Genomic DNA, 230686 nt, shown 5'->3' with positions numbered 1-230686 from the left:
AGCATGAACAATCCGGTCAGCACGATGCCGGGAATGACGCCGGCGATGAACAGCCGGGCGATGGAGACGTCGGCGGCCACGCCGTAGACGATCATGATGATCGAGGGCGGGATCAGCAACCCCAGCGTGCCGGCGCCGGCCAGCGATCCGATGGTCATCATCGGGTCGTAGCCGCGCCGGTTCAGCTCCGGGATGGTCATGCGGCCGATGGTGGCGGCGGTGGCGGCCGACGAGCCGGACACCGCGGCGAAGATCGAGCAGCCGATGATGTTCACATGCATCAGCCGGCCGGGCAGCCAGCCGGTCCAGGGCGCCAGCCCCTTGAACATGTCGGACGAGATGCGGGTGCGGAACAGGATCTCGCCCATCCAGATGAACAGCGGCAATGCCGTCAGCGTCCAGGAGGTGCTGGCACCCCAGATGTTGGTCGCCATCACCATGCCTACCGGCCGTGCGGTGAACAGCGCCATGGCGACGAAGCCGACGCCGGCCAGCGCCAGAGCCACCCACACGCCGGCGCCCAGCATCAGGAACATGGTCACGACGACGACGATGGATGCGGTTGTCTGGTCCATCGCTCAGCCCTCGCTCTGCATGCCGGCATGCTGGTAGGAGGCCTCGCGGCCCAGCAGCACCGCCACGAGGTCGTCGACCAGGGCGATCACCAGCACGACCAGCCCGACCGCCATCAGGGACTGCGGCATCCACAGCGGGATCGGCAGGACGCCCTGGCTGAGGTCGCCGAAATCATAGGAATCATAGGTCATGCGCGCCCAGTACCAGGCGAAATAGCCGCTGAGCGCGGTGGCGAAGCCCAGGCAGAGCAGCTCCATGGCGCGCCGCGGGGCGCCGCGCAACCGCTCCACCAGCACGCCGACGCGGATATGCGCGCCGCGGCGCAGCGCCGGCCCCAGCATCATGAAGAAGGACGCGGCCATGCAGTAGCCGGCCAACTCGTCGGCACCCGGCACCATGCGGTCGAACAGGCGGCTTGCCACCTGGGTCACGATCAGAACGGCGATGGCGGCGAGCAGGACCGCGCCCAGGATCTCGGCGGTGCGGTAAAGAATGGACAGTGCGGTGCGCATGGCGCAACCACCTCCTGCGGTCGGTCGGGGCGAAGAGGGCGTGACGGGCAGGCGCCCGGCACCCGGACCGTCCCCATGAGAGACGACGGCGAGTGCCGGTTGCTGCCGGTGGCCTGGGGGCTACTTGCGGTAAGCCGCGACGATGGCCTCGCCGTCGGCGCCGGCGGCCTTGGTCCATTCCTCGGTCATGGTCTTGCCGATGGCCGACAGGCCTTCCTTCAGCTTGTCCGACGGCGGCAGCACCTTCATGCCGTTGCCGGCCATGGTCTTGTTCAGGTCGGAGGTCTTCTTCTCCCAGTCGGCCCAGCCGGCGGCCTCGGCCTTGGCTGCGGCGTCCTGCACCGCCTTCTGGGTGGCGGCGTCCAGCCCCTTCCACACGTCGGCGTTGATGAAGACCATGTTGCGCGGCAGCCAGGCCTGGACATCGTAATAGACCTTCACGAAGTCCCACGCCTTGGTGTCGACGCCGGTGGCGGCCGAGGTCATCATGGCGGTGACGATGCCGGTGCCGAAGGCCTGCGCGACCTCGGCCGCCTCGATCTTCACCGGGATGGCGCCGCTCAGCTCGGCGATCCGGGTGGTGGCGGGGTTGTAGGCGCGGAACTTCTGCCCCTTCAGCCCCTCGACCGTCTGGATCTCGTCCTTCACGTACAGGCCCTGCGGCGGCCACGGGATCGAGTAGAGCAGCTTCAGGCGCTGGCGCTCCAGCTTCTTCTCCAGATAGGGCTTGGAGACGTCATAGAGCCTGCGCGACGCCTGGAAGTCGGTGGCGAGGAAGGGAACGGAATCGAGGCCGTAGAGCGGATCCTCGTTGGCCCAGGAACTGATCAGCACCTCGCCCACCTGGGCCTGTCCGGACTGGACGGCCCGCTTGATCTCGGGATGGCGAACCAGCGAGCCGTTGGAATGGACGGTGATCTGGATCTTGCCGCCGGTCGCCGCCTTCACGTCGTCGGCGAACTGCTTCACCACGATGGTGTGCAGGTTCGTGTCCGGGTAGGGGGTCGGCATGTCCCAGGTCTCGGCGGCGGCGGCCAGCGGGCCGGCCGCGACGCCAAGGCCCAGCAGGCTGGCGACGACCGGGCCTGCCATCCGGGCGACGAGACGGCAGCGCAGCGTTTCAGCGGTCATGATGTTCGGAAGCTCCCTGTTGTTGGCCGATCACGGCGCCCGTCGGCCTTCGGCCGGTCGGGTGAAGGGCGGAGAGCATGGCTCCCGCCCGTTCGATGCCCAAAGGTTCACCGTATCCGTGCGATCCGTCAAACCTCCTGTGTGGAATGCGGAAAAATTCAGGCTTGTCCGGCCGTTACCAGCGGTAGCCGTCTGGCATTCCGGTTCCGGAATGTGGCCTGCGCCACAGTGGCGGGCGGGCGGCGGTGCCATGATGGCGTCCTGATCCGCCCCATGGCCCGACCGAAGGAGACGCCCGATGCGCCGACTCGTCCTCTGCACACTGTGCATCGTCCCCCTTGCGGTGCTGCCGGCAGCCGCCCGGCCCGCCGGGGCGTTCGAGGTGCAGTCGGGCGGCATCCCCCTGTCCGCCGCGACGATGTCGATGCTGGCCAACCGCGTCGGCGGTCCGCCGCCGGCCACCGGTGGGGGAGGCAGTCCCTTTCCCCCCTGGATGGGCGGCGGACGCACCGGCGGCGATGTCACGGGCGGTTTCGCCGGAATGAGGGGCAGCCTCCAGCCGCCGGTCCGGCCGGCCGGCGTGGCCACGGGGGACCGTGCGGTCATGAACGAACAACTGTTCGGGATCAGGCGCTGACGAAGCCGACATTCCGGCATGCGTGATACCGGCGCCCTCGGCCATTCGGCCGGGCTCCGGGAGTGTCGGCGGCCGGGTTTTCGGTGCGTATTCCCTGACGCCTCCGCCCGGTCACGCGAACATTGCGCGATTCGGCCGGGGCGCAATGGCCGGGACGAAGCCGCTGCCGTTCGATGCGATGTCCCGGTTGAAGCCTTCCGCCACACGATCGTCGCCGTTCGACATCAGGCATAGTGTCACGTTGATGGCGGCCAGGATGGCGCGGTCGAATTGTTCGGGGTCGGTGCCGTAGCGCTTGATGGCGTGAAGGGCACGGGTGACGGAGGGGGCCATGGATCGCACCGGGCCGGATGGTTGGGGATGGTTGCGATCATCGCAGCTTCCGGGTCCGCGGACTGTCGCCCGCCTCACACCCTGCCGCCGGTTTCCAGTCCTGCCGCAAGACGGAGTGCCTGAAAGGGAGGTCAAAACGCCCGCGATCACGCCCTATTCGGAATGGAGGGCATTGGAAAGGGACCGACTTCCAACGTGATGGGATTACCCAGGAATTCGGGGGGACCGCGCTTCACGGTCGAAGCCTAAGATGGAGGTCATCGGACGAAGGGCAATGAAGAAAACCAGGGGGGTATCATGCTGCGGACTGCCGTGATCGCGGTCGGCGCCCTGTTGCTTCTGCCGTTGTTTCTGGCTGGGCAGGGAATGGCCGACCGGGCGAAGGCGCCGGAGGGCGCGCGTGCCTACATCCTGTGGCCGGCCAACGGCACGGTCATCGATGGCGGGAAATTCTGGGTGCGCATGGGGCTTCAGAACATGGGGGTGGCGCCTGCCGGCATCAGCCATGCCGAGACCGGACACCATCACCTGCTGATCGACGCCGACCTGCCGAACCCGGACGAGCCGATCCCCAGCGACAAGCAGCATCTCCATTTCGGCGGTGGCCAGACCGAGGCGCGGCTGGAGCTTTCGCCCGGCACCCACACGCTGCAGATGGTGCTGGGGGATGCCGACCACATCCCGCACGACCCGCCGGTGATGTCGGAGAAGATCACCATCACGGTCCGCTGACCGGCCGGCTTGCGGGACATGTCTGCCAGCTCACAGCCAGCCCGGCCGGTGCCCGGCTAGACTGCGGCTGGCCAACGGGATCCGCGGCACGCGCGGATCCGCCAGGGAGGGCACCATGAAGACAGGATTCCTCGGGCCGCTGGGCATCCCGGCTTGCGCCGCGCTCGCGCTCGCGCTCGCCGCAACCGGCGCGATGGCGGCCGATGCCGTCACCCATTCCCATGCCGCTGCCGCCGGATCGGCGAGCGGATCGGAGGCCGGGTCGGCACCGTCCGCCGCGCAGTCGCAGCGCACGCCCGGACGCAAGGATGCGTGGCTCTACATCGGCTGGCCCAACAACGGACAGGTGGTCGGCTCGCGGTTCAAGGTGTGGTTCGGGTTGCGCAATTTCGGCGTCGCCCCCGCCGGCGTGCGCAAGGACGGCACCGGACACCACCATCTGCTGATCGACACCGATCTGAAGGAGTTCGACGGGCCGATCCCGAGCGACAAGCAGCACCTGCATTTCGGCAAGGGCCAGACCGAGACGGTCCTGGAGCTTCCCCCCGGCCGCCACACCCTGCAGCTGGTGCTGGCCGACGCCGATCATGTGCCGCACGACCCGCCGATCCTGTCGAAGAAGATCATCATCACCGTCCGGGCCGACCGCAATCCGCAACTGTCGGCGCGGTGACGGGCCCGGACGGAACAACCCAGGGAGACAGCGTCATGAGCATGGTCCGGATCCTCGCTTCCGTCGGCCTGACGCTGGCGCTCGGCGGTTGCTTCACCTCCGGTGAGATGGCCCGTGTGGTGCAGCAGCCGAAGACCCCGGCGGTGCGCACCATCAGCAGCTTCAGCGAGGCGCTGCGCTGCATGGACACGCTGCTGTGGACCCACGGTAAGCGCGACATCTACGTCACCGCCAACGGCCTGCCCGACGCCACCGGCCGGGTGGCCGGCGGAACCAAGGAGATGCTGATCACCGCCGTCTCCCGCATGTCGGAGACCTCTAACGCCTTCCGGTTCGTCGATTTCGAACCGGCGCTGGACGACGTCAACGCGCTCTATTGGATGATCGGCGTGCAGCCGAACTTCCGGGCGCCGTCCTATTACATCCGTGGCGCCATCACCCAACTGGACGACAATGTGGTCAGCGAGGCGGCGGGGGCGGGGCTGTCGCTGCCCAAGCTCGACCTCGGCGTGTCGGCCGATCAGGTGGTGTCGATGGTCTCGGTCGACCTCAATGTCGGGGAACTGGTGACCCGCCAGATCATCCCCGGCATGTCGGCGTCCAACACGCTGGCCGTGGTGTCGTCAGGGCGCGGCACCGATGCCGGCGGGGTGATCGGCAAGGCCGGCCTGTCCTTCAACGTCTCCCTCAACCGGTCGGAGGGACTGCATCAGGGCGTGCGCACGCTGGTCGAGCTCAGCACCATCGAGGTTTTGGGCAAGCTGACCCGCGTGCCCTATTGGCAATGCCTGGGCATCGACCAGACCAACCCGGCCTTCATGGCGGAGGCGCGCGGCTGGTTCGACGGCATGGCGCCGGCCGAACGGGTCAGCTTCACCCAGCGTGCCCTGTCGGCGCAGGGCTATTATGACGGGCCGGTCAACGGGCAGCTGGACGAACGCACCGCCGAGGCCGCCGGCCGCTTCCAGGCCGACCATGACCTGATCGCCACCGGTCGCATCGATTTCGACCTCTACCAGCGCCTGCTGGCCAAGCCGCCCGGCCAGGGCGGGGCGTCGCCGGCCCGGTTGCAGAGCGTCAGCAACGCCGGGGGCGAGGGGCTGCCGCGCGCCCAGCCGTCGCCGGCCCGGCTCGACCTGCTGCTGTCGTCCGACCGCGGTCCGGCGCCACGCTACCGCGCCGGGGAGGCGCTGGTGGTGCGGGTGCAGCCGACGGCGGACGGCTTCATCTATTGCTATTACCGCGACGCCGCCGGCACGGTGGCCCGCATCTTCCCCAACCGCTTCCAGCCCGACGCCTATGTCGAGGCCAACCGTCAGGTGGAAATCCCGCCCGGGGTGCAGAAGCCCTTCAACCTGCGCATGGACCGGCCGGGTGCGGAGGAGACGGTGGCCTGCATCCTGTCGCATGACGAGATCGGCGTGCGGATCCCGGAGCAGTTCAAGAGCGAGGATCTCCAATCCATCCCCGGCACGGCGCTGGACGACGTGATCAACGCCTTCGCCGCGGCGAAGGGCAGCGATTCCCGCGCCAAGCAGCTGACGGTGAAAGTGCTGCCGGGGACGCTGGCGCAAGGCGAGTGAGGCGCCGCGGCTGCCCTTGCGGAAAACGCCGTCCGACTGTTGGCCGGCTCACAGCGCGGCGGGAGGGGGACGCGATAGAACCGGGGCAACGCCGCCCTTCTCCTGCCGATGGAGCTTCAGATGACCAAATCCGCCCTGTTGTCCCACGCCCTGCTCTGCGCCGCCGCCCTGCCGATGCTGGCCGCTGTCTGTGCCGGCCCGGCGCCGGCCCAGACCGTCGAGGGTTCCGGCCCGTCCAGGGTGATGATGTTCGACCGGCCGCCCAGCGTGGACGAACTGCGCGAGGTCGTGGCGCCCGAGCCGAAGATCCGCACCCGCAGCATCGAGATCATCGGCGGTGCGGCCGGTGCAGCGGCCAAGCGCCCCCGGCCGGTGGACGAGATCAACTACGGCGTGCCGGCCGCCGCTCCCCCCGCCGCCCAGCCGGATATCCAGCCGGATGTCCAGCCTGGGGCACAACCGACGCCGAACCGTCCGGCTCCCAGGCGGCACCGGCAGGAGGCAAAGCAGGAGGTCAGGCAGGAGGCCCGGGCGGACCAGCCGGCCGCCGAACCCGCTGCCGCCCCGATCGCCGTCCCGGAGGCCTTTGGCTTCCGCATCAATTTCGCCCTCAACTCGGCTGAGATTCCCGCGGAGTCCGCCTCCTACATCGACTCGGTCGGCTCGCTGATGAAGGAGGATCCGAGCCTCGCCCTGACGGTGGAGGGCCACACCGACGCCAGCGGCAGCCTTGCCTACAACATGCTGCTGTCGCAGCGCCGCGCGGTTTCGGTTGGCGAGTATCTGGTCCGTGTCCACCGGATCGACCCGAAGCGTATCACCGTGGACGGCAAGGGGCCGGCCACGCCGATCGCCGCCGATCCCTATGACGGCCGCAACCGGCGCGTCGAATTCAAGCCCATCCATTGAGCGGCCACCCGAACAGGGAGGGGATGTCATGAAACGCGCCTTGCTCATCGCCGCCGCGCTTGGCCTGCTGGTCAGCGGAGCGGCCGACGCCACGCTGGTCCGCAAGAAGAACGGCCAGTCATCGGGCGCCGCCGGCGGTGCGGCGGCCGGAGATACGATGGCAGGCGGCGTCGACATCGCCCCCTCCGGCAGCCGGGTCCGGGTCCAGTGCTGGCAGGACGGACACAAGATCATCGACGAATCCGACCTCGCCGTCGTCTCGCTCAGCATCGCCAGCCAGATCAACGGCTTGCGCTTCCGCCGCAGCGGCGGGGCGGACGGGACGGTGTCGGTGACGACCCAGTCCCGCACCACCTGCCTGCTCGCCCCGCTCGAAACCAAGGGTCACGACCGGCGCAGCCCCGACTGACCCTTCGACACCATGAAAGGTGATGATCATGTCGACCTTGCCCTTCTCCCGCCTTCTGGCCGCCGCCGCCGTGACGCTGGGATGCGGCCACACCACCACGGTGCGGGCGGAGGCCGTGGTCGTGGCCTCCAGCGCGCCCGGCTATGCCCAGGGCCAGCTGGTTCCCGACGGGCAGGCAGTCCGGCTTCCCGACGGGGCGAACGCGACCCTGCTGTTCGCCAATGGCCGTCTCCTGCGTCTGCGCGGCCCCTATGACGGAGTGCCCGGCGAGGGGCCGGACAGTGCGTCCACAGGCCGTGCCACCGCGGCCCGCGCCGGTCCCGGCGACGACCGCTTCATGCAGAGCGACCTCGGCGCGGCACGGGCGCTGGGCAATCCGCTGGATGCGGCGCTGGACCGTGCCCTGGCGCTCGACCCGGCGATATCCGGCACCCAGTGCGTCAAGGCCGGCAGCACGCCGCTGCTGCGCCGCCCGGCCGAACCCGGGCTGGACCGGCTCATGCTTCAGGATGCTGGCGGCAATACCGGTGCGCCGGTGGGTTGGAGCGGCGGCGCGACCGTTCCCTGGCCGCAGGCACTGCCGCTGGCCGACGGTGCCGACATCCGCGCCCTGCGGCCGGACGGCTCGACGCTCGGCACGCTGCATGTGCGCTTGGTGGAGGAGGAGGGTGGCGCCGCGCTGGCGGTGGGCATGGCGTCGGCCGGCTGCACCGGGCAGATCGGCGCGGCGATGGCCGCGCTGCGCGACGCGACGCTGCCGCTTGACCTTTCCGTATCGGCCGACCGCGGGGCGGCCGCCGCATACCGGCCGGGCGAGGACATCCGCCTGCGGATCAGGACCGACCGCGACGCCCATCTCTATTGCTATCTGCGCAATGCGCGCGCCCAGCTGATCCCGATCTTCCCGGCCGGCGCCGCGCGGAGCACCCGGATCGCGGCCAATGCGCCGCTCGACCTGCCCGGCGACCGCATGCCACTGCCCCTTCGTGCCGGGGATGGTCCCGGCGAGCTGGAGGTGCGCTGCATCGCCGCCAGCCGCAACCTGGACGACGAGATGCCGGGCCGGGCCGACGCCTTCCGTCCGCTGGCCGAGGATGCCGCCGTCCAGCTCGACCGCGCGGTTGCCCGCCTGCGCGACACCGAGGTGGCGTCCGCCCAACTCTTCCTGAAGATCCGCTGAGGGGGCCGCATGGACGGCGCACCCGCAAGGCAGGGAGCGGAACCGCCGGCCTCCCCCGTCCCGGAGCCGGCGGATCGGGACCGGAACAGGGCAGCAAGGCGCGGGCTGGGCATCCGGCTGGTTATGACGATCGTGCTGGGCAGCGCCGTGCTGGCGCTGGCCGCCGCAAGGCTGGTGCCGCCGCTGCGCGCCGCCGACGAGACGCTGGCCGACCGGCTGATCGCCGGGGCCGCCCCGGCCTGGCCGCAGCATCCCGGCATCGCGCTGGTGCTGTTCGGGGAGGACAGCTTCGCCGGGCTGGCCTGCCGGTCTCCGGTGGACCGTGGCATGCTGGCCGAGGTGATCGTCGCGCTGGAGGCCGCGGGGGTCCGTGCCATCGGCATCGACGTGCTGTTCGACCAGCCGACCCTGCCGGCGCTGGACGAGCGGCTGCGCCGTGCCATGCTCGGCGCGTCGGTCCCCGTGGTGGCGATCACCGCGCTCGACCAGACCCCGCTGACCGAGCGGCAGCGCCGCTTCCTGGACAGTTTCACCGAGGGCCTGCCGCGCGGACATGCCAATCTGGCGAAGGACCGGCTGGATGCGGCGGTGCGCTGGCATGTCCCCTTCGGCGGTGACGGTACGCCCAGCCTTCCCGCGCAGCTTGCCCGTGCCGGCGGCAATGGCGGGAACCTGCCGGTGGAGCCCTTCCGCATCGACTGGCATGGCCGGCCGGATGCCGCGACCACGCCCTTCCCGGTCTATCCGGCCGAGGCGGTGGCGCTGCTGCCGAAGGATTGGCTGGCCGGGCGGATGGTGCTGGTGGGCACCGCGCTGGCCGGCATCGACCAGCACCGCACGCCGCTGTCCCCGGCGGGTTCCTCCACCCCAGGCGTCGAGATCGAGGCGCATGTGCTGGCCCAACTGCTCGACGGGCGGAACAGCCCGCGCCTGCCGCTGGCGGGGGAGGCGGCGCTGGCGGTCCTGATGGCAGCCGCCGGGGTGGCGGTGGCGATGGCCGGGCTGCCGCTCTGGCTGCTGGCGACGGCGGGGTTGATGCTGCTGGTCGGGGCCTGGGCCGGTGCGGCGGCGCTGTTCGGCGCGGGCGGGCCGCTGGTGCCGCTGGTGGCGCCGTCGCTGGCCTGGGCTGGCGGCATCGCCGCGATGACCGCGCAGATGTCGCTGCGCGAGCGCGCCGACCGCCGGACGCTGATGCGGTTGTTCGCCAACCATGTTTCTCAACCCGTGGCCGACGAGATCTGGCGGGAGCGCGCGACCTTCATGGCCGGCAACCGCCCGCGTCCGCAGCAGCTCACCGCGACCGTCCTGTTTTCCGACATCGAAGGCTTCACCACCATCTGCGAGGCGCTGGAGCCGGAACCGCTGATCCGCTGGCTGGAAGGCTATCTGGATGCGATGGTGCGCATCGTCGGCACCTATGACGGGGTGGTGCTGCGCTTCGTCGGCGACGCGATCCTGGCGGTCTTCGGCGCCCCGGTCGCCCGTACCAGCCAGGAACAAATCGATGCCGACGCGGCGCGGGCCGTCGCCTGCGCCCTGCAGATGGGGCGGGAGCTGGAAGCGCTGAACCGGCAATGGCAGGCGGAGGGGCTGCCGCCGGTCGGCATCCGCGTCGGGCTGCATACCGGACCGCTGGTCGCCGGCAGCCTGGGCGGGCTGCGGCACAGCGAATATTCCCTGCTGGGCGACACCGCGAACACCGCCGCGCGGCTGGAGGCCTATGGCAAGACGGTCGACGCCCGCTCGTCCCGTCATTGCCGGATCATCGTCGGCGATCCCACCTGGCAGGCGGTGCGGCAGGCGGCGGGCGACCGCCGGACCGCCCTGCCGGTCGGGGAGGTGGCGCTGAAGGGCAAGACCAGGACTGTGCGCGTCTGGCTGCTGGTCGATGACGATGGCACGCACGTCGGCGGCTGTCCCCCCGGGGGCGATGAGCCATGTCGATAGTCAGGGCATCAGGGAAGATAAAAAATAGTCGGTGAGTATTCGTGGCAGACGGAAAGGCGTAATCCGTTGGAGTGATCCGCCCCTCTCTTGCCGGATGTAGACGGATGGGGCGGCTTGGCATATGCCATATTTGCGGGTATCCTTATTTCTTCCATGGCGTATTGCTGGAAATTTTCGATAAAGTCTTTGGATGCGATCCGCTGCGCGCCGCGGAGCCGGGCCGACCAATCCCGTCGTCGGAAGCGATGCGACAGGATGCGGCGCTCTTATCCCCGGGTATGGAGGCGGGTACGGAGGCGGGGATGGTCGGACCGGTCGGATGTCGCCGGATCGTTTGCGCGGTGGTCATCTTCCTGCTGGCAGTGGCGGGGCCATGGGGATTTGCGGATGCTGCCGGGCCACCATCGGTCGGACCTTCGCCGGGAGCGGCGACGTCCGAGAGCCGCATCGCCCTGGTGATCGGCGTCAGCAACTACCGCAATGCGCCCGAGCTTGTGAACCCGCGCAACGACGCCCGCGCCATCGGCGAGGCGCTGAGGGCGTTGAACTTCACGGTCGACGAGCAATACGACCTCGATGCCCGCGGCTTCGCCACGACGCTGCGCCAGTTCGGCCTGAAGGCCTCGCAGGCCGATGTCGCGGTGATCTTCTATGCCGGGCACGGCATCCAGGTCGGCGGTATCAATTACCTGCTGCCCGCGGATGCCCAACTGGAGCGGGAGCGCGATCTGGTCTATGAGGCGATCCCGCTGAACCTGCCGATGGGCGAGCTGGCAGGTGCGCGCAAGCTCGGCATCCTCATCCTCGATGCCTGCCGCAACAACCCCTTCGTCGACCGGCTGACCCGCAGCGGGTCGAACCGCAACCAGGCGCATCCCGGCTTCGGCAGCGTGGACGACACGCCCAGCGACACGCTGGTGGCGATGGCGACCCGCGCCGACCAGCTGGCGGAGGACGGCACCGGCGACCACAGCCCGTTCAGCGCGGCGCTGCTCCAGCACCTCCAGAGCCCCGGTCTGGAGCTGAGCCTGTTCTTCCGCAACGTGCGGGACACGGTGAAGCAGGCGACCAACGGCCGGCAGGAGCCGTTCGTCTACGGCTCGCTGGGTGCCACTCCCTTCTACTTCAACCCGCGCCCGCCGAACCGGCCGCCGGTGCTGGGCGAATTGCGGGCGCTGACCCTGATCGACCGCGCGGGCGCCGAGCCGCTGAACCCCGGCAAGCCGACCGATCCCGACGACGACCAGATGTATGTCCGCGTCACCGGCCTGCCGCGCGGCGGCGCCGTACGGGTCGGGGAACGCAGCGTGCTGATCGGCGATTACCTGACCGTCGACCAGCTCGCAGCCGTCAGCTTCAAGCCGGACGGCAGCTTCCGCGGCGAGGCCGGATCCTTCGAGTTCCTGGTGGCCGACGGACGCGGCGGCACCGTCACCGGTGCCATCCCGGTCACGGTGAAGCCGAGCAACCAGCCGCCGGCCGTGGTGGCGGAGCGCAGGCTGAGCGCTGTTGGCAACCCGATGGGGATCGACGCCCCAACCGATCCCGACGGCGATCCGCTGACGATCACCGTCACCGCCGTGCCGGAGCGCGGCAGCGTGCGCAACGGCACAGCCGCCGTGAAGTCCGGCGACCGGCTGACCGTGCAGGCGCTGACCGCGCTGACCTTTGATCCGGAAGCGGCCCGGCCCGGCCCGGCCGGTGCCCTGCGCTACAGCGTCGAGGACGGGCGCGGCGGCTCCGCCGCGGCAGGCGTGACGGTTGAGATCGCCGAGCCCGGCACCGCGCCGCTGGCCGATCTGGAGGAGGGCGTCTGGAAACGCATCCAGGCCAGCAAGGAGCCCGCGGACCATCAGGCCTTCCTGCAACTGTTCGGCGGCAGCGGCTACGCCCCGATGGCGCGCAGCCAGTTGGAGGCGCTGAAGCCGCCGGGGAAGGGCGCGGATGCCGTCCCCGATGCCAAGCCGGAGCCGGCTCCGATCCTGGGTCCGGGTCTGGAGCCGGCCGCCCCCGGTCGCTACACCGCCAGTGCCGACGGCATCCTGCGGGCGACGCCGGCCGGCAACGGCGCCCGCGTCGGCCGGGTGGCGCGCGGCACCACGGTGCAGGTGCTCGGCCGCGTGCCGGAGGGAGGATGGCTCCGCATCGCGCTCGACGACGGCACCCAGGGCTTCGTCGCCGCCACCCTGCTGAAGCACGAGCCGCCGCCCCCTCCACAGCCACCCGCTCCCCAGGCGGCCGAACCGCAGGTGGCCGCAACAGCGCCTTCTGCACCGCTCAACGGCACGGCGCGCAATCATGGCGCCGGCAACAGCTTCCAGGATTGTCCGACCTGCCCGGTGATGCTGCGGCTACCGGCCGGCAGCTTCATGATGGGCAGTGACAAGGGCGACCCGTCGGAACGGCCGGTCCACCGCGTCGCCATCGCCAAGCCCTTCGCGCTCGGCGTCTACGAGGTCACCGTCAGCGAATGGCGTGCCTGCATGCAGGAAGGCGGCTGCACCGACCTGCCGCGCATGACCAATCCCACCGACGCCACGCCGGTCCACAACCTCCATTGGCAGGACGCTCAATCCTATGTCGGCTGGCTCAGCCGCAAGACCGGACAGCGCTACCGCCTGCCCAGCGAAGCGGAATGGGAGTATGCCGCGCGCGCCGGGACCGGCACGCCCTATTGGTGGGGAACGGAGGCCGGTATCCACGCCGATTGCGACGATTGCGGCGGCCCGCATGAGCATCTGACCCCGGCGGCGGCCGGCAGCTACAAGCCGAACCCCTTCGGCCTGCATGACATGAACGGCGGCGTGGCGGAATGGGTTGCCGACTGCTGGAACAAGAACTACCAGGGTGCGCCCGCCGACGGCAGCGCCTGGACCCAGGGCGCCTGCCGCAAGCGGGTTCTGCGCGGCGGCTCCTGGCGCGACGGCCTGGACGTGATCAACGGCACGGTGCGGAATTCCTACGACATCGACGTGCGCTATCTTGCCAACGGCTTCCGCGTCGCGCGGGATCTGAACTGAAGGTCTTCGGTTCAGCCCCTCATTTCTGGACCGTCACCACCTTCTGGGTAGCGCGGTTCTGCGTGCCGACCGCGCTGTTGATGGAGGTGTTCACATTGTTGAACCGCACCCCGCCATTGGCCAGCGCGGCGGGAAAATGCGGCAGCGGCCCCGCAGCGCTCATCAGCTGATCGAGCGTGGAGGGCCCGGCGGATTTCGGAGCCGGCTTGGGCGCGGCGGCCTGCACCGGTTCCGGCGTGGGTGCCGGTGCCGGCGCGGCCGACTCCTCCACTGGAACGCCGGTGCCGTCGCTCAGCTGCTGCTGGCTGATGTTGCCGTCGCCGAAGGCGAAATTCAGCGCGCTGTTGAAGTTGTTCACGATGAAGGGCGCATCGATGAAGGTGAAGCTTGGGTCGACCGGCTGGACCGGCGGCTGCCGGCTGGCGGCCAACGGCTGGCCCTTGTTGAAGCCGGCGAGGAAGCCGGCGTCGCCGCGGATGCGGGTGATCGACTGCTGATGAACGGAAGACCGGCTGATCGAGTGGTTGGTGACCATGGCGCCGGGAGGGGCGCCGCGGCGGTTCGGGTCGACCGAGACCGGCAGGCGCGGCGACTGGGCGAAGGCCTGTGCCATCGCCGCGCCGGGGATCGGGCCGGACGGGAAGGCGATGCCGCCGCTGACCTGGGCCACGGCCGTCCCGGCGGTCAGCAGCAGGATGGTGGCGGCGGGCAAAAGGACGGTGCGGGGCTGGAACATCGCTGGCTCCCTCGGTTCCGGACTGTAGGGAGCAGGGTAGGGCATCCGGGCGGTCCGCGGCTGTGGCCCGGACCACAGGCAGCGGGTAAAACTCAGGCACAGGACTCGGTGATCTCGTCCAATGCGCGGGCGTCGAGGATGACGATGTGGCCGGACTCCATCCGGATCACCCCGGCACGCTGCCATTCGTTCAGCAGCTTGTTGATGCTCTCGCGCGAAACGCCGACGAGGCAGCCCAACTGCTGCTGCGACAGCTTGATGTCCAGCCGCAAGCCCTCCGGCCCGGCGCGGCCGAAGGCATCGCCCAGCCGTTTCAGGGCGCGGGCGAAGCGGGACGACGCTTCGAGGAACAGCGTGTCCTCCAGATGCTCGCTGGTCTGGCGCAGCCGCTTGCACAGCACGCCGATGATCCGGAAGGCGATGTCCGGCCGCGCGGTGAGCAGCGGCATCAGTTGCGAGCGGTCGAGGACCAGCAGGTCGCTTTCCTCCAGGGCGACGGCGTCGGCGGTGCGCGGCTCGCCGTCCAGCAGGGCGATCTCGCCGAACAGGCCGCCCTTGTTGATGATGCTCAGCACCAGCTCCTTGCCGTCGAGGGAGTGGGAGCAGATCTTCACTCGGCCGCGGATGACCGCCATCATGCTGTCGCCGGGGTCGCCCTTCTGGAAGATCACCGCGCCGCGCGCATGGTGCGACAGCCGCGCCGCGGCCGCCAGGCGTTGACGTTCCTCGCGTTCCAGATGCTTCAGCAGGAAATGCCCGGCGAGAACGAGGTCCTTGTCGAAATTGATCCGTATCGCGGTCATGGCTGCCCCCTGATCCTGATCTGCGTCGCTGGATCGCGGTCGTGGTCGCCGGTTGCGGTCTTTCCGGGGCATGGTACCCCGGCAATCGACGTGCCCCTCCCCGTCAAAGGCGGTACTTCGCCCTTGGCGCTCCTGCACCCTTCGTGTGCCGCCGACGGAAAGGGCGGCCGGCGCTTGTCGGTCGCCCTCCGCTTTTCCTGCTCGCGCCCATGGATCGGCTGCGGGCGCCATCAGTCCAGGTCCGGGTCCGGCTCGTCGTCGTCCGGGCGCGGCGGATGGGTCCAGCGGTTTGGAATGGCTCCCGGGCGCTCCAGGAAGCCACGCAGGTCGGGCGCGATGGGCCGCGGCAGCGGATAGGCCTCCGCATCGGGAACCATCGCGGCCTGTGTGTCCGCCGATGTTGCCGAACAGCGGGTCTCGCCGTTGACCGTCACGCAGTTCAGCGTCCCCGAACCGCGCAGGCAGACGGTCTTGCCGTTGACCGTCTGGCAGGCCAGGGAGTCGGCGTGCGCCGGGGCGGCCAGGAACGGCAGGGTGGGCGCGGCGAGGAAAAGCGCCAGGACAAGCATGGTCTTCGGCATGGAGCACTCCCGGGGTTTGGGCGATCCCGACCGGTCGATCCGGATCGGGATCGCCCCGATGGGCGTGGAAAGCTGCAGTCAGCGCCGCAGGCCGGTCAGCGATTGGGCCGCACTGTTGCCGAGGCCGGCGGTGACGTTGGTGCCGATCCCGACATTGGTGCTGACCAGCGGCCCGCGACCGCTGAAGTTCAGCCCGACCTGGACGCCGCTGCCCTGGACGCCGACCAGCCTCTGGCCGGCCGTGTTGCCGATGCCCGCCGCGACGTTGGTGGCGGTGCCGACATTGGTGCTGACCAGCGGGCCGCCGCCGCGGACGGGGACGCCTCCACCTTGGCCTCCGCCCTGGACGAAGGTGCCCTGCTGCTGCGCGGTGTTGCCGATGCCGGCCCCGACATTGGTGGCGTTGCCGACATTGGTGCTGACCAGCCCGGGCACGGCCATCATGGATGGAAGGCCCATTCCGGTGCCTGTGCCGGCTTTGGGCTGGGCCAGGGCGGGCGAGGCGAGCAGTGCGACGGCGGCCAAGCCGGCGAGAAGGGTCTTGAGGGTCATCCGTGGTCTCCTTGACAATGGGTTCATCCGATCGGGCTTCCAAGCCCCGGCCTGTTCCGATGAGGAAGCCTAGCCGTGCTGTCTGCTCGCCGCTGTGAGCCGCCCCACAAGTGCCGGCGGTTTTCAGGGCTTCCTCCTTGCCGGGCAAAGGAACCCGGACAAAAGAAGGCTCCGGCCGGGATGCCGGCCGGAGCGAGGTCAGGGGAGGAAGCCGAGGAGGACTGGGGGGATCAGCGCTGTTTGACGAAGGCGCTCTGCCCGGCGAAGTTGCCGGTGCCGGCGGAGAGGTTCTGCATGGTGCTGCGGTTGAAGGGACCGAGCATGCCGCCGGAACGCTGCATCACGGTGCCGCTCTGCAGGGCGGTGTTGCCGATGCCGGCCGCGGTGTTGCCGATGGTGGCGGCCGAGCCGCCGCTCAGCATGCCGCCGCTCCGCTGCATCACCGTGGCCCGCTGCCCGGCCTCGTTGCCGATGCCGGCCGCGGTGTTGCCGATGGTGGCCATCGAGCCGCCGTTGAACAGGCCGCCGCTCCTCTGCTTGACGAAGGCGCCCTGGCTGGCGGTGTTGCCGATGCCGGCGGCGAGGTTGGAGACGGTGGCGACGTTCGGTCCGGCGAACCCGCCCTTGGACTTCTGCAGGACGGTGGCGCTCTGGCTTGCGGTGTTGCCGACGCCGGCCGCGGTGTTGGAGATGTCGGAGATGTTCTGGGCCATCGCCGGGGCGGCGAACAGGGCGAGCGAGGCGAAGCCGGTCAGCAGGGCGGTGCGGATCATGGTGTGGTCTCCGGTCTGGGGCGCCGCGGTGTGTGGCGCGTTGTCGATGGACAGACCCTACCCAAGACCGCCAATCCCCGATGTGAGCCGGCCCACACTCACCGTTGCTTTGCCGGCCTCACGGTGACGGCGGTTCCTTTCGTCGTTGCTCCTGCCGCTCCAGGGCCCACCGCAGCAGGGCGGCGGCGCGGAACGGTGCGTGGAGGAACTTGCCGCAGGGCAGCGTCGCGAAGAAGCCCAGCACGACGCCCAGATGGATCAGCAGCAAGGGCCCCATCGCGGCCGTTTCCCGCAGCGCCAGCAGGGCGAACCCGCTGGTCGCGATCAGGAACAACTGGGCCAGCAGCGCAAGATCGGCGCCCAGCAGCTCCGCCGCCACCGGTCCCGGATCGGCATGGCGCTTCAGCCAAGCCAGCCCGGCCGTCCCGGCCATCATGCCGGCTCCCCCCAGGCTGCCGAGCAGGACGGGCAGGCTGAAGACCGGATAGGGCGCCTGCCAGCCAAGCACATGGTCGTAGACCGTGGCGACGGCGGTGGCGGCGAAGCAGAGCGCGAAGCCATAGGACAGCGCATGGTGGAAGCGGCGCCGGGCTTGCGAGAAGCGGTCGTCCCGGTCGTTGCAGCCGACCCCGCCGCCACCGAGGTTGCGCAAGCTCGCGATGTCCCACAGGGCGTCGCGCAGGGCCGGCCCCGTCGCCGCCCCGGGCGGCACCGGACCCATGCTGCGCCAGAAGGCCGCGACGCTGAACCCGACGGACAGCAGCGACCAGAGGAGCGTCAGCCCGGCAAGTCCGGCGATCAGGCTCCAGGGCAGCACCCGGTAGAAGGCCCCCGCACCCGAATGCCGCCCCAGCACTTGCTCCGGTGGCAGCCACAGCAGCGCCGGAACCGACAGGACGGCCACCATCGACAGGGTGACGGCCATCGCGAAGCGGCCGGTGTGGCGGACCCGGCCGCCCGGCAGCGCCGGCCAGGCATGGTCGCGGTAGGTTCGTTGCCTGACGAGGCTGAGGCTTTTCGGTATGTTGACGTCGAACGGATGGGGCGGCGCGTACTGGCAGGCATGGTAGCAGGCCCGGCAGTTGTGGCAGAGGTTGGACAGGAAACTCAGATCGGCCGCCGACAGCTCCCGCCGCGACCTCAGTGCCCGGAATACGGCGCAATAACCGTCGCAATACCGGCAGGCATTGCAGATCTCCAGCGCCTGCCGTGCGTCCTGCGCAATCCGCGCCGCGTTGCCGTCATCGCCGGGCATGGGCCGCGGCCTCCCGTCCGGCGATCCGCCCGAACACCGACCCGATGGTCATGGCGCTTCCCGCCAGATAGCCATGGCCGAGGATGTTGGGCGCCATGATGACGCCCGCCGCAAAGATGCCGCCGAGCGGTTGCCCGTCGCTCCGCAGCACCCGCGCCTTGCAGTCGACCCGCACCCCCAGGCAGGTCGAGGTGACTCCGGCCCGCATCGGATAGGCACCGAAGGGCGGAACCGCAACCGGCGCAGCGAGCCGTGTCTTCGCCGGCAGGATGCCTTCGGTATGGCCGCCGGCGCGGACCGCGGCGTTGAAGGCGGCCACGGTGGATTCCAGAACGGCCGGCAGCATCCCCAGTTCGGCCGCCAGCCCGCCGATGCTCGCCGCCCGGACCGCCGGGAAGATGGAGGGGCGGAAACCTCGTTCGATCGCCGTGTCGAAGATCGAGAAGGCGACGGCGCCGGGACAGCGGGCGACGCGATCGCCCCACACGGAAAAGCGCGTCGGTCCCACATGCTCCCCCTCGTCGGCGAAGCGCCGGCCGTTTCGGTCGACGACGATGCCATATGCCACGCCGTCGAGCCGGGTGACGATGCCGCCGTCGAATCCCGGCGAGCGGCCATCCACCGCGACCATGTGGCAAAGGCCGGACGCCCCGACGGGATCGGCGCCGCTCTCCAGCAACGCCTTCAGCGGCCGGCCGGTCGCATGGGGGGTGCCGCGGATGACAAAGCCATCGGCCGCCTCGCCCCATCGGTCGCGCAACCAGTCTCCATCGGCCTGGAATCCGCCGGTCGCGACGACGACCGCACCCGCCCGGATGGTCTCCTTGCGCCCATCACGGAGCACGGTGACGGCGGTCAAACCGTCAGCGGGATGAAATGCGCGCACCTCGCTGTCATGGCGGACAACGACCCCCAGCCCTTCGGCGGTGGCGTAGAGCGCGTTGACCAGCGCCTTTCCCCCGCCGAGGAAGAAGGCGGTTTTCCGGGAATAGGGCAGGGCATCGTCGTCGGCGCTCTGGAACCGGACGCCGTTGCCGATCATCCAGCCGAGGATACCGGCGGACTCGCCGATCAGCAGGTGCGCCAGCGTCTCGTCGACCGCACTCCCGGCGACGCCTTGCAGGTCGGACCAGTAATCGCCGGCGGGGTAGCGGCCTTGAATCCAGGGGGACGGTTCGTCATGCGCGATCCGGAAGTTGCGGGAGTGCCGGGCATTGCCGCCGCGCAGCGCCCTCGGCGCGCTGTCCAGCATCATGACGGCGGCACCTGACCGGCGGGCCGAGATGGCGGCGCACAGCGCCGCATTGCCGCCGCCCGCCACCAGCACGTCGCACTCATGCAGGACATTGGTCATTGGCAGGCGGTCATGGGAAGGATGGCGTGCTCGGGTCGGCAGGGGAGCCTCTTCCGGAAGCTTCTTGCAGGGGAAGGCTTTAGTCCCGATGGGCGGAGCTTGGGAAGGGCGGTCGCCTGCGACACAGGGCAGCGGCCGGCACCGGGATGGGTCGATCCATGGCCCGGCCGCATGGCGTGCGCCGCAAGCGATGCATATGCATCCATGAAAATGCTTTTACAGAATTATGCATATCCTGTAACTCTGTAGACATCCAGTTGCGGCTGAGCTTTCGAAGAGGCGTCGGGGGATGGTGCAGCCCATACAGACGGGATCGCTGCTGATCCGGATGCAGAACTGCCAGCAGCAGCTTCCGGCTGCGCTGGCCAAGGTCGGGGCCTGGGCGCTGGCCTATCCCTTCCGCACCGCGACGCTGAAGATCGGCGAACTGGCCGCGGCGGCTGAGGTGTCGGTGGCGTCGGTCAACCGCTACGCCCGCTTCCTCGGTTACGAAGGCTTTCCGGAATTCCGCGAGGATCTGCTGCGCGCCTTCGAGTCCACCTTCGCGCCGGTGGAGAAATTGCGCGTTGCCGTGCAGCGCGACACCTCGAACGCCGAGATCATGCGGGAATCGCTGACCAGTGACGCCGGCAACATCACCCGCACCATGGAACTGCTGCAGCCCGAACAGTGCGAGTCGGCGATTCGGCTGATCCGCGAGGCCAAGCGCGTCGTGGCGCTCGGCCTGGGCGACAGCGCCTATCTCGCCCTGTTCCTCGCCGACATGCTGGAGCCCTATGTCGACAACGTCCGCGAGGCCGTCGAATTTGCGGGCACCGAGCGTACCATCCGCCGGCTGATGACGGTCAAGCCGGGCGATCTGGTGGTCGCCATCACCTCGCCGCGCTATTCGCGTCGGACCATCGAGCATCTCCAGCTGTGCCGAGAGCGCGGGGCGAAGGCCATCGCGCTGACCGACGCGCCGGACAGCCCCATCGTGCCGCTGGCCGACGTCACCCTGCTCGCCGGGGCCGACCATGGCGTGCGCCACAGCTCGCCGACTGGGCTGATGGCGTTGATCGTGGCGCTCGGCACCGCGCTGTCGCGCTCCGGCCCCGACAGCGTTGGACAGGCAGCCGACGTCGCCGAACGCATCCTGCCCTATCTCCACGTCGTACCGAAATCGAACCGGCCGCCAGAGTGACCTGCTGTCCAAGTGACCGGACCCTTCCCATCCACGCGCCAACGAAGCTGAATCCGATGACGATCTCCTATTGGAACGGGCATTACCTGCCGCTGGACGAGGTCCAGGTGTCGCCGCTGGACCGCGGTTTCCTGTTCGCCGACGGCCTCTATGAAGTGACCGCCGCCTACAACGGCCACCTGTTCGAGCCGGAGGCCCATGTCGCCCGCCTGCAACGCGGCATGGCGGCCCTACGCATCGACTGCGCGCTGTCGGCCGCCGACTGGATGGGCATCATGGAGCGGCTGGCCGCCGACTCCGGCATCGACGGCGATCTGACCGTCTACCTGCAAGTCACCCGCGGTGCCGCCGCCAGCCGCGGCCACGCCTTCCCGGCCGGCGTCACACCGTCGGTGTTCGGCATGGTCAGCCCGTTGAAGCGCCCGCCCGCGGCGTGGCGCGACCAGGGCGTTTCCGCCATCACCATCCCCGACATCCGCTGGGGCCGCTGCGATCTGAAGACCATCGCGCTGCTGGGCAGCGTGCTGGCCCAGCAGGCGGCGACCGATGCCGGCGTCGTCGATGCGCTCCAGCTGCGCGACGGGCTGGTGACCGAAGGCGCCGCCACCAACATCTTCGTGGTCAAGGACGGCGTCATCGCCACCCCGCTCAACGATCCCCGCATCCTCGAGGGCATCACCCGCACCGTCATCCTGCGGCTGGTGGCCGAGAATGGCCTGCGGCTTGAGGAGCGCGACATCCCGGCGGCCGAACTCGATGCGGCCGACGAGATCTGGATCGCCAGCACCACCAAGGAGATCACCCCTGTCACCAACCTGAACGGCAAGCCGGTCGGCACCGGTGCGCCGGGCATGGTGTGGCGCCGCATGTTCGCGCTGTTCGCCGAAAGGCTGGGCCGATGAGCGCTGTCGCTGCCGCGAAGGCTGCCGATACCGCGCCGGCCTTGCTTTCCGTCGAGGGGCTGAGCGTCGCCTTCGACGGCGAACATGGTCCCGTGCGCGTGGTTGAGGATGTCAGCTTCAGCGTCGCGCCGGGCGAGACGGTGGCGATCGTCGGCGAGTCCGGCAGCGGCAAGTCGGTGACCTCGCTGTCGCTGATGCGGCTGGTCGATTATGCCGGCGGCCGCATCGTCGGCGGGCGCATCCGCTTCAAGGGCCGCGACGGGCGCGAGCGCGATCTCGCTTCCCCGCCGGCGGAGGCGCTGACCGACATGCGCGGCAACGACATCGCCATGGTCTTCCAGGAGCCGATGACGTCGTTGAACCCGGTCTTCACCATCGGCGACCAGATCGCCGAGGCGGTGATGCTGCACCAGGGTCTCGACCGCAAGGCGGCGCGGGCCGAGGCGCTGCGCATGCTGGAGAAGGTGCGGATTCCCGAACCGGCCCGGCTGCTCGACCGTCACCCGCACCAGCTTTCGGGCGGCATGCGCCAGCGCGTGATGATCGCCATGGCGCTGTCCTGCCGTCCGTCGCTGCTGATCGCCGACGAACCGACCACCGCGCTGGACGTCACCATCCAGGCGCAGATCCTGCGGCTGATCCGCCTGTTGCAGGACGAGATGGGGATGGGCGTCATCTTCATCACCCACGACATGGGCGTGGTGGCCGAGGTGGCCGACCGCGTCGTCGTGATGTGGCGCGGCCGCAAGGTGGAGGAGGGCCCGGTCGAGCGCATCTTCCAGGCACCTCAGCACCCCTACACCAAGGCGCTGCTGTCGGCGGTGCCGAAGCTGGGCGCGCTCCGCGGGCAGGATCTGCCGGTGCGCTTCCCCCTGTTGGTGGTGGACGACGCCAAGGCGGACGCGGCGCTGCCGGCCCCGCCGCCGGTGCAGGACACCGTCCGCGCCGCCGACGCGCCGCTTCTGGAGGTGCGCGATCTCACCACCCGCTTCGACGTGCGCAAGGGCATCTTCGGTTCGCTCAAAGCCCGCGTGCATGCGGTGGAGAAGGTCAGCTTCGCCGTCCGCCCCGGCGAGACGCTGGCGCTGGTCGGTGAATCCGGCTGCGGCAAGTCGACCACCGGCCGCACCATCATGGGGCTGCAGTCCGCCACCTCCGGAACCATCCGTTTCGACGGCCTCGACACCGCGACGCTGGATTCCAACGGGCAGGCGAAGCTGAAGGAGAAGATCCAGTACATCTTCCAGGATCCTTTCGCCTCGCTGAACCCGCGGATGACCGTCGGCTTCAGCATCGCCGAGCCGATGCTGGTCCACGACTACGTGCCGACTTCCAAGCCGGGCGTGTCGCGCCGCCGTGCCATCGAGGAGCGGGTGGCCGAACTGCTGACCCAGGTCGGGCTGAAGCCGGAGCATGCGCGCCGCTACCCGCATGAATTCTCCGGCGGCCAGCGCCAGCGCGTCTGCATCGCCCGTGCGCTCGCCTGCGATCCCAAGCTGATCATCGCCGACGAGGCGGTCGCGGCGTTGGACGTGTCGATCCAGGCGCAGATCGTCAACCTGCTGATGGAGCTCCAGGCGCGGCGCGGGCTGTCCTACCTGTTCATCAGCCACGACATGGCGGTGGTGGAGCGGGTCAGCCACCGCGTCGCCGTCATGTATCTGGGCCAGATCGTCGAGCTGGGCCCGCGCCGCGCCGTGTTCGAGAGTCCGCAGCACCCCTACACCCGCCGCCTGATGGCGGCGGTGCCGATCGCCGATCCCAGCCGCCGCACCCGCGACCTGAGGCTGCTGACCGGCGAGATTCCCAGTCCGATCCGCAACGTCGGCGACGAGCCGGCGGTGCAACCGCTGGTGCCGGTCGGCGACGATCATTTCGTCGCCCGCCATGCCGTCGGCGGTGATTTCTGAATCAAGAAAAGGGAGACATCACGTGACGCGTTTCGCCCTTCCCCTGCTGGCCGGCCTGCTGGCCGGCACCGCTCTCGCCGGTCCGGCCTTCGCCGCAAAGGATCTGGTGGTCGGCCTGCCCGACAACATCACCACGCTGGACCCGGCCGACATCAACGACACCCTGTCGCAGTCGGCCAGCCGCACGATGATGCAAGGCCTGTTCGGCTTCGACAAGGACATGAAGCTGGTGCCGCTGCTGGCCGAGAGCTTCACGGTCAACGACACCGCCACCGAATACACCTACCGCCTGCGCAAGGGCGTCACCTTCCATGACGGCTCGCCCTTCAACGCCCAGGCGGTGAAGACCAACTTCGACCGCCTCGCCAACCCGGCCAACCGGCTGAAGCGCCAGAGCCTGCTGGCGATGCTGGCCGAGACGGTGGTGGTCGACGACTACACCGTCACGCTGAAGCTGTCGCAGCCCTTCGGCGCGCTGAACAACAACCTCGCCCATCCCGGCGCCATGATCCACAGCCCGAAGGCGCTGGAGACCTATGGCAAGGAGATCGGCCGCCACCCGGTCGGCACCGGCCCCTACAAGTTCGTCAGCTGGGCAGCCGACACGCTGAAGGTCGAGAAGAACGCCAACTACTGGAAGCCGGGCCTGCCGAAGGTCGATACGGTGACGCTGAAGAGCGTGCCGGAGAATGGCAGCCGCATCGCCATGCTGCAGACCAACGAGGCGCAGTTCATCTATCCGCTGCCGCCGGAGATGGTGAAGATGGTGGAGGCCAACAGCGCGCTGGAACTGATCGACGCGCCGTCGATCATCGCCCGCTACGTGGCGATGAACACCATGAAGAAGCCTTTCAACGACCCGCGAGTCCGTCAAGCGCTGAACTACGCCGTCGACAAGAACGCCTACGCCAAGGTGGTCTATCGCGGCTACGCCGGTCCGCTGGATTCGGCGATCCCGTCCAAGCTGGGCTTCCACGTCACCCAGCCCAACCAGTACACCTATGACCTCGCCAAGGCGAAGGCGCTGCTGGTCGAAGCCGGATATCCGAACGGCTTCGAGGCCGAGATGTTCGGCCGCAACAGCACGAACTTCATCCGCGGCATGCAGTTCGTGCAGCAGCAGCTGTCGCAGATCGGCGTCAAGCTGACCGTCACCCCGCTGGAGGCCGGCGTCGAGACCGCCCGCGTCTGGGGCGTCGAGAAGCCGGAGGATGCGACGGTGCAGATGCAGTATGGCGGCTGGTCGGCCTCGACCGGCGACGCCGACTGGGGCCTGCGTCCGCTGCTGTGGGGCAAGGGCTTCCCGCCGAAGTTCTTCAACGTCGCCTACTACAAGAACGACACGGTCGATTCCGCGATCGAGACCGGCATCGGCACCGCCGACACCGCCAAGCGCGCCGAGGCCTACCGCGTCGCCCAGGAGCAGATCTGGAAGGACGCGCCCTGGATCTTCCTTGGCGTCGAGAATCTGCTGGCCGGCAAGTCGAAGAAGCTGACCGGCTTCTACTATGTCGCCGACGGCGGGCTGCAGATGGAAGAAGCCGACCTGCAGTGATGTGAGGGTGGGGGCTCCCTATTGCCCCCACCCTGACCCTCCCCCGCTGGGCGGGGGAGGGGGCAAGTGCTTAAGGCGGGAGAGTGGCGGCAGTCCCTCCCCCGCCCAGCGGGGGAGGTTAGGTGGGGGTCTAACGTCCCCGAGAATCCCCCCGCACCTCCAGGCCCTCTTCCAGGACCTCCGTCCCATGTTGAAATATCTCGTCGGCCGTCTTGCCGGCATCCTTCCGGTTCTGCTGGTGATTTCCGTCTTCGTCTTCGGCTTCGTCCATCTGCTGCCGGGCGATCCGGCGCGGCTGGTCGCCGGCCCGGATGCGACCCAGCGCGACGTCGAGCTGGTGCGCCAGGATCTCGGCCTCGACCAACCGCTGTGGGTGCAGTATGGCCGCTTCCTCGGCAATGCGGTGCAGGGCGAGTTCGGCCGGTCGATGAAGTCCAAGCGGCCGGTGTCGCAGGAGATCGGCGAACGCTTCCTGCCCACGCTCTACCTCACCATCGTCGCCATGGTCTGGGCGACACTGGCGGGATTGCTGATCGGCGTGGCGTCGGCGACGAAGCGCGGACGCTGGCAGGACCATGTCGGCATGATCGTCGCGGTGTCTGGCATCGCCTTTCCCTCATTCTGGCTCGGGCTGCTGATGATCGACCTGTTCTCGGTCAAGCTCGGCTGGCTGCCGACCAGCGGTTACGGGACGTGGCAGCATTACGTGATGCCGTCGCTGACGCTGGGGCTCGGCGTCGCCGCGGTGATGGCGCGCTTCACCCGCTCCGCCTTCATCGAGATCGCGCGCGAGGATTACGTCCGCACCGCAAGGGCCAAGGGCGTGCCGGCCCGGCTGGTGGTGTGGAAGCACACGCTGCGCAACGCGATGATCCCGATCATCACCATGGTCGGGTTGCAGTTCGGCTTTCTGCTGGGCGGGTCGATCGTGGTCGAGACGGTGTTCTCCTGGCCGGGGCTGGGCCGGCTGCTGGTGGATAGCGTCAACTACCGCGACTACACCGTCATCCAGGCGGAGATCCTGCTGTTCTCGCTGGAATTCATCATCATCAACCTGCTGGTCGATGTGCTGTACGCCTTCGCCAACCCCGAGATCCGCTACTCATGACCACGACAGACGCAACCAGCGTGGCCGTGAGCCACGACGCCATCCGGTCGCCGCTGCGCGAATTCTGGCGCAAGTTCCGGCGCAACCGCACCGCCATGGCGGCCGGCATCTGTCTGCTGGCGCTGACCCTGGCCGCCGCCGCCGCACCCTGGATCGCGCCGTTCGACCCGGCGGCCTTCGACTATGACCGCATCCTGGAAGGGCCGTCGGCGGACCATTGGGCCGGCACCGACGCCTATGGCCGCGACATCCTGAGCCGCATCCTGTGGGGTGCGCGCATCTCGCTGTCGGTCGGGCTGCTGTCGGTCCTGCTGGGCGGGGTGGCCGGCGTGGCGCTCGGGTTGGTCGCCGGCTTCCGCGGCGGCTGGATCGATTCGCTGATCATGCGCGTCTGCGACGTGCTGCTGGCCTTTCCCGGTATCCTGCTGGCGATCGGCATCGTCGCCGTCCTCGGGCCGGGCATCGACAACGTCATCTATGCGGTGGCGATCTTCAGCGTGCCGGTCTTCGCCCGCCTCGTGCGCGGCAGCACGCTGGGGCTGAAGCGCGCGGTCTATGTCGACGCCGCCCGCGCCATCGGCGTGCGCGACCGGCTGCTGATGGTCCGCCACATCCTGCCCGGCACACTGCCCAGCGTGATCGTCTATGTCTCCATGCGCATCGGCACCTCGATCCTGACGGCGGCAAGCCTCAGCTTCATCGGCCTCGGTGCCCAGCCGCCCAGCCCGGAATGGGGCGCCATGCTGGCCGACGGGCGCAGCTACATCGGCGTCGCCAGCCACGTCACCTTCTATCCCGGCCTCGCGATCTTCCTGACGGTGCTGGCCTTCAACCTGCTCGGCGACGGACTGCGCGATGCCCTCGACCCGAAACTCCGCTGACGGCAGGGGCAGGGCGTGGGCCTTCGGGCTCGCCTGCGGCCGGCTGACGCCGGGGCCGCGCAACGCCATCACCGACGTGCCGGGCGTGCGCGTCGGCCATGTCACGCTGGATGAGGGCGCCGTCCAGACCGGCGTCACCGCCATCCTGCCCCATGCCGGCAACCTCTACCGTGACAAGCCGGTGGCGGCGGCCGAGGTGCTGAACGGCTTCGGCAAGAGCGTCGGTCTGATGCAGGTGGAGGAGTTGGGGGCGCTGGAAACCCCGATCCTGCTGACCAATACCCTGTCGGTCGGCACCGCCGCCACCGCGCTGGTCCGCCACGCCATCGCCGCCAACCCGGACATCGGCCGGACCACCGCCACCGTCAACCCGGTGGTGATGGAGTGCAACGACGGTCCGCTGAACGACATCCAGGCGCTGGCGGTGACGGAGGCCCATGCCGCCGCGGCACTGGCCGCAGCGATGGGCGAGCCGGACGGAGCCGAAGTGGCAGTGGGTTCGGTCGGTGCCGGGCGCGGCATGTCCTGCTTCGGCTTCAAGGGCGGCATCGGTACGTCCTCGCGCCGCCTGAAGCTGGACGGCAGGCGCCATCACCTGGGCGTGCTGGTCCTGGCCAATTTCGGCCGGCCGGGGGAACTGCGCCTGCCCGACGGCCGCCGCGTGGCCCCGCCGGTGCCGGATGACGCGCCGGAGAAGGGCTCGGTCATCGTCATCGCTGCCACCGATGCGCCGCTCGATCACCGCCAACTGCGACGGGTCATCCGCCGGGCCGGGGTGGGGCTGGCGCGGGTCGGTTCCTTCTGGGGCCACGGCAGCGGCGACATCGCGCTCGGCTTCACCACCGCCAACCGCATCGACCATGACGAGCGCGCCGACATCGTGCCGCTGCGCATGCTGAACGAGCGCCGCATCGACGGCCTGTTCGAGGCGATGGCCGATGCGACGCAGGAAGCGGTGCTCGACGCGCTGGCCGCAGCGACGCCGGTGATCGGCCGGGACGGCGCGACCCGGCCCTGCCTGTCCGCTATCCTGACCTCCGGGAGCACAGAGTGAAGATCTACATCTCCGCCGACATCGAGGGGGTGGCCGGCGTGGTCTCCCAACAGCAGGTGACGCCGGGCAATACCGAGTACGAGCGTGCCCGCCGCCTGATGACCGCCGAGGTCAATGCCGCCATCGAAGGCGCGGTTGCTGGCGGTGCCAGCGAGATCCTGGTCAACGACAGTCACGGCCCGATGCTGAACCTGCTGCCGGACGAGCTGCATCCTGCAGCCGAACTGATCCTTGGCCGGCCCAAGCCGATCGGCATGTTCGCCGGGCTGGAACCGGGGACGGCCGGGGTGATGTGCGTCGGCTTCCACAGCTCGGCCCGCCAGTACGGCATCCTCGCCCACACCACCAACAGTTTCGCCTTCGGCCGCGTCGTCGTGAACGGCTTGGAACTGGGTGAGGCCGGCAATTACGGCGCCTATGCCGGCGAGATCGGCGTGCCGGTGATCCTGCTGAGCGGCGACGACCGCTTCGCCGCGGAGATGGCGCCGCTGTTCCCGGACGCCGAACAGGTGGTGGTCAAGCACGCGCTCGGCCAGCGCGCCGCCCGCGCCGTGGCGCCGTCGGTCGCCCGCGACCGCATCCGCGAGGCGGCGGCCCGTGCCGTCCGCCGCGCCTCGAGCATCCCGCCCTTCCGCGTTCCGCCGCGCGGCGACGGAGCGCCCTACCGCTTGGAGATCGAGATGAACAGCCCGGCGCTGGCCGACCTGGCATCGTTGATCCCGGTGTCCGAGCGCCTCGACCCCGTCACCATCCGCCTGCCGGCCGCCAGCATGGCCGCCGCCCTCGGCTGGATCAACACCCTGTCGGCCATGTCGGCCTCCCTGCGCTGAGACCCTGCCCATGACCTTCTCCGTACCGCAGCCCTTCGCGCTGGCCATCCATGGCGGCGCCGGCACCATCAAGCGCAGCGCCCTGACGCCCGCGTTGACCGAGGGCTATCATGCCGGGCTGCGCCGGGCGCTGGCCGCGGGGCATGACGTGCTGGCCGACGGCGGCAGCGCGCTCGACGCCGTCACCGCCGCGGTGATGGCGCTGGAGGACGAGCCGCTGTTCAACGCCGGCCGCGGCGCCGTCTTCACCGCGGAGGGCGTGCAGGAGATGGACGCCGCCGTCATGGACGGCCGCGACCGCGCCGCCGGTGCGGTGGCCGGCCTGTTCGGCCCGCGCAATCCGATCCTCGCCGCCCGCGCGGTGATGGAGCACAGCGAGCATGTCCTGTTGATCGGCGAGGGCGCGCTCGACCTCTGCCGCCGCCAGGGACTGCCGATGGAGGAGGCCCCCTATTTCTTCACCCAGCCGCGCTGGGACGCCCTGCAGGCCGAACTGGAGCGCCGCCGGTCCGGCGCCCCGGAAGACAACTCCGATGGCGACGCCGATCAGCGCCGCCATGGCACCGTCGGTGCCGTCGCCCGCGACCGTGACGGCAACCTCGCCGCGGCGACCTCAACCGGCGGCATGACCGCCAAGGCCAAGGGCCGGGTCGGCGACAGCCCGGTGATCGGCGCCGGCACCTTCGCCGACAACATGACCTGCGCGGTTTCCGCCACCGGCCATGGCGAACATTTCATCCGCCGCTGCGCCGCCCACGAGATCGACGCCCGCATGCGCTGGGGCGGCCAGACGCTTGACCGCGCCGCGACCGGCGTGGTGGACGAGCTGGGGGTGATCGGCGGCTCGGGCGGCCTGGTCGCCATCGACCGTGACGGTCGGGTGGCTCTGCCCTTCAACTGCTCCGGCATGTATCGCGGAGTCATCGGGCCGGAGGGGCTGCCGATGACGGCGATCCATCGCGAGGAGTTCCGCATCGGCTGATGACGGTGTCCGTCTGCATCGTCTTCCGACGCCCCGGCCTTCCGCAGGCCGGGGCGTTTTGCTTTGCACTTTTGCCGCAGACCGTCCGTCGGTCCAACATCCCCGTTGACCAAACCTGTCTTATCCATCATACAGGTTCCTGTCTTATCAAGAGACAGGTTCGGGGCGCGGTGAAGCGGAGGACGGCACGCTGTGAAGTCGGCGGTTGAACCCTTGAAGGCACGCAGGATCTATCTGCTGCTGCGCGACCGCATCGTCGCCGGCGAGTTGCCGCCGGGCAGCCGGCTGCCGGGAGAGCCGGCGCTGGCGGCCGAGCATGCGGTGTCGCGGGTCACGGTGCGGCGCGCGCTCGACCTGCTCGACAAGGAAGGGCTGGTGCAGCGCAAGGCGGGGTCCGGTACCTTCGTCCATGATACGCGCACCGTCCGCCCCATCGTCGCCGACCTGTCCAACGTGCTGTCGCACCTGATCGACATGGGCCGCAGCACCGACGTCAAGCTGTTGTCCTTCAGCTACGGCCTGCCCAGCGAGGCGGTCGCCGCAAGCCTGGGGCTGGCGGCGGGGGAGCGGGTCCAGCGCTCCGTCCGGATACGGATGATCGACGGCGTGCCCTTCTCCTACCTGACCACCCATGTGCCGGAATGGATCGGCCTGACCTGGTCGGAAGCGGAGCTGGCGGCGCGTCCGCTGCTGGAACTGATCGAACGGTCGGGCGTGCAGGCCGAACGGGCGACCCAGGCGATCAGTGCGACGTTGGCCGGTCCCGAAGCGGCGGCGGCGCTGGATCTGGAGATCGGCTCGCCGCTGCTGTCGCTGACCCGTGTCGTCTACGAGCCGTCGGGCCGCGGCGTCGAGCATCTTCACGCGCTGTACCGGCCCGACCGCTACAGCTTCCACATGGATCTGGTGCGCACCGGCAGCGACGGCGAACGGCGCTGGAGCCCGGCGCTCGGCTGGCCGCGCGCATCGGATAAGACCAAGGCCGAAAAGGCCGCCAAAGGCGAAAAGCCACCCCGTGCCAAGCGGGCAACCAGACAGAGGAGTTGAGCGTAATGAGACGTTCGGATCGGGACTCCGCGCTTCCCGGCATCACCCGCCGCTCGGTCCTGAAGGCCGGTGCCGCGGCCGCCGCCTTCACCGCCGTGCCGCTGGCCGCGCCGTCGATCCTGCGGGCGCAGAGCGCCGCGGTGAAGGTCGGCGTGCTCCAGCCGGTGACCGGCGCGCTCGCCAACGACGGCGACCTCGGCCGTCTGGGCGCCGAGCTGGCGATCAACGAGATCAACGCGGCCGGCGGCATCAGGTCGCTGGGCGGCGCCAAGCTGGAGATGCTGTTCGGCGACGCCCGCTCCACCCCGGAAGCCGGCACGCAGGAGGTCGAGCGCATGCAGGCGGAGGGCGCCTGCGCCATCGTCGGCGGCTTCGCCAGCCCGATCTGCCTCGCGGCGTCGCAGGCGGCGGCGCGCTACGACCTGCCGTACCTCGTCGATGTCGGCGTGTCGGACCAGATCATGGCGCGCGGGTTGAAGAACACCTTCCGTTTCGGCCCCGGCTTCGGCAAGGTCACCAGCGTCGCGCTCGACAATTTGACCCGCATGAACGAACTGGCGGGCAAGCCGGCCAGGACCGTGGTGCTGGTGCATGAGGACGGGCTGTTCGGCTCCGGCCTCGCCAAGCTGCTGCAGGCCGAACTGCCCAAGCGCGGCTTCGAGGTGCTGGAGACCATCGCCCATCCGACCCCGGCGCGCGACATGTCCAACGTGGCGCTGCGCATCCGCTCGCTGAACCCGGATCTGGTGATTCCGTCCAATTATTACGGCGAGTTCGTGCTGCTCGCCCGCACCATGCAGCAGCAGCGCATCAAGCCGAAGGGCATCTACGCGGTGCTGGGCGGGGCGGCGTCGAACGGCCGCTTTCTCAAGGAGTTCCCGCAGGCGGCCCAGAACGTCATCGACTGCAACCACTGGCACGATCCGCGCAACCCGCAGGCGCTGGCCCTGCGCAAGGCGGTGCAGGACCGGGGCAAGTCCTTCGCCTACAACGTCTCGCTGAACTATTCGAACGTGAAGCTGCTGGCCGACGCCATCGAGCGCGCCGGCTCGACCGACCGCGCCAGGATCATCGAGGCGCTGAACGCCTCCAGCTTCGCCGGCCATATCATGCCCTATGGCCCGACGAGGTTCGTGAACGGCCAGAACGAGGGCGCCACCCCGATCAACACCCAGATCCAGGGCGACGACATCAAGGTGATCTTCCCGGAAGCCTATGCCGAGGTGAAGGCGAACTTCCCGGCGGTCTGAAGTCCCTTCTGTCTGCCCCCATCCCTCTCCCGACGTCCGGGGGAAGGATGGGGGCAATCGGAGCGATTGCGACACGGCTTTTCACCCTTCGTGCAGGATGCCATGTATTCACCTCAGATCATCCTGGAAGCGGCGCTGAACGGGCTGATGACCGGTGCGGTCTATGCGCTGATCGCGCTGGGCCTGACGCTGATTTACGGCGTGCTGCACATCATCAATTTCGCCCACGGCGCGCTGCTGACCTGCGCCATGTTCGCGGTCTGGGTCGCCTGGGCCGGGCTGGGCATGGACCCCTACATCGTCATCCTGCCGCTGGTGCCGCTGATGTTCGCGCTCGGCTACGGCCTGCAGCGCTTCATCATCGGGCCGGCCAGCCATGGCGACGACGGCAACATCCTGCTGGTGACGCTGGGCCTCTCCATCGTGCTGGAGAATGTGCTGCTCGCCACCTTCCAGTCCGACACCCGCACGCTCGACACCGACTATTCCTTCCAGGTGGTGGCGCTTGGGCCGCTGCTGCTGTCCTTCCCGCGGCTGGTCGGGCTTGGCGTGGCGGTGGTCGTCACCGGCCTCCTGTGGCTGCTGCTGAACCGCACCGACACCGGCAAGGCGATCCGCGCGGTTGCCAAGGAGAAGCTGGGCGCCAATCTGGTCGGCATCGACGTGCCGCACATCTACGCCGTCACCTTCGGGCTCGGCTGCGCCTGTCTGGCGGTGGCGGCCTGCCTGCTGATGCCGACCTTCTACGTCAATCCCCGCATCGGCGGCGCCTTCGTGCTGGTCGCCTTTACCGTGGTGGTGCTGGGCGGCATGGGCTCCATTCCCGGCGCCCTGCTCGGCGGCCTGTTCATCGGGGTGGTGGAAAGCCTGTGCGGCCTGCTGCTGGGCGACAGCCTGGGCCAGATCGGCATCTTCCTGATCTTCATCGCCGTGCTGCTGGTGCGGCCGACCGGCCTGTTCGGAGCCAGGGCATGACCGCGCGCGATCTTCTCCCCATCCTCGTCCTGCTGGCGCTGGCGGCGTTGCTGCCGCTGGTGGTGACCTCCAGCCCGGTGCTGAATTTCCTGGTCTTCATGCTGATCGTGGCGCTGGGGGCGCAGGGCTGGAACATCCTGGGCGGCTTCGGCGGCCAGTTCAGCTTCGGCCACGCCGCCTTCTTCGGCACCGGCGCCTACGTCACCGCGATCCTGCAACTGCGCTGGGGCGTCAATGCCTGGGCCGGGCTGGCGCTGGCGACCGCCGCCGGGGCCGCGGTCGGCTGGGGCATCGGCTTCCTCAGCTTCCGCTCGGGCCTGCGCGGCTCCTATTTCGCGCTGGTGACGCTGGCCTTTGCCGAGGTGTTCCGCATCCTCGCCAACGCCGCCTCCTTCACCGGCGGGGCCGCCGGGCTGCTGATCAAGCTGGAGGTCCATCCCGCCAACCTGCAATTCGCCGACCGCGCCGTCTTCTATTGGCTGGTGCTGGCCCTGGTCGGGGCGGTGCTGGTGCTGACCCGCTGGATCCAGCGCTCCCGCTTCGGGGCGCAGCTGGTGGCGGTGCGCGAGAACGAGGATGCGGCCAAGGCGCTGGGCGTCGACAGCCTGCGGGTGAAGCTGCGCGCCATCGCGCTGTCCGGCGGCGTCACCGCGCTGGCCGGCTGCCTCTATGCCCAGTATTTCCTCTACATCGACGCGACCATCGCCTATGGCAGCTGGATTTCGGTCGAGCTGCTGCTGGCCCCGATCATCGGCGGCGTCGGCACCGTCTTCGGCCCGGTGGTCGGCGCCCTGACCCTGCATGGGCTGGGCGAGGTCGCCAAGCAGTTCGCCGGCCGCATTCCCGGCATCGACCTGATCGTCTTCGGTGCCGTGCTGGTGCTGGCGGTCGCCTTCGCCCGCGGCGGCATCCTCGGCCTGTTGGAGCGGCTGCGCGACCGCGGCGCCGGGCTGCTGCGGCCTTCCTCACGATCCGATGCCGCCAAGGAGCCTTCCAATGCTGGCCGTTGAGACCGTCTCCAAGCGCTTCGGCGGGCTGATGGCGGTGGACCGCGCGTCGCTGACGGTGGCGCCCGGCGGCATCATCGGGCTGATCGGCCCGAACGGTGCCGGCAAGACCACGCTGTTCTCGATGATCTCCGGCTTCATCGAGCCGACCGACGGTCGCATCCGGTTCGAGGGCGCGGACATCACCGGCGAGGAGCCGCACCGCCGGGCCGGGCGCGGCATCGGCCGCACCTTCCAGATCGTGCAGCCCTTCGCCGGGCTGACGGTGTGCGAGAACATCGCGGTCGGCGCCTATCTGCGCCATGCCAAACGCGCCGACGCCATCGCCAAGGCGCGCGACGTGGCCCAGCGGGTCGGGCTGGCCGCCGAGCTCGACCGCCCGGCCGGCGGGCTGACGGTGGCCGGGCGCAAGCGGCTGGAGCTGGCCCGCGCGCTCGCCACCGAACCGAAGCTGCTGCTGCTGGACGAGGTGCTGGCCGGGCTGAACCCGTCGGAGATCCGCGACATCATCCCGGTGATCCGCGACATCCGCGACAAGGGGGTGACGATCCTGATGATCGAGCATGTCATGCAGGCGGTGATGAACCTGTGCGAGCGCGTCTATGTGCTGGCACAGGGCCGCATGATCGCCGAGGGACCGCCCGCCGCGGTCTGCGCCGACGCCCGGGTGATCGAGGCCTATCTCGGCCACGGCGCCGCCGCCCGGCTGAAGGCGGAGGGTGCGGTCCATGGTTGAGGCGCTGCTGGACATCCGCGGCCTGAGGGCCGGCTACGGCGCAACCGAGGTGCTGCGCGGCATCGACATGGCGGTCGAGACGGTGGAGATCGTCACCGTGCTCGGCTCCAACGGCGTCGGCAAGACCACGCTGAACAAGGTGCTGTCGGGCGTGCTGCCGGCCTGGGCCGGCGAGATCCGCTTTGCCGGCGAGCGCATCGACGGCCGGTCGGCCGCCCGCATCGTGGAGGAGGGACTGATCCAGGTGCCGGAGGGCCGCAAGATCTTCCCCAATCTGTCGATCCGCGAAAACCTGGAGCTGGGCAGCTACCGCCGCGGCAAGCCGCACCGCGCCCGGAACCTGGAACACATCTTCGCCACCTTCCCCCGCCTGAAGGAGCGCGAGCGGCAACTGGCCGGCACGCTGTCGGGCGGCGAGCAGCAGATGCTCGCCATCGGCCGCGGCATGATGGCCGAGCCGCTGCTGCTGATCCTCGACGAGCCGTCGCTCGGCCTGTCGCCGCTGGTGGTTGAGGAGATGTTCGGCCTGATCCGCAAGCTGAACACCGACGGGCTGGCGATCCTGCTGGTCGAGCAGAACGTCGTCCAGTCGCTGGAGGTCGCCCGTCGCGCCTACATCCTGGAGAACGGCGTCTTCGCGATGTCCGGCGAGGCCGAGGCCATCGCCCGCGATCCCGAACTGAAACGCACCTATCTCGGGCTGTGAGCGATGCGTGCTCCGGCCCGGTCCCAAGATCCTTACTACCGCCCGACTTCTTCCAACCCTGACCCGGCGGAGCGCGACGCCATCGCGAACCGGCACCGGGGGGAGCGCCTGACATGATCGTCCCCACTACGAGTTTCCGGGACCGGCTGGCCCAGGACCGCGTCGTCCTGGCGCCCGGCGTCTATGACGCCTTCACCGCCTCGCTCGCCACTGCCGCCGGGTTCGAGGCGCTGTACCTGTCGGGTGCCGCCATCGCCTACACCCGGCTCGGCCGGCCCGACATCGGGCTGGTGTCGGTCAGCGAGGTGGCGGACACCATCGCCCTGGTGCGCGACCGCGTGGCCACGCCGCTGGTGGTGGACGGCGACACCGGCTACGGCAACGCGCTGAACGTGCAGCGCACCGTGCGCATGTTCGAGCGGGCCGGCGCCACCGCGATCCAGTTGGAGGACCAGAGCTTTCCCAAGCGCTGCGGCCACCTGACCGACAAGGCGGTGATCCCGGCGGCGGAGATGGCCGGCAAGATCAAGGCGGCGGTGGATGCCCGCGCCAGCGACGCCACGCTGATCGTCGCCCGCACCGACGCGGTTGCGGTGGAAGGGGTGTCGGCGGCGCTCGACCGCGCCCGGCTCTATGTCGAGGCCGGTGCCGACGTGCTGTTCGTCGAGGCGCCGAAGACCCGCGACCAGCTGGCCGCCATCGCCACCGACCTGGGCGGCATCCGCCCGCTGCTCGCCAACATGGTCGAGGGCGGCCAGACGCCGATCAGCTCGGCCGCGGAGCTGGGCGCGCTGGGCTACCGGCTGGTGATCTTCCCCGGCGGCATCGTGCGGGCGCTGGCCCGGCAGGCGCAGGACTATTACGGCTCGCTGGCGCAGCACGGCACCACCCAGCCGTTCCGAGACCGCATGTTCGACTTCAACGCGCTGAACGAGCTGATCGGCACGCCCGGGATGCTGGCGCTCGGCGAGACCTACAAGGACTTTGCACCCGCCAAGCGGGAGGACGCAGCATGACCACCAAGCAGACTCCGATCGATCCCGTCACGCTCGCCGTCCTGAAGGGCCGGCTGGAGCAGATCGCCGACGAGATGGACGCGACGCTCTACCGCTCCGCCTTCAACCCGATCATCGCCGAGGCGCGCGACGCCTGCCACGGGCTGTATCATGCCGAGACCGGCGCGACTCTGGTGCAGGGGACCAACGGCCTGCCGATCTTCGTCGGCGCCATGGCCTTCGCGGTCAAGGCGGTGATCGACAAGGTCGCGCGCGAGGGCGACCTGCACGCCGACGACATCTTCCTGTTCAACGACCCCTATGACGGTGGCACCCACCTGAACGACTTCCGGCTGGTGCGGCCGATCTTCCGGCAGGGGACGCTGTTCTGCTGGATGGCGTCGGTCGGCCACTGGCTCGACATCGGCGGCAACGTGCCGGGCAACTTCAACGCGCGGGCCACCGACAGCTTCCAGGAGGGGGTGCGCATCCCGCCGGTGAAGCTGGTTAGGGCCGGCGTGATGAACACCGACCTGCTGGCGATCCTCGCCGCCAACTCCCGCGTGCCGGTGTCGAACTACGGCGACCTGAACGGCCAGCTGAACGCGCTGGATCTCGGCGTGCGCCGGCTGACCGAGCTGCTGGACGAGCATGGCGAGGCGACCGTCTCGGCCGCCTTCGACGCCTTCACCGCGCGGGCCGACGCGCTGATGCGGGCCGCGGTGGCCAAGCTGCCGGACGGCACCTACAGCTTCGAGGATTATCTCGACAACGACGGCATCACCGCCGACCGGCTGCTCATCGCGCTCGACCTCACCATCGAGGGCGAGCGGATGATCCTGGACTTCTCGCGCTCATCGGCTCCCTGCGCCGGGCCGCTCAACATCGCCTATTCCACCGCAGTCGCCTGCTGCTATGTCGCGCTGAAGCATGTCTTCACCGACGTGCCGGCCAATGCCGGCTGCCTCAACCCGATCACCTTCGTCATCCCCGAAACCACGCTGCTGGCGGTGAAGCCGCCCAAGCCGGTCGGCGGCTATACCGAGACCATCCTGCGCGTCATCGGCGTGGTGTTCGGCGCGCTGGCGCTGGCCGATCCGGCGCGCGCCACCGCCGCCCCCTTCGGCACCATCAACGCGCTGTCGCTGGCCGGCCACCGTGCCGACGGCTCGCGCTGGGTGATGTTCTCCTTCTTCGGCGGGGGCCTGGGCGGCAACCCGGAGACGGACGGGCTGAACCACGCCAACAACCCGATTTCCACCGCCACCATTCCGCCGGTGGAGATCCTGGAGGCGGCCTATCCGGTGATGTTCACCCAATGGGCGCTGCGCCCGGATTCCGCCGGGGCCGGCCTGCACCGCGGCGGCGTCGGTGCCGTCTATGAGATCGAGGCGCTGACCGACGCCGACGTATTCCTGCTGGGCGAGCGCGGCGTCTTCGCCCCCTTCGGGGTGGCCGGCGGCACGCCCGCCGCGCTGAACCGCTTCACCTGGCAGAGCGACGAGGGCGAGAAGTCGCCGCCGCTCGCCTCCAAGATCACCGACGTCAGGATCCGCGACGGCCAGCGTGTCCGGCTGGAGACGCCGGGCGGCGGCGGTTGGGGCGACCCGAGGCGGCGCGAGGCGGAGGCGGTGGCCCGCGACGTGCGGCTCGGCTATCTCGGCATCGGCGCGGCGCGCAGCGCCTATGGCGTGGCGCTGACCGACGACGGCGCGCTCGACCTCGCCGCCACCGCGCTTCTCCGCGAATCCCCCGCCGCCTGACGAACCCGGAACCAAGATCATGAGCATGGCCACACCCAAGGGCTCCGCCGGCGGCACCATCGTCGGCGTCGATGTCGGCGGCACCTTCACCGACCTGTTCCATTACGACGAGGCGCGAGGCAGCTTCCGCACCGCCAAGGTTCCCTCCAACCGCGGCGACGAGGCGGTCGGGTTCCTGGCCGGCCTGCAGAGCTTCGGCCCGGTTGCCGACCTCGGCTCCATCGTCCACGGCACCACCGTCGGCACCAACGCGCTGCTGGAGCGCAAGGGCGCCCGGGTCGGGTTGATCACCACGGCGGGATTCCGCGACGTGCTGGAGATGCGCCGCCGCGACCGCCGCCACACCTGGGGCCTGTGGGGCGATTTCGTCCCCGTGGTCGACCGCGACATGCGGCTGGAGGTGGCGGAGCGCACGCTGGCCGACGGCACGGTGCGCACCGCCGTCGACCTGGAGGCGGTGCGCGCCTGCGCCCGCCGGCTGGTCGCGATGGGGGCGGAGGCGCTCGCCATCGTCTTCATCAACGCCTATGCCAACCCGGCCAACGAGCTGGCGGCGCTGGAGGCGGCGCGCGAGGTCTGGCCGAACGCCAATCTCGAATGCTCGTCCCGCATCCTGCCGGAAATCCGCGAGTTCGAGCGCACCTCGACCACCGCGCTGAACGCCTATCTCCAGCCGGTGGTCGGCAGCTATCTCGCCAAGCTCGACGACGCGCTGGCGGGGGAGGGGTTCGGCGGCCGCTTCCACATCGTGCAGTCGAACGGCGGCGTCATGTCGACCGACACCGCAAGGCGGCTGCCGGTGCGCACCGCCCTGTCTGGGCCGGCGGCCGGCGTCATCGCCGCGGCGGCGATCTCCAAGGCGGCGGGCTTCCCCAACGTCATCACCGGCGACCTCGGCGGCACCAGCTTCGACGTGTCGCTGGTGGTGGAGGGGCAGACCATGCTGGCCGCCCAGACCACCATCGATTTCGGCCTGGTCGTCCGCACGCCGATGATCGAGATCACCACCATCGGCGCCGGCGGCGGCTCCATCGCCGGGGTCGATCCCGGCGGCATGCTCCAGGTCGGGCCGGAAAGTGCCGGGTCGCGCCCCGGTCCGGTCTGCTACGCCCAGGGCAACAGCCGCCCGACGCTGACCGACGCCAACGTCCTGCTCGGCCGCATCAACGCCGAGCGCCCGATCGGCGGCAAGCTGGCCCGGCTCGACGTCGATGCCGCCCGCGCGGCAATCGCCACCCATGTCGCCGGGCCGCTCGGCCTCGACGTCATGACGGCGGCGGAAGCCGTGGTGCGCATCGCCAACAGCAAGATGGCCGGCGCCATCCGCCTCGTCTCCATCGAGCGCGGCCACGATCCGGCCAAGTTCGCCGCCGTGCCGTTCGGCGGCGGCGGCGCCCTGCATGTCGGCGCGCTGATCAAGGATGTCGGGCTGAAGGCGGCGCTGGTGCCGCGCTTCCCCGGCGTCACCTCGGCGCTCGGCTGCGTCATCGCCGACATCCGCCACGATCAGGTGCAGACGGTCAACCTGCCGCTGGCCGGCATCGACGCCGCCGCGCTCGACCGCCGCATGGTGGAGGAGGCGACAGCCGCCCGCGCGGTGGTTGAGTCCGCCGGCCTCAGCGTCGAGCGCATCGACCTCGTCTTCGAGCTCGACATGCATTACATCGGCCAGACCCACACGGTTGCCGTGGCGCTGCCGGTCTCGGTCGAGAACGGCACCACCGGTCCAACGACCGGAATCGACGAGGCGACCATCCGCGCCGCCTTCGAGCGTGCCTATCAGGCATCCTTCAGCCGGCTGCTGCCGGGTGTCGGCGCCAAGATCGTCAATCTGCGCACCGCAGCCATCGGCCGCCGCCCGCATTTCGACCTCGCGACGCTGGCGCCGCGGGACGGGACGAGCGTGGAGGGCGCCTATGCCGGCTCGCGCCCGGTGTGGTTCGACGGCGCGTGGCACGAGACGGCGGTCTACAACCGCCTCGACCTGCCGGTCGGCGTGGTGATCCAGGGGCCGGCGATCCTCGAACAGCCCGACGCCACCACCGTCATCGATCCCGACCTCAGCGCCCGGGTCGACGGCTTCGGCAATGTCGTCGTCGAAAGGACCGGCCGATGAACGCCGCCACCATCCCGGCCGAGCGAACCGCGCTGCTGGTCTGCGACCTTCAGAACGACTTCCTGCATCCCGACGGCGCCTATGGCCGCGCCGGGCAGACGGCACCGGAGATCCTGGAACTGCCGGACCGGGTGAAGCCGCTGGCCGACCTGCTGCGGTCGCGCGGCGGCTGGGTGATCTCGACCAACTTCACGCTGGTGCCGGGCCGCAGCGGCGAGCCGATGATCTCGCCCCACCTGAAGACCCTGCGTCCCTTCCTGGCCAAGGGCGATTTCCTGCCCGGCGCCTGGGGCCACCGCACGGTGGACACCCTCCAGCCGGTGGATGTCGAGGTGGAGAAGATCGCCTATTCCGCCTTCTACATGTCGCGGCTGGAATGGGTGCTGGCGAAATGCGGGGTGGAGCGGCTGCTGGTCTGCGGCATCGTCACCAATGGCGGCGTGGCCTCGACCGTGCGCGACGCCCATGTCCGCGACTTCGACACCATCCTGCTTGAGGATGGCTGCGCCGCCTTCACCCCGCAGGTGCATGAGGTCTCGGTCGCGGCCCTGCGCCCGGTCTGCCGCGTCACCACCATCGCCACCATGCTGGCGGAGGTCGGTGAGTCATGAGCCGCATCCTGCCCGCCGACGGCGTCGAGTTCGAGTTCACCGTGCCCGTTGTCGTCATCGGCGGCGGGGCAGCCGGGATGATCGCCGCGCTTGCCGCCCACGAGCAGGGCGCCGGGGTGCTGGTGCTGGAGCGCGATGCGCTGCCCCAGGGCTCGACCGCCCTGTCGGCTGGGCTGATCCCGGCGCCGGGCACCCGCTGGCAGCGCGCGGCCGGCATCGAGGACAGCCCGGAGCTGTTCGCCGCCGACATCCTGGGCAAGGCCAAGGGCGAGCCGGATCCGGCCGACGCAGCCCGCGTCGCCCGCGCGGTCGGGCCGGCGCTGGAGTGGCTGGCCGACCGCTACGGGCTGCCCGTCTCGCTGGTGGACAATTTCACCTATCCCGGCCACGGCGCCCGGCGCATGCACGGGCTGCCCAGCCGGTCGGGCTCCGAACTGATCGACCGTCTGCGCGGCGCCGTCGAGGCCGCCGGCATCGACGTGCTGTGCGAGGCGCATGTCACGGCGCTCTACGCCGACGCCGCGTCCCGCGTGCATGGCGTGGAGTTCGCCCGTCCCGACGGCAGCAGCGAGCGCGTCGGCTGTTCGGCGCTGGTCCTGGCCTGCAACGGCTATGGCGGCAACAGGGAATTGGTCGGGCGCCATGTGCCGGAACTGGCCGACGCGCTCTATTTCGGCCATCCCGGCAACCAGGGCGACGCGCTGTTGTGGGGCGAGGCGCTGGGCGCCGCCAGCCGCCACCTGTCGGGGCACCAGGGCCATGGCTCGGTCGCCCATCCGGCCGGCATCCTCGTCACCTGGGCGACGATCACCGAGGGCGGCGTGCAGGTGAACACCGAGGGCCGGCGCTTTTCCAACGAGGAGCAGGGCTATTCGGAACAGGCGGCCATCGTGCTGCGCCAGCCGGACGGCATCGCCTGGACGGTCTTTGACGACCGCATCGCCGCCATTGCCCGCCAGTTCGAGGATTTCCGCCAGGCCGAGGCGATGGGCGCGGTGCTGACCGCCGACGATCCCGCCGGCCTCGCCCGTCTTATGAAGATCGACCCGGACGCGCTGGCCGCGACGCTGACGGAGGTCGAGCGGTTGAAGCGGGAGGGCGCTGCCGATGGCTTCGGCCGCGACTTCGCCGGAGCGCCGCCGCTGGCCGCGCCCTACCGTGCGGTGCGCGTCACCGGCGCGCTGTTCCACACCCAGGGCGGATTGGTGGTGGACGACGATGCCCGCGTGCTCGACCGGCAGGGCAGGCCGCTGCCCAACCTCCATGCCGCCGGGGGTGCGGCCTGCGGCGTGTCGGGATCGAAGGCGTCCGGCTATCTGTCCGGCAACGGGCTGCTGACCGCGGTGGCGCTCGGCCGCATCGCCGGGCAAGCGGCGGCAAGCGCCGTCAGGGAGGAGAACGACCGATGACCAGCCAGCCACGCAGCCTGTTCGAGAAGGTGTGGGACGCCCATCTGGTGGCGACCCGGCCCGACGGCCAGTCCCTGCTCGCCATCGACCGCCATTTCCTGCATGAAGGCTCCTTCCACGCCTTCGGCATGATCGACCATGCCGGCCGCAAGGTGCGCCGGCCGGAGCTGACCTTCGCCGTCGCCGACCATTATGTGCCCTCGCACAGCCGGTCCAGGCCGATTGCCGATCCGGAGATCGCCAACATGGTGACGATGCTGGAGGCGAATGCCGGACGCCACGGCCTGCGCCATTTCGGCCTGCACGACCCGGCGCAGGGCATCGTCCATGTGCTGGCGCCCGAACAGGGGCTGACCCTGCCGGGCCTGACCATCGTCTGCGGCGACAGCCACACCTCGACCCACGGTGCCTTCGGCGCGCTGGCCTTCGGCATCGGCGCCACCGAGGTCTCGCATGTGCTGGCGACCCAAACCCTATGGCAGCGCCGGCCGAAGACCATGCGCATCACAGTGGACGGCATGCTGGGGCCGCATGTGACGGCCAAGGATCTGATCCTGGCGGTGATCGCCGCCATCGGTGCCGACGGGGCCGCCGGCCACGTCATCGAATATGCCGGCAGCGCCGTCCGCGCCCTGTCGATGGAAGGCCGGCTGACCATCTGCAACATGTCGATCGAGGCCGGTGCCCGCGCCGGCATGATCGCCCCCGACGACACCACCATCTCGTGGATCGAGGGGCGTCCCTTCGCCCCGAAGGGCGCGCTGTTCGACCGCGCGGTCGATCACTGGCGCAGCCTGCCGAGCGACCCGGACGCCGTCTTCGACCGCGAGGTGACGCTGGACGCCGCCGACATCGCCCCTGCCGTCACCTGGGGCACCAGCCCGGAGACCGCGGTTCCGGTCAGCGCCGCGGTTCCCGATCCCGGCGCCGAGCCCGACCCGGTGCGTGCCGGCCAGATGCGCAAGATGCTGGACTATATGGGCCTCGTCCCCGGCATGAGGCTGGAGGAGGTCGCAATCGACCGCGTCTTCATCGGCTCCTGCACCAACGCCCGGCTGGAGGATCTGCGCGCCGCCGCCGCGGTGCTCCGTGGCCGGCGCGCGGTGGTGCCGGGGTTGGTGGTTCCCGGCTCGGTCCCTGTCCGCCGGCAGGCCGAGGCCGAGGGGCTCGACCGAATCTTCATCGACGCCGGGCTGGAATGGGGCGAGCCCGGCTGCTCGATGTGCGTCGGCATCAACGGCGATCTGGTTCCGGCGGGGGAGCGCTGCGCCTCCACCACCAACCGCAACTTCCCCGGCCGCCAGGGGCCCGACGCCCGCACCCACCTGATGAGCCCGGCCATGGCCGCCGCCGCCGCCGCGACCGGCCGGATCACCGATGTCCGCAAGCTCGCCGATGTCCGCAAGCTGGGAGTCGCCTGAGATGGAGCCCTTCGTCACCCTGACCGCTCCGGCGCTGCCGCTGGACATCGCCAACATCGACACCGACCAGCTGCTGCCGGCCCGTTTCCTGAAGAAGCCGCGCAGCGCCGGCTATGGCAATTTCCTGTTCCGGGACGAGCGCAAGCCGGGCTTCCCGCTGGACGATCCGGCCTATGCCGGCGCCCGGGTGATGGTCAGCGATCGCAATTTCGGCTGCGGCTCCTCGCGTGAGGGGGCGGTCTATGCCCTGGTGGATGGCGGCTTCCGTTGCGTCGTCGCCCCCAGCTTCGGCGACATCTTCGCCGCCAACGCCGCCAAGAACGGCCTGCTGACCATCGCCCTGCCGGAGGAGACGGTCGCCGCGCTCCGCCGCCGGCTGCAACGGACGCCGGGCGCCGCCGTCACCGTCGATCTGCCGGCGCAGACCCTGACCGACCCCGACGGCCTCGCCCTGACCTTCGCCATCGACCCGTTCAAGAAGGAATGCCTGATCGCCGGCCTGGACGACGTGGCGCTGACCCTGCGCCAGCAGGACGCCATCGACGCCTACGACCGGGCGGATGCCGAAGCGCGGCCCTGGGTGGTGCCGGGCGGCTGACGGAGCCGGTTGGAAGGAGGCGGCCGAAAGGCGCTTGCATCCGCCGCCGCCTTCGGTGCCTCTCTCCCCGGACGCGCCCGTCCCATCGCCGGGGCGGGGCATCGGTCCTGTCGGGGTGAGAGGCAATCGTGGATTACATCTGGCTCATCGGGCTTCATGTTGCGGCGGTGACGGTCTGGATCGGCGGGATGCTCGTTGCCGCCGTCCTGATCAGCGCCCTGGATGCCGAGACCGCAGCCGACGGGCCGGCCCGCATCCTGCGCGCGGTGAGCCGCTGGGACCGCCGCGTCACCTCGCCCGCCATGGGGCTCGCCTGGATTCTCGGCCTGACGCTGGTGTTCCAGGGCGGCTGGGGGGCGGAGCCGTGGCTGGCGACCAAGATCGCCGTCGTCGTCGCCCTGTCCGCCCTTTACGGCAGGCTCGCCCGCGCCTTGCGGCAGCTCCCCGAACCGGGCCGCCCGCCGGTTTCCGGCCTGCTGCGCTTTTCCCCCCTTGCCGTCATCGCCGGAATGATCGCCATCGTTACGCTGGTGGTGGTAAAACCCTATTGAGCGGCACGCGGGCATAGGCCGGCCGACAGGCCGCAGGGGCCGGCCTCGGGCTGGATTGGGTTTCAGCGCGAAAGGACACGCCATGGCCGTCGCCAAGACCACGATCTGCCTCTGGTTCGACAAGGACGCCGAAGCCGCCGCCCACTTCTACGCCGGGATCTTCCCCGACAGCGCGGTGACCGCCGTCCACCATGCCCCCAGCGACTACCCGTCCGGCAAGGCGGGCGACGTGCTGACGGTCGAGTTCACCGTCACGGGCATCCCCTGCCTCGGCCTGAACGGCGGCCCGGCCTTCACCCACAACGAGGCCTTCTCGTTCCAGATCGCCACCGACGACCAGGAGGAGACCGACCGCTATTGGACCGCCATCACCGGCAACGGCGGCCAGGAGAGCGCCTGCGGCTGGTGCAAGGACCGGTGGGGCATTTCCTGGCAGATCACGCCGCGCGTACTGACGGATGCACTGGCGGCGGGCGGAGACGAGGCCAAGCGGGCCTTCGAGGCGATGATGGGGATGACGAAGATCGACGTGGCGGCGATTGAAGCGGCTCGGCGGGGGTGAGGGAGGAGGTGTGTCGGCTTGTGCCACATAACTGACTCTTGGATACATCCAACGATGTAGGCTAGTCTGCTGGTAGATATGCCAGATAACATGCGCAGCAGAATTGGGAAAATTGGACGGTTAGGTTAGTGGGGTTTCTACCTTAAGGTAACAAGAGTTTTGGGGAGTGAAGAGAATGGCTGAAGGCACTGGCCGTTTATATAAATACTTACCAGAAGAATTGGTTGGTGTGTTATTTACTGAAGACAACCAAGTAACTCTTAAATTCTCAAAACCTAAAGATTTCAACGATCCGTACGAGCTTTTTCTGGCTACAGATTTCGGGGGAGACCCTGAGATGCTTGCATGTTATGCGGAAGCGATTGGTGAGCTTCCTCAGTATCCTACAACATGCTTTTCTCGATCTCCCATCGTAATACCGATGTGGGCGGATTACGCCTATAATCACAACGGCTTCGTGATTGAGTTTTCAGAAGAAGCTATCCTGAAAGAGTTTCCTGAAGCCAGATTTGATAACATTGCTTATCAAGATGGGGCTTCTTACAATTTCTCAGAATTAGTTGCAAGAGTTTTGCATATAGGAAAGCCCAGGTATACATATTTTCTGCAAGCAGCTGTTGTTAATTCTGCTTATTTTACGAAGTCTACATGTTGGGCTTACGAGCAAGAGCGCAGGATGGTCGTAGGGGATAAAGATGTAAGAGCATCAGGTGATTTGATGCTCATGAATATTCCGAGTTCATGTGTTTCTAGCATCATCTGCGGCGCGAGAGCTACGCACGAAACCAAGGCTAGACTCAAAGAGATCGCTCTGAGATATTCTGCTGAGTTCTATGAGCTCAGAATTGGAAGAACTTCTGCTGTCCCTTATATGGTTGACTGGAAGGGGGAAGTTTATTCATTCGTTGATGATAAAATTATGCCAAGTAAGAATTATTGTTTTTCTTGCTCTGAGCCGATTGGGGACGATGAAGAAAATTGCATTTGGTGTCAAATAACTGATGATACCAAGCGAGCGGTAGCAATGAGAAATCCCTATCGGATTCTAGATATTTATGGGGGTTTGGAGAATTATATTGCGGGAATGGACGCTATAGGTCGCGCAGCTAGAAAGAAAAAATGAGATGGAGGCCTGCATAGGCTGGAAATTTACCCGATTTAAGCGCCATTGTGTCCGAAATGGTTCGACAAACTACGACGATGGCCTACCCTTGGCGGGGTTGCTTCGGGGCGGAGCTCAAAGTCCGTTGGTGGCGCAACCGTCCCCTCACCCCACCACCACATCATCCCGGATGCACGCCACCGAATGCCCCGGCGCCACCTCGCGCAGCGCCCGCGCTTCCGGTTCAGCACAGGCCGGCAGGGCGAAGGGGCAGCGGGTGCGGAAGACGCAGCCGGACGGCGGGTTCATCGGGCTCGGTACGTCGCCGTCCAGCAGCATGCGGGACTTCGGCGCGTCGGGGTCCGGGTCGGGAGCCGCCGACAGCAGCGCCATGGTGTAGGGATGGCGCGGGCGCTCGTAGAGGCTGTCGCTCGGCGCGATCTCCATCAGCCGGCCGAGATACATCACCGCCACCCGGTCGCTGATGTAGCGCACCACCGCCAGATCATGGGCGATGAACAGCACCGCCAGCCCCAATTCCCGTTGCAGATCGCCCAGCAGGTTGACCACCTGGGCCTGCACCGAGACGTCGAGCGCCGACACCGGCTCGTCGGCGACGATGAAGTCGGGTTCGACCGCGAGTGCGCGGGCGATGCCGATGCGCTGGCGCTGGCCGCCGGAGAATTCGTGCGGGAAACGGTCCATCGCGTCGGCGCTCAACCCGACCTTCTCCAGCAAGGCCGCCACGCGGTCGCGGCGGTCGGCGCGGCTGCCGATGCCATGGATCACCAGCGCCTCGCCGATGACCTCGCGCACGCGCTGGCGCGGATCGAGGCTGGCATAGGGATCCTGGAAGACGATCTGCATGCGGCGGCGCTGCGCCCGCATCTCCGCCGTCGCCAGCCCGGTGATCTCCTGGCCGTCGAAGCGGATGGAACCGCCGGTCGGCTCGATCAGCCGCAGGATGCTGCGCCCCGCCGTGGTCTTGCCCGATCCGGACTCGCCGACCAGCCCCAGCACCTCGCCGCGGTTCAGGTCGAAGGACAGGTCGTCCACCGCCTTGACCCAGCCGACCGGCCGTTGCAGCAGCCCGCCGCGCACTGGAAAGCGCTTTTCCAGGTTGCGGACGCTCAGCAGGGGCTGTTCGGTCGAAACATCGGCGGTCACGGTCTCGGCGGTCATTGCACGTCTCTCCAGCGGCGGCAGCGGGCGGAATGGTCGGGGCCGACCGGCTCAAGCACGGGTTCGGTTGCGGTGCAGGCCGGCTCGGCCAGCGGGCAGCGCGGGGCGAAGGTGCAGCCGGCCGGGCGGTTCACCGGGCTCGGCACGCTGCCGGGGATGGCGTGCAGCCGGCCACCGTCGCCGCGGCGCTGGCCCAGATGCGGCATGCAGGCCAAAAGCCCGCGGGTGTAGGGGTGCTTGGGCGATTTCAGCAGGGAGCGCACGTCGCCCTCCTCGACGATGCGGCCGGCATACATCACCACCACCCGGTGCGCCACCTCGGCCACCACGCCCAGATTGTGGGTGATGAACAGGATCGAGGTGCCGGTCTCCTCCTGGAGGCGCCGCATCAGATCGAGGATCTGCGCCTGGATGGTCACGTCCAGCGCCGTCGTCGGCTCGTCGGCGATCAGCAGGGTTGGGCGGCAGGCCAGCGCCATGGCGATCATCACGCGCTGGCGCATGCCGCCCGACATTTGGTGCGGATATTCGTCAAGCCGCCGGTCCGCCGCCGGGATGCCGACCTTCTTCAGCATGGCGAGCGCCTCGGCCCGCGCCTCCTTGCGGTCGAGGCCCTGGTGGTAGCGCAGCGCCTCGCCGATCTGGTCGCCGACGGTGTAGACCGGGTTCAGCGAGGTCATCGGCTCCTGGAAGATCATGCCGATCTCGTTGCCGCGGACGCTGCGCATCGCGCGCTCGCTGAGGCGGGCGAGGTCGCGCACCTGGCCGTCGCGGCCACGGAACAGGATCTCGCCGCCGGCGATGATGCCAGGCGGCGACGGGATCAGCCGCATCGCCGACAGGCTGGTCACCGACTTGCCGCTGCCGGATTCGCCGACGACGGCCAGCGTCTCGTTGCGGCGGACGGCGAAGGAAACGCCGTCCACCGCCTTCGACACGCCGGGATCGGCGGTGAAGTGGGTTTGCAGGTTGCGGATGTCGAGCGTGATGTCAGCGTCCATGGCGGAAATCCGGAACTTTGATCGGCGGGTTCGGGTCAGCGCGTGCAGCCGCGGGCCGGCACCGGCCAGTCGCCGACGACCTCGCCGTTGCGGCTGACCGCCATGCGGTCGTGCAGGTTGGTCACCACGCAGACATGGTTGGGCAGGATGCGCACGCGGTCGCCGATGGCGGGCCTTGCCTCGCACTTGCTCAAATCGACCACCGCATGCTCCTCGTTGACGCGGACGATCACCGCGTCGGGGTAGTCGAGGATCAGGCCGTACCCGTCGCCGACCGACGGGGCGACGCGGTCGCTCGACAGCGTCTTGCTGCCGCAGTCCAGCACGGCGCGGTCGGATGTCGGGCGGCTGACCACGGTGGCGAGGACATGCACGGCGCACTCGTCCAGCGTCGCCACGCCGGCGCCCACGGTGGCGCGGTCATGGTAGATGTAGGTGCCGACGCGCAGCTCGGTCACGCCGGGAAGCTCGTGGGTGTCCCAGCAGCCGGGGGTGCCGCCGACCGACACCGTCTCCACCGCGATGCCGGCACCGTCCAGCAGGGCGCGCGTCTCGGCGACGAAGGGCACGGTGCGGGGGCCGCGCGGATAGGTCATCAGGCCGCGGAAGCGGGTCAGCCCGTTGCCGGCGGCGCGGCGGGCCAGCGCCAGAACCTCGCCCGGGGTCTGCACGCCGCAACGGCCGTCGCCGCTGTCGAACTCGACCAGGATGCCGATCTCGATGCCGGCTTGCGCCGCGGCTGCCGCCACGGTGTCGAGCGCCACCGCATTGTCCAGCGCGACGCTGAGCCTGGTCTTGCCGGCCAGCTCGGCCAGCGGCTTGACCTTGGCGGCGCCGACGATGGGGTAGGTCAGCAGGATGTCGGTGCAGCCGGCCTCGGCCATCACCAGCGCCTCGCCGATCTTCTGGCAGGTGATGCCGACGGTGCCCAGCTCGATCTGGCGGAGCGCGAATTGGGGAAGCTTGTGGGTCTTGATGTGCGGGCGCAGCGCCAACCCGTGCCGGTCGCAATATGCCTGCATCTTGGCAAGGTTATGCTCGACCCGGTCGAGGTCGATGACGGGAACGGGGGTGTCGAGGTCGTCGACGCGCATTGGACTGCTCCGGAACGCGGAATGAAGGGAATGGGCCGATCCCGGCCGTCAACGGGACGGGATCGGCCGGAGGCAGGCGATCTTACCCGGCGGACGGCAGGACGGCGATGCAGTCGATCTCCACCTGGATGTTGTTCAGCTCGCAGCCGATGGTGGTGCGGGCCGGCGGCTCGGTCGGGAAGAACTCCGAATAGAGGGCGTTGTATTCCTGGAAACGGCCGAGGTCGCTGAGATAGCTGTTCACCTTCACCACATGGGCGAGGTCGGTGCCGGCGGCCTTCAGGATGATCTCCAGGTTGCGCAGGGTCTGGCGGACCTCGCCTGCGAAATCCTCGGGCAGCGCGCCGGTTTCCGGATGGTGCGGCCCCTGGCCCGACACATAGACGAAGCCGTTCGCGACGATGGCATGGCTGTACTGGCCGGCGGGCTTCGCACCCTTTTCGGCGAAGATCGGCTTGCGGTTGGTCATCGGGTCCTCATTGGTATGGAAAGTGAGTATGGAAATGGTTTGACCTGTCAGGCGCGGGCCAGCGCCTTGCCCGGCCGTGCGCCGGTGTGCCCGCCGTCGCGGAGCACGAATTGTCCGGCGACCAGCACGTCGGTGATGCCGTGCGGCGGCTGCGTCGGGTCCTGGAAGGTCGCGCGGTCCACCACGTCGGCGGTGAACAGGGCGAGGTCGGCCGCCATGCCCGGCCGGACCAGCCCGCGGTCGGCCAGCCCGAAGCGTTGCGCCGGGACGGCGGTCATGTGGCGCACAGCATCCTCAAGCCCCAGCTGCCCCTCGCCTTTGATGGCGCGGACGAGATAGCGCGGGAAGCTGCCGAAGGCGCGCGGATGCGGCTTGCCGGTCTCGCGTGGCAGCCCGTCGGAACCCAGCATGTGCAGCGGGTGCGACAGCGCGGTTTCCAGATCGGCCTCGGCCAGCTGGAACATGACTATGTTGGTCCGGCCGCGGTCGGCGCGGATCAGCCGGACCAGCGTGTCGAAGGGCGGCTCCTTCGCCACCTCGGCGATCTCGGCCAGCGACAGCCCTTCCAGCGTGCGCAGATCCGGCTCGCCGACGCCGCCGATGCGGACATTCTCCCAGCCGATCAGGCGGATCTTGGATTCCCAGCCGGCATCAAGCGGCGCCTCGCCCTCCTCGACCGCGCGGCGCAGCGCCGCCAGTCCGTCCACATCGGCCATGCGGGCCAGCAGCGCGTCGACCCCGCCGTCCAGCGCAGAGGGCGGCAGCAGCTGCAGGATGGTGCTGGAGCCGGCCGGGTAGGGGTACATGTCGAAACTGACGTCGGTGCCCCCCCTACGCGCGATCGCCAGCCGCTCGACTGCCCGCGGCAGGCTGCCCCAATAGGGCCGTCCGGCGGCTTGCAGGTGGGAGAGCAGGCCGCTCGCCCCGCCGGCCTTCAGCAGCTCCAGGAACTCGTCGACCGAGGCGATCAGTCCGCCCTCGTAGGAGCGGACATGAGCGGTCAGCAGCGCGCCATGCGCCGCCACCACTTCCGCCAGCCGCACCAACTCGGCGCGGTCGGCCCAGGCGCTGGGCGGATAGACGAGGCCGAGCGACAGGCCGTGCGCGCCCTGGCACAGCTGGTCCGCCAGCAGGGCCGCCATCGCCTCGCGCTCTTCCGCCGTGGCGGCGCGGTTCTGCCAGCCCATGACGGCGAGGCGCAGCGCGGCGTGGCCGACCAGCGAGACGAGGTTGATGGCGGTGCCGCGCCCGTCGAGCGCCGCGCGGTAGGCGGCGAAATCGGCGAAGGTCTCTTCGGAGGCGACGGTGCCCAGCAGGTTGCCGAAATGCTCGCGGAGCGGGCCGGCGCTGGCCGGGCTCTGCGGGTAGAGCCCGAAGGAGCAGTTGCCGACCACCACGGTGGTGACGCCCTGCGCCACCTTCTCCGGCCGGCCGGGCTGGCGTAGCTGGATCAGGTCGTCGTGGCAATGGGCGTCGATGAAGCCGGGGGCAAGGAAGCGGCCCTGCGCCTCCAGCAGGTCGGCGCCGGGCGCCTCCAGCGTCGGGCCGACGGCGGCGACGCGGCCATGCTCGACCAGGACGTCGGCGGGGAACCAGGGGGCGCCGGTGCCGTCGATGACGCGGGCGCCCCGGATGAGGATGGCAGAGGCACTCATCTCACTTCGCCTTCTGGAGCCGGGGGTCTAGGGCGTCGCGCAGCCCGTCGCCGACGATCTGCAACGACAGCACGGTCAGGACGATGGCGCAGCCGGGGAACAGGATCAGCCAGTCGGCCTGCTGGAAATACTGCTGGGCGCCGGCGATCATGTTGCCCCAGGTCGGGGTGGTCGGCGGCACGCCGACGCCGAGGAAGGACAGCGCCGCCTCCGTCAGGATGGCGTAGGCGAAGATGAAGGTCGCCTGCACCAGGATCGGCGACATCAGGTTGGGCAGGATGTGCAGGAAGACGATGCGCGGGGTCGACGCGCCGAGCGCCGTCGCCGCCTCGATGAAGGGCATCTCGCGCACCACCAGGCAGGCGGCGCGCACCACGCGGGCGACCCGCGGGGTGTAGACGATGCCCAGCGCCAGCACGACGTTGTAGAGCGACGGACCCAGCGCCGCCATGAAGGCGATGGCCAGCAGGATGTCGGGAAAGGCCATCAGCGCGTCGGTCAGCCGCATCAGCACGCCGTCCAGCGGCCGGATATAGCCGGCGGCCAGCCCAAGCAGCGTGCCGAGCAGCGTCGCCACCACCACCACCAGCAGCCCGACCAGCAGCGACAGCCGGGCGCCCAGCATCACGCGGGACAGCACGTCGCGCCCATATTCGTCGGTGCCGAACCAATGGGCGGCCGACGGCGGCTTCAGCCGGCCGAGGATGTCCATCTTCATCGGATTGAAGGGGGTGATCCAGGGCGCCAGCAGCGCCACCGCCAGGATCGCCACCATGACCAGGAAGGACAGCACCACCAGCCGCCGGCGGAACAGCTGGCGCAGCAGCAGGGCGAAGGGCGACCGGCTGCGCTGGGGCCTGGCGGAGGAGGGAAGGGGAACGGCGCCGGGATCGGCGGGAACGCTTGCCATGGAAACCCTCCCTCGTCAGTAACGGACCCGCGGATCGACCACGGCATAGAGCAGGTCGACCGTCAGGTTGATCAGCACATAGATGGCGGACACCACCAGCAGGGCGCCCTGGATGACCGGATAGTCGCGGCGCAGCACGGCCGAGACGATCAGGTTGCCGACGCCGGGCAGGCCGAACACGGTCTCCGTCACGATGGCGCCGGCGATCATCACCGCGGTGGTCAGGCCGATCACCGTCAGGATGGGGATCATCGCGTTGCGCAGCGCATGCTTCAACACCACGACCAGCGGCGGCAGCCCCTTGGCCCGCGCGGTGCGGACATAGTCGTGGCTCAGCACGTCCAGCATGCTGGTGCGGGTGAAGCGCAGGATCAGCGCGGAATTCGGAATGCCGAGCGCGATTGCCGGCAGCACCAGATGGCGCATCCGCTCCATCAGGTCGGCTTCGGGCGGGCCATATCCTGCGACCGGGAACCAGGCATGGTCGACCGCCAGATACTTGATCAGCGTCAGCCCGATCCAGAAGCTGGGCACGCTGGCCGCCAGCATGGCGAGGCCGACGGCCGTCTGGTCGATCAGGCCGCCGCGCTTGGCCGCCGACAGGATACCGACCGGCACGCCGATCAGCATGGCGATGCCGACCGACATCATCGTCAGCAGCGCCGTCAGTTCCGACCGTTCGGCCAGCGCCTGGGCCACCGGCCGGTTGAGGAAGATGGATTCCCCGAGGTCGAAGCGGACGATCTGCCCGAGATAGAGCAGGAACTGCGTCAGCAGCGGTTCGTCGAGCCCGAGCCGGCCGCGCAGGGCCGCGACATCCTCCGGCGTGGCGGAGGAGCCCAGCATGACGGCGGCGGGGTCGCCCGGCACCACGCGGGCGATCACGAAGACCACCATGGCGACGAGCAGCATGACGATCATCATGCCGGCGAACCGGCGGACGATGTAAACGAGCATGATTGCGGTCCCGGACCGAGGAAAAAATCGCGAACGAGCGATCCCCTCTCCCCCCCGGGGAGAGGGTTAGGGTGAGGGGGATGCGCGGCGGCCCTTTGCCGGGGGAATCCACCAAGTGCCTCCCCCTCACCCCGACCCTCTCCCCGCTTTCGGCGGACCAAAGGTCCGCCTGTCGCGTCAGCGCAAACGTCGTTTGCGCGTGAGCGGGGGGAGAGGGGGTATTCAGGAGAGGGAGTTTTCAGTCGCCCTCAGCTCTTCAGGTCGGTGTTCCAGAAGAAGGGCCAGGGGGTCGGCGTGTAGCCGGTCAGCTTGTCGCTGCTGGCGGCAAGGTTGTAGAATTCGCCGACCTTGACGCTGGGCACCTCGCTGTAGAACAGGGTCTGCAGCGTCACCCATTTCGTCTTGCGCGCCGCCGGGTCCATCTCGCGGTTGAAGGCGGCCAGCGCCTCGCGCTTGGCCGGGCTGTCCCACCAGCCGGGATAGCTGGGGTTCAGCACCGTGATCAGTGACGGCTCGGGCACGAAGGTATGGTACGTGAAGAAGGCGTCCCAACCCTTGTCGTCGCCGCGGCGCTGCAGCAGCGTCGCCCAGTCCAGCACCTGGAGATCGACCTTGAAGCCGGCGAGTTCGAGCTGGGCCTGCGCGACCATGCTCATCTTGTAGAGGAACTCGTACTGCACCGAGGTCATGATGCGGATCGGCTCGCCCTTGTAGCCCGCGGCCTTCAGCAGCTCCGCCGCCTTGCCGGCCGCATGGTCGGCATAGGGCTTGGCGCTGGCCGCGTCGTAATAGGGCGTGCCCTGGGCGTAGATCGACCCCTCCGCCTGGACGAAGGCGGGATCGCCGAGGCCGGCCAGCAGCATGTCGTTCGGCTCCAGCGCCGCCAGGACCGCCTGACGCACCTTCTGGTTCGCCATCACGCCGGTCTTGGTGTTCATGATCATCAGCGGGAAGCCGAAGGGCTTGACGATCACGGGCTTGACGCCGGCGGCGTCCTTGATGCGCGGCAGGGTCTCCGCCGGCAGGCTGTCGGCGAACTGGTACTGGCCGGCCAGGACGCCCGAAACGCGGGTGGCGGCGTTCGGCACCGGGACGAAGCGCACCTCGCCGATGACGGCCTTGCGGCTGCCGGCATAGCCGCTGGGCGTGCCGGCGGGCGAGGCGTAGCCGTCGTGGCGGACCAGCCGGATATACTGGTCGGGCTTGTGCTCCAGCAGCTTGTAGGGGCCGGTGCCGACCAGCGACTTCAGGGCGCCCGGCCCGTCGATCACCGATTTCGGCACGATGGCCGCGGCGCCGTTGTTCATCGCCAGGAGCGCGGTCAGCGGCGCGAAGGGTTCCTTCAGCGCGATGACGACGGCGTCGGCGCCCTTGGCCGTGATGCTCTCCACCAGCGGGGCGACGGTCTTGCCGCGCGGCGAGGCCTTGGTCCAATGGTCGAGCGAGGCGACGACGTCGTCGGCCGTGACGGTGCTGCCGTCATGGAAGGTGACGCCGCTGCGCAGCGGGATGGTGTAGGTCTTGCCGTCCGCCGACACCTGCGGCAGGGCCGATGCGACCAGCGGGGCCAGCTTCCAGTCGCCGTCGAAGGTGAACAGCGTCTCGAACATGTGCTGGGTGATGATGCTGACCAGATCGGACGTGGTGCCGACCGGGTCCAGCGTCGGCGGCTCGCCGATGGTGGCGACGGTGACGACCGACGCGCCGCCCTGCTGGGCCTGCGCGGGGGTGGTCCAGGTCCCCAGGACACCGGAGGAAAGTCCGCCGACGGCAAGCGTCGTGCCGAGGGCGGTGTTGAACAGACGTCGCGTAATCCCTGTCATTTCCGTCTCCCGAACCGTTTGTCCGAAATATCGGACGTCGGTCTTGTATTCCAGACAAGCGAACGGTATATCGGACAATGAGCGCTGGCAAGCCGAAAAACCGCGTGCTAATCGGTGTTGCAGAGCAAAAGAGGGGCGCGGATCAGATGAAGGGCGGCGGAGTGGCGGAAAAGCAGGTGGCGGAAAAGCAGGTTGAGGAGAAGCCGACGGGCCGTGCCCGCGGCATCGACCGCGTCATCGCGCTGATGGAGCATCTGCACAGCCGCCGGGCGCCGACGCGGATCGCCGACATAGCGCGCGACACCGGAACCCCGCGCTCCACCATGTACGAACTGGTCAACACGCTGGTTGAGGCGCGCTGGCTGGAACTGCGCGATGGTGACGGCACGGTCTATTTCGGGCCGGCCATGCATTATTACGGCAGCGACTACCTCGACAGCGTCGACCTGATCCGCAAGGCACGGGTCGAGGTCGCCCACATCGCCGAGATGGTGGGGGAGACGGCGCAGTTCTGCACGCTGGACGGCGATAAATATCTGGTCGTGCTGAACGAGCCGGGCCGGCGCATGTTCCGCATCAGTTCGGAGATCGGGATCAAGGTGCCGATCCCCTGGACGGCATCGGGCCGGCTGCTGGTCGACAATCTGAACCGGGACGAGATCCTGCGCTTCATTCCGCCCGAGGATTTCATCCTGCCCGACGGCCGTCGCATCGCCGAGGACGAGTTCATGCAGGACATCGGCCGGGCGCGCAGCCAGGGCTATGTCCGCACCACCGCCCTGGTCGACCGCTTCACCACCTGCCTTGCCGCCCCGGTCCGCGATCCGGCCGGGCGCTGCATCGCCACCATCTGCTTCGTCGTGCCGGCAGACACCACCGAAGAGGCGCAGGAGATGATGATCGACACGCTGAAGGCCAGCGCCGAACGGCTGTCGCCGGGGCGTTGACGGGTGCTGCCTCCGCCATTGCCGTTTGACGGAGGCGCACCCATCTGTTTTATACTGTTGAAGCAGCAGCCAGTAATAGCGCTGCGAAGTCCCCAGAAATCCCCCTGTAGCGCTGCGAAATATCTATATGCCACAAGACATCGGTGCGACCTCGTCTTTCGTAGCGCTATGCTGCAATGCGAAAGAACGCAGTCTGCAATGTGATGTCTGTGCTTTTTCCGGGCCGTGATTGTGACAAACTCTTCCCAACGGAGCGAGGCGATGGCCCTCGGAACTCCCAACCACCTCAAAGGAAGACAGTCATGACCGCGCAAGAAATCGAATCCCGCGTTTTCGCCGCCAAGTTCGCCGTCGTCCGCGTCATCGCCGCCGTCGCCCTGTTTGCCGCGATCGCCGCCACCTCCAACGCGAACGCCATCCTGGCCGCCGACGAAGTCCGTGCCGCCGTCGCCGTCGAGATGGTGCGCTCCCTTCCGGTCATGGTTGCCGACGCTCACTGAGGACGGGGAACGGAGCCCGCCGGGCAGGCGGACTCCGTTGCGACATGGCACGGCGTGACGGTCCGGGTTTCAACAGTCCGACTCCTGCGGCCAACCGGCGCACACCCCGATGCAGATCTGGCCCACAGATGAATACTAGTATATCAATCTGTGAGCCCGCCACCTTCCTGGCGGGCATGGACTGCAATTGACCGGGAGGGTCGCCATGCTCACGAACAATTCCGCCGAATCCGGCACCATCGCTTCGGCCGTCGCCGCCCTGCGCGACGCCATGCTGGCCGGCGACGGCGCGGCGCTGGACGCGATGACGATGGACGAGTTGACCTACGGTCACTCCAACAGCCGCCTGGAAGACAAGGCGGCCTTCGTCAGTGGCCTGGACGGCAAGAACGCCTTCAAGGCAATCGACCTGAGCGACCATTCGTTCCAACTGGTCGGCGACGTGGCCATTGCGCGCCACACCTTCGATTGCGTCAACAACCTGCCGGACGGCAAGACCAGCACCGCGCATATCCGCGTGCTTCAGGTGTGGAAGTCGGTGGACGGCGCCTGGAAGCTGCTCGCCCGCCAGGCTTCTCCGCTGCCGGTCTGACCGCTGTTCAACCGGTTCCATCCGCCCGGCTCCATCCACTGGGCCGGCGATGGGGCCGGTTTTCAATTCTGTGCGGCCGCCCTCAGAAATCCAGCAGGGCGTTGTCGATCACTTCCTTCATCACGAAGAAGGTGCGCGTCTGCCGCACGCCGGGCAGCGCGATCAACTGTTCGCCGTGCAGGCCGTTGAAGTCGGCGATGTCGCTGACGCGAATCTTCAAGAAGAAGTCGAAATCGCCGGCGACCAGATGGCAGTCCAGAACGAAGGGCAGCTTGCGGATCGCCTTTTCGAACTCGCCGAAGCTTTCCGAGGTCGAGCGGTCCAGCACGACCCCGACGATCACCAGCGTCCCGCGATCCACCTTGGCCGGGGCGATCTCCGCCCGCACCGACCGGATGTAGCCCTCCTCGAACAGGCGTTGGGTGCGCCGGTGGCAGGTCGCCGGGCTGACATGGACCGCCTCGGCAACATCGGCATTGCTCATGCGGCCATCCCTTTGAAGATATTGAAGAATCTTGCGGTCCACCGCATCCAGCTCATAAGCCATGAAAGAACCTTCCATATCCTGTCGATAAATAGCCTATTCATCCCGTGAATCTGCATCAAGCCGTCTCATTGATGAAATTGAACGGCCAACTATGAGAGCACCTTTCAAATACGGGGTGATACGGTTGCCTCATCCTACCAGTTGGAGCCCGACACGATGCGCCTCGACCGTTTCGAACGTTACCCGCTGACCTTCGGCCCGACCCCCATCGAGCATCTGCCGCGCCTGACCGCGGCGCTGGGCGGCAAGGTCGAGATCTACGCCAAGCGCGACGACTGCAACTCCGGCCTTGCCATGGGCGGCAACAAGCTGCGCAAGCTCGAATACATCGTGCCGGACGCCATCGCGTCGGGGGCCAACACGTTGGTCTCCATCGGCGGCGTGCAGTCGAACCACACCCGCATGGTGGCGGCGACCGCGGCGAAGATCGGCATGAAGTGCGTCGTGGTCCAGGAAAGCTGGGTCCCGCACGAGGACGCCGTCTATGACCGTGTCGGCAACATCCTGCTGACCCGCCTGATGGGCGCCGACAGCCGCATCGTTCCCGACGGCTTCGACATCGGCATCCGCAAGAGCTGGGAAGAGGCGATCCAGTCGGTCGTGGACGCTGGCGGCAAGCCCTACGGCATTCCGGCCGGCGCGTCGGTCCACAAATATGGCGGCCTCGGCTACGTCAACTTCGCCGAAGAGGTGCGCAAGCAGGAAGCCGACCTCGGCTTCAAGTTCGACTACATCGTCGTCTGCGTGGTGACCGGCTCGACCCAGGCCGGCATGATCGTCGGCTTCGCCGCCGACGACCGCGCCGACCGCGTGATCGGCATCGACGCTTCCGGCACCGCGGAACAGACCCGCAACCAGGTCCGCCAGATCGTTGACAACACCGCCGAACTGGTCGAGCTTGGCCGCAAGGTGCGCGACGATGAGATCGTCATCCTGGAAGACTACGCCTATCCCGCCTACGGCGTCCCCAGCGCCGAGACCAACGAGGCCATCCGGCTGGCTGCCCGCACCGAGGCGATGATCACCGACCCGGTCTATGAGGGCAAGTCGATGCAGGGCATGATCGACCTCGTGAAGAAGGGCTGGTTCCCCGAAGGCTCGAAGGTGCTCTACGCCCATCTCGGCGGCGCTCCGGCGATCAACGGCTACAGCTACACCTACCGCAACGGCTGAGCCTGCAACGGCCGAGTGGCTTTCGTCCCATTCCTCCTCTCTCCCTTCAGGGGGAGAGGAGGGCGAAATGGTGGCCGTCACGCGAAAGCGATCGCAGTTTCCTGGAAGTCATATCGGAGCCGGAAAGTCCGGTCTCCAGTCCCGGTAGCGGCCGCGACGGCGGCCGTGAGAATGCTTGTCCGCAATGCCGGGCTTCTGCGGACGCCGGGACTTCAGGCTCCTGGAGCCGGGGTTCAGTCGACATACAGCACGGTGTCGTGATGGATCGGGCTGTGGTGGCGCAGGCGGTAGCGGCTGTTCGGACGCAAGGTCTCGATCAGGTCGGGGATCGCGGCGAAGTCGTCCACGTCGTGATAGACCGCCACCGTCAGTCTGGGGCGGTGGCGCCGGATGAGGTTCGCCGCTCCGTGCAGGGCCTGGATTTCCGCCCCCTCGATGTCGAGCTTGATCAGCGTCACCGGTCCGATATCGAGACCGTCCAGGGACTGAACGGGTACGGTCACGTCGCCACCCTCGCCCAGCCGCCCGCCCGGACCCTGACCGCTGGAGAAACGCAGCGTGTCCGGATGGCTCCACAGTCCAACCGGATGGAGGGTGACGCGGGGAATGGAGCCGATCCGATCCTGCAAAGGGCCGAGATTGGCCGGATCGGCTTCGAAGGCGTGGATATGGCGGTGGGTGCCCCGTGTCCGCGCAGCGAAGGCCGCGACCGTGTCGCCGTCGAAGGCGCCGCCATCGATCAGCACCTCGTCCTCACCGATGTCGAGCGCATCGGTGAAGAAATACATATCCCGGTAAGGAAGCCGGACCGGCTCCAGCCAGCGGGCGTCCCAGGTCAGGCGGTAGAGCATCACCGAGAGGAAGCAGCGGCGGCTGGCGTCGTCGGCAAAGCCGTTCCGCCCGGCCTCCCAATCCACCAGGGCACCGATTTGTGCGACGGACCCCATCATGTCCGTCGGGCATTGCCCGGCAAGGCGCATCGCCTCGAACAGCGAGAGCAGCGGCCGGCCGCTCGGTTGCCACAATGTCCGGAAATGGGCAACCGCTTCATCGGAATTGCAGCACATGACCCCGACGGCCAAGGGTTCGCGCCGAATCAGGTCGCGAAGTCCGCCATCATCGAGAATCATCCTGCCGTCAAGCAGCTGGCCGGGACGGGCGTTGTCCACAACCCCGATGACGGTCCAGTTTCGGATGGCATGCCGCACGAACGGCTGTGCCATCGCCGATCCGGCTCCGAGAAGAACCAGCGGGGTAAGGCTCGGTTCCAAATCACGGCGGTCCCTGGCCTGAAGCATGCGCCAATCGCCGGACGCTCGCGCCGCCTGGCTCAACCGCTCGCAAAGCGTATGGCGGAGTACCGCCGCCTCTTCACCAACATCTTGCATGCCTTGTCCTCCCCTGTCGTTGCCACCTGACCGGCTGTGCTTGGGCGGTAGGCCGATGCTGCCGACGATGACGGCCAAGCCCACGATGCCTCGAAGCCGGCTTGTGGCCGTTTCCCTGACCGGTTCCGAAAGCTCTCTCAGGCCGGAAACCCTACCATAGGCGGTGGTGCCGATTCGGTAAACAACCCGTATCCTCCTGCAGGGCCTGTCATGCCGCTTTCCGGGAGTGTATCGGACGGGAGCCAGGCGCCGACCGTGAGGGGGGCTTCCGCGGCACCGGTTGCGAGTGGCCAGGACATTTCCATGGCCAGCGTCAACGGATCGGCGACAGCCGCCTGAAGCGCTCCCGCGATGCCTGCATCGCCGGGACCCGGTCCCTGGGCGACCGCTCCGGTCGACCCGGCGGCCACCGCCCGTTCATAGCCGCCGGACCGCCCTTCGCTGCGGCCGAAGGTGACATAATGCTCGACCAGGGCCCTGCTGTCGGTGCCATGGGCGGCAAGAACGTCCGGGTTCATTGCGGCATATGCCACTGGATCGAACCCCATCGTCTGCCGGCCCTCGTTGCGCCCGAAGGCGATGTAATGGTCGAGAAGGCGCTGGGGATCGAGGCCGAACGCGGCGAAGAGATCGGGGTTCAGTGCCGCATAGGCTTCGGGATCGAACGCTCCGATCATCCGTCCTTCGGCCCGCCCGTTGGACAGGTAATGAGCGGTGAGCGCCCGCGTGTCGGTCCCGAAGGCGGCGAACAGATCGGGGTTCGATGCCGCATAGGACCAGGGGTCGAAGGCGCTCTGCGTGCGTCCCTCGTTGCGGCCGAAGGCAATGTAATGGGTGGTCAGGGCCTGGACATCGGCGCCATGGGCGGCGAAGACATCGGGGTTGGAGGCCGCATAGGACCATGGATCGAAACCCGATGCCTGACAGCCTTCAGTGCGCCCGGCCGTTGCATAATGGTCGGCGAGCGCCTGGAGGTTCGTCCCGAAGACGGCATGAAGGTCGGGGTTGAGGGCGGCATAGCTCCAGGGATCGAAGGCCTTTCCGTCGGCGACCAATGTCCTGCTGCTGTCGATCAGGGAATCATTGTCCCGGATCCAGGCGGCGAGGCTGTCGGCCTCCCGATCGATCCGCGCCGCCCAGTTGTAGGAGGAGATCACCCCGACGACGCGGTTGCCGGCGTCCAGGATCGGGCCGCCGCTGCTGCCCGGCGCGTTGTAGATCCGGCTGATGTCGAAGATGTCGTGGGTGCCGATGGCCATGAAGCCGCCATCGGACACGAGGCGGCCATTGTGCTCGACCGGGTAGCCGACCGCCTGGTAGGTGCCGGCCGGTGCATTGGCAACCCACGGAAGATAGCCGATGGAATCGCCGATCGGCTTCGAGAGGCCGATCACCGCCATGTCCCATGCCGCCTGGTCCTGCGTGATGGCCGGCGGTGCGAAATCGATGTCGTAGTAGTTGGCCCTGATCTGGCCGGAGGTGAAGGATTGCGGCGAATAGCTGCCGCGGTCGTAGCCGGTGTAGACGTCGATATCGACCACCCGCCTTCCGACGCCCTTCACGTTGTGGGCGGCGGTCAGCACGTCGTTCCGCCCGACGAGGACGCCGGAACCCTGGGTCCTCGTGTTGTCGCTCCAGGTGGTGACGATGTTGACGACCATGCTGTAGGGGGATTGCGCAACGCTGGGAAAATTCACGGGTCAGATCCTCCAACTGGTCGGGCGTCGCAGACCGCCTGAGCGATCGGTACGTGGCTGCATCGTCAATGGATCAGCAGCAGCGGGATCCGGCAGGAGCGGATCATCGTCGTGGTCGTGCTGCCGATGATCAGGCTGCGGATGCGCGAATGCCCGTAGGCTCCCATCACCAGCAGGTCGCTGCCGCTCCGTTCGGCCGCACGGGCGATGGTGTCGTCGGGCAGGCCGCCCTCGATGCCGGCCTCCACCATGAAGCCGGCGAGCCTCAGCCGCTCCGCCGCGGCGTCCAGGCGCTGGCGCACCTCGTCGGTCTCCGCGCCGACCATCAGCAGGCGGCATTCCAGCCCGCGCAGCAGCGGGCTGCCGGCGATGGCCTCGACGGCCTTGGTGGCGCTGGGTCCACCGTCGAAGGCGAGCAGCACATGCCGGATCGGCTTGAAGGCACGCGACGCCACCAGCACCGGTTTGTGGGAGGCACGCACCACGCGTTCCAGGTTGGAGCCCAGATGCAGCTTGGCGAAGTCGGCGGCCTCGCCGCGCTTGCCGATCACGATCAGGCGGGCGTCGGCCTCCAGCTCCTCCACCGTCTCGACGACATCGCCGTTGCGCAGCCTCAACGTCGCATCGCCGGCGCCGGCTTCCAGCAGGCGTGCCTTCGCCGCGTCGAGGATCAGCCGTCCGCGCCGATGGGCCAGCTTGGCCGCCTGTGCATCCAGATCGGCCAGTTCGTTGAGCAGCGTGTCGCGCGCGTCGATGTCGAGGCTGCCGGTGAAGTCCGCCGGCGTGCCCGCCCCTGGCCGCCGCCCCAGCGCATGGACGAGGTCGACCGGTGCGGACAGCCGCGTGGCTGCCCATGCCGCATGGTCGCAGACGCTCGGGGTATAGACCGAACCGTCGATCAGGGTCAGGACGCTGTTCATGGCTTTTCCTCCCTCAATGCCCCATCGGGGGCTCGATGGCGCCGGGCTTGTCGTGGATGGCGAGGTGGTCGACGATGGTCGCGCTGGCCTCGTTCAGGCCGACGATCTCGACCTCCGCACCTTCGCGGCGGAACTTCAATACCACCGTGTCGAGCGCGGCCACGCTTGAGATGTCCCAGATATGGGCCCGGCTGACATCGATGGTGACCCGGTCCAGCGCCTCCCTGAAATCGAAGGCGGCGGAGAAATCGTCGGAGGACGCGAAGAACAGCTGGCCCTCGACCACATAGGTGCGGGCGGCGCCGTCCGGGGACGCCACCGAGGTCACACGGAAGATGCGCGCGACCTTCCAGGCGAAGAAGACGCTGGACAGCAGCACGCCGACCAGCACGCCGATCGCCAGATTGTGGGTGGCGACGACGCCGACGACCGTCGCGACCATCACCATGCTGGAACTGCGGGGATGGGTCGCCAGCGTCTTGAGCGACGACCAGCTGAAGGTGCCGACCGAGACCATGATCATGATCGCGACCAGCGCCGCCATCGGGATGCGCCGGACCCAGTCGCCCAGCACCACGATCAGGAACAACAGGAAGATGCCGGCACAGAAGGTCGAGAGGCGGCCGCGCCCACCGGATTTCACGTTGATCACCGACTGGCCGATCATCGCGCAGCCGGCCATGCCGCCCATGAAGCCGGTGACGATGTTGGCGACGCCCTGGCCGACGCATTCCCGGTTCTTGTCGCTGCCGGTGTCGGTCAGCTCGTCGATGATGGACGCGGTCATCAGCGATTCCAGCAACCCGACCGCCGCGACCCCCGCCGAGTAGGGCAGGATGATGCGGAGCGTTTCCAGCGACAGCGGGATGTCGGGCAGCAGGAAGACTGGCAGCGTGGACGGCAGTTCGCCCATGTCGCCGACCGTGCGCACATCGAGGCCGAGGCCGAGCGACAGGGCGGTGAGCACGAGGATGCAGACCAGCGGCGACGGCACCGCCCTGGTCACGCGCGGGGCCAGATAGATGATGGCGAGGCCTCCGGCGACCATGACGTAGGTCAGCGGGGGAACCCCGACCAGTTCCGGCAATTGGGCCATGAAGATCAGGATGGCGAGCGCGTTGACGAAGCCGGTCATCACCGACTTCGACACGAAGCGCATCACCGCGCCGAGGCGGAGGAAGCCGGCGCTGATCTGCAGCACGCCGGCCAGCACGGTGGCCGCCAGCAGATATTGCAGCCCGTGCTCCCTGACCAGCGTGACCATCAGAACGGCCGTCGCCGCGGTGGCGGCGGAGATCATGCCGGGTCGGCCGCCGACGATGGCGACGGTCACCGCGATCGAGAAGGAGGCGTAGAGGCCGATCTTGGGATCTACGCCGGCGATGATGGAAAAGGCGATGGCTTCGGGGATCAGGGCAAGAGCGACGACAAGCCCGGCGAGCAGATCGCCGCGCGGATTGCCGAACCACTCCTGGCGGAGTCGTTGCAAATCGAGGGACATGAGACTCATCAAAGGTAAACAGACCGCTCCCCCAGCTTCAAGGAGCCGAGGCCAAGGGGGATCTTGAATTCATCGGGCAGAGGAAAAGCTGCGCACGTCCCAGCGTGGCCCGAAACGGGGCCAGGAATCAGAACGGGACGGTCAGGGCGGCGTGGCGCGATGCAGCATTCAAAATGGGTAACAGATTGCCTTTGTCTGGGCAATGGCGGATTCCGGTATGGACCGGCAGCCCACATGTCAGGGGCTCCGGGAGCACGGGGATGGGAAACCGGCGCAGGCCTCAGTCAGGAGCCGGAAACGGCACCTGTGGGAGGCTGCCGGGCAAAAGCCCTGTCCACGCAGAAACGTGGACATCGGGGATTCGGGCTGCTTGAGGACAGCGCGGTAGGTGTTCGTGCCTGTTTGAGAATGCGGAGAACTTACGGCATGTAGCAGAAGATACCCCAATTTATATATTGAATATTGTGTTTTTTCCAATTCCCAAACAATCTCTTGGTGCCCGCACACGAATTTGTTGAATCGGAAGAGTCGTTTGCGAGTCAAGGAGCATTCTTGAAGGGTGCCAGCGATGTTGAAGCCAGACACTTGCGCCCGTCATGGCTGCGTTGACCTGCGCCAAATGCTGGCGCTCAGCATGGGGTGCATGTAGCACATTTGTGGCACCGCTCCTGGTAACGCATCAATCGGAAGTTAGTGTGCTAAAGTCTGCGTGGATAGGAAACGGACATTGGCTTTTGCTATGTGGACGGTGCGGGGTTAGCCATGACGTCCATGACAATTGAATATCGAAGCATCGAAGGAACGGGAGCTTCAGTTGGCCGCGCTCGCAATCACACGGTCATTGCCGACAGGCCCGTAGGAAAAGCTTCGGGAACTGGGATCGGGTTCAACGGAGGCGAATTACTCGCGTTGTCGCTTGGCGGCTGCTTTTGCAACGATGTTCATTATACAGCACACGAACTGGGCACCGCTGTATCACGGTTGCAGGTTACTGTAACTATCGACTTTGACGGCGACCCGCTTCTAGCAACTAACGCAACAGTCTGGGTACAGTGCGAACTTGCGGACGGAGGAGCCGCTGACGAATTGTTGGCCAGGGCTAGGGAGCGCTGCACCGTCGCCAACTCCCTCCGAGCAGGTGTCGCCGTCGCATTCAAATGAGACCGCCGCCGCCAAGATCGGCGAAGCGGGAAGCTGGCACCTGGAGATCTGTGCGGGCCCGACGACGGCCGATGGGAGAGGTGGGCGCCGGTCGGTCGTTTTCCGTCCCGACACCCTTCTCCTCACAGGTCCGCCACCGTCACCGCCAGTGCCTGCGCCCGCGGGACCAGCGTGTCGAGCCGGCACCATTCGCGCTCCGTGTGGGCCGCTCCGCCGACCGGTCCCAGCCCGCACAGCGATGGCACTCCCAGCGCTCCGGTGAAGCCGGAATCGGCGCAGCCGCCGGTGAACTCCCCGTCGACCGCGAAGCCGACCGCCGCCGCTGCCGCCCGGTAGCGGGCGAACAGATCCGCAGCCATCCGCTCCTCCAGCGGCATGAACAGGTGGCCGCGCCGGTAGCTGGCGCTGGTGCCCGGCACGTCCTCCTTCGCCAGGATCGCCTCGACCCGGTCGAGAATGCCGTCCAGTTGGTCCACCGACAGGAAGCGGATGTCGAGCGCCGCCTCGGCATGGTCGGCCACGGTGTTGGAGGTGCGCCCGCCGCGGATCACGCCGACATTGGTGGTGATGCCGGCGGCATAGTCGGTCAGCGCGTGCAGCGCCGTGATCTTGGCGGCGAGCGCGCCGATGGCGCTGGCGCCGTCGGCATGGTTGACGCCGGAATGGGCGGCGCGGCCGGTCACCGCGATGTCCAGCGTCAGCCCGCCCTTGCGCGCGGTGACGACATTGCCCGACGCACGCCCCGGCTCGGCGTTGAAGGCGGCCCGCGCGCCCGTCGCCACCTGCTCGATCACCGCGCGGCCGGACGGCGATCCGATCTCCTCGTCAGCGGTGAACAGCCCGATCAGTGGAAAATCGGTGCCGCCGGCCGCCTTCAGCGCCCGCAGGACGAAGACGTCGACGACCAGACCGCCCTTCATGTCGGCCACGCCCGGCCCGAAGCCGGTGTCGCCGTCGCGGCTGAAGGGGCGGGCCGCCACCGTGCCCTTGGGATAGACGGTGTCGCGGTGCCCCATCAGCAGCACCGGCGCCCCGCCGATCCGCCCCGGAATCTCCGCCTTCAGCACGCCGCCGTAGGTCGCGTTCGGGATGCGCGTCACCGCGATGCCGTCGGCTTCCAGAAGGGCCGCCATCGCCTCGCCGACCGCATCGATGCCGGCGGCGTCGCGGCTGCCGGAATCGATGTCCACGATTTGCCTCAGGAAATCCTCCATCTCCGTCCGGCGGGTGGCGAGCCAGTCGCTCGCGCGCCGGGCAAGCGGCGTCATGGACGTGGTCATCGCGCACGCGCCTCCCTGATCGACGGTCCGGTCTCGCCCAGATCCCAGAACAGCCCGGCCATGATCCGCAGAGCCTCCTCCGCGACGCTGCCGAGCATATGCTCGTTGGGGGCGTGCTGCGAGCAGGCGGGGTAGGAGTGCGGAACCCAGATCGTCGGCAGCTCCAGCGCCTCGGAGAACACGTCGTTGGGGATCGAGCCGCCCAGGTTCGGCAGCAGCGCTGGCTTCTTGCCGGTCGTCCGCGCCAGCGAGTCCAGTGCCCATCCGACCCAGGGGTCGGTCGGGTCGAGGCGGGTCGCGGCGAAGGTTTCCATCCGGCTGGTCGACAGCTGCACCTGCTGGAAGCCGTTGGCGTCGAAATGGGCGCGGATCGCAGCCAGCGCCGCCTGCGGATCGGTGCCGACGACGAAGCGCAGCTGCAACGTCGCCATGGCCGAGGGCGGCACCGCGTTTACTGGCGCCCGCGGGTTTCCGGTCTCGAAGGCCAGCACTTCCAGCGCGTTCCAGCCGAACACGCGCTCTTCCGGGGTCAATCCCGGTTCGCCCCAGTCGCGGTCGATCTCCGGATCGTTCGGCCCGCCGCCGACCGTCAGGTCGGCGATCGCGGTCTTGACCGCCGGCGGGATCGGCGGCGGCTTCAGCGCGTCGAGCTTGATGCAGCCATGCTGGTCGATCAGCGAGGCGATGGCGTTGGCCAGGATGGTGCCGGGATTGGCCAGCAGCCCTCCCCAGTTCCCCGAATGGTGCCCGCCCTCGCGCAGGGTGATGCTCAGATCGAAGTTCAGCGCCCCGCGCGAGCCGAGGAACACCGTCGGACGCCCGGCGATCACCCGCGGCCCGTCCGATGCGATCAGCACGTCGGCGGCCAGCAGGTCGCGGTTGGCCTCCGCCATCGCGCGCAGCCCCGGCGACCCGGCCTCCTCGCCCATCTCGATCAGGATCTTGGCGTTGAAGCCCAGCCGGCCGCCGCGCTCGGCCATCACCTGGGCCAGCGCGGCGATGTTGACCGAATGCTGGCCCTTGTTGTCGGCGATGCCGCGGCCGTACCAGCGGTCGCCGTCCACCGTGACGGTCCAGGGATCCATGCCGTCGCGCCATTTCCCCTCATGGCCCAGCACCACGTCGCCGTGGCCGTAGACCAGCACGGTCGGCAAGTCCGGATCCTCCCGCCGCTCGGCGACCAGGAACGGGCCGCGGCCGGACACCGGATTCTCGACGATGGTGGAGCCGAAGCCCTGCGCCTGAAGCGTCGGCACCATCTCGTCGGTCAGATAGGCGCGCAGCTCGGCGCCGCGGTCGGCGGACTGGCTTTCCGTCCTGATGGCGACCCGGCGCGACAGCTCGGCCAGGAAGGCACCGGAGGCGTAATGGTCTGCCGCGCGGGCAATGGCGCCCGCACGCGATGGCTGGTTGGTCATGATCGGGCTCGGCAGAAGTGGGATCGGGGGCAGTGGGATTTGAAGTGGGATTTGAAGGGAGGGTCAGGCGGCGAAATGGCAGGCGGCGAAGCCGTCGGCGACCGGCACCGGCCCCGGTGGCGTGACGCGGCACCGGTCGGCGGCGCGCGGGCAGCGCGGGTGGAAGGTGCAGCCCGGGGGCGGCGCGATCGGGTTGGGAAAGGCGCCGGTGATGCCGGCATCCGGCATGCCCAGCGACGGGTCGGGGGTCAGCACGCAGTCGAGCAGCGCCCTGGAATAGGGATGCCCGGCCCGCTCGAACAGCGCCTCGCGGCTGCGTTCCTCGACGATGCGGCCGAGATACATCACCGCCACCCGGTCGGCCAGATGCTCGACCACGGCGAGGTTGTGGCTGATGAAGAAGTAGGTGAGGCGGAATTCGCGCCTCAGCTCCATCAGCAGGTTCAGGATCTGCGCCTGCACCGACACGTCGAGCGCCGAGGTCGGCTCGTCGCAGATCAGCACGTCAGGCTTCATCACCAGCGCGCGGGCGATGGCGACGCGCTGGCGCTGGCCGCCCGACATCTGGCCGGGATAGGCGTCGATCACCCGCCGCGGCAATCCCACGGCGTCCAGCATCTCGGCGACCCGCTTCTGCCGGTCCGCCGGGGTACCGATCTTGTGGGCGACCAGCGGCAGCGCGATCAGGTCGGCCACCGACTTGCGCGGGTTCAGCGACGAATAGGGATCCTGGAACACCGGCTGGATGCGCCGGGCCACCTCGCGCCGGTCGGTGTCGGCGATCGGCACGCCGTCGATCCGGATCTCGCCAGAGGTCGGCTTGGTCAGGCCCAGCAGCATCTTCGCCAGGGTCGATTTCCCCGACCCGCTTTCGCCGACCAGCGCATGCACCTCGCCGCGGGCGACGGTCAGCGACACGCCGCCGACCGCGGTCAGCGTCGCCTTGGGCCGGAACATCCCCTGCGAGATCGCATAGGTCTTGGTGACGTCCTTGAGTTCGAGCACCGGGATGGTCATTGCGGCCTCCCGCCGGCAAGGGTCGGTTCGAGGATGCAGGCCATGCGGTGTCCCGGCAGGATCGTCCGGTCGGGAACCTCCTCCGCACAGCGTCCCGCCGCATGGTCGCAGCGGTTGCGGAACATGCAGCCGGTCAGCGTGCCGACCAGGTTGGGAACCTGTCCCGGAATGGTGCCGAGGGGTTCGCCGGGCCTGGTGCGGCCGGGCACCGGGATCGAGCGCAGCAGACCCTGGGTGTAGGGATGGCTCGGCGCGCCGAACACCGCCTCCACCGGGCCGGCCTCGACAAAACGGCCGGCATACATCACGGCGACCTTGGTGGCGACGCGGGCGACCACGCCCAGGTCGTGGGTCACCAGGATCAGCGCCATGCCGAACTCCTGCTGAAGATCGCGTAGCAGCTTCAGGATCTGCGCCTGGATCGTCACGTCCAGCGCCGTCGTCGGCTCGTCGGCGACGATCAGGTCGGGCTCGCACATCAGCGCCATGGCGATCATCACGCGCTGGCGCAGCCCGCCGGACAGCTGGTGCGGATATTGCCCCAATCGCGAAGCCGCAGCGGTGATGCCGACGCGCTCCAGCAGATGCACCGCCCGTTCGCGCGCCGCCCGGCGGTCGACCCTGCGGTGCCGGCGCAGCGCCTCGGCCAGCTGGTCGCCGATGGTGTAGGCCGGGTTCAGCGAGGTCATCGGCTCCTGGAAGATCATCGCCATGCGGTCGCCGCGCAGATTCTCCTTCTCGCGCTCTCCGGCCGCCATCAGGTCGATGCCGTCGAAGCGCATGGTGTCGGCGCGGCGCACCGCGCGGGAGGGGAGCAGATCCATCAGCGCCAGCGAGGTCAGCGACTTGCCCGACCCGCTCTCGCCGACGATGGCCAGCGTCTCGCCGCGCTCCAGTGTGAAGGAGATGCCGTTGACCGCATGCAGCAGGCCGGCCTCGGTGGGGATGTCGATGGTGAGGTTCTCGACGTCGAGCAGGGGCATCGCGTCAGCTCCGGTTTTCAGGGGCGGTGACGTCGCGCAGCCCGTCGCCGAGCAGGTTGATCGCCAGCACCAGCGCCACCAGTGCCACACCGGGGATGGTGATGACCCAGGGGCTGAAGAACATGTACTGCTTGCCCTCCGCGATCATCAGGCCCCAGGAGGGCAGGGGCGGCTGCACGCCGAGCCCGAGGAAGGACAGGGCCGCCTCCAGCAGGATGGCATGCGCCATCTCCAGCGTGGCGACGACGATCAGCGGGTTGAGGATGTTCGGCAGCACCTCCGACATCACGATCAGCCGGGTGGAGCAGCCGATGGAGCGCGCCGCCGCGACGAAGTCGGCCCCTGCGATCTGCTGGGTTGCCGACCGCGCCACCACGGCGAAGCGGTCCCATAGCAGGAACCCCAGAACGATGATGACGGTGTTCAGCGAGGAACCGACCAGCGCCGCCGCGGCCAGCGCCACCAGCACCACCGGCAGGGCCAGCCGCACATTTATGATGTAGCCGATCACCAGATCGACCCGCCCGCCGAAGAAGCCGGCGGCGACGCCCAGCGCGGTGCCGATGGTGCCCGACACCAGGACGGTCGCCACGCCGATCAGCAGCGAGATGCGCCCGCCATAGAGCAGCCGGGCGAAATAGTCGCGCCCCAACTTGTCGGTGCCGAGCCAGTGTTCCCAACTGCCCTTGGCGTGCCAGATCGGCGGCAGCAGGCGCCGGGAGATGTCCTGCGCGTAAGGGTCGTGGGGGGTCAGCAGCGGCGCGGCCAGCGAGCAGACCAGGATGACGGCCAGCACGACGACGCCGGCCATGAATCCGGGGTGGCGCAGGCCCCGTCTCGTGAAGCGGGCCAGTGGCGAGCGGCGCACCGGAACGCTGTCGAGGGATGAGATGCCGGAGGCGGAAAGACTGGTCATGCGACGCGGATCCTCGGGTCGAGCCAGGCGTTGAGAAGATCGGCGAGGAGGGTCAAGGCGATGTAGATCGCGGCCAGCAGCATCACGATGGCCTGGACCACTGGGAAATCCTTGCGCCCGATGGCCTCCCAGGCGAGGTGGCCAAGCCCTTGCATCGAGAACACCGCTTCGACCACGATGGAGCCGCCGAGCATGAAGCCGAACTGAACCGCCGCCAGCGCCACCACCGGCACCACCGCGTTGCGCAGCGCATGCTTGAACAGGACGGTGGGCCAGCGCAGGCCCTTGGCACGGGCGGTGCGGATGTAATCCGACGCCAGCACGTCCAGCATGCCGTTGCGCGTCAGCCGCATCACCGCCGGCACTGCGTACCAGCCGAGCGCCACCGACGGCAGCACGAAATGTGCCCAGGTCGCGCTGCCCGACACCGGCAGCCAGCGCAGGTTGACAGCGAACAGGATGATCAGCGACAGGCCGAGCCAGAAGGTCGGGATCGCCTGACCCAGTGCGCAAAAGATCAGCGCGGTGCGGTCGATCCAGCTGCCGCGCTTCACCGCCGCCAGCACGCCCAGCGGGATGGCGATGGCGAGAGCCACGCCGAGCGCGATGGCGCCCAGCGTCAGCGTCACCGGCATGCGTTCGATCACCAGCGCGGCGACCGTTTCGCGGAAATAGAAGGAGCGGCCGAAATCGAAATGCGCGGCATCGGCCAGCCAGTGCGCATATTGGACGACCAGCGGCTTGTCCAGGCCGAACTGGAGGCGCACCTGGGCGACCTGTTCCGGCGAAGCCTCCGGTCCGGCGATGGCGAGCGCCAGGTCGCCGGACAGATGCAGGAGAAGGAAGGCCACGACCGACACGGTGAGCACGACCGACAGCGCCACGGCCAGTCGGCGAAGCAGGAAAACGAGCATGGCAGCCTCCTTGAAGGAGGTGTGGGGATGCGGCGGGCCGGGCCGGAACGGAGGAACCGGCCCGCCGCGGCGTCATTTCCAGTGCGCGGCGTAGAAGCGGGGAAGCTCGTCCGACTGGGCCGCGAAAGCGAGGTCGGACGAGAAGGCGTAGTTGGTCGAATAGGAGAACATCGGCAGCAGATAGGCCTTCTCCGCGATGCGCGACAGCGCCTCGGCGTAGGTCTTCTTCCGTGCCTCCAGGTCGATGGTGGTGTCGGCCTTGTCGAGCAGCGCCTTGACCTCGGGGTCGCGGCTCATGTCGTCCTCGTTGCCCTTGAACCACACGCCGGTGAAGGCCGACGCGTCGGCGACCGAGAAGGAGCCCCAGGTCTGGAAATAGATCGGCACCTTGCCGGCACGGCTCAGCTCGCGCAGCGCCGCATACTTCATGAATTGCAGGTTGGCGCGGATGCCGACCGCGCGCAGATAGCCGATCACCGCCTCGGCATAGTCGCGCTCGCGGTAGGCGTAGAGGTCGATGTCGAAGCCGTTGGGATAGCCGGCCTCCGCCAGCAGCACCTTGGCCTTGGCCGGATCGTAGCCGTAGCGCGGCACGCCGTCGTCGGTGCAGCCGACCTGATCGATGAAGCAGGCGGAATTCATCACGCGGGCGCCGCCGCGCACCAGATTGTCGACCATCGCCTTGCGGTCGATGGCGTAGGAGATCGCTTGCCGGACCTTCGGATTCTTCATCGGCGTGTCGGCGCTGGTGCGCCCGGCGGAATCGAACTGCAGGAAGCCGACGCGCATGGTCTCCGCCGCCAGCACGCTGACGTTCGGCACCGCCTCCAGCTGCGCGGCCTGGTCGTTGGGCACCCGCCAGATCCAGTCGACGCCGCCGGTCATCAATTCTGCCATGCGGGTCTCGCCGTCGGGGATGACGCGGAACTCCAGCTTGCCGATGGCCGGGTCGCCGATCGGGCTGCCCTTCCAGTAGCCCTTGGCCTTCTCCATCTTCACCGACTTGCCGTTCTCCACCGAGACGATCCGGTAGGGACCGGTGCCGACGGGAGCCTTGGCGAAGCCGTCGAGCCCGACCTTCTTGAAATAGGCCGCCGGATAGATCGGCGTCGGTCCCGACAGATATTCCAGCGCCGCCGGGAACGGCCCCTTCAGTTTGATGCGGACCTTGTAATCGTCGATTTTCTCGGTGCCGGCCATCCAGCCGACATTCTGCTTGGTCACCACCTTCGCTTCCGGCGTCAGCACGTAATTGAAGGTGAAGACCACGTCGTCGGCAGTGAAGGGCGACCCGTCATGGAAGGTGACGCCCTTGCGCAGTTCCAGCTCCAGCGTGGTCGGATCGACCCAGGTCCAGGAGGTGGCGAGATAGGGCTCGTAGGCACCGCTCTTGGGATTGCGGTGGATCAGCGTCTCCCAGACGTGATGGGCGACGATGACGCCTTCGCGCACATTGTTGTGATAGGGGCTGATGTTCTCCGGTTCGCTGTCGGAGGCATAGACGAGCGTGTCGTTCGCTTTTCCGGCAAAAGCCATGCCGGGCAACCCGACCGCCAGCGCCGCCGCGACCATCATCGATTTACCATACGCAAATGGCGCCATGTCCGAAGCTCCGTCCAAGGGGTTCCGTTTGCACAAAAATCGGTCAGCAGGTGATACAGACACGATATTGTGCAGCATGGCATGCCGCAATTATAATAGTTGGAAGTTTACGTTGCCATAAAGGCAATTTAAGCCGGATATGCCGGATTCCGCCTGATTGTTTGTTTTCAAGACTGCTGACTATACCCTCAAAAATGAGGGCGGTCGTGTACCGAAAGCCCTCGCGGGCGAGCCGGCGCCTGCGGGGCAAGGTCGGCGGACGTTAAAATGAACAAGGGGCGGCCGGAGCCCGGGGTTGATCCCCGGATCCCTGCCGCCCCCGTCCGCATCACTGCCAGGGCAATCGCTTGAAGGCCGCGCCGCTTACCCTGAGAAACCGAAGCACACCATTACCGACACGGACCGCAAGGTTCAGGGGGTGTCTGAAACACCCGCCGCCTTGATCCAGCCGGTCGCCTCGACCTCACCACGCCCACCGCAGCCCGGCGGAAACGGAATGGTTGGTGTCGTTGCGGCGGATCTCACCGACATATCCGACCTGCATCGACAGCCCCCGCGTCATCGTCATGCTGAGCCCGGCACCCAGCACGGCGGCGTCGCGCCCCGGCTTCCCGGCCTGTCCCACGGTGAAGCGCGCGCCGGCCAGCGACGCCGATGCCGTCGATCCCACGTCGCGCCAGTCATGCTCCCAGGCGATCAGGCCGGTCGGCTCCACCATCATGCCGTCCAGGTTCAGCCGCTTTCCGGCCCGCACACCGAACGAGCTGCGCACCGCGGTCTCCGACTCCTCCTCCTCCGTCAGGGCCAGCGCAGGCGTGCCGGTCTCGGTGAATCCATCCCGGTGCAGACGGTCCCAGCGCAGCCCGGCGCGCGGTTCGAGCCAGATGCCGCCCACCGCCATCCGAGTCCCCGCCGAGAGTTCGGCCGACAGCGAACGCCCATCCGTCTCGCCGGAGCCCGATCCGGCTGCCGTGCCGAAAGCGATCGGCCTGGATGCTTCCGTACGGCTGTAGCCGTAGCCGAGAGCGCCGTCGACGAAGAAGGAGCCCGGCATCCAGCTGCCGTACAGGGTCGCCTGATAGCTGTCCACGGTGCCGTCGCCCATCCCGTCGTCAGCCTTCACCCTGGTCCGCAGGAAGCCCAGCGCCATGCCCGCCCTGAAGGCCGGATCGAAGGCGTGATCGGTGCCGACCAGGAAGCCGCCGGTCAGGCGGGTGGCGGAACCATCGCCGCTGTTCCGTCCCGCCGCGACCATCGGACGGCCCCAGAAGCCGGTATCGCGCCCGGCAGTGCCGCCCTTGCCGCTGCCGGCTGCTTCCGGCAGGCCGGCGATGGAACGGGCCTCTCCGTCGAACACGAACTGCGCGACGCCGCCGACGCCTTCCGCCATGGCCGGACCGCCGCGCCCGGACGCCTGCCGCGCCTCGATGGCGCGGCCGAACATGCGGCGGTTGACCCGCTCGGCAGCCATCGTGTCGGCGTGGATGCGGCCCGAAAGCTGATCCAGGGCCGGGGCGATCCGGTCGCCCGCCAGGGGGTAGAGCGTGTCGAACAACGCCTGGGCCGAAGCGCCCGACGCCTGTCCGCCAGCCACCGGCCGGATGCTCTCCAGCGCGGCGCCGACGCTGCGCTGGTTGGAGGTCTGGCCCAGCCCTGCGGCGGCGAGGTTGGCGTAGCTGGCCGGGGTCGCCACCAGGGTCGCGGTGGTGACGCCATAGATCAGGTCGAGCCGCGTGCCCGCCGCCAGCCCGTCGGCCGGCTGGTCGAGCCGGTCGAAGCGGCCGGAAACGCCGCCGTCGGCCGTCACCACGGTGAAGCTCTGCCCCAGTGCCGGGGTGAAGCTATTGGTGGCGGAGCCGGCGATCCCGCGCAGGATCGGCGTCAGGCGGCCGCCGGCGGTGAAGGAAGCGCCCCGGACCACGACCTGATCGTGGTTGCCGGCTCCCGCCCCGGTGCCGGTGCCGTCGATCTCCGCCTGATAGACGGATCCGGCATTCAGGGTCACCGGAGCGGTGAAGACCAGCGTGCCAGGCGAATTGCCCGGCGCCAGGATGCCCGAGACCGAGGTGTCGCCGGAGATTCGGCCGCTGCCGCTCAGCGTCGCGCCGCCGGCAACCGTCACCTGGCCGTCGATCTCGCCGTTGACCTTGGCGGAGCCGCCATTGTCCACTGTCACCGCCCCGGCGATGGTGCCGCCATCGCCGACGACGACGGTGCCGCCGCTGACGGTGACCGGGGCTGCGATGTTGCCGCCCTGGCTGACGGTCACGCTGCCGCTGTTCTCCACCGTCACGGCGCCGGTGACGGCACCTCCGACGGTCACGCTGCCGCCGTCGACGGTGACGGGCCCCGAAACGCTGCCGCTGCTCGCGACCGTCAGGGAACCGGACCGGACGGCCAAGCCGCCGCTGTTGGAGACGCCGTTGGTGACGACCAGGGAACCGGAGCCGGTCACCGTGAGTTGCCCCGCTCCGCTCACCGGGCCGGACAGGGTCACGGTCGAGCCGTTGGGATCGACGACGCCGTTGGAGGCTTCGACCGTCACCGCCTGAGTCAGCGTCAGCGGCGCGCCCGGCTTCAGGGTGCCGCCGGCGAAGGTGACGCTGGTGGTCTGGAGCGCCCCGTCCTCGGCGGTGAAGGTCGGCTTGGAGGTGTCGATGACACCCGTGGTCGGGGTGGTGGGCGTGGTCGGGGTGGTGACGTCGGGCGTGGTCGGCGGCGTGACCACGGGCGGCGTCACCACCGGCGTGGTCACATCCGGCGGGGAGGGCGGGGAGGGCGGCGACGCGACGGACGCCACCAGGACCGTGTCGCTTGCGGTGATGGTGTAGCCGTTCATGTCCACCGATCCGACATAGGCGGAGCCGGTGGCGGCCGTCCAGGTCGCCGATCCGGTGCCGCTGACGGTGAAGGTGGTGCCAGTGAAATCGGCGGACGTTCCGCCGCCATTGCCGCGGATCAGGGCGATCTTCGTGCCGTTCGCGACGGTGCCGCCGTTGAGCGAGGGTGTGATGGTGACGGTGCCGGCGCCGGGCGCATAGTTGGCGGTGTTGGTGGTGTTGACGATGTAGCCGGAACCGGACGGGCCAATGGTGACGGTGATGGCGCCGGTGCCGGTCATGTTGCCGTTGACCGTCAGCGTGGAACCGCCGAGCGCGACCGTGCCGCTGTTGACGATCGCCCCGACCGTGCCGGTGCCGCTCAGCGTCGCGCCCGATGCGATGGAGACGGCGCCGATGGTGCCGGTCACATGCAGGGTGCCGGCGGTGATGCTGGTGCCGCCGGTGAAGCTGCTGTTGCCCGCCAGGGTCAGCATGCCGCTGCCTGCCTTGACGAAGCCGCCGGTGCCGGAAATCGTGCCCGACAGGCTGGTGTCGGTGGCGTCGCCCGCGGTCAGGGTGTTGCTGCCGAGCAGGACGTTGCCCGCGCCGGACAGCGCGCTGATGGTCTGGCTGACGTCGATCTTCAGCGCTGCGCCGGAGCTGACGGCCACGGCGCCGGTCGATGGCAGGGCGCTGGCCGCTGACAGCGTGCCGGCGGTGATGTCGGTGCCGCCGCTGTAGTCGTTGCTTCCTGCAAGCGTCAGCGTGGTGCTGGAGGTCTTCACCAGCTTGCCGCCCGTGCCGGAGATCGACCCGGTGATGGTGGTGCCGGCGAAGCCGCCGACCGTCAGGGTGTTCGCGCCGAGCAGGATGTTGCCGGCGCCGGACAGCGCGCCGATGGTCTCGCTGGCGGCGAGTTGGAAGGCGGCGCCGGTGTCGACCGTCACCGCCGCCGAATCCGGGAGCGCCGCGCCGCCGGCAGCCGTCAGCGTGCCGCCGGCGATGGTGGTGGCGCCGCTGAAGCTGTTCGTACCCGAAAGCAGCAGGGAACCGGCCCCATCCTTGTACAGCGCACCCGAGCCGGTGAGGCTCGACGCGATCGTCGCGCCGACCCCGCTGTCGGTGGTGATGGTGGAGGGCGACGCGGTCAGGCGGATGGTGCCGCCGGTGAGCAGATAGCCGTCGGTCGCGAAGGTCATCCCCGCCGCCGTCACCGACCCCGAAACGTCGACGGTTCCCGCCGTGCCCTGGAAGAACGGGGTGATGGTGGCGCCGGACAGGATGCCGTTGGTTGAGCCGTCGGCCTTCGTCCAGTTGGTGGAGGCGCTGCTCCAGGTTCCACTGCCGCCATCCACCGTGGCGTTGCCGGTATTGCCCCCGGTATCGCCGTCCCAGTAGAGCCTGCTGGTCGGCGTAAGCGTCACCAGCAACTGGTTCAGGGTTCCACTGATGGTGGTGTTGCTGGCGACGGTTCCGTCGAAGCCCGGTGCCGTCACGCTGACGCCGGTATAGTCTGTGCCGACGCTCGAGGCGCTGACGATGGTATAGGTACCGCTCGCCAGGGTTGGGCTTCCCGCCAAGGTCGTGCGTGCCGCCTCCATGACGATGGAGCCGTTGGTCAGAGTCGCCGCGCCGCTGACCGATAGCGCGCCATAGGTCGAGCTGTTGGTGACGCCGACGATGAGCGTCGCTGAACCCTGGTTGTAGGTACCGGTGATCGTCGTTGCGCGCTCGGTGTACAGGGTGCCGGTGTTGGTGACCGTGCCCGTCCCGGAATTGACGGAGATGTTGTTGTTCAGGAATGTGTTGCCGGCCAGGGTCAGGTCGCCGGTGGACGTGATGGTGCCGACGGAACCGATGCCAATGCGGCCGAGCAAGGAGCCATAGACCGTCCCCGTTCCGCCGGTGATGGTCAAGGCGCGCGTGCTGGCATTGTTGATGTTGCCGGCGAGCGTGCCGGTGTTGGCGATCGATGTCAGGGTGCCGTTGGCGCTGACATAGACCGATTGGCCGCCGCTGAATGAGCCTTGGATCAGGCCGCTGTTGATCAGCGTGCCGATCGCCCCGGTGGTGAGCCCGATGGCGGCGCCGGCCACGATTGTGCCGGTGTTGGTGAACGACGTGATCGCGGCGTCCGCGCCGCTGATGCCGACCGCGAAGGTGCTGGACGAGGAGTTGGGGGCGAAGGTGCCGCTGTTGGTGAACGACCCGATCGTTCCGCCCGACAGGGACATTAGTGCATTCGCGCCGCTGGTCACGCCTGCATTCACGACCGCGCCGATGGAACTGCCGGCACTCGTGACGAAACGGAAGGACGTGCCGCTTGGCGCCAGGATGGTTCCTGTGTTCGTGATCGTCCCGATGCTGACGACGCCGCTGACGTAGATACCATCGCTGAAAGTAGAAATCGTGCCGGAATTGCTGACCGTGCCGATGGTGCCGCTCATCACCGTGCCGCCGGAGACGAAGATCGAGCGGTTCGTGCTGTTGATGTATCCGCTGTTGTCGATCGTACCGACCGTCGCTCCGGAGACGACGGTCACGCCATAGGCTCCCGACAGGTATCCGAAGTTCACGATCGACCCGACCGTCCCGGCGGCGAGCACCGCACCTCCCGATGGTTGCGCGATGGTTCCGCTTGAGGTGATCGACAGGCTGTTGCCGGACGTGACCGTCTGGGTCGCGCTGAGGCTGGACGAGACGGTGGCGGTGCTCTGCGCCGCGGCCGGGGACGTCGCCATCGGCCCGAGGACGCCGAGCATGACGATCAGGGAGGCTCCGGTCAGAAGCGTCCGGCGGAGGGTGGCATGCCTGTGCGCGGGAACGGAGGACGTCATGGGCGTGGCTTTCGTGCTTCGGAGTCTTGACATCGGGCAACGACACGGCAGTCCGTCCCCCCGGGGAGGACGCGACGGAAGAACCCGCTCGGTGCGTGAGCGGGCGCGGACGATGAAGGAATGACGAAGGGCGCCGACTTGCCGCCGGCGCCCAGACTCAGCCGTGCCGGTCGCGGCCGCTGAGCGGACGGTTCGTGAAGCTCTTGCGAATGGCCGCCGCGATATCGCGCGTCCACCGGAATGAGGTTTCTGTCATGAACACACCGATAGGCTTGAGTCTGTGACCTCTGATTGCAGATGCGTCATTGAAAGGCGGGTGCCATTCGCTTTTATTCGATGTCTGCGTCGGATTTCCAGCAATAAATTCCGACAATCCGAATCAATTGGAGAGTTTGTCGATAAACATGTTAGTAGTGGCGCAGAAAAATTCTTTAACTTCTTATTTACAATGACGGTAATACACTGAAACAGTCTGAAAGATTTTGAAAGATTTCTCTCTTTCTCAGAGAAAGTCAAAAATCCTGTGCGAATTTCCGTGGAGTTGTGATGAACATCCTGAAGGGCGCCGGACTTGTCGGCTTGCTGGTCATCGCCGGAAGCACCGCCTTTGCGCAGGGGAAGCCGGGGGCGGAGGACGCCGCCTCTGCCCCCTTGTGGAGCAGGCAATGCGTGAAGGATGCTGACCGGGAGGTCTGCTATGTCGAGCAGTACGCCGTGGCGATGCCGGCGAACACCATCCTGCTGAACATCCGGCTCGGCTATTTCGGACCGGAGAACCGCCCCCGGATGATCGTGACGGTGCCGATCGGCGTGCTGTTGGGGCCGGGCCTGGGGATGTCGGTCGACGCCGGCAAGCCGGTCACGCTGCCGTTCGAGAGCTGCCAGCCCGGCGGCTGCCGGGCGGTGGTGGACATGGACCAGCCGACGCTGGATCAGATCCGGCGCGGCGCCCGGATGACCATGCGCTTCGTCGGTGCCGACCGGAACGCCCTGGACATCCCCGTATCGCTGAAGGGGGTGGATGCCGCCCTGAAGCAGCTGAGGAAATAGGGCGGCCATGGCACGAAAGACCAGCAAGCCGGGCAGGGCGGCGCGCGGCGGAGCAGCGGGCAGAGCGGTGGGCGGCCGCGGCGCGGCGCCACAACCACAGGTCATACCCGTGGAGACCGCCATCGACCTCGCCTATCGCCACTGGCAGGCGGGACAGGGTCAGGAGGCGGAAATCCTGTGCCGCGAGGTGCTGGCGGTCTGGCCGGGCCAATGCGATGCGCTGCATCTGCTGGGGCTGATCGCTCACGGTGCGGGCCGGATCGATCTGGCCATCGATCTGCTGACGCAAGCCGTCGCGGTGCCCGGAGCACCCGCCATGTATGCCAGCAATCTGGCCGAACTCTGCCGGCGCTGCGGTCGGCTGGCGGAGGCGGAACGGGCAGGGCGGCGCGCGGTGGCCACGGACCGGACGCTTGACGGCGCCTGGAGCAACCTGGGTATCATTCTCCAGCAGGCCGGCAAGCTTGCGGACAGCGCGCGCTGCCTGCAACGCGTGTTGGCGTTGGCACCCGATTTTGCGGAAGGTCACAATAATCTGGGCAATACCCTGCGCCTGCAGAACCGGTTTCCCGAAGCCGCCGCCCGTTATGACGCGGCGCTGGTCCTCAATCCGCATTATCCCGACGCCTGCAGCAACCTGGGCAGCCTGACCGCCGCCGCCGGGCGGCCGGACGAGGGCATGGCCCTGCTGCGGCGGGCTGTCGATCTCGCCCCCCATCTGGGCGATGCCTACATCAACGCCTCGGCGCTGGAGGGCGCACGCGGGCGCTGGAACGAGGCGCTGGACTGGCTGGAGGCCCTGCGCGACTTCGCCCCTCATCATCCCGGACTGCCGACCGGGCGGGCCAGGGCGCTGGCGCAACTGGGCCGCACCGACGAGGCGTCGGCCGAAGCGCGGCGGGCGCTGATCCTCCATCCGGCGGATGCCGATGCCCACCTCGTCCTTGGCCACCTCCCGAACGCCGCAGCAGGGCCGGACGGAGGTCGCAAGACCTTGAGGCGGGCGGCGGCGCTTGGCGGGCCGGCGGGGGATGCCGCCCGGACCGCGCTTGCCGAAACCGGGGAGCGCCGTTCGCCATGAGCGGTGCGGCAGAGCTGGAAGCGCAGGGTCATGCCCATCTGGCGGCCGGCCGGCCGGAGGAGGCCGAGCGCTGTGCCCGGCAGGCGCTGGCGGCCGGCGGCGGTGCCGTCAGCCTGTGGCATCTGCTGGCCGTAACGCTCCGTGTCCAGGGCCGTGTGACCGAATCGCTGAAGGTCTACACGCTGATGGTCGACCGTCTGCCCGGCAACCTGACGATCCGTTTCGAGCTGGCGGAACTGCTGCTGCTGCTGGGGGATTTCGAGCGTGGCTGGCGGGAATACCGCTACCGCTACAACATGGTCCACACCATGCCGCTCGAACGCAAGGTGCAGCGCCCGCGCTGGGACGGTCGGCCGATCCCGGACAGGACGCTGCTGATCCACGACGAGCAGGGCTATGGCGACACCTTCCAGTTCCTGCGCATGGTTGCCTGGGCCAAGCGGCGCAGCCAGGCGCGCATCGTTCTCCAGATCAACCACGAGCAGGTCAGCTTCGCACGCCGCCTGAAAGGCATGGATTGGGGTGGGGCCGATGCGCTCGTGCTGCGCGGCGTCCTGCCGCCGCCCTTCGACGCCCATTGCGAAATGATGAGCCTGCCGATGGCGATGGGGTTGCAGTTGTCCGACCTGCCCAACCAGGACCGGGGCTGGACCCCCTATCTGACCCCCGATCCGGCACGGGTGAAGCGGTGGGGCAGGCGGCTCAAATCCCTGCCGCGCCCGCTGGTCGGGCTGGTGTGGGCCGGTCGCCCGACCCACCTCAACGACGCGAACCGGTCGATGTCGCTGGAGCGGCTGGCACCGCTGGCACAGACCGGCGCAACCTTTCTCGCGCTGCAAAAGGGGCCTGCCGCAGACCAGGCGTCTTCTCCGCCGCCGGGAATGCGGATCGAACGCCTGTCCGACGCGATCGCCGATTTCGAGGACACCGCCGCCATTCTGACCCATGCTGACCTGCTGGTTTCGGTCGACAGCGCCCCGGTCCATCTGGCGGGCGCGCTCGGCCGGCCGGCCTGGGTGATGCTGCCCCATGTGCCGGACTGGCGCTGGCTGCTGGAGCGGGACGACACCCCCTGGTATCCGACGGTTCGTCTGTTCCGGCAGCCGGCGCGCGGCGACTGGGACAGCGTGATCCGGGACATCGCCGGGACCCTGCGCGGACTGGGAGGGGGACGGCGCGGATGATCCGATGCCGGATCGCGACAGGCGGGCGGCTGGCCCTGTGGGCCGTGCTGTGGGCCGTCCTGTGGCTGGCGCTGTCCGCTGCGGCGGTGCGGGCGGACGCCGTTCTGGTCGACGGGCGCGACCGCGTGGAATTGTCGGACTTTGCCATGCTGCGCGATCCCGGCCGCAGCCTGTCCATCGACGATTTGCGCAATCTTCAGGATGCCGACCCGTTCACCCCGTCCGCTCCATTGTCGCAGGATTACAGCCTCGGCATCACCAGCGACGCCTTGTGGCTGCGCACCGGCATCGATGTCGCCCCGCAGGGGGGCGGGCGGCACGTCCTCACGTTGGCCGTCCCCAATTTCGACCGGATGGAGGTGTGGGGATCCTGGAACGCGGCATCCGAGCCGATCGCCGTTCTGGGCGACCATGAGCCGCGGTCGCTGCCGCTGCGCCGGAACGCCGCGCTCATCGATCTGCCGGCCGGGCATCACACCCTGTGGTTCCGCAGCATCACCAGCGGGTCGATGGCCGTGCCGCTCGACCTGTGGCGGCCTGCCGCCCTGATACGGACCGAGCAGATCGAGAATCTGATCCATGCCGCCCTGGTCACCGTGGTCCTGCTGCTGGGCGGCAGCGCGGTGGTGCTGGCGGTGGCGCTTCCCAGCCTGTCGCTCGCCTTCTATGGCGTGTCGGCTTTCGCGACCGCTGGGCACATCCTGGCGATGAACGGACTCGATGCGCTGGTATGGGGGCGGCATCTGCCGATCGGTGGCCAGAATCCCTTCGTCTGGCTGGTGGTTTCGGGGGTGTTCGGCATCGCTTTCCTGTTCGCGGCTCTGCCGGTGCGGCGCGGCGCCCGCTGGGTCGTTCCGGTTCTGGGAGCGCCCGTCCTCCTCGGCCTTGCGCTGCTGATCGTCTATGACCTGTTCGTGGAGGGTGACCTGGAGGTGGACGTGATCCTGCGTCCCCGCAACCTGACCTTGCTGATCCTGGTGGCAGGGCTGGCCGCCAGCATCCAGTCCTGGCTGGCCGGATACCGCGCGGCGCGCTACATGATCGCCGGCTGGGCGGTGCTGGCCGCCGGGAACGTCCTGACGGCGCTGCGCAATGCCGGGGTCGTGCCGTGGACGGACGCCACCTATTACCTGCCGGTCTATGCGCCGATGGCGGAAATGCTGTTCTTCGGCGCCATGAAGGCGGCGCGGCTGCGCCTGCTGCGGGTGGAGAAGGACGAGGCGCAGCGCGCCCTGGTCACCGCCCTGCGCCGCAACGAGGCCGAGCTGGGAGAGCGGGTGGCCGTGCGCACGGCGGCACTCGATCGGGCCAATGCGGCGTTGCGGGACCGTGAGACCCAGCTTCGCCAGATGCTCGAGGCCGTGCCGCTCGCCATCATCCTGGCCCATGCGGTGCGCTCGACCCCGCTCTACGCCAACCGGCGAGCAAGGGACCAGTTGGGGGGCAGCGATCTCTACCATGACCCGGGCGATCGCGACTGGCTGCTGGACCTGCTGGAGCGCGAAGGACGGGTGGAAACCGCCGAAGTCGAGATGCTCGATGGCGGCGGCAACCGGTTCTGGGCGCTGGTGTCGATGGTGCCCATCGATTACGAGGGCCAGCCGGCCCGGCTTCTCGCCGTCAACGACATCACCGGCCGCAAGCAGCTGGAACAGGAGTTGACCAAGGAGAAGGAAATCGCCGACGCCTCCGTCGCGCTGGAGCGGGCGGCCCGCGAAGCGCAGCGCCAGTTCCTGGCAATGATCAGCCATGAGTTCCGCACGCCGCTGGCGGTGATCAGCACGGCCGCGCAGAACATGGGGTTGACCGCCGAGGACGAGGCGACACGACAGCGTCTGCAGCGGATCGAACGGTCGGTGCGGCACATGAACGGCATGATCGACGCCTGCCTGCTGGATGACCGGATCGAGGGGGCCGGGCTGATGCTGCGCACCAACCTGTTCGATTCCGGGGCGCTGGTCAGCCGGATCGCCGAAGCGGCGCAGGCCGCCGCGCCGCACCATCGGTTCCGCGTCGCGGCCGAAGGGGTGTGGGATCTGACCGGCGACGAGCAGCTTCTCGGCATCGCGCTGTCCAACCTGATGGAAAATGCCGTGAAATATTCTCCTCCGAACAGCGTGATCGAGGTCGTGCTTCGGCGGGACGGCGATTCCGCTGTCTTCTCCGTCGCCGACCGGGGACCGGGCATCCCCGAAGGCGAGCGCGAGCGCATCTTCGAGAAATACTTCCGCGGCATCGGAACGGGACGCATTCCCGGTGCGGGACTGGGACTGCATCTGACCCGCAACATCGTGAGCGCGCATGGCGGTACGGTCGGCGTGCGGAACCGGCCCAACGGCGGTGCGCTGTTCACCATCCGGCTGCAGCTTCGGGATCCTGCGCCATCCGATGTCGGCGAGGCGTTCGCCTGAGCGGTTTCAGGACAAGAGGGGTGGGTCTGGATGGGCAAAACGGAAGGGCCGCTGGCGATGCTGGATGTTCTGGTTGTCGAGGATCACGTCGATCTGGCGGAGGAGGTCGTCTCCTACCTCCGGGCGCGCGGCATGACCGTGCGGGCCGCCGACAGCGGGCGGACGATGGATCAGGCCATCGCCGAGCGCCGTCCCGATGTGATCCTCCTCGATCTCGGCCTGCCGGAGGAGGACGGCGTGTCCATCGCCCGGCGGCTGGCCGCCGGCGTGCGGCCCGGCGATCCCGGTTTCGGCGTGGTGGTCATCACCGCACGCGGCCGCGTGGAGGATCGCATCCTGGGCCTGAACGCGGGGGCAGATATCTATCTGGTCAAGCCGCTGGACATGCGTGAGCTGGAGGCGGCGATCGGTGCGGTCGTACGGCGGCGTGGCGGTGGTGCCCCGCTCGCCGCGCGCCCCTGGCGCCTGGAAACCTCCCGCTGGCGCCTGCTGACGCCGGGAGGCACGGCGGTTTCGCTCAGCGACGTCGAGGTGCGTCTGCTGACCCCGTTCTTCGATGCCCCGGAATCGGTGATCGAGCGCCGGGTGCTGGCCGACCGCCTCGCGGTCGACGACCGGGGGATCGACCTGCTGGTGCATCGGCTCCGCCGGAAGGTGGAAAGCGAGGCTGGCGAAATCCTGCCGTTGCGGACCCTCCGCTCCCGCGGCTACGCCTTCGCCGCGCCGGTCGCACCGTGACGGTGCCCGCCCGCTTCTGGACCCGGGCGCCCATGGTCGACCCCGAAGGGCTGCCGGGCCGCGGCGAGGCTTATGGATTGGAGAAGCCGTAGCGTTCCAGCGCGGCTTGGCCGGCGGGCGAGAGGATGTAATCGGCGAATGCCTCGCCGCGCGCGGAGGCCGGGCCGTTGAGCACGGTCAGCCCATACTCCGCCTCGACGGCCAATGGCTCCGGCAGTGCCACGAGCTTCAGCGCCGGCACCTCGCAGATTGCCAGCTGCGCGTTGGTGCGATAGGTCAGGAACAGATCGGCGTGCCGGCCTTCCATGAGCCATCCATAGGGATTGCGGTCCTTCGGCGGTATCGGGATCGCAGGCGTTCCGCCGGCCAGCCGCAGGGCCTTGCCGTCGAGGATACGGTGGCTGCCCGGCTGGAGACGCTCGGCCTTGCGGAACATCGCCCAGGCGTAATCTCCCGAAGGATCGGCCTTCGGCGTCGATGTGCCGACCCGGATCGCCGGATCGAGCATGCGCTCGAGCAGGGTGTCCGGCGTCACCTCCACGTCGGGCTGCACGAGGGCGCACAATTGGTTGCGCGCGAAGACCCGGACCGGGCCGGACCTGCCCCCGCCGTTGAGAATGGCTGGATGCTCCATGTTGGCCGAGGCGAACAGGCCGCCCGGCCCGTCGCGTTCGAGACGCTCGCGGAGCAGTCCCGACGGACCGAATGAGCATTCGACCGGCACGCCGCTGGACAAGGCGTAATCCGTGGCCGCCTCGACGAACGCGGCCTTGAGGCTGCCGGCGGCGAACACCCTGACCGGTTCCTGTTCGCCGTATCCGCCACCGACCAGTCTTTCGAACGGCACCCCGGCGATTCCAGGGGAAGGGTTGGTCCTGTGTGGTATCTGAGGGCTCCTTCGAACTGACATGGGGGGCCGGCCATCCTCCCGGACCAGCCGAAGGCAATGGAGGAGCCGGATCGACACGCCATCGTGATCGTCTCTATATTCGGACGAACATAAGGATGCAAGTTTCGCCAAGCTTCGGACGATGTGGACCGGACAGGCACCGCGGATACCAGCGGCCATCATCAATGACTGCTGGTATTGCGCCGTTTCGATGGGACAAAACGTCGCATCATCCGCCGTGCCGGAGGAAGATGGCCGGGCCCGACCGGCGTAGCCTCGTCTTCGTAACGGAAGGGAGGTTGACGTGTCATTCGCTGCGAATGAACCATCGCCGATCAATCAAAGAGACCTTAGAAACGCCTTCGGCACGTTTCTGACCGGCGTCACGGTCGTCACCGTCGTTGACGAAGATGGGATTTCCCGGGGAATCACGGCGAATTCCTTCACATCCGTTTCGCTCGATCCTCCTTTGCTTCTCGTCTGCATCGGCAACCGATCGTTCAGTTTTCCGGCTTTCTGCAGCGCTCCGGCCTTCGCCGTGAATCTGCTGCATGAGGGACAGGCCGACCTCTCCACCCTTTTCGCCTCCCGGACGCCCGACAAATTCCGCTCGACCGCTTTCGGCGCCCGGCACACCGGTGCACCGGTCCTGGCCGATTGCCTCACATGGTTCGATTGCACGGTGCATGACCGGGTCATGGCCGGGGACCATTTGGTTCTCATCGGCCGGGTGCAGGCCTTCGGCACCAGCCCGGCGGCTCCGCTCGGCTTCTGCCGCGGCCGGTATGCGGCGGTGCGCGAACCGGCGCCCTACGGCCTCCCCGGCGATGGGGAGCGGCTGGCGACGATCGACGGCCGCGCGTCCCCCAGGCCCAGCGCCTTCGCCGAAAACGGCTGAGTTCTCCGCGCGATTGTTCTCCACGCGATTCTCCCACGCCCCCTTACAGAACGCGAGACCGCGATGCACACCACCTGCAGGTCGCTCGAAGGCAGCCGCCGCGCCCTCCATATCGGCGGACGGTTCGTGGAACCGAAAAGCGGCCGCTATATCCCAAGCTACGATCCCACCACCGCCGAGCCCTGGTACGAGCTGGCCGACGCCGGCCCCGAGGACGTCGACGACGCGGTCGCCGCGGCGCGGGCGGCCTTCGTCGATCCGGCGTGGCGGCGGATGACGCAGAGCGACCGCGGCAAGCTGGTGCGCCGCCTGGCCGAGCTGATCCTCGTCAACGCCGAGGAACTGGCGCTGATGGAAACCCGCGACAACGGCAAGCTGATCAAGGAGATGCGCGCCCAGATGCGCGCCATGCCCGACAGCTACACCTATTTCGCCGGGATGGCCGACAAGCTGCAGGGCGACACCATCCCGGTCAACAAGCTGGACATGTTGAACTTCAACCTGCGCGAGCCGCTGGGCGTTGTCGGCATGATCACGCCGTGGAACTCGCCGCTGATGCTGCTGACCGGCACGTTGGCGCCTTGCCTCGCCATCGGCAACACGGTGGTCATCAAGCCGTCGGAACACGCCACCGCCTCCACCCTGGCGCTGGCCGAGCTGGTCGCCGAGGCCGGCTTCCCGGCCGGCGTCGTCAATGTGGTGAGCGGTGCCGGCGCCACCGCGGGGGAGGCGCTGACCCGCCATCCCGGCATCGCCAAGATCGTCTTCACCGGCAGCACCCAGACGGGCAGCCGGATCGCCGCCAACGCCGCCGGCAACCTCGTGCCCTGCCAGATGGAGCTGGGCGGCAAGTCGCCCCATGTCGTGTTCGGCGATGTCGACATCGAGCGGGCGGTGAACGGCGTGGTCGCCGGGGTCTTCGCCGCCGCCGGGCAGACCTGTGTCGCCGGGTCGCGCTGCTTCGTCGAAGCCTCCATCTACGACCGCTTCGTCGAGGCACTGGTGGCGCGCACCGGTCGCATCGCCGTCGGCCATCCGATGGAGGAGGGCACCGACATCGGCCCGCTCGCCCTGTCGCCACAGCTCGCCAAGGTCGAGGAATATGTCGCCTCCGGACAGCGAGACGGAGCCCGGCTGGCGGCCGGCGGCCGGCGGCCCCAGGCGGCCGGGCTCGACCGGGGCTGGTATTTCGAGCCCACCGTGCTGGCCGATGCCCGCAACGACATGGGCTTCATGCGCGACGAGATCTTCGGTCCGGTGGTCGGCGTGGTGCCCTTCGCCTCGGAAGACGAGATGATCGCCATGGCGAACGACACCCGCTATGGCCTCGCGTCGGGCATCTGGACCGGCGACATCGACCGCGCGATGCGCTTCGCCACCCGGATCGACGCCGGCACCGTCTGGATCAACACCTACCGCGCCGCTGCCTACATGTCGTCGAACGGAGGCTTCAAGCAGAGCGGCTACGGCCGGCGCGGCGGATTCGACGTGATGCGCGAGTTCTCGCGGTCGAAGAACGTCGTCATCGATTATTCCGGCGCCATGCAGGACCCCTTCGTCATCCGGCTGCGCTGACCCGCCCCGACCGGGCTTCTCCTCCCCCGAGCAAAAGGACAAGGACATGAAGTTCGCCGTCGCGCTTTCCATGGAGCGCTTTTCACCGGACACGCCGATGAGCGACGTGACCAGCACCATGCTGGAACTGGTGAAGATGGCCGACCAGGGCGGCTTCGAGACCCTGTGGACCGCCGAGCACCACACCATCGAGTGCACGATCTCACCCAACCCCTTCACCATCCTGACCTGGCTCGCCCAGCACACCGAGCGCATCCGGCTCGGCACCGCCACCATCGTCGCCCCCTACTGGAGCCCGATCCGGCTGGCCGGGGAGGCGGCGCTGTGCGACCACCTGACCGGCGGTCGGCTGGAGTTCGGCATCGCCCGCGGCGCCTACCAGTACGAGTTCGACCGCATGGCCGGCGGCATGCCCCAGCTGGAGGGCGTCGCCTACATGAAGGAGCTGGTGCCGGCGGTGCAAAAGCTGTGGGAAGGCGACTATGCCCATGACGGGCATTACTGGAAGTTCCCGCTGGCGACCTCCGTTCCCAAGCCGCTTCAGGCGCCGCACCCACGCATCTGGGTGGCTGCGCGCGATCCCGGCACCTTCGACTGGGCGGTCGGCATCGGCGCCAGCATCCTGTCGACGCCGCTGGCGGCGCCGGCCGGCGAGATCGCCGTGCTGGGCGAGAAGTTCCGCAAGGCGGTGGCCGACCATCCGGAGGTGCCGCGCCCGCGCTTCATGATGCAGCGCCGCACCTGCTGCTATGACCGGCCGGAGGAGGCCGAACTGGCGGTGCGGCACAGCATCGACTATGGCCGCAGCTTCGAGAACCTGTTCCAGAACATCGGCACGGTGACCAACGGCTTCCCGACCGCCGTCTCTTACGAGAGCGTTGCCGGCCGTGAGAATTACAAGCCGGAGAATGTCTTGAAGAACCTCATGTTCGGCACGCCGGACGAGGTGATCGGGAAGCTGCTGGATTATGAGGCGGCGGGCGTCGACCAGTTCTCGCTCGGCCTGTCCTTCAACCTGCCCGTCGAGTTGCAGCGCAAGACGCTCGACCTGTTCAGTCGCGAGGTGCTGCCGGTCTTCGCCGCCCGCGAGCGCGACCTCCGGCGCGAGGAGGAGCGTCGCATCGCCGCCGAGCCGCTGCGCATGGCCGCGGCGGGACGCTGACCATGGCGGACTCCCGTCATTTCACGGTGGGGCCGGTGACGCTGAACCACCGGCTCGACGGCCGGGGGCCGGAACCGCTGGTCTGTGTCCACGGTGTCGGCTCTTACCTGGAGGCCTGGAGCGGCGTGGTGGAGCGGCTTGCCGACCGTTTCACCATCCTGACCTTCGACCTGCGCGGCCATGGCCGGTCCAGCCGCATCAAGGGCCGTTACGAGATCGACGACATGGTCGGCGAGACGCTGGCGCTGGCCGGCCATGTCGGCTTCGACCGCTTCAACCTCGCGGGATTCTCGCTCGGCGGCCTGATCGCTCAACGCCTGACCCTGGTCCATCCGGAACGCGTGAAGCGTCTCGTGCTGCTGTCCACCGTCGCCGGCCGCAACCCGGAGGAGCGCCGGCGGGTGCTGGACCGGCTGGCGGCGCTCCAGGCCGGGCAGCCGGGCTCGCACTATGACGCCTCGCTGTCGCGCTGGCTGACCGAGGGCTTCCAGGAGCGCAACCCGGACCTGATCCGGGTGCTGCGGCAGCGCAACGCGGAGAACGATCCGGACTGCTACGCCGCTGCCTACCGCATCCTGGCGGAGACGGATTTCGGTGGATTCCTCGACCAGATCCGCTGCCCGACCCTGATCGCCACCGGGGAGGACGACATCGGCTCCAACCCGCGGATGGCTCAAACCATGCACGAGCGCATTCCCGGTTCGGAGCTCCGCATCCTGCCCGGCCTGCGCCACTCGATCCTGATCGAGGCCCCGGACGCGGTGGCGGACCTGATGGGCCGCTTCCTGACCACCACCGACCAACCGAAGGAGATGCCGAGCCATGGATGACGCCCTGCAACGGGCCGGCGAACAGGTGCGGCGCGACGTGCTCGGCGACGCCTATGTCGACCGCGCGATGGCTGCGGCCGACGAGTTCTCCCGCCCCTTCCAACGGATGGTCAACGAATATTGCTGGGGGCAATGCTGGGCGGACGACGCGCTCGACCGCCGCCAGCGCAGCCTGCTGAACCTTGGCATGATCGCGGCACTGGGCCGCATGCACGAGTTCGAGCTGCACCTGCGCGGTGCTATCCGCAACGGCCTTACCGACGCCGAGTTGCAGGCGGCACTGATCCAGATCGCTGTCTATTGCGGGATCCCGGCGGGGGTGGAGTGCTTCCGCATCGCCCGCAAGGTCCGCCAGGAGATCGCCGAAGAGGGCAGGGGAGACACGCCATGATCGTCGAGGAACGCATCTACCGCATCCGCTCCGGCAAGCTGCGCGACTATCTGGCGCTCGTGCAGAACGAGGGACTGGCGATCCAGCAGCCGATCCTCGGCACCCTGATCGGCTATTTCGTCAGCGAGATCGGCCCGCTCAACCATGTCGTGCACATGTGGGGCTATGCCGATTTCGAGGACCGGACCGTTCGCCGCCAGCGGCTGTCGGAGGATCCGCGCTGGCAGGCCTTCATTCCCAAGCTGGCGGCGCTGATCGAGACGGCGGAAAACCGCATCCTGTTGCCGACCGCCTTTTCGCCCCTGAAGTGAGGCAGGCCTTGCTGCGTTCCGCAGGAGGTTGAAACTTGCAATTCCTCCGTTTCGGCGGAAGACAGGAAGACATCCGAGCCTTCCTAATGACAAGAAGTAAAAATCTTTAGAGACAGGGAAAGCCCACCGAACACAACGATGGGAGAGGGTTGTGACCGAACGACTGAGGGTTGAGAATCTCTATAAAGTCTTCTCGAAATCTCCCGAACCGGCCCTGCGGATGCTGAAGGCCGGCGTCAAGAAAACCGAAGTGCTGGCAAAAACCGGAATCGTTGTAGGGTTGAGTGACGTTTCACTGTCGGTTCCGACCGGTGGCATCTACATGGTGATGGGGTTGTCCGGGTCCGGGAAATCGACCCTGGCGCGCTGCATCAACCGTCTGAACGAGCCGAGCGCCGGCCGGATCCTGCTGGACGGCCGCGACATCGTCGCCGCCGGCGAGGCGGAACTGCGCGAGATCCGCCGCAAGCGAATCTCCATGGTGTTCCAGCATTTCGCCCTGCTGCCGAACCGTACCGTCGCCGAGAACACCGAATTCGGCCTGAAACTCCAGGGGGTATCCCCGCAGGTCCGGCGCCGCCGGGCGGAAGAGGTGCTGTCGATTGTCGGGCTGGCCCGCTGGGGCAACCATTACCCCCACGAGTTGAGCGGTGGCATGCGCCAGCGGGTCGGGCTTGCCCGCGCGCTCGCCACCGACGCCGACGTGCTGATCATGGACGAGGCCTTCAGCGCGCTCGACCCGCTGATCCGCACCGAGATGCAGGACGAGCTGCTGCGCCTCCAGCGCACGCTGAAGAAGACCATCCTGTTCATCACCCACGACTTCCAGGAAGCGCTGAAGCTCGGCACCCGGATCGCCATCATGGCCGACGGCGAACTGGTCCGCGAAGGCACGCCCCAGTCGATCGTTCTCGACCCCGGCAGCGACTATGTCGCCGCCTTCACCCGCGAGGTCGACCGCTCGCGCTTGTTCGACGCGCGGTCGGCAATGATCCCGGTGGCCCCGGTTCAACTGGCAGGCGGCCTGTGCCTCGCCGAGACCGGCGACGGCGCCGGCCTGGTGCTGGACGACGGCGGTCATGTCGTCGGGGCACTGGATGCCGCCGCGCTGCGGGACCTGCGCGACGGGATTCCGTTCACGGACTCCGGCTCCGGCACCTTGCGCAAGGACTTCGTCACGGTGCGCGAGCGGGACAGCCTTCTCGACGCCGCCCGAGCCCACCGGGCCGGCCGGCCGATGGCGGTGGTCGATGACGAGGGCAGGCTGATCGGCACGCTGGCCGCCGACAGCATCCTGGCGGGCATCGCCGCCGCCCCTCCTCAAACCGCAGGAGGCCTGCATGCTTGACGCCGACGACCTGAACGTCTTCCCGGTCGAAAGCTGGATCCAGGACGGCGTCGCCTGGATCGCGTTGAACCTGCGTCCGCTGTTCCTCGCCATCAAATGGCCGGTCGAGTATGTCCTGACCCTCAACATCTACCTTCTGCAGGAAATCCCCTTCCTCGCCTTCCTGGTGCTGGCGGTGCTGCTGGCCTGGCGGCTGGCCAGCCTGGGAGTGGCCTGTTTCACCGCCATCGCCCTGGTCGCCATCGCGGCGCTGGGGTTGTGGTCGGAAGCGATGACGACCCTGTCGCTGATCACCACCGCCATCGTCATCTGTGCGGTGGTCGGCATCCCGATCGGCATCGCCTGCGCCCGCAGCGACCGGATATGGGGCGTGGTCCGACCGGTCCTCGACATCATGCAGACCACCCCGACCTTCGTGTATCTGGTGCCTGTGGTGATGCTGTTCGGCGTCGGCACCGTGCCGGGCGAGGTGGCCGTGGTGACGGCGGCGGCCCCGCCGCTGATCCGCTTCACCAACCTCGGCATCCGCATGGTCGAGACCGAGATGGTCGAGGCCGGCCTCGCCTTCGGCGCCACCAAGCGGCAGCTCCTGTGGGAGGTCCAGCTTCCGCTGGCCGTGCCGACCATCCTCGGCGGCCTGAACCAGACGGTGCTGACCGCGATGGTCATGTCGGTCGTCGTCGCCATGATCGGGGCGGAAGGGCTGGGGCTGGTGGTGCTCCAGGGCCTCGGGCGGCTCGACGTCGGCCGGGCCGCGGTGGGCGGCATCGCCATCGTCCTGCTGGCGATGATGCTCGACCGCATCACCCAGAAGCTGGCCCAGCCCGGCGGCCCCGGCGGGCGCCCGCTGCTCCGCAGCCTGCGCGCCCTCGTCGGCTTCGGCCGGCTGGCGGAGGACAAGCCCGTCGGTAGGCAGGCCGTTGCAAATCCGGCCATTTCCGGTCCGGCCGTGGCCAACCCCGACCAGTGATCCCTACCCGGGCCCCGATCCGCAAGAGTTCCGTCCCGACCCCGTTCGAGGAGACCGCCATGTCCCTTTTCACTGCCAGATCCGTCCTCAAATCCCTATCCGTCGCCGCCCTCCTCGCTGCGGCCTGCGTCCAGCCGTCGCTGGCGGCCGACCAGCCCGGCAAGGGCAAGACCATCCGCTACGCCCAATCGGACAGCCTGGGCGCCAACTACGTCACCGCGCAGATCGTCTCCGCCGCCTTCAAGGAGCTGGGCTACTCGGTCAAGCTCAGCACGCTCAGCACGACCCTGTTCTTCCAGGCGGCGGCGCAGGGCGACCTCGACATCGCCACCGACATCAACTTCCCCCAGCGCGAGCCCGCTTTCCGCAAGGTGGAGCAGCAGGCGATGATCGTCGGCGGCGGCCTGATCAAGGAGGGCGGCGTCAACGGCTACCTGATCGACAAGAAGACGGCCGACGCCCACCACATCACCTCGCTGGAGCAGATGAAGGATCCGAAGATCGCGGCGCTGTTCGGCAAGGGCGGCAAGGCGGATCTGGTCAACTGCGATCCCGGCTGGAGTTGTGGCGACGTGGTTGACTACCAGCTCGACAAGTTCGGCCTGAAGGACACGGTGACCTCCGTCCGCGGCAAGTACGAGCCGCTGATGGTCGAGGCGGTCGCCCGTGTCCGCCGCGGCGATCCGGCCTTCTTCTATGCCTGGAGCCCGTCCTGGGTCACCAACACCCTGGTCCCCGGCAAGGACGTCGTGTGGCTGCCCACCCCGTTCGACGCCCTGCCGCCGTCGGTGCCCAACAAGGGCACGGCGCTCGTCAAGGGCGTGTCGGGCTGCGCCGGCGGCGCCGATCCCTGCCGGATGGCCATGGCCTCGTGGAACTGGAGCACCGTCGCCAACCGGGAGTTCGTCGCCGCCAACCCCGCAGTGAAGGCGTTGGTCGAGTCCATCGGCTTCCCGTTGCAGACCTGGGCCGGCTGGGAACGCGCCATCAGCGAGAAGGGCGCCAGCGAGAGCCACATCCGCGCGCTCGCCCAGGACTGGCTCTCCGCCAACAAGCCGACCTTCGAGCAGTGGATCGCCAGCGCCAGGGCGGCAAGCTGAGGCGCCACGCGAGCCCCACTCGCGAAGCCGCCGGCCGGGCCCCCAGGTCCGGCCGACATGGTCCGGCAGGCGCCGGGACCGGAACCAGGAAAATCGGACAGGACATGATGGACATCGGACTGCGCAAGATTTCCACCTTCATCGAGGAGACCATCGTCGAGGGCGGCAAGCCGGCCGAACGGCCGATCACCTCGGTCGTGGTCGCCGCCGTGCTGCGCAACCCCTGGACCGGCCAGGGCTTCGTCGAGAATCTTCGGCCGGAGATCCTGCGCGTGGCGCCGGTGCTGGGGGCCGAGATGACGCGGCGCCTCGTCGCCCTGATGCCGGCCGGGCGCATCCAGGCCTATGGCAAGGCCGCTTCCGTCGGCGTCAACGGCGAGATCGAACACGCCTCGGCCCTGATCCACACGCTGCGCTTCGGCAACATGTTCCGCGAGGCGGCGCAGGGGACCACCTTCCTCAGCTTCACCAACACCCGCAACGCCCCGGGTGCGCTGCTCGCCCTGCCGATGATCCACAAGACGGAGACCGGCAAGCGGGCGCATTTCCTGACCGCCAACTTCCAGGTTCCCGACGCTCCGGGCCCCGACGAGCTGCTGGTCGCCATCGGCGCGTCGGACGGCAGCCGCGCCCACCCGCGCATCGGCGACCGTTTCCTTGACATGGAGGAGATGGAGGCCGAAAAGGCCGGCGCCCGCTGACGATTCCGGCAGCCGGCGCCGCCATCCTCCGGACCGGGCCGCCCCCGGCATGAAACCAATGGCTCTTCCGATATGCCGCTGCAATGTTCGTCCCACAGGCCGGCCCGCGACGGGCTGCCGCCGGCCGGCCGGGGACACGGCTGTTGATGCCGCCGCTGCTGCCGGTCATGTCGGCCGCCGTCCTGATGCAGGCGGGCAACGGGCTGCTCCAGGCCCTTCTGCCGCTGCGCATGCAGGCCCAGGGTCTGTCGGCGGCCGACATCGGCATGGTCGCGTCCGGCTACGGCGTCGGCTTCGCCGCCGGCTGCCTGATCGCCCCCAGGGTGGTCCGCAAGCTCGGCTTCGTCCGCGCCTATGCCGGGCTGGCCGCCCTGATGGCGATCCTGGCCCTGGCCTTGCCGCTGGCCGACGGCCGGATCGGCTGGATCCTGCTGCGGGCGGCGACTGGCGTGGGCTTCGCCGGGCTGTTCACCGTGATCGAGGGTTGGATCGGCTCGGGATCGCAGGACGGCAACCGCGGCCGGATCCTGGCGGTCTACATGGTCACCACCAAGCTGGCGCTGATGGCCGGCCCCCTCCTGATCGACCCCGGCGGCGACCAGCCGTTCCGGCTGCTGATCCTGCTGATCCTGCTGTCGGTGCTGCCGGTCGCCGTCGCCCGGCCGGCTCTTCCGGCCCTGCCGACGGCCGTCACGCTCGATTTGCGGCAGCTGTTCCGGGTGGCGCCGTCCGCCCTGGTCGGCTGCTTCGCGGTCGGCGTCGTGACCGGCACGATGATGGCGTTCGCCCCGCTGTACGGGCTGCGCGTCGGCCTGTCGGAATCGGCCGCCGCGGCGCTGCTCGTCGCGCTCCAGGGCGGCAGCCTTCTCGCCCAATGGCCGCTCGGCCTGCTGTCGGACCGGCGGGACCGGCGCATCGTGATTGCGGCGGTGGCGGTTGTCGGGACTATCCTGTCGGCCGGATTGGCGTTGTTGCCGGCCGGAAGCCCGGCATGGGTCGTATGGGCGGGCTTCGCCCTGTGGGGCAGTCAGCTCCTGTGCCTCTACGCCCTGTGCGTCGCCCACGCCTGCGACGTGGTGCCGCCGGGCCGTATCGTGCCGACGGTCAGCGGCCTGCTGATCGTCTGGGCGGCCGGAGCGATGGTAGGCCCCGTTCCGGGCGCCCTGCTGATGGAGGCGTTCGGCCCGTCCGGCCTGTTCGTCTATGCCGCCGCCGGCTGTGCTGGGCTGGCCGGCTTCGTCCTGATCCGCCGCATGCTGCGGGAGCGGGAGCACCGGCCCGGACGTCCGCCCTTCCGCCCGCTGCCCCCCGACAGCATGACCGGCGCCGCGATTTCCAACCCGCATTCCGCCACCGACCATCCGGGCAGCGGACAGCCGGGCATGGAACCGCCGGAAGGGCGCTGACGTTCCAGCCTTTTCCGAGTATCGGTGTCGGGTTAGAGTCGGGCGGGTTTAGAGTGGACCTGCCCCACCGGCGGAGGAATCTTGGTCGAGACGTCGCGTATCCAGTCGCTGCGGGTGGTGGCAAGCCTGATCAATTCAGGCGGGGATTTGGCGACGGTGCTCCAGCGCCTGGTCCTGGCCGCCTGCCGGCATGCCAACTGGTCGATGGGATCGATCATGGCGGTGGATGTCGAGCATGGCCATGCCCTGGTCGTCGTCCGCCATGATCCGACGCTGATCCAGCGCCCGTTGCCCGACCGCTGGGAGCTGGCGACCAGCCCGTCGCTGGTCGCCCTGCGGCGGAACGAGCCGGTGTTCATCCGCGACGCCCGGGTGTCGGAGGAGTTCCCCGGCTATCGACGGGAGGCGTTCGAGCGCGACTACCACAGCGTGCTGGTCGTGCCGATGAACTGCACCGACGACGACGGCCGGCCGCTGGTGCTCAGCGTCGTGTCCCGCGCCATCGCCGAGGTGAGCGAAGAGGATCTGACCTTCATCGGCATGATCGTCCAGCTTGGCGAGATCGCGGTGGAGCGCCAGCGCCGGCTGCGCGAGGAAACCCTGGCCGCCGAGCGGCTGCAACGGGCGCTGGAGGTCCATACCTCGCTGCTGCGCCAGGCGCTGGAGGATGGGGCGATGGCCACGCTCCTGCCGCGCATCCGCGACCTGCTGCCCTATTCCATCGTCATCGTCGACTTCACCGCCAACCTCGTCACCGCCGACCGCGCGCCCTGCGGCAGCGGCATCGCCGACGCCGACTGGCAGGCCGCGGTCGCGGCCAGCCTCGGCCCCGCCATCATGAAGGCGGCGCGCGATGCCGTCGACCACCCCGTAGCCACCGTGCCGACCCTGTTCTGGGAGGTCGGCGGCAAGCGCATCCGCACCGCGCCGCGCATCGACCCGCTGACCGCCGATGGCGAGACGGTCGGCGCGCTGATGATCTTTCCGGGCGCCCAGCCCTACGGCCAGGCCGACCAGCTCCTGCTCGACGGCATCAAGCACGCGCTCAGCATCCAGATGCTGCGCAACGTCATCCGCTTCCGCTACGAGAACCGGACGCTCACCGACCTGTTCCTGGAACTGGTGGAACGTCGCTGGCGGGATCACCGCGACATCGGCCAGCGCGCCCTGCGGCTCGGCCTCAACCTCGACCTGCCGTCCCAGATGATCGTGGTCGGCCTGCCCGACCGCAGCCCGAAGGCGGTCAGCGCGGCGGCCGACCTCCATCTTCCGGTCCAGCGGCTGCTGCCGCTGCACGGCGTCGCCGGCACGCTCGTCGCCGTTCCGGCCGGGCTGGTCTGCCTCATTCCCGCGACCGACGAGCGCAGCCAGGGGCCGGTCAAGCGGCTGATGGCGCAGATCGTGCGCGACATCGCCGGCATCCTGCAGGTCGAACCCTTCGTCCTGCTCACGGGCCGCTGCGCGTCGCCTCCGGACTATGCGGAGGCGTGGGAACGGTCCTGGCGGATGATCCGCATCGCCGAGGAGTTCGGCCGTTCCGGCGTGCTGGACACTCGTCAGTTCGGCCCGCTGCCCATGCTGCTGGCCGCGGCCAGCACTGATGAGGTGCGCGGCTATGTCGCCGACAGCATCGGCGGCCTGATCGAGTACGACCGCCGGCACGGGACGCCCTACATGGAGACGCTCGCCGCCTATCTGAAGGCCGGATGCCGGACCAAGGCCTGTTCCGACCTGCTCGGCGTGCATGTCACCACGCTGCGCTATCGGCTGACGCGCATCGCCGAGCTGTTCGGCATCGACGTGGAGAGCCCCGACCGGCGCTTTTCCGTCGAACTCGCCGTTCACCTCAGCGGGATCATCGACCGGAGCGCCTGATCGCCGCGAGGGCCCGAAAGTTCGGTCCGGGCCGTCGCGGTGGCAGGGCCGCTCAGTTGGAGGCGGCGCAGAGCTTCTCGCGCGAGGTCTGCTTCGCCGCCTCGGCGGAGAAGCCGTAGGGCTCGATGATCTTCGCGAACTCGCCGGACGCCTTCATCTCGGCCAACACCTTGTCGAACGCATCGCGCAGCGCGGTGTCCTGCTTGCGGAAGGCGGCGCCGTCGCAATAGACCGGGGCGCCCTTGACCGGGGCGACCACCTCGACGTTCGGATCCTTGGCCTTGGCCACCAGATCGTTGATCGACAGCACCGGCAGCGAATAGACGTCGATGCGGCCGTCCTGGAGCATCTTCAGGCCGCTCTGCGGATCGGGGACCACGATGACGCGGTCGCGCGGCACGCCGGCCTGCAGCGCCAGCTTTTCCTCGGTGCCGCCGCCGGGAGCGCCGATCCTGGCCTTGGGGTTCTTGGCGATGTCCTCGTAGGAGGCCAGGTTCAGCGGATTGCCCTTCTTCAGGGCGAAGGCTTCGGCGTCGCAGAGGATCGGCTCGGAATAGGCGACGGCCTTGCAGCGCTCCGGCTTCATGAACAGGCCGGCGGTGACGGCGTCGAAGCGGCGGGCCTGCAGGCCGGGGATCATCGCGCCATATTCGGAGATCGAGGCGACGACGTCATCGACCCCCAGCTTCTTCATCACCGCACGGGCGACGTCGGGGGCGGCGCCCGACACGGTGCCGTCGGGCTTGACGGCGGTATAGGGCGGCTCGTTGGCGATGCCGATGCGGGCGAAGCCCTGCTCGCGCAGCGTCTCCAGCGTGTCGGCGGCGAGCGCCGGTGCGGCGAGCGTCATCGATGCCGCCGTTGCGGCCGCGATGATACCCAGCTTGCGGGCGATGGTGGAGTGTTTCATGTCGGCCGTCCCTTTTCGTGTTTCGATGAGTGCCCGGCCGGCGCCCCCGTCGGTACGCCGGCCCCTGTTTGGTCGGTGTCGATCCCGTTCTTCAGCATGCCCGCCCTCTTCCGGGGCGGGTTCCAGGCGGTGGCGGCGGTCGGTCCTTCGACGTCAGTCCTCGACCGTTCCGACCACCGCGATGCAGTCGCCGGCCTTGACCAGGCCGGGGAAATGGCGGGCGGCCAGGATGCCGTCCAGCGCCGCCCGGTATTCGGCGGGCGCCAGCCCGGTGCGGCCGATGGGGTGGATGCGGGCCAGCAGGTCGCCCGCCCGCACCGGCTGGCCCAGATCGACGCAGGCTTCGATCAGGCCGCTGTCCTCGGCGAAGCGGAAGCAGTCGGCCGACGGCATGTCGAGCCAGCGGCCGGGCGCCTTCTCCACCGCTTGGCCGTCCGCCAGGATGCCGGCATGGCGCAGGACGTTGCGGACGCCGCGCTTGGCGATGGCGATGGTCTCCGCCCGGCCGGTGCCGCCGCCACCCAGCTCGGTGGTGACGAAGATCTTGCCCTGCTCCTCCGCCGCGGTGTCGTACATGCCGACCGCGTCGATCTCCAGCATGCGCATGGAATAGGGCGCGGCGAAGGCCGCCACTGCGGCGAAGCAGCGCGCCTCCTGGTCCTTGTCGGGCAGGATGTGGGCAGCGGCGAAGGGCACGAAATCCAGCGTCTTGCCGCCGGAATGGATGTCCATCACCAGATCGGCCATCGGCAGAAGCACGCGGTTGAAGTAATCCGCGATCTTCTGCGTCACCGTGCCGTCCGGGCGTCCCGGAAAGCTGCGGTTCAGGTTGCCCCTGTCGATGGGCGAGGTGCGGGTGCCCGCCTGGAAGGCCGGATAATTCATCGCCGGGACGATGATGACCCGGCCGGCGACCCGGTCGGCGGTCAGCGACCGGGCGAGGTCGAACAGCGCGACCGCGCCCTCATACTCGTCGCCGTGGTTGGCCCCGGTCAGCAGCGCGGTCGGGCCGGATCCGTTGCGGACCACGGTGATCGGGGTCATCACCGAGCCCCAGGCGGAATCGTCCCGGCTGTAGGGCAGCCGCAGGAAGCCGTGCTGCACGCCGTCGCGCTCGAAGTCGACGGTCGGCATGACGGGGGAGGGGGCAAGCGTGGCGGTCGCCGTCATTGCGGGCATCGTCGTCAGCCCTTCACGAACAGCTTGCGCGGCACGTCGGCGAGGCATTCGACGCCGCTGTCGGTGATGGCGATGCTTTCGGTGATCTCCAGCCCCATGTCCTCCAGCCACAGGCCGGTCATGAAATGGAACGTCATGCCGGGTTCCAACACCGTCCGGTCGCCGGGACGCAGGCTCATGGTGCGCTCGCCCCAGTCCGGCGGGTAGCTGAGGCCGATCGGGTAGCCGGTGCGGTTGTCCTTGGTGATGCCGTACTTCTTCAGGACGGCGAAGAAGGCGTTGGCGATGTCCTCGCACAGGTTGCCCGGCTTGGCGGCGGCGAGCCCGGCCTCCATCCCCTCCAGCGTCGCCTTCTCGGCGTCGAGGAAGGCCTGGGTCGGCTTGCCGAGGAAGACGGTGCGCGACAGCGGGCAGTGGTAGCGCTTGTAGCAGCCGGCAATCTCGAAGAAGGTTCCCTCGCCGAGCTTCATCGGCCGGTCGTCCCAGGTCAGATGCGGGGCCGAGGCATCGGCGCCCGACGGCAACAGCGGGACGATGGCCGGGTAGTCACCGCCGAAGCCCTCGGTTCCCCCCGCGCCGGCCACGCCGCGGATGCCGGCGTCGTAGATCTCGGCGACGAGGTCGCATTTGCGCATTCCCGGCTCGACCCGGTCGACGATGCGGGCATGCATCGCCTCGACGATGCGCGCCGCCTTGCGCATGTAGTCGAGCTCCTGGGCACTCTTCACCGCGCGCTGCCAGTTGACCAGCGCCGTCGCGTTCCTGAAGCGGGCGTTGGGCAGATGGGTGGTCAGAGACTGGAAGGCAGCGGCGGTGAACCAGTAATTGTCCATCTCGACGCCGATGGCGAGCGCCCCCCAGCCGCGGTCCTCCAGGATCTTCGACAGCAGGTCCATCGGGTGGCGTTCGGTGGACTGCACGTAATGGTCGGGATAGCCGATGATGTCGTCATGGGCGAGATAGGCGGTGCGCTTGGCACCGTTGGCGTCCTGGCCGCGGCCGTACCAGAGCGGGTCGCCTTGCGGCGGCACGATCACGCATTGGTGGACGTAGAAGGACCAGCCGTCATAGCCGGTCAGCCAGGCCATGTTCGACGGGTCGGTGACGATCAGCAGCTCGATGCCGGCCTTGTCCATGGCCGCACGGGTCTTGTCCAGCCGCGCCGCGTACTCGGCCCGGCTGAAGTTCAGCGTCGGTTCCAGCATGTTCGGGTCTCTCGCTTGAGAAGAGGCGTTGGTCAGGCGTCGAAGATTGTGCCGGCGCCGGCCGCCAGGGCCCGGCTGCGCGCCAGCGTGGCGATTGCGGTGTCCTGGACGCCGGTTCCGGTGAGGTCGCAGACGGTTATGGCATCGGGTGCGGTGCGGCCCGCGGCCTGCCCGGCGATGACCGCGCCCAACTCGGGAAAGTCGCGGTCGGCGGCGACCGCCCCGGCTGAGATCGCGTGGTGCAGTTCGCCCAGCCGGCGGGTCTGCTTCAGGCTGTCGGCGACGTAGAGGATGGCCCGGTCGAAGACGGCAGGGTCGAGTTCGTTCTTGTGCTCGGCATCCGATCCCATGGCGGTGACGTGCTGGCCCGGCTCCAGCCAGTCCGCCATCAGGATCGGCCGTTCGGCCGGGGTGGTGGTGACGACGATGTCGGCCCCGGCGACCGCCGCCCGCCCGTCGGCGACGGCGTGCACCGGGATGCCGAGCCAGTCCGACAGGCGGGCGGCGGTGGCGGCGGCGCGCTCCGGCTGGCGGGCCCACAGGCGGGCTTCGCGGATCGGGCGGACCAGGGTCAGCGCCTCCAACTGCAGGGCCGCCTGGACACCGGCCCCGAAGATCGTGGCGACGGCGCTGTCGGGGCGCGACAGATGCCTGGCGGCGACCGCCCCGGCTGCCGCGGTCCGCACATCGGTGAGATATCCGTTGTCGAGCAGCAGGCATTCCACAAGCCCGGTCCGGCTGCTCAGCAGCACCATCAGCCCGTTGACGCTGGGCAGCCCGAGCGCCGGATTGCCGAAGAAGCCGGGGCTGATCTTGATGGCGAAACCGTCCAGTCCCGGGACATAGGCGGTCTTGACGTCGACCTCTCCCCCGCTGCCGCCGGCATGGTCCGGGATGTCGAGCCGCAGGATCGGCGGCATCGCCACCGGACAGGTGGCCAGAGCCAGGAAGGCGTCCTCGACGCAAGTCGTCGCGTCGCGGTCGAGCGGCAGGATGCGCCGCAGCTCCGCTTCGGTCAGGATGGTCATGCGGGGCATGGGACGCCTCCGGTGATGATGCGGCGGTGCAGGTCCATGGCGATGTTGCGGCCAGACAGCAGGGCGACGGCCGGGCCGCGCGGAACGGCCTTGCCGGCGAGCAGGGCGGCGATGCCGACGGCGCCGGCCCCCTCGACGATCTCCTGCTCGGCGGCATAGGCGTGGGCGATGCCGGTGGCGATCTCGGCCTCGGTCAGCAGCACGACCTCGTCGAGCAGCGCGGCGGCGAGGCGGTGGGTGTGGCGGTTGTCCAGCCCGATGCCGCCGCCGAGCGAATCCGCCAGCGTCTCCAACTCCTCGACCAGGACCGGACGCCCGGCCTTCAGGCTGGCATGCATGGCGGCTCCCCGCTCCATCGAGACGCCGACGACCCGCGCCATGGGCCGCAGCGCCTTGACAGCCAGCGCGACGCCACCGGCCAGCCCGCCGCCGGACAGTGGCACCAGCACCAGCTCGACATCCGGCACCGCCTCGACGATCTCCAACCCCAGCGTGCCCTGTCCGGCGATGACATCGGCATGGTCGAAGGGGGGGACGGTGGCGAATCCCTCCTCGCGGACCAGCCGGTCGACTTCCTGCTGGGCATCGTCCTGGGACCGGCCGACGATGCGAATCTCGGCGCCCAGCGCGCGGATCGCCTCGACCTTGTTGGCGGGCACCAGTGCCGACATGCAGACGACGCAGCGGATGCCGGCCTCGGCGGCGGCATGGGCGAGCGCCCGACCATGGTTGCCGGTGGAGGCCGCCGCGACCCCCGTCGCCAGCGCCGTGCGCGGCAGGGCGGACAGCGCGTTGGTGGCGCCGCGCAGCTTGAAGCTGCCGGTGGTCTGGCGGGTCTCCAGCTTCAGGAAGACCGGAGCGCCGCAGCGCGCGGTCAGGCCGGGCGAAGCGACGGTCGGCGTCCTCTCGATCCGTCCGGCCAGCCGGGCACGGGCGCGGAAGACGTCCTCAAGGCCGATGCCGGAGCCGCTGCCGGGGCCGGTCATGTCCACGCCTCCCCCGGCAGCGGCAGGGTCATCAGCCGTCCGCCGTCCGGCCGGGGCCGGTCGTCGCCGCACAGGCGCAGCGCGGTCCAGGCGGTGGCCTGATTGCTGGTGACCACCGGACGGCCGATGATGGCCTCGATCTCCGCGGCGACGGCGGCGGAGCGCAGGGCGGTGCAGGAGATGAACAGCGCGTCCGCATCGGCCGGCATCGCTTCCACCGCGGCCCGCACCAGACTGGCCGGCGCGATGCGCGCCATTTCCCGGTCGTCGTCCAGGCCGAAACAGGTGAAGCGCGCGATGTCGAAGCCGTGCCCGGCGAAATAGGTTGCCATCGGCCGGCTGGTCTCCTCGGTGTAGGGAGTCAACACGGCGATGCGCCGGGCACCGAGCGCCGTCAGGCCGCGACGGGCGGCGGCAGGCGGGGTGATGACCGGAACGCCCGGCTTGACCGCCGCAATGGCGGCCTCAATCGCAGCATCGCCCATGACGACGCTGGCCGAGGTGCAGGAATAGCAGATGGCGTCCAACGGCTCGTCGGGCAGGATCAGCGCGGCACCCTCGGCAAGGCGGGGCTGCATGCGGCGCAGATTCTCCGGCGTCGTCGGGTTGGCGTAGGCAATGCGCGCGGTGTAGACGCCGATCCGCTCGCCGGCGACCATGCGGCGGAAGTCGGGTTCCGTGGTGTGGTCGGTCGCCAGCACGACCAGACCGATGCGCTTTTCGACCGGACGGGCATCGAAGGCCAGCGGCGCGGCGGAGCGCAGGATGGAAATGGGGGACATGGCTCGGGAAACTCCGGGATCAGCGGGCCGGCCGGAAACGGCGTTCCAGCATGTGGAGGGCAGGCACCGCGATCAGGCTGATGCAGAGGAACAGGACGCCGACCATCGTCATCGGCTCCAGATAGCGGTAGTTGGTGTTGGCGACGCTGCGGGCCTGGCTCATCAGCTCGATCACCGTGATGGCGGAGAGCAGCGGCGTCTCCTTGAACATCGCGACGAAGTAGTTCGCCAGCGCCGGGATCATCGGCGGGATCGCCTGCGGCAGGATGACATGCCGCCAGGTCTGGTAGGGCGTGAGGTTGCAGGCCTTCGCCGCCTCCCACTGGCCGCGCGGCGTGTTGTCGATGCCGGCGCGGAAGACCTCCGCCGTGTAGGTGGCGTAATGCAGGCCGAGCCCGATCACCCCGGCGGCCAGCGGCGACAGCAGAACGCCGAGCTCCGGCAGCACGTAGAACAGGAAATAGAGCTGCACCAGCAGGGGCGTGCCGCGGATGAACTCCACGACGAAACCGGTGGTCCGCGCCACCGCCCGGCGTTTCGACCGGCGCAGCAGGGCGAAGCCCAGCCCGGCAGCCCCCGCCAGGACGGAGCCGAGCAGCGTGGCCAGCAGCGTGATGCGCAGCCCGTCCAGCAGCGTCGGCATGATTTCGCGGACGAAGTCCCAATCCCATTCCATGGCCGGTTTCCCCAGATGTGCCCGGATGTGCCCGGACGGGCTCAGATGCGAAGGCCGTCGAGGCCGCGGGACATGCGGCGCTCCAGCGCCTTCATGCCGAACGAAATCAGGCTGGCGAAGAGGAAATAGACGACCAGCACGGTCAGGAAGGGCAGGGCGGTGCTGCCGGTCTGCGACCGCACGACCTGCGCCTGGAAGGTGAGGTCGCTGAGCGAGATCAGCGAGACGACCGAGGTCGCCTTCAGCAGTTCGATGGCGTTGTTGCAGAAGGTCGGCACCATCACCACCGTCGCCTGCGGCAGCAGGACGTGGCGCAGGCTCTGCCAGCGCGTCAGATTCAGCGCGACGCAGGCCTCGTGCTGTTCCCGCCCGATGGATTGCACCGCTGCCCGCACCACCTCCGCGCCATAGGCGCCGACATTCAGCCCGAGCGCCAGCACGCCGGCCTGCAGCGGCGTCAGCGTCACCCCGATCAGCGGCAGGACGAAATAGGCCCAGAACAGCTGGACGAAGATCGACGTGCCGCGGAAGAATTCGATGTAGGCGATGGAGACGGCGCGCACGCTGCCGAGGCGCGACAGCCGGCCCAGCCCGGCGGCGAAGGCCACCGGCAGGGCCAGCGCGCAGCCCAGAACGGTCAGTTCCGCCGTCACCAGCGCGCCGTTCAGCATCAAGCCCAGATAGCCGGCCCAGTCAGCCATGGCGCCGAGTTCTCCTGCGTTTGGAACAGTTGCGGGTCAGATGCGCTGGCCGGCGGCGATGATCTTCTTCAGGAAGGCCTGGGTCCGCTCATGGGACGGATTGGAGAACAGGATGTCCGGCGGCCCTTCCTCCACGATGCGGCCGCGGTCGAAGAACAGGACGCGGTCGGCGAAATCATGGGCGAAGCTCATCTCGTGGGTCACCAGCAGCATGGTCATGTCGGTGGTGGAGCCCAGCATCCGCATGACGTTCAGCACCTCCTCCACCAATTCGGGGTCGAGCGCCGAGGTCACCTCGTCGAACAGCATGATCCGGGGTTGCAGCGCCAGGGCACGGGCGATGGCCACCCGCTGCTTCTGGCCGCCCGACAGCTGCGCCGGCATCGCGCGGGCCTTGTCGGCGAGCCCGACGAGGTCCAGCAGCTCCATGGCCCGGCGTTCGGCATCGGCGGCCTTGACGCCCTTGGTCAGCATCGGCGCCAGCGTGACGTTGTCCAGCACGCATTTGTGCGGGAATAGGTTGAACAGCTGGAACACCATGCCGATCTTGGTCCGCATCCGGTGCAGATGCGCCTCGTCGGCGGGGACCAGCCGGCCCTGGCGCTCCATATGGAACAGGTTCTCGCCGTCGATGCGGATATTGCCGCTTTCGATGGTCTCCAGCGTCATCAACGTCCGCAGGATCGTCGTCTTGCCGGAGCCGGACGGCCCGATCAGAGCGAGCTTCTCGCCCGGCTGCACCGAAAAGGACAGATCCTTCAGCACGGTGTGCGAGCCGTAGCTCTTGGTGACGCGGTCGATGTCGATGATGGTTTCGGTCACACCGGTCTTCCCTTGTCATGGTTGGCGACCGCCGATGTGTCCAAACGATGCGGAACCTCTTAAATCATGTCAATCTGGAAAATAAAATCATGACAATATAGCGGCGTTGCGGGGAATCACATGGCGAGCAGCACCGGCTCCGGGTCGCTGTTCAGCAGATTGACGATCACGCCCAGCCCGGCATGCAGCTCCGCCTCGGTGGTCGAACCGATGGAGACGCGCAGCGCGTCGGGCCGCGTGCCGGGGCCGATGGCGAAGGCCGATCCCGGCGCCAGCGCGACGCCCTGGAGGCGGGCATGCGACACGAAGGTCGCTTCCGGCCGCCCCTCGCCCAGCGGCAGCCACAGATGCAGCCCCTCGGGGTGGCTGCGGTGGGGAATCCCCTTCAGGATCTGCGCGGCCAGTTCGTGCCGGCGGCGCAGCGCCTTGCGTTGCCAGTCGACCATCTCCATCGCGAAGCCGCTCTCGACCCAGCGGGTGGCGATCTCGGCGACGATGGGCGTGGCGATCCAGTTGGTCACCAGATGCCGGTTGGCGACGGCGGCGAGCAGCCGGTCGGGCACCACCAGATAGCCGGTGCGCAGCCCCGGCATCACCGACTTGGTGAAGCTGGTGACGTAGAGCGTCCGTTCCGGCGCCAGTGCCGCCAGCGGCGGCAGCCGTTCGGTCAGCAGCGGGCCGAGCGGGTCGTTCTCCACGATCGACAGGTTGTGGTGCCGGGCGACGCGGGCAATGTCGGCGCGCCGGGCGTGGCCCATCTGGGTGGCGGTGGCGTTGATCGGATTGGGCATGACGAACAGGGCCTTGGCCGCCCCGTCCCGGCAGGCGGCGTCGAGCGAGTCCGGCCGGATCCCCTCCTCGTCGATGGCGACGCCGCGCAGCTTGATGCCGAGATAGGAGGCGAGCGGCAGCAGCGTGTGGTGTCCGACCTCCTCCGTCACCACGGTCGATCCCGGCGGGGCGGCGGCCATCAGGGCGATGGTCATGCCGGCAGTGGCGCCGTTGGTCAGGGTCACGTTGGCGGCCGCGGCCTCCACCCCGCAGTGGCGCAGCCACGACACCGCCGTCGCCCGGTGGCGGGCGAACAGGGTGTTGGGGCGGAAGGACAGCACCACGGCCGGCGGCAGGTTGGCCGACAACTCGGCCAGTGCCTGGCGCATCGCCTCGACATGCAGCGGCTCGCACACCGGTTTCAGGATCGACAGGTCGATCACCTCGTCGGTGCGCTGGGGGATGTAGGGCGGGTCGACCTCCGTCTGCGCGGCGCGGATGAAGGTGCCGCGCCCGGTCTCGCCGCTGATCAGGCCGCGGCGGATCAGTTCCTCATAGGCCCGGCTGACGGTCTGGACGGAAATGCCCAATTCGTCGGCAAGCTGCCGGTGGGTCGGCAGCTGTTCGCCGACCACCAATCGCCCTGCGGTGATCGCCCGTTGCACCTGGTCGGCCAACGAGAGATAGACGGGCCTGCTCAAGGCGGATGCATCGGGGTGCCACTTTGTCATGCAACATTTCTGCTCAAAGTCATCACATTTGACAATGGTGAAAAGCGCGGACATCGTCGGTCGCCACCACAACGGACAACCAACCCCATGCCCGCCCCATGCCCGACCTGAAGCTCGACCCCATCGACCTGCGCATCCTGGCGGAAATCCAGCGCGACGGCCGCATCACCAAGCTGGCGCTGGCCGAGCGGGTCGGGCTGTCGCCGACCCCCTGCTGGGTCCGGCTGCGCCGGCTGGAGACGGCCGGAATCGTCGTCGGCTATCATGCGCGGCTGGCGCTGCGGCAGGTGACGCCCTTCGCCATGGCCCTGGTCGAGGTGACGCTGGGCTCCCACCGGCAAGCCGACTTCGACCGGTTCGAGCGAGCGGTTCGGGCCGAGCCGGGGATCGTCTCCTGCTGGTCGGTCGGCGGCGGGGTCGACTACATCCTGCGCGTGGTGGCCCAGGACGTGGACGCCTACCAGCGCATCATCGACCGGCTTCTGGACGGCGATGCCGGAATCGACCGCTATTTCACCTACATCGTGACGCGGACGGTGAAGGACGACCCGGCCATGCCGCTGGAGGCGCTGATGGGGGAGCAGGACGGGCCGATCCCGCCGCGATAGAGACTCTCTCTCCGACCCCGCCCCGACGAAGAGACACTCTCCACCACGCGCCCCCGCTTCGGACACATTCTCCACCGCACCCCCGCTAGGATCCGGGACAGCGGCGCACCGGCGCCGGTTTCCGTTTTCCGCAGCCCCCGCCCTTCGCAGGAGGTGCCCCCATGACCGCGCAGGTCTCCCGCCTGGACCATCACGACGCCGTCGGCCGCCTGTCCGACCGCCGCTTGTTGCGCGAGCTCGCCTATGTCGGCGGGCGTTGGACCGCGGCGCCGGACGGCGCCACCTTCGCGGTATTCGATCCGGCAAGCGGCCGCACGGTCGCCCGCGTCGCCGCCCTGAACGCGCCCCAGGCGACCGCCGCCATCTCCGCGGCGGCGGCGGCCTTTCCGGCCTGGAGCGCCCGGCTGCCGCAGGACCGCGCCGCCCGCCTGCGCGACTGGTTCGACCGCATCACCGCCGCCAGGGAGGATCTCGCCCTGCTGATGACGCTGGAGCAGGGCAAGCCGCTCGCCGAATCCCGCGGCGAGATCGACTACGCCGCCTCCTTCGTCGAATGGTACGCCGAAGAGGCCAAGCGGGTGGGGGTAGAGAGCGTCGCCAGCCATCTGCCGGACGCCGAAATGCTGCTGCGGCGCGAACCGTTGGGCGTCGTCGGGGTGGCGACGCCGTGGAACTTCCCGTCGGCGATGCTGACCCGCAAGGCGGCGGCGGCGCTGGCGGCCGGCTGCACGGTGGTGGCGCACGCCGCCTCCGCGACGCCGCTGTCGGCACTGGCGCTGGCCGAGCTGGCGGAACGGGCCGGCATCCCCGGCGGCGTCCTCAACATCCTGACCGGTGCGCCGGAGCCGCTGGTTGGCGCGCTGTGCGACGACGCCCGCGTCCGTGCCATGAGCTTCACCGGCTCGACCGAAATCGGCCGCCGCATCGCCGCGCGCTGCGCCCCCACCATGAAGCGGCTGGTGATGGAGCTGGGCGGCCACGCGCCGTTGCTGGTCTTCGCCGACGCCGACCTGGAGCGGACGGTGGACATCGCCATCGACGCGAAGTTCGCCACCTCCGGCCAGGACTGTCTCGCCGCCAACCGAATCTATGTGCAGCGCCCGCTGTATGACGCCTTCTGCGCCGCCTTCAGCGCCCGCACCGCGGCACTGCGCGTCGGGCCGGGGCTGAAGCCGGACGTGCAGATCGGCCCGCTGATGCATGGGGCTGCCGTCGCCAAATGCGCGGAGCATGTCCGCGACGCGGTGGCGCGCGGTGCCCGCTGCCTGACCGGCGGCGCCGTCCATCCTGCCGGCCCGCTGTTCTACCGCCCGACCGTGCTGGCCGACGTGGCGCCGGACTCGCTGATCCTGCGCGAGGAAACCTTCGGCCCGGTCGCCGCCCTGCTGCCCTTCGACGATGAGGCGGAGGTGGTGGCCCGCGCCAACGACACCGACTACGGCCTCGTCGCCTATCTGGTGACCCGCGATGCCAACCGCATCCTGCGCCTGCCGCGGGCGCTGCAATACGGGATGGTGGCGGTCAACCGGGTGAAGATCACCGGCGCGCCGATTCCCTTCGGCGGGGTCAAGCAGTCCGGCCTGGGCCGCGAAGGCTCGCGCCATGGGCTGGAGGCCTTCACCGACCTGAAATACGTCTGCCTCGACGCCGCCTGAACCGACATCCCCCTTTGCCGGAAAGACCCGCCATGACCGACCTGACCAACGAGCTGACCGCCTGGGACCGCGACCATTTCTTCCACCCGTCGACCCACATGGCGGCGCATGCCCGCGGCGACACGCCGACCCGCGTCATCACCGGGGGCGAAGGCGTCTACATCACCGACCGTGACGGCAAGCGCAGCCTGGACGCCTTCGCCGGCCTCTACTGCGTCAATGTCGGCTATGGGCGGCGCGAGATCGCCGACGCCATCGCCGAGCAGGCCGCCAAGCTCGCCTACTACCATGCCTATGTCGGCCATGGCAGCGAGCCGTCCATCACCCTCGCCAGGATGATCATCGACCGGGCGCCCGCCGGCATGTCGCGTGTCTATTTCGGCCTGTCGGGGTCGGACGCCAACGAGACCAACATCAAGCTGGTCTGGTATTACAACAACATCCTCGGCCGGCCGGAGAAGAAGAAGATCATCTCGCGCTGGCGCGGCTACCATGGCTCTGGCGTGATGACCGGCAGCCTGACCGGGCTGGAGCTGTTCCACAAGGCCTTCGACCTGCCGCGCCCGCCGGTGCTGCACACCGAGGCGCCCTATTACTTCCGCCGGCCCGACCGCTCGATGACGGAGGAGCAATTCTCCCAGCACTGCGCCGACAGGCTGGAGGAGATGATTCTATCGGAAGGACCGGATACCGTCGCCGCCTTCATCGGCGAACCGGTCCTGGGCACCGGCGGCATCGTGCCCCCTCCCGCCGGCTACTGGGAGAAGATCCAGGCGGTGCTCGCCAAGTACGACATATTGCTGATCGCGGACGAGGTGGTGACCGGGTTCGGCCGTCTCGGCAGCCCGTTCGGCTCAGACCATTACGGCATCAGGCCGGACCTGATCACCATCGCCAAGGGCCTGACCTCCGCCTATGCGCCGCTGTCGGGCGTGATCGTGGGCGATCGGGTGTGGAAGGTGCTGGAGACGGGGTCCGACCAGCTCGGGCCGATCGGCCATGGTTGGACCTATTCGGCGCACCCGCTCTGTGCGGCGGCCGGGGTGGCGAACCTGGAACTGATCGACACGCTCGATCTGGTGACCAACGCGAGCGAGACCGGCGGCTATTTCCGCGCCGCGCTGGCCGATGCGCTGGGGAACCACCGGCTGGTCGGCGAGGTGCGCGGCGAGGGCATGCTGGCGGCGGTGGAGTTCGTCGCCGACCGGGACGATCGCCGCTTCTTCCCCGCCGACGCCAAGGTCGGGCCGCGCCTGTCCGCCGCGCTTCTGGACCAGGGCGTCATTGCCCGCGCCATGCCGCAGGGTGACATCCTGGGCTTCGCCCCGCCGCTCTGCCTGACGCGGGAGGAAGCGGACATCGTGGTTTCCGCGACGGTCAAGGCGGTGGCGGCGGTGGCTGCCACGTTGTGAATCTTCCCAGGTTCTAAAGGGAGCCGGCGGCGGGCATCAGGCCCGCCGTGACCTGCCGGCCGCGATGCCAGTTGGCGGCGGCCTGTGTGGCGGCACGCATCGCGGCGACGCCGATCAGCGATGCGGCGACGAACTGGGCGGGCTGAAGGGTGCCGTGCAACAGCAGCGCCGCGGCCAGCCCGACGACCAGTACCTGATAGACGGTCTCGCAGAAGCGCAGTCCCGCCAGGAAGGAGTCGGCGCAACCGAAGCCGCCGGCCCCGCCCTGCCGGCCGAAGGCGGAACCGTCGGCGGGGGAGGCGGGCGCTCCGGTGGCGCCGACCGCGATCATCGCCGCCGCCGCCGCGACGCCGGCCAGTGCCAAGGCCCCCGGAAGCGGGTGCAGCAGAACCAGCACCGCGATGTGGACCGGCGCCCACGCCGCGTCCGCCACCCATATCCGCTCGAGCCAGGCCGCTGCTCCGCCGGCCGGTACCAGCCGCGCCAGTTCCCGCGTCCGGGCGAAGTCGAGCAGGGCATGCAGGGCGAACAGCCCCAGCGCGATGGCGACCAGAAGCAGCAGACCGCCGTCGCCGGCATCGGTCCACAGGGCATCCTGCAGCGGCCGGGCGTACAGCGCGCTTCCGGCCACCAGAAGATTCGCCAGCGCCCCGAACAGGCAGCTGCGAATCAGGGCGGAGCGGTTGGCAGCCGCGTGACGGGCGGTGGACGACGCCATGGCGGACGCTCGCATTCGGAAGGGAAGGACCGAGGAGGTGAACCGCATTGCCGAATCCGGTGCCTCGTCGGGGATGTCCCGGCGGAAGGGATTGTCGTTCGAGGTCAGGCTCATGCCGTAGTACGGCCGGAAGGCCGCTCCTCAACCTGGGGTCCACTGGAGATCATGGATGTCCAGGGGCGGCTGCCCGCCCCGAATGGTCCATGTCCGGCATGATGCGTGGGAAAATTTCCCACATCAAGTGAAAAGGTGATTCCCTTTCGGCCGACCCGCGCTATGGTGATGTCAGCCAAGGGGCCCGCTCCACAGGCATGGCGTCCCGTTCCCGCAGTCCCGGAGTGTTTGGCGCGTGCCGACCCGCAGCCCCGATCCTGACCGTCCGAAAGGGACCGCTGCGTCCGGGACCGGCATGGTCGGCCCCCCCGGGCAACCCGCCGCGCCGCCGCCGCCGGTGCTGACGGCGGTACGGCGGGTGCTGGTTCCGCTGGTGCGGACGCTGATCGGATTCGGCATCTCCTGGCCGATGCTGGCGAACCTGCTGAAGTCGGTGTATGTCGAGGTGGCGGAGCGAGCCTTCGCGCTGCCTGGAAAGCAGATGACCGACAGCCGCATCACCCTGCTGACCGGCGTCCACCGCAAGGATGTCAGCCAGTTCCGCAACGCTCCCGCCAAGGCGGACGGGGCTGTGGCGGAAGAGGCGGCTGCCGCCGCGCCGTCGCTGGGTTCGCAGGTGCTGAGCCGCTGGCTGGCGCATTCCGACTATCGCGACGCGGACGGGCGCCCCCGTGCTCTGCCCCGCAGCACCAGGACCGGAGGGGAGGCCAGCTTTGAAACGCTGGTCACCGGCATCAGCAAGGACATCCGTCCCCGCGCCCTGCTGGATGAACTGCTGCATGCCGGGCTGGTGGCGGAGCGGGCGGACGGGCTGCTCGACCTCGTCGAGGCGGCGCATGTGCCGCGCGGCGACCTTGACAAGCTCGCCTATTATTATGGCCGCAATCTCGCCGACCACCTTGCGGCATCCGGCCACAATCTGGCCGGCGGCCTGCCGCCCTTCCTGGAACGGGCGCTGGCCTATGACGGGTTGAGCCCCGAGTCCATCGCCGTGCTGCGTGGCGAGGCCGACCGGATGGGCATGGCGATGCTGGTCGAGCTCAATCGGATGGCGGCGGACCTCGCCGACGGAGATGCCGGCCGCGACGACGCGCGCCACCGCTTCATCGCCGGCCTGTACCTCTATGACGAGGGGGAGGCACCGTCCGTTCCCACTGGTCCCGCCGGTCCCGGCGCGGATCCCGATCGCGATCCCGCCACCGGAGGGGGGGCGGCCGCATCGTGACCCGCCGTTCAGCCCGCTCCCTTCTGTTCACGCTGATGCTGGTCGCCACCGGCTGCGCTCCGACCTGGAATGCCGGGCCGGACGACAGGGCAGCCGACCGCGGGATCGGCGGCACCGGCATCGCCGTCACCGACCGGGGGATCGGCGGGACGGGGATCGTCGGGACCGTCACCGCCTTCGGCAGCGTCTGGGTGAACGGGCTGCGGGTCGATCTGCCGCCGACCACACCGGTGCGGATCGAAGGCAGGCCGGCGGCTCCCGCCGATATCCAGATCGGGCATACCGTGGCCATGACGGCCGATGCCGGCGGATCGACGGGCTTGACGGCGCGGACGCTGGACGTGCGCTTCGCGGTGGCCGGCCCGGTGGAGCGGGTGGACGCCGGCATGCCCGCCGAGGATGTTCCGGCGGGCGGCGTGGTGATGGGCCAACGCATCGACGCCGCCGACGCGGAGGGGCGTACGGCGTTCAGCCCCGGACGCTGGGTCGCCGTCTCCGGCCTGCGCCGTCCCGACGGCGTGATCGACGCCAGCCGTGTCGAGGCCTGGGATCCCGCCGCGGGCTGGGTGCTGCGCGGACGGCTCGACGCCGTCACCCCCACGACCCTGACCGTGGCCGGACTGACGCTGGCGCGCGGCCATACGCTGGATGGCGTGCTGCCGGCGGTGGGCAGCCTGGTGCGGGTCGCCGGCTCCGCCGCTTCGGGAGGATCGGCGCTGGCCCTGGCGCCGGATCCGTTCAACCCGTTCGGAACGACGGTCAACACACTGTCGGTGGAGACCTATGTCGATGAAACCGGGCAGACCGCCACGCCGGACGGACCGCGCATCGAACGATCGGCCGGCACGACGGCTCCGGCCCGGATGGTGATCGACAGCGTGGTGACGTCCGGCGGCGACATCGGCCGAAGCCGGGCCTTCGGCGCTCCCCGGATGGGCAACCGGTCGGTTCCCGGCGCCGATGCCGCCGCGCGTGCCGCCGGTCTGGCGCGCGAGGGCATGCGCTCGGACGGCCCGCCGGGCATGGACGCACCCGGCATGGAAGCTCCGAACGAGAGCATGCGCACCCCGCGCGGTTTCGGCATCCCCGGTCCCGGCGCCGGATGGGGGGCTCCACCCGATGGCGACGGCCGTGACGGCACGGCCCCGCAAGGCGATGCCGCGGACGGCACTCCCGGTCCTGGGCGTGCCGCCAGCGCGCCGTCCGCAGCATCGCCGTCTGACCGGTCCGGCCGAGCATTCGGAGGGCCGGCGAATGGACCGCGCACCGGGCCGGGCATTGGTGCAGGCGGCTTCGGCCGCGGCGGCGGCTTCCATGGCGGACATCCGGGGCGGTCCGGCAGAGGACCGGGTGGCGGACCGGGGGCCGGGCCGGGTGGTGGCCGCGGAAGTTCCGGGCGGGGTGGCTGAGCGGGGCGGTGCGAAGCCTTCCCTGCTGCAGGACTGGACACTGAGTTGGCCCGATATGCGCCTGTGCGCCCGGTCGCGGCTGGAAGCAAAGACTTCCGCAGATCATTACGGCGCAACCGCCATCCTTCCGCAGGATTTCTTTGTTCAGACTGTTCTAGCGAAGATCTTTTCGCCATGCCCTCGATCTGCTGCGGCATTTTGATCCATGCCTTTGAAACACTCTGCCTGATCGGCAGGAATTACGCTAGAATACTAATATATCAACAGTGAAAGAGAATGCCGGGGCAGGCGGGATTCATCCTGTCGCCAGGGCCTGCCGCCAGAACGCGTCAACAAGGGATATGCCGGAACGGCGTTTCGGCTTCATGGAAAATCCCAGCCTAGGCAACGGGCCGGTCCTAGACCGGTCCGGACGAGCCCGGCCGCCCATGAGAACGCCCCCCTGCGGCTCCCCCCCAAGCTCCGGCCCCAACCTCTTCGCATACACGGGAATCGACCATGATCACGCTCCTTTCGCGGCTGTCGATCCGCGCCACCCTTGGACTGGTCGTCGCAGCGCTAGGGTTGCTGCTGATCGCAACCAGCACCCACACATTGATCGACGTGGTGGACCGCACGCGCAACGCCCAACGGGTGGCCGCGCTCAGCGAGACCAGCCGCGACCTGCTCCGCACATTGCTGGCGATCCGGCTGGAACGGGGGCTGGTGGGGCCGGCGCTTGGGGCGGATGAGGCGGCCGGGGACGGCGACCTGCGCCAGATCGCCGCCAACCGGGAGGTGGCGGAAACCGGCTATGCCGCCATTGCCGCCAAGCTGGACGGGCTGACCCTGCCGGGCCTGCCGGCGGCGGCCGGGGCGTTGCGCGCCGCCCATGACCGGCTGGCCACCCTCCGCCAGCAGGCGGACACCGCGATCCGCCAGCGCAAGGCGATGCGCGACCCGGCGGCTGCCGTGGCCTGGGCGACGGTGCCGGTCGCCTATCTGGACGCGCTGACCGCCGCCACCGACCTGCTCGACGGTTCGCTGAAGCTGGCCGATCCGGTGGTCGATCACCTTCTGGCGATCAAGCGTGCCGCCTGGAACACCCGCCTGAATGCCGGCGGCATGGCTCTCCGCATCCAGACCGCGGTCGCCACCGGACAGGCCTGGACGCCGGCCGACTCGCTGGCGGTGTCCGAGGCGTCGGGCCGCATGGTGCAGGCCTGGGCGCTGGTGACCGAATCCGCCGCCTTTCCCGACACGCCCGGCGCCATCCGCGAGGCGGTGGAGAAGGCGAAGGTCAATTTCGAAGGTCCGCTGGTCGAGCAGCGCAAGGCGGTGCTGGCGGCGCTGGCCGAGGGGCGCCCCTCCCCGGTGGAGATCGGAACGTTGCGCCGGCAGGACACGACCAGCCAGGGCTACATCGTCGATGCCGCACAGGCTGCGGTGGATCTGATGGTGGACCGGTCCGAGGCGCAGGCGGCGCGTGCCGCGCGCGATGCCGTCATCGCCGGGCTGCTGGTGGCCGCCGCCGTCGTGTTGACCGTCGCCGGGCTGGTCGTCGCCAAATACCGGGTGAGCGGACCCATCCACGCCATGACCGAGGCAATGCGCCGTCTGGCGGAACGCGACATGGCGGTGGCGATCCCCGGCCTGGGCCGCGGCGACGAGATCGGCGGCATGGCCGCGGCGGTCACCGTCTTCCGCGACAGCATGATCACCGCCGACCGGCTCGCCGCCGAACAGGAGCGGGAGCGGGCGGCCAAGGAGCGGCGCGCGGCACAGCTGGAAACGCTGATGCATGATTTCGACGCCAAGGCGATGAACATCGTCGAGACCGTCGCGTCCGCCGCAACGCAGATGCAAGGCACCGCCGACGCCATGTCCGGCACCGCCGCCCAGGCGGGCGCACAGGCGACCGCCGTCGCCGCAGCCTCCGAGCAGGCGTCGGCCAACGTGCAGACCGTCGCCTCGGCGACGGAGGAGCTGTCTGCCTCCATCCTGGAGATCGGCCGTCAGGTCGCGGCCTCCACCCGCATCTCGGGCGAGGCGGTGGCCCAGGCCGAGCGGACCGACGCCACCATGCGCATCCTGGTGGACGCCGCCGACCAGATCGGTCAGGTGGTGGAGATGATCAACAGCATCGCCGGCCAGACCAACCTGCTGGCGCTGAACGCCACCATCGAGGCGGCACGGGCGGGGGAGGCCGGCAAGGGCTTTGCCGTCGTCGCCGGCGAGGTCAAGGCGCTGGCCGCCCAGACCGCCCGCGCCACCGACGAGATCCAGGCGAAGGTGCGGGAGATCCAGCAGGCGACCGGCGGCGCCCAGGAGGCCATCCAGGGCATCGGCCAGACCATCGACCGGATCAGCGGCATCACCGGCGCCATCGCCGCAGCCATCGAGGAGCAGGGCGCCGCGACCCGCGACATCGCCAGCAACGTGACCGAGGCCGCCCGCGGCACCAGCGCGGTGTCCTCCACCATCGTCGGCGTCAACCATGCGGTGCAGGAGACCGGCTCCGCCGCGACCGAGGTGCTCGACGCCGCCAGCAGCCTGGCGCGCGAGGCGGAAACCCTGCGTGGCGAAGTCGCGTCCTTCATCACCGCGGTGCGGGCGGCCTGACACCGGCGCCCGCCAGCATGGTTTCCTGTACCGCCATCACCGCCGCCCCGATCACGCCGGCGCTTTCCATCTCCGGCACGAACTGGATGTCGAGATGGCGGGTGGAGAGCGCAAGCGACCGCTGGTAGACGCTCTGCCGGATCGAGGCCAGCAGAAGGGGGCCGATCAGGGCGACGCCGCCGCCGATGAAGATGTGCGACGGGTTGAAGAAATTCACCACCGCCGCCAGCATCCGGCCGACCAGCCCGCCCGCCTGCTGGACGATGGCGTTGGCCACGGCGTCGCCGGCCCGGCTGGCCGTGCCGAGATCGACCGGGGTGAGGCGGCCGTTGCGGTCGAGCAGCTCCTTCAGGCGCGGGCTCTCGCCGGCACGGGCGGCCTCCTCCGCCATGCGGGCGATGGCCGGGCCGGCCGCCATCGCCTCGACGCAGCCGGCATTGCCGCAATGGCAGATCGGGCCGACCGGATCGACGCAGATATGGCCGACGTCGCCCGCCGACCCGTCCCGCCCGCGATAGACCGAGCCGTGGCAGATGATGCCGCAGCCGATGCCGGTGCCGATCCGGATCACCAGAAAATTCTGCAATTGGCCGCGCAGGCGCCAATGGGTGCCGAGCGCCATGATGTTCACGTCGTTGTCGACGAAGACGGGTGCCGGATAATCCTGCGCCAGGCAGTCGCGGATCGAGAAGCTCTCCCATCCCGGCAGCAGCGGCGGATTGACCAGCATGCCGCTGTCGAAGGCGACCGGCCCCGGCACCCCGACGCCGATTCCCAGCAGCCGGGCGGCATCGATGCCGCAGCGCTCCCGCGCGTCGCGCAGCAGAGCCCGCACGCGGGCGAACACCGCGGCCGGGCCGTCGCGGACGTCGGCCGGCTCCGACCGGTGATCCAGCACGGTCATGTCGGGGGCCAGCAACGCCACGTCGATGCTGGTCGCGCCGATGTCGATGCCGGCCAGCACCCCCATCCGGTGGCTGAGACGCAGCACCTCCGGCCGCCGCCCGCCGGACGAGGGCTGCACCCCGCCTTCCTCGATCAGCTCGCGCCCGATCAGGCTGGATATCGCGAGGTTCGCCTTGCTCTTGGAGAAATCGACCGAGGCCGCCAGCTCGCCGCGCGACAGGCCGCCCGACCAGAACAGCCGCTCCAGCAGGGTGCGCTCGCCGTCCGACAGGCGTTGCCAGTCAACCATTGTCCCATGCCATCGCCCAATGGCCTTTCGCTGATTTCGGGGTCGCCCCTTCCTATCACGGCCTGCCCACTTTTGCCAAATTATGTTCAAAGTCGACCATTGTCCGGTCAAAGGGGCGGGCATAAGATCAGCGTAACGGACGAAGCGGCGCCCTTGGTTTCCGGACGGACACCCCGGACTGAGATCCCGGACGACACGCTCCGCAGTGGGAGAAACGTCATGGACGGTGTGTTTCACGCGTCCGCCGCAGGGTTGGGGCCGGCGGGGCGGCCGCTTCGGGAAGCGGCGCCATGAGCCTGCATGTCGCCTTCGACGGCATCATCAAGGAATTCGGCGCCGTGCGTGTGCTGCACGGCGTCAGCTTCGAGCTGCATCCGGGCCGGGTGCATGGGCTGCTGGGCGAGAACGGCGCCGGCAAATCGACGCTGATGAAGATCCTCGGCGGCTATCACGCGCCGACCGCCGGCACGCTGCGCATCGACGGCGAGGCGGTGCGCTTCAAGAGCTCGCGCGAGGCGGAAGCGCGTGGGATCGTGCTGATCCACCAGGAACTGAGCCTCGCCGATGATCTGACCGTCACCCAGAACATGTTCCTCGGCCACGAGATCAGGCGCGGCTGGCTGCTGGACGAGCGCGCGATGCGCGAACGGGCCGCCCAGGCGCTGCGGCAGGTCGGTTTCGACGGCGATCCCGACACCAAGGTCCGCGAGCTGATCGTCGCCGAGAAGCAGCTGGTCGAGATCGCCAAGGCGCAGCTGCGCAACGCCCGCCTGCTGATCATGGACGAGCCGACCGCCAGCCTGACGCCGGCCGAATGCGACCGGCTGTTCGGCCTGATCGGACGGCTCAAGCAGGACGGCGTGACCATCGTCTACATCTCGCATAAGCTGGACGAGGTGGAGCGCATCACCGACGAGGTGATCGTGATGCGCGACGGCCGCTTCGTCGCCCGCGCCCCCACGTCCGAGACGCCGCGCCAGCGCATGGCGACGCTGATGGTCGGCCGCGAGCTGACCGACATGTTCCCGGACAAGCGCATCGTGTCCACCACCGGCCAACCGCTGATGGCGGTGCGCGGCCTGACCGTGCCCGGCTGGGCCGAGGATGTCGGCTTCGAGCTGCATCCCGGCGAGATCCTGGGCTTCGCCGGGCTGGTCGGCGCCGGCCGCACCGAGCTGTTCGAGGGTATCCTGGGCCTGCGCCCGCGCAGTTCCGGCACCGTCGAGATCGAGGGCAGGCCGGTGCGGCTGCGCAATCCGCGCGAGGCGATGCGCAGCGGCCTGACCTATCTCAGCGAGGACCGCAAGGGCAAGGGCCTGCATGTCGGCATGAGCCTGCGCGACAACCTGACCCTGATGACGCTGCGCCACCATGCCCATCCGCTGCTGTCGCCGGCCTCGGAGGACAAGGCGCTGGAGCATGCGGTGGCCTCCTTCGGCATCCGCGGCGACCCCGGGGGCATCGCGTCGTCGCTGTCCGGCGGCAACCAGCAGAAGCTGGCGATCGCCAAGTTCCTGGAGCCGAGCCCTAGCGTCTTCGTGCTGGACGAGCCGACCCGCGGCGTCGATGTCGGCGCCAAGCGGGACATCTATTTCCTGATCGCGCGGCTGGCTGCCGAAGGGCGCGGCGTGATCGTGATCTCGTCGGAGCTGATCGAACTGATCGGGCTCTGCCACCGGGTGATCGTGATGCGCGGACGCCGGGTGACCGCGACCGTGCCCGCCGACCGGCTCAGCGAAGAGGAGTTGATTGCCCATGCCATCGGGACCGACATCGGCACCCACACCCGTCACTGAGGCCAAGCCGGAGCGCGCGGCGCCGCGCAAACCCGCAAGGCGTTTCGACCCGCACCGTTTCGGGCCGGTCATCGGGCTCGCGCTGCTGCTGATCGTCGGCACGGCGCTGAACCCCGATTTCGCGACCTGGGACAACCTGATGAACGTGCTGACCCGCACGGCCTTCATCGGGATCATCTCCATCGGCATGTGCTTCGTCATCATCTCCGGCGGGATCGACCTGTCGGTCGGGTCGATGGCGGCGCTGATCGCCGGCGGCATGATCCTGCTGATGAATGCGCTGGCGGGAGCGGTCGGTTCGCCGCTCGCGGTGGTGGCGCTGGGCATGCTGTTCGCGGTGGCGCTGGGCGGCGGCTTCGGCATGGCGCACGGCTATCTCATCACCCGCGGGCGGATCGAACCCTTCATCGTCACGCTGGGCACGCTCGGCATCTTCCGCGCCGTGCTGACCTGGCTGGCCGACGGCGGCGCCATCACGCTGGACAACGACCTGTCGGAGGTCTACGGCCCGGTCTATTACGGCAGCCTGCTCGGCATCCCGGTCCCGGTCTGGGTGTTCCTGGCGGTCGCGGTCGCCGGGGCGGTGCTGCTGAACCGGACGGCCTTCGGCCGCTATGTCCAGGCCATCGGCTCCAACGAACAGGTGGCGCGCTTCGCCGCCGTCGACGTCGACCGGGTGAAGCTGCTGACCTACGGGTTGCTGGGGGCCTGCGTCGGCATCGCCACGGTGCTGTATGTGCCGCGGCTGGGCTCCGCCTCCCCCACCACCGGCCTCTTGTGGGAGTTGGAGGCGATCGCCGCGGTGATCGTCGGCGGCACCTCCTTCAAGGGGGGCGAGGGGCGGATCGCCGGCACGGTGATCGGTGCCGTGCTGCTGTCGGTCATCGCCAACATCCTGAACCTGACCAGCATCATCAGCGTGTACCTGAACGCGGCGGTGCAGGGCTGCGTCATCATCGCCGTCGCCTTCCTGCAGCGTCGGCGCACGTAAACAAACAAAAGGAGGAGAAACGTCATGTCGGAAGTTGTGCGTTACACCCGCCGTTCCGTTTTGGGCCGTGTCGTGCTGGGCACGGGCTTGGCGATGGCGGCGACGGTCAGCCTCGGCGGCGTCGCCCTGGCGGCGGAAACGGTGAAGCTGGGCGTCAGCATCCCGGCCGCCACCCATGGCTTCACCGGCGGAATCGTCTGGTGGGCCAACCAGGCGAAGGCGGAGCTGGAGAAGGCCCATCCCACCCTGAAGATCACGGTCAAGACCGCCGGCGGCGCGCCGGAGCAGGCCAACCAGCTCCAGGATCTGGTGACGGTGACCAAGATCGACTCGCTGGTCATCTTCCCCTTCGAATCCGCGGCGCTGACCCAGCCGGTGCTGCAGGCCAAGAAGAAGGGCGTCTATGTCACCGTGGTCGACCGCGGCCTGACCGATCCCAGCGCGCAGGACGCCTACATCGCCGGCGACAACACCGCCTTCGGCCGCATCCCGGCCGAATACATCGCCAAGAAATACAACGGCAAGGCCAACATCGTGGCCCTGCGCGGCATCCCGACCACGCTCGACAACGAGCGCTGGGAGGCCTTCACCGCGGTGACGAAGCAGCATCCCGACATCAAGATCCTGGATGCCAAATACGCCAACTGGAACCGCGACGACGCCTTCAAGGTGACGCAGGACTTCCTGACCCGTTTCAAGGACATCGACGTCATCTGGGCGGCGGACGACGACATGGCCTTCGGCGTGCTGAAGGCGATCGAGCAGGCCAAGCGCACCGACATCAAGGAGGTGTTCGGCGGCGCCGGGTCGAAGACGATGGTGAAGACCATCCTCGACGGCTCCAACCCGCTCATCCGGGCCGACGTGTCCTATTCGCCGAAATTCATCTACGACGCCATCAAGATGACGGCCGAAGCCCGGCTGAAGGGCGACAAGCTGCCGGCGACCTACATCATCCCGTCGTCGCTGATCACCAAGGAGAACGCCAAGGAGTTCCACTTCCCGGATTCGCCGTACTGAGCCCTGGCGAAGTCAGACCCCCACCTATCCTCCCCCGCTGGGCGGGGGAGGGACTGCCGCCACTGTCCCGAACAAGCACCAGTTCCCTCCCCCGCCCAGCGGGGGAGGGTTAGGGTGGGGGACGGTGGCCGGCACGTCCCGACAACCGGGGAGCCAAACCCATGAAGACCATCAAAGGCCCTGCGATCTTTCTCGCCCAGTTCGCGGGCGACGCCGCCCCGTTCAACTCGCTGGATGCCATCGCCCGCTGGGCGGCCGGCCTGGGCTTCAAGGGCGTGCAGATCCCGAGTTGGGACCGCCGCCTGTTCGACCTGGAAAAGGCCGCGACCAGCCGGACCTATTGCGACGAGGTCAGGGGCACGCTTGCCGATGCCGGCGTCGAACTGACCGAGCTGTCGACCCACCTGCAAGGCCAGCTGGTCGCCGCCCACCCCGCCTACGACGCCCTCTATGACGGCTTCGCCCCGGCGGAGGTCCATGGCCGCCCCGACGCGCGGCAGGCCTGGGCGGTCGAGCAGCTGTACCTTGCGGCCAAGGCTTCTGCCAACCTCGGCCTGACGGCGCACGCGACCTTCTCCGGCGCGCTGGCCTGGCCCTACCTTTATCCCTGGCCGCAGCGCCCGCCGGGACTGATCGAGACCGCGTTCGACGAGCTGGCACGGCGCTGGCGCCCGATCCTCGATGCCTTCGACGAGGCCGGCTGCGACCTCTGCTACGAGATCCATCCCGGCGAGGACCTGTTCGACGGCACGACCTTCCAGATGTTCCTCGACCGGGTCGGCGGGCACAAGCGCTGCAACATCCTGTACGACCCCAGCCACTTCGTGCTGCAGCAGCTGGACTATCTCGGCTACATCGACGTCTTCCACGACCGCATCCGCATGTTCCACGTCAAGGATGCGGAGTTCAACCCGAGCCCCTGGCAGGGCGTCTATTCCGGCTATGCGCCGTGGAAGGACCGGGCCGGGCGCTTCCGCTCGCTGGGAGACGGGCAGGTCGATTTCCGCGGCATTTTCTCCAGGCTGACCCAATACGGCTTCGACGGCTGGGCGGTGCTGGAGTGGGAGTGCTGCATCAAGCATCCGGAGCAGGGGGCCGCCGAGGGCGCCCGCTTCATTCAGGACCACATCATTCGCGTCACCGACCGCGCCTTCGACGATTTCGCCGATGCCGGGACCGACGAGGCGGCCAACCGCCGGATCCTCGGTTTGGCGTGACGGAAAGGGGCATCATGAGTCCGGATCAAACACCTGCGTCGTCCAGACGCCTGCGGCTGGGCATGGTCGGCGGCGGGCAGGGGGCCTTCATCGGCGCCGTCCACCGCATCGCCGCGCGGATCGACGACCGTTACGAGCTGGTCGCCGGCGCCCTGTCCTCCGACCCGGAGCGGGCGCGGGCCAGCGGCGCGGAGCTGTTCCTGGCGCCGGACCGCTGCTACGACGATTTCCGCGCTATGGCGGCGGCGGAGGCGGCGCGGCCCGACGGCATCGACGCGGTATCGATCGTCACGCCGAACCACCTGCATTTCCCGGCGGCCAAGGCATTTCTCGAAGCCGGCATCCACGTCATCTGCGACAAGCCGCTGGTCCACACCGTGGAAGAGGCGGAGGAGCTGGCGGCGCTGGTGCAGCGGCGCGATCTCGTCTTCGTGCTGACCCACAATTACAGCGGCTACCCTATGGTCCGGCAGGCCCGCGCCATGGTGGCTTCGGGTGCGCTCGGCCGGTTGAGAGTGGTCCAGGTCGAATATGCGCAGGACTGGCTGGCGACCGATGTGGAATCCGGCGGCCAGAAACAGGCGGCATGGCGCACCGATCCGGCACGGAGCGGTGCCGCCGGCTGCGTCGGCGACATCGGCACCCATGCCTTCCATCTGGCCGAATTCGTGTCGGGGCTGCGCTGCACCGCGCTTGCCGCCGACCTGACCGCCTTCGTGCCGGGCCGGCGGCTGGACGACAACGCCCACATCATGATGCGTTTCGACGGCGGCGCGCGCGGCATGCTGTGGGCGAGCCAGGTCAGCCCCGGCACGACCAACGGCCTGCGCCTGCGAATCTTCGGCGAGGCGGGCGGGCTGGAGTGGCAGCAGGAACAGCCCAACGAGCTGCGCTTCACCCCGCTGGGCGAGCCGTCGCGCACCCTGCTGCGCGCCGGGGCGGGCAGCCTGCCTGCGGCGAGCGCCATCTCGCGCACCCCGGCCGGCCATCCGGAAGGCTATCTGGAGGGTTTCGCCCAGATCTACCGCGACGCCGCCGACCGCATCGTCGCCCGGCTTGAAAGTCGCCCGGCGCCCGATGCCGTTCCCTTGCCGACGGTGGAGGATGGGGTGCGCGGCGTGCGCTTCATCCATGCCGCGGTGGAGTCCAGCCGCGGCGATGCCGCCTGGGTGACGGTGCCGGCCGCTGCGGCGCCGTAAACAGCCCATCCCATTTGCTGAAGACCGGTTGCCGGCCCTCTTCCGAGGGGGCCGGCTTTTTGCGTTCCGGACGGCGGGATGCGCAGAACCGGCAAAAGCGGTTCCGAAGAGGCAATCCCCCCTTCGGTCTTTTTCTTACCCTGCGTTCATCGAAAGACACCCCGCGCCGGCCCCTCCGACCGGCGCGGCACCCGACGGATTTTGCATGACCATCCAGGATTTCCATCCGTCGCGCCGGACGGTCCTTTCCGGCAGCGCCGCCCTTGCAGTTGCCGGCGGTGGTCTGCTGGGCACGCTCGCTGGCTCCGCCGCCGCGGCAGGAACGAAGACTGACTCCAACGACCCGACCAAAGGAACCAGACCCATGCTCCAGGGCAGCTACGTCACCACAAAGGACGGTGTGCAGATCCACGTCAAGCAATGGGGTCCGCAGACGGGCCAGCCGGTCGTCTTCAGCCATGGCTGGCCGCTCACCGCCGATGCCTTCGAAGACCAGATGATGTTCCTGGCCCAGCATGGCTACCGCGCCATCGCCCATGACCGCCGCGGCCATGGCCGGTCGTCGCAGCCGGGATTCGGCAACGACCTGGACCATTATGCCGACGATCTGGCCGCCGTCACCGAGGCGCTTGACCTGAAGAACGCCGTTCATGTCGGCCATTCCACCGGCGGCGGCGAGGTCGCGCGCTACATCGGCCGCCATGGCGTGTCGCGCGTCGCCAAGGCGGCGCTGATCGGCGCCATCACGCCGATCATGGTGAAGACCGACTGGAACCCGGACGGCGTGCCGCTGGAGGTGTTCGACGGCATCCGCGCCAGCGTGAAGGCCGACCGGTCCCAGTTCTTCAAGGATCTGACCATCCCCTTCTACGGCTACAACCGTCCCGGCGCCAAGGTGTCGCAGGGCGTCATCGACAGCTTCTGGCTGCAGGGGATGATGGGCGGTCTGCTGGCCGAGTACGAGTGCGTCAAGGCCTTCTCCGAGACCGACCAGCGCGAAGACCTGAAGAAGATGATCGTGCCGACGCTGGTCCTGCACGGCGACGACGATCAGATCGTCCCGCTCGCCACCACCGGCAAGGCCGCCGCCGCCCTGCTGCCGAAGGGCACGCTGAAGGTCGTCGCCGGCGCTCCGCATGGTCTCTGCACCACGCACAAGGACATCGTGAACGAGGAACTGCTTGCCTTCATCCGGGCCTGACCCGCTGGCGGCACACTGTATCTATATACGCAACAATCATGTTCTGATTTGCGGAATTGTCCCGTCAAGCCACCGGTGCGACAGTCCTGTCAGACGGCGCCGACGACATGACGGCCGCTCCCTTCCTTCAGAACCCACGCACAGGAAACGACCATGACCTTCCATGCCAAGTCGCTCATCAACGCCGACGACACCGTCTTCCTCTTTATCGACCATCAGCCGCAGATGTCGTTCGGTGTGGTCAGCATCGATCGCCAGCAGCTGAAGAACAACACCATCGCGCTGGCCAAGACCGCCAAGCTGTTCGGTGCGACCACCATCCTGACCGCGGTGGAGACCGAGAGCTTCTCCGGCTACATCTGGCCGGAACTGATGGACGTCCTGAAGCAGGATCCGATCGAGCGCACCTCGATGAACAGCTGGGATTCGGAAGACCTGGTGGCCGCCATCAAGGCGACCGGCAAGAAGAAGCTGGTCATCGCCGCCTTGTGGACCGAAGCCTGCCTGCTGTTCCCGACGCTGTGCGCCATCGAGGAGGGCTTCGAGGTCTACATCGTCACCGACGCGTCGGGCGGCACCTCGCAGGAATCGCATGACGCCGCCGTCCGCCGCATGGAGCAGGCCGGCGCCCATTCGATGACCTCTGTCACCGTTCTGCTGGAACTGCAGCGCGATTGGGCCAAGCGCGGCACCTACAACGGCGTCATGGACATCGTGCGCGAGCATTTCGGCGCCTACGGCATGGGCGTCGACTACGCCTACACCATGGTCCACAAGGCGCCGCAGCGCGGTGAGTTCCCGCACAAGGTGATCGGCGCCGCCAGCCACGAGCACGCCTGATCGTAAATCCGGCGCCCGGCCCGTGCCGGGCGCCGGTTTCCCTGTCCAGCCATAAGCCCATTTGCCCAGGAGTCCGGAACCGTGATGCCCTATCTTCTCTCGGCCGGCGCCGGCATCCTGGTCGGCGTCATCTATGCCCTGATCGGTGTCCGCTCGCCGGCGCCGCCGACCATCGCCCTGATCGGGCTGCTCGGCATGCTGGTCGGCGAACAGGTCGTGCCGGTCGTCAAGCGGCTGATCGCCGGTGAGCCGGTCGTCGCCTTCATCCAGACCGATTGCGCCCGCCATGTGCTGGGTCCGCAGGCCGGCGCCGAAGCCCCGCCCGACGCTGCGGCCAAGGGCGAGAAGGTATGATCCCGGCGGCTTCCCCGCTCGCCGCCCCGCTGCCGTCCACCCTCGCGCCACGAACCGGAAAAGCCGCCATGCCCGAAGCCACCGCCGCCGACGTGATCCTCGTCAATGCCAAGGTCACCACGCTGGACCGCGCCAACCCGCAGGCCGCCGCCGTCGCCATCCGCGACGGACGCTTCCTCGCCGTGGGCACCGAAAGCGAGGTGCGGGCCGCCGCCGATCCGAACGCGCAGGTCATCGACGCCAAGGGCCGGCGGGTCATTCCCGGCCTGATCGACAGCCACATGCACATCATCCGCGGTGGCTTGAACTACAACATGGAACTGCGCTGGGACGGCGTGCCCAGCCTCGCCGACGCCATGGCGATGCTGAAGCGGCAAGCCGCCATCACCCCGCCGCCGCAATGGGTCCGCGTCGTCGGCGGCTTCACCGAGCACCAGTTCGCCGAAAAGCGCCTGCCGACCATCGAGGAACTCAACGCCGCCGCCCCCGATACGCCGGTCTTCATCCTGCACCTCTACGACCGCGCCCTGCTGAACGCGGCGGCGCTGCGTGCCGTCGGCTACACCAAGGATACGCCCAACCCGCCGGGCGGCGAGATCGTGCGCGACGCGGCCGGCACCCCGACCGGGCTGCTGCTGGCCCAGCCCAACGCGACCATCCTCTATTCGACGCTGGCCAAGGGGCCGAAGCTGCCGCCCGAGTACCAGCTGAACTCGACCCGCCATTTCATGCGCGAGATGAACCGGCTCGGCGTGACCGGGGTGATCGATGCCGGCGGCGGCTTCCAGAACTATCCCGACGACTACGCCATCGTCGAGAAGCTGCATGCCGACGGCGACCTGACCCTGCGCATCAGCTACAACCTGTTCACCCAGAAGCCGAAGGAGGAGCTGGCCGATTTCGCCGGCTGGGCCTCCAAGGTGAAGCCGGGCGACGGCGACGACAGCTACCGCCACAACGGCGCCGGCGAGATGCTGGTCTATTCGGCCGCCGACTTCGAGGATTTCCGCGTCGCCCGCCCCGACATGCCGCCCACCATGGAGGGCGACCTGGAGCCGGTGATCCGGCTGCTGGCCGAGAACCGCTGGCCCTGGCGGCTGCACGCAACCTACGACCAGACCATCGACCGCGCGCTCGACGTCTTCGAGAAGGTCAACCGCGACGTCCCGTTCGACGGGCTGCACTGGTTCTTCGATCATGCCGAGACGATCAGCGACCGCAACATCGACCGCATCGCCGCGCTCGGCGGCGGCATCGCCGTTCAGCATCGCATGGCCTATCAGGGCGAGTATTTCGTCGAGCGCTACGGCACCAAGGCGGCCGAGCGCACGCCGCCCATCGCGAAGATGATGGCGGCCGGCCTGCCGGTCGGCGCCGGGACCGATGCGACCCGTGTCGCCAGCTACAACCCCTGGGTCTCGCTGTCCTGGCTGGTGACCGGCAAGACGGTGGGCGGGCTCGGCCTCTATCCCCGCGCCAACCTGATGGACCGCGAGACCGCGCTCAGGCTGTGGACGGAGGCCAATACCTGGTTCTCCAACGAGCAGGGCAAGAAGGGCCAGATCAAGGCCGGCCAGCTTGCCGACCTCGCCGTGCTGTCCGACGACTATTTCTCGGTTTCCGAGGACCGGATCGCCCATCTCGGCTCGGTCCTGACCATGCTGGGCGGCAAGGTGGTGCATGGCGAGGGCGATTACGGCCCGCTGGCGCCGGACCTGCCGAAGCCGATGCCCGACTGGTCCCCGGTGCGGAGTTTCGGCGGCTATTACAAGGCGGCCGAGAACAGCGCGGGCGACCAGCGCCGGGCGCTGGCGTCGGCCTGCGGCTGCGCCACCGGCTGCGGCGTCCACGGCCACGACCATGCCGCGGCCTATGCCGCCGACGTCCCGGCCGCCGACGTGCAGTCCTTCTGGGGTGCGCTCGGCTGCGGCTGCTGGGCGGTTTGAGAGTTGGGAGGGCCAGTACCATGACCTTGCGCGATCTCGAACGGCCGGCAGAGGGACTGCTGGATCGTATCCTCGATTGGGACGGGACCTGGCTGCTGGCCCGTCTGGCGCTGGTCGGCGCCTATCTGCTCGGCGGGCTGGTCAAGCTCGCCGACTGGCCGGGGGCGGTGGCGGAGCAGGCTCATTTCGGGATGCACCCGCCCGAGCTGTGGGCGGCGCTGACCATAGCGGTGGAACTGGTGGGGCCGCTGCTGATCCTGCTGGACCGCGCGCTGTGGCTGGGGGCCGGGGCGCTCGGCGTGTTCACCGTGCTGGCGGCGCTGGTCGCCAACGATTTCTGGACCATGGCCGGCCAGGAGCGTTTCATGGCGACCAACGCCTTCTTCGAACATCTTGGGCTGGTCGGCGGCTTCGTGCTCGCCGCGATGCTGTCGCGGATGCGCCGCCGGGCGCGGTAGCTGGGCCTGCGTGGCTGACCCGTTTCTTGCCATCTCCGGAAGGCTCCGACCACAGGTCGGAGCCTTCCGGATTCAGGTGCCGGGCGGCCCCGGTGACATGCCGTTGCGCCTTGCTCGGGAAAAAGTCTTTGCCTCAGATCACCGGCCATGCCTCCGCCACCAGCCGCCGCACCTCGTCCGCGCTGTCGGTGGCGAGCGCCGCCTCGGCGACGCGGCGGCAGTCCTCCAGGCGCAGGCCGCGGATCTGCGCCTTCAGGTCGGCGATCACCGCCGGGGTCGCCGAGAGCTCGGTCACGCCCAGCCCGATCAGCAGCGGCGCCGCCATCGGGTCGGAGGCGGCGCCGCCGCACACCGCCACCGTCCGGCCATGGACGGCGGCCCCGGTCACCGCCTGACGGATCAGCCGCAGCACGCCCGGATGCAGCGCGTCGAGCTGGGCCGCCACATACGGGTTGCCGCGGTCCATCGCCAGCACATACTGGGTCAGGTCATTGGTGCCGATCGACAGGAAGTCGGCCACCGCGCCGATGCGGTCGGCTATCAGCGCCGCAGCCGGCACCTCGATCATCGCACCGAGTTCGATCGGCTCCGCCCGGCGGAGCGCCGCCCGCTCCTCGTCCACCATCGTCCGCACCGCCTGGAGTTCGGACGGCGAGGCGATCATCGGCACCATGATCCGGCAGACACCCACCGGCTTTACCCGCAGGACGGCGCGGATCTGCGCACGCAGCAGCTCCGGCTCGCGCAGGCCCACCCGGACGCCGCGCAGGCCCAGCACCGGGTTCTCCTCCTTGGGCAGCGGCAGATAGGGCAGGGGCTTGTCGCCGCCGACGTCCAGCGTGCGGATGACCACCGGCCGGCCTTCCAGCGCGTCGGCGATCTGCTGGTACTGGCGGTACTGTTCGTCCTCGCTGGGCGCGGACTGGCGCTCCAGGAACAGGAACTCGGTGCGCAGCAGGCCGCAGCCCTCCGCTCCCTCGATCACCGCGCCGGGGGCGTCGCTGACCCGGCCCAGATTGGCGAAGATCTCGATCCGGGTGCCGTCGGCCATGCGGCAGTCCTCGCCGGCCAGCCGGCGGTTCTCCTCGCGCCGGACGGCACGGGCGGCCACCGCCGTCCGGGTCGCCGCCAGCATATCCTCCGGCGGGGAGACATGCAGTTCGCCGCGGTTGCCGTCGATCACCACGGGGGCGCCGTCGGGCACCCGCTCCGCCTGCCGGCCAAGCGCCACCACGGTCGGCACGCCCAATGCCGCCGCCAGGATGACGGCATGCGAGGTCGGGCCGCCATGCGCCATGCCGATGCCGGCCAGCCGCCCGGCGGGGACGCCCGCCAGCTCCGACGGTAGGATCTCGTCGGCCAGCACGATGCTGCCGGCCGGCAGGTCGGCCAGCCCGACGTTCGGCGCCTTGCCGGACAGCGCGGCCAGAACCTGCCGTTCCAGGTCGCGCAGGTCGGCGGCGCGCTCGGCCATCCGTGGGTCGGCAAGCGCGGCCAGCGCATCGGCCTGAAGCTGCGCCGTGCGCTGCCATGCCCAGTCCGCGCTCTTGCCCGTGGCGATGTCGGCCAGGGCGCCGTCCAGTAGTTCCGGATCGTCCAGCAACTCGCGGTGGGCCTGGAAGATGGCGGCATGCTCCGGCATCCGGCGGGCCGACTCGGCCAGACCGGCGGTCACCGTTTCCAGCGCCCGGCGCAGCCGTGGTTCCTCCACCGCCGGGCCTTCGCCCTCCTCCGCCACCCGCATCCTGCTGCTGAAGCGGCGGACGACGGTGCCGACCGCCTGTCCCGGAACGGCGATGGTGCCCTTCAACAGCACCTCCTCGCCCTCGGCGAAGGGCGGTCCGGCCTCCTCCTCCGCGGCGGGCGGCATCGGAGCGGGCACTGGTGCGGCCACTGGTGCGGCTGCTCCGGCCGGTGGCTCGGCGCCCATCTCAGTCAGCGGGTCGCCGAGACCGCTGTCGATCAGACCGGCGATGGTCTCGACCACGCCCTCCGCACCGGCACCGCCGGCCCGCACGGTCAGCCGGTCGCCCAGTGTGGTGCCGAGTCCCATCAGGGCGACGACGCTCTTGGCATTGGCACTGCGGTCGCGGCACAGGATGGTGACGGCTCCGGGATGGGCCTTGGCGGCGGCGACCAGTGCCGCCGCTGGCCGCGCATGCAGGCCGTGGGCGATGCGCAGGATCACCGAGCGTTCGGCGGTCCCGCCGGAGGCCGCCGCGACGGGAGCGGCCGCAGCCTCCGATCCGCCATGCACGGTCATCGCCGTCTCGCCCGCCGCGATCTCGCGGTTTACGGTGCGGCCGTCGATGGTGAAGCCGTCATTGACCACCACCATCATGCTGACGAGGCTCTGCGCCCGGCTGCCGACCAGATCCATGTCGAAGCCGATCAGCAGGTCGCCGGTCTTCACCGGTTGCCCATCCCGGACATGGGCGGTGAAGCCCTCGCCGTTCAGTCCGACGGTGTCGATGCCCAGATGCAGCAGCACCTCCGCCCCGCCGGTGGCGCGTACCGTGCAGGCGTGGCGCGCGCGATGGATCGACAGCACGACGCCGTCGCAGGGGCTGCGCAATTCGTTCACGGTCGGGTCGATTGCCATGCCGGCGCCGACCAGCCCCTGGGCGAAGGCTGGATCGGGCACCTCTTCCAGCGGCATGGCCCATCCGGCCAGCGGTGCGGCAAGCGTGATCGCGGTCATGAGTGTGGTCCTCTTTCGTGACGCTTCGACCCTGGCGGGCGCTTTCACAGCGGAACGGCAGCCATAGTGTCACAGCTCCCGCGTCATGGCGTATGTGCGCAGACGCCGCATGGCATCGGGCACAAGCCCGGATATAGATTGTCGCAAGCACCTGTCCGGAAAAGGCGGGAACCTGCGGCCAATCCGCACCCCGGGCCTAATATCTCCCGGCGCATCCGGGATAAGCCGCAAGCCTTGCCGTTCCGGCTTTGCCGCTTATGTCCTGAAACCTATCCTTGGTGTCGGTTGTATACTCGTCAACCGGGGGCTTTGGTTCCGCCGCCGGAAAAATCGCCGGAGATCCACCATGGCATTGAATCCTTTCGCGTTTTTGCAGAAGATCGGCAAATCGCTGATGTTGCCGGTGGCGGTGCTTCCCGTCGCCGGCCTGTTGCTCGGCATCGGCGCGGCGAATTTCGAATGGATGCCGCCGCTCCTGTCGATGCTGATGAAGAATTCCGGCGACGTCATCTTCGGGAACCTGCCGCTGATCTTCGCCATCGGCGTGGCGCTCGGCTATACCGAGAATGACGGCGTGTCGGCCATTGCCGCCACCATCGGTTATGTCGTGATGCTGGCGACGCTGGGTGTGATGGCCGGGGTCTGGGGCATGGAGCCCAAGACCGTCATGGGCATCAAGGCGATGGAAACCGGCGTCTTCGGCGGCATCCTGGCCGGCGGTCTGGCCGCGGCGATGTTCAACCGCTTCTACAAGATCGAACTTCCAGCCTACCTCGGCTTCTTCGCCGGCAAGCGCTTCGTGCCCATCATCACCGCCCTGGCCGCCATCGTGCTGGGTGTGGTGCTGTCGGTGATCTGGCCGCCGATCCAGGGCGGCATCGACAGCTTCTCGCACTGGGCGGCGGTGAACGACCCGAGGCTGGCGGCGACCATCTACGGCTTCGTCGAGCGCCTGCTGATCCCCTTCGGCCTGCATCACATCTGGAACGTGCCCTTCTTCTTCGAGATCGGGTCCTTCCAAAACGCCGCCGGCCAAGTGGTCCACGGCGACATCAACCGCTATTTCGCAGGCGACCCGACGGCCGGCATCCTGTCCGGTGCCTTCCTGTTCAAGATGTTCGGCCTGCCGGCTGCCGCGATCGCCATGTGGCACGCCGCCAAGCCTGAGAACCGGGTGCGGGTCGGCGGCATCATGATCTCCGCCGCGCTGACCTCCTTCCTGACCGGCATCACCGAGCCGATCGAGTTCTCCTTCCTGTTCCTTGCGCCGGTGCTCTACCTGATCCATGCGGTGCTGGCGGCGACCTCGCAGTTCATCATGAACTCGTTGGGCGCCCATATGGGCTTCACCTTCTCCCAGGGCGGAATCGACTTCGTGCTGTTCAACGTGCTCAGCCCCTATTCGCAGAAATGGTGGCTGGTGCTGATCCTGGGGCCGGTCTATGCGGCGATCTATTATGTCGTGTTCCGCTACACCATCCAGGCGCTGAATTTGAAGACCCCCGGGCGCGAGGATATGAGCGACGAGGCCGCGGATACCGCGACCGGCAGTGCCGTCGGCAGCGGGCGGGCGCGCAACCTGGTGCTGGCCTTCGGCGGGCGGGGCAATATCGCCAACCTCGACGCCTGCATCACCCGCCTGCGCGTGGTGGTGCGCGACCCGGCCCGCGTCGACGAGGCCAAGCTGCGCGGCATGGGCGCGTCCGGCGTGCTGCGGGTGCGCGACAGCGTGCAGGCGGTGTTCGGCACCCTTTCCGAGAATTTGAAGACCGAGATGCAGGAGTATCTGCACTCCACCAGCGCCGATGCCGACGATGCGCCCGCCCCCCAGCCTGTCCTCCAGCCCGCTGCGCTACCGGCGGCAGCCAAGGCCGAGGCGGCTCCGCTCCCGGTCGAGCGTGCCGCCCGCATCGCCGAGGCGCTGGGCGGGGCCGGCAACATCAAGACCCTTGCCGCCTTCGCCACCACGCGCTTGCGGGTGGAACTGGCCGACTCCGGCAAGGCGAATGCCGAGGCGTTGAAGCGGGCCGGCGTCCGCGCGGTGATGGGGTTGGGGGCCGGCGGCCTCGACCTGATCGTCGGCAACGATGCCGAAGCGCTGGCCGGCGCGCTGACCGGCCTGCTGCCCGGCGGACGGCGAGCGGCGGAATAGGGCGGGCACCGTCCGGCGGCGTTGCGGGGGGCCAGCGGTTGGGTCTAAGAACTGCCACAGCCCCCCCGGTCTGCTTCAGGCCGGCGGCCCACCCTTGTCCAAGCGACGAAGACCGCCCGATGCGACAGTTCCTGACCGGTGCCCGGATTTTCACCGGCGAGACCATCCTCGACGGCCATGGCCTGCTGGTCGGGGATGGCCGGATCCTCGACATCGTGGCGCCCGGCCGCAGCCCGCCGGCGGCGGACCGCAGCGTGGCGCTGGATCCCGGCGATCTGCTGGCCCCAGGCTTCCTCGACATCCAGGTGAATGGCGGTGGCGGAATTCTGTTCAATGGACAGCCGACCGCCGATGCCGCGCTCGCCATCGTCGCGGCACACCGGCGGTTCGGCACCACCGGATTGCTACCGACCGTCATCACCGACACCCCCGATTGCCACCGCGCCGCCGCCGAGGCCGCGGTGGACGCCGTGGCCCGGCCGGGTGGCGGCGTGCTGGGCATCCATTTCGAAGGCCCCTTCATCAGCCCGCAGCGGGCGGGCGCCCACGACCCGCGCTTCGTCCGTACTCCCGACGACGCGGATCTGGACTTCCTCTGCGGCCTGCCGGCGCGGATGCAGGGCGGGCGGGTGCTGCTGACCCTGGCGCCGGAATGCGTGGAGGATGCGGCGCTGTCGCGATTGATGGCGGCCGGCGTGATCCTGTCGGTCGGCCATACCATGGCCAACGCCGAGCGGGTGGTGCGGGCCTTCGACCTCGGTGTGCGCGGCGTCACCCACCTCTTCAATGCCATGCCCGGGATCGCCAACCGCCAGCCCGGCCCGGCCGGCGCGGCGCTCGCCGACGGGCGGCCCTGGTGCGGGCTGATCGTGGACGGGCACCATGTCCATCCGCTGATGATGCGTGCTGCGCTGGCCGCCCGGCCGCGCGGCCGGATGATGCTGGTGACCGACGCCATGCCGCCGACCGGCACCGATGCCTCGAGTTTCGAGCTGAACGGCCGGACCATTCACCGCCGCGACGGCCGGCTGGTGCTGGCCGACGGCACGCTGGCCGGTGCCGACCTCGACATGGCGGCGGCGGTGCGCAACGCCGGCAGTCTGATCGGCCTGCCGCTGGAAGAATGCCTGCGCATGGCTTCCCTCTACCCGGCGGAATTCCTGGGCATGGCCGGAGAGCGCGGCAGAATCGCGCCGGGCTGGCGTGCTGATCTGGTGCTGCTGCGCCCGGACCTGACTGTTCGCGGGACCTGGGTGGATGGCGGCTGGCGGGCGGCGGACGCCGGATGACCGGGACGGTCCGCCGTCTCGATCAGCCCCCGGATGCCCCGCCCAACGCCGTGATTTCCAACCCGTCCTCATCGACCCGCACCCGCACCGCGGCCAGATCGGGCAGGCACAGGTTCCCTGCAAGCTCGTCAGGCCGCAGCGTTGTGGTCAGCGCGATCACCCAGGCGCCGGCGGCATGTCCCGCCTCCAGGCCCGGCGGGGCGTCCTCGAACACCAGCGTCTCGCCCGGCTCGAAACCCAGCGTCACGGCGGCGTTGCGATAGCCCTCGGGATCGGGTTTCCCGTGGCTGACGTCGTCGGCGCCGATCAACAGATCGGGCAGGGGCAGGCCGGCCTGCCGGATGCGTGTTTCCGCCATTCCGTGCGGGGCGGAGGTCACCACCGCCCAGCGGTTCCGCGGCAGAGCCGCCAGCAGTTCCCGTGCGCCGGGCACGGCGACGACGCCATCGGCGTCGTTGATGTAGCGGTCCTCGACCAGCCGCACCTGTTCCTCGATGTCGAGGCCGGCGGGGGCGAAGCGGCGGACGGTCTCGATGGTGCGGCGGCCATGGGCGACGGCGAGGATGGCGTCGGGATCGATGCCGTGATGGGCGGCCCAGGCACGCCACGCCCGTTCGACCGGGCCCTTGGTGTCGATCAGGGTGCCGTCCATGTCGAACAGGATGGCCCGGACGCGGAACGGGGTATCGGAAGCGGGCTTCATCGGATGCCTTCGTCGGTGGATTCCAGCGAATTATTGCGGCCACTGTAGAGGGCCGGGCTTTTACCTGGAACCCCCGACGGCGCATCCCTGTCCAGTGGCCTGTCCACGTCAGGCCGGTTCGTCGGCGAAGATCGCCCTCAGGTCGATGCGCATGTCGGGTTTCGCGTCCAAATCCAACTGGCGTTCGACCTCGTCGAGATGCTCGATCATCAGCGCCAGCGCCTCGCCCGGTGCGTTGCCGACCAGGGCCGCGATCAGCCGGCGGTGATCCTCCGCCGAGCAGGTGTGCGACGATCGCCGTTCGAACGCCGCGATGGCAAGGCTGGACCGGTCGATCAGGTCGGTCAGGATACCGGTCAGCGTCGCGTTGCCGGCGAATTCCGCCAACAGCAGGTGGAACTGGCCGGACAGCCGGATCATCGCCTTGCGGTCGGCCGCCCGTTCCGCCGCATCCTCCAGCGCGCCATGGTCGCGCAGCCTTTCCAGCATCTCCGGCGGCAGCGGGCGGGGCATCCGCTCCAGCCGCTCCATGATCGCGCGCTCGATCACCCGACGGGCCTCGAACACCTCGCGCGCTTCCCGAGGCGTCGGCTTGGCGACGAAGGCGCCGCGGTTGGGGATCAGCGTCACCACCCGGCGCTGCGCCAGCAGAAGCAGCACCTTGCGCACCCGCTCTCGGCTGACGCCGAAGGCTTCGGCCAGGCTTTCCTCGGTCAGCTTGGTACCGGGCGGCAGCCGGCGGTCGGCGATGGCCTCGCCGATGCTGCGGACGATGCGGGCTTCGGCGCTGCTGCGCCCGCTGGAGGGGCGGCGGGCCGGCTTGGCGGGGGCGGCGAGGGTCATTGCTGCAATCGGTTCGGCTGGAAGGCGGCGGGATGCCGATCCGGAATTGTGCACAAAATGGGCCAGCGGTGGAACTGCAATCGACCGATGGCAGCTCCGCCGGCAACACCGGCCGTCTCCTCGCAAGACTGCCTAAGAACGCATCACTACGCCGAAACTCTGATCATCTTGTGATCTGTTGGCCGGCAGATGGACGGAAAACCGCCATGAATTCGCTGGCACGCGACATGCAGAAAGCGAAGCGGTCACAAAAGACCGGCCAGATTGTGCACAATATTGGAGGGACCATGACGGCGGGATCGACCATCGCGCACGCGGCCGGCAGCGGATCGACTGCCAGCGGACCGACGGGAGCCGGATCGCCGGTCGAGCTGGTGAAGCTGCGCAAGGCCTACGGCACGACCGTGGCGGTGGACGGCATCGACCTGCGGATCGCCGCCGGCTCCTACTGCTGCCTGCTGGGGCCGAGCGGCTGTGGCAAGACCTCGACCCTGCGGATGATCGCCGGGCACGAGGACATCACCGACGGCGACCTGCTGATCGGCGACAATGTGGTCAACGGCGACCCGCCGGCCAGGCGCGGCACCGCGATGATGTTCCAGAGCTACGCCCTGTTTCCGCATCTGGACTGCACTGACAACGTCGCCTTCAGCCTGAAGATGAAGGGCGTGGCGAAGGAGGAGCGCCGCCGCCGGGCGGGCGAGATGCTCGACCTCGTCGACATGGCCAAATATGCCGGCCGGCTGCCGTCGCAGCTGTCGGGCGGCCAGCAGCAGCGCGTGGCGCTGGCCCGCGCGCTGATCACCCGGCCGGGCGTGCTGCTGCTGGACGAACCGCTGTCGGCGCTCGACCCCTTCCTGCGCGTGCGCATGCGCGAGGAGCTGAAGCGCCTGCACCGCGACATCGGCATCACCTTCATCCACGTCACCCACAGCCAGACCGAGGCGATGGCGCTGGCCGACCTCGCGGTGGTGATGAACCAGGGCCGGATCGAGCAGGCCGGCCTGCCGCGCGAGCTGTTCAACCGTCCGCGCACCGCCTTCGTCGCCCGCTTCATCGGCGGACACAACGTCATCGAGGCGGGAGCGGCGGGTGGACCGGCGGGCGGTTCCGGCCGCTGCGCCGTGCGCACCGACCGCATCCTGCTGGGCGGCGCCGACCTGCGCACCGAGATCCAGGTGGAGGGCACGGTGCGGGCGCTGGAGTATCACGGCGCTTCCGTCCATCTCAGCCTCGACATTCCCGGCGCCGACGATTTCGCCGTCGTGCTGGACGAGGCCCGCTATTTCGACGCGCCCGTCTCCGTCGGCGACCGCGTGCGCGCCGGCTGGAGCAGCCGGGACATCCATGCGCTGGCGTCCTGACCCCCTTTCAACCGCCTGTCACAAAACGCCTTTCAAAAAAATACCTGACGAACAGACTGGAGGCTCACCTATGACCGACACCCGTTCCGGTTCGAAATCCGTTCCCGGCGTCAGCCGCCGCACCCTGCTGAAGGGCACCGCCGCCGTGGCGGGCGCCGCCGTCGGCTCCGGCGCGATCACCGGCTTTCCGACCATCTGGGCGCAGAACATCAAGAACGTCACGCTGCGCCAGTTCGGCACCGGCGTGTCGAACCTGAACGCCGTCGCCGACAAGGTGAAGGAGGATCTGGGCTTCACGCTGCAGATGACCGCGCTCGATTCCGACGCGGTGACCCAGCGCGCGGTGACCCAGCCGAAATCCTACGACATCGCCGACATCGAATACTGGATCTGCAAGAAGGTCTTCCCGGCCGGTGTCATGCAGCCGATGGAGGTCAGGAAGATCAAGAATTTCGACAAGATCGTCCCGATCTTCGTCACCGGCAAGCTGACGCCGGACAGCGCCATCGCCCAGGGCACCGCCCCCCACACCGTCGGATTCGTCGAGGGCAAGGACAGCACCAAGTTCGCCAAGTCGCCCAGCGACTGGATGACGCTGATCCCGACCATCTACAACGCCGACACGCTGGGCATCCGCCCCGATCTGGTCGGCCGTCCGATCTCCAGCTGGAAGGATCTGCTCGACCCGGCCTTCAAGGGCAAGGCGTCGCTGCTGAACATCCCGTCGATCGGCATCATGGACGCCGCCATGGTCTGCGAGGCGATGGGCGAGGTCAAGTATGGCGACAAGGGCAACATGACCAAGGAGGAGATCGACAAGACCCTCAAGATCATGACCGACGCCAAGAAATCCGGCCAGTTCCGCGCCTTCTGGAAGACCTTCGACGAGAGCGTCAACCTGATGTCGTCGGGTGAGGTCATCATCCAGTCGATGTGGTCGCCCGCCGTCGCCGCGGTGCGCGCCAAGGGCATCCAGTGCGTCTACCAGCCGCTGAAGGAGGGTTATCGCGCCTGGGGCGGCGGGCTCGGCATCGCCAAGCATCTGAGCGGGCTGGAGCTGGAGGCCGCCTACGAATACATCAACTGGTACCTGTCGGGCTGGGTCGGCGCCTACCTGAACCGCCAGGGCTATTATTCGGCCGTGCTCGACACAGCCAAGCAGCACATGTCGCCGGAGGAATGGGCGTTCTGGATGGAGGGCCAGCCGGCCAAGACCGACATCCTCAGCCCGGAGGGCAAGGTGATGGAGAAGGCCGGCGCCGTGCGCGACGGCGGCTCCTTCGCCGACCGCATGGGCCGCGTCGCCTGTTGGAACGCGGTGATGGACGAGGACCGCTACATGGTCCGCAAGTGGAACGAGTTCATCGCGGCGTAATCGTCGGCTTCGATGCCCCCTCCCTAACCCTCCCCCGCTGGGCGGGGGAGGGAACTCCGCCGCAGCGTATTAACTCCCTCCCTTGCGAAGCGGGGGAGGGAAGGGGCCCGCGGCGCCAGCCGTGGGAAGGGTGGGGGCAAGCGCGGCGACCACCTCTCAACACCACTCCATCCCCCAGGACCCCGCCGATGACCCTGACCGCCGAAACGTCCCGACCGTCCGCCGCGGCCACCGGCGTCACGGTCCGCCGCCGTTCCCGCCTGTTGCCGCGCCTTGCCCCCTATCTCCAGGCCGCACCGCTGACCGTCGCGCTGCTGCTGTTCCTGCTGGTGCCGATCCTGACCATCGTCGCGGTCAGCTTCTGGGATTACGACAGCGTGCGCATCTACCCGGATTTCGTGCTGACCAACTACATCGAGCTGCTGACCTCGCCGGTCACCTGGAAGACCTATCTGAACACGCTGAAATACGCCGTGCTGACCTGGGCGATCACGCTCGGCATCGGCTTCACGGTCGCCTATTTCCTGGCCTTCCACATCCGCTCCACCACCTGGCAGATGGTGCTGTTCCTGGTCTGCACCATTCCGTTCTGGACCTCCAACATCATCCGCATGATCTCCTGGATCCCGTTCCTCGGGCGCAACGGGCTGCTGAATTCCGGGCTGATCTCCGCCGGGATCATCGACCGGCCGCTGGAGTTCCTGCTGTTCTCCGACTTCTCGGTCGTGCTGGCCTTCGTCCACCTCTATGCGCTGTTCATGGTGGTGCCGATCTTCAATTCGATGATGCGCATCGACCGCGCGCTGGTCGAGGCGGCGCGCGACGGCGGCGCCAGCGCGGCGCAGACGCTGTGGAACGTCATCCTGCCGCTGAGCAAGCCCGGCATCGCCATCGGCTCGATCTTCGTCGTTACGCTGGTGATGGGCGATTTCATCACCGTGCGGCTGATGAGCGGCGGGCAGAGCGCCTCGATCGGCCTGATGATCGCCAACGAGATCTCGCTGTTGCAATACCCGGCCGCCGCCGCCAACGCCGTGGTCCTGCTGGCCGTCGTCCTGATCATGGTGGTGGCGATGCTGCGCGTCGTCGACATCCGCAAGGAGCTGTGAGAGATGAACACCTCCCGCCGTGGCCTGTCCTTCTACCTGCTGGCCGCTTTCTTCGCGCTGTTCGTGCTGTTCCTCTACGGCCCGACCGCCACCATCCTGGTTCTGTCCTTCCAGGGGCCGGAGGGCGGCTTGACCTTCCCGATGAACGGCGTCTCGCTGCACTGGTTCCGCAACCTGTTCGAGCAGCAGGCGGTCGGCGATTTCGGCGGTTCCTTCCGCCGGTCGATCGCGCTGGGGCTGATGGTGATGGTGCTGACCGTGCTGTTCTCGGTGCTGGCCGGCTTCGCCTTCCGCCGCCGCTTCCGCGGCAGCGGCGCCCTGTTCTACTTGGCCATTGCCAGCCTGATCGTGCCGTCGATCCTGGTCAGCCTGGGCATCGGCCTGTTCTTCAACATCCTCGGGCTGGAACCCAGCTGGTACGGCTCGGCGCTCGGCGCGCATCTGACCTGGACGCTACCCTTCGGCCTGCTGATCGTCTTCGCCATCTTCAACCGCTTCAACCCGGCCTATGAGGAGGCGGCGCGCGACCTCGGTGCCACGCCGTGGCAGACGGTGCGTCATGTCGTGCTGCCGATCCTGCTGCCCAGCCTGATCGGCGTCGGGCTGTTCGGCTTCACCCTGTCCTATGACGAGTTCGCCCGCACGCTGATGACCGCCGGCAGCTTCAACACGCTGCCGCTGGAGATCTACGGCATGACCACCAACGTCACGACACCGGTGCTCTATGCGCTGGGCTCGCTGACGACGGTCTTCTCCTTCACGGTGATCGGCCTGTTCCTGCTCGGCCTGATCGCACTGCGCCGCCACCGCCTGCGCCGTGCGCTGAACGGCTGAAACGGCCTTCGAGGATTTTCATCATCATGCGCATCCTGGTCGTCAACCCCAACAGCACCACCTCGATGACGGTTCGGATCGCCGCCGCCGCCCGCAGCGTCGCCGCTCCCGGCACCGAGATCCTGGCGGTCAACCCGCCGTCCGGCCCCGCCAGCATCGAGGGCTATTACGACGAGGCGCTGGCCGTCCCCGGTCTGCTGGCGGAGATCGAACGGCATGAGGGCACGATCGCCGGAACGGTCATCGCCTGCTTCGACGATGTCGGGCTGGACGCCGCCCGCAGCCTCGCCACCGCCCCCGTCATCGGCATCTGCGAGGCGGCGATGCAGACCGCCAGCCTGCTGGGTGGCCGTTTCAGCGTGGTCACCACGCTCGCCCGCTCGGTCCCGGCGCTGGAACGGTTGGCCCAGCGCTACGGCATGGCCGGCCGCAGCACCATCCGGGCGGCGGGCGTCCCGGTGCTGGCGCTGGAGGATCCGGCATCCGGCGCCGTCGACCGCGTGCGCGCCGAGATCCGCCGCGCCATGGAGCAGGACGGGGCGGAGAGCATCGTGCTCGGCTGCGCCGGCATGGCCGACCTCGCCCGCTCGCTCGGCGAAGAGATGGGTCTGCCGGTGGTGGACGGCGTCACCGCCGCGGTGAAGCTGGCGGAGGGGCTGGCGGCTCTCGGCCTGCGGACCAGCAAGGCCGGCGGATACGCCGCGCCGCTGCCCAAGGCGCGCTGACCTCCTGCCGCGTTCCCTCCCGCCGCGTTCCTATGCGCGCGGCGGTTCCGGGAACTCCAGCGTCGGCACCGCCGGGGGGACGCCATGTGCGGGCAGCGTCCCTCCCGTCAGGTCGGACAGGATCCGCCGGGCGGCGTCGGCGCATCGGCTGCGGAGCTCAGGCACCGCGGTCATCTCCCAGAAGGGCGCCTTTGCGACCGGGCCGAAGGCAAGCAGATGCGGAGCCGGCGTGCCGTCGGCGGCGATCACCGCCCCGCTCTCCGTCACGTCCAGCCCCAGGCGCAGCGGATCCGGCCGGGCGAGCCCGCGGTCCAGCAGCGACCGCACCAGCGGGTGGCGGATGCGGGTATAGTCGCAGTTGGTGCCGGTCGCGTTGATCAGTGCGCCTGCGGTCAGCACCCTCGTCGCTCCGCCGCCGCGTTCGGCGATGCGCAGTTCCAGCCCGCCGCCGGTCAACGCCGCATCGGTCAGGCGCCCCGTCAGGATGTCCAGTTGGCCGCCGGATCGGGCGGTGGCGATGCGGTCGGCCACCTGCGGCGCCATCCGGTGGCGATGCACCTCCCAGAAGGGGCGGGCATGGCGCAGGAAACGCCGCCGCTCCTCCATCGGCAGATGGGCCCAGATGCGGTGATGGTGCGGCCGCAGCGCATCGAAAGCCGAGCGCCAATCGTACCCTGCCGCCGCTGCCCGCCGTGCGTCCGCCTTCAGCGCGATCAGCACGTCCAGAACGGTGCGCGGCATCACGTCCGGGTGCAGGAAGGAGGTGTAGGGCCGGGTCTCTTCATGGCGCAGCGGCAGCAGCCCGCGGCGCGAGACCGCGATGACCGGGCCGCGATGCCCCTGGTCGAGCAGCGACAGCACCGTGTCCACCATGGTCAGGCCGGTGCCGAGGATCGCCACCGCGGCGTCACGGTCGACGCGGCCGATGGCGTCGGCATCCCAGGGGTCGCCGATGAAGCGGTCGGACGCGAAGGCCTCGCCGGCGGTCGGCGAGGCCAGGCAGGGCGGAGAGGGCGGGAAATTGCCGATGCACAGCGCCGCGGCGTCGGCGCTGACGATGCGCCCGTCGCCCAGCCGCACATGCACGACTCGTCGTCCGCCGGCGCCGCTGTCGGTGCGGACGTCCACCGCCTCGCCGCGGATCAGGTTGAGCCGGGCGTGGGCCGGCGCCTCGGCCTGCGCTTCCGCCAGCACGTCCTCGATATAGGTGCCGTACAGCGCCCGCGACACGAAGGCATGGCCGCTCGGTGGCACCGGCTGTTCTGCCGTCGGCCCCTCGGCCCGGCTCCACAGCCAGCGCAGGAAATGGCGCGGGTCGTCGGGATAGGCGCTCATGTTGTAGGCGCGGACGTTCAGCACATGCGCGCCGTTGGGGGTGGAATAGGCGACGCCGGTGCCCGGCCGGTGCCCGTATTCGATCAGGTGGACGACCAGCGGCGCCGGTGCATTGCGCAGCAGGTGGGCTGCCAGCAGGCTGCCGGTGAAGCCGGCGCCGACGATGGCGATCTGGCGTTCCGGTGCGAAGGAACCCGGCGGCGTGTCGCTGGGCGGCGGGACGTGAGGCGTTGCAGGCATCGGTGTCCGTCCTTCCGTCTGTCATTCCGGAAAAGGCCGGCCGTTGGCGCTCGTTCCCCCGGCTCCGGGGGGCTCCCGAAGGCAGCCTCGTCTTGGAGGGAGGTCCGGGAATTCGCGTCGGCCGTGTGTCTGCTCGGTCTGCTTCGTTGTGTTCTGAATATCACAGGGCGCCAACACGCGCCATCGGCCGAATGGCAAATACCCTTACGAAAGTAGAGATAAAAACAGTTCCACACAGGTATAAATCAATCTCCGATAAAGAACAAAAAATAAATGGTATAAAAAGGGCGCCGGTTGCCTCCGTTCGGGGCGGAGGTGGATTGGATTTTCAGCACGCGCTTACCGGCCAAGCCTCTCCGTGATAGGAAGGGAAGCCGTTTCCTTGACCACAGAGCCCCCAGCATGGTGCGCCAGCCCGCCGTTCCGACCTGTTCCACGCTGAAGATGGACGCCTCTTTTCCGGATCCTCGGGCGGCTGCGCGGCGAACTGAACAGTGGAACAGGTCGGGATTTATGTTTCATCCGGTTTCAAATGTTCCATTTGCCGTCAGAAATGCCGGCCTCGCCGCACCGCACCCCGCCGCTTGAACGATCCGTCAGGAGCCTGCCATGTCCGTTCCGTCCACACACCCGACCTCGTCCGCCCGGCTGGAAGCGGCGCTCGGCCGGATCGCCGACCCGGACCGCCAAGGCTCGCTGGTCTTCACCGAGATCTATGCGGAGGACGCGCGTGCCGCCGCCGCCGCCAGCGACCGCCGGGCCGCCGCCGGGCGCCCGCTGGGACCGCTCGACGGCCGGATCGTCTCGGTCAAGGCGCTGTTCGACGTCGCGGGCGACACCACCGCGGCCGGCTCCGCCATCCTGCGTGACCGCCCCGCCGCCCGGTGCGATGCCCGCGCCGTCGCCCGGCTGCGCGCCGCCGGTGCCGTCATCGTCGGCCGCACCCACATGACGGAGTTCGCCTTCTCCGCCGTCGGCCTCAATCCACATCTCGGCAATCCCGGCAACCCGCGCAACCGCTCGCGGGTGCCCGGCGGCTCGTCATCCGGTGCCGTGATCTCGGTGGTCGACGGCATGGCGGAGATCGCGGTCGGCAGCGACACCGGCGGCTCGCTGCGGATCCCGGCGGCGCTGTCCGGCGCGGTCGGCTTCAAGCCGTCGTCGGGCCGCCTGCCGGCCGAGGGTGCCTTCCCGCTGTCATCCACCCTGGACGTCATCGGCCCGATTGCCGCCACCGTCGCCGATGCCGCCCTGCTCGATGCGGTGCTGGCCGACACGGTGTCGGGCGAGGAGAGTCTGACGCCAACGCCTCTGGCCGGGCAGAGCTTCCTGGTGCCGCGCGGCCGGCTGTTCGACGGTGTCGAACCGGCCGTCTCCGACGCCTTTGAAAACGCGCTGGACCGGCTGCGCGCTGCCGGTGCCCACATCGCCGATGGCTCTATCGAGGCGGAACTGGACGCTCTGGCCGACCTCGACCGCATCGGCGTCTTCACCGCCATCGAACTGGCGGCCACCCTGGCCGACCTCGGCATCGCGTCGCTCGACGGCATCGACCCCAAGACGCGCGCCCGCATCGAGGCCGGCGGCAAGACCCCTGCCGCCGACTATGTCCGCATGCAGCGCCGCCGCGCCGGCCTGATCAGCCTGATGGACGAGCGGCTGAGCCGCCAGCCGGTCCTGCTGCTGCCGACGGTTCCGCTGACCGCCCCCGCCATCGCCGACACGGCGGAGGATGCCGCCTTCCACCGGATCAATATGGCTCTGCTGCGCAACACCCGTGTCGCCAACCTGTTCGACCTGCCGGCCATTTCGCTGCCGGTCCCGGCGGCCGGGCTGCCGGTCGGTCTGATGGCGATGGGCCGCCGCGGCAGCGACCGCAGCCTGCTCGGCATCGCCGCCGGGATGGAGGCGGCCTTGGCGTAGTGGACCGTCAACACTGCTCAGGACAGCCCATATTTCCGGATCTTGTCGTGCAGGGTCGTCTTGGCGATCTGCAGCTCTCCGGCGGCGCGGGCGAGGCTGTGGCCGGTGCGGCGGAGGGTGTCGGCGATCAACGCGCGCTCGAAGGCCTCGACCGCGTCGGCCAGCGGCCGGGCGGTTCCGGTCTGGGCGGTGCCGAAGGGCGGAAAGCCCTGCTCGATCCCCAGCACGCAGCGGTCGGCGACATTGTGCAGCTCCCGCACGTTGCCCGGCCAGTCATGGGCCATCAGCCGGCGCATCCGCCCGGTATCGGGCGGCGGCACCGGGCGGCCGTGGCGGGCGGCGGCCTGCAGGATGAACTGCTCGAACAGCAGGGGGATGTCCTCGCGCCGCTCGCGCAGGGGCGGCAAGGGCAGGTCGGCGACGTTGAGCCGGTAATAGAGATCGGCGCGGAACTGCCCGCGGTCGGCCAGGGCGCGCAGATCGACCTTGGTCGCGGCGATCACCCGGCAATCGACATGGACCGGCGTGTTGGAGCCCAGCCGTTCCAGCGTGCGTTCCTGCAGCACGCGCAGGAACTTGATCTGCACCGGCATCGGCATGCTCTCGATCTCGTCGAGGAACAGGGTGCCGCCGTTGGCATGCTCCACCTTGCCGATCCGCCGCTTGCCGGCCCCGGTGAAGGCGCCGGCCTCATGCCCGAAGATCTCGCTGTCGATCAGGCTGTCCGGCAGGCCGCCGCAGTTGATGGCGACGAAGTTGCCGGTTCGGCGCGGGCTGGCGTCATGCAGGCAGCGCGCGGCCAGCTCCTTGCCGGAGCCGGTCTCGCCATGGATCAGCACGTCGGCGGCGGAGTTGGCAAGCCCGGCGATCAGCCGGCGCACCCGCTCCATCTGTGGCGAGCCGCCGACCAGCTTTGCTTCGATGCTGTCGCGGTTCTGCAGCCGGGCGCGCAGGTCGCGGACCTCCAGCGTCAGCCGCCGCTTCTCCAGCGCGCGGCGCACCACCTCGACCAGATAGTCGGGGGAGAAGGGTTTCTCGATGAAATCATGGGCACCCAGCTTCATCGCCTGCACCGCCATCGACACGTCGCCATGGCCGGTCATCAGCACCACCGGCAAATCCGCATCGGCGGCGAGCAAGGCGGACAGCAGCTCCATCCCGTCCATGCCGGGCAGGCGGATATCGGTGACGACGATGCCGGGAAACCCGTCCGCCACCAGCCGACGCGCAGTCTCGGCACTGTCCACCGCCTCCGTGGGGATGTCCTCCAGCTCCAGCGCCTGCTGGCAGCCGAGGCGCACATTGGGATCGTCCTCGACGATCAGGACCTTCAGGGCGGTGTCGGCAGTGTCGGACATGAGAAGTCTCCGGCCTGGACGGCGGACGGGTCGGCAGGAAGGTTGGCGGCAGGAAGATCGATGGTGAAGACCGCTCCGCCATCCACTCCGTTCGCCCCGGTCAGGGTGCCGCCGAAGTCACGCACGATCCCGGCGGAAATGGCAAGCCCCAAGCCGAGCCCGCCGTTTCCCTCCCTGGCTCCCTCCTTGGTGGTGAAGAAGGGCTCGAACAGGCGGGGCAGCACATCGTCGGGCAGCCCGGGGCCGTTGTCGGCCACCCGGATGCGCACCCGGTCCTCCTCCCGCCGCGCCGTCACGGCCAGCCTGCCGCCCCTCTGCCCCTCCAGCGCATCCAGCCCGTTGGCGATCAGATTGACCAGCACCTGTTCCAGCCGGTTGGGATCGCACAGGACCGCGACATCATCCGGCACATCGACCTGCACGGCCACGCCGGACCGCCGCAGCCGCTGGTCCAGCAGGAACAGCGCGGTGTCGACCGGCCGGCGCACCGCGACCGGGCGGGGGGCTCCCGAAGATTTGCGGGCGAACGACTTCAGCTGGCTGGTCAGCGCCCCCATGCCGTCCACCAGCTGGGCGATACGCTCCAGATTGCCTTGCGCCGCCTCCAGCTTGCCGCGCTGGAGGAACTTGATCGTGTTGCCGGACAGGGTGCGCAGCGCCGCCAGCGGCTGGTTCAGCTCATGCGCCAACCCGGCGGAGAGCTGGCCGATCACCGCCAGCTTGCCGGCATGGATCAGCTCGTCCTGGGCGGCGCGCAGGGTGCGTGTGCGCTCCTCGACCTTGCGTTCCAGATCGCGCAGATGACCGCGGCGCTGCACCCACAGCAGAAGCAGGATGCCGAGGAAGGCGCTGCCGACCGCGGCGAGCGCCGCCTGGGTCCAGGCCATGCCGGTGATCTGGGCAGCCGGCGACAGCACCGTCATCGTCCATCCGGTGCCATGCAGCGGTGCGGTCTGCGCCAGGAAACTGCCGGATACCGGGAAGACCGCCGCTTCCGCCTCCCCGTCCGCCGGGCGGGCAAGCCGGACCAGCTCCGCATTGGCAGCGATCCGGTAGAGTGGCGCCAAGCCCAGCGGCGGCAGCGGACGGGCGTTGTATTGCAGGGTCCGCTCGAAATGCCGGCGCGCCGGCTCGTCCATCGGTCGCAGCGTGGTGAATTTCCAGGACGGGACCGAGGCGAGGATGACCACGCCATTCTCGTCGCTCACCAGGACCGGCGCTTCCACCGTCGACCAGGATTGCTCCAGCTGCTCCAGGCTGACCTTCACCACCGCGACGCCGACGATGACGCCGTCCTCAGCCAGTGGCGAGGACAGGTAATAGCCGGCCTCCCCGCGCGTGGTGCCGACGCCGAAGAAGCGCCCCTGCCGGCCTTCGGCGGCATCGACGAAATAGGGACGGTAGGACAGATCCTCGCCGATGAAGCTGTCGGGACGGTTCCAGTTGCTGGATGCCACCACCCGGCCTTGCCGCGTCAGCACATAGATCGTCAGGGTGCCGGCCCGCTCGTTCAGCCGCTCAAGATAGCGATTCAGCCCCCAGGCCAGCGGCGCCCGTCCGGCCACGAGATCCAGCACGTCGCGCTCCAGCCCGAGCGTGGCCGGGAAATAGGCGTATTTGTCGATCTCGCGTTCCAGGCTCCCGGCGTAGAGGTCGAGCCGATGGCGCCCGGTTTCCTGCAAGGCGGTCAGCCCCATCCCCTCGCTGATCCGGAAACCGGCCAGCCCGGCGAGCAGTGCCAGCCCGGCCAGGGCCGGCAGCAGAAGACCGATGGTGCGGAGGCGGCGGGCGATCGGCATGAAAAAGGCGGGCAGGGAGGAGGATTGCCGGATCATAGCAGGATCCCTCCTCCGATTGCCCGCCCGTCGTCGCGGCCGGTCCGTCGGGCCGCCCGTCCGCTACTCCGCCGCGGCGGGAGCGGGCAGGGCGGCGCCGGCCTCCTCCTCGTCCTCTTCCGTGCCGATGGCGTTCTCCCACTTGGCGACCACCGTGGTGGCGATGCCGTTGCCCAGAACGTTGGTGGCGGTGCGGCCCATGTCGAGGAAATGGTCGATGCCCATGATCAGCAGCACGCCGGCCTCCGGCAGATGGAACATCGGCAGCACGGCGGCAACCACCACCAGCGAGGAGCGCGGAACGCCGGCGATGCCCTTGCTCGACACCATCAGCACCAGCAGCATGACGATCTGCTGTTCCAGCGTCAGCGGGATGCCATAGGCCTGGGCGATGAACAGCGACGCGAAGGCCGTGTAGATCATCGAGCCGTCGAGGTTGAAGGAATAGCCGAGCGGCAGCACGAAGCCGATCACCCGCTCGCGCACGCCCAGGGTCTTCAACTCCTCCATCACCCGCGGATAGGCGGATTCACTGGACGCGGTGGAGAAGCCAAGCAGCATCGGCTGGCGCATCGCCTTGACCACGCGGAACACGTCGCCCTTCAGCACGACGAAGCCGGCGAAGACCAGCACCGCCCACAGCACCGCCAGCGCCACGTAGAAGCTGCCCATGAACTTGCCGTAGACCAGCAGCACGCCCAGCCCCTGGGTGGTCACCACGTTGGCGACGGCGGCGAAGACGCCGATTGGGGCGAAGCGCATCACATAGTCGGTGACCTTCAACATCACCGGCACGACCTCCTCGATCGAGCGGGCGAGCAGGCCGGCCTTGGTGTCGCGCAGCTGGCCGATCGCCAAACCGACGAAGATCGAGAAGATCAGGATCTGCAGGATCTCGTTGTTCGCCATCGCCTCGAAGAAGTTGCGCGGGAAGACGTGGGTCAGGAAATCCTTCAGGTTCAGGGCCGAGGTCTTCAGCCCGGCGCTGGCACCCGCGTCGGGCAGCGGCACGCCGACATTGGCGCCCGGCTGCAGCAGGTTGGCGAAGATCAGCCCGATGAACAGCGACGCGAAGGAGGCCATCAGGAACCAGCCGACCGCCTTGCCGCCGATGCGGCCGACGGTGCGGGCGTCGCCCATGCCGGCCATGCCGGCGACCAGGGTCGAGAAGATCAAAGGCGCGATGATCATCTTGATCAGGCGCAGGAAGATGTCCGTCACCATCGCGAAATAGCCGGCGATGTCCTTGGCGGCGGCCGGATCGAACAGGCTGTTGCAGGCATAGCCGGTGACGATGCCCAGCAGCATGGCGACGATGATCAGCGTCGTCTGTTTGTTCATGGTTCTACTACCTTCACCTGTCCCGCCCGCCTCATGCGCCGGCCGGGTTGCGGTCGATGGAGAACCGGCTCCGTTCCGGCCCTTGCGGGCCATGACCGGGGCCGGGCGGCGGAACGGTCAGCCGGCAAGGGTCGGCAGCCGCGGGCGGGTCAGCACCTCCGGCCGCAGCACCTCGGCCAGGGCGGCGGCGGTCATCAGGCCGCGCGCCTCCACCAGTTCGGCCACGCCCTTGCCGGTGCGATGGGCCTCGGCGGCCACCTCGCTGGCGTTGGCATAGCCGATGAAGGGATTGAGCGCGGTGACGATGCCGATGGAGTTGCGCACGCCGGCTTCCAGATGCTCCCGGTTGGCGGTGATGCCGTCGACGCAGAGGTCGGCCAGCACGACGCAGCCCTGGCGCAGGTGGGTGATGCTCTTGAACAGGCTGTGCGCGATCACCGGTTCGAAGGCGTTCAACTGGAGCTGCCCGGCCTCGGCGGCGAAGGTGACGGTCATGTCGTTGCCGATCACCTCGAAGGCGATCTGGTTGACCACCTCCGGGATCACCGGGTTGACCTTGCCCGGCATGATCGACGAGCCGGCCTGGCGCGCCGGCAGGTTGATCTCGCCGAAGCCGGTGCGCGGGCCGCTGGACAGCAGGCGCAGATCGTTGCAGGTCTTGGACAGCTTCACCGCCACCCGCTTCAGCACGCCCGACAACTGGACGAAGCTGCCGCAATCCTGCGTCGCCTCCACGAGGTTGGGGGCGGTGACGACCGGCACGCCGCTGACCTCGGCCAGACGGCGGCAGACCAGCGAGGCATAGTCGGGATGGGCGTTGATGCCGGTGCCGATGGCGGTTGCGCCCAGATTGATCTCGCGGATCAGCAGGGCGGCCTCCTTCAGCCGCTCCTCATCCTCCGCCAGCATGACGGCGTAGGTGGAGAATTCCTGGCCCAGCGTCATCGGCACGGCATCCTGCAACTGGGTGCGGCCCATCTTCAGGATGCCGCCGAACTCGTCGGCCTTGCGCTGGAAGGCGGCGCGCAGATGGCCCATCGCCTGCACCAGCCGGAAGATGCCGGTGTAGGTCGCCAGCTTCAGCGCCGTCGGATAGACGTCGTTGGTCGACTGGCTCATGTTGACATGTTCGTTCGGATGCAGGTGCGCATAGGCGCCGCGCCCATGTCCCAGGATCTCGAGCGCCCGGTTGGCGATCACCTCGTTCGCATTCATGTTGGTCGAGGTGCCGGCCCCGCCCTGGATCACGTCGACGACGAACTGGTCGTGCAGGTTGCCGGCGCGGATCTCGCGGCAGGCGGCCACGATGGCGTCGGCGTGCCCGGCACCCAGAAGGCCGAGCTCATGGTTGGCGCGCGCCGCGGCCATCTTGATTTCGGCCAGCGCCCGAACCAGATCGGGGTAATGGGAGATCGGCGTGCCGGTGATCGGGAAATTCTCGACAGCGCGCAGGGTGTGGACCCCGTAATAGGCGGTGGCCGGAACCTCGCGGTCGCCCAGCAGGTCGTGTTCGGTGCGCGTTGCTGCACGCATTGGACGTTTCGCTCCCCTTTTGAGTCTGCCCCGTCTGCGCGGGACGCGTCCAATGGAGAGCAACGGCCATGCCAGCTTCGGTCGGCATTGCGCCGACAATCAAATAGCTGATCCGATTACGTTTTATCGTTGGTCAGAGCCGCGGGCGTTCGGATTTCCGAACGCATTCCCAGTGGAGCGTTCGGAAATCCGGATGGACTCCCGCGGGGATCAGAGCTCCAGGAATGGGCGGAAGCCGCCATAGATCATGCGCTTGCCGTCGAACGGCATCTGCGTCATGTCTTTTGGCATGCGAGGATCGGCCATGACCTTCGCGTTGATCGCGTCGCGGTCTTCGCGCGACCTGTAGAGGATCCAGGAAAACACGACGGTCTCCTCCTCCGTGGCCTGCACCGCACGTGGGAAGGAAGTCAACTCCCCATAGGGCACATCGTCGCCGACGCACTCGACGAAGGCGAGCGCGCCATGCTCCATCCAGATCGCTCCCGCCTCGCGCGCCATCTCCTTGTAAGCGTCGAGTTTCTGCTTCGGGACTGCCAGGATGAACCCATCAACATAGGACATGTTCGTTTCCTCTCTTTGCCAGATGTCAGCGGTGGCGATAGGTCAGGATGACCGCACCGGTATCGAGCGGCCTCACCTCGACCAGCGACAGATCGAGGCGAGGAAGCCCGCCATCGAACAGCCGCTTGCCGATACCGAGCAGTCCAGGCGGCACCATCAGCCGGTATTCGTCAACCAGATCGAGCGCGATGACGCTGTTGGCAATCCCGGCTCCGCCGAACAGATAGAGATCGCCCGCGATTCTGTCCTTCAGTCCGGTGACAGTCGCTGCCGAACGGAGAAATTTCCATGCCATGAGCATGTCCGCAATGAATCTGAGGGCCAACATCCCCGGATGTATTGCGGACATGGATCGGATGTTTTTTATTCCCGCACCACATAGGTAAAGTAACGGATCACCCCGTTGGCGTCGGTCTCGCGGTACAGTCCCTGGATCTCATTGTCGAAGCCGGGGAAGCGGTTGGCGCTGTCCTGGAATACTTTCAGATAATCGATCATCGGCTTGGCCCGCGCGTCCAGCCTTTCGCCGGGGACGATGGTGGCGATGCCCGGCGGGTAGACCACCCACAGCGTGGTGGCGATCCGGCCAGAAATCTCGTCGATCGGGATGTAATCGACGTTGTTGCGCACCAGATGACGCGTCGCCTCGCGCGGAGGCATAGCCATGGTCGGCAGATGGTCCGGCCGGAAGATGGCGCGCTGCAAGGCACTGGTATTCTTCTCGCGGTAGAAGGCATGCATCTCCGCGCACAGATCGCGCAGGCGCCGGCCCAGGTAATGGCCGCGCCGCTTGGCGACGAATTCGGGAATGACCTCCTCCAGCGCGGCGTTGTCGTCGTGCAGCCGCTTGAAGGCGACCAGGCCGCTCAGCAAGGTGCCGGCCTTGCTCGATTCCACGCCCGGCGTCAGCAGGAACAGCAGTGAATTCAGGTCGTTCTTTTCCGGGACGATCCGGTTTTCGCGCAGATACTGCGCCACCACCGGAGCCGGGATGCCGTGGCTGCCATAGGCGCCGCTGTGACGGTCGAATCCCGGGGTCAGCAGCGTCAGCTTGTTGGGATCGGTCATGGCATAGCCCGGCTCCACATGCTGGAAGCCGTGCCAGTCGGCGCCAGGGGCGAATTCCCAATGGCGGACATCGGTCGCCAACTCGTCGGTCGGCACCTCCTCCCATGCGGTCTCCGCACCGTTGCGGATGACGCGGTCGGGGACGAAGGGGTCGAAGAACCAGCGCTTGGCCGGGTCGGTTTCGCGTTCTTCGAACTCGCGGCGGATGGCCCGGATCTTCTTGCGCAGCTCGATGCCGAGCCGGATGGTGTCATCCCACAGCACCTCGCCCGACCGCCCCTTCATCATCTGCGCGCCGACGTCCAGCGAGGCGAACAGCGGATAGAAGGGCGAGGTCGAGGCATGCAGCAGGAAGGTCTCGTTGAAGCGGCGATGCTCGACCCGGCGGCGCTGGCCCTTGATGTGGTTGTCCTTCACATGAATCTGCGAAGCCTGGGAGAAGCTGGCCAGCTGCTTGTGGGTCGACTGGGTGGCGATGATGCCGGGATGGCCGTCGTGCAGCCCCTCCAGCCCCATGGCGAAATGGCCCTTGAACAGCGGATGGAACTTCAGGAAGCCGGCCCAGGCCTCGTCGAACAGGATATAATCGCAGAGCTTGCCGATCCGCTCCAGCATCATCTGTGCGTTGTAGATGGTGCCGTCATAGCTGCATTGCTGGATCACCGCCGCGCGGAAGGGGCGTTCGCGCTTCCAGGCATCAGGATCCTTGACCAGCGGGTTGCGGCGGATGCGCTCGCGGATCACCTCCTCGTCCAGCGCCTGCGGGTCGATGGGGCCGATCAGCCCGTGGGCGTTGCGCTCCGTCTCCAGGAAGATCGGGATGCCGCCGCCAAGGAACAGGCTGCCATGGTGGGCCGCCTTGTGGTTGTTGCGGTCGAACAGGACGAGGTCGTCCTCCGCCACCAGCGCCGACAGCACGATCTTGTTGGATGCGGACGTGCCGTTCAGTACGAAATAGGTGCGCTCCGCTCCGAAGATGCGGGCCGCCTCCTTCTGCGCCTGCAGCGCCGGTCCCTCATGGACCAACAGGTCGCCCATCTCCAAGACCGAATTGTCGATGTCGTCGCGGAACACGGCCTCGCCCAGATGCTCGACGAAGATGCGGCCGATCGGGCTGCGGCTGTAGAAGATGCCGCCATTGTGGCCGGGACAGGTCCAAAGCTGGTTGCCTTCCTCGGCATAATCGACCAGCGCGCCGAAGAAGGGGGTCTTCAACGTATCGGCATATTGCTTCAACCGGCTGACCAGGTTCTTGGCGATGAACTCCGGCGTCTCCTCCGCCAGGAAGATGTAACCGTCGACCTGGTTGAGAACATCCACCGGGATGTTCTCCAGCCGCTGGCGGCGGACCAGCAGGATGATCGGCATCTCCAGCCCGCGCTGGCGGGCGAAGGCGATCAGCGAGGCCTGCTTGCCGTCGGCACCGCGCTTGCCCCAATCGACGATCATGCAGCCGATGGCGGCGTCGGTGCGGATCGCCAGTTCGGCATCCTCGACCCGGCGAGCACGCACGACTTCGAAGCCCATCCGCTCGACTTCAGAAAGGATCTGCTGAAGCCGCATACCCTCCAGTTCGTCCACCTCGAAGGCGGGGGCGCAGACCAGGAAGTTGAAGCGGCGGAAAAAATCCATGCGATGGGTCTCCGGTAGAGGCGGAAAGAGGTTCAAAGGGAAAGATGGAAGCCCGGCGGTGGGCAAGGGTGACTATTCTGCCAGCGGCTGGGCGGCGCGGTGGTCGTGCGGCGGCTCGCGGTCGGCCGCCCCCAGGGCACGCTGGAGGAAGACGCTGTCGGTCCAACGGCCGAACTTGAACCCGACACTGCGCAGCACTCCGGCTTGCACGAAGCCGAAGGATTCATGCAGGCGAAGCGATGGCCCGTTGGCGCTGTCGACCACCGCGATCATTTGGCGGCAGCCGGCGGTGGTGCAGGCATCGATCAGCGCCGGCAGCAGAAGTCGGCCGATACCGTGGCCGAGATGGTCTTTGTGGACGTAGATCGAATGTTCGGCGGTGTAGCGATATGCCGGCCTCTTGCGGAAGGGGCCGGCAAAGGCGTAGCCGACCACCTGCCCCCCGAGATCGGCGACCAGATGCGGCAATCGCCGCTTCAGCATCGCCTTGCGGCGGCGTTTCAACTCTTCTGGATGGGGAGGCTCGATGTCGAATGGGCCAAGTCCCCGTTGGATATGGTGGCTGTAGATGTCCAGCATCGCCGGCACGTCTTCCTCCACCGAGGAGCGGATGCGCACCGACGATCTGCAGGGCGAGAAGGGGAGGACATCACTGGCCGGGACCGAGGGCGGGTTGGCGTTCGATACGGACATGTCGTACACGGGAACTTCCCTTGTTGCAGCGTCGGCACGACCCCGCGCCCGCGCGCAACGCTACAGCAGCTCCATGACAGACGTATGACGTCTATCCGCGCCGTCGGCTACTCGCCCAGCCGGGCCGTCCAATCCTCCACCCTGCCGCTTTCGACACGTCGCCTGGCCAACTCCCGCCAGCCCATGGCCAGCGGTTCCAGCACCGATATCCCGATCAGCGTGCGGATATCGTGTGTATCCTGATAGAAGGCGCGCAGGATGCGGGCCAGCGTCCAGTCGGGCAGGGGACGGTCGAGAAGCGTGATGTTGTCGCCCATGGCCACCATGCCCGGTTCGAGCACCCGGTAATACCAGCCGGTTCGGCCGGTGGCCTGGACCCGCCTAGCCATGTCCTTCATGCCGAATCGGTGGTTCAGCTTCCAACAAGGCTGCCGGGCCTGGCTGACCTGAAGCGTCGCCGTCCCGATCCGGAAGACGTCGCCGACGCAGACCGACTCCTCGGTCAGTCCCAGCGTCGCCAGATTCTCGCCGAAGGCTCCCGGTGCATCCAGAAGTTCGGTCGATGCAGTTGGGAAGGGCAGGTCGCTGCGCCATGCCGCGTAATGGTCGAAGGGATAGTGGTGAACCGCCTTGTCCGGCCCTCCGTGATTGCGCCGGTCGCCCTGCTCGTCACCCGTCAGGCCGGCTGGTCCGACCGATACCGGGCGTCCCACCGGCTGCTTGTCTATGGCGCTGGCCGTGTCCGGAAGCCTGAAAGGCACAGCCTTGCCGATGAGTACCGCTTCAAGTGTGGTGGAGTTGGTCATGACTGCATGCCCCTCGATTGGTGACGCATTGCCGGAGATCGAAATGGTAGGCATAGGTCAAATCCGGTCGGGATCATCGCAGGCGCATCCGGTTGTCATTGCCGGAGATCTTTATCATAATAGTTCAGCATGTGCTTGATTATCAGGTTCCAGCAGTCTTCCGCGGTGGTCCCGACCGCCAGACATCCATCCGAAGGCCGCGTCCTTCTAGGGTCCGGACCCATAAAGAGCCTTTCCGTCAGGGAGCCGTTGTGATTCAACGCCCTGGAAAGGGGCTTTGCGATGAGCGACGGTCAGTTCTGGTTGACGGTGGAGCAGTTTGGGCGGCTTGAGCCGCACCTTCCGCCCGACACCCGAGGCAAGCCGCGCGTGGACGATCGCCATGTGATCAGCGGAATCGTCCATGTGCTGAGTCGGGCGGGCGCTGGGCGGATGCTCCACCGGTCTACGGCCCCCGCAAGACGCTCTACAACCGCTTCGTCCGCTGGGCGGCCAAGGGCGTGTGGGAGGACATCTTTCATGCGTTGGCAGCGGCAGGTGGCCCACCGGCCCAGGTGATGATCGACTCCACGGCCGTGCGCGCCCATCGTTCGGCGAGTGGCGGCAAAGGGGGGAGCGCGCCCAGGCTATCGGACGGTCCCGTGGCGGACGAACCACCAAAATCCACGCCCTGAGCGATCCACGCGGTCGGCCGCTCGCCTTCCTGCTGACCGGCAGTCAGGTGGCCGACTGCACCGCCGCCGACCGTCTGCTCGACCGGATGCCGGCCACCGATCTCCTGCACGGCGACAAGGGCTACGACAGTGCCGCTGTCCGCCGGAAGATCGAAGAGGCCGGGGTCGCGCCCAACATTCCGCCACGTGCCTACAAGCGCTGGAAAAACTGCTTCTCTCCGTATCTCTACCGGAACCGTAATGTCATCGAGCGTATGTTCGGACGCCTCAAGGACTTCCGGCGCATCGCCACCCGATATGACCGGTCCGCCACCAACTTCATGGCAGCCGTCCAAATCGCCGCTACTGTATCCTACTGGTTATGAGTCCCAGCCTTAGCACATTGCGCGTGTATGATGACCGCATTACTTATCGATCCATTGACCAGTGTTTCCACCGGATAGAAGTATCAGTGGTTTGGTGCTGAGTTAGGAAGCGCGCTATGCAGGAATATTGTTGCAACCGGGTAGAAGTGTCAGTGGATTGCGCAAAATAGGAATGTCAGAGAGGTAGCTTCGGCTTGGCCGTGTAGTTTGGCTGTCGGGCTTCTTCGGCATATCTGGCATGGATGCGTTGGGGTTCGGCTCGGCGGCGCGGTCAAGCCCCGGAGCCGCTTTGCGGTGCGCCGCAGGCGCAGGGCTTGACGGCAACGCCGATCGCCGAGCCATCATCCTGCTGCCAGACATGCCGGCCGCACCGGGGCTTTGCGGATAGGAGGCAAGTGCCTGCGGTCAATCAGCCGCGCAGGCGCCATCGGGAAGCCCGCTGTCCCGCTTGCGCCGGCCTGTTTTGCGGTAGCCGTTCTTCTCGCTGTTGGTCTTCACCCGCGGTGGCGGCCGGCTCTCCTGCATCTCTTTCACCTGGGCCAGCACCGCACTCAGCCGCTTGTTCTCCACGACGTCGCCCTGGGTGACCCGCTGGTCCTTGTCGAAGGCCCGATAAGGCAGCGCCACCCCTTTCCATCGCACCTCCAGACGGCCGTCGGCGAAGGCGTAGGTGTCGACATACTGGCCAACCAGTCCCCGCGTCAGCTCCGTCTCCTCCAGCATGATAAGCTTGCGTTCGTAGGACAGCGTCAACTGCTGCCCGACATGGCGCTGTTCGCGCCAGCACAGCACCTGGCGCAACCGATCCGGCGCGATGTTCAACGGCCGGTGCAGATCGTCCGGCCGGGCAGGGGGCAGGGCAAAGCGGGCGTTGAAGCGCTCGATGAAGCCGGGCAGGAAAGCATTGCCCGCTTCGATGCCGGTGATGCCGGCCAGCCGCAATTCCTTCACTAGCCGGTCCTGCAACGTCCGGTTCACCCGTTCGACCCGCCCTTTGGCCTGACTGGAGTTGGCGCACAGGATCTCGATGTTCAATTCCGCCAAGGCCCGGCCGAACTGCGTCATGCCCTGGCCGCCCTTCGCCTCGCGCTGCGAAACCCGGAACACCGAGTATTTGTCCGAGTAGAAGGACAGCGGCCGGCCATGGGCATTCAGATAGCCCTCCAACGCCTCGAAGTAGGAAAAGGCGCTCTCCGAGACGGCGAAGCGAAGCTGCATCAGCCGGCCCGTCGCATCGTCGATGAACACCAGAAGCGTGCAGGGATCGCCGCGATCCTCGAACCAGCGGTGCTCGCTGCCGTCGATCTGGATCAACTCGCCGAACCGCTCGCGGCGCAGCCGGGGAGGGTGGAACTGCCGGCGCTGCCGGCGCGACAGCCAAAGGCCAGCGTCCGCCATCCACTGGCGCAACGTCTCGCGCGACACCGTCAGCCCATGCGTGTCCCGCAGCATCTCCGCCGCAAGGGTCGGGCCGAAATCGCCGTACCGGCTGCGAACCAGCTCCAACGCCTGCTCCCGCACCTCATCGCCAAGCCGCCGGTTCGACGGACGGCCGCGCCCCCGGTGAACCAAAGCGCCGCCGCCACCAGCCTTGTAGCGCGCCAGAAGTCGCCACACCTGACGCTCGCTCAAAGCCAGAACCGACGCCGCCGATCCGATCCCACGGCGACCGCTCAGCACCTCGCCGAGAACCTCGACCCGTTGCAAGTCCTGTTCGCTCATCGTGATCCAGCCCATCGCCAGCCTCCCAGCCGTCGAAAACCTGACGGAAGACTGACACTTCTATGTTGCGAGGGACTGACATTCTAACTTTGCGCTTACAAATATAAAACGCATAACTATAATTATGGAAATTATAAGTTTTTTCCATATAACACTGATTCAATTCAGTTATGCGATAACCTGTGCCTCCATTGCGTCTTTAGCCTCTTGCCGAATTTCGATAGGAAGCCTATTAAATAGGAATGCTAAAGGATAAGTCTCTTCACAGTCCTCCCAACTTCGGCCTTCACTTGTTCCGCGCCTCCCATCTCTGGCGGCGAGCAGCGAACAAGGTATTGGCAGATAGCGGATTTTCCACTTCGGCTATAGCGCCGCTGATGCTGTTGGCCGAACTCGGCGACGGGATGCGACAGCGGGAACTCGCGGACGAGATGGCGGTCGAAGGGCCCTCACTCGTGCGGTTGCTCGACGGTTTGGAAGTCGCAGGCCTGCTGGAACGACGAGAAGATTCTAGCGACCGTCGGGCGAAGACTCTGCACATGACCGACGCCGGCCGCAACCTATTGGTGCAGGTGAATGAAGCGCTGAACGATATTCGGCAGCGGCTGATCGCTGATGCGACGGAATCCGACGTGGAAGCCTGCTATCGCGTCCTCGCGATGATTGAGGCGAATGCCAAGCGCGAACAGACCTAACCGCGATACGGCCCGGATAACGCTGAGCGTGGACGTGCGGCGCCACCGTTCGGACCGATGCGGTGACTGAGGAACCAAGACTGTGACACTCCTGCCTTCCTTCCGGGCGGTCGCCCGGGTCGCCATGACTCTGCTGATAACCGCGGTGGCGGTAGGCGGCGGCCTGTGGCTGTGGGACTATTACATGAATGAGCCTTGGACCCGCGACGGCCGGGTGCGGGCCGATATCGTCCAAGTATCGCCCGACGTTTCCGGGCTGGTGACCGATGTCCGCATCGCCGACAACCAATCGGTCCGGAAAGGCGACCTGCTGTTCGTCGTCGATCCCGGGCGCTACCGGCTGGCGGTGAAGCAGGCCGAGGCCAATCTGGACAGCACCAAGGCCGAGCAGTCCTATCGCGACGCCGAGGCGCATCGGTACGAACAACTCGGCAACAACGTCGTTTCCACCGCCCAGCGGCAGGAGGTGATGTCGGCGCTGGCCAAGGCGATGGCCGCCACCCGACAGGCCGAAGCGGCTCTTGACCTCGCCCGTTTCAATCTGGAGCGGACGGAGGTGAAGGCGACCGTCGACGGCTATGTCACCAACCTGCAACTGAAGGCCGGCAACTATGTCGCCGCCGGTCAGGCGGTGGTGGCGCTGATCGACCGTCATTCCTTCTATGTCATGGGCTATTTCGAGGAGACGAAGCTGCCGCGCATCCACGTCGGCGCTCCCGTCTCGGTGCGGATCATGGGCTCGGCTGCCGAACTGCGCGGCCATGTCGACAGCATCACCCGCGCCATCGTCGACCGCGACCGGGCGGAGGGAACCGGGCTGGTCGCCAACGTCAATCCCACCTTCAACTGGGTGCGCCTCGCCCAGCGCATTCCTGTCCGCATCGCGCTGGACGACGTGCCGGACCCGTTCCAACTCGTCGCCGGCCGCACGGCCACCGTCACTGTGGTGGGTGCACCCGACCGGTCGCCCAAGGTGGCCGCGCTGCCGGGCCGGCCGGACGCGCGGTGAGTGTGTTTTCAAATGCCGAAAGCTCCCACATTCGATGAACTGCTCTTCTCGCTGAAGTCCTTCGCAGCCTCCATGCTGGCGCTCTACATTGCGTTCGGCATGGGATTGCCGCGGCCTTTCTGGGCTATGCTGACGGCCTATGTCGTGTCGAGCCCGCTGTCGGGGACGGTGCGGTCGAAAGCGGTCTTCCGCGTCGTAGGCACGGTGATCGGCTGCATCGTCTCCCTTGTATTGACGGTCGAACTGATCAACGCGCCCGAACTTCTGACTTTGGCGGTGGCTCTTTGGGTTGGAGGCTGCCTGTTCGTCTCGCTGCTGGACCGAACACCGCGCAGCTACACCTTCATGCTCGCCGGCTACACCGCTAGCCTCATCGTCTTCCCCGGTGTTGCAAATCCGGAGGCGATCTTCGACACCGGACTGGCGCGGGTGGAGGAAATCATCCTGGGCATCGTCTGCGCCACGGTGGTGCACAGCGTCGTACTGCCGCGTGGGCTGGGGCCGGTTCTGCTCGCCCGCCTGGATACGGCGCTGCGCGATGCGGAGCGCTGGACCCTGGACGCGCTGGACGGGGCAGGCGCCGATGCCCGTTTGCGCGACCGCCACAAGATGGCGACGGACCTGACCGAATTGCGGGTGATGACCACCCACCTGCCCTACGACACTTCCGATCTGCGCTGGATGACGCGACCGATGCGGGCCTTACAGGATCGCATGGTCTATCTCCTGCCGGTGCTGACCGCGGTGCAGGACCGGTTGAACGCGCTGCGCCGGCCCGACGGTACGATATCGTCCGACCCTGGCTCCGACGGACCCGTGCCCGACGGCCTGGCGACGGCGTTGGATGAGGTGCGGAACTGGATCGCCGTCGGAGCCGCAGCCAAGTCCGCCGAGGCTGGGCGGCTGATCGACCGGCTCGACCGGTTGGCGGCGGACGAGGGGCCGGACTTGGCCGACGGTTGGAGGGTTGCGACCCGCTTCAGCCTGATCCATCGCCTGCGTGCACTGGTTGAAATTCATCGCGACTGCCGGGAGCTTCGGGCGCATGTCGCATCGGGAAACCGTTCCCTGCCCGACCATCTCGATCCGCTGGCGCGCAAGCGATCCCGCGGCGTGTTCCATGTCGATCGCGGCATGGCATTGTGGTCGGCGGCGGCGGCGGTGCTGGGGATCACGATTGTCGGCGGTTTTTGGATCCTGACCGGCTGGTCGTCCGGCTCGGCAGCGGCGATGATGGTGGCGGTCTTCACCTGCTTCTTTGCCTCCTTTGACGATCCAGTCCCGGGCATACGGCTGTTCCTGGTCTATACGTTGGCCTCCCTGCCGCTGTCGGCCTTCTATCTGCTGGTGGTGCTGCCCTCTTTTGACAGCTTTCCGATGCTGGTGCTGTGTTTGGCGCCGACACTGTTGACGCTGGGCGTGTTTGTGGCCCGCCCGGTGGTTATGGGCAAGGCGATGGCGCTGATCTTTGGGGTTGGCGGCTCGCTCAGCCTGCTCGACACCGGCAATGGCGATTTCGCCTCCTTCTTGAACAGCAGCACCGGGCAGATCGTCGGCATCGTCACCGCGATGCTGGTCACCCGGATGTGCCGGTCGGTCGGCGCGGTCTGGAGTGCCCGGCGCCTGCTGCATGCGGGGTGGGGCGAGATCGCCGATCTTGCGGCGGTGAGTGCAAAGGATCGCAGTGTGCCGTCGGCCGATGGCTTCGAAAGCCGGATGCTGGATCGTGTCGGCCTGCTGTCCGTCCGGTTGGCGCAGGCGACCGGGTCGGTGGATGTCGACGCCATCGACGCGGTGCGGGACCTGCGTGTTGGGCTGAACGTGGTGGAACTGCAACGGGTCCGCCCGACCCTTGGCCAGGAGGCCGGGCCGGCGCTGGAGCGGACACTGCGGGGCGTCGCCGGACATTTCCGCGCCTTGTCGGCCAAGCGGCCCGATCCTGCACCCGCGGAGCTTCTGGAGAGCATGGACGATCTGCTTTCGGCCATCGGCGCCGCCCTACCCTGCCCTGAGCGCGACCGCGCGGCGGTGGCGCTGGCATCGCTGCGGCGCAGCCTGTTCCCGGATGCCCTCCTCGGAGAACTGCGGCCTCCGGACAAAATGGTTTCACTTCAAAGAGTGCGTGCATGATGGGTGACATCGACATCTATGGCCTGTTCCTTCCGCCGCTATTGATCATGGCCGTGCTGGCCTGGGCGCTGTCGGCGCTGTTGCGGCGGGGCTTGCGGGCAACTGGAGCCTATGGCTTGATCTGGCACCCGCCGCTGTTCGACTTCGCGCTCTATGTCCTGGTGTTGAGCGGACTTGCCGCGCTCTGGTCGCAGATGAGCTGATCCAAAGGGGCATCGTGGCGGGCCGCTTATGGCCACGGCCAGAAATCCTCCACCTGGACTGTGGCCCGGCATGCTAGGCTCCGCACCATGACCGCCCCCCTGTCGCAGCCCTTTTCCATCCCCGGCATGCTGACCGATGCCGACGCCGAGAGCGCCTGGATCGAGGTGATCCGGAAGATGGACGAGACCTACGCCAATCTCGTGGCGCAGCAGGTCGAGCTTGAGCGCAAGAACGCGGAGCTCGAGGAGGCGCAGGCCTTCATTGCCAGCGTGTTGGGGTCGATGACCGACGTGTTGATCGCCTGCGACCGCGATGGCAGGATCGAGCAGACCAACCCGGCGGCCGAACGCGCGCTCGCCTGCACGGGGCGGGATCTTACCGGCCGGCCGCTGCGTGATTTTCTCGATCAGGCCTCGCACGCCGCCTTCGCCCGGCTGTGCAGCGCCGCCCTTCGCCGCGAGGGCGGGAGCGACGTGGAGTTGTCGCTGCGTGGGCCTACCGGTCCCTTCCCCGTCGCGGTGAACAGCACGGTACGCTACGACCAGCGCGGCCATGCCATCGGGCTGGTGCTGGTCGGTCGGCCGATCGGCGAATTGCGGCGTGCCTACCGCGATCTCGCGGCCGCGCATGAAGGGCTGAAGCAGACCCAGCAGCAGCTGGTCCATTCGGAGAAGATGGCTTCGCTCGGCCGGCTGGTCGCCGGGGTGGCGCATGAGTTGAACAACCCGATCTCCTTCGTTTACGGTAACGCCCACGCCATGCGCCGGTACGTCGACCGGATGACCGCCTATCTCGACCGGGTCCATGATGGGGCCGGCGCGGCAGATCTGGCGGCTACCCGCAAGGAGCTGCGCATCGACCGCGCCCGGACCGACGTGACGGCGACGCTGGACGGCATGCTGGAGGGAACCGAGCGGGTGCGCGATATCGTGGCGGAACTACGCCGCTTTTCATCGGAACAAAAACACGCCTCGGAACGCTTCGACATGACGGCGCTTCTGCGTTCTGCCGTGACCTGGGTCGCGAGGGCGCAGATGCCGGATCTGACCGTGGTCTTCGATCTGCCTGAGGCGCTGGAGATTGCCGGCCATCCCGGGCATCTGCATCAGGTCGCGATGAACCTCGTCCAGAATGCCATCGACGCAATGGCCGGTGCGCCAAGCAAAAGGCTGGAATTGCATGGCCGGGAGGAGGATGGACGGATCGTCGTCACCATCCGCGACAGCGGACATGGTATTCCCGATGCGATCCTGGGCCGAATCTTCGACCCGTTCTTCACGACCAAGCCGGTCGGCAAGGGGACCGGGCTCGGTCTTTCGATCAGCTATCAGCTGGTCCATGATCATGGTGGCGCCCTTACCGCGGTCAACCATCCCGGCGGCGGCGCTTTGTTCACGCTGATCCTGCCGGCCGCCGGCTGCAGACAGGGAGCCGTGCAATGAATGTTGCGGGAAGAGAGCGCCCATTGTCGGTGCTCTGGCTGCAATCGGGTGGCTGCGGCGGCTGCACCATGTCGCTGCTCTGCGCCGAATCGCCCGATCTGGCGACATTGTTCGAGACGGCCGGCATCCGGCTGCTGTGGCATCCGAGCCTGTCGGAGGAAACCGGCGCGGAGGTGGTGGAGCTGTTCGAACGCGTCCTGTCGGGGGACGAGCCGCTCGACGTGCTGTGCGTCGAAGGATCGCTGCTGCGCGGCCCTGACGGCACCGGTCGCTTCCATCTGCTGGCCGGCACCGGACGCCCGACCATCGACTGGGTGCGCGACCTGGCCGCCGTCGCCGGCACGGTGGTGGCGGTCGGCACTTGCGCGGCCTATGGCGGCATCACGGCGGCGGGCGAGAACATTGCCGATGCCTGTGGCCTGCAATATGAGGGAACGCAGAGCGGTGGCGCCCTGGACGGCGATTTCCGCAGCCGCGGCGGCCTGCCGGTGGTCAATGTCGCCGGCTGCCCCACCCATCCGAACTGGGTAACCGAGACATTGATGCTGCTGGCCGAGGACGCGCTGGCGGAGGATGGGTTGGACACCCTCCGGCGCCCGCGCTTCTATGCCGACCATCTGGTCCATCATGGCTGCCCGCGCAACGAATATTATGAATACAAGGCGAGTGCGGAAAAGCCATCGGACCTCGGCTGCCTGATGGAGCATATGGGCTGCCTCGGCACCCAGGCGCATGCCGACTGCAACACCCGCCTGTGGAATGGCGAGGGGTCCTGTACCCGTGGTGGCTATGCCTGCATCAACTGTACCGCGCCTGGCTTCGAAGAGCCTGGGCATCCATTCCAGCAGACGCCGAAATTCGCCGGCATCCCCATCGGCCTGCCGACCGACATGCCCAAGGCGTGGTTCGTCGCCTTGGCTTCGCTTGCCAAGGCGGCGACGCCGGAGCGGGTGCGTCGCAATGCCGCCGCCGACCGGATCGTCGTGCCGCCCTCCGTCCGTCCCACCCGGAAAGGCTGAAGCAGTGAGCGTGGACAAGCAGGAAAGCCGAGGGCAGCGCCGCCTGATCGTCGGCCCCTTCAACCGCGTGGAGGGCGATCTCGAAGTCCGGCTCGAGGTGAGCGGCGGAGCCGTTTCGGCAGCCTACGTCAACGCGCCGCTATTCCGCGGCTTCGAGCGGATTCTGGAGGGGCGTGACCCGTTGGATGCGCTGGTGGTGGCGCCACGCATCTGCGGTATCTGTTCGGTCTCGCAGAGCCACGCCGCGGCGTTGGCTCTAGCGGGGGCGATGGGGGTGGAAGCCCCGCGCAACGGGGTGCTGGCGACCAATCTGATGACGGCAACCGAGAATGTCGCCGATCATCTGACCCATTTCCACCTGTTCTTCATGCCCGATTTCGCCCGCCCGGCCTATGCCCGCCGTCCCTGGTTCGGCAGGGCAGAGGCGCGTTTCAAGGCAGTGCAGGGAACTGCGGTGCGCGGTGCCGGGGCAGCGCGAGCTGAGCTGTTCCATGTGCTGGGGATCCTTGGCGGCAAGTGGCCGCACACGCTGACCATCCAACCCGGTGGCGTCACCCGTGGGGTGGATGCCCGAGACCGGGTGCGGCTGCTCGCCACCGTCTGCTCTTTCCGCCGCTTCCTGGAGAGCAGCCTGTTCGGTGCGCCGCTGGACCGCGTGCTGGCTCTTACCGCACCGGAAGATTTGGAGCGCTGGCGCCTATCCGGCCCTGACGGCGATTTCCGCCTGTTCCTGGAAATTGCAGAGGATCTCGGCCTAGCCGATCTCGGCCGCGCCTATGGCCGCTTTCTCAGCCATGGCGCCTATCCGGACGCAGAGGGCGGGCACCTCTACCGCCGCGGCACCATTGCCGACGGGACCGCCGCTCCTTTCGATGCGGCGCAAGTGGCGGAGCATCATCGGTTCAGCCGCATGGCCGGGCAGGACCGTGCTCATCCGCCCTTCGCCGGTTCTACCGTGCCCGATGGAATGGACGAGGACGGCTACAGCTGGTGCAAGGCGCCGCGGCTGGCTGGCTTGCCCTACGAGACCGGCGCCATCGCCCGGCAACTGGTGGACGGCCATCCGCTGGTTCGCGCGCTGGTGGCGCAGGATGGTGGATCGGTGCGCAGCCGTGTCATCGCCCGCCTGCTGGAACTGGCCCGCACGACCTGCACCATGGAAGGCTGGTTGCGCGCCATCGATATCGCCGGGCCCTGGTGCGTGGCGGCGGAAATGCCCGACAATGCCCAGGCCGCCGGCCTGACCGAAGCGGCGCGCGGCGCGCTCGGCCACTGGGTTCGGGTGGAGCAGGGCCGCATCGCCGGCTACCAGATCATCGCCCCCACCACCTGGAACTTCTCACCCCGCGATCTGGCTGGTATTCCGGGCCCGCTGGAACAGGCCCTGGTTGGTGCGCCGGTGCTGGACGATGAGCGTACACCGTTGTCGGTGCAGCACATTGTGCGATCCTTCGACCCATGCATGGTCTGCACGGTGCATTGAAGTGCCTTGAGAATTTCCTGCTTCCGCGCTGCCGAAGGCCCCACTGGATACTTCCTCTTGAGGCCATGGACTGCTCCGATCGGACGGACCGGGAGATCAGGAAACGATGAACGCCGCGCAGGACATGACGCCGACAAACATCAGGAGAGAAACTATCCGTGCCATTCAAACCTCCATCGGACGGGATCCATCCGTCCTGATGAGAGAGATCTAGATCCCTGTCGGATTGGAATAAACGCACAGATCCTGGTTTCACCGTTCGTCGTCAGCGAACAATCATGGGCCGTGCTCCGTTCGTGTTGGTGGATACGAAGCAGGGGCGGCAAGGAATGATCCACGCTGGCAACCTACTTGCCAGTTTGGGTTGGCTTTGTAATGTTCATGTCCACAATCGCTGCTGCACCGAACAGCTGGAGGGACGCAGATGGCGGGATGACAGGGGTTTACAATGGCAAGCAAACTGGCACGAAACTTGTAACACGAACGGACAGGCGGCGGCGTGCCGCATCGGTGTTACCTGCGGGGACAAAACGAGAAATGTCAGACGACATCCGCATCCTGGTGTTGGGCATCGGCAATATCCTGTGGGCCGATGAGGGATTCGGTGTCCGTATGGTGGAGCGTCTGGCGGCGGATTGGCGGTTTCCCGACACTGTCACGCTGATGGATGGCGGTACCCAGGGCTTGTACCTGTTGCCGCATCTGGAGACGGCGGACGCGTTGATCGTGGTCGATGCCATCGATTACGGGCTGGCTCCGGGCACCCGCCGGATTTTCCGCGGAGACGATGTGCCGGCTTTTCTCGGTGCCAAGAAGATGAGCCTGCACCAGACCGGCTTTCAGGAGGTGCTTGCCAGTGCCATGCTCCTCGGCCGCTGCCCGCAACGACTTATCCTGGTCGGCGTCCAGCCGGAATGCCTGGAGGATTACGGCGGCGGACTGACGGATACGGTCGCGGCACAGGTCGCTCCAACCATCGACGTCATCCTCGGCCTGTTGCACGACGAATTCGGTGTGGAGGGCACCGCCCGCGCCGGTACCGCCGACACCGCGGCTCCTGCCATCGCCCGCGATGCCTACGAGGCCGGTCGCCCAAGCGCCGAAGCGGCCTGCCGTATCGGCGATCCCCGTATATTGGCGGCGCTTTCCGCCGACCAGGCCTGAGGACGCCGCTCCATGTGCATAGGAATTCCCTTGCGCCTGACCGCTGTCGACGGCTCCGTCGGACGGACGGAAGATGGATCGGCCATCGACCTGTCGCTGGTGTCCGATGCCCGGCCCGGCGATTGGGTGCTGGGTTTCCTGGGCGCCGCCCGCCGACAGCTGGAACCGGAGGAGGCGGCGCAGATCCGCGACGCCCTGGCGGCGATGGTGGCGGCGCTGGATGGAGAGCGTCTCGATACGGCCTTTGCCGATCTGGCCGGCCGTGAACCCACCCTTCCCCCCCACCTGGAGGCGGCCCGTGCGGCCGGCCTGACGGAGGCCTGACGCTGTGACCAATCTTGCCGTTTCCGAGGCGCTGCCCCGGGCCAAGCCGCGCCTGCCGCTGCCACCGCTGGTCGATCTGCTGACAGAGGTGCATGGCTATGCAAGGCTGGACAACGCCGACGACCAACCCTGGCGGAACGACGACTCCAACGACTGGGTGGTCTTCCTGCCCGGCCACGGCAAGGGAAATGCGGAGACCGCCGATGTCGCCGTGATCCTGCCGGAGTTGGTTCGCGCCCTGCACCCCCGCCTGTCTCCTGCGGTGGCCGGCGAGGCGGCGGAACGCGCGCTGCTGGCCCGTACCGGGATGATGAGCCTGCCGGCCCTGGTTTTTCTGCGCGGCGATGCGCTGCTGGGCAGCATTCCGCGCGTGCGCGACTGGGACGATTATGTGCAGCGGATCGCCGCGATCCTGGATGGGGGTGAGGCATGAGTTCCTTGATCGGCATGACCCGCCCGCCGGTCGGCTTCGGTCCCGGCAGCCAGGCGGAAGAGGGCGACGACGGGCTTGATTACCTGCCGATGCCGTCGGGCATGCGCGTCTACGAACCGCACCTGCCGGAGATCCCCGACCCTGACCGCGCCGCCGTCGCAGGCGGTGTGCTGAGCCAAATCCATCGGGCGCTGGTCCGTTGGCGGCCGGGCGAGGAACTCCGCATCGCCGTCGAAGGGCTCTATGCCCGGACGTTTGCCCTGGTGGGAGAGGCGCTGGGCGAGGGCGAAGTGGCGGTGAAGGTGGATCGGGCCGGAGGCCGTCTGGAAATCCAGGAGGCGGCACTGGCGGGCGTCTGGCGCGTTCGTGCCTTTGGCGACGGCGAGCCCCGCGAAAGCTTGCTGGTCGGTGCCTTCCCCCGCGTGGCGTTGAACCGGGCCTTCATCCCCATGAATCCGATCGAGGCCGGAGCACCGCCGGACGGGTTGATGAACGGCTTGCCGATCCTGACGGAACTGCTGGACCGCAGCGCCGGCTGGCGGCGTGGCGAAGCCCCGCATGCGGTGAATTTCAGCCTGCTGCCTCACACGCCGGAGGATCTGGCCTTCGTCGAGGGGCGGCTTGGCCAAGGCGCAACCACCATCCTGTCGCGCGGTTACGGCAATTGCCGCGTCACCGCCAGCGCGACGCCGAATGTCTGGTGGGTGCGTTACTATAACTCGGTCGACACGCTGATCCTCGACACCGTCGAGATCGTCGATGTGCCGGCGGTGGTCTGCGCCGCAGCGGAGGACATCGCCGACAGTGCCGAGCGGCTGGCGGAAATCCTGGATGCGCTGAAGATCGAGCGGGAGGAAATCCAGTGAGCGCCCTGCCCGCCCGCTTCGAAGGCTCCTATCTCGGCGACGCCAGGCGCATCGGCGCCACGACGCGGATGGAATGCAAGATCTGCTGGCATGCCTACGACCCGGCCGAGGGGTGCGAGCACTGGCAGGTACCGGCCGGCACGCCCTTTGCGGCGTTGCCGGATCATTGGCGCTGCCCTGTCTGCGACGGTGCCCGCGACCAGTTCATGGCGCTCGACGTCGCACCGCCGGCAACGGAAAGGTTGGAAGGTGGTGACATGGTCCCGGCGCCGGCCCTCGCGCCGGCCCCTGCACCGCCGGCCCCTGCACCGCCGACCGAAGCCATCGCCCGGCTGGAAGCGGCCTTCCGGGAAATCCACACCGCTCAGATGCGCGGCATGCCGATCGTCAACGATGCGCTGGCGGTCAAGGCGGTCGGCTTCCGCCGCCATGGCGATCGCTGGCTGGGCGCGCTGGTGACGCCCTGGTTCCTGAATCTGGTTCTGTTGCCCGGCGAGGTCGACGACTGGTCGGGCCTTGTTCCTGGCGACAAGGAGCTGATCGAGTTCCCTTCCGGCCGCTACGAGTATGTCCACGCCAACCGCAAGGGGGTTGGGGGATACAAGGCATGCTCGCTCTTCTCGCCGATGTTCGAGTTCGCGTCCATGTTGCAGGCGACGGAAACGGCGGCGGCGGCGCTGGTTTCCCTGTTCGACCCGGCGATCCGCGAGGATGGGCCGCAGACCGCCGAGATCCGCCGCCGTCGCGAGGCGGAACTGGCCCCACCGCCGGAGGCCCCACCCGAAGCGGAGCGGGCTGCGTCCGGGCGGGATCGTCCCAGCCGCCGGATGGTGCTGGGTATGACGGAACCGGGAATTGGAAACAGGGGCGGAGACGCCGGCGATGCATGAGATGGCACTGTGCGAAAGCCTGCTCCAGGCGATGGAGGAGGCCGGGCGTGCCAATGATTTCCGGCGCGTGCGCAAGGTGCGGCTCGAGATCGGCGGCTTCGCCGGTGTGGAGATCGAGGCCCTGCGTTTCGGCTTCGATGTGGTGACGCGCGGCTCGCTGGCCGATGGGGCCGAACTGGAGGTGCTGGAGGTGCCGGGCCGCGGCTGGTGCTTCGACTGCAACGACACGGTGGCACTGGCCGACCGGCTCGCCCCCTGCCCGTCCTGCGGCGGCAACCGGCTGCATCCCAACGGCGGGACCGAGTTGACGATCAAGGATCTCGAAGTCGAATGAGGCGGATCGAATGAGGAAGGACGACGTGCGATGACCGACCCCGCCCGCCCCGGCATCCTGGTGGTGGATGACGAGCCGCGCTCCGTCGAGGTCATCGCCCGCCTGCTGGACGAGGAGTTCGAGGTCTTTACCGCTCTGTCGGCGGAAGACGGCCTGCGCCTGCTGGAAGCCGAATGGATCCAGGTCGTCTTTTCCGACCAGCGGATGCCGGAGGTTAGCGGGGTGAGGTTTCTGACCCAGGTGCGCGAGCGCTGGCCGGAGGTGGTGCGAATCGTCATCACCGGCTACATCGATCCCGAGGACATCATCGGCGCCATCAACACGGCGGGCATCCACCAGTTCATCACCAAGCCCTGGCACCCCGATCATCTGCTGCTGACCGCCCGCAACGCGGCCAGGCTTTACCAGTTGCAGCGCGAGCATGACCGGCTGTCCAACGAGCTGAAACTGCTGCCTCCGGTCGCCGAAAGCCGGGTGGCGACGAGGCGAGAGCGGGTGCGCCAGACCTACCGCTTCGATGGTCTGATCCGCGCCCCCGGCAGCTCGGTGGACGAGATCTGCCGTCAGGCGGAGCGGGTGGCCGGCTTCAACGTGCCGGTGCTGGTGCTGGGCGAGACCGGTACCGGCAAGGAACTGCTGGCCCGCGCCATCCATTACGGCAGCCCGCGGGGCGATCAACCCTTCTATTGCGAGAATTGCGGCGCCATCCCCGACGAGCTGTTGGAAAGCGAGCTGTTCGGCCACAAGAAGGGAGCCTTCACCGGCGCGCACAGCAACCGGCTCGGGCTGCTGGAGCAGGCGGACGGCGGCACCATCTTCCTGGATGAGATCGGTGACATCAGCCCGGCCTTCCAGGTGCGGCTGCTGCGCTTCCTCCAGGAAGGCGAGATTCGGCCGGTCGGCTCCAACGAGACGCGGCGGGTCGATGTGCGCGTCGTCGCCGCCACCCACCGCGACCTCACCGCCGAGGTGAAGGCCGGGCGCTTCCGCGAGGATCTCTATTACCGGCTCAGCACGATGACGCTGACCATGCCGCCGCTGCGCGACCGTCCGGCCGACATACCGGTGCTGGCACGCCACATCCTGGAACGGCTGTCCGCCGCCCATGGCAAGAGGATGTCGGGCTTCGCCGCCGATACGCTGGCCTGCCTGGAGGCCTATGGCTGGCCCGGCAACGTGCGCGAATTGCAGAACGAGATCATGCGCATGCTGGTGCTGTCCGAAGGAGAGACGCTGGAAGCGGAGCTTCTGTCCGATCATGTCCTGTGTGGCGCGGCTTTGAACGCTCGTCCGGCCTCGCCCGACGACGGCCCGTTGCCGCCGCTCGCCCTGATCGGCCAGGGCGGCCCGCTGAAGTCCCGCATCGAGCGGATCGAGGCCGGCATCCTGATGGAAACGCTGGTCCGCTGCCGCTGGAACAAGAGCAAGGCCGCCGATGAACTGGGTCTGTCCCGCATGGGGCTGCGCGCCAAGCTGGAACGATACGGAATAGAACGCGGCCCAGCCCAGCGGCATTGAGCACTTTAAGCGCCCTCTCCCCCTCACCCTAACCCCAGGGGGGAGAGGGAGAAATCACCCGATCCACAAGAATCTTCGAGGAGCCGTTCGATATGTCGAAGATCACTCTACTTGCCGCCTTGTCCGCGGCCATCGCCCTTGCCGCCGCTCCGGCGCTCGCCCATCCCGGCCATCTCGCCGGGGCCGGTTTCCTCGATGGCGCCGCGCATCCGCTGGGCGGGCTCGACCACCTGATTGTCATAGTCACCGTCGGCGTCTATGGCGCGACCATCGGCGGCCGGTCCGCTCTCGCCGTACCGGGCGCGTTCATGGCCGCCATGCTGGCCGGCGGGCTGTTCGCGATTCTGGGCGGCGGGTTGCCGCTCGTGGAGCCGACGATCTACGCCTCGATCGTCGTGCTGGCACTGCTCTGCATCATGCCGATGAGCCGCAATGGTTCGGTCGGTATGGCCTTCGCCGCCGGCTTCGGCCTGTTCCACGGCTTCGCCCATGGGGCGGAAATGCCGGCGGACGCCGCCGCGCTCGGCTACGCGGCTGGCTTCCTCGTCAGCACTGCCGGGCTGCACGCGGCCGGCATCGCGCTGGGGCTGGCGATCCGTAAGCTGATCGGTCGGCCGGAAGAAGCGGTGCAGTAAGCGGCAACCGTCTTTCCACCCCGGCCGGCCGTTTCGGCCGGGGACTTGCCAGCGGCAGGAAGGCTGCCTGCTCTGTGACCGTTGGATTGCCGAATGTTCGTACTACGGCACGATTGTTGCCTATGACCGTCGGAGAAGCGCACCGGCCGCTCGCACGCCGGTGCTGCCCGACGGGAGAAAACAAACCGATGGCAACGCTGGAAACCTTCTACGAGGTGATGCGGCGGCAAGGGATCACGCGCCGTTCGTTCCTGAAATACTGTTCGCTCACCGCTGCGGCGCTCGGCCTGGGGCCGGAACTGGTGCCGCAGATCGTCCATGCGATGGAAACCAAGCCGCGCACGCCGGTCCTGTGGCTGCACGGGCTGGAATGCACCTGCTGTTCGGAGTCCTTCATCCGTTCGGCGCATCCGCTGGTCAAGGATGTGGTGCTGTCGATGATCTCGCTGGATTACGACGACACGCTGATGGCTTCGGCCGGCCACCACGCCGAGGCGATCCTCGACGAGGTGATGGAGAAGTACAAGGGCAACTACATCCTTGCGGTGGAAGGCAATCCCCCGCTGAACGACGACGGCATGGCCTGCATCGTCGGCGGCAAGCCCTTCGTCGACCAACTCCGCAAGGTATCCCGCGATGCCAAGGCGATCATCTCATGGGGCTCCTGCGCATCCTTCGGCTGCGTCCAGGCGGCGCGCCCGAATCCGACCCGGGCAACCCCGGTGCATGAGGTCATCACCGACAAGCCGATCATCAAGGTTCCCGGCTGCCCGCCGATCGCCGAGGTGATGACCGGCGTCATCACCTACATGCTGACCTTCGACCGCATCCCCGAGTTGGACCGTCAGGGCCGGCCGAAGATGTTCTACAGCCAGCGCATCCATGACAAATGCTATCGCCGGCCGCATTTCGACGCCGGCCAGTTCGTCGAGTCCTTCGACGACGAGGGCGCACGCAAGGGCTATTGCCTCTACAAGGTCGGCTGCAAGGGCCCGACCACCTACAACGCCTGCTCCACCGTCCGCTGGAACGAGGGAACGAGCTTTCCCATCCAGTCCGGACACGGCTGCATCGGCTGTTCCGAGGACGGATTCTGGGACAAGGGGTCCTGGTATGCCCGCCAGTCCGACATCCTCCAGTTCGGGATCGAGGCCAACGCCGACGAGATCGGCACCACCGCCGCCATCGGTGTCGGCAGCATTATCGCCGCCCACGCGGCGGTCAGCGCCCTGAAGCGCGCACAGCACAAGGGAGACGTCTGACCATGGGCATCGTCCAGACCCCGAACGGTTTCTCGCTCGACAACGGCGGCAAGCGCATCGTCGTCGATCCGGTGACCCGCATCGAAGGGCACATGCGTTGCGAGGTGAATGTCGACGCCAACAACGTCATTCGCAACGCGGTGTCCACCGGCACCATGTGGCGCGGCCTCGAGGTCATCCTGAAGGGCCGCGACCCGCGCGACGCCTGGGCCTTCGTCGAGCGCATCTGCGGCGTCTGCACCGGGTGCCATGCGCTGACCTCGGTCCGCGCGGTGGAGGATGCGCTTCAGATCCGCATCCCCAAGAACGCCCACCTGATCCGCGAGATCATGGCGAAGACGCTGCAGGTCCATGACCACATCGTCCATTTCTACCATTTGCACGCTCTCGACTGGGTCAATCCGGTCAATGCCCTGAAGGCCGACCCGCAAGCGACCTCGGCGCTGCAACAGGCGGTGTCGCCACGCCATGCCAAGTCCAGTCCAGGCTATTTCCGCGACGTCCAGACCCGTCTGAAGAAGTTCGTGGAGAGCGGCCAGCTCGGCATCTTCAAGAACGGCTATTGGGACAACCCGGCCTACAAGCTGTCGCCGGAAGCCGACCTGATGGCGGTGACCCATTATCTGGAGGCGCTGGACCTTCAGAAGGACATCGTCAAGATCCACACCATCCTCGGCGGCAAGAACCCGCACCCAAATTACATGGTCGGCGGCGTCCCCTGCGCCATCAACATGGACGGCACCGGATCGTCGGGCGCACCGCTGAACATGGAGCGGCTGAACTTCATCCGCGCCCGCATCCAGGAGGCCACGGCCTTCGTCGACAACGTCTATCTGCCCGACGTGCTCGCCATCGCCAGCTTCTACAAGGACTGGCTCCATGGCGGCGGGCTGGCGGCGACCAACGTCATGGACTACGGCGACTATGAGAAGGTGCCGTACGACCATTCGACCTGTCAGTTGCCGGGTGGCGTGATCCTGAACGGCAACTGGAACGAGGTCCATCCCATCGACCCGCGCGACCCGGCGCAGGTGCAGGAGTTCGTCGCCCACAGCTGGTATCATTACGACGACGAGAGCAAGGGCCTGCACCCGTGGGACGGCGTGACCCAGGCCAAGTTCGAGCTCGGTCCCAATGCCAAGGGCACCCGCACCGACATCAAGGAGCTGGACGAGGCCGCCAAATATTCCTGGATCAAGGCACCGCGCTGGCGCGGCCACGCAGTGGAGGTCGGTCCCCTGCCCCGCTACATCCTAGCCTATGCCCAGGGCGTCGGTTACGTGAAGGACCAGATCACCGAATCGCTGGGCGCCTTCAACAAGCTGGCCGGCACCAGCCTCACGCCGCAGCAGGCGCTGCCGACCACAATCGGCCGCACGCTGGCCCGCGCGCTGGAATGCCAATATTGCTGCACCATGATGCTGGACGACTGGAACGCCCTGATCGCCAACATCAAGGCCGGCGACAGCGCCACCGCGAATGTCGAGAAGTGGGATCCGAAGACCTGGCCGAAGGAGGCCAAGGGCGTCGGCACCGTCGCCGCCCCGCGCGGCGGCCTTGGCCATTGGATCAAGATCAAGGACGGCAAGATCGACAATTACCAGTGCGTCGTCCCGACGACCTGGAACGGCAGCCCGCGCGATCCCAAGGGGAACATCGGGGCGTTCGAGGCTTCGCTGCTGAACACGCCGATGGAGCGCCCGGAAGAGCCGGTGGAGATCCTGCGCACCCTGCACAGCTTCGACCCGTGTCTGGCCTGCTCCACCCATGTCATGGCGCCCGACGGCGCCGAACTGGCCCGCGTCACCGTGCGCTGACCGGCAAACGCGGAGGATTACGTCATGGCTCCTCTCGACAATGCGAAGCCGGTGGCGGCACCGGACGAGGAAGGGGCGGCTGCGCCGGCAGCCGGCCGCTTCCTGAAGGCGATCTATGTGTACGAGGTGCCGGTGCGGGTCTGGCACTGGGTCAACGCGCTTGCCATCATCGTGCTGTCGATCACCGGCTATCTGATCGCCAACCCGCTGCCCAGCATGCCCGGCGAGGCGAGCGCCAATTTCCTGATGGGCTACATCCGTTTCGTCCACTTCGCAGCGGCCTATATCTTCGCCATCGGCTTCATCGGCCGGTTCTACTGGGCCTTCGCCGGAAACCACCATGCCAAACAGCTGTTCCGCTTTCCATTCTGGAACGGCCATTGGTGGAAGGAACTGTTCACGGAAGCGCGCTGGTACCTGTTCCTGGAACGCAAGCCCAAGCTCTATGTCGGTCATAACCCGCTGGCTCAGTTCGCGATGTTCTGGGCCATCGCGGTCGGCAGCGTCTTCATGATCGTCACCGGCTTCGCACTTTACAGCGAGGGTGCGGGACAAGGCGGTTGGCAGGACCGGCTGTTCGGCTGGGTTATCCCGCTGTTCGGCCAGAGCATGGACGTCCACACTTGGCATCATCTCGGCATGTGGGCGATCCTGCTGTTCGTGATCGTCCATGTCTATGCCGCGGTGCGCGAGGACATCATGTCGCGCCAGTCGATCATCTCAACCATGATCAGCGGCGTCCGCACCTTCAAGGACGCCGAGGCACCAGCCGACGAGGAGCATGAAAAGCCGGCGAAGCGGGCGGCGCATAGGGGGTGATGCAAAGGATGGTAGGCATCGGGCGGTGCCCGGTGCCGGCTGTCTGGCATGTTTGCGTCCATCATTCTCCCGATCCAGTCCTTTCCGGTTGACCGGACCTTGGAGGAATGCCGGAGGACGCTTGCCTCAATACCCCGACAGCGCGTATCGATGGTCGATCAATACCGCCGCCGGGGATCGAACATGGGTTTCGCAAAAGAACTCTATACCCGCGAGTACTTCACCGGGCGCGATGCGACGGGAAACAGGCTTCACTACGGTGCGGTGGGAGCGGAGGAGTGGGAGGTCGGCGGCATTTCTGCCATCCACCGCAAGCTGATCGACCAATTTCCTCTGACCAACGCCCAAGTGCTGGAAATCGGCTATGGGCGTGCCGAATCAGCGCGTTACCTGCTGTCGACCGGCAAGGCGACTCATTATGTCGGCGTAGATTTTTCGGACGCCGCCCAGGCCTTGGCGCGCGAGACCCTGAAGGTCTTTCCCGCTGAGCGCTGGGAGGTTCATTGTGACGACGCTCTCCAGTTCATCGCCACACAAGGCTTCGTAGGTACGTTCGATGCGATCCTGATGCTTGACGTGATCGAGCACATTCCCAAGTCCGAGGTGCGGGCTCTTCTTCCCCACCTCTACGCTGCATTGCGGCCTGGAGGTTACCTGATCGTCAACACCCCGTTCTACCCGATTGACGAAGATTATATCGCTCAGAATTTCGAATACATTATGCCGTCGGCCAGCGATCTCTTCCCTGAGACCCGCGGCATGCATTGCAACAAGTATACCGAGCAGCGGCTGCAACAGGAGTTTAGCGCGGCAGGGTTCTTCCACATTGGCACCACTCTGTTCCGCCGGGCACCCGAGCCTGGACCGAAGGTGAAATGCGCGGTGGTGATCCCGGTCGGTCCCGGGCACGAGGCGCATTCAAGGCAGGCTGTGAATTCGGTGATGGCCGCGGCGCAGACCGATCCCGGCTCCTTCACCGAGTTCGACTGCGTGGTGATCGACGACACCGCCGGGATCAAGGGGCGATCGGCGGCCCGCAACGAAGGCGTGCGCGAGGCTGCCGCCCGAGGGGCCGATTGGCTCTTCTTCCTGGACGCCGACGATCTGATGATGCCGCAGGCCTTCCAGCAGATGGCAGCGCACATGGACCGGGTGGACGCCGTGTGGGGCCTCATCCTGGAAAGCCTGGACGCGGAGCCCGGTCAGGATTCGGTGAGCGGCCGCATCCGCCTTCCTCAACTTCCGCGCATCGAGACGCTGAACGACCTGCTTCTGCACGATCCCTACGTTACGCTGCAAATGGGGCACTTTGTCCGCACCTCCGTTGCATTGGCGAATCCATTCGACGAGAATTTGGATTTGGGGGAGGACTTCGATTATTATCTGAGGGTTTGGGACAATGCGCGCTGCGTCAAGATTTCGACGCCCCTGTTCCTGAACCGCAGGGGCCTGCATTCCTCCGGGCCGCGATCCGGCAATGGCGGCTCGTGGCGGATGTCGGTTGAGCAGGTAGTAGAAAAGGCGCGGCGTTCGCATAACCTTGCTCTCGATTCAGAAGCGGTGATCGAGGCTCGCAACGCCGCCACTTTGGACACACGGATTTGGCAGCGGGGTTTTGGCGCGACCGATGCGGGCAGCCTCGTTTCCATTAGCCGCCAGTTCCCCTACCATGGTTTCCTGGAGATTGAGCCGACCATCGGCGAACCGATCATGCTGTTCGACGACAATGACGACCTCGTCTGCATGAGCTTGGGCTGGCGCGGCAGCTATGAGCCGGCATCGCTGCGGCTTTGGCAAACCCTGGCCGTGCGGGCGCGTGTTGTGTTGGATATCGGTGCCTATACCGGGATCTACGCCCTGATGGCAGCGCGGGCGGCTCCCCTGGCACGGATCATTGCGGCAGAGCCTGTTTCCGCCAATCTGGCGCGGCTGGAGAAGAACCTTGAGGCCAATGGCTGCAGTCGGGCCATGGCCTTGCATGCCGCGGTCCTGGACAAGCCGGGGGTGGTGACGGTACGCCGGACGACGCATTCGGAATTCCTGACCTCCGGTGCCTCGATCGTCCGTCATCAACAGGGCGACGGCACCGTCGAGGAGGCCGTTCCGGGAGTCACCGGCAACGACCTGCTGGAGCTTGCCGGCGAGACGGTGGTGGATCTCGTGAAGATCGACGTCGAGGGGGCGGAGACGCAGGTGCTCGCCGGGATGGCCGGGATTCTGAATCGCTGCGGTCCGGACCTGCTAATCGAATGCCTGGACGACGAAGCGGCAGAAAGGGTGGATGCGATCCTGCGCCCCCTCGGCTACCGTTTCCACACCGTCGACGAAGGTAAACTGCTGGTCGAGGAGACTAGCCGATTCCGTGCCGCCGAAGGGATGAACTCGCTCAATCGGTGGGCGACGCGGCGGGATGCGGCGGCAGCGGCGGCGATGTTGCGGGCTGCTGGGCTTAAGTTCAATCCGCTCTCTTAAGAAAAGCTTGCTCCTACAACGTAATGGAAGCCACCCAGGCTTGGCCGAGGCTGAGTCCGCCATCATTGGCGGGTGCCAGCCTCGGCAGCAGCGCCTTTACCCCTGCTGCGCGGAAGCCGGCGACCAGTTCCTCCGCCAACACTGCATTCATCAGGCAACCGCCGGACAGCACCATCTGCGAGAGGTCGCGTGCCCGCAATGCAGGCAGTGTCCAATCGACCAGCGCGGCGGCCAAGGTGCCGTGGAACAACTCGGCCCCATCCACCGCATCGTTAACGGACAACAACCGTTCCAGCAGAGGCGTCAAGTCGAGTACTCCATCTTCAATCCGCCATGCGCCCTCTGCCACCCGTGGCTGGCGAACGAGCGATTCCAACACCATCGGCGCTTCGCCCTCGAAGCCGGCAACGGCGCGGACGCCTAGCAGTCCACAGGCGGCATCGAACCAGCGTCCGCAGGAACTGGTTGGCGGTGCATTGACGCTGCGTTCGATCATGCGCCGGACCCCGTCGGCTGGACCGTAGCCGGCAAAGCGCGGAACGATCTCGTCGGCGCGGCCCATGCGGGCCAACGCCGCGGCGGCCATCCGCCAGGGCTGGCGCGCTGCGACGTCGCCGCCGGGCTGGGCGAGATGGCCGAGATGGCCGATGCGCTCGGCCGCAAACCCGTCGACCACCAGCATCTCCCCACCCCAGGACTGGCCCCTCTCCCCCAATCCGAAGCCGTCGAGCGCAAGGCCGAGTACCGGCCCGTCGAGTCGATGTTCGGCCATGACCGCGGCGACATGGGCATGGTGGTGCTGGACCGCGATGGTCGGGAGGCCGCTCCGCTCGGCGAAACGGGTGGTCTGGAAATTGGGGTGCTTGTCATGGGCGACGGCGACCGGCTCGACCCCCAGTATATGCAGCAGATGTGCGACCGTCTCCTCTAGGAAACCCAACGTCGCCGCATTGTCGAGGTCGCCGATGTGCTGCGACAGGAAGGCCTCGTCACCGCGGGTGATGCAGACCGTCGCCTTCAGATGGCCGCCGAGCGCCAGGACGGGCGGCATCGGCCGGGCGAGCCGGATCGGCTCCGGCACATGGCCACGCCCTCGTCGCAGGAAGGCAGGGGCGCCGGCCAGTTTGCGGACAACGCTGTCGTCGGCGCGGATGACGATGTCGCGATCATGGTCGACGATCAGGTCGGCGATGCCGGACAGCCGTTCATGGGCCTCTTCGTTGGCGATGGCCAGCGGTTCGCCGCCGGGATTGGCGGAGGTCATGACCAGCGTCAGATCCTGCGGCTTGCAAAGCCAGTCGGAGCCGTCCGGCCGTCCGGCCGCTTCGTGGAACAGCAGGTAATGCAGGGGCGTATAGGGCAGCATGACACCGAGCCAGGCGAGGCCGGGAGCGATGTCGGAGGCGATCTCGGCGGGAGGGCCCGAAGACTCCTCCCGCCGCCGCAGCAGGACGATGGGCCGCGCGACGCTTTCCAGCAATGACGTCTCGTCGGCATCCATACGGACATGCCGTGTCGCGGAGTTTGCATTGGCGACCATCAGAGCGAAGGGTTTGCCGTTGCGCTGCTTGACCCGGCGCAATCGTTCAACCGCATCGGCCCGCGTCGCGTCGCAGGCCAGATGGAAGCCGCCGAGCCCCTTGATGGCGACAATCCTGCCCCCCCAAAGCGCCGCCAGTATGGCTTCCGGCTGATGAGACAAGTGCGGGCCGCAGCTTGGGCAGGCCGTCGGCTGAGCGTGGAAGCGGCGGTCGGCAGGATCACGGTATTCCTTCAGACAATCCGGGCAAAGCGGGAATCCGGCCAGCGCCGTTTGCGGTCGGTCGTATGGCAATTGGTGCGTGATGGTGTAACGCGGGCCGCAATGGGTACAATTCAGGAAGGCATAGCGATAACGGCGGTTGGCCGGATCGAACAGTTCGGCGAGGCAGGCCGGGCACACTGTAGCGTCCGGCCCGATGCCGGTGGCGATGGTCCCGGCGGATTCGCTGTGGCGAATAACAAAATCGGATTCGTCCTGGATCGGGCTGGCGGAAGCGCATTCGACGGCATCGATGCGAGCAAGCGGCGGCGCGTCCCCGGCCAGGGCAGCACGGAAGGCGTCGATTGCGACACCCTGCACTTCGATCAGCACGCCCTGCGGGTCGTTCAACACCCAGCCAGTCAGCCTGAAACGCCGGGCGAGAGCATAGATATGCGGACGGAATCCCACACCCTGCACTCGTCCGCGCACGCGAATTTGCAACCGAACTTTACTGTCAACCATTGGCCTTCCTGGGCGATCTTCGGCTGAACCGAACCGTCCTCATCCTATCCCTATTCCGAAAGGGGAGAAGGGGTTTCGCAACGATCCTGCACGGCGTCGGTTGAAGGAAGGGCATTCACGGAACCGGAACGGAGATGCCGCCATGAGCGCAAGCAAACATGGGAAGACCGACAAGCCGACCGATGCCGACCTGAAGAACAACCCTCAGATCGGCGGGTCCAAGGGGGCTCGTGCCGCCGGAATGACGCCGGACGACCTGGAACTGGCCCAGGGCGAAAGCACCTTCGAGGGCGACATCGAGAACCAGACCAACGACAAGGGGGGAGTCGACAAGCCCTTCCGCGACGGACCGCCGTTGCGGCCCCGCCAGGGCTGACCCGATAGAAGCCCATAATCATACGGTCTTTCGAGATGGGGCGGCGCTCGACCGGGTGCCGCCCCGTTTTTCTGCCCGATCCACCTTAGAACGCGGCGGAACCGCGGGTGACGGAGGTCGTTGGAGCAGAGGAAGCGTCCGCCGCTTTCCCGCCAGCCATACCAAACAGGATCCCGTCATGTCACTGTCCCGCGACTTTCCCTCATTTCCCGTCGTCTGCATCACGGGCGCCTCGGCCGGGGTCGGCCGCGCCACCGCGCTGGCCTTTGCCGCCTATCGTCAGGCTTCCATCGGCCTGATCGCCCGTTCCGCCGATGCGCTGGAGGAAGTGAAACGCGAGGTGGAGCGGCTGGGCGGGCGGGCGCTGGTCCTACCGCTCGACGTCGCCGATGCCGGCGCGCTGGAAGATGCAGCCGACCGGGTGGAGGAAATGTTCGGCCCCGTCGACGTCTGGATCAATGCGGCGATGGTCACCGTTTTCGGCCCGGTGCGGTCGGTGACGCCGGAGGAACTGAAGCGCGTGACCGAAGTGACCTACCTGGGCTCCGCTTACGCCATCCAGACGGCTTTGCGTCGGATGCGGAAACGCGACCGCGGTACGATCCTGCAGGTAGGCTCGGCGTTGGCCTATCGGTCGATTCCACTGCAGTCCGCCTATTGCGGGGCGAAGCATGCGGTTCAAGGCTTCATCGACAGCCTGCGGTCGGAACTCCACCATGAGGGCAGCCGCATCCGGCTGACCGCAGTGCATCTTCCGGCGGTCAACACACCGCAGTTCGAATGGGCACGCAGCCACATGCGGTATCGTGCCAGGCCGATGGGCATGATCTTCCAACCGGAGGACGTCGCCCGCGCCATCCTCCATGCCGCCGAAAACCCGCGCCGCGAATATTGGCTGGGAGGGCCGGCAATGCTGGCGATTCTGGGCAACTTCCTGGCGCCGGGCCTCATCGACCGTCATCTCTCCGCCACCGCGATTGATGGACAATTGACGGACGAGTGCGAGAAACCCGGACGCCCTGACAACCTTTACCATCCCGTCGATGGGTTGCACCGCGCGCGCGGCCGCTTCGGCATGCCGCACAACAGCCTGCGCCTGACCGTGCCGGGCGGAAGTGCCAGAGCTATCGCCATGGTTGCAGGAGTGCTCCTGGCCGGCGGGCTCGGCTATGCGATGAGAAACCTGGCCTTCCAGTCGCGCGCTGCGGAAAGGCGTGAGACCGCCTCAGCCGAATCCTGGCGACGGCATGCGGACATTCCGTAAGAAACGCTATTGCCAACAGCAATCATGCATACTACCATACCAGTGTTTGAACAATCTGGTTTTCGGCCATTCGCCTGCCAGACCGGCACTCTCCATTCCGGGGCTGTGCCGGTCTGGCGGTAGGCCGAACATACACCAGTAAAAATGCCGGCTGGCGTTTGCCGGCAGTCCATATCGCTGGGAGGAAAAGGCATGTTTGTCATGGCGAACGCCGTGCGTGCGGCACTGTTCGGTGCATTGGTGTCCCTGGTTTCGGTCGGCGCGTCCGCAGCCGACTACACGTTGAGCGTCAATACGGCGCTGACACAGCAGGATCCGCTCTATAAGGGGCTTGAGGAGTTCAAGGCCAATGTGGAGAAGCGGTCGGCTGGCAAGATGAGCGTCCGCTTGTTTCCCGCCTCGCAGTTGGGCAAGGACGAGGATCTGCTGGAACAGGCCCGCGCCGGCGCGCCCGTCGCGGTGGTGGTGGATGGTGGCCGGCTGGCCGTGTTCGTGAAGGAGTTCGGCGTGCTTGGGGCGCCCTACATCGCCCAGGGCTACCAAGGCATCCGCAAGGTCGTGACCTCGCCGATGTTCGAGGAATGGGCGCAGAAGCTGCGCAAGGCGTCGGGCCATCAGGTGCTGTCCTTCAACTGGTGGCAGGGCGAACGGCACATGCTGACCAACAAGCCGGTGACGACGCCGGCCGATCTCGCCGGCGTGCGCGTCCGCACGCCCGGTGCGCCGGTCTGGATGGAGACGATCCGCGCCATGGGCGCCACCCCCACTCCCCTGCCCTGGTCGGAGGTCTACACCGCCATGCAGCAGCAGGTGATCGACGGTGCGGAGGCTCAGGATCCGGCCATCTACGGGGCGCGCCTGTACGAGGTGGCTAAATATCTGACCAAGACCGGCCATATCAACCTGATCACCGGCATCGTCACCAGTGCCGCCTGGTTCGACGGCCTGCCGAAGGACATGCAGGCACTGCTGCGCGAAGAGGCTCTGAAGGCTGGCGACAAAGCGTCGAAGGGAACCGAGGATTCGCTCGCCGACTTCGAAAAGCAGATGAAGGACAAGGGTATGCAGGTCGTCGACATCGACGTGACTCCCTTCCGCACCGCGACGGCATCGGTCTATGAGAAGCTAGGCTATGGCGAGTTGCAGAAGCAGGTCGAAACGCTTCTGAAGCAGTGACCGCCGGCCACGCACCGTGACCGGGGCGGGCGCCCTACGAAGGCTTCCCGCCCCCTCCCGCAACCGACGCCCGCATCCATCGTCCCCGGCGGGCCGGACCGGAGCACCCCCTTGCGATGAAATCCCTCTACGTCAAGGCGGAGGCGGTGTTGGCGACGACGTTGCTCGCCGTCATCGTCCTGCTGGTCTTCGCCGCCGGCATCACCCGCTGGTTCGGCTACCCCCTGGTCTGGTCGGTGGACGTCGCCCAGTTGCTGTTCGCCTGGGCAAGCTTCCTAGGCGCCGATCTGGCGCTGCGCAAGCACGCCCATATCGGCATCGACTATCTCGTCAAGCGGCTGCCGGCCCGTCCGCGCGCCATCCTGGACATTGTTCTGGCCCTGGGGGTTCTGGCCTTCCTGCTGACGATGACGGTCAAGGGCTACCAGCTGACCATGCTGAACCTGGAGCGCCAGTTCGGCGACAGCGGCATCAGCTATGCCTTCGTTACGGCGGCGGTGCCGGTCGGTTGTCTGCTGCTGTCCGTCACCCTGCTTGGGCAGACCCTGGCCGCCATTAGCAGGCTGCGCAGCACCCCGCGCCCGATCTTCACCGCCCCCGCCGCCGAAGAGGTGATGCCGTGATCCTGCTCGCCGCCACCTTTTTCGTCCTGATGGCGCTCGGCACCCCGATCGCATTCGCCATCGGCATCGCCGGCTTCACCTTCTTCCTGACCAACGGAATCATCCCGATGTCCATCGGGGTGCAGCAGGTCGCCACAGCATCCCAGAGCTTTCCACTGCTGGCCGTTCCCTTCTTCGTGCTTGCCGGGCACATGATGAACCGGACCGGCATCACCCAGCGGCTGATCGGCTGTTCCAATGTGCTGGTGTCGTGGATGTCCGGCGGACTGGCGCAGGTCTGCATCGTGCTGTCCACGCTGATGGGCGGCGTGTCCGGCTCTGCCGTCGCCGATGCGGCGATGGAGGCGCGCATCCTCGGGCCCGACCTGATCCGCAGCGGCTATTCCAAGGGCTTCACGTCTGCCGTCATCGCAGTCGGCTCGCTTATCACCGCGACCATCCCGCCCAGCCTCGGGCTGATCCTGTATGGCTTCGTCGGCAACGTGTCGATCGGGAGGCTGTTCCTGGCCGGCATCGTCCCCGGTTTCCTGATGATGGCCGTGCTGATGGCCACCGTCTGGTGGATCGCGCGCCGCCGCGGCTATCGGGCCGGCTCCACCCAGCGGCCGACGGCCAAGGCGGTATGGGCAGCGGTGGTCGACGCCAAGTGGGCGCTGCTGTTTCCGGTCGCCCTGCTGGTGGCCATCCGCGGCGGCCTGTTCACCCCGTCGGAGGTCGGCGCCTTCGCCGTGATCTATGCCGGCGTGATCGGTTTCTTCGTCCACAAGGAACTGACCCTGCGCGACATGACCGAGGCGCTGGTGGAGGCCATCACCGACACCGGGCTGATCATGTTGATCATCCTGTTTTCCGGCATGGTGGGCTACGCCATCGTGTTCGAACAGGCGCCGCAGAGCATCGCCGCCGCCATGACCGACCTTACGCGTGAGCCGGTGCTGGTCGTGGGGCTGATTCTGATCTTCCTGTTCATCGCCGGCCTGTTCATCGAAAGCACCGTTCTGGTGCTGCTGCTGACGCCGATCTTCCTGCCGATCGTCACCCCGCTGGGCATCGATCCGGTGCATTTCGGCATCCTGATGATGACCATCGTCACGCTGGGGTCGATGACCCCGCCGGTCGGTGTGGCGATGTATACGGTGTGCAGTCTGCTCGACTGCCCGATCGAGGAGTACATCGTCGAATCCCTGCCTTTCGTCCTGGCAGTGATCGGGCTGGTCTTGGTGCTGCTGTTCTGGCCGGGACTGGTGCTGTTCATGCCCAACGCGCTCATGTGAGGCCGCGCCGGTAAATGTCACACCGGCATGGTTGGAGCCGCGCCTTGCGGCACCGGCCATGCCGCCTATATAGAGCGTCATGCATCAACTACTGAAAGGAGGTGATCTCGTGTCCCATTGTCCGTCTCACTCGTCGTCGAGCGCCAAGGCCGGGGTCTCTTTCTTCGTGGAAGGGATTCTGGTCCGCTGAGGACTGTGCCGTGGTGTCGACGACACACGGATAGGCAATGGAGGGGCTGCCGGAAACGGCAGCCCCTCTTTGTTTGTGTCGCGATGGATGTGCCGGACATGCGGGACGGAGCGTTCAAGACCGGAATCGATCAGAAGCGCCGGTCCGCTCGTTGAACGAAGGCTCGGTCAGGATTTCGGGCGAAAAGCGGCACATACCGTTGAATCGGTTTCGATCCGTCCGGCGCCGATCAGATCGAGGCAATAGGGGATCGCCGGGAACACCGCCATCAGGCAGTCATGGATGGCTGATGGCTTGCCCGGCAGATTGACGATGAGGCTGCGGCCGCGGATGCCGGCGGTCTGGCGCGACAGGATCGCCGTCGGTACGACACGCAGGCTGACCGACCGCATCAGTTCGCCGAATCCCGGCATCATCTTGTCGCAGACCTGCTCCGTCGCTTCCGGCGTTACGTCACGGGGGGCCGGGCCGGTACCGCCGGTGGTGACCACCAGAGCGCAGCCGGCCACGTCGCACAGTTCGGTCAGGGTGGCAGCGATCAGGTCGAGTTCGTCCGGGATCACCCGCGCTTCCGCCTCCCAGGGCGAGGCGACGATGCGTGTCAACTCCTCGCGGATCGCCGGACCGCCCTTGTCCTCGTAGATGCCGCGGCTGGCGCGGTCGGATACGGTGACGATACCGATCCGCACCGGAGTGGTCGTTTCGGTGGCGGGTTGGATCATGGTCGAAGGTCCTTTTCGGTCAGGCAGCGCAGGCGACCTGCCGGTACAATGCCGGCAACGCCTTGGTCAGGTGGGACACCTGCGGGAATATGGCATAGGCGCCGCGTCCGAACAGATAGGGCACGTAATCGCGGGCCTCGGCATCGACGGTGATGGCGAAGACCGCCAGCCCGCCGCGCCGCGCCTCACGGATCGCCTGCCTCGTGTCCTCGATGCCATAACGACCCTCGTAATGGTCGACGTCGTTCGGCTTGCCGTCGGTCAGCAGCACCAGCAGCCGATGGCGGTTCGGCCGGCCGGCGAGTTGCGCCGCCGTGTGGCGGATCGCGGCTCCCATGCGGGTGTAATACCCAGGCTTCAGCGCGCCGATGCGGCGGATGACCCTGTCGCCCAGCGGCTCGTCGAACCCCTTCAGCGTCTGCACCCGCACCCAATCCCGGCGGCGCGAGGTGAAGGCATAGAGCGCGTGGTCGTCTCCGCACGCGGTCAACCCATGGGTCAGGGCCAGCAACGCCTCCTTTTCCACGTCCAGCACGCGCCTGCCGTCGATCCAGCCGTCGGTCGACAGCGACCCGTCGACCAGCACCGCCACCGCCAGATCGCGGGCGGCGTTGCGCGCCTGCTGGTGCACACGGTCGCTGCCGGCGCTTCCCGCCTGGAAATCGGCCCGGCTGCGCACCAGCGCCGCCAAATCCAGCTCGTCACCGTCGGCCTGACCGGTGAACAGCATGCGCCGCGGCCGCAGCGCCTCGAACTGGCGGCGGACCTGCCGGATGCGCCGCATGGCCGCGGCATCCGGCTGCCAGATGTCGCCATCCGCCGGGGCCGTTTCGGCGATCACCCGGCAATGGTGGGGAAGGTGCGCCTGCTGGCGATGGTCCCACTCCGGATAGGTCAGGGTGGCTGACAGCGGCGTTGCATCTACGGACGGCGGCGCCAGGTCGAGGTCGAGCTTCAGCGTGGTGGAGGCCCGGCGGCGGTGCGCGCCGACCGCGATCTCGTCCAGATCGTCGGCGGCCTTCCGGGCATTCTCCGCATCGTCGTCATCGACCGCGCGCGGGATGTTCAGTGCCTCGGCAAGGCTCAGCATCTTTTCGAAGCGGTTCAGGATCAGCGGATCGTTGCGCCGGATCTGGTCGGTCTGCCGCCGGGTCGCGGCACGTCGGCGGCGGTCGCCTTCTGCCGCCCGCCCGCCCTCGCCGGGGCTGTCGGCGGCGGCGGACTCCCGGCCGGCGGACAGCGTCACCAGCCCCCACAGTGGCACCGGCAGCAGCCTTGCGTAGCCATGGGGTGCCGTGAAGCTCGACAGCGGTACGGTCGGGGCCAGCATCCGCACCGCATCGCCGAGCGCGGCGCCCGATCCCAGCAGGGTCATGGCGGCACGCTCGACGGCGGCCTCGACCGGCGGCAGGCGGCGGGACGGGCGGAGGCCGGCAGCGGCGCGCGCCAACTCCTCATACGGACGGGCGAGGCCGGGCCAACCGGTCAGCACCCGCGCGGTGGTGGCGGCGGCACTGCGCAGAGCGGCAACATCGGCCTGCAACGGATCCGCGGGAAGCGACACGGCCATGGCATGCGCGAAATAGGCGGCCAGCCATTCGTACAAACATTCGTTCAGCGCCCGGTCGGGAAACAGGTCGATCGCCGCCGGCAACTGGAGCACGTCACCATCCAACGCCGCCCGCTCCACCCGCTCGGCGCCCAGCCCGATACGGTCGAGCAGCGGCAACCGGTGTCCGGACACTGCCGCGCTTCCCGCCGCCAGCCTGACCCCGCGGTCGCCGCCGAGCGCCCGGAAGAACACCGCCAGCCGCGGCCGCACTGCCTCCAGCGTCACCGCGGCGTCGGGATGATGCGGGTAGCTCGACCGCCCGCCGATCAGGTGGTGCCACAGGCGGCCGACGGTCTCTTCCGGCTCGAAGAACTCCAGCATGACGATGCCCTCGCGCTTTCCATTATCCCAGCGTGACCTCGGCCACGCGCAGCAGGCCGGCACGGATGTCCGGGTCGTCGGTCAGCGGTTCGATCAGCGCGGCGCGGATGGCGCGTTCCGGCTTCATGCCGGAGCGGATCAGCGTGGCGCAGTAAATCAGCAGACGGGTCGATACGCCCTCCTCCAGATCCTGCCCCTTCAGCGCACGCAGCGCATTGGCGAGGCGGACCAGCGGTGCGACGCGGTTCGCAGGCAGGCCGCTTTCGGTCGCGACGATGGGGATCTCGCGCTCAGGGTCGGGGAAATCGAACTCGACGGCCAGGAAGCGCTGGCGGGTGCTGGGCTTCAGTGCCTTCAGGACATTCTGGTAGCCGGGATTGTAGGACACGACCAGCATGAAGTCCGGCGGGGCCTCCAGTGTCTCGCCGGTGCGGTCGAGCGGCAGGATGCGGCGGTCGTCGGTCAGTGGATGCAGCACCACGGTGACGTCCTTGCGCGCCTCCACCACCTCGTCCAGATAGCAGATGGCGCCCTCGCGCACCGCGCGGGTCAGCGGCCCGTCCGCCCACACCGTGTCGCCGCCCTTCAGCAGATAGCGGCCGGTCAGGTCGGCGGCGGTCAGGTCGTCATGGCAGGAGACGGTGTAGAGCGGTCGGCCCAGCTTCGCCGCCATATGCGCGACGAAGCGGGTCTTGCCGCACCCGGTCGGCCCCTTCAGCAGCAACGGCAGACGGTGCTGGAAGGCATGTTCGAACAACGTGCATTCATCGGCGATCGGCTGGTAGAACGGAAGGGGCGGAAGGATGGGGACGGCGCTGTCGGGCATCGCAGCGAAACTCCGAAAAAGGACGGCCCCCGTGCCGACCGGACATCCGATGGACAGCAGGGGCCGGAGGGGACGTCACTCGGCCGGCTGGTAGCTGGTCGGGATCGAGGCCGGCCGTTCCTCGCGCGCCGGGCCGAAGATGGCGTAGAGGTAGAGCAGCACCCCCGCCGCCACGGTGACGCCGGCTCCGAGCCGCATCCAGTAGAACAGCGCGATCTGTGCCTGGACCTCCATGTAGTCCATGCCCATGACCCGCTGCAGATGGGTCTGCACCACGCCGGCGACCGTCAGGGCGAAGGTCATGAAGGCCATGCCGCCGCTCATCAGCCAGAAGCTCCACATGTTGAGGATCTGGTTGTAGGGCTGCCGGCCGCGCAGGTAGGGCATGGCGTAGGTGATGATGGCGAGGTTGATCATGGCGTAGGCGCCGTAGAAGGCGAGATGCCCGTGCGCCGCAGTCACCTGGGTGCCGTGGGTGTAGTAGTTGATCGGGGCGAGCGTGTGCAGGAAACCCCACAGACCGGCGCCGAAGAAGGCGAAGACCGCGCAGCCCAACGACCATAGCATAGCCGCCCTGTTCGGGTGCCGCCGGCCGCTCTTCCACACCATCATGAAGGCGAAGACGACCATGGTAAAGAAGGGAGCGACTTCCAGCGTGGAGAACAGCGAGCCGATCCACTGCCAGTAGCCGGGGGTGCCGATCCAGTAATAATGATGGCCGGTGCCGAGGATGCCGCTGAACAGCGCCAGCCCGACGATGGCGTACAGCCATTTCTCCACGACCTCGCGGTCGACGCCGGTCATCTTGATCATCAGGAAGGCGAGGATGGAGGCCAGCACCAGTTCCCACACGCCTTCGACCCACAGATGGACGACGTACCACCAGTACATCTTGTCCAGCGACAGGTTGGACGGGTTGTAGAAGGAGAACAGGAAGAAGACGGCGATGCCCCACATGCCCACCAGCAGGATGTTGGTGATGACCGTGCGGCGGCCCTTCAGCACCGTCAGCGTGACGTTGTAGAGGAACATCAGCGCGACGACGACGATCGCGGCCTTGATCCAGGTCGGCTGTTCCAGGAACTCCCGCCCCTCATGGATGCGGAAGAGGTAGCCGACGACGGCCGCCAGCGCGCCGAAGACGAACAGGCCGAGCTGGATCAGCGCCAGCTTCGGGCTGTGCAACTCGGTCTCCGCCTCCTCTGGAATCAGGTAATAGGCGGCGCCGAAGAAGCCGATCAGCAGCCAGACGATCAGCGCGTTGGTATGGATCATCCGGAGGATGTTAAAGGGCAACAGTTCCGACAGCGTGTTGGGCAGCACATAGACGACGCCAGCCAGAAGACCAACCAGGATCTGCACCCCGAACAGCCCCATGGCCGCCGCGAAGTAATAGATGGCGACTTTTTGCGATTCATACTTCATGACGGAAATCTCCTCAGCCCGACAGCTTGGGCGGCCAGTTCTGGGTGTTGATCCGGCTGGTCCATTCCAGGAAGGCGGCGAGATCCTCGACCTCGCCGTCGGTCAGGTGGAACTGCGGCATCTGGCGCCGGCCCTCGATCCCGGAGGGCTGTGCCGCCATCCAGGTCTTGAGCGCCAGCACGGCACCCTCCGGGTCCTTGTCGCCGCCATAGCGCAGCCAGACATTGCCCAGCTCGGGGGCGAAATAGGCGCCCTCGCCCAGCAACGTATGGCAGTTGATGCAGGCGTTCTTCTCCCACACATGCTTGCCGCGGACGACGGCATCGGTCAGTGTCTTCTTGTCCGTGCTGGTGTCGACGATGTAGTTGTGACTGAGTGCTGTCAACGCGATGAAGGTCGCAAAGAAGAACAGCGACCCACCATAGAAGATGTTGCGCGCGGCCGCTTTGGTGAAGCGTTCGGTCATCGCTCGGGATCCCTGGAAGTCTCGATGTCTCGTCGAGTGGGGTCGGTTCGAAAGGCGTCGGTTGCGCGAAGCCGGAAGCCGGAGGCCTGGCCTCGCAGCGTCGTCCGCCACGGGTCGGACGAATAATTGACTGTGGCGGGAGGGCATTCCTTGACCGCGGTCAAGCCGCCCCTCCTGCATCCGTCCTACCGTGGCGGTCGGCAACCAAGGGGAGCGGAGATGGCCGACACGGAGGCGAGCGGCCTTGCCGCGCTGCCCGGCAACCTCATGATGTGGATCCTGATCTTCAGCGAACTGGCGGTGTTCGGGGTCGCCTTCCTCGGCTTCTCGGTCGCACGGGTGATGGACCCGACCATATTCGCAGCCGGACAGGCCCATCTGAGCGGTACGCTGGGAGCGCTGAACACCATGGTGCTCGTGACCAGCGGCTATCTGGCCGCCCGGGGCGTCGCCGCCGGACGGCGCGGCGAGGTGACGCAGGCACGCCGGGCAATGCTGATGGCCGCGGCGGTGGGATCGGTCTTCCTGGCGGTCAAGGCGGTCGAGTATTCGGCGACGCTGGGTGCCGGACTGACCATCGACAGCGACGTCTTCTTCACCCTCTATTTCCTGCTGACCGGCTTCCACGCACTGCATGTGGTTCTGGGGATCGTGATCCTGCTGCTGGTCGGCTGCTCGGGCCCCGACACGCTGGTGGAGAACCTGGAGACCGGCGCCGCCTTCTGGCACATGGTCGATCTGGTCTGGGTGATCCTCTACCCGCTCGTCTATCTGATCCGATGAGGAGACCGGCCATGGAAATCGTCAGGCGTATGACGGGGAGGATCGACAGGCTGACCCTGTCCTGGCTGATTTTGCTCGGCCTGACCGCCGTCACGCTGCTGTTCGCCCGCCATGACGATGCCGGCGGCGGGATCGGCGTTGCCGGCGCTGCCCTGCTGCTGGCGCTCGCGGTGGCGAAGGGGCGGGAAATCCTCCTGCATTACCTGGAATTGAAGCACGCCGGTCCGGGCTGGCGATCGGCGATGACGGGCTGGCTGACGCTGCTCAGCGGCGCACTCCTGCTCGTCACCGCCGCCGGCTCTCTGGGCTGGGTCGGGCCGCACTGAAGCCCTCGAGGACGACAATCATCATGACCGATGCCAAGCTGGGCCTGATCCTGACCAGCGTCGCCGTCATCACGGTCGCAGTGGCCCTGCACCGCCAGCATGCATTGGAACCCAAGGGTCTGGTCATGGTGATCGCCGCGACCGCAGCCATTTTCGCTGCGATGTTCTTCACGCAGTGACGACTGTCCAAACCCCCGTCAGCCATGGATCGCCCGGCCTCGGCTGGCTGAACGACGTCCGATAGCAGCAAATTTCAGGAGCGCGACGCCCCTGAGAACTTCGCGATTGTCCGGAAAGCCGCGAAGGTGGAGGATCGCACGCGCCGGCACCCCCGGCCAATGCCTCTTCACCCACGCTTTCCCCTTCTCCAAGGACCGGACGACCCGACATGTTCAACGCGCTCTCCCGCCAGCCCGACGACGCTCTGCTCGCCCTAATCGGGCTTTACCGGCAGGATCCGCGGCCGGGCAAGGTCGATCTCGGCGTCGGGGTCTACCGTGACGAGGAGGGGCGCACCCCGGTCTTCCGTGCGGTCAAGGCGGCCGAACGCCTTCTGCTCGATGGTCAGGACAGCAAAGCTTATCTGGGGTTGGAAGGCGATTCCCTGTATCTTGAACGCCTGTGGTCGCTGGTCGGCGGCAATGCCGGAGCCCGGGTCCATGCCGCTGGCGTGCAGACCCCCGGCGGATCGGGCGCATTGCGGCTGGCGGCAGATCTCGTGCTGCGCGGCGGGGCCCGGCGCGTGCTGGTCGGTCAGCCGACCTGGCCCAACCATGTCGGCATCTTCGACGCCGCCGGGCTGGAGGTTGTCGGCCATCCCTTCTTCGACACCGCGAGCCAGACCGTGCTGTTCGACCGCATGGTCGAGGCGTTCGAGGCGGCCCGGCCCGGAGATGTCGCCCTGCTGCACGGCAGTTGCCACAACCCGACCGGCGCGCCGCTGTCGCTCGACCAATGGAAGACCCTGGCGGAGATCATCGGGAAGCGCGGCGTGCTACCGCTGGTCGACCTCGCCTACCAGGGGTTCGGCTGCGGCCTGGACGAGGATGCGGAGGGGCTGCGCCACCTGATCGGCGCCGTCCCGGAAACGCTGGTCGCCGTGTCGTCGTCCAAATCCTTCGGCCTCTACCGTGAGCGCACCGGCGCCATCTTCGCAGTCGCCGCGGCGCCGGCCGCCGCCGACCTCGCGAAGTCGAACCTGATGGCGCTGGCCCGCACCAGCTATTCCATGCCACCCGACCATGGTGCCGCCGTGGTCCGCACCATCCTGAGCGACCCTGCCTTGACCGCCGATTGGACAGCGGAACTGGACGGAATGCGTGCCCGCATCACCGGACTCCGTCGCAAACTCGCCGCCGGCCTGGCCGATGCCTTCCCGGCGCTGACCGCGGTGGCGGAACAGGAGGGCATGTTTTCCCTGATGCCGCTGACCGAGGCCGAGGTCCTGCGCCTGCGCGCTGACCACGCCATCTATATGCCGACCTCCGGCCGCATCAACATCGCCGGCCTGAAGACGGCCGAAGTGGACGAAGTGGTGGCGAAATTCGCCTCCCTGCGCTGAGTCGGAGGTCAAGAGCGATGGCCGCGACCCTCCAGGTACCGCCCGTTCCGGACCCGCCTGCTTCGGTGGAGCGCCACCAGCTGTACGAAGACGCGCTCGCCATGCTGATGGGCACGCTGTTCATCGCACTGGGCATGCTGATCTATTCCAAGACGGTGCTGCTGACCGGAAGCACCGCCGGGCTGGCACTGCTGCTGAGCTATATCACCAAGCTCCAGTTCGGCATCATCTTCTTCCTCATCAACCTGCCCTTCTACTGGCTGGCCTGGAAGCGGCTGGGTTGGAAGTTCACCGCGCGCACCTTCATCGCCGTGGCGCTCGTGACGCTGTTCTCGCGCATGACCGACCAATGGGTGGGCTTCGCCCATCTCGACCCGGTCTATGCCACGGTGGTAGGCGGCGGCCTGTGCGGCACGGGGCTGCTGATGCTGTTCCGCCACCGCACCGGGCTGGGCGGCGTCAACATCCTGGCGATCTATCTCCAGGAACGTCACGGCATCCGCGCAGGCTATTTCCAGCTCGGGGTCGATCTTGCGATCCTTGCCGGAGCGTTCTTCGTGCTGACCCCGGACCGGCTGCTGCTGTCGGTGGTGGGAGCGATCATCGTCAACATAACGCTGGCGATCAACCACAGGCCAGGGCGCTATCTGGGCATGAGTTGACGGCAAGGCCGCCGCGGGCGTCGGATCAGCGCCCGCAGCAGGTCTTGTGCTTGCGCCCCGAGCCGCAGGGACAGGGATCGTTGCGGCCGACCTTGACCACGCGGCGTGGCGGATCCTTCGGGTTTAGCACGCTGTCGACATACAGCCACCGGCCGTCGATCCGGCGGAAGCTGGACCGTTCATGCAACGGAAGCTCTTCCCCGTCGCGCCGAAAGGTCAGGAAGAACTCGACTGTGGCGCTGTCCTGCTCCTCCGCCGCCTTCATGATGGTCAAAGGTCCCCAATCGCACTCATCCGCCATCCGTTCGGCGTCGACGCGACTGAAGGCGGCGCGGGTTTCCGGCGCACAGGTCCGCTCGATATGGTCGATGTCACGGCGCACGAAAGCGGTGTAGCGGGAGCGCATCAGCGCTTCGGCGGTCGGTGCGGACAGCCCCGCCAGGATGGGGCCGCAGCATTGGTCGAACGCGCGGTCGGAACCGCAGGGGCAGACGGACATCGTGAAACAAATCCTCTAACGATCAACGGAAACGAACTGACACTCACAGTGTCGCCGAAAGGCTCAACGTGATCTGAATGCTTGTATTCAGGTCCGGTACAGATACCTTCTACATTATACCAAAGTCCATTCCGGATGAGTCCGGGGTATGGTTCGGATGGCGGGCGGTATGATTGACGGCAGGTGGGGGCAACGTCTAGATCCGCTTGCAGAGTCGGGGAAGTATCGCCGGTGAACGGGCAGATCGGGGACAAGATGTTGGGAGAGGGGCGGAACCGCCGTTTCAGCCTGCTGTTGACTAGATTGGCGAGCCGCAATGCGGATGCGGCGATGATGCGGTTGCCCACTGCCCGCGCCATCCTGTTGCGTCTGGCCGCCGTCGCGCTGTTTCTGGCGCTGGCCGTCGGTGGCGTCGCCTTCCTGGTCGAGGTAGAAATTGCCGACAGGCGGGTATCGGAACTCGCGAAGGAAGAATCCGCTGCCTTCCTTGCGGAAACCCGTGCGGCGCTCGCCGCCGGCGTGGACGATCCGGAGTTGGAAGCATCGTTGCGCCGATTCATGACCAACCGCGGCGAATTGCGCCTCAACCATGGTGACGGCCGGTTCATCGTCGCCGAACTCTATTCTCCCGACCGTAAGAAGACGGCCGAATATGTCGCGCCCGGCGCGGAGTGGGCGGAAAAACGGTTGTCGGACACCCGGCATGGCTTTCCCGACGGCAATGAGTTCCTGTACGACCGGTTCACGCTGGATGGACATGTCTTCATCCAGACGATGGAAATCCTGTTCGATGCTGACGGGAAACTGCTCGGCTATTTCGAAAGCGTCTTCCAACTCTCTTCCCGTCGGTCGCGCGAGATCCTGCGGGATACGGTCACTGTCGTCGGCGTCTCTTCTCTCTCGGTACTCGGAACGGCGCTTGTCCTGTTGCCCTTCTTCGGTGCCTTCAATCGGAGCGTCATGCGCTTGTCACGCGGATTGCTGGATGCCAATATCGGCATGCTGACGGCGCTGGGCAGTGCAATCGCCAAACGGGACAGCGACACCAACGCCCACAATTACCGGGTGACGGTGCTGGCAATCCGTCTGGCCGAGGCGCTGGGGTTGGACGATGCCGCGATCCGGCGCTTGGTAAAGGGCGCTTTCCTGCACGATGTCGGCAAAATCGCAGACTTATGTAGCACCCGCCACCGCCTGATCCTGCCGCGTCGCCGCCCTGCCAGCTACCCTGTCGCCCTGAAGCCGCACAGAAGGGGCATGGAGTATGGGCGAGCCGCACGTTGTCAGCGCCTTGCGGGAGAAGCGGGGCGAGATCTCCGGGGCAATCCTTGAGCTTGAGAAGCGGATGTCTCAGCACCGGGCCGACCTGGTGCACCTGGACGCCACCTTGCGCCTGTTCGCCCCGGAACTGGAGCCGGAGAGCATCGCGCCGAAGAAGCCGCCGGCGAGGCGCTCCCACTACTTCGCCAGCGGCGAGCTGGCGCGCCGCTGCCTGGAGGCGCTGCGCATGGCAGAGGGACGTGTCGTTGCCGCTGAGGAGATCGCCGTCGCCGCGCTGCGCGACAAAGGGCTCGATCCGGAAGACCGCAAGACCCGCTCCGACTTCATCCAGCGCGTCCTCAACACCCTGACCGCCCTGAAAGGCAAGGGCACGGTGGAGAAGATCGGCAATGGCCTGGGCGCCCGCTGGCGCCTTCCGGCCGAACCCGCCGATCACGCCGCGTGAGCGCGCTGCCAGTAGCCGCAGAAATCGACCGACGGGCCGGTCTTCGTCACCAGCCCGACCACGACGCGGAACTGCTCGCCGTTGCTGGTCCGGCGATGATCCTCTCGGAACGCGGCCTCATTGGCGTAGCGGTGCAGGTAGAGGCCCGAGATGTGATGATGGTGCCCGATCTCCCCGCGGCGGATGCGCGAGAAGAAAGATTCCGCCCCGTTGGTGCAGGCGCCGTCCTGGCTGTAGGCGTCCTGGTGGTTGATGCGGTGCATCGGGTAGCGGGCGTGCAGGTCGTTCCAGGCGCTGGACTCGTCCGCATGCACTTCGGTGCCCTTGGCGACGCGCGAGCGGATGAAGCTGCCGGCGGCGTCCTCGGACGGGAACACGCCGGTCAGGGTGCGGCCGTCGCGCTCGCGGATGGTGACGACACACCGGCGCTTGCCGGTCTGGTTGATGGCCAGCCGGCGGTCCTTGCGCTCCGCCTTGCGGTTCTCCGGGCGGACGTGGCCGCCGAAGTAGGCCCCATCGATCTCCGCCGCCTTGCCCGCGCCGCCGATGACGACACCGCGGCTCTCGGCCGCCATCGCTTCGCGGATCTTGTGGCCCAGCACGAACGCCGTCTTGTACTGGACGCCCAGGTCGCGCGACAGCGGCAGCGCGCCCTTGCCCTTCACCTCGTTGACGAAGATCACCACGGCGGCGAGGTACATCCGGAGCGCCAGCTTGTGGAAGGCGAACAGCGTGCCCGAGGTGAGGGAGAAGTCTTTGCGGCACCGCTTGCAGCGCCAGCGAGGCGCACCGCTCGGCCGGCGGCAGTCGTACACCGCATCACAATCGCACGCCGGGCACACGGGACGCCCGTTCGTCTCCGGCCAGCGGATCGCCGCGAACACCGTCTCGGCTTCCGTGTCCGACAGGCGCAGCACGGTCGCCAGCGACAGCGTGCGCGCCGCGGCGCTGAGAAGGAAGTGCTGGCTTTTGGTGCGACGGGGCATGGCGATCTCCGACACGGTGATTGCCCGAGTCTACCCGGCCACGACTCCGTTGTGAATCATCAAGTTCATGATTTGTGCTCACCCGCCGGTCATAGTGGCGGATGCTACATAAGTCCGCAAAATCGCCATTCCCGACCGCATTCTGCTGAAGCCCGGAAAACTCGATGCCGAGGAATTCGCAGTGATGAAGACCCATGTCGTTCATGGACTCGATATCGTCGGTTCATCCGAGTGGCTGGCCGACGGAGCGGATGTGGTCGGCGGCCATCATGAGAAATTTGACGGGTCGGGCTATCCGGCCGGGTTGAAGGGCGAGGCGATCCCGATCGCCGCCCGCATCTTCGCCGTCGCCGACGTGTTCGACGCACTGACCTCCCGCCGCCCCTACAAGGAGCCGATGTCCTTCGTAGCAGCAATGGACATCCTGCATGCCGGAGCGGGCAATCATTTCGACCCCGCGGTCCTGACCCGATTCACCATGATCGCCGCCGGATTGCATGACCGGCTGGTCGAACTCGGCGACGATGGGGTGCAGGACGAGCTTCGGCGGCTGGTCATCCGCTATTTCAAGCTGGCCTGACCGGAGAATCGCCGGCGGGCAGGATTCCATGCAGGAACAGGTCCACGGCCTTGTCGACGAAGGCGTGGCGCTCCTCCTCCGTAGGTGCGGGGCAGAGGCCCAGCACCAGCGCGCAATATGGGCCGCCCTGCAATGCGGCGAGGAGCTGGCGGGCAGCAAAGACGGGATCGTCGGTGGCAATGACACCGCGGTCGGCCAACCGGCTGAACAGCGCAGCGAAATGAGCGATGCCCTGCTCCGGCCCGGCTTGATAATAGAGCTGGGCTGCGACCGGCATCCGCATAGCCTCGCCCGCAACCGACTGGTGAACGCGAATCGCCTCTTCCGACCACAGCAGATCAACGAAACGGCGGCCGACCTGGACCAGGATATCGCGCAGCGGTAACCCGTCAAACATCTCTGGCGTGAAGCGGATACCCCGCCGTTCGCATTCGGCGGAGATCACCGCGGTGTAAAGCTCCTCCTTCGACGGAAAGCGGGTGTAAAGCGTGGTTTTGGATACCCTTGCCCGCTGGGCCACCAGATCCATCGAGGTAGCGGCATAGCCGAGTTCCAGAAACACCTCCCGCGCCGCGGCGATGATCTGTTCGGCTTTGGTATCCTGCGACGCGACCGGTTGCGGCGAATTTTGTTCGGATGACTGCACTGAACTGTACCGTTCACTCTTGACGTTGGATCTGGGCGAGAGTAGGACGATACCAGTACGATACAGTTCAGTCCAGTGAGGAGACGTGGTATGGCCCGATTCCGCGAAAGACGGTTTGCGTCCCGCATGACGGCGATGGTTGCCATGCTGACGACAGCCGGCCTGCTCGTCGGCTGCAACGAGACGCAGTCGGCGGCCTCCGCGCCACAACAGGAAGTCCGGCCGGTTCGCGTGGCCACTGTCGCGCTGGAATCGCATCTGGACAGCGTGCGCTATCCGGCGGTGATCCGCCCACGCGTGGAGGCCGATGTCGGCTTCCGTGTCGGTGGAAAGGTGACCGCACGGCTGGTGGAGGTTGGCAGCCGTGTTGAACCCGGCATGCCACTTGCCCGGCTGGATCCTACCGACCTTCAATTGCAGATCCGCGCCTCGCAAGCGCAATTGGCCTCCGCCCAGGCCGACGCGGCCAACGCGCGCAGCGATTTCCAACGTTATGCCAGCCTGCGCCAGGGCGAATGGACGACCCGGCAGGAATATGATCGCCGCAAGACCACGCTCGACAAGGCCGACTCCAAGGTGCGCGAGGTGGAGGCGCAACTGCGCGTCCTGAACAACTCCGCCCAATACGCCACGCTGCTGGCGGAAGAGGCCGGCGTCGTCACCGCGACGCTGATCGAGCCGGGACAGGTGGTGGCACAGGGCCAGACGGCATTGCGCATCGCCCGGCAGGGTGCCATGGAGGCGGTGGCCAACATTCCCGAACAGCAGGTGGCCTCCCTGTCCGGTCAGACATTGTCGGTGGAGTTGTGGTCCGACCCCGGCCGCAGCATCCCCGGCACCCTGCGCGAGCTGTCGCCCAGTGCCGACGCCGACACCCGCACCTTCCAGGCGAAGATCACGCTGTCCGATCCGCCGCCGACAGTCCAGTTGGGAATGACGGCGACCGTCACGGCGGCGGCCGGTCATGGGTCCTCCGTTGTCCGCCTGCCCTTGGGTGCATTGACCCAACATGAACAGGCCCCGGCTGTTTGGGTGCTGTCGGCCCCCGACAACCGGTTGGAACTGCGCTCAGTCATGGTGACCGCCTATGTCGGCGATCTGGCGCTGATCGGTGGTGGGCTGAAGGACGGCGAGCGCGTCGTCACCGCCGGTGTCCACAAGCTCGACGCCGGCCAGAAGGTGCGCGTCTGGACGGAGCCGGCGCGATGAACCATTCCCGCATGAACCTGTCGGCCTGGGCGCTGGCGCACCGTACGCTCGTCCTGTTCATGATGCTCGCCAGCATCCTGGCCGGCGCGCTCGCCTATAGGACATTGGGGCGTGCAGAGGATCCATCCTTCACCTTCAAGGTGATGGTGGTTCGGACACAATGGCCTGGCGCCACCGCGCGTGAGGTCGAGCAGTTCGTCACCGACCGAATCGAAAAGAAGCTTGAGGAGATTCCATATTACGATGTAGCCCGCAGCTATTCAAAGCCCGGCGAGTCGGTGATCTTCGTCCAGTTGAGGGACTACACCCCGCCGAAGATGGTGCCGGATCTGTGGTATCAAGTGCGCAAGAAGATCGGCGACATCCGCTACACCTTGCCCGACGGGGTGGTTGGCCCCTTCTTCAACGATGAATTCGGTGACGTCTATTCCGCCATCTATGGCTTCATGGGCGAGGATTTCACTCCGGCACAGCTGAAAAAGGTGGCCGAACAGACGCGCGCGCGGCTTTTGAAATTGCCGGGCGTGGAGAAGATCGACCTGATCGCCCCGCAGGAGGAGCGCGTCTATGTCGAGATCTCCAGCCAGCGGCTCGCCAGCTTCGGACTGCCGGTGGATTCGGTGATCCAGGCGCTGCAACGCGAGAATGCCGTCGCTGCGGCCGGCGACATCGATACCGGGTCGCAGCGCGTCTATGTCCGCGTCGACCTCGGTCTCGACACTGCCGCCGCGGTGCGTGCGATCCCGGTGGAAAGCGGCGGCCGGCTGCTGACCATCGGCGACGTGGCAGAGGTCAAGCGGGGCTATGTCGAGCCGCGACGTTACACCCTGCGCTACAACGGCCGCGACGCCATCGGGCTTGGCGTCGTCATGGCCAAGGGCAATAACGTGTTGAAGCTCGGCGAGCAACTCGGTGCCGCGATGGAAAAGGTCCGGGCGGAATTGCCGGTCGGATTGGAGGTGGCGCAGATCGCCGATCAGCCGACGGTCGTCGAACACTCGGTCGGCGAATTCATGGAATCGCTGGTAGAGGCGCTTGGCATCGTCATCCTGGTCAGCCTCGTCAGCCTGGGCTGGCGCACCGGCATCGTCGTGGCTCTGGCCGTGCCGCTGGTGCTGGCAATGACGCTGGTGGCGATGCAGATCCTGCACATCGACCTCCAGCGGATCTCGCTGGGCGCCCTGATCATCGCGCTCGGCCTGCTGGTGGACGACGCCATCATCGCGGTGGAGATGATGGTGGTGAAGATGGAACAGGGCTGGGACCGGTTGAAGGCCGGCGCCTTCGCCTACACCTCCACCGCCTTCCCGATGCTAAGCGGCACCGTCGTCACGGCCGCCGGCTTCGTGCCGGTCGGCTTCGCCGCCTCGGCGGCCGGCGAGTACACCAACTCGATCTTCTGGGTGGTGGCGCTGTCACTGCTGCTGTCCTGGGTGGTCGCGGTGATCTTCACGCCCTATCTTGGCTGGCTGCTGTTGCCGAAGCCCAAGCATGTGGTACCCGACGGGCACGAGTTGGACATCTACGACACCCGGGCCTATCGCATCCTGCGCGGCATGATCGAGGCCTGCGTGCGGGCGCGCTGGGTCACCATCGGCGTCACGGCGGCGGCCTTCGTCATCGCACTGGTCGGCTTCGGTCATGTCCAGCAGCAGTTCTTTCCGTCGGCCAGCAGGCCGGAACTGTTGATCGACATCCGGCTCGCCGAAGGCTCTTCCTTCGAAGCTACGGCTGTTGAAGTGAAGCGGATGGAAGCGACGCTGGCCAAGGATCCCGACGTCGATTACTGGGTCGCCTACACCGGCGGTGGCTCGCCTCGCTTCTACCTGCCGCTCGACCAGCAACTTGAGACCGCCAACTTCGCCCAGTTCATGGTGATGACCAAGGGATTGGAGGAGCGCGAGCATTTCATGCAGCGGCTGGAACCGACGCTGGAATCCGACTTCCCGGCCGCCCGCGTCCGCATCAGCCGGCTGGAGAACGGCCCGCCGGTCGGCTATCCGGTACAGTTCCGCGTCACCGGCGAGGATCCGGCGGCGATCCGCAAGATCGCCTATCAGGTGCGCGACACCATGCGCGCCCACCCCAACACCGCCAACGTGCATCTGGACTGGGACGAGATGTCCAAGCGCGTCCGGCTGGAGGTCGACACAGCCAAGGCCCGTGCGCTCGGCGTGTCCAAGCAGGATCTGTCCGATGCCCTGCAACTGCTGCTGAATGGCATGACGGTCACCCAGTACCGCGAAGGCACGGAGTTGATCGGTGTCCTGATGCGCACGACGCCCGACGAGCGGATGGATCTGTCGCGCCTGGGCGAGTTGAATATCCGCACCGGCCGCGGCACCATCGTCCCGTTGAGCCAGGTCGCCAGCGTCCGCTACGAGTTGGAGGAACCGGTGCTGTGGCGCCGGGCACGCGAGACGACGATGACGGTCAAGGGCGACGTGACCGGCGGCCTGCAGGCCCCGGTGGTCAGCACCCAGCTGAACGGCCAACTCGACACGCTGCGCGCCACCCTGCCCGTCGGCTATGCCATCACCATGGGCGGCGCCATCGAGGAAAGCGCCAAGGGTCAGGACTCCATCAATGCCATGATGCCGGTGATGTTGCTGATCATGGTTACCACGCTGATGCTACAGTTGCAGAGCTTCTCGCGCGTGTTCATGGTGCTGCTGACCGCGCCGCTCGGGTTGATCGGCGTGACCGCCTCGCTCCTGCTGTTCAACCTGCCCTTCGGCTTCGTCGCCATGCTGGGCGTCATCGCACTGGCCGGCATCATCATGCGCAACTCGGTGATCCTGGTGGATCAGATCGAGCAGGACATCCGCGGCGGCCGGTCCCGTTGGGACAGCATCGTGGAGGCGACGGTGCGCCGTGCCCGTCCCATCGCCCTGACCGCCGCCGCCGCCATCCTCGCCATGATCCCGCTGACGCAGAGCGTCTTCTGGGGGCCGATGGCGGTTGCCATCATGGGCGGCCTGGCCGGTGCGACGGTGCTGACGATCTTCTTCCTGCCCGCACTCTACGCCGCATGGTTCCGCGTCCCCCGTCCGGAAACGGAGGCGGTGGAGGAAGGCGGGATGGCGGAGGCCCTGCCGAAGCCGGCATTGGGGGATTGATGCCGGCCCTACCGTCACCCTTGACCGTGGTCAAGGGTGACGGTAGGGCCCCGTGCGATTGTGCCGTCACAATCGATCTTCCGATTGCATCATCACTGCTGATGATATCTCCCGTACTGTCCCCTTGCGCCCGGCGGATTTCGGTCCCCGGGCGCTATTTTTTCGGGAAGGAGGGCAGCATCCCGTCCGGCCGGCGCTGCCGATGGCAGGTGGTCAGATGAAGAAGACCAGCGTGGTCAGCCCCAACAGCGGTACCAGGATGCCGAAGGACCAGGCCATGTAGCCGAAGAAGCTGGGCATGGCGACGCCGCGCTCTTCCGCGATGGCCTTGACCATGAAGTTGGGCGCATTGCCGATGTAGGTGTTGGCTCCCATGAACACCGCACCGGCAGAAATCGCGGTCAGCGTCAGCGCCATGTCGCTCATCAGGGTGTGCGCGTCGCCGCCAGCGGTGTTGAAGAAGATCAGATAGGTCGGGGCGTTGTCGAGGAAGCTGGATAGAATGCCGGTCGCCCAGAAATATGCAACCGGGTTGGGTGTTCCGTTGTCGTTCACTGCGGCGATGATGGCGCCCAGCGCACCGTCGGTGCCGGCCTTCAGGATGGCGATGGCCGGGATGATGGTCAGGAAGATCGCGGCGAACAGCTTCGCCACCTCCAGGATCGGCCCCCAGCTGAAGCCGTTCATGCGCCGGCTCCTGGCGCTGGTCAGTGCCAGTGACAGGCCGGTGATGCCGAGCAGCAGCAGGTTCGAGACGATGGTTTCCAGCGGTACGGTGACATGGTACAGCGTGACGCCGGTCCCCGGATGCCAGACGCCGCTCAGCAGCACCGCACCGACGATGGCGAGCAGAAGAAGAAGATTGACCGATCCTTCGATGCGGATCGGTTCGCGCTCGTGGACGCCTTCGATCAGCGGATGCTTGCCGGGATCGCGGGTGTGCAGGAACAGGTCCAGGCCGAAATAGATCACCAGTAGCAAGGCCGACAAAAAAGCCATCGGCGCCAGCAGATGAACCGTCGGCCAGAAGAAATCCACCCCCTTCAGAAAGCCCAGGAACAGCGGCGGGTCGCCAAGCGGCGTCAGCGATCCGCCGACATTCGATACCAGGAAGATGAAGAAGACGACGGTGTGGACCTTGTGCCGACGATGCTCGTTCGCGCGCAGCAGCGGGCGGATCAGCAGCATCGAGGCACCGGTCGTGCCCATCAGGCTCGCCAGCACCGTGCCCAGTGCCAGCCCCACCGTGTTCGCCAACGGCGTCCCCACCAGCGACCCGGCCAGCCGCACGCCCCCCGCCACTGTGAACAGTGCCGTCAGCAGTACAATAAAGGGGATGTATTCCAGCAGCACCGTGTGCAGCAACTCATAGGTCGCCAGATCGGCGCCGTAAGCCGCAGCGAAGGGTACCAGGAAAGCCAGTGCCCAGAAGGCGGAGATCTTGCCGAAATGATGGTGCCAGACCATCGGTGCCGCCAGTGGAAACAGGGCGATCGACAGCAGGATGCCGACGAAGGGCACCACCCAGAGGGCACTCATGAACCGTCCATCGAGATGCGGCGCGCCGCCACGTGCGATGTCGGCCGCCACTTCAGCAGCTAGGGCGCCCTGCGAAGCCAGCATGACGGCGACGACGGCAAGCGCCGCGCCGATGAAGGCAGGGAACAGGGGCGTGCGGCGGCTGGGCATGGGGGAATTGATCATCGGTCCGGATGGTAGGCTGACGAAAGGAACGGGAGTATGCGGACTGACGCACCGTAAGCCAAGCCGGAAGGGACGTTGACCAAGCGAACTTTCGTAGGCGGGCGGCAAACTCTCACCGGCAGGCCCGCATCGTCATCGCTTGGTCCCGCACTCCTGTCCAGCCCGACAGCGGGCGACAATCCGCGCCTGCGCACAGCCGGTGCTCCCCGGTGAAGCCGGAGGCAGCCAGGGTGATGCCATCCTCGGGAAGCGATCCGGACGGCGGAAGCGCTGGCGTCCAGACCAGCCAGCCGTCTGCCGTCAGCTTTGCATCTGGTCCGGGCTCCATGCCGGCGCCGGTGCCGCGGATGCGGGCCTCCACCGGACGCAGCCGACCGGCCTCGACGGACCAACGCTCGCGCCACTCGGTCTTCTCGATCGAGTGGGTCCACGACAAGGTGAAGTCCGTTCCCGGCAGCGACGCCAGCAGCGCGCCACCGAGAGCGAACAGGCAGAGGCCGCCCACCTTACAGCGCCGCGGCGGCGGTCGTGAGGCTCCGGCGGCGGCGATGCTGCCACAGCAGGAACAGGACGGTCAGGACGAAGCCAGCCTCGTCGGTGACCGGCAACGCCACGACGAACAGGAAGGCGGTCGCTGCGGCATAGATCCGGGCGAACAGCGGCAGCGGGGTCCAGAAGAAGCCGATGGTCGCTGCCCCCCACAGGGCGATGGCGATGCAGGCCTTGAAGACGATGTAGGTGACAGCAGTCCAATCCTCGGTCTGCAACACCAGCGCCGGATCGTAAACCGCCATGAAGGGAACGACGTAGCCAGCCATGGCGATGCGCGTGGCGATGAAGCCGATCTTCATGTGGCCCACCCGCGCGATGGAGGAGGCGGCGAGCGCAGCAAGCGCCACCGGCGGCGTCAGATCGGCCATGATGCCGAAATAGAAGACGAACATATGGCTGACGATCAGGGGCACGCCCATGGTCAGCAATGCCGGTGCCGCAATCGACGCGGTGATGATGTAGTTGGCGGTGGTCGGCAGACCGGTGCCCAATACGATGCAGGTCACCATCGTCAGCACCAGCGCAGCCAGCAGGTTGCCGCCCGACAGGTTGACGATGGTGGTCGCCAAGCTGGAGGCGAGGCCCGTCAGCGTCATCATGCCGATCAGCACACCCACCAGGGCGCAGGCGACGCCCACTCCCACCGCATTCTTGGCGCCGTCGGCGGTGCTGTTCACCACCAGGGCCAGCGTTTCCCGTCCACCCTTGAACAGCAGGCAGGGAACGATGAGCAACCCGACCATGGCGAAGGCCAGATGCTCGGTCCGCAGCCCCATGCGCCACAGTGCCGCTGCGATCAAGCCCAGCAGGATCCAGAAGCCGGCACGCAACATCGTCGGGCCGATCGCGGTGACGACGGTGATTCCCAGGATCAGGGCTGCGGTTGCGGCGATGCCGATCACGCCTGCGAACAGCGGCGTGAAACCGGAGAACAGCAGGTAGACCAGCGCCGCCAGCGGAAGGATCAGGTACCAGCCTTCTCTCAGGGCAAGAAGGGCGCTGGGACATTCCTCCCGCGGCAGGCCGACGAGGTTGTGTTTGCCTGCCTCCAGATGGACCATCCAGAAGGCGCTGCCGAAATAGAGGATGGCGGGAATGGCAGCGGCCAGCGCCACCTCGCTATAGGGCACGCCGATGGTTTCCGCCATGATGAAGGCGGCAGCGCCCATCACCGGAGGCATCAACTGGCCACCCATGCTGGCCGTCGCCTCCACCGCACCGGCGAAGGCAGGCCGGTAGCCGAAACGCATCATCAGCGGGATGGTGAATTGGCCGGTGGTCAGCACATTGGCGACGCCCGACCCGTTGATGGTCCCCATGAAGCCGGACGAGAAGACCGCGACTTTCGCCGGCCCGCCCTTGGAATGGCCGACAAGGCCGAGCGAGACGTCGTTGAACAGGCGGATCATGCCGGCCCGTTCCAGGAAAGCACCGAAAAGGATGAACAGAAAGATGTAGGTGGCCGACACGAAGGTCGGCGTGCCGTAGATGCCTTCGGTCGACAGGAACAGCGTGTCGATCACCTGATCGAAGCCGTAACCGCGATGGGCCAGCCCAAAGGGCAGTTCGCGCCCGAACAGGGCATATGGAACGAAGATGCCGCACAGGATCGGCAGGGCCAGCCCCATGATGCGGCGCGCCGCCTCGAACACCAGTGCCACGGCGACGCCGCCGACCATGATGTCGGTCATACTGGGATCGCCGGCCCGTTGGATCAGGTCGACCTCGAACACGTAATGGTACAGGCCGATGGCGAAGCCTGTCAGGCCGAGGATCCAGTCGTACCAGGGCACACGCCGGCGTTCGGAAGCCTTCCTCGCGCCAAACAGGGTGAAGGTCATCAGCATCAGGAAGCCGACATGGACCGACCGGACCACGACGGTGGACAGCGGGTTGAAGGCAGCCGTCCAGATCTGGAAAATGGAAAAGGCCACGGCGATGGCAAACACCGCCCGCCCGTCGAAGCCCTCGAAGGCGCTGACATGGGCGGGATTCTCACGGTCGATGGCTTGACGGACTTGAGCATCCGCCTCGTCTTTATTTGAGTTCACGTCTGCGTTCCCCGTGGCCTGCATCCGTTCGTTACATCAAGCCCTTTTCCTTGTAGTACTTGATCGCGCCGGCATGCAGCGGGACCGGCGACTGGGTGGCGCTTTGGTCGAGCTTGATCTGCTTGGCGGCGACATGGGCGGCGGCCAGCGCATCGAGATTCTCGAACAGGGTCTTGGTCATGGCATAGGCGGCATCGTCGGACACGCCGGAATGGCTGACCAGCAGGTTGCGCACCGCGGCGGTCGGCACCGCCTCCGTCTGGCCCGGATAGGTGTTGGCCGGAATCGTCTCGACGATGTAGGCGGCGTCGCCGACCTTCTGTACGAGGTCCGCGGGAATGCTGACGACAGTCACCTCCTGGGAAGCGGACAGGTCCTTGATCGCCGCCACGCCCAGCCCGGCGGAGATCAGCGTCGCGTCGAGCTGCCGGTTCTTGATCAAATCCACCGATTCGCCGAAGGGCAGATACTCGGTCTTGGCGAAATCCTTATAGGCGAGGCCGGCAGCGCCGAAGATGGCCCGCGCGTTCAGTTCCGTTCCCGACTTGGGCGCGCCGACCGACACGCGCTTGCCCTTCAGGTCGGCCAGGGTCTTGATGCCCGAGTCCTTGCTGGCGACGACCTGGATGTAGTTGGGATAGATGGCGGCAATGGTGCGCAGCTTCTCCAGCTTCTGCTTGAAGCCAACCTCCTCGTTGCCCTTCCAGGCGTCGCTCAGCGAATCGCCAAGCGTGAAGCCGATCTCGCCGCGGCCGGCCTGGAGCAGGTTCAAGTTCTCCACCGATGCCTTGGTCGCTTGCGCCGTCACCTTGGCTCCCGGCAGTGCCTTGCCGTACACGTTGGAAAGCGCCACGCCCAGCGGGTAGTAGACGCCGCTGGTCCCGCCCGTCAGCACGGTGATGAAGGTCTCCGCCTTGGCCGGAACGGTGGCGAGACCGAGGCCGATGGCCGTGCACAACGCCAAGGCGTGGCGTTTCATCATCTGGCGATTCATAGTGGCCCTTCCCATTATCGTTTCTGCGCCTGGGCCATTGCCCAACGCCATGTTTCGTGTGCCCACATTGCGTGGGCTGCCCCAACCGACTGTAACGCGCCACAAAATTGCGCGCCAGTACGTACAATCCGATATGGATACCATCGGTTTCCCCTTCTTTTGGCCGAGGGGCGCAGGACCTTCTTGACCTTGGTGGGCGGACACCCCCTATCCTTGTGGCGCAAGACCGCCGACCGAAGCGGACACCACCCCGCCCCCGACCTTCGGCGCGTCAGGCGAATGAGGAAAGCCGGAACGGCAAGCCGATCGACTGCAAGCCAGACTTCAGCCAGCGGGAGGTAATTCGATGTCCTGTACCGTTTCGATGACCGTCAACGGCAAGACGGTCTCGCGCGAGGTGGAGGAGCGCACCTTGCTCGTCGCCTTCCTGCGCGAGCATCTGGGCCTGACGGGCACTCATGTCGGCTGCGATACCAGCCAGTGCGGCGCCTGCGTCGTCCATGTCGACGGGCGTTCGGTGAAATCCTGCACCACGCTGGCCGTCCAGGCCGACGGCGCGACCATCACCACCATCGAGGGGCTGGCGGTGGCTGACGGCACGCTGCATCCGATGCAGGCTGCCTTCCGCGAGCATCACGGGCTGCAATGCGGCTTCTGCACGCCGGGCATGGTGATGAGCGCAGTCGATCTGGTCCGCGAGACCCCCAATCCGACCGAGGCCGAGATCCGCGAAGGGCTGGAGGGCAACATCTGCCGTTGCACCGGCTACCACAACATCGTCAAGGCGGTGAAGGCCGGGGCCGAGGCGATGGCTGGAACGCAGCCGACGGCGGCAGCGTCCGAATAAAGGCGCTCTTGCGCCAGGAAAAAGTAGGCAATTCCGCATCTTACGCGTTCCTGTGGGAGGAAACACGAGATGGCGAACCCCAATGGCATCGGCGCCCCGGTGCGCCGGCGCGAAGACCAGCGCTTTCTGACCGGCCGAGGCAACTACACCGACGATTTCAAGCGCCTGAACATGACCCATGCGGTCCATGTGCGCTCCTCCTATGCCCACGCCCGCATCCTTGGCATCGACGTGACCGACGCGTTGGCGATGCCGGGTGTGGTCGCCGTGCTGACCGGGGCCGACATGGAGGCCGACAAGGTCGGCAGCCTGCCCTGCGGCTGGCAGATCCATTCCAAGGACGGCTCGCCGATGAGGGAGCCGCCGCATTACCCTCTGGCGCGCGACCGGGTGCGCTATGTCGGCGACGCGGTGGCGGTCGTCATCGCAGAAACCCGCGAGCAGGCGCGCGACGCCGCCGAGATGGTGGTGGTCGAATACGAGGAACTGCCGGCCGCCGGCTCCTCCACCCGGGCCATCGACGGCAGCGCCCCGCTGGTGCATGACGATGCGCCGGGCAACGTCTGCTACGACTGGCATCTGGGCGACAAGGCGGCGGTGGACGCGGCCTTCGCGCAGGCGGCCCATGTCGCCAGGATCGACCTGATCAACCAGCGGCTGGTTCCGAACGCGATGGAGCCGCGGGCGGCACTGGGCGAATATGACCAGTCGAACGGCGAATACACCCTGACCACCACGAGCCAGAACCCACACGTCACCCGCCTGCTGATGGGCGCCTTCGTGCTGGGCATTCCCGAACACAAGCTGCGCGTGGTGGCCCCCGACGTCGGCGGCGGATTCGGGTCGAAGATCTTCCATTACGGCGAGGAGGCCGTCGTCACCTGGGCTGCGCGCAAGGTAGGCCGTCCGGTGAAATGGACAGCCGACCGCTCGGAAAGCTTCCTGACAGACGCCCATGGTCGCGATCATGTCAGCCATGCCGAACTGGCGATGGATGCGGACGGCAATTTCCTGGCGCTGCGCGTCGCCACCCTGGCCAATCTCGGCGCCTACCTGTCGACCTTCGCGCCGTCAATCCCGACCTACCTGTACGCCACCCTGCTGGCCGGCCAGTACAAGACCCCGGCGATCTATGCCGAGGTGAAGGCGGTCTTCACCAACACCGCCCCGGTCGACGCCTATCGCGGCGCCGGCCGGCCGGAGGCCTGCTACCTGATCGAACGGCTGGTGGATGTGGCGGCCGGCGTGATGGGCATGGACCGGACCGAGATCCGCCGCCGCAACTTCGTGCCGAAGGAGGCGATGCCCTACCAGACCCCCGTCGCCCTGCAATATGACACTGGCGACTTCGCCAAGAATCTCGACATTGCCCTGCCGTTGGTCGATTACCCCGGCTTCGAGCAGCGCCGCGCCGAATCCAAGGCGCGCGGCAAGCTGCGCGGCATCGGCTTCGCCACCTACATCGAGGCCTGCGGCATCGCACCGAGCAATGTAGCGGGTGCGCTGGGAGCTCGCGCAGGACTTTATGAATGTGCAGAAGTCCGTTTCCATCCAACGGGTTCGGTGACGGTCTTCACAGGCTCCCACAGCCACGGCCAGGGCCATGAGACCACCTTCGCCCAGATCGTGGCCGAACGGTTCGGCATTCCGATCGAGAATGTCGAGATCGTCCACGGTGACACCAACAAGATCCCTTTCGGAATGGGCACTTACGGCTCGCGCTCGCTGGCGGTCGGCGGCTCGGCCCTGGTGAAGGCAATGGACAAGGTGGAGCGCAAGGCGCGGAAGATCGCCGCCCATATGCTGGAGGCGGCGGAGACCGACATCGAGGTGAAGGAAGGCCGTTTCACGGTCGCCGGCACCGACAAGAGCCTGGGCATCGGCGATATCGCGCTGCAAGCCTATGTCCCGCACAATTTCCCGCTGGACGAGCTGGAGCCGGGCCTGGACGAGCAGGCCTTCTACGATCCCAAGAACTTCACCTATCCCAACGGCTGCCATGTCTGTGAGCTGGAGATCGATCCCGACACCGGTGTCACTACCATCGTCAGCTTCGCGGCGGTGGACGATTTCGGCAACGTCATCAACCCGCTGATCGTCGAGGGGCAGGTGCATGGCGGCCTCGTCCAGGGCATCGGACAGGCGCTGTACGAGAACTGCGTCTATGACGAGGAGTCGGGCCAGCTCGTCACCGGCTCCTACATGGACTATTGCATGCCGCGGGCGGACGATGTCCCATCCTTCATCGTGCGCTATCACGAGGATCAGCCCTGCACCCACAACCCGTTGGGCGTGAAGGGCTGCGGCGAGGCCGGGACCATCGGCGCAGCCGCGGCGGTGATGAACGCGGTGGTGGACGCGCTGACGGATTATGGCATCGCCCACATGGACATGCCGGCGACGCCGGAAAAGGTCTGGCGGGTGATCCGGGATGCCACACCCGCCCCCGCCATGGCGGCGGAATAGACGGCCGAAGAAGAAGGAGGCTAGAGAATGTACGCGTTCACGTACCAACGGCCGACATCGCTGACCGACGCGGCGGCCGCGATCCAGGCGGAGGATGCCAAGCTGCTCGGCGGCGGCCAGACGCTGCTGCCGACGCTGAAACAGCGCCTCGCCCGACCGACCGACCTGATCGACCTCGGCGCCATTGCGGAGCTGAAAGGCATCCGTGAGGTCGACGACGGGCTCGAGATCGGCGCCTTCACCCGCCATGCCGAGGTCGCCCATTCCGACCTCGTCAAGCGGGCGATCCCGGCGCTGGCCAGCCTTGCCGAGGGCATCGGCGACCGGCAGGTCCGCAACATGGGCACGCTCGGCGGCTCCATCGCCAATGCCGACCCGTCGGCCGACTATCCGTCGGCGGTTGTGGCGCTCAAATCGGTGGTGACCACCGACCGCCGCAGCATTTCCGGCGACGATTTCTTCACCGGCATGTTTGAAACCGCGCTGGAGCCGGGCGAGATCGTAAAGTCCGTGCGCTTTTCCCATCCCGACAAGGCAGCCTATGCCAAGTTCCGCAACCCGGCCAGCCGCTATGCCATCGTCGGTGTCTTCGTCGCCCGGTTCGGGACAGAGGTCCGGGTGGCGGTGACCGGGGCCGCCGGTTCCGTCTTCCGGGCAGAGGCCTTCGAGGCGGCGCTGGCCGCCGACTTCCGGGCCGAGGCGTTGAATGGCCTGTCGGTGGAGGCCGACGGCATGAACGCCGACATCCACGCCAGCGCCGACTACCGCGCCCATCTCGTCACTGTGATGGCCAAGCGGGCTGTGCAGGCGGCATGATCAGGTTCCCTCTTCCGCTCCCGTTCAGACGGGGCGGAAGAGGGCATTCGTCGTCCACTTCCAGAGCGCTCGATGACCACACCCCTTCCCGCCTCCGTCGATGAAACGCTGGCGCTTCTCACCCGCGGCAACTATGTCGCCGACCGCTCGCTGGCAACCGCGCTGTTCCTGGCGCTGAAGCTGAAGCGCCCGCTGTTTCTGGAGGGAGAGGCGGGAGTCGGCAAGACGGAGATCGCCAAGGTTCTGTCGTCGATGCTCGGCCGCAAGCTGCTGAGGCTGCAATGCTATGAGGGGTTGGACGCGTCGTCCGCCGTCTATGAGTGGAACTATGCCCGCCAGATGATGGAAATCCGGTTGGCCGAGGCGTCGGGCGGCCAGGACCGGGAGTCGCTGGCCGCCGACCTGTTCTCCGAACGTTTTCTGGTCAAGCGCCCGCTGCTGCAGGCGTTGGAGCCGGGCCTTGCCGGCCCGCCGGTGCTGCTGATCGACGAGTTGGACCGCACCGATGAGCCGTTCGAGGCCTATCTGCTTGAGATCCTGTCCGACTATCAGGTCTCGATCCCGGAATTCGGCACCGTCCATGCGCCGGAGCCACCCATCGTCATCCTCACCTCCAACCGCACGCGCGAAATCCATGACGCGCTGAAACGTCGCTGCTTCTACCACTGGGTCGATTACCCCGGGGCCGCGCGGGAACGGGAGATCGTGTCGGTGAAAGCGCCGCAGGCCGATGCGCGGCTGGCGGCCCAGGTGGTGGGGTTCGTACAGACCCTGCGTGGCATGGACCTCTACAAGGCGCCGGGCGTGGCGGAGACGCTGGACTGGGCGCAGGCCCTGGTGGAACTGAACCAGCTCGAACTGGAACCCTCCGTCATCAACGATACCCTGGGCACGCTGCTGAAATACCAGGACGACATCGGCCGTATCCAGGGCAGCGAGGCGGCGCGTATCCTGACCCAGGTCAAGACCGAGTTGGCCGCCACCACCGCACGGTGACGCCGCCATGGAAGACGCCGCGCCGGACGGGCGCCTCACCCTCAACCTGATGCATTTCGCCCGTGCGCTGCGCGGCGCCGGCCTGCCGGTCGGGCCGGGCAAGGTCCTGCAGGCGATCGAGGCGGTCGAGGCGGTGGGGCTGTCCAACCGCACCGACTTCTATTGGGCGCTTCACGCGGTCTTCGTGAACCGCCGCGACCAGAGCGAGCTGTTCGACCAAGCCTTTCATGTCTTCTGGCGCAATCCGGACATCCTGAAGCGGATGATGTCCCTGATGCTGCCGAAGGTGCGCACCGATGCCCCGCCCGACCGGCCGGAGATGGCCCAGCGCCTCGCCGAGGCTCTGCATGGCGGCGGCACGGAACGCAAGGAGCTGGAAAGGACCGAGATCGAGCTCGATGCCTCCTTCACCGTGTCTGCGGCGGAGCGCCTGCAGGACAAGGATTTCGAGAAGATGACGGGCGAGGAGATGGCGCAGGCCAAGCGCCTGCTCTCACGTCTCGCCCTGCCGCTGGCGGAGATCACCACGCGGCGCTACCGGCCCGACCCGATGGGGCCGCGTGTCGATCCGCGCGCCACCCTGCGGCGGATGCTCCGCAGCGGCGGCGAGTTGTCCGACCTTGCACGCAAGCGCCGCCGGACCCGGCCGCCGCCGCTGGTGGTGCTGTGCGACATCTCCGGCTCGATGACCCGCTATTCGCGGATGCTGCTGCATTTCATGCATGCGGTGACCAACGACCGCGACCGGGTCCATAGCTTCGTCTTCGGCACCCGGCTGACCAACATCACCCGCCATCTGCGGCACAAGGACGTCGACGTGGCGCTGGATGCGGTGTCGGGAGCCGTCGCCGACTGGTCCGGCGGCACGCGGATCGGCACGGCGCTGCACGCCTTCAACCGGACCTGGGCGCGCCGGGTGCTGGGCCAGGGAGCCTTGGTCCTTCTCATTACCGACGGGCTTGACAGGGATGCAGGGGAAGGGCTTGCGGCAGAGGCCGAACGGCTGCACAAAAGCTGTAGGCGGCTCGTCTGGCTGAATCCATTGCTGCGCTGGGAAGGCTTCGCGCCGAAATCCTCGGGCATCCGGGCGCTGCTGCCGCATGTGGACGATTTTCTTGCGGCCCACAGCCTGAACAGCCTCGCGGATCTGGCCGGAGCCCTGTCGGCCGGCGGTCCGCGTCGTAGCCCGGGCTTGCGCCGTTGGCTGAAGGAGGCGGCGGAATGAGCGACACCCTGATGGCGGATAACATCGTGGAGCAGGCGGCCTCATGGCGCGCCGCCGGCCGCAGGGTTGCCCTGGCGACCGTCGTGTCGACCTGGGGGTCGTCACCGCGGCCGGTCGGCAGCCAGATGGCGGTCGACGACCGCGGCTCCATGGCCGGTTCGGTGTCCGGTGGCTGCATCGAGAGCGCCGTCGCGCATGAGGCGGGCAAGACGATGGAGGATGGCGAACCGCGCCTGCTGTCCTTCGGCATCACCAACGAAATGGCCTGGGAAGTCGGGCTGGCCTGCGGCGGGCAGGTACAGGTCTATGTCGAGGCCGTGGAATGAAACGCGAGATTCTTGACCGCCTGCTGGCGGCGAAGGCCGCCGCCCTGCCGGCCGCCCTGGTGACCGACTTGAACAGCGGTCTCCAGACCATCGTTTGTGAAGATACGGTCCATGGCAGCTTCGGGCTCGAACCCGACCTGCTTGACGAGGTGCGGCGGCGCATCCGGCAGGATCGGTCCGGCCTGTTGACCGATCCGCAGGACGAGGATGGGTTCCGTCTGTTCGTGCATGTCCACAATCCGGCGATGCGTCTGCTGATCGTCGGCGCGGTGCACATCGCCCAGGCGCTGGCCCCGCTGGCGGCGCTGACCGGCTACGACGTGACGGTGGTCGACCCGCGCGGCGCCTTTGCGACCGAGGCTCGCTTCCCCGGCGTGAAGCTGAACGGCTTGTGGCCGGACGAGGCTCTGGCCGAGTTGAAGCCCGACGTCCGAACCGCCGTGGTCACCCTGACCCACGACCCCAAACTGGACGATCCGGCGCTGATTTCAGCATTGCGTTCGCCGGCCTTCTATGTCGGCGCGCTGGGCAGCAAGCGCACCCACGCGCTGCGGCTCGATCGTCTGCGCGACGAAGGTCTGAGCGAACCCGAGGTCAAGCGCATCCGCGGCCCCGTCGGACTATCCATCGGTGCCGTTACCCCGGCTGAGATCGCCCTGTCGATCATGGGGCAGATCACCTGCGTGCGGCGGGGGGAGAACCATCCCTGCTGAGGGGCAGCAGGGGACATTCGAAACCGTCCCCTGTCCTTCTCAACCTTCTGCCCATTGCCCGGCTCCGGTCAGAGTGCCATATCCGGGGGCAACTCTTGTCTCCACCGGAGCCCCTATGTTCTTCGGCCCGCTTTCCTTGCCAGACGCCGAGGGCGCCATATTGGCGCATTCTCTGCGTCTGGGCTCTGTGTCGTTCAAGAAGGGCCGGCGGCTGTCGGCGTCCGATGTGGCGGCTCTGCGGGAGGCCGGCCTCGCCGAGGTAATTGCCGCCAAGCTGAACGCCGCCGACATCGGCGAGGACACCGCCGCCTCCCGGATCGCCACGGCGGTGGCAGGCGAAGCGGTGCAGGTCGCCGCCGCCTTCACCGGCAGGGTCAACCTGTTCGCCGGGGCGCGTGGGCTGTTGCGGCTGGACCCGGCGCGAATCGATGCGATCAATGCCATCGACGAGAGCGTCACCATCGCCACCTTGCCCGACTTCGCACCCGTCGAGCCCGGGCAGATGCTGGCGACAGTCAAGATCATCCCCTTCGCCGCCCCGGCGGCCGCGGTCGAGCAGGCCGAGAGTCTGGCCGCCGATGGCGGGCAGCCGCTTGCCGTCCTGCCCTACCGGCCGCTGTCGGTCGCGCTGATCCAGACCCGGCTGCCGGGGGTGAAGGACAGCGTGCTCGACAAGACCATCGTCGTAACGCGGGAGCGGGTGGAAGCCTTTGGCGGCACGCTGGTCCACGAAGCACGTTGCGACCATGACGAGGGGGCGCTGACCGACCGGATCGCCGCCATGCCTCCGGCCGACCTGCTGCTGATCGCGGGCGCTTCGGCCATCACTGACCGGCGCGACGTGCTGCCCGCCGCCATCGAGCGGGCCGGCGGGACAGTGGAGCATTTCGGCATGCCGGTGGACCCCGGCAACCTGCTGCTGCTGGGCCAGCTGGGCGGAAAGCCGGTGCTTGGACTGCCCGGCTGTGCACGATCGCCCAAGCTGAACGGCTTCGACTGGGTGTTGCAGCGCATTGCCGCGGGCAAGCCGCCGGGGCGGGCGGAGGTGATGCGAATGGGGGTCGGAGGGCTGCTCGCCGAGATCCCGACCCGCCCGTCGCCCCGAGCCGGGGGGGAGGCCGAACCACAGCTGCGGGCACCGCGCGTCACCGCCTTGGTCCTCGCCGCGGGCCGGTCCAGCCGCATGGGCAGCACCAACAAGCTGCTGGCGGAGGTCAACGGTGCGCCGCTGGTCGCCCGCGCGGTCGATGCCGCCCTTGCATCCCAGGCCGCCACCGTCATCGTCGTGACCGGTCACCAGGGCGAAAGCGTCGCTCGGGTGCTGGCTGACCGCCCGGTCACCTTCGTCCACAATCCGGCCTTCGGCGATGGGCTGAGCAGTTCGTTGCGCGCGGGGTTGGCGGCGGTGCCGAGCGCTTCGGACGCCGTGGTGGTGTGTTTGGGCGACATGCCGCGGGTGGCATCCGCCGTGATCGACCGGCTGATCGCCGCCTACGCCCCGCTGGAAGGCCGGGCAATCTGCGTGCCGACGACCCATGGCAAACAGGGCAATCCGGTGCTTTGGGACCGGGCCTACTTTGCGGAAATGGCGGCCATTACCGGGGACACCGGCGCCAAGCGGCTGATCGGCCAACATGCCGACCGGCTGTGCGAAGTGCCGGTGGACGATGCCGGCATCCTCTATGACGTCGACACGCCCGATCTGCTGGCGCGCTTCACCGCAACCGTCAGCGAGCCAGATCCAGCCAGCGCCGGGTCATGGCCCGGGTGAACTCTTCCGCCGCCGGCAGATGGGTGGCGATGGACTCCTCCAGCCCGTTCAGCATTCCGCCATTGCTCTCCCGCGCCTCATCGCGGATTCGCGATGCCCAGCCGCGCAGTATGTCGCCCGTCGCTTCCGGGTGGAACTGGAAGGCATAGGTGGCCCGGCCCAGCCGGAAGGCCTGGCGCTCGCACGCCTCGCTGTAGGCCAGCGGCACGGCGCCGTCAGGGAACTCGAAGGTATCGTAATGCCATTGCGCCAGATTGAGAGCCGGCCCGAAGCCGCCGAAAAGCGGGTCGTCCTGCGCGCTGTCGGTCAGGCTGACAGGGTGGATCCCCAGTTCCGGCGTGGCGTGGCGGTAGACCTTGGCGCCATAGGCACGGGCGGCGAGCTGTGCGCCTAGGCAGATGCCCATCACCGGACGGTCGGCGTCGGTGAAGTCGCGGATAGTCTCCATCACCCGGCCGAAATGCGGCCCCTTGACGTCGTCCCAAGCGTCCTGGGGGCCGCCGAGCACCACCAGCCCGGCATAGCCGTCATTTCCGGGGCCGTCCCTGTCGGGAATCGCCTCCCCCTCGTTGGCGGCAATGGTGACGAGGGTGGCGCCGTTGTCGGTCAGCGCCTCGCCCACCAGACCGATCGGGGCGGTACGGCTGTTCTGAACGACCAGGATGCGCATGGTTTTGCTCGGCTCGCGTCGTTGGCACATTTGTCACCAAGTTGTGAGACCGTCTCGGGCGGAGTTCAAGCTGCAGCCGCACCAGATCGCAGGCCGCGACACGCAAAGCCGCTATGCGCGGTGCCGACGAGCTGTTCTACAGTGCAGCCCATCGTCCCAGACCGCGCCGGAGGTACATCCGCATGCTGTCCCGCACCCATTCACTCATCGCCCTGCTCCCCGCGGTCCTCCTTGGCGCGTCCCTGCCCGCCTGGGCGCAGAGCGGGTCGCTGACCTTCCTTCATGTCAACGACGTATACGAGATCGTGCCGGTGAAGGGACAGGGCGGCTTCGGGCCCCTGATGACCCTGCTGAGGCGGGAGCGGGCGGTGGCGCCCGATGCCGTCACCACGGTGGGCGGCGATTTCCTGTCACCGTCGCTGCTGTCGGGGACGACGCGGGGCGAACAGATGATCGCGCTGTTCAACGCCATCGGCGTCGATGCCGTGACCTTCGGCAACCATGAATTCGACTTCGGTCCCGAGCTGCTGAAACAGCGCATGGCCGAATCGAAGTTTCCATGGATCGGCAGCAATGTGCACGCGGCCGACGGCTCCGCTTTCGGCACCACGGTCCCGAGTGTGATTCGGAGCATCGACGGCATCACCGTCGGCTTCACTGGGCTGATAACCCCGGATACCGCACGCCTGTCCAGCGCCGGACCGGGCTTGAGCTTCCTCCCCGTCCTGGAGACCGCCGCATCGGCGGTGAAGGATCTGCGGGCCAAGGGAGCGGCGGTCGTCGTGGCGCTGACCCACCTGACCATCGAGGAGGACCGCGAATTGGCCGCCAAGGTGAAGGGCATCGACCTGATCCTGGGCGGCCACGACCACGATCCGATCAGCTTCTACGAGGGCTCCACCCTGATTCTGAAGGCCGGGCACGATGCGCAGTATCTCGGCGTCGTCAAGCTTCAGGTCGAAACCAGGGATGGCGGAAAAGGGCCGGTGATCACCACGATACCGACCGAATGGCGCTTCGTCACCACCGCTGGCGTCGCCCCGGATGCGGAGGTGGAGGCGGTGGTCGACGGCTATACGAAGCGACTCGACAACGACCTCGCCGCCGCGATCGGCACGACGACCACCGAACTGGACAGCCGCAAGGACGTGGTGCGCAGCCGTGAGGCCAGCATGGGCAACCTGATCGCCGACGCGCTGCGTGATGCGCTGAAGGCCGATGTCGCCATCACCAACGGCGGCGGCATCCGTGCCGACGCGCTGCATCCCGCCGGCTCCACCCTGATCCGCCGCGACATATTCGCCGAACTTCCCTTCGGCAATGTCGGCGTGCTGGTGGAGATGTCGGGGCTGGACCTGATGTCCACGCTGGAGCACGGCGTCAGCAAGGTGGAGGAGAAGGCCGGCCGCTTCCCTCAGGTTTCCGGTCTCACCATGGCTTACGACCCCAAGGCACCGGCCGGACGCCGGGTGAGTTCGGTGACGGTGGGCCGCAAGCCCATCGACCCGCAGGCGACCTATCGCGTCGCCACCAATGATTACATGCTGAAGGGTGGCGACGGCTATGCCGCTTTTCCGCGGGCCAAAGTCGTCGTCGACGCCTCGGGCGCTGTATTGCTGGCGACCATCGTGATGAATTATGTCGAAGCCAAGAAGACGGTCGGGCCCACCGTCGAGGGACGCATCGTGGCAGAATAACGCAGGCATAGCGACATTATCGGGCCATGCGGCGACACTCCGTTGCGCTAAGCCGGCATTTGCCTTTAGGGTAGTCCGTCTGCCCTATCTCCGCGCCGGATCCGCCGCATGTCCTACACCCAGTCCAACCGCTCCAACGACTTCGCCCAGACCTTCAACACCGCCCATGGCGAGGCAGGTCTGGCGCGGGTGTCCATTGCCCATATCCTGCAACGCATCCAGGCCGACCCGAATTTCCTGTTCGCGGAGGAATTCCGGCAGGGTGCCGGTCAGTGCCCCTTCCATATGGGCGCGGCCGAGGGCGCGGCGGACGCAGCGCCGCCCATCCCGCAGGACGATGCCGACAAGGTGGCAGTCAACAGCCTGCTGGCCCTGCTCTTCAACCGGTTGCGCGACCATATCGCCGAAAAATTGCCCTTCGACGACGAGGGCCGGCCGCTGCTGCCGATCCCGCCGCGCTCACCCCATGGATTGGACCCGGCCGACCGCGCCGCCATGGCGGCGGCCCCTGTGGACGCCTTCTGTTCGGTCCTGCGCGACGCCACCTGCCATCTGCTGGACGGGCTGATCACCGGATGGGCCATCGACCTCGTGCATGAGGAGGAGCATTTCCGTTCGCAGGGCGAGGGTGCCATCTCGCTGGATGCTGCAGCGACGTTTGTGCTGCGCACGGTGCTGGAACATTCGCCGCTCTATCAGCGCGCCGGCTACGACATGCTGTCGATCACCAAGACCGGCAGCCATACCGCCATTCATATCTGCTGGGCTCTGGTCGAAGCGGCCCCCATCCTGGTGCCGGGCCGCGACGCCGCGTTCTACGACGATCTGGTCCGCCGCAGCCTGAAGCAGATCGTGCCGCTGTCGATGTCCAGCCTCGGCATGCTGGTCCACTACATGGAGGAAAGCGGGATCGAGCCGGCCGACGGGCTGGCGGTCCACCGACTGCCCAAGGACCAGACCGCCTTCATACTCGACGGCAACGGGCTGATCCGGCTGAACGCCGCTCCCATCGTCACCTTCGCCAAGCCGGGCGAGCGCTATTACACCGGCTGTCCAGCCTTCTACACCACGAACCTGATCAAGCTGTATCTGGATATCGTCGCCGGGCTGGCGCTGGAATACTCCGTCTACGACCGTTTGCAGGAGGGCTGATCGTCATGGCCCGGACCAACGACTTCGCCCTTGCCTACGCCTCGGCGCATGAAGAGGCCGGGATGACCCGGATCAACCTTGCGCCCATCCTGCACCGCATCGCCGAAGATCCGAATTACTTCTTCAGCGACGAGTTGCTTGCCCTTGCCGGCCATTGCCCTGCCCATGGCGATACCCGCAAGGAGGATTTCGAGAAGGTCGCGATCAACACGTTGCTGGGCGTCCTCTATGTCGACCTTCGCGATCACATCATCGCCCGCATGCCGCTGGACGAAACCGGTCAACTTCGGCTGTCGACCCCGCCGGACTCGCCGCACGGTCTGGACTTCACCGACCCTGAGAACATGGCCGCCGCCGATCCCGATCGCATGGTGGGTTTCCTGCGCGATTCGGTCTGCCACCTGCTGGACGCCGTCATCAAGGATTGGGCGATCAAGGTGATGGTGGAAGAGGAGCACTGCCGGGAAGAGGGCACCATCACCGAGCTTGCCGCCGCCGGCTATGTCCTGGGCCGCGAATTGCAGAAGTCGGTGCTTCACGGTCCGTCGGGCTACGACATGCTGTCGATCACTAAGACCGGCAGCCATACCGCGCTCCATGTCTGCTGGAATCTGGTGGAAGCGGCGCCTCTGCTGCGCCCCGGCCTGGAGGCTGCCGCCTATGACGACCTTGTCCGCCGAAGCCTGAAGCAGGTGCTGCCGCTGGCGATGGGCAGTCTCGGCATGCTGTGCCAGTTCATGGCCGCGGGCAGGATCGAGGCCGACGACCATCAGGCCATCCACCCCCTGCGCCCCGACCAGTCGGCCTTCCTCTACGATCCCGACAAGGATCTGATCGTCCTGAACACCGACCTGATCGAACCGACGGCGATGGTAGGCGAGCGGCATTATACCGGCTGTCCGGCCTTCTACGCCAACGGCCTGATCAACCTGTACATGGAAATCGTCCTGACCCTGGCGGCGCAGCACGGCATGTATGTCCGGCTTCAGGGCCGGGCTGCGGGTCTGGCTTCGCAGCTCCGCGGCATGACGGGTTCTTGACGGAACGACGACCGTGCCTATGTTGGCGTTCCGTCAGAGTCGAAAGGTCTAAGTTGGCGAAGAAGAGCTATTTGCGGGCGGTCACCACCACGGCGCTGGCCGACGCGATCAAGCGCGGCCGCAGCCGCATGGCGACGCCTTGGCAGCGTGCACTGGGCCACCTGGAAAGTGTGTTCATCGATCATGCCTGCTTCCGGCTGATCTATTCCAACACCTACCGTATCTCGCCCAACATGTACCGGGCGAGCCAGCCCTCGCCATCGCACATCGCCTTGGCGGGCCGTAACGGGGTGAAGACGATCCTGAACCTGCGGGGATCGCGCGACTGCGCCTCCTACATCCTGGAGGCGGAGGCCTGCAGCGCCCACGGGCTGGAACTGGTCGACTTCCCGGTGAACTCCCGTGACATGCCGAAGAAGGAAACGCTTCTGAAAGCGCGTGAGCTGTTCCGGACAATGACCTATCCGGCACTGATGCATTGCAAGTCGGGGGCAGATCGCGCCGGCTTCATGTCGACGCTGTACCTGTTCGCGCATGAAGGTCAATCGCTCGACCGGGCAATGCAACAGTTGTCCTGGAAATACGGCCACTTCAAGCAGGCGAAGACTGGCATTCTCGACTATTTCTTCGAGTTGTACGCCGCCTACAACCAGAAGCGCCCTATCCCGTTCTGGGACTGGGTCGAGCACGTCTATGATCCGGTGGAGGCCAAGGCCAGCTTCCGGTCGCGCGAATGGGCCGACGCCGTGGTCGACCGGGTGCTGGGCCGCGAGTAGCGCGACCCGGCGACCCCGATATCACCGGGCGACGTACCAGTCCGTCCGGTGATTGAAGGCGACGAATGCATTGAGCACCACCGCACCCAGGATGGAGGCCAGCAGCGCCGGCCCCTCCAGCACGAAGGCCGCGGCCGAGAAAACCGCCAAGTCGAACAGTGCCTGCAGCCATCCGGCGCGGAAACCGGTCTTCTCCTGCAGGTAGAAAGCGAGGATACCGACCCCACCGCCACTCGCGCCGTGGCGGAACAGTCCGATCACGCCGATCCCGACACAGAATCCCGCGAGCACCGCCGCGACATAAGGGTTGATGGCGTTGAAGCTCATCATCGAAGGCAACAGGCTGGACAGCACGGAAATACCGGTAACGGCGATCAGCGACTTGATGGTGAAGCCGACGCCGATCCGGGCAAGCGCAAGAAAGTAGAAAGGCAGGTTGACCAGGAAGAACAAGAGTCCAAAATTCAGGCCCGTTGCATAAGAAATTACAAAGGCAAGCCCTGCCGCCTGACCGGTTACCAACCCTGCAGCATGCAGGATGGCAATACCGAACGACGTCATCACGATTCCGAACAATTGACCCTGCAGATTATCGAAGAAGCTATGCGCAGCACGAGGGCGATCGTAAGTTACCGGTGCAGGGGATGACGAAATGGTCTGCGTTGAATTGTTCGTCATGCCAATCACCCTTCGGTGTCGCCGGAGTTTTTACATGCAGCCTCCAATATAGGTCATTTTTGCTGACCTATCCATACTTCGATTGGGCAAAGGAACAGCTATGCGCTCAGCCCAGCCATGGACCTCTTCGTTGGTCCTTTGGTGCCGGGGTTGCTGTCGTTATGCCGCCAAGGTCCTTGCCAGGGTATCCCCGTCCACATTGCGGCCGGACAGGACGGCCACCGTCCGGCCGGTGCGCCCAAGCCGGCCACTCAGCACGGCGGCGACTCCAGCGGCACCGGCACCCTCCACCACCACGCCGAAAGAGCCGTGCAAGGCACGCATCGCCGCGGCGATTTCCGCTTCCTCCACCTCCACGATGCGATCGACCAGGGTGTCGACGATGAGTTGGGGCAGTTTGCCCAGGGCATGGACATTGATGCCATCGGCGAGCGTCGGGCCGCCACGCCGGGCCAGCCGGACGCCGATCACCCGGACCAACGGGCGCTGGGCCTTGACCGCTGCGGCGACACCGGCCAGCAGTCCGCCGCCGCCGACCGGAACCACTACGGTTTCCACATCCGGCCTGTCAGCCAGCACTTCCAGTCCGACCGTACCCTGACCGGCGATGACGTCGGGATCGTCATAGGGGTGGAGAAAGGTCAGCCGCCGCTCCGCCGCCAACTCCAGCGCCCTGCCCTTCGCCTCGCCCACCGTGGCGCCATGCAGCACCACCTCCGCTCCGAGTTCGGCGGTGCGCTCCACCTTGCAGCGGGGGGCCGTTTCCGGCATCACGATGGTCGCCCTCACCCCCAGTCGGGCGGCGTGCAGCGCGACGCCCTGCGCATGGTTCCCCGCGGACATCGCCACCACCCCGGCGGCCCGTTCCGGCGCCGTCAGGCGCAGAAGGCGGTTCAGTGCGCCACGCTCCTTGAACGCGCCGGTAGCCTGGAACACCTCGGCCTTCAGCCACAGCTCACGACCCAGCGTCGGCGCATGGAGCAGCGGGGTGCGAACGATCTGGCCGGACAGCCTGCGGGCGGCGTCGGTCATCGCCAACAGCGGCAACCACGCGGGCAGACGGTCTTCAAAATCGGGAGCGTGACCGGGTGTACAGACGGACAGGGTGCGCGCGGCATCGGCATGCGCGGTGAACATCGCGATGATCCTCGACAAACGAATTTTCGGGTAGAGCGGGCGTGACCCGGACCGCCTCAGCGGACCGGGTGGATAATTCGCGCCGAGCCACACATTCGCTCGCCAAGACGGGCGCCACCATTGGGCGCCAGAACGGCGGTCAGACAGTTGGACTTGTCATGAACCGGATTGGGGGCTCCGGGTGCCACAAGGTGCAGCGACACGCCACACACTCCACACGACCAGTGAACACGAACGCGGCAACTTTCCGACGCTCTCAGAGCGCCGGGCCGGTAATTCGCATTCGCATGGTGGCGGTGATGTTCATAGGATCTGCATACCCGTTGCAGCGGCGGCGGTCAAGCCGTCATCGTCCAAAATGCCGCAGAGCGTTGCTTTGCCATCAATTCAGCTCCACCCGGTTCCGTCCGCCGGCCTTGGCACGGTACAGTGCTTGGTCGGCCCGGCCCAGAACCGTTTCCACCGTATCCTCCAGCGGCCGGATTTCGGTCAGGCCGAAGCTGGCTGTCAGCTGGAAGTGCCGGCCATCGCTCAGCGGTATGGCCAAAGCTGCCAATCCGCCGCGCAACCGCTCCGCGATTGCGATGCCGGCACCGCGTGACGTTTCCGGAAGCAGGATGGCGAATTCCTCCCCGCCGATCCGACCGAGCTGGTCGGAGACACGCAGATGGCCCCGAATCACGTCGACCGTTTTGCGGATGGCGTCGTCGCCGGCAGCATGCCCCAACCCGTCGTTGATCCGCTTGAAATGGTCGATGTCGAGCATGATCAGGCAGGCGGAGCCGGTCTCCTGCCTGGAATTCCCCACCTCCTGCCCGGTCAGCAACTGTTCCAGCAGATCGAGGATATGGCGGCGATTGTGGACGCCGCTCAGCGGGTCAGTGGTTGCCAGACGGTGCAGTTCGCGCTCCATCCGGCGGCGTTCGGTGATGTCGGCGGCGATACCGATCAACCCGGCATCGCTGCCATCGGAAGCCGTCAGCGGCTGTTTCACCACCAGCAACTCGCGAGTATCGCCTCCAGGCCCAACCACGCTGGCTTCGAAGGAAAAGGCATCGGTCTCGGTCGTCTGTTCCACCTGTCCGGTCTCCATCCGCCGGGCCTTGCCGATTGCCCGCTCGGTCTGTTGCGCGTTGTCGGAGAACAGTTCGCGGAAGGCGCGGTTGCACAGGGCGTAGCGGCCGGCAGCGTCCTTGTACCAGACCGGGCTCGGCATCAATTCCACCAGATTCTCGATGAAACGGCGCTGTTCGTCGGCGAGCGCCGTCTGGCGTTCCAGTTCGGCGGTACGTTCTGCCACTCGGCGTTCCAGAGACTGGTTCAGCGTCTCGATGGTGACAAGGTCACGCCAGCCACGCACCGCGCTGATCACGCTGGTGAACAGCTTCTGGGCGGTCAGCTCCGCCTTGCTCTTATAGTCGTTGATGTCATAGGTGACGATGATCTCGCGCTCCGGCGCCTGTCCGGGCTGGCCGGTGCGAAGGATGATGCGGATATGACGGTTGCCCAGGTCGCGGCGGATGTGATGGACCAACCGGAGGCCGGCATCATGGGTTTCCATCACCACATCCAGCACCACCACCGGCAGGTCCGACCGTTCGGCCAGGATTGCCCTCGCCTCCACTGCGGAAAATGCACTGACGATGGCGAAGCGGCGCCCCTCGAACTCGAAATCGTTCAGCAGCAGGCGGGTCATCGCGTGGACCTGCTCATCGTCGTCGACCACCAGCACCGGCCAGGGTTCGGCCTGCGGCGCCATGCTGCGGTCTTTGTCGGCGGCGGCGAACAGGCTTTCGTCCGCG

General features: G+C 67.6%; 202 protein-coding genes and 1 pseudogene (2 of these 203 cut by a window edge). 127 read left to right on the top strand and 76 right to left on the bottom strand.

The annotated features are described in order from the left end of the window. The 3 genes from AL072_RS18135 to AL072_RS18125 all read right to left on the bottom strand — a co-directional run. A protein-coding gene (locus AL072_RS18135; protein WP_045582894.1) for a TRAP transporter large permease crosses the window boundary here: on the bottom strand, positions 1-575 show its 5' end (the start). 727 nt of this gene lie to the left of the window's left edge; the window shows 575 of its 1302 coding nt (coding positions 1-575); its start codon is at positions 573-575; its stop codon lies off the left edge, out of view. 3 nt (positions 576-578) lie between these two features. Next, positions 579-1088 (bottom strand): TRAP transporter small permease, encoded by a 510-nt coding sequence (locus tag AL072_RS18130; RefSeq protein ID WP_045582895.1) that lies wholly within the window; start codon positions 1086-1088, stop codon positions 579-581. 120 nt (positions 1089-1208) lie between these two features. Further along, entirely contained in the window at positions 1209-2219 is a 1011-nt protein-coding gene (locus AL072_RS18125) for a TRAP transporter substrate-binding protein (protein WP_082109014.1), read from the bottom strand. 298 nt (positions 2220-2517) lie between these two features. Between AL072_RS18125 and AL072_RS18120 the strand changes: the two genes are divergently transcribed. Then, positions 2518-2856, top strand: coding sequence for a hypothetical protein (locus AL072_RS18120; RefSeq protein ID WP_045582896.1), 339 nt, complete (start codon positions 2518-2520; stop codon positions 2854-2856). 111 nt (positions 2857-2967) lie between these two features. On the opposite strand, the gene AL072_RS18115 is transcribed toward AL072_RS18120, so the two are convergent. After that, positions 2968-3189, bottom strand: a complete 222-nt coding sequence (locus AL072_RS18115) for a hypothetical protein (protein ID WP_045582897.1) — start codon at positions 3187-3189, stop codon at positions 2968-2970. Positions 3190-3486: 297 nt separating this feature from the next. Here AL072_RS18115 and AL072_RS18110 point away from each other — a divergent pair, with 297 nt between their 5' ends. The 8 genes from AL072_RS18110 (at position 3487) to AL072_RS18075 (ending at position 13642) form a co-directional block, all read left to right on the top strand. After that, positions 3487-3921, top strand: a complete 435-nt coding sequence (locus tag AL072_RS18110; protein WP_045582898.1) for a DUF4399 domain-containing protein — start codon at positions 3487-3489, stop codon at positions 3919-3921. A 115-nt stretch (positions 3922-4036) separates the two neighbouring features. Beyond that, positions 4037-4594 (top strand): DUF4399 domain-containing protein, encoded by a 558-nt coding sequence (locus tag AL072_RS18105; RefSeq protein ID WP_200909836.1) that lies wholly within the window; start codon positions 4037-4039, stop codon positions 4592-4594. Positions 4595-4629: 35 nt separating this feature from the next. Then, on the top strand, positions 4630-6177 hold the full coding sequence (locus AL072_RS18100) for a DUF4384 domain-containing protein (RefSeq protein ID WP_045582899.1): 1548 nt from the start codon (positions 4630-4632) through the stop codon (positions 6175-6177). 120 nt (positions 6178-6297) lie between these two features. Further along, positions 6298-7086, top strand: coding sequence for an OmpA family protein (locus tag AL072_RS18095; RefSeq protein WP_200909834.1), 789 nt, complete (start codon positions 6298-6300; stop codon positions 7084-7086). A 28-nt stretch (positions 7087-7114) separates the two neighbouring features. Then, positions 7115-7495, top strand: coding sequence for a hypothetical protein (locus AL072_RS18090; protein ID WP_045582900.1), 381 nt, complete (start codon positions 7115-7117; stop codon positions 7493-7495). 28 nt (positions 7496-7523) lie between these two features. Next, a complete protein-coding gene (locus AL072_RS18085) occupies positions 7524-8675 on the top strand; it encodes a DUF4384 domain-containing protein (protein ID WP_144428278.1) in 1152 nt (383 codons plus the stop codon). Between the two features lie 123 nt (positions 8676-8798). Beyond that, positions 8799-10622: an adenylate/guanylate cyclase domain-containing protein gene (locus AL072_RS18080; protein ID WP_045582902.1), complete on the top strand. Its 1824-nt coding sequence runs from the start codon at positions 8799-8801 to the stop codon at positions 10620-10622. 302 nt (positions 10623-10924) lie between these two features. Beyond that, positions 10925-13642 (top strand): SUMF1/EgtB/PvdO family nonheme iron enzyme, encoded by a 2718-nt coding sequence (locus AL072_RS18075; RefSeq protein WP_060721728.1) that lies wholly within the window; start codon positions 10925-10927, stop codon positions 13640-13642. 19 nt (positions 13643-13661) lie between these two features. On the opposite strand, the gene AL072_RS18070 is transcribed toward AL072_RS18075, so the two are convergent. The 7 genes from AL072_RS18070 to tcuA all read right to left on the bottom strand — a co-directional run bounded on the left by AL072_RS18070 (position 13662) and on the right by tcuA (position 19696). Continuing rightward, the gene (locus tag AL072_RS18070; protein ID WP_045582903.1) at positions 13662-14378 is read right to left on the bottom strand and encodes a hypothetical protein; all 717 of its coding nucleotides are present in this window, start codon (positions 14376-14378) and stop codon (positions 13662-13664) included. A 92-nt stretch (positions 14379-14470) separates the two neighbouring features. Then, positions 14471-15181 (bottom strand): Crp/Fnr family transcriptional regulator, encoded by a 711-nt coding sequence (locus AL072_RS18065; RefSeq protein WP_045582904.1) that lies wholly within the window; start codon positions 15179-15181, stop codon positions 14471-14473. Between the two features lie 230 nt (positions 15182-15411). After that, on the bottom strand, positions 15412-15762 hold the full coding sequence (locus AL072_RS18060; RefSeq protein ID WP_045582905.1) for a hypothetical protein: 351 nt from the start codon (positions 15760-15762) through the stop codon (positions 15412-15414). Positions 15763-15840: 78 nt separating this feature from the next. Next, positions 15841-16314 (bottom strand): hypothetical protein, encoded by a 474-nt coding sequence (locus AL072_RS18055; RefSeq protein ID WP_052710087.1) that lies wholly within the window; start codon positions 16312-16314, stop codon positions 15841-15843. A 230-nt stretch (positions 16315-16544) separates the two neighbouring features. Continuing rightward, positions 16545-17087: a hypothetical protein gene (locus AL072_RS18050; RefSeq protein WP_045582906.1), complete on the bottom strand. Its 543-nt coding sequence runs from the start codon at positions 17085-17087 to the stop codon at positions 16545-16547. 118 nt (positions 17088-17205) lie between these two features. After that, positions 17206-18342 carry a tricarballylate utilization 4Fe-4S protein TcuB gene (tcuB, locus tag AL072_RS18045; protein WP_045582907.1) on the bottom strand — a complete coding sequence of 379 codons (1137 nt, stop codon included), beginning with the start codon at positions 18340-18342 and terminating at the stop codon, positions 17206-17208. Next, positions 18329-19696, bottom strand: a complete 1368-nt coding sequence (gene tcuA / locus AL072_RS18040; protein ID WP_045582908.1) for an FAD-dependent tricarballylate dehydrogenase TcuA — start codon at positions 19694-19696, stop codon at positions 18329-18331. The genes tcuB and tcuA overlap by 14 nt, the downstream gene beginning before the upstream one ends. 289 nt (positions 19697-19985) lie before the next feature. On the opposite strand from tcuA, the gene AL072_RS18035 reads away from it, so the two are divergent. From AL072_RS18035 to AL072_RS33580, 25 genes are all read left to right on the top strand, one after another. Then, the gene (locus AL072_RS18035; protein WP_045582909.1) at positions 19986-20879 is read left to right on the top strand and encodes a MurR/RpiR family transcriptional regulator; all 894 of its coding nucleotides are present in this window, start codon (positions 19986-19988) and stop codon (positions 20877-20879) included. A gap of 56 nt (positions 20880-20935) precedes the next feature. Further along, positions 20936-21781, top strand: a complete 846-nt coding sequence (locus AL072_RS18030; RefSeq protein ID WP_045582910.1) for a D-amino acid aminotransferase — start codon at positions 20936-20938, stop codon at positions 21779-21781. Then, positions 21778-23691, top strand: a complete 1914-nt coding sequence (locus AL072_RS18025; protein WP_045582911.1) for an ABC transporter ATP-binding protein — start codon at positions 21778-21780, stop codon at positions 23689-23691. Before AL072_RS18030 ends, AL072_RS18025 begins: the two co-directional genes overlap by 4 nt. A 22-nt stretch (positions 23692-23713) precedes the next feature. Then, positions 23714-25246 carry a glutathione ABC transporter substrate-binding protein gene (locus AL072_RS18020; RefSeq protein WP_082109018.1) on the top strand — a complete coding sequence of 511 codons (1533 nt, stop codon included), beginning with the start codon at positions 23714-23716 and terminating at the stop codon, positions 25244-25246. Positions 25247-25433: 187 nt separating this feature from the next. Next, positions 25434-26354: a glutathione ABC transporter permease GsiC gene (gsiC, locus tag AL072_RS18015; RefSeq protein ID WP_045582913.1), complete on the top strand. Its 921-nt coding sequence runs from the start codon at positions 25434-25436 to the stop codon at positions 26352-26354. Then, complete coding sequence (locus tag AL072_RS18010) at positions 26351-27235, top strand: ABC transporter permease subunit (RefSeq protein WP_045582914.1); 885 nt, start codon at positions 26351-26353, stop codon at positions 27233-27235. Before gsiC ends, AL072_RS18010 begins: the two co-directional genes overlap by 4 nt. Beyond that, complete coding sequence (locus AL072_RS18005) at positions 27210-28289, top strand: DmpA family aminopeptidase (RefSeq protein WP_045582915.1); 1080 nt, start codon at positions 27210-27212, stop codon at positions 28287-28289. The genes AL072_RS18010 and AL072_RS18005 overlap by 26 nt, the downstream gene beginning before the upstream one ends. Further along, positions 28286-29119, top strand: a complete 834-nt coding sequence (locus AL072_RS18000; RefSeq protein ID WP_045582916.1) for a M55 family metallopeptidase — start codon at positions 28286-28288, stop codon at positions 29117-29119. Before AL072_RS18005 ends, AL072_RS18000 begins: the two co-directional genes overlap by 4 nt. A gap of 10 nt (positions 29120-29129) precedes the next feature. Further along, on the top strand, positions 29130-30101 hold the full coding sequence (locus tag AL072_RS17995) for an isoaspartyl peptidase/L-asparaginase family protein (protein WP_045582917.1): 972 nt from the start codon (positions 29130-29132) through the stop codon (positions 30099-30101). A 213-nt stretch (positions 30102-30314) separates the two neighbouring features. Continuing rightward, on the top strand, positions 30315-31148 hold the full coding sequence (locus tag AL072_RS17990; RefSeq protein ID WP_245636838.1) for a GntR family transcriptional regulator: 834 nt from the start codon (positions 30315-30317) through the stop codon (positions 31146-31148). Between the two features lie 5 nt (positions 31149-31153). Beyond that, positions 31154-32398 carry an ABC transporter substrate-binding protein gene (locus AL072_RS17985; RefSeq protein WP_045582919.1) on the top strand — a complete coding sequence of 415 codons (1245 nt, stop codon included), beginning with the start codon at positions 31154-31156 and terminating at the stop codon, positions 32396-32398. Between the two features lie 102 nt (positions 32399-32500). Continuing rightward, positions 32501-33373 (top strand): branched-chain amino acid ABC transporter permease, encoded by an 873-nt coding sequence (locus AL072_RS17980; protein WP_045582920.1) that lies wholly within the window; start codon positions 32501-32503, stop codon positions 33371-33373. After that, positions 33370-34383: a branched-chain amino acid ABC transporter permease gene (locus AL072_RS17975; protein WP_045582921.1), complete on the top strand. Its 1014-nt coding sequence runs from the start codon at positions 33370-33372 to the stop codon at positions 34381-34383. The genes AL072_RS17980 and AL072_RS17975 overlap by 4 nt, the downstream gene beginning before the upstream one ends. Continuing rightward, on the top strand, positions 34370-35116 hold the full coding sequence (locus AL072_RS17970) for an ABC transporter ATP-binding protein (RefSeq protein WP_045582922.1): 747 nt from the start codon (positions 34370-34372) through the stop codon (positions 35114-35116). Before AL072_RS17975 ends, AL072_RS17970 begins: the two co-directional genes overlap by 14 nt. Next, on the top strand, positions 35109-35822 hold the full coding sequence (locus AL072_RS17965; protein ID WP_200909832.1) for an ABC transporter ATP-binding protein: 714 nt from the start codon (positions 35109-35111) through the stop codon (positions 35820-35822). Before AL072_RS17970 ends, AL072_RS17965 begins: the two co-directional genes overlap by 8 nt. 113 nt (positions 35823-35935) lie before the next feature. Continuing rightward, positions 35936-36838: an isocitrate lyase/PEP mutase family protein gene (locus AL072_RS17960; RefSeq protein ID WP_045582923.1), complete on the top strand. Its 903-nt coding sequence runs from the start codon at positions 35936-35938 to the stop codon at positions 36836-36838. Next, positions 36835-38580, top strand: coding sequence for a hydantoinase B/oxoprolinase family protein (locus AL072_RS17955; protein WP_045582924.1), 1746 nt, complete (start codon positions 36835-36837; stop codon positions 38578-38580). Before AL072_RS17960 ends, AL072_RS17955 begins: the two co-directional genes overlap by 4 nt. 19 nt (positions 38581-38599) lie before the next feature. Then, positions 38600-40696, top strand: a complete 2097-nt coding sequence (locus AL072_RS17950) for a hydantoinase/oxoprolinase family protein (protein ID WP_245636837.1) — start codon at positions 38600-38602, stop codon at positions 40694-40696. Continuing rightward, the gene (locus tag AL072_RS17945; protein WP_045582925.1) at positions 40693-41307 is read left to right on the top strand and encodes a cysteine hydrolase family protein; all 615 of its coding nucleotides are present in this window, start codon (positions 40693-40695) and stop codon (positions 41305-41307) included. The genes AL072_RS17950 and AL072_RS17945 overlap by 4 nt, the downstream gene beginning before the upstream one ends. Continuing rightward, positions 41304-42716 (top strand): FAD-dependent oxidoreductase, encoded by a 1413-nt coding sequence (locus AL072_RS17940; RefSeq protein WP_045582926.1) that lies wholly within the window; start codon positions 41304-41306, stop codon positions 42714-42716. The genes AL072_RS17945 and AL072_RS17940 overlap by 4 nt, the downstream gene beginning before the upstream one ends. After that, complete coding sequence (gene leuC, locus AL072_RS17935; RefSeq protein ID WP_045582927.1) at positions 42713-44137, top strand: 3-isopropylmalate dehydratase large subunit; 1425 nt, start codon at positions 42713-42715, stop codon at positions 44135-44137. Before AL072_RS17940 ends, leuC begins: the two co-directional genes overlap by 4 nt. 1 nt (position 44138) lies before the next feature. Further along, positions 44139-44735, top strand: coding sequence for a 3-isopropylmalate dehydratase small subunit (leuD, locus tag AL072_RS17930; RefSeq protein ID WP_045582928.1), 597 nt, complete (start codon positions 44139-44141; stop codon positions 44733-44735). 128 nt (positions 44736-44863) lie between these two features. Continuing rightward, the gene (locus AL072_RS17925; RefSeq protein ID WP_045582929.1) at positions 44864-45286 is read left to right on the top strand and encodes a CopD family protein; all 423 of its coding nucleotides are present in this window, start codon (positions 44864-44866) and stop codon (positions 45284-45286) included. Between the two features lie 82 nt (positions 45287-45368). Further along, positions 45369-45848, top strand: coding sequence for a VOC family protein (locus tag AL072_RS17920; protein WP_045582930.1), 480 nt, complete (start codon positions 45369-45371; stop codon positions 45846-45848). A 175-nt stretch (positions 45849-46023) separates the two neighbouring features. After that, a complete protein-coding gene (locus AL072_RS33580) occupies positions 46024-46971 on the top strand; it encodes a DUF2971 domain-containing protein (protein WP_082109019.1) in 948 nt (315 codons plus the stop codon). Between the two features lie 144 nt (positions 46972-47115). On the opposite strand, the gene AL072_RS17915 is transcribed toward AL072_RS33580, so the two are convergent. The 8 genes from AL072_RS17915 to AL072_RS17880 all read right to left on the bottom strand — a co-directional run bounded on the left by AL072_RS17915 (position 47116) and on the right by AL072_RS17880 (position 56041). Beyond that, positions 47116-48132 carry an ABC transporter ATP-binding protein gene (locus tag AL072_RS17915; protein ID WP_045582931.1) on the bottom strand — a complete coding sequence of 339 codons (1017 nt, stop codon included), beginning with the start codon at positions 48130-48132 and terminating at the stop codon, positions 47116-47118. Further along, a complete protein-coding gene (locus tag AL072_RS17910; RefSeq protein ID WP_045582932.1) occupies positions 48129-49133 on the bottom strand; it encodes an ABC transporter ATP-binding protein in 1005 nt (334 codons plus the stop codon). The genes AL072_RS17915 and AL072_RS17910 overlap by 4 nt, the downstream gene beginning before the upstream one ends. A 35-nt stretch (positions 49134-49168) precedes the next feature. Further along, the gene (locus tag AL072_RS17905; RefSeq protein WP_045582933.1) at positions 49169-50227 is read right to left on the bottom strand and encodes a D-TA family PLP-dependent enzyme; all 1059 of its coding nucleotides are present in this window, start codon (positions 50225-50227) and stop codon (positions 49169-49171) included. An 82-nt stretch (positions 50228-50309) separates the two neighbouring features. Next, complete coding sequence (locus AL072_RS17900; RefSeq protein WP_045582934.1) at positions 50310-50696, bottom strand: RidA family protein; 387 nt, start codon at positions 50694-50696, stop codon at positions 50310-50312. Positions 50697-50743: 47 nt separating this feature from the next. Beyond that, entirely contained in the window at positions 50744-52351 is a 1608-nt protein-coding gene (locus AL072_RS17895; RefSeq protein WP_045582935.1) for an N-acyl-D-amino-acid deacylase family protein, read from the bottom strand. Position 52352: 1 nt separating this feature from the next. Beyond that, on the bottom strand, positions 52353-53261 hold the full coding sequence (locus tag AL072_RS17890) for an ABC transporter permease (protein WP_082109020.1): 909 nt from the start codon (positions 53259-53261) through the stop codon (positions 52353-52355). A gap of 15 nt (positions 53262-53276) precedes the next feature. Then, positions 53277-54218 carry an ABC transporter permease gene (locus AL072_RS17885; protein ID WP_045582936.1) on the bottom strand — a complete coding sequence of 314 codons (942 nt, stop codon included), beginning with the start codon at positions 54216-54218 and terminating at the stop codon, positions 53277-53279. A 248-nt stretch (positions 54219-54466) separates the two neighbouring features. Then, the gene (locus AL072_RS17880; RefSeq protein WP_082109022.1) at positions 54467-56041 is read right to left on the bottom strand and encodes an ABC transporter substrate-binding protein; all 1575 of its coding nucleotides are present in this window, start codon (positions 56039-56041) and stop codon (positions 54467-54469) included. Between the two features lie 146 nt (positions 56042-56187). On the opposite strand from AL072_RS17880, the gene AL072_RS17875 reads away from it, so the two are divergent. The 3 genes from AL072_RS17875 (at position 56188) to AL072_RS17865 (ending at position 58080) form a co-directional block, all read left to right on the top strand. After that, the gene (locus tag AL072_RS17875) at positions 56188-56988 is read left to right on the top strand and encodes an IclR family transcriptional regulator (protein ID WP_045582937.1); all 801 of its coding nucleotides are present in this window, start codon (positions 56188-56190) and stop codon (positions 56986-56988) included. A gap of 302 nt (positions 56989-57290) precedes the next feature. Then, positions 57291-57488 carry a hypothetical protein gene (locus AL072_RS17870; protein ID WP_045582938.1) on the top strand — a complete coding sequence of 66 codons (198 nt, stop codon included), beginning with the start codon at positions 57291-57293 and terminating at the stop codon, positions 57486-57488. A 205-nt stretch (positions 57489-57693) separates the two neighbouring features. Beyond that, positions 57694-58080: a nuclear transport factor 2 family protein gene (locus tag AL072_RS17865; protein WP_052710088.1), complete on the top strand. Its 387-nt coding sequence runs from the start codon at positions 57694-57696 to the stop codon at positions 58078-58080. A gap of 82 nt (positions 58081-58162) precedes the next feature. On the opposite strand, the gene AL072_RS17860 is transcribed toward AL072_RS17865, so the two are convergent. After that, the gene (locus AL072_RS17860; RefSeq protein WP_425388597.1) at positions 58163-58564 is read right to left on the bottom strand and encodes an Lrp/AsnC family transcriptional regulator; all 402 of its coding nucleotides are present in this window, start codon (positions 58562-58564) and stop codon (positions 58163-58165) included. 219 nt (positions 58565-58783) lie between these two features. Here AL072_RS17860 and AL072_RS17855 point away from each other — a divergent pair, with 219 nt between their 5' ends. Beyond that, positions 58784-59800 (top strand): 1-aminocyclopropane-1-carboxylate deaminase, encoded by a 1017-nt coding sequence (locus tag AL072_RS17855; RefSeq protein ID WP_045582941.1) that lies wholly within the window; start codon positions 58784-58786, stop codon positions 59798-59800. A gap of 233 nt (positions 59801-60033) precedes the next feature. On the opposite strand, the gene AL072_RS17850 is transcribed toward AL072_RS17855, so the two are convergent. The 4 genes from AL072_RS17850 to AL072_RS17835 all read right to left on the bottom strand — a co-directional run bounded on the left by AL072_RS17850 (position 60034) and on the right by AL072_RS17835 (position 65306). Continuing rightward, positions 60034-61266, bottom strand: a complete 1233-nt coding sequence (locus tag AL072_RS17850) for an FkbM family methyltransferase (protein ID WP_158511078.1) — start codon at positions 61264-61266, stop codon at positions 60034-60036. Between the two features lie 59 nt (positions 61267-61325). Further along, entirely contained in the window at positions 61326-62885 is a 1560-nt protein-coding gene (locus AL072_RS17845) for a trypsin-like serine peptidase (protein ID WP_144428277.1), read from the bottom strand. Between the two features lie 65 nt (positions 62886-62950). After that, positions 62951-63805 carry a universal stress protein gene (locus AL072_RS17840; protein WP_045582942.1) on the bottom strand — a complete coding sequence of 285 codons (855 nt, stop codon included), beginning with the start codon at positions 63803-63805 and terminating at the stop codon, positions 62951-62953. 13 nt (positions 63806-63818) lie between these two features. Continuing rightward, positions 63819-65306, bottom strand: a complete 1488-nt coding sequence (locus AL072_RS17835) for a SulP family inorganic anion transporter (protein WP_045582943.1) — start codon at positions 65304-65306, stop codon at positions 63819-63821. A gap of 762 nt (positions 65307-66068) precedes the next feature. Between AL072_RS17835 and AL072_RS36295 the strand changes: the two genes are divergently transcribed. After that, positions 66069-66467 (top strand): OsmC family protein, encoded by a 399-nt coding sequence (locus AL072_RS36295; protein ID WP_082109024.1) that lies wholly within the window; start codon positions 66069-66071, stop codon positions 66465-66467. 122 nt (positions 66468-66589) lie between these two features. On the opposite strand, the gene AL072_RS17830 is transcribed toward AL072_RS36295, so the two are convergent. The 8 genes from AL072_RS17830 to AL072_RS17795 all read right to left on the bottom strand — a co-directional run bounded on the left by AL072_RS17830 (position 66590) and on the right by AL072_RS17795 (position 80256). Next, positions 66590-67747 carry a M20 family metallopeptidase gene (locus AL072_RS17830; RefSeq protein ID WP_245636836.1) on the bottom strand — a complete coding sequence of 386 codons (1158 nt, stop codon included), beginning with the start codon at positions 67745-67747 and terminating at the stop codon, positions 66590-66592. Next, entirely contained in the window at positions 67744-69165 is a 1422-nt protein-coding gene (locus tag AL072_RS17825) for a M20 family metallopeptidase (RefSeq protein ID WP_045582944.1), read from the bottom strand. Before AL072_RS17825 ends, AL072_RS17830 begins: the two co-directional genes overlap by 4 nt. A 63-nt stretch (positions 69166-69228) precedes the next feature. Beyond that, complete coding sequence (locus AL072_RS17820; RefSeq protein WP_045582945.1) at positions 69229-70182, bottom strand: ABC transporter ATP-binding protein; 954 nt, start codon at positions 70180-70182, stop codon at positions 69229-69231. Continuing rightward, complete coding sequence (locus AL072_RS17815; protein WP_045582946.1) at positions 70179-71165, bottom strand: ABC transporter ATP-binding protein; 987 nt, start codon at positions 71163-71165, stop codon at positions 70179-70181. Before AL072_RS17815 ends, AL072_RS17820 begins: the two co-directional genes overlap by 4 nt. A 4-nt stretch (positions 71166-71169) precedes the next feature. Continuing rightward, positions 71170-72081 (bottom strand): ABC transporter permease, encoded by a 912-nt coding sequence (locus tag AL072_RS17810; RefSeq protein WP_045582947.1) that lies wholly within the window; start codon positions 72079-72081, stop codon positions 71170-71172. Continuing rightward, the gene (locus AL072_RS17805) at positions 72078-72995 is read right to left on the bottom strand and encodes an ABC transporter permease (RefSeq protein WP_045582948.1); all 918 of its coding nucleotides are present in this window, start codon (positions 72993-72995) and stop codon (positions 72078-72080) included. Before AL072_RS17805 ends, AL072_RS17810 begins: the two co-directional genes overlap by 4 nt. 72 nt (positions 72996-73067) lie before the next feature. After that, entirely contained in the window at positions 73068-74597 is a 1530-nt protein-coding gene (locus AL072_RS17800; protein ID WP_052710091.1) for an ABC transporter substrate-binding protein, read from the bottom strand. A gap of 463 nt (positions 74598-75060) precedes the next feature. Continuing rightward, on the bottom strand, positions 75061-80256 hold the full coding sequence (locus AL072_RS17795; protein WP_045582950.1) for an autotransporter domain-containing protein: 5196 nt from the start codon (positions 80254-80256) through the stop codon (positions 75061-75063). Positions 80257-80802: 546 nt separating this feature from the next. On the opposite strand from AL072_RS17795, the gene AL072_RS17790 reads away from it, so the two are divergent. The 5 genes from AL072_RS17790 to AL072_RS17770 are packed head-to-tail and all read left to right on the top strand — an operon-like array spanning position 80803 to position 86720. After that, a complete protein-coding gene (locus AL072_RS17790) occupies positions 80803-81306 on the top strand; it encodes an invasion associated locus B family protein (protein ID WP_045582951.1) in 504 nt (167 codons plus the stop codon). 7 nt (positions 81307-81313) lie between these two features. Then, positions 81314-82387, top strand: coding sequence for a tetratricopeptide repeat protein (locus tag AL072_RS17785; RefSeq protein WP_082109026.1), 1074 nt, complete (start codon positions 81314-81316; stop codon positions 82385-82387). After that, positions 82384-83571, top strand: a complete 1188-nt coding sequence (locus tag AL072_RS17780; RefSeq protein ID WP_045582952.1) for a glycosyltransferase family 9 protein — start codon at positions 82384-82386, stop codon at positions 83569-83571. The genes AL072_RS17785 and AL072_RS17780 overlap by 4 nt, the downstream gene beginning before the upstream one ends. Further along, the gene (locus tag AL072_RS17775; RefSeq protein WP_052710093.1) at positions 83568-85982 is read left to right on the top strand and encodes a sensor histidine kinase; all 2415 of its coding nucleotides are present in this window, start codon (positions 83568-83570) and stop codon (positions 85980-85982) included. Before AL072_RS17780 ends, AL072_RS17775 begins: the two co-directional genes overlap by 4 nt. Positions 85983-86012: 30 nt before the next feature. Beyond that, positions 86013-86720, top strand: coding sequence for a response regulator transcription factor (locus tag AL072_RS17770; RefSeq protein WP_052710094.1), 708 nt, complete (start codon positions 86013-86015; stop codon positions 86718-86720). Between the two features lie 70 nt (positions 86721-86790). Here the strand turns inward: AL072_RS17770 and AL072_RS17765 are convergent, their stop codons facing one another. After that, positions 86791-87513 carry a molybdate ABC transporter substrate-binding protein gene (locus AL072_RS17765; protein ID WP_200909830.1) on the bottom strand — a complete coding sequence of 241 codons (723 nt, stop codon included), beginning with the start codon at positions 87511-87513 and terminating at the stop codon, positions 86791-86793. Between the two features lie 400 nt (positions 87514-87913). On the opposite strand from AL072_RS17765, the gene AL072_RS17760 reads away from it, so the two are divergent. The 12 genes from AL072_RS17760 to AL072_RS17705 all read left to right on the top strand — a co-directional run bounded on the left by AL072_RS17760 (position 87914) and on the right by AL072_RS17705 (position 100176). Beyond that, complete coding sequence (locus AL072_RS17760; RefSeq protein WP_082109028.1) at positions 87914-88507, top strand: flavin reductase family protein; 594 nt, start codon at positions 87914-87916, stop codon at positions 88505-88507. Between the two features lie 63 nt (positions 88508-88570). Continuing rightward, positions 88571-90082 carry an aldehyde dehydrogenase gene (locus AL072_RS17755; RefSeq protein WP_045582953.1) on the top strand — a complete coding sequence of 504 codons (1512 nt, stop codon included), beginning with the start codon at positions 88571-88573 and terminating at the stop codon, positions 90080-90082. 46 nt (positions 90083-90128) lie between these two features. Then, a complete protein-coding gene (locus tag AL072_RS17750; protein WP_045582954.1) occupies positions 90129-91244 on the top strand; it encodes an LLM class flavin-dependent oxidoreductase in 1116 nt (371 codons plus the stop codon). Positions 91245-91246: 2 nt separating this feature from the next. Further along, positions 91247-92074: an alpha/beta fold hydrolase gene (locus AL072_RS17745; protein WP_045582955.1), complete on the top strand. Its 828-nt coding sequence runs from the start codon at positions 91247-91249 to the stop codon at positions 92072-92074. Next, on the top strand, positions 92067-92465 hold the full coding sequence (locus AL072_RS17740) for a carboxymuconolactone decarboxylase family protein (RefSeq protein WP_045582956.1): 399 nt from the start codon (positions 92067-92069) through the stop codon (positions 92463-92465). Before AL072_RS17745 ends, AL072_RS17740 begins: the two co-directional genes overlap by 8 nt. Further along, complete coding sequence (locus tag AL072_RS17735) at positions 92462-92776, top strand: NIPSNAP family protein (RefSeq protein WP_045582957.1); 315 nt, start codon at positions 92462-92464, stop codon at positions 92774-92776. The genes AL072_RS17740 and AL072_RS17735 overlap by 4 nt, the downstream gene beginning before the upstream one ends. Positions 92777-93056: 280 nt before the next feature. After that, positions 93057-94124 carry a quaternary amine ABC transporter ATP-binding protein gene (locus AL072_RS17730; protein ID WP_200909828.1) on the top strand — a complete coding sequence of 356 codons (1068 nt, stop codon included), beginning with the start codon at positions 93057-93059 and terminating at the stop codon, positions 94122-94124. Next, entirely contained in the window at positions 94117-95094 is a 978-nt protein-coding gene (locus tag AL072_RS17725) for an ABC transporter permease (RefSeq protein WP_045582959.1), read from the top strand. The genes AL072_RS17730 and AL072_RS17725 overlap by 8 nt, the downstream gene beginning before the upstream one ends. A 59-nt stretch (positions 95095-95153) precedes the next feature. Beyond that, a complete protein-coding gene (gene proX, locus AL072_RS17720; RefSeq protein ID WP_045582960.1) occupies positions 95154-96194 on the top strand; it encodes a glycine betaine/L-proline ABC transporter substrate-binding protein ProX in 1041 nt (346 codons plus the stop codon). Positions 96195-96298: 104 nt separating this feature from the next. Continuing rightward, on the top strand, positions 96299-96895 hold the full coding sequence (locus AL072_RS17715; protein ID WP_245636835.1) for an amino acid synthesis family protein: 597 nt from the start codon (positions 96299-96301) through the stop codon (positions 96893-96895). A gap of 146 nt (positions 96896-97041) precedes the next feature. After that, positions 97042-98301, top strand: coding sequence for an MFS transporter (locus AL072_RS17710; RefSeq protein ID WP_045582961.1), 1260 nt, complete (start codon positions 97042-97044; stop codon positions 98299-98301). 81 nt (positions 98302-98382) lie between these two features. Beyond that, positions 98383-100176 carry a helix-turn-helix domain-containing protein gene (locus tag AL072_RS17705; RefSeq protein WP_045582962.1) on the top strand — a complete coding sequence of 598 codons (1794 nt, stop codon included), beginning with the start codon at positions 98383-98385 and terminating at the stop codon, positions 100174-100176. A 52-nt stretch (positions 100177-100228) separates the two neighbouring features. On the opposite strand, the gene ehuB is transcribed toward AL072_RS17705, so the two are convergent. From ehuB to ehuR, 10 genes are all read right to left on the bottom strand, one after another. Then, positions 100229-101086: an ectoine/hydroxyectoine ABC transporter substrate-binding protein EhuB gene (ehuB, locus tag AL072_RS17700; RefSeq protein ID WP_045582963.1), complete on the bottom strand. Its 858-nt coding sequence runs from the start codon at positions 101084-101086 to the stop codon at positions 100229-100231. A gap of 153 nt (positions 101087-101239) precedes the next feature. Then, positions 101240-102265: a N(2)-acetyl-L-2,4-diaminobutanoate deacetylase DoeB gene (gene doeB / locus AL072_RS17695; RefSeq protein ID WP_245636834.1), complete on the bottom strand. Its 1026-nt coding sequence runs from the start codon at positions 102263-102265 to the stop codon at positions 101240-101242. A gap of 5 nt (positions 102266-102270) precedes the next feature. Next, on the bottom strand, positions 102271-103470 hold the full coding sequence (gene doeA / locus AL072_RS17690; RefSeq protein ID WP_045582965.1) for an ectoine hydrolase DoeA: 1200 nt from the start codon (positions 103468-103470) through the stop codon (positions 102271-102273). 32 nt (positions 103471-103502) lie between these two features. After that, positions 103503-104507, bottom strand: a complete 1005-nt coding sequence (gene eutC / locus AL072_RS17685) for an ectoine utilization protein EutC (RefSeq protein WP_045582966.1) — start codon at positions 104505-104507, stop codon at positions 103503-103505. Then, positions 104495-105493, bottom strand: coding sequence for a hydroxyectoine utilization dehydratase EutB (gene eutB / locus AL072_RS17680; RefSeq protein ID WP_045582967.1), 999 nt, complete (start codon positions 105491-105493; stop codon positions 104495-104497). The genes eutC and eutB overlap by 13 nt, the downstream gene beginning before the upstream one ends. Continuing rightward, complete coding sequence (gene eutA, locus AL072_RS17675) at positions 105490-106275, bottom strand: ectoine utilization protein EutA (RefSeq protein ID WP_045582968.1); 786 nt, start codon at positions 106273-106275, stop codon at positions 105490-105492. Before eutA ends, eutB begins: the two co-directional genes overlap by 4 nt. Positions 106276-106294: 19 nt before the next feature. Beyond that, complete coding sequence (ehuD, locus tag AL072_RS17670; RefSeq protein WP_045582969.1) at positions 106295-106951, bottom strand: ectoine/hydroxyectoine ABC transporter permease subunit EhuD; 657 nt, start codon at positions 106949-106951, stop codon at positions 106295-106297. Positions 106952-106992: 41 nt separating this feature from the next. Next, complete coding sequence (gene ehuC, locus AL072_RS17665) at positions 106993-107652, bottom strand: ectoine/hydroxyectoine ABC transporter permease subunit EhuC (RefSeq protein WP_045582970.1); 660 nt, start codon at positions 107650-107652, stop codon at positions 106993-106995. A 36-nt stretch (positions 107653-107688) separates the two neighbouring features. After that, positions 107689-108474 carry an ectoine/hydroxyectoine ABC transporter ATP-binding protein EhuA gene (ehuA, locus tag AL072_RS17660; RefSeq protein ID WP_045582971.1) on the bottom strand — a complete coding sequence of 262 codons (786 nt, stop codon included), beginning with the start codon at positions 108472-108474 and terminating at the stop codon, positions 107689-107691. Positions 108475-108590: 116 nt separating this feature from the next. Further along, entirely contained in the window at positions 108591-109946 is a 1356-nt protein-coding gene (ehuR, locus tag AL072_RS17655) for a MocR-like ectoine utilization transcription factor EhuR (RefSeq protein ID WP_200909826.1), read from the bottom strand. A 128-nt stretch (positions 109947-110074) separates the two neighbouring features. On the opposite strand from ehuR, the gene AL072_RS17650 reads away from it, so the two are divergent. The 3 genes from AL072_RS17650 to AL072_RS17640 all read left to right on the top strand — a co-directional run bounded on the left by AL072_RS17650 (position 110075) and on the right by AL072_RS17640 (position 113651). Next, on the top strand, positions 110075-110584 hold the full coding sequence (locus tag AL072_RS17650; RefSeq protein WP_063840354.1) for an Lrp/AsnC family transcriptional regulator: 510 nt from the start codon (positions 110075-110077) through the stop codon (positions 110582-110584). Between the two features lie 161 nt (positions 110585-110745). After that, positions 110746-112239, top strand: a complete 1494-nt coding sequence (locus AL072_RS17645; RefSeq protein ID WP_045582973.1) for an NAD-dependent succinate-semialdehyde dehydrogenase — start codon at positions 110746-110748, stop codon at positions 112237-112239. 32 nt (positions 112240-112271) lie between these two features. Further along, positions 112272-113651 carry an aspartate aminotransferase family protein gene (locus AL072_RS17640; RefSeq protein ID WP_045582974.1) on the top strand — a complete coding sequence of 460 codons (1380 nt, stop codon included), beginning with the start codon at positions 112272-112274 and terminating at the stop codon, positions 113649-113651. 13 nt (positions 113652-113664) lie between these two features. Here the strand turns inward: AL072_RS17640 and AL072_RS17635 are convergent, their stop codons facing one another. Continuing rightward, positions 113665-114369, bottom strand: a complete 705-nt coding sequence (locus tag AL072_RS17635) for a hypothetical protein (protein ID WP_082109073.1) — start codon at positions 114367-114369, stop codon at positions 113665-113667. 409 nt (positions 114370-114778) lie between these two features. Here AL072_RS17635 and AL072_RS17630 point away from each other — a divergent pair, with 409 nt between their 5' ends. The 3 genes from AL072_RS17630 to AL072_RS17620 all read left to right on the top strand — a co-directional run bounded on the left by AL072_RS17630 (position 114779) and on the right by AL072_RS17620 (position 119718). Then, positions 114779-115708: a DUF6502 family protein gene (locus AL072_RS17630; protein ID WP_045582976.1), complete on the top strand. Its 930-nt coding sequence runs from the start codon at positions 114779-114781 to the stop codon at positions 115706-115708. Beyond that, complete coding sequence (locus tag AL072_RS17625) at positions 115705-117117, top strand: DUF5666 domain-containing protein (RefSeq protein ID WP_045582977.1); 1413 nt, start codon at positions 115705-115707, stop codon at positions 117115-117117. The genes AL072_RS17630 and AL072_RS17625 overlap by 4 nt, the downstream gene beginning before the upstream one ends. A 498-nt stretch (positions 117118-117615) precedes the next feature. Next, positions 117616-119718: a methyl-accepting chemotaxis protein gene (locus AL072_RS17620; protein ID WP_045582978.1), complete on the top strand. Its 2103-nt coding sequence runs from the start codon at positions 117616-117618 to the stop codon at positions 119716-119718. Here AL072_RS17620 and AL072_RS17615 read toward each other — a convergent pair. Further along, positions 119696-120913 (bottom strand): ROK family protein, encoded by a 1218-nt coding sequence (locus AL072_RS17615; protein WP_045582979.1) that lies wholly within the window; start codon positions 120911-120913, stop codon positions 119696-119698. The two genes, AL072_RS17620 and AL072_RS17615, sit on opposite strands and share 23 nt — an antisense overlap. Positions 120914-121203: 290 nt before the next feature. Between AL072_RS17615 and AL072_RS17610 the strand changes: the two genes are divergently transcribed. The 10 genes from AL072_RS17610 to AL072_RS17565 all read left to right on the top strand — a co-directional run bounded on the left by AL072_RS17610 (position 121204) and on the right by AL072_RS17565 (position 131935). Then, complete coding sequence (locus AL072_RS17610) at positions 121204-122709, top strand: sugar ABC transporter ATP-binding protein (RefSeq protein WP_045582980.1); 1506 nt, start codon at positions 121204-121206, stop codon at positions 122707-122709. Then, positions 122669-123700, top strand: coding sequence for an ABC transporter permease (locus AL072_RS17605; protein ID WP_045582981.1), 1032 nt, complete (start codon positions 122669-122671; stop codon positions 123698-123700). Before AL072_RS17610 ends, AL072_RS17605 begins: the two co-directional genes overlap by 41 nt. A 24-nt stretch (positions 123701-123724) precedes the next feature. After that, positions 123725-124720, top strand: coding sequence for a substrate-binding domain-containing protein (locus AL072_RS17600; RefSeq protein ID WP_144428276.1), 996 nt, complete (start codon positions 123725-123727; stop codon positions 124718-124720). Positions 124721-124881: 161 nt separating this feature from the next. Then, the gene (locus AL072_RS17595) at positions 124882-125937 is read left to right on the top strand and encodes a sugar phosphate isomerase/epimerase family protein (protein ID WP_045582982.1); all 1056 of its coding nucleotides are present in this window, start codon (positions 124882-124884) and stop codon (positions 125935-125937) included. 14 nt (positions 125938-125951) lie between these two features. Then, positions 125952-127136, top strand: a complete 1185-nt coding sequence (locus AL072_RS17590; RefSeq protein ID WP_144428275.1) for a Gfo/Idh/MocA family protein — start codon at positions 125952-125954, stop codon at positions 127134-127136. 205 nt (positions 127137-127341) lie between these two features. Next, positions 127342-128337, top strand: coding sequence for an alpha/beta fold hydrolase (locus tag AL072_RS17585; protein WP_082109031.1), 996 nt, complete (start codon positions 127342-127344; stop codon positions 128335-128337). Between the two features lie 153 nt (positions 128338-128490). Next, on the top strand, positions 128491-129177 hold the full coding sequence (locus AL072_RS17580; protein ID WP_045582984.1) for a hydrolase: 687 nt from the start codon (positions 128491-128493) through the stop codon (positions 129175-129177). Between the two features lie 84 nt (positions 129178-129261). Then, positions 129262-129531, top strand: coding sequence for a XapX domain-containing protein (locus AL072_RS17575; protein ID WP_245636833.1), 270 nt, complete (start codon positions 129262-129264; stop codon positions 129529-129531). A gap of 68 nt (positions 129532-129599) precedes the next feature. Continuing rightward, a complete protein-coding gene (locus tag AL072_RS17570; protein WP_045582986.1) occupies positions 129600-131477 on the top strand; it encodes an amidohydrolase in 1878 nt (625 codons plus the stop codon). Positions 131478-131497: 20 nt separating this feature from the next. Beyond that, positions 131498-131935: a DoxX family protein gene (locus tag AL072_RS17565; protein ID WP_045582987.1), complete on the top strand. Its 438-nt coding sequence runs from the start codon at positions 131498-131500 to the stop codon at positions 131933-131935. 133 nt (positions 131936-132068) lie between these two features. Here the strand turns inward: AL072_RS17565 and ptsP are convergent, their stop codons facing one another. Next, positions 132069-134636, bottom strand: coding sequence for a phosphoenolpyruvate--protein phosphotransferase (gene ptsP, locus AL072_RS17560; RefSeq protein WP_045582988.1), 2568 nt, complete (start codon positions 134634-134636; stop codon positions 132069-132071). Between the two features lie 346 nt (positions 134637-134982). Between ptsP and ptsG the strand changes: the two genes are divergently transcribed. Together ptsG and nagA are read left to right on the top strand one after the other, a co-directional pair. Then, positions 134983-136788 (top strand): PTS glucose transporter subunit IIBC, encoded by a 1806-nt coding sequence (gene ptsG / locus AL072_RS17555; RefSeq protein ID WP_045582989.1) that lies wholly within the window; start codon positions 134983-134985, stop codon positions 136786-136788. 119 nt (positions 136789-136907) lie between these two features. Further along, positions 136908-138077 carry an N-acetylglucosamine-6-phosphate deacetylase gene (gene nagA / locus AL072_RS17550; RefSeq protein ID WP_045582990.1) on the top strand — a complete coding sequence of 390 codons (1170 nt, stop codon included), beginning with the start codon at positions 136908-136910 and terminating at the stop codon, positions 138075-138077. 22 nt (positions 138078-138099) lie between these two features. Here the strand turns inward: nagA and AL072_RS17545 are convergent, their stop codons facing one another. Together AL072_RS17545 and AL072_RS17540 are read right to left on the bottom strand one after the other, a co-directional pair. Beyond that, positions 138100-138780, bottom strand: coding sequence for an HAD-IA family hydrolase (locus AL072_RS17545; protein WP_045582991.1), 681 nt, complete (start codon positions 138778-138780; stop codon positions 138100-138102). 108 nt (positions 138781-138888) lie between these two features. Continuing rightward, positions 138889-139623 (bottom strand): GntR family transcriptional regulator, encoded by a 735-nt coding sequence (locus AL072_RS17540; protein ID WP_052710096.1) that lies wholly within the window; start codon positions 139621-139623, stop codon positions 138889-138891. 287 nt (positions 139624-139910) lie between these two features. Between AL072_RS17540 and AL072_RS17535 the strand changes: the two genes are divergently transcribed. From AL072_RS17535 to AL072_RS17515, 5 genes are all read left to right on the top strand, one after another. Then, positions 139911-140987: an ABC transporter ATP-binding protein gene (locus tag AL072_RS17535; protein WP_245636832.1), complete on the top strand. Its 1077-nt coding sequence runs from the start codon at positions 139911-139913 to the stop codon at positions 140985-140987. A gap of 70 nt (positions 140988-141057) precedes the next feature. Beyond that, the gene (locus AL072_RS17530; protein ID WP_045582992.1) at positions 141058-142362 is read left to right on the top strand and encodes an ABC transporter substrate-binding protein; all 1305 of its coding nucleotides are present in this window, start codon (positions 141058-141060) and stop codon (positions 142360-142362) included. A gap of 188 nt (positions 142363-142550) precedes the next feature. Continuing rightward, positions 142551-143471, top strand: a complete 921-nt coding sequence (locus AL072_RS17525) for an ABC transporter permease (protein ID WP_045582993.1) — start codon at positions 142551-142553, stop codon at positions 143469-143471. Positions 143472-143474: 3 nt separating this feature from the next. Beyond that, positions 143475-144305, top strand: coding sequence for an ABC transporter permease (locus AL072_RS17520; protein ID WP_045582994.1), 831 nt, complete (start codon positions 143475-143477; stop codon positions 144303-144305). A gap of 26 nt (positions 144306-144331) precedes the next feature. Next, positions 144332-145030, top strand: coding sequence for an aspartate/glutamate racemase family protein (locus AL072_RS17515; RefSeq protein WP_045582995.1), 699 nt, complete (start codon positions 144332-144334; stop codon positions 145028-145030). Positions 145031-145060: 30 nt separating this feature from the next. Here AL072_RS17515 and AL072_RS17510 read toward each other — a convergent pair whose 3' ends face one another. Next, the gene (locus AL072_RS17510; RefSeq protein WP_045582996.1) at positions 145061-146605 is read right to left on the bottom strand and encodes an FAD/NAD(P)-binding protein; all 1545 of its coding nucleotides are present in this window, start codon (positions 146603-146605) and stop codon (positions 145061-145063) included. A gap of 609 nt (positions 146606-147214) precedes the next feature. Between AL072_RS17510 and AL072_RS17505 the strand changes: the two genes are divergently transcribed. Next, positions 147215-148528 carry an amidase gene (locus AL072_RS17505; RefSeq protein WP_045582997.1) on the top strand — a complete coding sequence of 438 codons (1314 nt, stop codon included), beginning with the start codon at positions 147215-147217 and terminating at the stop codon, positions 148526-148528. Between the two features lie 17 nt (positions 148529-148545). Here AL072_RS17505 and AL072_RS17500 read toward each other — a convergent pair whose 3' ends face one another. From AL072_RS17500 to AL072_RS17460, 9 genes are all read right to left on the bottom strand, one after another. Next, the gene (locus tag AL072_RS17500) at positions 148546-149886 is read right to left on the bottom strand and encodes a sigma-54-dependent transcriptional regulator (protein WP_045582998.1); all 1341 of its coding nucleotides are present in this window, start codon (positions 149884-149886) and stop codon (positions 148546-148548) included. Beyond that, positions 149859-151721: a sensor histidine kinase gene (locus tag AL072_RS17495; protein WP_245636831.1), complete on the bottom strand. Its 1863-nt coding sequence runs from the start codon at positions 151719-151721 to the stop codon at positions 149859-149861. Before AL072_RS17495 ends, AL072_RS17500 begins: the two co-directional genes overlap by 28 nt. Positions 151722-151784: 63 nt before the next feature. Continuing rightward, a complete protein-coding gene (locus AL072_RS17490) occupies positions 151785-153062 on the bottom strand; it encodes a dicarboxylate/amino acid:cation symporter (protein ID WP_045582999.1) in 1278 nt (425 codons plus the stop codon). A gap of 117 nt (positions 153063-153179) precedes the next feature. After that, on the bottom strand, positions 153180-154595 hold the full coding sequence (gene aspA / locus AL072_RS17485) for an aspartate ammonia-lyase (protein ID WP_045583000.1): 1416 nt from the start codon (positions 154593-154595) through the stop codon (positions 153180-153182). Between the two features lie 210 nt (positions 154596-154805). Continuing rightward, entirely contained in the window at positions 154806-155159 is a 354-nt protein-coding gene (locus tag AL072_RS17480) for a DUF1428 domain-containing protein (protein WP_045583001.1), read from the bottom strand. 25 nt (positions 155160-155184) lie between these two features. Next, complete coding sequence (locus tag AL072_RS17475) at positions 155185-155454, bottom strand: dihydrofolate reductase family protein (protein ID WP_158511077.1); 270 nt, start codon at positions 155452-155454, stop codon at positions 155185-155187. A gap of 68 nt (positions 155455-155522) precedes the next feature. Further along, positions 155523-157859, bottom strand: coding sequence for an Orn/Lys/Arg family decarboxylase (locus tag AL072_RS17470; protein WP_045583002.1), 2337 nt, complete (start codon positions 157857-157859; stop codon positions 155523-155525). Between the two features lie 72 nt (positions 157860-157931). Next, complete coding sequence (locus tag AL072_RS17465) at positions 157932-158552, bottom strand: GNAT family N-acetyltransferase (RefSeq protein WP_045583359.1); 621 nt, start codon at positions 158550-158552, stop codon at positions 157932-157934. A gap of 107 nt (positions 158553-158659) precedes the next feature. Then, the gene (locus tag AL072_RS17460) at positions 158660-159358 is read right to left on the bottom strand and encodes an MOSC domain-containing protein (protein WP_045583003.1); all 699 of its coding nucleotides are present in this window, start codon (positions 159356-159358) and stop codon (positions 158660-158662) included. Positions 159359-159640: 282 nt separating this feature from the next. Between AL072_RS17460 and AL072_RS33565 the strand changes: the two are divergent. After that, a pseudogene (locus AL072_RS33565) lies at positions 159641-160397 on the top strand (IS5 family transposase). Positions 160398-160802: 405 nt separating this feature from the next. Here the strand turns inward: AL072_RS33565 and AL072_RS17450 are convergent. Beyond that, a complete protein-coding gene (locus AL072_RS17450) occupies positions 160803-162134 on the bottom strand; it encodes an ISNCY family transposase (RefSeq protein WP_045580124.1) in 1332 nt (443 codons plus the stop codon). Positions 162135-162361: 227 nt separating this feature from the next. On the opposite strand from AL072_RS17450, the gene AL072_RS17445 reads away from it, so the two are divergent. The 19 genes from AL072_RS17445 to AL072_RS17355 all read left to right on the top strand — a co-directional run bounded on the left by AL072_RS17445 (position 162362) and on the right by AL072_RS17355 (position 182635). Next, positions 162362-162814 (top strand): MarR family winged helix-turn-helix transcriptional regulator, encoded by a 453-nt coding sequence (locus tag AL072_RS17445; protein WP_052710098.1) that lies wholly within the window; start codon positions 162362-162364, stop codon positions 162812-162814. An 82-nt stretch (positions 162815-162896) separates the two neighbouring features. Beyond that, the gene (locus AL072_RS17440) at positions 162897-163823 is read left to right on the top strand and encodes an efflux RND transporter periplasmic adaptor subunit (RefSeq protein WP_245636830.1); all 927 of its coding nucleotides are present in this window, start codon (positions 162897-162899) and stop codon (positions 163821-163823) included. A 12-nt stretch (positions 163824-163835) separates the two neighbouring features. Further along, the gene (locus AL072_RS17435; RefSeq protein WP_045583004.1) at positions 163836-165953 is read left to right on the top strand and encodes an FUSC family protein; all 2118 of its coding nucleotides are present in this window, start codon (positions 163836-163838) and stop codon (positions 165951-165953) included. Beyond that, complete coding sequence (locus AL072_RS17430; RefSeq protein WP_082109034.1) at positions 165950-166156, top strand: DUF1656 domain-containing protein; 207 nt, start codon at positions 165950-165952, stop codon at positions 166154-166156. Before AL072_RS17435 ends, AL072_RS17430 begins: the two co-directional genes overlap by 4 nt. Before the next feature lie 87 nt (positions 166157-166243). Continuing rightward, positions 166244-167599 carry an ATP-binding protein gene (locus AL072_RS17425; protein ID WP_045583006.1) on the top strand — a complete coding sequence of 452 codons (1356 nt, stop codon included), beginning with the start codon at positions 166244-166246 and terminating at the stop codon, positions 167597-167599. Positions 167600-167628: 29 nt separating this feature from the next. Beyond that, complete coding sequence (locus AL072_RS17420; RefSeq protein ID WP_245636905.1) at positions 167629-168618, top strand: NADH-quinone oxidoreductase subunit B family protein; 990 nt, start codon at positions 167629-167631, stop codon at positions 168616-168618. A 4-nt stretch (positions 168619-168622) separates the two neighbouring features. Further along, positions 168623-170101, top strand: a complete 1479-nt coding sequence (locus AL072_RS17415; protein ID WP_245636829.1) for a nickel-dependent hydrogenase large subunit — start codon at positions 168623-168625, stop codon at positions 170099-170101. Positions 170102-170533: 432 nt separating this feature from the next. After that, positions 170534-171265, top strand: coding sequence for a HyaD/HybD family hydrogenase maturation endopeptidase (locus AL072_RS17410; protein WP_245636828.1), 732 nt, complete (start codon positions 170534-170536; stop codon positions 171263-171265). 30 nt (positions 171266-171295) lie between these two features. Continuing rightward, the gene (locus AL072_RS17405) at positions 171296-171589 is read left to right on the top strand and encodes a HypC/HybG/HupF family hydrogenase formation chaperone (RefSeq protein WP_245636827.1); all 294 of its coding nucleotides are present in this window, start codon (positions 171296-171298) and stop codon (positions 171587-171589) included. Between the two features lie 4 nt (positions 171590-171593). After that, positions 171594-172022, top strand: coding sequence for a thioredoxin domain-containing protein (locus AL072_RS17400; RefSeq protein WP_052710099.1), 429 nt, complete (start codon positions 171594-171596; stop codon positions 172020-172022). Further along, positions 172019-172888, top strand: a complete 870-nt coding sequence (locus AL072_RS17395; RefSeq protein ID WP_045583010.1) for a hydrogenase expression/formation protein — start codon at positions 172019-172021, stop codon at positions 172886-172888. The genes AL072_RS17400 and AL072_RS17395 overlap by 4 nt, the downstream gene beginning before the upstream one ends. Next, the gene (locus tag AL072_RS17390) at positions 172885-173778 is read left to right on the top strand and encodes a [NiFe]-hydrogenase assembly chaperone HybE (protein ID WP_052710100.1); all 894 of its coding nucleotides are present in this window, start codon (positions 172885-172887) and stop codon (positions 173776-173778) included. The genes AL072_RS17395 and AL072_RS17390 overlap by 4 nt, the downstream gene beginning before the upstream one ends. Further along, on the top strand, positions 173771-174112 hold the full coding sequence (gene hypA / locus AL072_RS17385) for a hydrogenase maturation nickel metallochaperone HypA (RefSeq protein WP_045583011.1): 342 nt from the start codon (positions 173771-173773) through the stop codon (positions 174110-174112). Before AL072_RS17390 ends, hypA begins: the two co-directional genes overlap by 8 nt. A 30-nt stretch (positions 174113-174142) precedes the next feature. Beyond that, the gene (locus tag AL072_RS17380) at positions 174143-175630 is read left to right on the top strand and encodes a sigma-54-dependent transcriptional regulator (RefSeq protein WP_045583012.1); all 1488 of its coding nucleotides are present in this window, start codon (positions 174143-174145) and stop codon (positions 175628-175630) included. A gap of 92 nt (positions 175631-175722) precedes the next feature. Beyond that, entirely contained in the window at positions 175723-176265 is a 543-nt protein-coding gene (locus AL072_RS17375) for a HupE/UreJ family protein (RefSeq protein ID WP_045583013.1), read from the top strand. Between the two features lie 188 nt (positions 176266-176453). Beyond that, positions 176454-177527 carry a hydrogenase small subunit gene (locus AL072_RS17370; protein WP_144428274.1) on the top strand — a complete coding sequence of 358 codons (1074 nt, stop codon included), beginning with the start codon at positions 176454-176456 and terminating at the stop codon, positions 177525-177527. 2 nt (positions 177528-177529) lie between these two features. Beyond that, on the top strand, positions 177530-179344 hold the full coding sequence (locus AL072_RS17365) for a nickel-dependent hydrogenase large subunit (RefSeq protein ID WP_045583014.1): 1815 nt from the start codon (positions 177530-177532) through the stop codon (positions 179342-179344). A gap of 24 nt (positions 179345-179368) precedes the next feature. Then, positions 179369-180163 carry a Ni/Fe-hydrogenase, b-type cytochrome subunit gene (gene cybH, locus AL072_RS17360; RefSeq protein ID WP_052710101.1) on the top strand — a complete coding sequence of 265 codons (795 nt, stop codon included), beginning with the start codon at positions 179369-179371 and terminating at the stop codon, positions 180161-180163. A gap of 150 nt (positions 180164-180313) precedes the next feature. After that, positions 180314-182635: an FkbM family methyltransferase gene (locus AL072_RS17355; RefSeq protein ID WP_245636826.1), complete on the top strand. Its 2322-nt coding sequence runs from the start codon at positions 180314-180316 to the stop codon at positions 182633-182635. A gap of 13 nt (positions 182636-182648) precedes the next feature. On the opposite strand, the gene hypF is transcribed toward AL072_RS17355, so the two are convergent. Continuing rightward, entirely contained in the window at positions 182649-184901 is a 2253-nt protein-coding gene (gene hypF, locus AL072_RS17350) for a carbamoyltransferase HypF (RefSeq protein ID WP_045583016.1), read from the bottom strand. A gap of 142 nt (positions 184902-185043) precedes the next feature. Between hypF and AL072_RS17345 the strand changes: the two genes are divergently transcribed. The 5 genes from AL072_RS17345 (at position 185044) to AL072_RS17325 (ending at position 189614) form a co-directional block, all read left to right on the top strand. Further along, entirely contained in the window at positions 185044-185277 is a 234-nt protein-coding gene (locus tag AL072_RS17345) for a hypothetical protein (protein WP_045583017.1), read from the top strand. A gap of 178 nt (positions 185278-185455) precedes the next feature. Further along, positions 185456-186541, top strand: a complete 1086-nt coding sequence (locus tag AL072_RS17340) for an SDR family oxidoreductase (protein ID WP_045583018.1) — start codon at positions 185456-185458, stop codon at positions 186539-186541. 192 nt (positions 186542-186733) lie between these two features. Then, positions 186734-187717, top strand: a complete 984-nt coding sequence (locus AL072_RS17335; RefSeq protein WP_045583019.1) for a C4-dicarboxylate TRAP transporter substrate-binding protein — start codon at positions 186734-186736, stop codon at positions 187715-187717. Between the two features lie 116 nt (positions 187718-187833). Next, entirely contained in the window at positions 187834-188340 is a 507-nt protein-coding gene (locus tag AL072_RS17330) for a TRAP transporter small permease (RefSeq protein WP_045583020.1), read from the top strand. Beyond that, positions 188337-189614: a TRAP transporter large permease gene (locus AL072_RS17325; RefSeq protein WP_045583021.1), complete on the top strand. Its 1278-nt coding sequence runs from the start codon at positions 188337-188339 to the stop codon at positions 189612-189614. Before AL072_RS17330 ends, AL072_RS17325 begins: the two co-directional genes overlap by 4 nt. 357 nt (positions 189615-189971) lie before the next feature. On the opposite strand, the gene mog is transcribed toward AL072_RS17325, so the two are convergent. The 5 genes from mog to AL072_RS17300 all read right to left on the bottom strand — a co-directional run bounded on the left by mog (position 189972) and on the right by AL072_RS17300 (position 195176). Next, positions 189972-190526, bottom strand: a complete 555-nt coding sequence (gene mog / locus AL072_RS17320; protein ID WP_045583022.1) for a molybdopterin adenylyltransferase — start codon at positions 190524-190526, stop codon at positions 189972-189974. 19 nt (positions 190527-190545) lie between these two features. Further along, entirely contained in the window at positions 190546-192459 is a 1914-nt protein-coding gene (locus AL072_RS17315; RefSeq protein WP_045583023.1) for a nitric oxide reductase activation protein NorD, read from the bottom strand. 22 nt (positions 192460-192481) lie between these two features. After that, positions 192482-193285, bottom strand: coding sequence for a CbbQ/NirQ/NorQ/GpvN family protein (locus AL072_RS17310; protein WP_045583024.1), 804 nt, complete (start codon positions 193283-193285; stop codon positions 192482-192484). A gap of 75 nt (positions 193286-193360) precedes the next feature. Then, entirely contained in the window at positions 193361-194710 is a 1350-nt protein-coding gene (locus AL072_RS17305) for a cbb3-type cytochrome c oxidase subunit I (protein WP_045583025.1), read from the bottom strand. Between the two features lie 13 nt (positions 194711-194723). After that, a complete protein-coding gene (locus tag AL072_RS17300; protein ID WP_045583026.1) occupies positions 194724-195176 on the bottom strand; it encodes a c-type cytochrome in 453 nt (150 codons plus the stop codon). 219 nt (positions 195177-195395) lie between these two features. Between AL072_RS17300 and AL072_RS17295 the strand changes: the two genes are divergently transcribed. The 5 genes from AL072_RS17295 to AL072_RS17280 all read left to right on the top strand — a co-directional run bounded on the left by AL072_RS17295 (position 195396) and on the right by AL072_RS17280 (position 198508). Next, positions 195396-195959: a cytochrome c oxidase subunit 3 gene (locus AL072_RS17295; protein ID WP_045583027.1), complete on the top strand. Its 564-nt coding sequence runs from the start codon at positions 195396-195398 to the stop codon at positions 195957-195959. Positions 195960-195970: 11 nt separating this feature from the next. Continuing rightward, complete coding sequence (locus AL072_RS17290) at positions 195971-196285, top strand: cytochrome C oxidase subunit IV family protein (protein ID WP_245636825.1); 315 nt, start codon at positions 195971-195973, stop codon at positions 196283-196285. Between the two features lie 23 nt (positions 196286-196308). Beyond that, on the top strand, positions 196309-196464 hold the full coding sequence (locus AL072_RS35205) for a hypothetical protein (RefSeq protein WP_167543387.1): 156 nt from the start codon (positions 196309-196311) through the stop codon (positions 196462-196464). Between the two features lie 209 nt (positions 196465-196673). Beyond that, complete coding sequence (locus AL072_RS17285; protein ID WP_045583028.1) at positions 196674-197846, top strand: amino acid aminotransferase; 1173 nt, start codon at positions 196674-196676, stop codon at positions 197844-197846. 17 nt (positions 197847-197863) lie between these two features. Then, on the top strand, positions 197864-198508 hold the full coding sequence (locus tag AL072_RS17280; RefSeq protein WP_045583029.1) for a YitT family protein: 645 nt from the start codon (positions 197864-197866) through the stop codon (positions 198506-198508). A 25-nt stretch (positions 198509-198533) separates the two neighbouring features. Here AL072_RS17280 and AL072_RS17275 read toward each other — a convergent pair whose 3' ends face one another. After that, positions 198534-199007, bottom strand: coding sequence for a YchJ family protein (locus AL072_RS17275; protein ID WP_045583030.1), 474 nt, complete (start codon positions 199005-199007; stop codon positions 198534-198536). A gap of 231 nt (positions 199008-199238) precedes the next feature. Here AL072_RS17275 and AL072_RS17270 point away from each other — a divergent pair, with 231 nt between their 5' ends. After that, positions 199239-200339, top strand: coding sequence for an HD-GYP domain-containing protein (locus AL072_RS17270; protein ID WP_245636824.1), 1101 nt, complete (start codon positions 199239-199241; stop codon positions 200337-200339). A gap of 13 nt (positions 200340-200352) precedes the next feature. Continuing rightward, positions 200353-200733, top strand: a complete 381-nt coding sequence (locus AL072_RS17265; protein WP_052710103.1) for a hypothetical protein — start codon at positions 200353-200355, stop codon at positions 200731-200733. On the opposite strand, the gene AL072_RS17260 is transcribed toward AL072_RS17265, so the two are convergent. Further along, positions 200721-201719 carry an IS1595 family transposase gene (locus tag AL072_RS17260; RefSeq protein WP_045580516.1) on the bottom strand — a complete coding sequence of 333 codons (999 nt, stop codon included), beginning with the start codon at positions 201717-201719 and terminating at the stop codon, positions 200721-200723. The genes AL072_RS17265 and AL072_RS17260 overlap by 13 nt on opposite strands. Before the next feature lie 121 nt (positions 201720-201840). On the opposite strand from AL072_RS17260, the gene AL072_RS17255 reads away from it, so the two are divergent. Further along, positions 201841-202299, top strand: a complete 459-nt coding sequence (locus AL072_RS17255; RefSeq protein WP_342669613.1) for an HD-GYP domain-containing protein — start codon at positions 201841-201843, stop codon at positions 202297-202299. On the opposite strand, the gene AL072_RS17250 is transcribed toward AL072_RS17255, so the two are convergent. Then, entirely contained in the window at positions 202286-202945 is a 660-nt protein-coding gene (locus AL072_RS17250; protein ID WP_045583031.1) for a TetR/AcrR family transcriptional regulator, read from the bottom strand. The two genes, AL072_RS17255 and AL072_RS17250, sit on opposite strands and share 14 nt — an antisense overlap. Positions 202946-203089: 144 nt before the next feature. Between AL072_RS17250 and AL072_RS17245 the strand changes: the two genes are divergently transcribed. Beyond that, positions 203090-204154, top strand: coding sequence for an efflux RND transporter periplasmic adaptor subunit (locus AL072_RS17245; protein ID WP_245636822.1), 1065 nt, complete (start codon positions 203090-203092; stop codon positions 204152-204154). After that, positions 204151-207273 (top strand): efflux RND transporter permease subunit, encoded by a 3123-nt coding sequence (locus AL072_RS17240; protein WP_045583033.1) that lies wholly within the window; start codon positions 204151-204153, stop codon positions 207271-207273. The genes AL072_RS17245 and AL072_RS17240 overlap by 4 nt, the downstream gene beginning before the upstream one ends. Before the next feature lie 213 nt (positions 207274-207486). Here AL072_RS17240 and AL072_RS17235 read toward each other — a convergent pair whose 3' ends face one another. From AL072_RS17235 to AL072_RS17220, 4 genes are all read right to left on the bottom strand, one after another. After that, positions 207487-208962 carry a sodium:proton antiporter gene (locus AL072_RS17235; protein WP_342669605.1) on the bottom strand — a complete coding sequence of 492 codons (1476 nt, stop codon included), beginning with the start codon at positions 208960-208962 and terminating at the stop codon, positions 207487-207489. Positions 208963-209089: 127 nt separating this feature from the next. Then, the gene (locus AL072_RS17230; protein WP_052710105.1) at positions 209090-209482 is read right to left on the bottom strand and encodes a DUF1850 domain-containing protein; all 393 of its coding nucleotides are present in this window, start codon (positions 209480-209482) and stop codon (positions 209090-209092) included. 1 nt (position 209483) lies between these two features. Next, positions 209484-211580 carry a TRAP transporter permease gene (locus tag AL072_RS17225; protein ID WP_052710147.1) on the bottom strand — a complete coding sequence of 699 codons (2097 nt, stop codon included), beginning with the start codon at positions 211578-211580 and terminating at the stop codon, positions 209484-209486. A gap of 31 nt (positions 211581-211611) precedes the next feature. After that, positions 211612-212574: a TAXI family TRAP transporter solute-binding subunit gene (locus tag AL072_RS17220; RefSeq protein ID WP_144428273.1), complete on the bottom strand. Its 963-nt coding sequence runs from the start codon at positions 212572-212574 to the stop codon at positions 211612-211614. A 346-nt stretch (positions 212575-212920) separates the two neighbouring features. On the opposite strand from AL072_RS17220, the gene AL072_RS17215 reads away from it, so the two are divergent. From AL072_RS17215 to AL072_RS17180, 8 genes are all read left to right on the top strand, one after another. Then, the gene (locus AL072_RS17215) at positions 212921-213421 is read left to right on the top strand and encodes a (2Fe-2S)-binding protein (protein ID WP_045583034.1); all 501 of its coding nucleotides are present in this window, start codon (positions 212921-212923) and stop codon (positions 213419-213421) included. Between the two features lie 69 nt (positions 213422-213490). Further along, positions 213491-215887: a xanthine dehydrogenase family protein molybdopterin-binding subunit gene (locus AL072_RS17210; protein ID WP_045583035.1), complete on the top strand. Its 2397-nt coding sequence runs from the start codon at positions 213491-213493 to the stop codon at positions 215885-215887. 27 nt (positions 215888-215914) lie between these two features. Further along, positions 215915-216703, top strand: coding sequence for an FAD binding domain-containing protein (locus tag AL072_RS17205; protein WP_045583036.1), 789 nt, complete (start codon positions 215915-215917; stop codon positions 216701-216703). A 72-nt stretch (positions 216704-216775) separates the two neighbouring features. Continuing rightward, positions 216776-217699, top strand: coding sequence for an AAA family ATPase (locus tag AL072_RS17200; RefSeq protein ID WP_045583037.1), 924 nt, complete (start codon positions 216776-216778; stop codon positions 217697-217699). Positions 217700-217706: 7 nt separating this feature from the next. Then, complete coding sequence (locus AL072_RS17195) at positions 217707-218924, top strand: vWA domain-containing protein (RefSeq protein ID WP_045583038.1); 1218 nt, start codon at positions 217707-217709, stop codon at positions 218922-218924. Next, positions 218921-219250 carry an XdhC family protein gene (locus tag AL072_RS17190; RefSeq protein ID WP_162492059.1) on the top strand — a complete coding sequence of 110 codons (330 nt, stop codon included), beginning with the start codon at positions 218921-218923 and terminating at the stop codon, positions 219248-219250. The genes AL072_RS17195 and AL072_RS17190 overlap by 4 nt, the downstream gene beginning before the upstream one ends. Further along, positions 219247-219963: an XdhC family protein gene (locus tag AL072_RS17185; protein WP_045583039.1), complete on the top strand. Its 717-nt coding sequence runs from the start codon at positions 219247-219249 to the stop codon at positions 219961-219963. Before AL072_RS17190 ends, AL072_RS17185 begins: the two co-directional genes overlap by 4 nt. 160 nt (positions 219964-220123) lie before the next feature. Further along, the gene (locus AL072_RS17180; protein WP_425388592.1) at positions 220124-221734 is read left to right on the top strand and encodes an NTP transferase domain-containing protein; all 1611 of its coding nucleotides are present in this window, start codon (positions 220124-220126) and stop codon (positions 221732-221734) included. Here AL072_RS17180 and AL072_RS17175 read toward each other — a convergent pair. Then, positions 221691-222404, bottom strand: a complete 714-nt coding sequence (locus tag AL072_RS17175; protein ID WP_045583041.1) for a type 1 glutamine amidotransferase — start codon at positions 222402-222404, stop codon at positions 221691-221693. The two genes, AL072_RS17180 and AL072_RS17175, sit on opposite strands and share 44 nt — an antisense overlap. A 182-nt stretch (positions 222405-222586) precedes the next feature. Here AL072_RS17175 and AL072_RS17170 point away from each other — a divergent pair, with 182 nt between their 5' ends. The 4 genes from AL072_RS17170 (at position 222587) to AL072_RS17155 (ending at position 227069) form a co-directional block, all read left to right on the top strand. Beyond that, the gene (locus AL072_RS17170; protein WP_052710106.1) at positions 222587-224101 is read left to right on the top strand and encodes a bifunctional metallophosphatase/5'-nucleotidase; all 1515 of its coding nucleotides are present in this window, start codon (positions 222587-222589) and stop codon (positions 224099-224101) included. Positions 224102-224209: 108 nt separating this feature from the next. Beyond that, positions 224210-225253, top strand: a complete 1044-nt coding sequence (locus tag AL072_RS17165) for a hypothetical protein (protein WP_045583042.1) — start codon at positions 224210-224212, stop codon at positions 225251-225253. 5 nt (positions 225254-225258) lie between these two features. Then, positions 225259-226293: a hypothetical protein gene (locus AL072_RS17160; protein ID WP_045583043.1), complete on the top strand. Its 1035-nt coding sequence runs from the start codon at positions 225259-225261 to the stop codon at positions 226291-226293. 53 nt (positions 226294-226346) lie between these two features. Continuing rightward, positions 226347-227069: a protein tyrosine phosphatase family protein gene (locus AL072_RS17155; protein WP_045583044.1), complete on the top strand. Its 723-nt coding sequence runs from the start codon at positions 226347-226349 to the stop codon at positions 227067-227069. A gap of 21 nt (positions 227070-227090) precedes the next feature. On the opposite strand, the gene AL072_RS17150 is transcribed toward AL072_RS17155, so the two are convergent. From AL072_RS17150 to AL072_RS17140, 3 genes are all read right to left on the bottom strand, one after another. Continuing rightward, positions 227091-227747: a YitT family protein gene (locus AL072_RS17150; protein WP_245636821.1), complete on the bottom strand. Its 657-nt coding sequence runs from the start codon at positions 227745-227747 to the stop codon at positions 227091-227093. A 159-nt stretch (positions 227748-227906) separates the two neighbouring features. Beyond that, a complete protein-coding gene (locus tag AL072_RS17145; RefSeq protein WP_045583046.1) occupies positions 227907-228884 on the bottom strand; it encodes a pyridoxal-phosphate dependent enzyme in 978 nt (325 codons plus the stop codon). Positions 228885-229266: 382 nt separating this feature from the next. After that, positions 229267-230686, bottom strand: the 3' portion of a protein-coding gene (locus AL072_RS17140; RefSeq protein WP_045583377.1) for a sensor domain-containing diguanylate cyclase. Its footprint extends 26 nt past the window's final position; the window shows 1420 of its 1446 coding nt (coding positions 27-1446); the start codon falls outside the window, past its right edge; it ends in the stop codon at positions 229267-229269.

Origin of the sequence: Azospirillum thiophilum, assembly GCF_001305595.1 — a bacterium.
Lineage (GTDB): Bacteria > Pseudomonadota > Alphaproteobacteria > Azospirillales > Azospirillaceae > Azospirillum > Azospirillum thiophilum.
This window is presented reverse-complemented; position numbering and strand designations above follow the sequence as displayed.

Excerpts from the sequence above, each read along its gene's own strand:
- AL072_RS18130 (WP_045582895.1), bottom strand. The coding sequence starts at position 1,088 with ATGCGCACCGCACTGTCCATTCTTTACCGCACCGCCGAGATCCTGGGC.
- AL072_RS18125 (WP_082109014.1), bottom strand. The coding sequence starts at position 2,219 with ATGACCGCTGAAACGCTGCGCTGCCGTCTCGTCGCCCGGATGGCAGGC.
- AL072_RS18120 (WP_045582896.1), top strand. The coding sequence starts at position 2,518 with ATGCGCCGACTCGTCCTCTGCACACTGTGCATCGTCCCCCTTGCGGTG.
- AL072_RS18115 (WP_045582897.1), bottom strand. The coding sequence starts at position 3,189 with ATGGCCCCCTCCGTCACCCGTGCCCTTCACGCCATCAAGCGCTACGGC.
- AL072_RS18110 (WP_045582898.1), top strand. The coding sequence starts at position 3,487 with ATGCTGCGGACTGCCGTGATCGCGGTCGGCGCCCTGTTGCTTCTGCCG.
- AL072_RS18105 (WP_200909836.1), top strand. The coding sequence starts at position 4,037 with ATGAAGACAGGATTCCTCGGGCCGCTGGGCATCCCGGCTTGCGCCGCG.
- AL072_RS18100 (WP_045582899.1), top strand. The coding sequence starts at position 4,630 with ATGAGCATGGTCCGGATCCTCGCTTCCGTCGGCCTGACGCTGGCGCTC.
- AL072_RS18095 (WP_200909834.1), top strand. The coding sequence starts at position 6,298 with ATGACCAAATCCGCCCTGTTGTCCCACGCCCTGCTCTGCGCCGCCGCC.
- AL072_RS18090 (WP_045582900.1), top strand. The coding sequence starts at position 7,115 with ATGAAACGCGCCTTGCTCATCGCCGCCGCGCTTGGCCTGCTGGTCAGC.
- AL072_RS18085 (WP_144428278.1), top strand. The coding sequence starts at position 7,524 with ATGTCGACCTTGCCCTTCTCCCGCCTTCTGGCCGCCGCCGCCGTGACG.
- AL072_RS18080 (WP_045582902.1), top strand. The coding sequence starts at position 8,799 with ATGACGATCGTGCTGGGCAGCGCCGTGCTGGCGCTGGCCGCCGCAAGG.
- AL072_RS18075 (WP_060721728.1), top strand. The coding sequence starts at position 10,925 with ATGGTCGGACCGGTCGGATGTCGCCGGATCGTTTGCGCGGTGGTCATC.
- AL072_RS18070 (WP_045582903.1), bottom strand. The coding sequence starts at position 14,378 with ATGTTCCAGCCCCGCACCGTCCTTTTGCCCGCCGCCACCATCCTGCTG.
- AL072_RS18065 (WP_045582904.1), bottom strand. The coding sequence starts at position 15,181 with ATGACCGCGATACGGATCAATTTCGACAAGGACCTCGTTCTCGCCGGG.
- AL072_RS18060 (WP_045582905.1), bottom strand. The coding sequence starts at position 15,762 with ATGCCGAAGACCATGCTTGTCCTGGCGCTTTTCCTCGCCGCGCCCACC.
- AL072_RS18055 (WP_052710087.1), bottom strand. The coding sequence starts at position 16,314 with ATGACCCTCAAGACCCTTCTCGCCGGCTTGGCCGCCGTCGCACTGCTC.
- AL072_RS18050 (WP_045582906.1), bottom strand. The coding sequence starts at position 17,087 with ATGATCCGCACCGCCCTGCTGACCGGCTTCGCCTCGCTCGCCCTGTTC.
- tcuB (WP_045582907.1), bottom strand. The coding sequence starts at position 18,342 with ATGCCCGGCGATGACGGCAACGCGGCGCGGATTGCGCAGGACGCACGG.
- tcuA (WP_045582908.1), bottom strand. The coding sequence starts at position 19,696 with ATGACCAATGTCCTGCATGAGTGCGACGTGCTGGTGGCGGGCGGCGGC.
- AL072_RS18035 (WP_045582909.1), top strand. The coding sequence starts at position 19,986 with ATGGTGCAGCCCATACAGACGGGATCGCTGCTGATCCGGATGCAGAAC.
- AL072_RS18030 (WP_045582910.1), top strand. The coding sequence starts at position 20,936 with ATGACGATCTCCTATTGGAACGGGCATTACCTGCCGCTGGACGAGGTC.
- AL072_RS18025 (WP_045582911.1), top strand. The coding sequence starts at position 21,778 with ATGAGCGCTGTCGCTGCCGCGAAGGCTGCCGATACCGCGCCGGCCTTG.
- gsiC (WP_045582913.1), top strand. The coding sequence starts at position 25,434 with ATGTTGAAATATCTCGTCGGCCGTCTTGCCGGCATCCTTCCGGTTCTG.
- AL072_RS18010 (WP_045582914.1), top strand. The coding sequence starts at position 26,351 with ATGACCACGACAGACGCAACCAGCGTGGCCGTGAGCCACGACGCCATC.
- AL072_RS18005 (WP_045582915.1), top strand. The coding sequence starts at position 27,210 with ATGCCCTCGACCCGAAACTCCGCTGACGGCAGGGGCAGGGCGTGGGCC.
- AL072_RS17995 (WP_045582917.1), top strand. The coding sequence starts at position 29,130 with ATGACCTTCTCCGTACCGCAGCCCTTCGCGCTGGCCATCCATGGCGGC.
- AL072_RS17985 (WP_045582919.1), top strand. The coding sequence starts at position 31,154 with ATGAGACGTTCGGATCGGGACTCCGCGCTTCCCGGCATCACCCGCCGC.
- AL072_RS17980 (WP_045582920.1), top strand. The coding sequence starts at position 32,501 with ATGTATTCACCTCAGATCATCCTGGAAGCGGCGCTGAACGGGCTGATG.
- AL072_RS17975 (WP_045582921.1), top strand. The coding sequence starts at position 33,370 with ATGACCGCGCGCGATCTTCTCCCCATCCTCGTCCTGCTGGCGCTGGCG.
- AL072_RS17970 (WP_045582922.1), top strand. The coding sequence starts at position 34,370 with ATGCTGGCCGTTGAGACCGTCTCCAAGCGCTTCGGCGGGCTGATGGCG.
- AL072_RS17965 (WP_200909832.1), top strand. The coding sequence starts at position 35,109 with ATGGTTGAGGCGCTGCTGGACATCCGCGGCCTGAGGGCCGGCTACGGC.
- AL072_RS17960 (WP_045582923.1), top strand. The coding sequence starts at position 35,936 with ATGATCGTCCCCACTACGAGTTTCCGGGACCGGCTGGCCCAGGACCGC.
- AL072_RS17955 (WP_045582924.1), top strand. The coding sequence starts at position 36,835 with ATGACCACCAAGCAGACTCCGATCGATCCCGTCACGCTCGCCGTCCTG.
- AL072_RS17950 (WP_245636837.1), top strand. The coding sequence starts at position 38,600 with ATGAGCATGGCCACACCCAAGGGCTCCGCCGGCGGCACCATCGTCGGC.
- AL072_RS17945 (WP_045582925.1), top strand. The coding sequence starts at position 40,693 with ATGAACGCCGCCACCATCCCGGCCGAGCGAACCGCGCTGCTGGTCTGC.
- AL072_RS17940 (WP_045582926.1), top strand. The coding sequence starts at position 41,304 with ATGAGCCGCATCCTGCCCGCCGACGGCGTCGAGTTCGAGTTCACCGTG.
- leuC (WP_045582927.1), top strand. The coding sequence starts at position 42,713 with ATGACCAGCCAGCCACGCAGCCTGTTCGAGAAGGTGTGGGACGCCCAT.
- leuD (WP_045582928.1), top strand. The coding sequence starts at position 44,139 with ATGGAGCCCTTCGTCACCCTGACCGCTCCGGCGCTGCCGCTGGACATC.
- AL072_RS17920 (WP_045582930.1), top strand. The coding sequence starts at position 45,369 with ATGGCCGTCGCCAAGACCACGATCTGCCTCTGGTTCGACAAGGACGCC.
- AL072_RS33580 (WP_082109019.1), top strand. The coding sequence starts at position 46,024 with ATGGCTGAAGGCACTGGCCGTTTATATAAATACTTACCAGAAGAATTG.
- AL072_RS17915 (WP_045582931.1), bottom strand. The coding sequence starts at position 48,132 with ATGACCGCCGAGACCGTGACCGCCGATGTTTCGACCGAACAGCCCCTG.
- AL072_RS17910 (WP_045582932.1), bottom strand. The coding sequence starts at position 49,133 with ATGGACGCTGACATCACGCTCGACATCCGCAACCTGCAAACCCACTTC.
- AL072_RS17905 (WP_045582933.1), bottom strand. The coding sequence starts at position 50,227 with ATGCGCGTCGACGACCTCGACACCCCCGTTCCCGTCATCGACCTCGAC.
- AL072_RS17900 (WP_045582934.1), bottom strand. The coding sequence starts at position 50,696 with ATGACCAACCGCAAGCCGATCTTCGCCGAAAAGGGTGCGAAGCCCGCC.
- AL072_RS17895 (WP_045582935.1), bottom strand. The coding sequence starts at position 52,351 with ATGAGTGCCTCTGCCATCCTCATCCGGGGCGCCCGCGTCATCGACGGC.
- AL072_RS17890 (WP_082109020.1), bottom strand. The coding sequence starts at position 53,261 with ATGGCAAGCGTTCCCGCCGATCCCGGCGCCGTTCCCCTTCCCTCCTCC.
- AL072_RS17885 (WP_045582936.1), bottom strand. The coding sequence starts at position 54,218 with ATGCTCGTTTACATCGTCCGCCGGTTCGCCGGCATGATGATCGTCATG.
- AL072_RS17880 (WP_082109022.1), bottom strand. The coding sequence starts at position 56,041 with ATGACAGGGATTACGCGACGTCTGTTCAACACCGCCCTCGGCACGACG.
- AL072_RS17875 (WP_045582937.1), top strand. The coding sequence starts at position 56,188 with ATGAAGGGCGGCGGAGTGGCGGAAAAGCAGGTGGCGGAAAAGCAGGTT.
- AL072_RS17870 (WP_045582938.1), top strand. The coding sequence starts at position 57,291 with ATGACCGCGCAAGAAATCGAATCCCGCGTTTTCGCCGCCAAGTTCGCC.
- AL072_RS17865 (WP_052710088.1), top strand. The coding sequence starts at position 57,694 with ATGCTCACGAACAATTCCGCCGAATCCGGCACCATCGCTTCGGCCGTC.
- AL072_RS17860 (WP_425388597.1), bottom strand. The coding sequence starts at position 58,564 with ATGAGCAATGCCGATGTTGCCGAGGCGGTCCATGTCAGCCCGGCGACC.
- AL072_RS17855 (WP_045582941.1), top strand. The coding sequence starts at position 58,784 with ATGCGCCTCGACCGTTTCGAACGTTACCCGCTGACCTTCGGCCCGACC.
- AL072_RS17840 (WP_045582942.1), bottom strand. The coding sequence starts at position 63,805 with ATGAACAGCGTCCTGACCCTGATCGACGGTTCGGTCTATACCCCGAGC.
- AL072_RS17835 (WP_045582943.1), bottom strand. The coding sequence starts at position 65,306 with ATGTCCCTCGATTTGCAACGACTCCGCCAGGAGTGGTTCGGCAATCCG.
- AL072_RS36295 (WP_082109024.1), top strand. The coding sequence starts at position 66,069 with ATGACGTCCATGACAATTGAATATCGAAGCATCGAAGGAACGGGAGCT.
- AL072_RS17830 (WP_245636836.1), bottom strand. The coding sequence starts at position 67,747 with ATGACCACGTCCATGACGCCGCTTGCCCGGCGCGCGAGCGACTGGCTC.
- AL072_RS17825 (WP_045582944.1), bottom strand. The coding sequence starts at position 69,165 with ATGACCAACCAGCCATCGCGTGCGGGCGCCATTGCCCGCGCGGCAGAC.
- AL072_RS17820 (WP_045582945.1), bottom strand. The coding sequence starts at position 70,182 with ATGACCATCCCGGTGCTCGAACTCAAGGACGTCACCAAGACCTATGCG.
- AL072_RS17815 (WP_045582946.1), bottom strand. The coding sequence starts at position 71,165 with ATGCCCCTGCTCGACGTCGAGAACCTCACCATCGACATCCCCACCGAG.
- AL072_RS17810 (WP_045582947.1), bottom strand. The coding sequence starts at position 72,081 with ATGACCAGTCTTTCCGCCTCCGGCATCTCATCCCTCGACAGCGTTCCG.
- AL072_RS17805 (WP_045582948.1), bottom strand. The coding sequence starts at position 72,995 with ATGCTCGTTTTCCTGCTTCGCCGACTGGCCGTGGCGCTGTCGGTCGTG.
- AL072_RS17800 (WP_052710091.1), bottom strand. The coding sequence starts at position 74,597 with ATGGCGCCATTTGCGTATGGTAAATCGATGATGGTCGCGGCGGCGCTG.
- AL072_RS17795 (WP_045582950.1), bottom strand. The coding sequence starts at position 80,256 with ATGACGTCCTCCGTTCCCGCGCACAGGCATGCCACCCTCCGCCGGACG.
- AL072_RS17790 (WP_045582951.1), top strand. The coding sequence starts at position 80,803 with ATGAACATCCTGAAGGGCGCCGGACTTGTCGGCTTGCTGGTCATCGCC.
- AL072_RS17785 (WP_082109026.1), top strand. The coding sequence starts at position 81,314 with ATGGCACGAAAGACCAGCAAGCCGGGCAGGGCGGCGCGCGGCGGAGCA.
- AL072_RS17780 (WP_045582952.1), top strand. The coding sequence starts at position 82,384 with ATGAGCGGTGCGGCAGAGCTGGAAGCGCAGGGTCATGCCCATCTGGCG.
- AL072_RS17775 (WP_052710093.1), top strand. The coding sequence starts at position 83,568 with ATGATCCGATGCCGGATCGCGACAGGCGGGCGGCTGGCCCTGTGGGCC.
- AL072_RS17770 (WP_052710094.1), top strand. The coding sequence starts at position 86,013 with ATGGGCAAAACGGAAGGGCCGCTGGCGATGCTGGATGTTCTGGTTGTC.
- AL072_RS17755 (WP_045582953.1), top strand. The coding sequence starts at position 88,571 with ATGCACACCACCTGCAGGTCGCTCGAAGGCAGCCGCCGCGCCCTCCAT.
- AL072_RS17750 (WP_045582954.1), top strand. The coding sequence starts at position 90,129 with ATGAAGTTCGCCGTCGCGCTTTCCATGGAGCGCTTTTCACCGGACACG.
- AL072_RS17745 (WP_045582955.1), top strand. The coding sequence starts at position 91,247 with ATGGCGGACTCCCGTCATTTCACGGTGGGGCCGGTGACGCTGAACCAC.
- AL072_RS17740 (WP_045582956.1), top strand. The coding sequence starts at position 92,067 with ATGGATGACGCCCTGCAACGGGCCGGCGAACAGGTGCGGCGCGACGTG.
- AL072_RS17735 (WP_045582957.1), top strand. The coding sequence starts at position 92,462 with ATGATCGTCGAGGAACGCATCTACCGCATCCGCTCCGGCAAGCTGCGC.
- AL072_RS17725 (WP_045582959.1), top strand. The coding sequence starts at position 94,117 with ATGCTTGACGCCGACGACCTGAACGTCTTCCCGGTCGAAAGCTGGATC.
- proX (WP_045582960.1), top strand. The coding sequence starts at position 95,154 with ATGTCCCTTTTCACTGCCAGATCCGTCCTCAAATCCCTATCCGTCGCC.
- AL072_RS17715 (WP_245636835.1), top strand. The coding sequence starts at position 96,299 with ATGATGGACATCGGACTGCGCAAGATTTCCACCTTCATCGAGGAGACC.
- AL072_RS17710 (WP_045582961.1), top strand. The coding sequence starts at position 97,042 with ATGCCGCCGCTGCTGCCGGTCATGTCGGCCGCCGTCCTGATGCAGGCG.
- ehuB (WP_045582963.1), bottom strand. The coding sequence starts at position 101,086 with ATGAAACACTCCACCATCGCCCGCAAGCTGGGTATCATCGCGGCCGCA.
- doeB (WP_245636834.1), bottom strand. The coding sequence starts at position 102,265 with ATGCCCGCAATGACGGCGACCGCCACGCTTGCCCCCTCCCCCGTCATG.
- doeA (WP_045582965.1), bottom strand. The coding sequence starts at position 103,470 with ATGCTGGAACCGACGCTGAACTTCAGCCGGGCCGAGTACGCGGCGCGG.
- eutC (WP_045582966.1), bottom strand. The coding sequence starts at position 104,507 with ATGCCCCGCATGACCATCCTGACCGAAGCGGAGCTGCGGCGCATCCTG.
- eutB (WP_045582967.1), bottom strand. The coding sequence starts at position 105,493 with ATGACCGGCCCCGGCAGCGGCTCCGGCATCGGCCTTGAGGACGTCTTC.
- eutA (WP_045582968.1), bottom strand. The coding sequence starts at position 106,275 with ATGTCCCCCATTTCCATCCTGCGCTCCGCCGCGCCGCTGGCCTTCGAT.
- ehuD (WP_045582969.1), bottom strand. The coding sequence starts at position 106,951 with ATGGAATGGGATTGGGACTTCGTCCGCGAAATCATGCCGACGCTGCTG.
- ehuC (WP_045582970.1), bottom strand. The coding sequence starts at position 107,652 with ATGGCTGACTGGGCCGGCTATCTGGGCTTGATGCTGAACGGCGCGCTG.
- AL072_RS17650 (WP_063840354.1), top strand. The coding sequence starts at position 110,075 with ATGCCCGACCTGAAGCTCGACCCCATCGACCTGCGCATCCTGGCGGAA.
- AL072_RS17645 (WP_045582973.1), top strand. The coding sequence starts at position 110,746 with ATGACCGCGCAGGTCTCCCGCCTGGACCATCACGACGCCGTCGGCCGC.
- AL072_RS17640 (WP_045582974.1), top strand. The coding sequence starts at position 112,272 with ATGACCGACCTGACCAACGAGCTGACCGCCTGGGACCGCGACCATTTC.
- AL072_RS17635 (WP_082109073.1), bottom strand. The coding sequence starts at position 114,369 with ATGGCGTCGTCCACCGCCCGTCACGCGGCTGCCAACCGCTCCGCCCTG.
- AL072_RS17630 (WP_045582976.1), top strand. The coding sequence starts at position 114,779 with ATGGTCGGCCCCCCCGGGCAACCCGCCGCGCCGCCGCCGCCGGTGCTG.
- AL072_RS17620 (WP_045582978.1), top strand. The coding sequence starts at position 117,616 with ATGATCACGCTCCTTTCGCGGCTGTCGATCCGCGCCACCCTTGGACTG.
- AL072_RS17615 (WP_045582979.1), bottom strand. The coding sequence starts at position 120,913 with ATGGTTGACTGGCAACGCCTGTCGGACGGCGAGCGCACCCTGCTGGAG.
- AL072_RS17610 (WP_045582980.1), top strand. The coding sequence starts at position 121,204 with ATGAGCCTGCATGTCGCCTTCGACGGCATCATCAAGGAATTCGGCGCC.
- AL072_RS17605 (WP_045582981.1), top strand. The coding sequence starts at position 122,669 with ATGCCATCGGGACCGACATCGGCACCCACACCCGTCACTGAGGCCAAG.
- AL072_RS17600 (WP_144428276.1), top strand. The coding sequence starts at position 123,725 with ATGTCGGAAGTTGTGCGTTACACCCGCCGTTCCGTTTTGGGCCGTGTC.
- AL072_RS17595 (WP_045582982.1), top strand. The coding sequence starts at position 124,882 with ATGAAGACCATCAAAGGCCCTGCGATCTTTCTCGCCCAGTTCGCGGGC.
- AL072_RS17590 (WP_144428275.1), top strand. The coding sequence starts at position 125,952 with ATGAGTCCGGATCAAACACCTGCGTCGTCCAGACGCCTGCGGCTGGGC.
- AL072_RS17585 (WP_082109031.1), top strand. The coding sequence starts at position 127,342 with ATGACCATCCAGGATTTCCATCCGTCGCGCCGGACGGTCCTTTCCGGC.
- AL072_RS17580 (WP_045582984.1), top strand. The coding sequence starts at position 128,491 with ATGACCTTCCATGCCAAGTCGCTCATCAACGCCGACGACACCGTCTTC.
- AL072_RS17575 (WP_245636833.1), top strand. The coding sequence starts at position 129,262 with ATGCCCTATCTTCTCTCGGCCGGCGCCGGCATCCTGGTCGGCGTCATC.
- AL072_RS17570 (WP_045582986.1), top strand. The coding sequence starts at position 129,600 with ATGCCCGAAGCCACCGCCGCCGACGTGATCCTCGTCAATGCCAAGGTC.
- AL072_RS17565 (WP_045582987.1), top strand. The coding sequence starts at position 131,498 with ATGACCTTGCGCGATCTCGAACGGCCGGCAGAGGGACTGCTGGATCGT.
- ptsP (WP_045582988.1), bottom strand. The coding sequence starts at position 134,636 with ATGACCGCGATCACGCTTGCCGCACCGCTGGCCGGATGGGCCATGCCG.
- ptsG (WP_045582989.1), top strand. The coding sequence starts at position 134,983 with ATGGCATTGAATCCTTTCGCGTTTTTGCAGAAGATCGGCAAATCGCTG.
- nagA (WP_045582990.1), top strand. The coding sequence starts at position 136,908 with ATGCGACAGTTCCTGACCGGTGCCCGGATTTTCACCGGCGAGACCATC.
- AL072_RS17545 (WP_045582991.1), bottom strand. The coding sequence starts at position 138,780 with ATGAAGCCCGCTTCCGATACCCCGTTCCGCGTCCGGGCCATCCTGTTC.
- AL072_RS17540 (WP_052710096.1), bottom strand. The coding sequence starts at position 139,623 with ATGACCCTCGCCGCCCCCGCCAAGCCGGCCCGCCGCCCCTCCAGCGGG.
- AL072_RS17535 (WP_245636832.1), top strand. The coding sequence starts at position 139,911 with ATGACGGCGGGATCGACCATCGCGCACGCGGCCGGCAGCGGATCGACT.
- AL072_RS17530 (WP_045582992.1), top strand. The coding sequence starts at position 141,058 with ATGACCGACACCCGTTCCGGTTCGAAATCCGTTCCCGGCGTCAGCCGC.
- AL072_RS17525 (WP_045582993.1), top strand. The coding sequence starts at position 142,551 with ATGACCCTGACCGCCGAAACGTCCCGACCGTCCGCCGCGGCCACCGGC.
- AL072_RS17520 (WP_045582994.1), top strand. The coding sequence starts at position 143,475 with ATGAACACCTCCCGCCGTGGCCTGTCCTTCTACCTGCTGGCCGCTTTC.
- AL072_RS17515 (WP_045582995.1), top strand. The coding sequence starts at position 144,332 with ATGCGCATCCTGGTCGTCAACCCCAACAGCACCACCTCGATGACGGTT.
- AL072_RS17510 (WP_045582996.1), bottom strand. The coding sequence starts at position 146,605 with ATGCCTGCAACGCCTCACGTCCCGCCGCCCAGCGACACGCCGCCGGGT.
- AL072_RS17505 (WP_045582997.1), top strand. The coding sequence starts at position 147,215 with ATGTCCGTTCCGTCCACACACCCGACCTCGTCCGCCCGGCTGGAAGCG.
- AL072_RS17500 (WP_045582998.1), bottom strand. The coding sequence starts at position 149,886 with ATGTCCGACACTGCCGACACCGCCCTGAAGGTCCTGATCGTCGAGGAC.
- AL072_RS17495 (WP_245636831.1), bottom strand. The coding sequence starts at position 151,721 with ATGATCCGGCAATCCTCCTCCCTGCCCGCCTTTTTCATGCCGATCGCC.
- AL072_RS17490 (WP_045582999.1), bottom strand. The coding sequence starts at position 153,062 with ATGAACAAACAGACGACGCTGATCATCGTCGCCATGCTGCTGGGCATC.
- aspA (WP_045583000.1), bottom strand. The coding sequence starts at position 154,595 with ATGCGTGCAGCAACGCGCACCGAACACGACCTGCTGGGCGACCGCGAG.
- AL072_RS17480 (WP_045583001.1), bottom strand. The coding sequence starts at position 155,159 with ATGTCCTATGTTGATGGGTTCATCCTGGCAGTCCCGAAGCAGAAACTC.
- AL072_RS17475 (WP_158511077.1), bottom strand. The coding sequence starts at position 155,454 with ATGGCATGGAAATTTCTCCGTTCGGCAGCGACTGTCACCGGACTGAAG.
- AL072_RS17470 (WP_045583002.1), bottom strand. The coding sequence starts at position 157,859 with ATGGATTTTTTCCGCCGCTTCAACTTCCTGGTCTGCGCCCCCGCCTTC.
- AL072_RS17465 (WP_045583359.1), bottom strand. The coding sequence starts at position 158,552 with ATGTCCGTATCGAACGCCAACCCGCCCTCGGTCCCGGCCAGTGATGTC.
- AL072_RS17460 (WP_045583003.1), bottom strand. The coding sequence starts at position 159,358 with ATGACCAACTCCACCACACTTGAAGCGGTACTCATCGGCAAGGCTGTG.
- AL072_RS17450 (WP_045580124.1), bottom strand. The coding sequence starts at position 162,134 with ATGGGCTGGATCACGATGAGCGAACAGGACTTGCAACGGGTCGAGGTT.
- AL072_RS17445 (WP_052710098.1), top strand. The coding sequence starts at position 162,362 with ATGCTAAAGGATAAGTCTCTTCACAGTCCTCCCAACTTCGGCCTTCAC.
- AL072_RS17435 (WP_045583004.1), top strand. The coding sequence starts at position 163,836 with ATGCCGAAAGCTCCCACATTCGATGAACTGCTCTTCTCGCTGAAGTCC.
- AL072_RS17430 (WP_082109034.1), top strand. The coding sequence starts at position 165,950 with ATGATGGGTGACATCGACATCTATGGCCTGTTCCTTCCGCCGCTATTG.
- AL072_RS17425 (WP_045583006.1), top strand. The coding sequence starts at position 166,244 with ATGACCGCCCCCCTGTCGCAGCCCTTTTCCATCCCCGGCATGCTGACC.
- AL072_RS17410 (WP_245636828.1), top strand. The coding sequence starts at position 170,534 with ATGACAGGGGTTTACAATGGCAAGCAAACTGGCACGAAACTTGTAACA.
- AL072_RS17395 (WP_045583010.1), top strand. The coding sequence starts at position 172,019 with ATGAGTTCCTTGATCGGCATGACCCGCCCGCCGGTCGGCTTCGGTCCC.
- hypA (WP_045583011.1), top strand. The coding sequence starts at position 173,771 with ATGCATGAGATGGCACTGTGCGAAAGCCTGCTCCAGGCGATGGAGGAG.
- AL072_RS17380 (WP_045583012.1), top strand. The coding sequence starts at position 174,143 with ATGACCGACCCCGCCCGCCCCGGCATCCTGGTGGTGGATGACGAGCCG.
- AL072_RS17375 (WP_045583013.1), top strand. The coding sequence starts at position 175,723 with ATGTCGAAGATCACTCTACTTGCCGCCTTGTCCGCGGCCATCGCCCTT.
- AL072_RS17370 (WP_144428274.1), top strand. The coding sequence starts at position 176,454 with ATGGCAACGCTGGAAACCTTCTACGAGGTGATGCGGCGGCAAGGGATC.
- AL072_RS17365 (WP_045583014.1), top strand. The coding sequence starts at position 177,530 with ATGGGCATCGTCCAGACCCCGAACGGTTTCTCGCTCGACAACGGCGGC.
- cybH (WP_052710101.1), top strand. The coding sequence starts at position 179,369 with ATGGCTCCTCTCGACAATGCGAAGCCGGTGGCGGCACCGGACGAGGAA.
- AL072_RS17355 (WP_245636826.1), top strand. The coding sequence starts at position 180,314 with ATGGTCGATCAATACCGCCGCCGGGGATCGAACATGGGTTTCGCAAAA.
- hypF (WP_045583016.1), bottom strand. The coding sequence starts at position 184,901 with ATGGTTGACAGTAAAGTTCGGTTGCAAATTCGCGTGCGCGGACGAGTG.
- AL072_RS17345 (WP_045583017.1), top strand. The coding sequence starts at position 185,044 with ATGAGCGCAAGCAAACATGGGAAGACCGACAAGCCGACCGATGCCGAC.
- AL072_RS17340 (WP_045583018.1), top strand. The coding sequence starts at position 185,456 with ATGTCACTGTCCCGCGACTTTCCCTCATTTCCCGTCGTCTGCATCACG.
- AL072_RS17335 (WP_045583019.1), top strand. The coding sequence starts at position 186,734 with ATGTTTGTCATGGCGAACGCCGTGCGTGCGGCACTGTTCGGTGCATTG.
- AL072_RS17330 (WP_045583020.1), top strand. The coding sequence starts at position 187,834 with ATGAAATCCCTCTACGTCAAGGCGGAGGCGGTGTTGGCGACGACGTTG.
- mog (WP_045583022.1), bottom strand. The coding sequence starts at position 190,526 with ATGATCCAACCCGCCACCGAAACGACCACTCCGGTGCGGATCGGTATC.
- AL072_RS17315 (WP_045583023.1), bottom strand. The coding sequence starts at position 192,459 with ATGCTGGAGTTCTTCGAGCCGGAAGAGACCGTCGGCCGCCTGTGGCAC.
- AL072_RS17310 (WP_045583024.1), bottom strand. The coding sequence starts at position 193,285 with ATGCCCGACAGCGCCGTCCCCATCCTTCCGCCCCTTCCGTTCTACCAG.
- AL072_RS17305 (WP_045583025.1), bottom strand. The coding sequence starts at position 194,710 with ATGAAGTATGAATCGCAAAAAGTCGCCATCTATTACTTCGCGGCGGCC.
- AL072_RS17300 (WP_045583026.1), bottom strand. The coding sequence starts at position 195,176 with ATGACCGAACGCTTCACCAAAGCGGCCGCGCGCAACATCTTCTATGGT.
- AL072_RS17295 (WP_045583027.1), top strand. The coding sequence starts at position 195,396 with ATGGCCGACACGGAGGCGAGCGGCCTTGCCGCGCTGCCCGGCAACCTC.
- AL072_RS17290 (WP_245636825.1), top strand. The coding sequence starts at position 195,971 with ATGGAAATCGTCAGGCGTATGACGGGGAGGATCGACAGGCTGACCCTG.
- AL072_RS35205 (WP_167543387.1), top strand. The coding sequence starts at position 196,309 with ATGACCGATGCCAAGCTGGGCCTGATCCTGACCAGCGTCGCCGTCATC.
- AL072_RS17285 (WP_045583028.1), top strand. The coding sequence starts at position 196,674 with ATGTTCAACGCGCTCTCCCGCCAGCCCGACGACGCTCTGCTCGCCCTA.
- AL072_RS17280 (WP_045583029.1), top strand. The coding sequence starts at position 197,864 with ATGGCCGCGACCCTCCAGGTACCGCCCGTTCCGGACCCGCCTGCTTCG.
- AL072_RS17275 (WP_045583030.1), bottom strand. The coding sequence starts at position 199,007 with ATGTCCGTCTGCCCCTGCGGTTCCGACCGCGCGTTCGACCAATGCTGC.
- AL072_RS17265 (WP_052710103.1), top strand. The coding sequence starts at position 200,353 with ATGTCTCAGCACCGGGCCGACCTGGTGCACCTGGACGCCACCTTGCGC.
- AL072_RS17260 (WP_045580516.1), bottom strand. The coding sequence starts at position 201,719 with ATGCCCCGTCGCACCAAAAGCCAGCACTTCCTTCTCAGCGCCGCGGCG.
- AL072_RS17245 (WP_245636822.1), top strand. The coding sequence starts at position 203,090 with ATGCTGACGACAGCCGGCCTGCTCGTCGGCTGCAACGAGACGCAGTCG.
- AL072_RS17240 (WP_045583033.1), top strand. The coding sequence starts at position 204,151 with ATGAACCATTCCCGCATGAACCTGTCGGCCTGGGCGCTGGCGCACCGT.
- AL072_RS17235 (WP_342669605.1), bottom strand. The coding sequence starts at position 208,962 with ATGCCCAGCCGCCGCACGCCCCTGTTCCCTGCCTTCATCGGCGCGGCG.
- AL072_RS17220 (WP_144428273.1), bottom strand. The coding sequence starts at position 212,574 with ATGAATCGCCAGATGATGAAACGCCACGCCTTGGCGTTGTGCACGGCC.
- AL072_RS17215 (WP_045583034.1), top strand. The coding sequence starts at position 212,921 with ATGTCCTGTACCGTTTCGATGACCGTCAACGGCAAGACGGTCTCGCGC.
- AL072_RS17210 (WP_045583035.1), top strand. The coding sequence starts at position 213,491 with ATGGCGAACCCCAATGGCATCGGCGCCCCGGTGCGCCGGCGCGAAGAC.
- AL072_RS17205 (WP_045583036.1), top strand. The coding sequence starts at position 215,915 with ATGTACGCGTTCACGTACCAACGGCCGACATCGCTGACCGACGCGGCG.
- AL072_RS17200 (WP_045583037.1), top strand. The coding sequence starts at position 216,776 with ATGACCACACCCCTTCCCGCCTCCGTCGATGAAACGCTGGCGCTTCTC.
- AL072_RS17195 (WP_045583038.1), top strand. The coding sequence starts at position 217,707 with ATGGAAGACGCCGCGCCGGACGGGCGCCTCACCCTCAACCTGATGCAT.
- AL072_RS17190 (WP_162492059.1), top strand. The coding sequence starts at position 218,921 with ATGAGCGACACCCTGATGGCGGATAACATCGTGGAGCAGGCGGCCTCA.
- AL072_RS17185 (WP_045583039.1), top strand. The coding sequence starts at position 219,247 with ATGAAACGCGAGATTCTTGACCGCCTGCTGGCGGCGAAGGCCGCCGCC.
- AL072_RS17175 (WP_045583041.1), bottom strand. The coding sequence starts at position 222,404 with ATGCGCATCCTGGTCGTTCAGAACAGCCGTACCGCCCCGATCGGTCTG.
- AL072_RS17170 (WP_052710106.1), top strand. The coding sequence starts at position 222,587 with ATGCTGTCCCGCACCCATTCACTCATCGCCCTGCTCCCCGCGGTCCTC.
- AL072_RS17165 (WP_045583042.1), top strand. The coding sequence starts at position 224,210 with ATGTCCTACACCCAGTCCAACCGCTCCAACGACTTCGCCCAGACCTTC.
- AL072_RS17160 (WP_045583043.1), top strand. The coding sequence starts at position 225,259 with ATGGCCCGGACCAACGACTTCGCCCTTGCCTACGCCTCGGCGCATGAA.
- AL072_RS17150 (WP_245636821.1), bottom strand. The coding sequence starts at position 227,747 with ATGACGAACAATTCAACGCAGACCATTTCGTCATCCCCTGCACCGGTA.
- AL072_RS17145 (WP_045583046.1), bottom strand. The coding sequence starts at position 228,884 with ATGTTCACCGCGCATGCCGATGCCGCGCGCACCCTGTCCGTCTGTACA.